The organism is Bradyrhizobium sp. USDA 4474 (assembly GCF_054057515.1).
In genome coordinates, this window is record NZ_JBSRZJ010000002.1 from 5,616,215 (window position 1) to 5,844,182 (window position 227,968).

At 63.9% G+C, this 227,968-nt stretch carries 197 protein-coding genes, 1 tRNA gene, 10 pseudogenes and 1 riboswitch (2 of these 209 cut by a window edge); of the genes and pseudogenes, 105 read left to right on the top strand and 103 right to left on the bottom strand.

What is annotated here, in order from left to right; genetic code table 11:
* Nucleotides 1-27: the 5' end (the start) of a DUF3124 domain-containing protein gene (locus ACVW16_RS28060; RefSeq protein ID WP_456738322.1), read on the bottom strand. Its footprint begins 477 nt before the window's first position; the window shows 27 of its 504 coding nt (coding positions 1-27); its start codon is at nt 25-27; its stop codon lies beyond the left edge, outside the window.
* 431 nt (nt 28-458) lie between these two features.
* On the opposite strand from ACVW16_RS28060, the gene ribB reads away from it, so the two are divergent.
* The 3 genes from ribB to ACVW16_RS28075 all read left to right on the top strand — a co-directional run bounded on the left by ribB (nt 459) and on the right by ACVW16_RS28075 (nt 3,970).
* Complete coding sequence (gene ribB / locus ACVW16_RS28065; RefSeq protein WP_456737967.1) at nt 459-1,535, top strand: 3,4-dihydroxy-2-butanone-4-phosphate synthase; 1,077 nt, start codon at nt 459-461, stop codon at nt 1,533-1,535.
* A gap of 133 nt (nt 1,536-1,668) precedes the next feature.
* Nucleotides 1,669-2,883 (top strand): acyl-CoA dehydrogenase, encoded by a 1,215-nt coding sequence (locus ACVW16_RS28070; RefSeq protein WP_092227544.1) that lies wholly within the window; start codon nt 1,669-1,671, stop codon nt 2,881-2,883.
* Between the two features lie 169 nt (nt 2,884-3,052).
* A complete protein-coding gene (locus tag ACVW16_RS28075) occupies nt 3,053-3,970 on the top strand; it encodes an MBL fold metallo-hydrolase (protein WP_456737968.1) in 918 nt (305 codons plus the stop codon).
* A 52-nt stretch (nt 3,971-4,022) separates the two neighbouring features.
* Here ACVW16_RS28075 and ACVW16_RS28080 read toward each other — a convergent pair whose 3' ends face one another.
* The 3 genes from ACVW16_RS28080 to ACVW16_RS28090 all read right to left on the bottom strand — a co-directional run bounded on the left by ACVW16_RS28080 (nt 4,023) and on the right by ACVW16_RS28090 (nt 8,166).
* Nucleotides 4,023-4,877: a DUF1499 domain-containing protein gene (locus ACVW16_RS28080; protein WP_456737969.1), complete on the bottom strand. Its 855-nt coding sequence runs from the start codon at nt 4,875-4,877 to the stop codon at nt 4,023-4,025.
* Nucleotides 4,878-5,179: 302 nt separating this feature from the next.
* Nucleotides 5,180-6,385 carry an ABC transporter substrate-binding protein gene (locus ACVW16_RS28085; protein ID WP_456702276.1) on the bottom strand — a complete coding sequence of 402 codons (1,206 nt, stop codon included), beginning with the start codon at nt 6,383-6,385 and terminating at the stop codon, nt 5,180-5,182.
* A 152-nt stretch (nt 6,386-6,537) separates the two neighbouring features.
* The gene (locus ACVW16_RS28090; protein WP_456737970.1) at nt 6,538-8,166 is read right to left on the bottom strand and encodes a fatty-acid--CoA ligase; all 1,629 of its coding nucleotides are present in this window, start codon (nt 8,164-8,166) and stop codon (nt 6,538-6,540) included.
* 65 nt (nt 8,167-8,231) lie between these two features.
* Here ACVW16_RS28090 and ACVW16_RS28095 point away from each other — a divergent pair, with 65 nt between their 5' ends.
* On the top strand, nt 8,232-9,311 hold the full coding sequence (locus ACVW16_RS28095) for an extensin family protein (protein ID WP_456737971.1): 1,080 nt from the start codon (nt 8,232-8,234) through the stop codon (nt 9,309-9,311).
* A 37-nt stretch (nt 9,312-9,348) separates the two neighbouring features.
* Here the strand turns inward: ACVW16_RS28095 and ACVW16_RS28100 are convergent, their stop codons facing one another.
* Nucleotides 9,349-10,029 carry a L,D-transpeptidase gene (locus ACVW16_RS28100; RefSeq protein WP_456702279.1) on the bottom strand — a complete coding sequence of 227 codons (681 nt, stop codon included), beginning with the start codon at nt 10,027-10,029 and terminating at the stop codon, nt 9,349-9,351.
* 338 nt (nt 10,030-10,367) lie between these two features.
* Between ACVW16_RS28100 and ACVW16_RS28105 the strand changes: the two genes are divergently transcribed.
* Together ACVW16_RS28105 and ACVW16_RS28110 are read left to right on the top strand one after the other, a co-directional pair.
* Nucleotides 10,368-11,345, top strand: a complete 978-nt coding sequence (locus ACVW16_RS28105) for a magnesium transporter CorA family protein (RefSeq protein ID WP_456702280.1) — start codon at nt 10,368-10,370, stop codon at nt 11,343-11,345.
* A gap of 203 nt (nt 11,346-11,548) precedes the next feature.
* Nucleotides 11,549-11,767, top strand: coding sequence for a hypothetical protein (locus tag ACVW16_RS28110; protein ID WP_456702281.1), 219 nt, complete (start codon nt 11,549-11,551; stop codon nt 11,765-11,767).
* A gap of 165 nt (nt 11,768-11,932) precedes the next feature.
* Here ACVW16_RS28110 and ACVW16_RS28115 read toward each other — a convergent pair whose 3' ends face one another.
* Together ACVW16_RS28115 and pdxH are read right to left on the bottom strand one after the other, a co-directional pair.
* Nucleotides 11,933-12,685: an SDR family NAD(P)-dependent oxidoreductase gene (locus ACVW16_RS28115; RefSeq protein WP_456702282.1), complete on the bottom strand. Its 753-nt coding sequence runs from the start codon at nt 12,683-12,685 to the stop codon at nt 11,933-11,935.
* Between the two features lie 51 nt (nt 12,686-12,736).
* Nucleotides 12,737-13,378, bottom strand: a complete 642-nt coding sequence (gene pdxH, locus ACVW16_RS28120) for a pyridoxamine 5'-phosphate oxidase (protein ID WP_456702283.1) — start codon at nt 13,376-13,378, stop codon at nt 12,737-12,739.
* Nucleotides 13,379-13,491: 113 nt separating this feature from the next.
* Between pdxH and ACVW16_RS28125 the strand changes: the two genes are divergently transcribed.
* Both ACVW16_RS28125 and ACVW16_RS28130 read left to right on the top strand, forming a co-directional pair.
* Complete coding sequence (locus tag ACVW16_RS28125) at nt 13,492-13,899, top strand: RT0821/Lpp0805 family surface protein (RefSeq protein WP_456702284.1); 408 nt, start codon at nt 13,492-13,494, stop codon at nt 13,897-13,899.
* 109 nt (nt 13,900-14,008) lie between these two features.
* The gene (locus ACVW16_RS28130) at nt 14,009-14,968 is read left to right on the top strand and encodes a DnaJ C-terminal domain-containing protein (RefSeq protein ID WP_456737972.1); all 960 of its coding nucleotides are present in this window, start codon (nt 14,009-14,011) and stop codon (nt 14,966-14,968) included.
* A 310-nt stretch (nt 14,969-15,278) separates the two neighbouring features.
* Here ACVW16_RS28130 and ACVW16_RS28135 read toward each other — a convergent pair whose 3' ends face one another.
* Entirely contained in the window at nt 15,279-16,049 is a 771-nt protein-coding gene (locus ACVW16_RS28135) for an anti-sigma factor family protein (protein WP_456702286.1), read from the bottom strand.
* Between the two features lie 106 nt (nt 16,050-16,155).
* Nucleotides 16,156-16,644 carry a sigma-70 family RNA polymerase sigma factor gene (locus ACVW16_RS28140; protein ID WP_092227756.1) on the bottom strand — a complete coding sequence of 163 codons (489 nt, stop codon included), beginning with the start codon at nt 16,642-16,644 and terminating at the stop codon, nt 16,156-16,158.
* A 173-nt stretch (nt 16,645-16,817) separates the two neighbouring features.
* Between ACVW16_RS28140 and fabI the strand changes: the two genes are divergently transcribed.
* From fabI to aroC, 3 genes are all read left to right on the top strand, one after another.
* Nucleotides 16,818-17,639, top strand: coding sequence for an enoyl-ACP reductase FabI (gene fabI / locus ACVW16_RS28145; RefSeq protein WP_456737973.1), 822 nt, complete (start codon nt 16,818-16,820; stop codon nt 17,637-17,639).
* 12 nt (nt 17,640-17,651) lie between these two features.
* Complete coding sequence (locus ACVW16_RS28150; RefSeq protein WP_456702288.1) at nt 17,652-18,272, top strand: histidine phosphatase family protein; 621 nt, start codon at nt 17,652-17,654, stop codon at nt 18,270-18,272.
* Nucleotides 18,273-18,338: 66 nt separating this feature from the next.
* Nucleotides 18,339-19,427, top strand: coding sequence for a chorismate synthase (aroC, locus tag ACVW16_RS28155; RefSeq protein WP_456702289.1), 1,089 nt, complete (start codon nt 18,339-18,341; stop codon nt 19,425-19,427).
* Nucleotides 19,428-19,496: 69 nt separating this feature from the next.
* Here aroC and clpS read toward each other — a convergent pair whose 3' ends face one another.
* Genes clpS through ACVW16_RS28180 form a run of 5 tightly spaced genes read right to left on the bottom strand, consistent with a single transcriptional unit; the run spans nt 19,497 to nt 22,237 of the window.
* Complete coding sequence (clpS, locus tag ACVW16_RS28160; protein ID WP_354086251.1) at nt 19,497-19,802, bottom strand: ATP-dependent Clp protease adapter ClpS; 306 nt, start codon at nt 19,800-19,802, stop codon at nt 19,497-19,499.
* Between the two features lie 44 nt (nt 19,803-19,846).
* Entirely contained in the window at nt 19,847-20,188 is a 342-nt protein-coding gene (locus tag ACVW16_RS28165) for a DUF190 domain-containing protein (protein WP_456702290.1), read from the bottom strand.
* Between the two features lie 2 nt (nt 20,189-20,190).
* Nucleotides 20,191-20,616 carry a fluoride efflux transporter CrcB gene (gene crcB / locus ACVW16_RS28170; RefSeq protein ID WP_456702291.1) on the bottom strand — a complete coding sequence of 142 codons (426 nt, stop codon included), beginning with the start codon at nt 20,614-20,616 and terminating at the stop codon, nt 20,191-20,193.
* Between the two features lie 6 nt (nt 20,617-20,622).
* A complete protein-coding gene (crcB, locus tag ACVW16_RS28175; protein WP_456737974.1) occupies nt 20,623-21,012 on the bottom strand; it encodes a fluoride efflux transporter CrcB in 390 nt (129 codons plus the stop codon).
* A 16-nt stretch (nt 21,013-21,028) separates the two neighbouring features.
* On the bottom strand, nt 21,029-22,237 hold the full coding sequence (locus ACVW16_RS28180; RefSeq protein ID WP_456737975.1) for an MFS transporter: 1,209 nt from the start codon (nt 22,235-22,237) through the stop codon (nt 21,029-21,031).
* Between the two features lie 98 nt (nt 22,238-22,335).
* Nucleotides 22,336-22,414, bottom strand: a riboswitch (Fluoride riboswitch).
* A gap of 251 nt (nt 22,415-22,665) precedes the next feature.
* On the opposite strand from ACVW16_RS28180, the gene ACVW16_RS28185 reads away from it, so the two are divergent.
* Nucleotides 22,666-23,538 carry a DUF1194 domain-containing protein gene (locus ACVW16_RS28185; RefSeq protein WP_456702293.1) on the top strand — a complete coding sequence of 291 codons (873 nt, stop codon included), beginning with the start codon at nt 22,666-22,668 and terminating at the stop codon, nt 23,536-23,538.
* A 142-nt stretch (nt 23,539-23,680) separates the two neighbouring features.
* Here ACVW16_RS28185 and ACVW16_RS28190 read toward each other — a convergent pair whose 3' ends face one another.
* Nucleotides 23,681-24,739: a methyltransferase domain-containing protein gene (locus ACVW16_RS28190; protein WP_456702294.1), complete on the bottom strand. Its 1,059-nt coding sequence runs from the start codon at nt 24,737-24,739 to the stop codon at nt 23,681-23,683.
* A 255-nt stretch (nt 24,740-24,994) separates the two neighbouring features.
* Here ACVW16_RS28190 and ACVW16_RS28195 point away from each other — a divergent pair, with 255 nt between their 5' ends.
* On the top strand, nt 24,995-25,591 hold the full coding sequence (locus ACVW16_RS28195) for a hypothetical protein (RefSeq protein WP_456702295.1): 597 nt from the start codon (nt 24,995-24,997) through the stop codon (nt 25,589-25,591).
* On the opposite strand, the gene ACVW16_RS28200 is transcribed toward ACVW16_RS28195, so the two are convergent.
* The 8 genes and pseudogenes from ACVW16_RS28200 to ACVW16_RS28235 all read right to left on the bottom strand — a co-directional run bounded on the left by ACVW16_RS28200 (nt 25,588) and on the right by ACVW16_RS28235 (nt 34,695).
* The gene (locus tag ACVW16_RS28200) at nt 25,588-26,835 is read right to left on the bottom strand and encodes a class I SAM-dependent RNA methyltransferase (RefSeq protein ID WP_456737976.1); all 1,248 of its coding nucleotides are present in this window, start codon (nt 26,833-26,835) and stop codon (nt 25,588-25,590) included. The two genes, ACVW16_RS28195 and ACVW16_RS28200, sit on opposite strands and share 4 nt — an antisense overlap.
* Complete coding sequence (locus tag ACVW16_RS28205; protein ID WP_456737977.1) at nt 26,828-27,562, bottom strand: TlyA family RNA methyltransferase; 735 nt, start codon at nt 27,560-27,562, stop codon at nt 26,828-26,830. Before ACVW16_RS28205 ends, ACVW16_RS28200 begins: the two co-directional genes overlap by 8 nt.
* Before the next feature lie 20 nt (nt 27,563-27,582).
* Nucleotides 27,583-28,137 carry a nucleoside 2-deoxyribosyltransferase gene (locus tag ACVW16_RS28210; RefSeq protein ID WP_456737978.1) on the bottom strand — a complete coding sequence of 185 codons (555 nt, stop codon included), beginning with the start codon at nt 28,135-28,137 and terminating at the stop codon, nt 27,583-27,585.
* 179 nt (nt 28,138-28,316) lie between these two features.
* A pseudogene (gene dxs / locus ACVW16_RS28215) lies at nt 28,317-30,246 on the bottom strand (1-deoxy-D-xylulose-5-phosphate synthase).
* 594 nt (nt 30,247-30,840) lie between these two features.
* On the bottom strand, nt 30,841-31,092 hold the full coding sequence (locus ACVW16_RS28220; RefSeq protein WP_027554315.1) for an exodeoxyribonuclease VII small subunit: 252 nt from the start codon (nt 31,090-31,092) through the stop codon (nt 30,841-30,843).
* Nucleotides 31,093-31,165: 73 nt separating this feature from the next.
* Nucleotides 31,166-32,095 carry a histone deacetylase family protein gene (locus ACVW16_RS28225; RefSeq protein ID WP_456702300.1) on the bottom strand — a complete coding sequence of 310 codons (930 nt, stop codon included), beginning with the start codon at nt 32,093-32,095 and terminating at the stop codon, nt 31,166-31,168.
* 133 nt (nt 32,096-32,228) lie between these two features.
* Entirely contained in the window at nt 32,229-33,887 is a 1,659-nt protein-coding gene (locus ACVW16_RS28230) for a bifunctional metallophosphatase/5'-nucleotidase (protein WP_456702301.1), read from the bottom strand.
* 49 nt (nt 33,888-33,936) lie between these two features.
* The gene (locus tag ACVW16_RS28235; RefSeq protein ID WP_456702302.1) at nt 33,937-34,695 is read right to left on the bottom strand and encodes an enoyl-CoA hydratase-related protein; all 759 of its coding nucleotides are present in this window, start codon (nt 34,693-34,695) and stop codon (nt 33,937-33,939) included.
* A 49-nt stretch (nt 34,696-34,744) separates the two neighbouring features.
* Between ACVW16_RS28235 and ACVW16_RS28240 the strand changes: the two genes are divergently transcribed.
* Both ACVW16_RS28240 and ACVW16_RS28245 read left to right on the top strand, forming a co-directional pair.
* Nucleotides 34,745-34,990, top strand: coding sequence for a hypothetical protein (locus ACVW16_RS28240; protein ID WP_456737980.1), 246 nt, complete (start codon nt 34,745-34,747; stop codon nt 34,988-34,990).
* 3 nt (nt 34,991-34,993) lie between these two features.
* The gene (locus ACVW16_RS28245) at nt 34,994-36,226 is read left to right on the top strand and encodes an MFS transporter (RefSeq protein WP_456737981.1); all 1,233 of its coding nucleotides are present in this window, start codon (nt 34,994-34,996) and stop codon (nt 36,224-36,226) included.
* 31 nt (nt 36,227-36,257) lie between these two features.
* Here the strand turns inward: ACVW16_RS28245 and ACVW16_RS28250 are convergent, their stop codons facing one another.
* Nucleotides 36,258-38,036 (bottom strand): acyl-CoA dehydrogenase, encoded by a 1,779-nt coding sequence (locus ACVW16_RS28250; RefSeq protein ID WP_456737982.1) that lies wholly within the window; start codon nt 38,034-38,036, stop codon nt 36,258-36,260.
* Nucleotides 38,037-38,278: 242 nt separating this feature from the next.
* On the opposite strand from ACVW16_RS28250, the gene ACVW16_RS28255 reads away from it, so the two are divergent.
* Nucleotides 38,279-38,353: transfer RNA gene (locus ACVW16_RS28255), tRNA-Gln, on the top strand.
* Between the two features lie 229 nt (nt 38,354-38,582).
* Nucleotides 38,583-39,518: a hypothetical protein gene (locus ACVW16_RS28260; protein ID WP_456737983.1), complete on the top strand. Its 936-nt coding sequence runs from the start codon at nt 38,583-38,585 to the stop codon at nt 39,516-39,518.
* A 196-nt stretch (nt 39,519-39,714) separates the two neighbouring features.
* Here ACVW16_RS28260 and ACVW16_RS28265 read toward each other — a convergent pair whose 3' ends face one another.
* Nucleotides 39,715-41,154 (bottom strand): DUF1254 domain-containing protein, encoded by a 1,440-nt coding sequence (locus tag ACVW16_RS28265; protein WP_456738475.1) that lies wholly within the window; start codon nt 41,152-41,154, stop codon nt 39,715-39,717.
* A gap of 769 nt (nt 41,155-41,923) precedes the next feature.
* On the opposite strand from ACVW16_RS28265, the gene ACVW16_RS28270 reads away from it, so the two are divergent.
* The 6 genes and pseudogenes from ACVW16_RS28270 (at nt 41,924) to ACVW16_RS28295 (ending at nt 45,779) form a co-directional block, all read left to right on the top strand.
* Entirely contained in the window at nt 41,924-42,295 is a 372-nt protein-coding gene (locus ACVW16_RS28270) for a hypothetical protein (protein WP_456737985.1), read from the top strand.
* 124 nt (nt 42,296-42,419) lie between these two features.
* Nucleotides 42,420-42,518, top strand: a pseudogene (locus ACVW16_RS28275) (antirestriction protein ArdC); the annotation flags it as partial.
* 276 nt (nt 42,519-42,794) lie between these two features.
* The gene (locus tag ACVW16_RS28280; protein ID WP_456738323.1) at nt 42,795-43,601 is read left to right on the top strand and encodes a transporter substrate-binding domain-containing protein; all 807 of its coding nucleotides are present in this window, start codon (nt 42,795-42,797) and stop codon (nt 43,599-43,601) included.
* A 64-nt stretch (nt 43,602-43,665) separates the two neighbouring features.
* Nucleotides 43,666-44,328 carry an amino acid ABC transporter permease gene (locus ACVW16_RS28285; protein ID WP_456702309.1) on the top strand — a complete coding sequence of 221 codons (663 nt, stop codon included), beginning with the start codon at nt 43,666-43,668 and terminating at the stop codon, nt 44,326-44,328.
* Between the two features lie 6 nt (nt 44,329-44,334).
* Nucleotides 44,335-44,997 carry an amino acid ABC transporter permease gene (locus ACVW16_RS28290; RefSeq protein WP_456702310.1) on the top strand — a complete coding sequence of 221 codons (663 nt, stop codon included), beginning with the start codon at nt 44,335-44,337 and terminating at the stop codon, nt 44,995-44,997.
* Between the two features lie 11 nt (nt 44,998-45,008).
* Nucleotides 45,009-45,779, top strand: coding sequence for an amino acid ABC transporter ATP-binding protein (locus ACVW16_RS28295; protein WP_456702311.1), 771 nt, complete (start codon nt 45,009-45,011; stop codon nt 45,777-45,779).
* A gap of 306 nt (nt 45,780-46,085) precedes the next feature.
* Here ACVW16_RS28295 and dinB read toward each other — a convergent pair whose 3' ends face one another.
* Nucleotides 46,086-47,186: a DNA polymerase IV gene (gene dinB / locus ACVW16_RS28300; protein ID WP_456737987.1), complete on the bottom strand. Its 1,101-nt coding sequence runs from the start codon at nt 47,184-47,186 to the stop codon at nt 46,086-46,088.
* A gap of 43 nt (nt 47,187-47,229) precedes the next feature.
* Between dinB and ACVW16_RS28305 the strand changes: the two genes are divergently transcribed.
* A complete protein-coding gene (locus tag ACVW16_RS28305) occupies nt 47,230-47,673 on the top strand; it encodes a TspO/MBR family protein (RefSeq protein WP_456737988.1) in 444 nt (147 codons plus the stop codon).
* Between the two features lie 24 nt (nt 47,674-47,697).
* Here the strand turns inward: ACVW16_RS28305 and ACVW16_RS28310 are convergent, their stop codons facing one another.
* Nucleotides 47,698-48,585: a VOC family protein gene (locus ACVW16_RS28310; protein WP_456737989.1), complete on the bottom strand. Its 888-nt coding sequence runs from the start codon at nt 48,583-48,585 to the stop codon at nt 47,698-47,700.
* A 171-nt stretch (nt 48,586-48,756) separates the two neighbouring features.
* On the opposite strand from ACVW16_RS28310, the gene ACVW16_RS28315 reads away from it, so the two are divergent.
* The 6 genes from ACVW16_RS28315 to ACVW16_RS28340 all read left to right on the top strand — a co-directional run bounded on the left by ACVW16_RS28315 (nt 48,757) and on the right by ACVW16_RS28340 (nt 56,491).
* Nucleotides 48,757-49,944 carry a CaiB/BaiF CoA transferase family protein gene (locus tag ACVW16_RS28315; protein WP_456737990.1) on the top strand — a complete coding sequence of 396 codons (1,188 nt, stop codon included), beginning with the start codon at nt 48,757-48,759 and terminating at the stop codon, nt 49,942-49,944.
* Between the two features lie 136 nt (nt 49,945-50,080).
* Complete coding sequence (locus ACVW16_RS28320; protein ID WP_456702316.1) at nt 50,081-50,269, top strand: hypothetical protein; 189 nt, start codon at nt 50,081-50,083, stop codon at nt 50,267-50,269.
* 48 nt (nt 50,270-50,317) lie between these two features.
* Entirely contained in the window at nt 50,318-51,328 is a 1,011-nt protein-coding gene (locus ACVW16_RS28325) for an ATP-dependent DNA ligase (RefSeq protein ID WP_456737991.1), read from the top strand.
* A complete protein-coding gene (locus ACVW16_RS28330) occupies nt 51,325-51,933 on the top strand; it encodes a cysteine hydrolase family protein (RefSeq protein WP_456737992.1) in 609 nt (202 codons plus the stop codon). Before ACVW16_RS28325 ends, ACVW16_RS28330 begins: the two co-directional genes overlap by 4 nt.
* A gap of 365 nt (nt 51,934-52,298) precedes the next feature.
* The gene (locus ACVW16_RS28335) at nt 52,299-55,406 is read left to right on the top strand and encodes a DEAD/DEAH box helicase (RefSeq protein WP_456738324.1); all 3,108 of its coding nucleotides are present in this window, start codon (nt 52,299-52,301) and stop codon (nt 55,404-55,406) included.
* A 248-nt stretch (nt 55,407-55,654) separates the two neighbouring features.
* Nucleotides 55,655-56,491: an ABC transporter substrate-binding protein gene (locus ACVW16_RS28340; RefSeq protein WP_456702319.1), complete on the top strand. Its 837-nt coding sequence runs from the start codon at nt 55,655-55,657 to the stop codon at nt 56,489-56,491.
* 114 nt (nt 56,492-56,605) lie between these two features.
* On the opposite strand, the gene ACVW16_RS28345 is transcribed toward ACVW16_RS28340, so the two are convergent.
* From ACVW16_RS28345 to ACVW16_RS28365, 5 genes are all read right to left on the bottom strand, one after another.
* Nucleotides 56,606-57,286, bottom strand: coding sequence for an SDR family NAD(P)-dependent oxidoreductase (locus ACVW16_RS28345; RefSeq protein ID WP_456702320.1), 681 nt, complete (start codon nt 57,284-57,286; stop codon nt 56,606-56,608).
* A gap of 4 nt (nt 57,287-57,290) precedes the next feature.
* Nucleotides 57,291-58,475, bottom strand: a complete 1,185-nt coding sequence (locus tag ACVW16_RS28350; protein WP_456702321.1) for a sialidase family protein — start codon at nt 58,473-58,475, stop codon at nt 57,291-57,293.
* Complete coding sequence (locus tag ACVW16_RS28355; RefSeq protein WP_456737993.1) at nt 58,472-59,899, bottom strand: sodium:solute symporter family protein; 1,428 nt, start codon at nt 59,897-59,899, stop codon at nt 58,472-58,474. Before ACVW16_RS28355 ends, ACVW16_RS28350 begins: the two co-directional genes overlap by 4 nt.
* Before the next feature lie 211 nt (nt 59,900-60,110).
* Nucleotides 60,111-60,467, bottom strand: coding sequence for a hypothetical protein (locus tag ACVW16_RS28360; protein ID WP_456702323.1), 357 nt, complete (start codon nt 60,465-60,467; stop codon nt 60,111-60,113).
* A gap of 104 nt (nt 60,468-60,571) precedes the next feature.
* Nucleotides 60,572-61,024 carry an Hsp20 family protein gene (locus ACVW16_RS28365; RefSeq protein WP_456702324.1) on the bottom strand — a complete coding sequence of 151 codons (453 nt, stop codon included), beginning with the start codon at nt 61,022-61,024 and terminating at the stop codon, nt 60,572-60,574.
* Between the two features lie 328 nt (nt 61,025-61,352).
* On the opposite strand from ACVW16_RS28365, the gene ACVW16_RS28370 reads away from it, so the two are divergent.
* Nucleotides 61,353-61,577: a hypothetical protein gene (locus ACVW16_RS28370; protein WP_456737994.1), complete on the top strand. Its 225-nt coding sequence runs from the start codon at nt 61,353-61,355 to the stop codon at nt 61,575-61,577.
* 48 nt (nt 61,578-61,625) lie between these two features.
* Here ACVW16_RS28370 and ACVW16_RS28375 read toward each other — a convergent pair whose 3' ends face one another.
* From ACVW16_RS28375 to ACVW16_RS28400, 6 genes and pseudogenes are all read right to left on the bottom strand, one after another.
* On the bottom strand, nt 61,626-62,774 hold the full coding sequence (locus ACVW16_RS28375) for an amidohydrolase (RefSeq protein ID WP_456702326.1): 1,149 nt from the start codon (nt 62,772-62,774) through the stop codon (nt 61,626-61,628).
* Nucleotides 62,775-63,028: 254 nt separating this feature from the next.
* Complete coding sequence (locus ACVW16_RS28380; RefSeq protein WP_456737995.1) at nt 63,029-64,117, bottom strand: mandelate racemase/muconate lactonizing enzyme family protein; 1,089 nt, start codon at nt 64,115-64,117, stop codon at nt 63,029-63,031.
* A gap of 121 nt (nt 64,118-64,238) precedes the next feature.
* Nucleotides 64,239-64,415: a hypothetical protein gene (locus ACVW16_RS28385; RefSeq protein ID WP_456702328.1), complete on the bottom strand. Its 177-nt coding sequence runs from the start codon at nt 64,413-64,415 to the stop codon at nt 64,239-64,241.
* A 393-nt stretch (nt 64,416-64,808) separates the two neighbouring features.
* Nucleotides 64,809-65,837, bottom strand: a complete 1,029-nt coding sequence (locus tag ACVW16_RS28390; protein WP_456702329.1) for an AraC family transcriptional regulator ligand-binding domain-containing protein — start codon at nt 65,835-65,837, stop codon at nt 64,809-64,811.
* A gap of 18 nt (nt 65,838-65,855) precedes the next feature.
* Nucleotides 65,856-67,048, bottom strand: a pseudogene (locus ACVW16_RS28395) (M20/M25/M40 family metallo-hydrolase).
* A 65-nt stretch (nt 67,049-67,113) separates the two neighbouring features.
* Nucleotides 67,114-68,358: an MFS transporter gene (locus tag ACVW16_RS28400; protein WP_456737996.1), complete on the bottom strand. Its 1,245-nt coding sequence runs from the start codon at nt 68,356-68,358 to the stop codon at nt 67,114-67,116.
* A 257-nt stretch (nt 68,359-68,615) separates the two neighbouring features.
* On the opposite strand from ACVW16_RS28400, the gene ACVW16_RS28405 reads away from it, so the two are divergent.
* Nucleotides 68,616-70,046 (top strand): TAXI family TRAP transporter solute-binding subunit, encoded by a 1,431-nt coding sequence (locus ACVW16_RS28405; protein WP_456738325.1) that lies wholly within the window; start codon nt 68,616-68,618, stop codon nt 70,044-70,046.
* A gap of 109 nt (nt 70,047-70,155) precedes the next feature.
* Here the strand turns inward: ACVW16_RS28405 and ACVW16_RS28410 are convergent, their stop codons facing one another.
* From ACVW16_RS28410 to ACVW16_RS28440, 7 genes are all read right to left on the bottom strand, one after another.
* Nucleotides 70,156-70,809 carry a hypothetical protein gene (locus tag ACVW16_RS28410; RefSeq protein ID WP_456737997.1) on the bottom strand — a complete coding sequence of 218 codons (654 nt, stop codon included), beginning with the start codon at nt 70,807-70,809 and terminating at the stop codon, nt 70,156-70,158.
* A gap of 299 nt (nt 70,810-71,108) precedes the next feature.
* A complete protein-coding gene (locus ACVW16_RS28415; protein ID WP_456702333.1) occupies nt 71,109-71,495 on the bottom strand; it encodes a hypothetical protein in 387 nt (128 codons plus the stop codon).
* Between the two features lie 45 nt (nt 71,496-71,540).
* Nucleotides 71,541-72,362, bottom strand: a complete 822-nt coding sequence (locus ACVW16_RS28420; RefSeq protein ID WP_456737998.1) for an FAD:protein FMN transferase — start codon at nt 72,360-72,362, stop codon at nt 71,541-71,543.
* An 18-nt stretch (nt 72,363-72,380) separates the two neighbouring features.
* A complete protein-coding gene (locus tag ACVW16_RS28425; RefSeq protein WP_456702335.1) occupies nt 72,381-72,827 on the bottom strand; it encodes an FMN-binding protein in 447 nt (148 codons plus the stop codon).
* 11 nt (nt 72,828-72,838) lie between these two features.
* Nucleotides 72,839-73,708: a hypothetical protein gene (locus tag ACVW16_RS28430; protein ID WP_456702336.1), complete on the bottom strand. Its 870-nt coding sequence runs from the start codon at nt 73,706-73,708 to the stop codon at nt 72,839-72,841.
* A 287-nt stretch (nt 73,709-73,995) separates the two neighbouring features.
* Nucleotides 73,996-74,175, bottom strand: a complete 180-nt coding sequence (hemP, locus tag ACVW16_RS28435) for a hemin uptake protein HemP (protein ID WP_456737999.1) — start codon at nt 74,173-74,175, stop codon at nt 73,996-73,998.
* 802 nt (nt 74,176-74,977) lie between these two features.
* Nucleotides 74,978-75,682: a hypothetical protein gene (locus ACVW16_RS28440; RefSeq protein WP_456738000.1), complete on the bottom strand. Its 705-nt coding sequence runs from the start codon at nt 75,680-75,682 to the stop codon at nt 74,978-74,980.
* 458 nt (nt 75,683-76,140) lie between these two features.
* Here ACVW16_RS28440 and ACVW16_RS28445 point away from each other — a divergent pair, with 458 nt between their 5' ends.
* Nucleotides 76,141-76,593: a cupin domain-containing protein gene (locus ACVW16_RS28445; RefSeq protein WP_456738326.1), complete on the top strand. Its 453-nt coding sequence runs from the start codon at nt 76,141-76,143 to the stop codon at nt 76,591-76,593.
* Between the two features lie 128 nt (nt 76,594-76,721).
* Here ACVW16_RS28445 and ACVW16_RS28450 read toward each other — a convergent pair whose 3' ends face one another.
* Entirely contained in the window at nt 76,722-78,239 is a 1,518-nt protein-coding gene (locus ACVW16_RS28450) for a CYTH and CHAD domain-containing protein (RefSeq protein ID WP_456738001.1), read from the bottom strand.
* Between the two features lie 74 nt (nt 78,240-78,313).
* On the opposite strand from ACVW16_RS28450, the pseudogene ACVW16_RS28455 reads away from it, so the two are divergent.
* Nucleotides 78,314-78,418 (top strand): annotated as a pseudogene (locus ACVW16_RS28455) (metallophosphoesterase family protein); the annotation flags it as partial.
* Between the two features lie 173 nt (nt 78,419-78,591).
* Here the strand turns inward: ACVW16_RS28455 and ACVW16_RS28460 are convergent.
* Nucleotides 78,592-78,948 carry a response regulator gene (locus tag ACVW16_RS28460; protein ID WP_456738002.1) on the bottom strand — a complete coding sequence of 119 codons (357 nt, stop codon included), beginning with the start codon at nt 78,946-78,948 and terminating at the stop codon, nt 78,592-78,594.
* Between the two features lie 201 nt (nt 78,949-79,149).
* On the opposite strand from ACVW16_RS28460, the gene cax reads away from it, so the two are divergent.
* Entirely contained in the window at nt 79,150-80,253 is a 1,104-nt protein-coding gene (gene cax, locus ACVW16_RS28465; RefSeq protein WP_456738003.1) for a calcium/proton exchanger, read from the top strand.
* 15 nt (nt 80,254-80,268) lie between these two features.
* Here the strand turns inward: cax and ACVW16_RS28470 are convergent, their stop codons facing one another.
* The 3 genes from ACVW16_RS28470 to ACVW16_RS28480 form a co-directional block, all read right to left on the bottom strand.
* The gene (locus tag ACVW16_RS28470; RefSeq protein WP_456702343.1) at nt 80,269-80,532 is read right to left on the bottom strand and encodes an HGGxSTG domain-containing protein; all 264 of its coding nucleotides are present in this window, start codon (nt 80,530-80,532) and stop codon (nt 80,269-80,271) included.
* Nucleotides 80,529-81,125 carry a hypothetical protein gene (locus ACVW16_RS28475; protein ID WP_456738004.1) on the bottom strand — a complete coding sequence of 199 codons (597 nt, stop codon included), beginning with the start codon at nt 81,123-81,125 and terminating at the stop codon, nt 80,529-80,531. Before ACVW16_RS28475 ends, ACVW16_RS28470 begins: the two co-directional genes overlap by 4 nt.
* A 313-nt stretch (nt 81,126-81,438) precedes the next feature.
* The gene (locus ACVW16_RS28480; RefSeq protein ID WP_456702345.1) at nt 81,439-81,891 is read right to left on the bottom strand and encodes an NUDIX domain-containing protein; all 453 of its coding nucleotides are present in this window, start codon (nt 81,889-81,891) and stop codon (nt 81,439-81,441) included.
* Between the two features lie 106 nt (nt 81,892-81,997).
* On the opposite strand from ACVW16_RS28480, the gene ACVW16_RS28485 reads away from it, so the two are divergent.
* Nucleotides 81,998-83,104 (top strand): DUF1236 domain-containing protein, encoded by a 1,107-nt coding sequence (locus tag ACVW16_RS28485; RefSeq protein WP_456738005.1) that lies wholly within the window; start codon nt 81,998-82,000, stop codon nt 83,102-83,104.
* Between the two features lie 45 nt (nt 83,105-83,149).
* Here ACVW16_RS28485 and ACVW16_RS28490 read toward each other — a convergent pair whose 3' ends face one another.
* From ACVW16_RS28490 to ACVW16_RS28505, 4 genes are all read right to left on the bottom strand, one after another.
* Nucleotides 83,150-84,106: a lytic transglycosylase domain-containing protein gene (locus tag ACVW16_RS28490; RefSeq protein ID WP_456738006.1), complete on the bottom strand. Its 957-nt coding sequence runs from the start codon at nt 84,104-84,106 to the stop codon at nt 83,150-83,152.
* 200 nt (nt 84,107-84,306) lie between these two features.
* A complete protein-coding gene (locus ACVW16_RS28495) occupies nt 84,307-84,582 on the bottom strand; it encodes a hypothetical protein (protein ID WP_456702348.1) in 276 nt (91 codons plus the stop codon).
* A gap of 81 nt (nt 84,583-84,663) precedes the next feature.
* Nucleotides 84,664-85,518, bottom strand: a complete 855-nt coding sequence (locus tag ACVW16_RS28500; protein ID WP_456702349.1) for a VOC family protein — start codon at nt 85,516-85,518, stop codon at nt 84,664-84,666.
* Nucleotides 85,519-85,662: 144 nt separating this feature from the next.
* On the bottom strand, nt 85,663-86,856 hold the full coding sequence (locus tag ACVW16_RS28505) for a urate hydroxylase PuuD (protein ID WP_456738007.1): 1,194 nt from the start codon (nt 86,854-86,856) through the stop codon (nt 85,663-85,665).
* A gap of 205 nt (nt 86,857-87,061) precedes the next feature.
* On the opposite strand from ACVW16_RS28505, the gene ACVW16_RS28510 reads away from it, so the two are divergent.
* Nucleotides 87,062-88,363: a PQQ-dependent sugar dehydrogenase gene (locus tag ACVW16_RS28510; RefSeq protein ID WP_456738327.1), complete on the top strand. Its 1,302-nt coding sequence runs from the start codon at nt 87,062-87,064 to the stop codon at nt 88,361-88,363.
* 24 nt (nt 88,364-88,387) lie between these two features.
* Here ACVW16_RS28510 and ACVW16_RS28515 read toward each other — a convergent pair whose 3' ends face one another.
* Nucleotides 88,388-89,188 (bottom strand): SDR family NAD(P)-dependent oxidoreductase, encoded by an 801-nt coding sequence (locus tag ACVW16_RS28515; RefSeq protein ID WP_456702351.1) that lies wholly within the window; start codon nt 89,186-89,188, stop codon nt 88,388-88,390.
* 252 nt (nt 89,189-89,440) lie between these two features.
* Here ACVW16_RS28515 and ACVW16_RS28520 point away from each other — a divergent pair, with 252 nt between their 5' ends.
* The 6 genes from ACVW16_RS28520 (at nt 89,441) to ACVW16_RS28545 (ending at nt 94,615) form a co-directional block, all read left to right on the top strand.
* On the top strand, nt 89,441-90,274 hold the full coding sequence (locus ACVW16_RS28520) for a cytochrome ubiquinol oxidase subunit II (protein WP_456702352.1): 834 nt from the start codon (nt 89,441-89,443) through the stop codon (nt 90,272-90,274).
* Entirely contained in the window at nt 90,264-92,267 is a 2,004-nt protein-coding gene (gene cyoB / locus ACVW16_RS28525; RefSeq protein WP_456702353.1) for a cytochrome o ubiquinol oxidase subunit I, read from the top strand. The genes ACVW16_RS28520 and cyoB overlap by 11 nt, the downstream gene beginning before the upstream one ends.
* A complete protein-coding gene (locus tag ACVW16_RS28530) occupies nt 92,267-92,908 on the top strand; it encodes a cytochrome (ubi)quinol oxidase subunit III (protein WP_456702354.1) in 642 nt (213 codons plus the stop codon). Before cyoB ends, ACVW16_RS28530 begins: the two co-directional genes overlap by 1 nt.
* Nucleotides 92,905-93,294: a cytochrome o ubiquinol oxidase subunit IV gene (cyoD, locus tag ACVW16_RS28535; protein ID WP_456702355.1), complete on the top strand. Its 390-nt coding sequence runs from the start codon at nt 92,905-92,907 to the stop codon at nt 93,292-93,294. Before ACVW16_RS28530 ends, cyoD begins: the two co-directional genes overlap by 4 nt.
* 122 nt (nt 93,295-93,416) lie before the next feature.
* The gene (locus ACVW16_RS28540; RefSeq protein ID WP_456705208.1) at nt 93,417-94,007 is read left to right on the top strand and encodes a class I SAM-dependent methyltransferase; all 591 of its coding nucleotides are present in this window, start codon (nt 93,417-93,419) and stop codon (nt 94,005-94,007) included.
* Complete coding sequence (locus tag ACVW16_RS28545) at nt 94,004-94,615, top strand: DedA family protein (RefSeq protein ID WP_456738008.1); 612 nt, start codon at nt 94,004-94,006, stop codon at nt 94,613-94,615. The genes ACVW16_RS28540 and ACVW16_RS28545 overlap by 4 nt, the downstream gene beginning before the upstream one ends.
* A gap of 255 nt (nt 94,616-94,870) precedes the next feature.
* Here the strand turns inward: ACVW16_RS28545 and ACVW16_RS28550 are convergent, their stop codons facing one another.
* Nucleotides 94,871-95,659, bottom strand: a complete 789-nt coding sequence (locus ACVW16_RS28550; protein WP_456702357.1) for a thermonuclease family protein — start codon at nt 95,657-95,659, stop codon at nt 94,871-94,873.
* Between the two features lie 200 nt (nt 95,660-95,859).
* Between ACVW16_RS28550 and ACVW16_RS28555 the strand changes: the two genes are divergently transcribed.
* From ACVW16_RS28555 to ACVW16_RS28570, 4 genes are all read left to right on the top strand, one after another.
* Nucleotides 95,860-97,458, top strand: a complete 1,599-nt coding sequence (locus ACVW16_RS28555) for a GMC family oxidoreductase (RefSeq protein WP_456702358.1) — start codon at nt 95,860-95,862, stop codon at nt 97,456-97,458.
* Between the two features lie 7 nt (nt 97,459-97,465).
* Nucleotides 97,466-97,915 (top strand): hypothetical protein, encoded by a 450-nt coding sequence (locus ACVW16_RS28560; RefSeq protein WP_456702359.1) that lies wholly within the window; start codon nt 97,466-97,468, stop codon nt 97,913-97,915.
* 91 nt (nt 97,916-98,006) lie between these two features.
* Complete coding sequence (locus tag ACVW16_RS28565; protein ID WP_456738009.1) at nt 98,007-99,026, top strand: S1C family serine protease; 1,020 nt, start codon at nt 98,007-98,009, stop codon at nt 99,024-99,026.
* A gap of 58 nt (nt 99,027-99,084) precedes the next feature.
* Nucleotides 99,085-100,842, top strand: coding sequence for an FAD-dependent oxidoreductase (locus ACVW16_RS28570; protein WP_456738328.1), 1,758 nt, complete (start codon nt 99,085-99,087; stop codon nt 100,840-100,842).
* A gap of 3 nt (nt 100,843-100,845) precedes the next feature.
* Here ACVW16_RS28570 and ACVW16_RS28575 read toward each other — a convergent pair whose 3' ends face one another.
* The gene (locus ACVW16_RS28575; protein ID WP_456738010.1) at nt 100,846-104,322 is read right to left on the bottom strand and encodes an indolepyruvate ferredoxin oxidoreductase family protein; all 3,477 of its coding nucleotides are present in this window, start codon (nt 104,320-104,322) and stop codon (nt 100,846-100,848) included.
* Between the two features lie 164 nt (nt 104,323-104,486).
* On the opposite strand from ACVW16_RS28575, the gene ACVW16_RS28580 reads away from it, so the two are divergent.
* From ACVW16_RS28580 to ACVW16_RS28590, 3 genes are all read left to right on the top strand, one after another.
* Nucleotides 104,487-105,443, top strand: coding sequence for a hypothetical protein (locus ACVW16_RS28580; RefSeq protein ID WP_456738479.1), 957 nt, complete (start codon nt 104,487-104,489; stop codon nt 105,441-105,443).
* Between the two features lie 203 nt (nt 105,444-105,646).
* A complete protein-coding gene (locus ACVW16_RS28585) occupies nt 105,647-106,345 on the top strand; it encodes a cysteine hydrolase family protein (protein ID WP_456738011.1) in 699 nt (232 codons plus the stop codon).
* 10 nt (nt 106,346-106,355) lie between these two features.
* The gene (locus ACVW16_RS28590) at nt 106,356-108,023 is read left to right on the top strand and encodes a regulator (RefSeq protein WP_456738012.1); all 1,668 of its coding nucleotides are present in this window, start codon (nt 106,356-106,358) and stop codon (nt 108,021-108,023) included.
* 59 nt (nt 108,024-108,082) lie between these two features.
* On the opposite strand, the gene ACVW16_RS28595 is transcribed toward ACVW16_RS28590, so the two are convergent.
* The 10 genes and pseudogenes from ACVW16_RS28595 to ACVW16_RS28640 form a co-directional block, all read right to left on the bottom strand.
* A complete protein-coding gene (locus ACVW16_RS28595; protein WP_177243057.1) occupies nt 108,083-108,907 on the bottom strand; it encodes a carbohydrate ABC transporter permease in 825 nt (274 codons plus the stop codon).
* The gene (locus tag ACVW16_RS28600) at nt 108,904-109,842 is read right to left on the bottom strand and encodes a carbohydrate ABC transporter permease (protein ID WP_456702365.1); all 939 of its coding nucleotides are present in this window, start codon (nt 109,840-109,842) and stop codon (nt 108,904-108,906) included. The genes ACVW16_RS28595 and ACVW16_RS28600 overlap by 4 nt, the downstream gene beginning before the upstream one ends.
* Nucleotides 109,839-111,165, bottom strand: a pseudogene (locus ACVW16_RS28605) (ABC transporter substrate-binding protein). Before ACVW16_RS28605 ends, ACVW16_RS28600 begins: the two are co-directional and overlap by 4 nt.
* A 75-nt stretch (nt 111,166-111,240) precedes the next feature.
* Nucleotides 111,241-111,330: pseudogene (locus ACVW16_RS28610) on the bottom strand (sulfur oxidation c-type cytochrome SoxA); the annotation flags it as partial.
* 16 nt (nt 111,331-111,346) lie between these two features.
* Nucleotides 111,347-112,495, bottom strand: a complete 1,149-nt coding sequence (locus ACVW16_RS28615; protein ID WP_456738329.1) for a 2Fe-2S iron-sulfur cluster-binding protein — start codon at nt 112,493-112,495, stop codon at nt 111,347-111,349.
* A gap of 21 nt (nt 112,496-112,516) precedes the next feature.
* Complete coding sequence (locus tag ACVW16_RS28620; protein WP_456738014.1) at nt 112,517-113,905, bottom strand: MFS transporter; 1,389 nt, start codon at nt 113,903-113,905, stop codon at nt 112,517-112,519.
* Nucleotides 113,906-114,224: 319 nt separating this feature from the next.
* On the bottom strand, nt 114,225-114,641 hold the full coding sequence (arr, locus tag ACVW16_RS28625; RefSeq protein WP_456738015.1) for an NAD(+)--rifampin ADP-ribosyltransferase: 417 nt from the start codon (nt 114,639-114,641) through the stop codon (nt 114,225-114,227).
* A gap of 110 nt (nt 114,642-114,751) precedes the next feature.
* The gene (gene mdoH / locus ACVW16_RS28630; RefSeq protein WP_456738016.1) at nt 114,752-116,893 is read right to left on the bottom strand and encodes a glucans biosynthesis glucosyltransferase MdoH; all 2,142 of its coding nucleotides are present in this window, start codon (nt 116,891-116,893) and stop codon (nt 114,752-114,754) included.
* A complete protein-coding gene (locus ACVW16_RS28635; protein WP_456738330.1) occupies nt 116,881-118,326 on the bottom strand; it encodes a glucan biosynthesis protein G in 1,446 nt (481 codons plus the stop codon). The genes mdoH and ACVW16_RS28635 overlap by 13 nt, the downstream gene beginning before the upstream one ends.
* 298 nt (nt 118,327-118,624) lie before the next feature.
* On the bottom strand, nt 118,625-119,368 hold the full coding sequence (locus ACVW16_RS28640) for an SDR family NAD(P)-dependent oxidoreductase (RefSeq protein WP_456738017.1): 744 nt from the start codon (nt 119,366-119,368) through the stop codon (nt 118,625-118,627).
* A gap of 143 nt (nt 119,369-119,511) precedes the next feature.
* Here ACVW16_RS28640 and ACVW16_RS28645 point away from each other — a divergent pair, with 143 nt between their 5' ends.
* The 5 genes and pseudogenes from ACVW16_RS28645 to ACVW16_RS28665 all read left to right on the top strand — a co-directional run bounded on the left by ACVW16_RS28645 (nt 119,512) and on the right by ACVW16_RS28665 (nt 125,654).
* Nucleotides 119,512-120,282 carry a methyltransferase domain-containing protein gene (locus ACVW16_RS28645; RefSeq protein WP_456738018.1) on the top strand — a complete coding sequence of 257 codons (771 nt, stop codon included), beginning with the start codon at nt 119,512-119,514 and terminating at the stop codon, nt 120,280-120,282.
* Nucleotides 120,283-120,497: 215 nt separating this feature from the next.
* Nucleotides 120,498-121,499 (top strand): DctP family TRAP transporter solute-binding subunit, encoded by a 1,002-nt coding sequence (locus tag ACVW16_RS28650; protein ID WP_456702371.1) that lies wholly within the window; start codon nt 120,498-120,500, stop codon nt 121,497-121,499.
* A gap of 276 nt (nt 121,500-121,775) precedes the next feature.
* Nucleotides 121,776-122,117 (top strand): annotated as a pseudogene (locus ACVW16_RS28655) (TRAP transporter small permease); the annotation flags it as partial.
* 225 nt (nt 122,118-122,342) lie between these two features.
* Nucleotides 122,343-123,626: a TRAP transporter large permease gene (locus ACVW16_RS28660; RefSeq protein ID WP_456738331.1), complete on the top strand. Its 1,284-nt coding sequence runs from the start codon at nt 122,343-122,345 to the stop codon at nt 123,624-123,626.
* Nucleotides 123,627-123,722: 96 nt separating this feature from the next.
* Nucleotides 123,723-125,654: an alkyl/aryl-sulfatase gene (locus ACVW16_RS28665; RefSeq protein ID WP_456738019.1), complete on the top strand. Its 1,932-nt coding sequence runs from the start codon at nt 123,723-123,725 to the stop codon at nt 125,652-125,654.
* Nucleotides 125,655-125,814: 160 nt separating this feature from the next.
* Here ACVW16_RS28665 and ACVW16_RS28670 read toward each other — a convergent pair whose 3' ends face one another.
* Nucleotides 125,815-126,885 (bottom strand): glycosyltransferase family 4 protein, encoded by a 1,071-nt coding sequence (locus ACVW16_RS28670; protein ID WP_456702373.1) that lies wholly within the window; start codon nt 126,883-126,885, stop codon nt 125,815-125,817.
* Nucleotides 126,886-127,153: 268 nt separating this feature from the next.
* On the opposite strand from ACVW16_RS28670, the gene ACVW16_RS28675 reads away from it, so the two are divergent.
* The 6 genes from ACVW16_RS28675 to ACVW16_RS28700 all read left to right on the top strand — a co-directional run bounded on the left by ACVW16_RS28675 (nt 127,154) and on the right by ACVW16_RS28700 (nt 135,415).
* The gene (locus ACVW16_RS28675) at nt 127,154-128,917 is read left to right on the top strand and encodes an ABC transporter ATP-binding protein (protein WP_456738020.1); all 1,764 of its coding nucleotides are present in this window, start codon (nt 127,154-127,156) and stop codon (nt 128,915-128,917) included.
* 59 nt (nt 128,918-128,976) lie between these two features.
* Nucleotides 128,977-131,181: an amylo-alpha-1,6-glucosidase gene (locus ACVW16_RS28680; RefSeq protein WP_456702375.1), complete on the top strand. Its 2,205-nt coding sequence runs from the start codon at nt 128,977-128,979 to the stop codon at nt 131,179-131,181.
* A 23-nt stretch (nt 131,182-131,204) separates the two neighbouring features.
* Nucleotides 131,205-131,726 carry a PRC-barrel domain-containing protein gene (locus ACVW16_RS28685; RefSeq protein ID WP_456702376.1) on the top strand — a complete coding sequence of 174 codons (522 nt, stop codon included), beginning with the start codon at nt 131,205-131,207 and terminating at the stop codon, nt 131,724-131,726.
* Between the two features lie 23 nt (nt 131,727-131,749).
* Complete coding sequence (locus tag ACVW16_RS28690) at nt 131,750-133,060, top strand: MFS transporter (protein ID WP_456738021.1); 1,311 nt, start codon at nt 131,750-131,752, stop codon at nt 133,058-133,060.
* Between the two features lie 190 nt (nt 133,061-133,250).
* Complete coding sequence (locus ACVW16_RS28695) at nt 133,251-134,393, top strand: patatin-like phospholipase family protein (protein ID WP_456738022.1); 1,143 nt, start codon at nt 133,251-133,253, stop codon at nt 134,391-134,393.
* Nucleotides 134,394-134,464: 71 nt separating this feature from the next.
* Entirely contained in the window at nt 134,465-135,415 is a 951-nt protein-coding gene (locus tag ACVW16_RS28700; RefSeq protein ID WP_456738023.1) for an oxygenase MpaB family protein, read from the top strand.
* 203 nt (nt 135,416-135,618) lie between these two features.
* Here ACVW16_RS28700 and glgA read toward each other — a convergent pair whose 3' ends face one another.
* Nucleotides 135,619-137,034 carry a glycogen synthase GlgA gene (gene glgA, locus ACVW16_RS28705; protein WP_456702380.1) on the bottom strand — a complete coding sequence of 472 codons (1,416 nt, stop codon included), beginning with the start codon at nt 137,032-137,034 and terminating at the stop codon, nt 135,619-135,621.
* 186 nt (nt 137,035-137,220) lie between these two features.
* Here glgA and ACVW16_RS28710 point away from each other — a divergent pair, with 186 nt between their 5' ends.
* From ACVW16_RS28710 to ACVW16_RS28720, 3 genes are all read left to right on the top strand, one after another.
* Nucleotides 137,221-138,390: a CaiB/BaiF CoA transferase family protein gene (locus tag ACVW16_RS28710; protein WP_456738024.1), complete on the top strand. Its 1,170-nt coding sequence runs from the start codon at nt 137,221-137,223 to the stop codon at nt 138,388-138,390.
* A gap of 83 nt (nt 138,391-138,473) precedes the next feature.
* On the top strand, nt 138,474-139,541 hold the full coding sequence (locus ACVW16_RS28715) for an alcohol dehydrogenase (protein WP_456738025.1): 1,068 nt from the start codon (nt 138,474-138,476) through the stop codon (nt 139,539-139,541).
* A gap of 165 nt (nt 139,542-139,706) precedes the next feature.
* Nucleotides 139,707-140,786 (top strand): isocitrate/isopropylmalate dehydrogenase family protein, encoded by a 1,080-nt coding sequence (locus ACVW16_RS28720; protein WP_456738026.1) that lies wholly within the window; start codon nt 139,707-139,709, stop codon nt 140,784-140,786.
* Between the two features lie 41 nt (nt 140,787-140,827).
* Here the strand turns inward: ACVW16_RS28720 and ACVW16_RS28725 are convergent, their stop codons facing one another.
* The 5 genes from ACVW16_RS28725 to ACVW16_RS28745 all read right to left on the bottom strand — a co-directional run bounded on the left by ACVW16_RS28725 (nt 140,828) and on the right by ACVW16_RS28745 (nt 145,433).
* Nucleotides 140,828-141,106, bottom strand: a complete 279-nt coding sequence (locus ACVW16_RS28725; RefSeq protein ID WP_456702384.1) for a hypothetical protein — start codon at nt 141,104-141,106, stop codon at nt 140,828-140,830.
* A 113-nt stretch (nt 141,107-141,219) separates the two neighbouring features.
* The gene (locus ACVW16_RS28730; protein ID WP_456738027.1) at nt 141,220-142,035 is read right to left on the bottom strand and encodes an enoyl-CoA hydratase; all 816 of its coding nucleotides are present in this window, start codon (nt 142,033-142,035) and stop codon (nt 141,220-141,222) included.
* Nucleotides 142,036-142,156: 121 nt separating this feature from the next.
* Nucleotides 142,157-143,524: a L,D-transpeptidase family protein gene (locus tag ACVW16_RS28735; protein ID WP_456738028.1), complete on the bottom strand. Its 1,368-nt coding sequence runs from the start codon at nt 143,522-143,524 to the stop codon at nt 142,157-142,159.
* Between the two features lie 458 nt (nt 143,525-143,982).
* Nucleotides 143,983-144,354, bottom strand: a complete 372-nt coding sequence (locus ACVW16_RS28740; protein ID WP_020608151.1) for a helix-turn-helix domain-containing protein — start codon at nt 144,352-144,354, stop codon at nt 143,983-143,985.
* A gap of 29 nt (nt 144,355-144,383) precedes the next feature.
* Complete coding sequence (locus ACVW16_RS28745; protein ID WP_456702386.1) at nt 144,384-145,433, bottom strand: LysR family transcriptional regulator; 1,050 nt, start codon at nt 145,431-145,433, stop codon at nt 144,384-144,386.
* 479 nt (nt 145,434-145,912) lie between these two features.
* On the opposite strand from ACVW16_RS28745, the gene ACVW16_RS28750 reads away from it, so the two are divergent.
* Entirely contained in the window at nt 145,913-146,179 is a 267-nt protein-coding gene (locus ACVW16_RS28750) for a hypothetical protein (RefSeq protein WP_456702387.1), read from the top strand.
* Nucleotides 146,180-146,387: 208 nt separating this feature from the next.
* On the top strand, nt 146,388-147,119 hold the full coding sequence (locus ACVW16_RS28755; RefSeq protein WP_456738029.1) for a cytochrome c biogenesis CcdA family protein: 732 nt from the start codon (nt 146,388-146,390) through the stop codon (nt 147,117-147,119).
* A 364-nt stretch (nt 147,120-147,483) separates the two neighbouring features.
* Here ACVW16_RS28755 and ACVW16_RS28760 read toward each other — a convergent pair whose 3' ends face one another.
* The 3 genes from ACVW16_RS28760 to ACVW16_RS28770 form a co-directional block, all read right to left on the bottom strand.
* Nucleotides 147,484-148,629 (bottom strand): mandelate racemase/muconate lactonizing enzyme family protein, encoded by a 1,146-nt coding sequence (locus ACVW16_RS28760; protein ID WP_456738030.1) that lies wholly within the window; start codon nt 148,627-148,629, stop codon nt 147,484-147,486.
* Nucleotides 148,630-148,645: 16 nt separating this feature from the next.
* Nucleotides 148,646-150,103, bottom strand: a complete 1,458-nt coding sequence (locus ACVW16_RS28765; protein WP_456705212.1) for a sensor histidine kinase — start codon at nt 150,101-150,103, stop codon at nt 148,646-148,648.
* Between the two features lie 338 nt (nt 150,104-150,441).
* Nucleotides 150,442-150,786: a DUF1236 domain-containing protein gene (locus tag ACVW16_RS28770; RefSeq protein WP_456702389.1), complete on the bottom strand. Its 345-nt coding sequence runs from the start codon at nt 150,784-150,786 to the stop codon at nt 150,442-150,444.
* 137 nt (nt 150,787-150,923) lie between these two features.
* Between ACVW16_RS28770 and ACVW16_RS28775 the strand changes: the two genes are divergently transcribed.
* Nucleotides 150,924-151,157, top strand: coding sequence for a hypothetical protein (locus ACVW16_RS28775; protein ID WP_456702390.1), 234 nt, complete (start codon nt 150,924-150,926; stop codon nt 151,155-151,157).
* A 257-nt stretch (nt 151,158-151,414) separates the two neighbouring features.
* Here the strand turns inward: ACVW16_RS28775 and ACVW16_RS28780 are convergent, their stop codons facing one another.
* A complete protein-coding gene (locus tag ACVW16_RS28780) occupies nt 151,415-152,689 on the bottom strand; it encodes a serine hydrolase domain-containing protein (RefSeq protein ID WP_456738031.1) in 1,275 nt (424 codons plus the stop codon).
* Nucleotides 152,690-152,846: 157 nt separating this feature from the next.
* Here ACVW16_RS28780 and ACVW16_RS28785 point away from each other — a divergent pair, with 157 nt between their 5' ends.
* The 8 genes and pseudogenes from ACVW16_RS28785 to ACVW16_RS28820 all read left to right on the top strand — a co-directional run bounded on the left by ACVW16_RS28785 (nt 152,847) and on the right by ACVW16_RS28820 (nt 163,321).
* Nucleotides 152,847-153,764 (top strand): intradiol ring-cleavage dioxygenase, encoded by a 918-nt coding sequence (locus tag ACVW16_RS28785; RefSeq protein ID WP_456702392.1) that lies wholly within the window; start codon nt 152,847-152,849, stop codon nt 153,762-153,764.
* A gap of 334 nt (nt 153,765-154,098) precedes the next feature.
* Nucleotides 154,099-155,490, top strand: a complete 1,392-nt coding sequence (locus ACVW16_RS28790) for an MFS transporter (RefSeq protein WP_456738032.1) — start codon at nt 154,099-154,101, stop codon at nt 155,488-155,490.
* A 122-nt stretch (nt 155,491-155,612) separates the two neighbouring features.
* Nucleotides 155,613-156,041 carry a globin family protein gene (locus ACVW16_RS28795; RefSeq protein ID WP_456702394.1) on the top strand — a complete coding sequence of 143 codons (429 nt, stop codon included), beginning with the start codon at nt 155,613-155,615 and terminating at the stop codon, nt 156,039-156,041.
* 10 nt (nt 156,042-156,051) lie between these two features.
* Nucleotides 156,052-157,182, top strand: a pseudogene (locus tag ACVW16_RS28800) (NAD(P)/FAD-dependent oxidoreductase); the annotation flags it as partial.
* Between the two features lie 90 nt (nt 157,183-157,272).
* A complete protein-coding gene (locus tag ACVW16_RS28805; protein WP_456738034.1) occupies nt 157,273-159,978 on the top strand; it encodes a nitrate reductase in 2,706 nt (901 codons plus the stop codon).
* 233 nt (nt 159,979-160,211) lie between these two features.
* Complete coding sequence (locus ACVW16_RS28810) at nt 160,212-161,051, top strand: aldo/keto reductase (RefSeq protein WP_456738035.1); 840 nt, start codon at nt 160,212-160,214, stop codon at nt 161,049-161,051.
* Nucleotides 161,052-161,236: 185 nt separating this feature from the next.
* The gene (locus ACVW16_RS28815; RefSeq protein WP_456705213.1) at nt 161,237-162,181 is read left to right on the top strand and encodes a DMT family transporter; all 945 of its coding nucleotides are present in this window, start codon (nt 161,237-161,239) and stop codon (nt 162,179-162,181) included.
* A gap of 105 nt (nt 162,182-162,286) precedes the next feature.
* Nucleotides 162,287-163,321, top strand: a complete 1,035-nt coding sequence (locus ACVW16_RS28820) for a zinc-binding dehydrogenase (protein ID WP_456738036.1) — start codon at nt 162,287-162,289, stop codon at nt 163,319-163,321.
* Nucleotides 163,322-163,457: 136 nt separating this feature from the next.
* On the opposite strand, the gene ACVW16_RS28825 is transcribed toward ACVW16_RS28820, so the two are convergent.
* Complete coding sequence (locus ACVW16_RS28825; protein ID WP_456738037.1) at nt 163,458-163,919, bottom strand: Lrp/AsnC family transcriptional regulator; 462 nt, start codon at nt 163,917-163,919, stop codon at nt 163,458-163,460.
* Nucleotides 163,920-164,054: 135 nt separating this feature from the next.
* Between ACVW16_RS28825 and ACVW16_RS28830 the strand changes: the two are divergent.
* Both ACVW16_RS28830 and ACVW16_RS28835 read left to right on the top strand, forming a co-directional pair.
* Nucleotides 164,055-166,419: pseudogene (locus ACVW16_RS28830) on the top strand (transketolase).
* 189 nt (nt 166,420-166,608) lie between these two features.
* Nucleotides 166,609-168,039: an aldehyde dehydrogenase family protein gene (locus ACVW16_RS28835; RefSeq protein ID WP_456738039.1), complete on the top strand. Its 1,431-nt coding sequence runs from the start codon at nt 166,609-166,611 to the stop codon at nt 168,037-168,039.
* A gap of 188 nt (nt 168,040-168,227) precedes the next feature.
* Here ACVW16_RS28835 and ACVW16_RS28840 read toward each other — a convergent pair whose 3' ends face one another.
* Nucleotides 168,228-169,205, bottom strand: a complete 978-nt coding sequence (locus tag ACVW16_RS28840) for an SMP-30/gluconolactonase/LRE family protein (protein ID WP_456738040.1) — start codon at nt 169,203-169,205, stop codon at nt 168,228-168,230.
* Nucleotides 169,206-169,294: 89 nt separating this feature from the next.
* On the opposite strand from ACVW16_RS28840, the gene ACVW16_RS28845 reads away from it, so the two are divergent.
* The gene (locus ACVW16_RS28845; RefSeq protein WP_456738041.1) at nt 169,295-170,119 is read left to right on the top strand and encodes an NAD-dependent epimerase/dehydratase family protein; all 825 of its coding nucleotides are present in this window, start codon (nt 169,295-169,297) and stop codon (nt 170,117-170,119) included.
* A 93-nt stretch (nt 170,120-170,212) separates the two neighbouring features.
* Here the strand turns inward: ACVW16_RS28845 and ACVW16_RS28850 are convergent, their stop codons facing one another.
* Nucleotides 170,213-171,157 carry a hypothetical protein gene (locus tag ACVW16_RS28850; RefSeq protein ID WP_456738042.1) on the bottom strand — a complete coding sequence of 315 codons (945 nt, stop codon included), beginning with the start codon at nt 171,155-171,157 and terminating at the stop codon, nt 170,213-170,215.
* Between the two features lie 259 nt (nt 171,158-171,416).
* Between ACVW16_RS28850 and ACVW16_RS28855 the strand changes: the two genes are divergently transcribed.
* Nucleotides 171,417-171,830, top strand: a complete 414-nt coding sequence (locus ACVW16_RS28855) for a hypothetical protein (protein WP_456702405.1) — start codon at nt 171,417-171,419, stop codon at nt 171,828-171,830.
* Nucleotides 171,831-171,890: 60 nt separating this feature from the next.
* Here ACVW16_RS28855 and ACVW16_RS28860 read toward each other — a convergent pair whose 3' ends face one another.
* The 3 genes from ACVW16_RS28860 to ACVW16_RS28870 form a co-directional block, all read right to left on the bottom strand.
* The gene (locus tag ACVW16_RS28860; protein WP_456738043.1) at nt 171,891-172,454 is read right to left on the bottom strand and encodes a hypothetical protein; all 564 of its coding nucleotides are present in this window, start codon (nt 172,452-172,454) and stop codon (nt 171,891-171,893) included.
* A gap of 60 nt (nt 172,455-172,514) precedes the next feature.
* Nucleotides 172,515-173,474 carry a TAXI family TRAP transporter solute-binding subunit gene (locus tag ACVW16_RS28865; RefSeq protein ID WP_456738044.1) on the bottom strand — a complete coding sequence of 320 codons (960 nt, stop codon included), beginning with the start codon at nt 173,472-173,474 and terminating at the stop codon, nt 172,515-172,517.
* Nucleotides 173,475-173,951: 477 nt separating this feature from the next.
* Nucleotides 173,952-174,632 (bottom strand): GntR family transcriptional regulator, encoded by a 681-nt coding sequence (locus ACVW16_RS28870; protein WP_456738045.1) that lies wholly within the window; start codon nt 174,630-174,632, stop codon nt 173,952-173,954.
* A 174-nt stretch (nt 174,633-174,806) separates the two neighbouring features.
* Between ACVW16_RS28870 and ACVW16_RS28875 the strand changes: the two genes are divergently transcribed.
* The 4 genes from ACVW16_RS28875 to ACVW16_RS28890 all read left to right on the top strand — a co-directional run bounded on the left by ACVW16_RS28875 (nt 174,807) and on the right by ACVW16_RS28890 (nt 179,688).
* Nucleotides 174,807-176,537: an IlvD/Edd family dehydratase gene (locus ACVW16_RS28875; protein ID WP_456738332.1), complete on the top strand. Its 1,731-nt coding sequence runs from the start codon at nt 174,807-174,809 to the stop codon at nt 176,535-176,537.
* Between the two features lie 61 nt (nt 176,538-176,598).
* Complete coding sequence (locus tag ACVW16_RS28880; protein WP_456702410.1) at nt 176,599-177,594, top strand: TRAP transporter substrate-binding protein; 996 nt, start codon at nt 176,599-176,601, stop codon at nt 177,592-177,594.
* Nucleotides 177,595-177,772: 178 nt separating this feature from the next.
* A complete protein-coding gene (locus tag ACVW16_RS28885; protein WP_456738046.1) occupies nt 177,773-178,351 on the top strand; it encodes a TRAP transporter small permease in 579 nt (192 codons plus the stop codon).
* Complete coding sequence (locus tag ACVW16_RS28890) at nt 178,348-179,688, top strand: TRAP transporter large permease (RefSeq protein WP_456702412.1); 1,341 nt, start codon at nt 178,348-178,350, stop codon at nt 179,686-179,688. The genes ACVW16_RS28885 and ACVW16_RS28890 overlap by 4 nt, the downstream gene beginning before the upstream one ends.
* 3 nt (nt 179,689-179,691) lie before the next feature.
* Here the strand turns inward: ACVW16_RS28890 and ACVW16_RS28895 are convergent, their stop codons facing one another.
* Nucleotides 179,692-180,486 carry an enoyl-CoA hydratase/isomerase family protein gene (locus ACVW16_RS28895; protein WP_456738047.1) on the bottom strand — a complete coding sequence of 265 codons (795 nt, stop codon included), beginning with the start codon at nt 180,484-180,486 and terminating at the stop codon, nt 179,692-179,694.
* Nucleotides 180,487-180,704: 218 nt separating this feature from the next.
* On the opposite strand from ACVW16_RS28895, the gene ACVW16_RS28900 reads away from it, so the two are divergent.
* Entirely contained in the window at nt 180,705-181,925 is a 1,221-nt protein-coding gene (locus ACVW16_RS28900; protein WP_456738048.1) for an NAD(P)/FAD-dependent oxidoreductase, read from the top strand.
* Between the two features lie 102 nt (nt 181,926-182,027).
* Here the strand turns inward: ACVW16_RS28900 and rbsK are convergent, their stop codons facing one another.
* Together rbsK and ACVW16_RS28910 are read right to left on the bottom strand one after the other, a co-directional pair.
* Nucleotides 182,028-182,933: a ribokinase gene (gene rbsK, locus ACVW16_RS28905; RefSeq protein ID WP_456702415.1), complete on the bottom strand. Its 906-nt coding sequence runs from the start codon at nt 182,931-182,933 to the stop codon at nt 182,028-182,030.
* Between the two features lie 20 nt (nt 182,934-182,953).
* Nucleotides 182,954-183,847: a sugar kinase gene (locus tag ACVW16_RS28910; RefSeq protein WP_092227688.1), complete on the bottom strand. Its 894-nt coding sequence runs from the start codon at nt 183,845-183,847 to the stop codon at nt 182,954-182,956.
* A gap of 208 nt (nt 183,848-184,055) precedes the next feature.
* On the opposite strand from ACVW16_RS28910, the gene ACVW16_RS28915 reads away from it, so the two are divergent.
* From ACVW16_RS28915 to ACVW16_RS28960, 10 genes are all read left to right on the top strand, one after another.
* Nucleotides 184,056-184,904 (top strand): VOC family protein, encoded by an 849-nt coding sequence (locus ACVW16_RS28915; protein ID WP_456738049.1) that lies wholly within the window; start codon nt 184,056-184,058, stop codon nt 184,902-184,904.
* 206 nt (nt 184,905-185,110) lie between these two features.
* Nucleotides 185,111-185,770 carry a TetR/AcrR family transcriptional regulator gene (locus ACVW16_RS28920; protein WP_456705214.1) on the top strand — a complete coding sequence of 220 codons (660 nt, stop codon included), beginning with the start codon at nt 185,111-185,113 and terminating at the stop codon, nt 185,768-185,770.
* Nucleotides 185,771-185,975: 205 nt separating this feature from the next.
* Complete coding sequence (locus ACVW16_RS28925) at nt 185,976-186,785, top strand: ABC transporter permease (RefSeq protein WP_456702417.1); 810 nt, start codon at nt 185,976-185,978, stop codon at nt 186,783-186,785.
* 45 nt (nt 186,786-186,830) lie between these two features.
* The gene (locus ACVW16_RS28930; protein ID WP_456738050.1) at nt 186,831-187,823 is read left to right on the top strand and encodes an ABC transporter substrate-binding protein; all 993 of its coding nucleotides are present in this window, start codon (nt 186,831-186,833) and stop codon (nt 187,821-187,823) included.
* On the top strand, nt 187,820-188,665 hold the full coding sequence (locus tag ACVW16_RS28935; RefSeq protein WP_456738051.1) for an ABC transporter ATP-binding protein: 846 nt from the start codon (nt 187,820-187,822) through the stop codon (nt 188,663-188,665). Before ACVW16_RS28930 ends, ACVW16_RS28935 begins: the two co-directional genes overlap by 4 nt.
* A gap of 216 nt (nt 188,666-188,881) precedes the next feature.
* Nucleotides 188,882-190,279: a hypothetical protein gene (locus ACVW16_RS28940; protein WP_456738052.1), complete on the top strand. Its 1,398-nt coding sequence runs from the start codon at nt 188,882-188,884 to the stop codon at nt 190,277-190,279.
* Nucleotides 190,276-191,427, top strand: coding sequence for a Gfo/Idh/MocA family protein (locus tag ACVW16_RS28945; protein WP_456738053.1), 1,152 nt, complete (start codon nt 190,276-190,278; stop codon nt 191,425-191,427). The genes ACVW16_RS28940 and ACVW16_RS28945 overlap by 4 nt, the downstream gene beginning before the upstream one ends.
* A gap of 119 nt (nt 191,428-191,546) precedes the next feature.
* Nucleotides 191,547-192,737: a dihydrodipicolinate synthase family protein gene (locus ACVW16_RS28950; protein ID WP_456738054.1), complete on the top strand. Its 1,191-nt coding sequence runs from the start codon at nt 191,547-191,549 to the stop codon at nt 192,735-192,737.
* Entirely contained in the window at nt 192,737-193,600 is an 864-nt protein-coding gene (locus tag ACVW16_RS28955) for a sugar phosphate isomerase/epimerase family protein (RefSeq protein WP_456702423.1), read from the top strand. Before ACVW16_RS28950 ends, ACVW16_RS28955 begins: the two co-directional genes overlap by 1 nt.
* Nucleotides 193,601-194,182: 582 nt before the next feature.
* Entirely contained in the window at nt 194,183-194,419 is a 237-nt protein-coding gene (locus ACVW16_RS28960) for a hypothetical protein (RefSeq protein ID WP_456702424.1), read from the top strand.
* Nucleotides 194,420-194,456: 37 nt separating this feature from the next.
* Here ACVW16_RS28960 and ACVW16_RS28965 read toward each other — a convergent pair whose 3' ends face one another.
* Together ACVW16_RS28965 and ACVW16_RS28970 are read right to left on the bottom strand one after the other, a co-directional pair.
* Nucleotides 194,457-195,896 (bottom strand): Spy/CpxP family protein refolding chaperone, encoded by a 1,440-nt coding sequence (locus tag ACVW16_RS28965; protein WP_456738055.1) that lies wholly within the window; start codon nt 195,894-195,896, stop codon nt 194,457-194,459.
* 647 nt (nt 195,897-196,543) lie between these two features.
* Nucleotides 196,544-197,953, bottom strand: coding sequence for a GGDEF domain-containing protein (locus ACVW16_RS28970; protein WP_456702426.1), 1,410 nt, complete (start codon nt 197,951-197,953; stop codon nt 196,544-196,546).
* Between the two features lie 493 nt (nt 197,954-198,446).
* Between ACVW16_RS28970 and ACVW16_RS28975 the strand changes: the two genes are divergently transcribed.
* Complete coding sequence (locus ACVW16_RS28975; protein WP_456702427.1) at nt 198,447-200,000, top strand: putative bifunctional diguanylate cyclase/phosphodiesterase; 1,554 nt, start codon at nt 198,447-198,449, stop codon at nt 199,998-200,000.
* A gap of 135 nt (nt 200,001-200,135) precedes the next feature.
* Here ACVW16_RS28975 and rocD read toward each other — a convergent pair whose 3' ends face one another.
* The gene (rocD, locus tag ACVW16_RS28980; RefSeq protein ID WP_456738056.1) at nt 200,136-201,350 is read right to left on the bottom strand and encodes an ornithine--oxo-acid transaminase; all 1,215 of its coding nucleotides are present in this window, start codon (nt 201,348-201,350) and stop codon (nt 200,136-200,138) included.
* On the opposite strand from rocD, the gene ACVW16_RS28985 reads away from it, so the two are divergent.
* Nucleotides 201,334-201,516, top strand: a complete 183-nt coding sequence (locus ACVW16_RS28985) for a hypothetical protein (RefSeq protein WP_456702429.1) — start codon at nt 201,334-201,336, stop codon at nt 201,514-201,516. The two genes, rocD and ACVW16_RS28985, sit on opposite strands and share 17 nt — an antisense overlap.
* A gap of 4 nt (nt 201,517-201,520) precedes the next feature.
* Here the strand turns inward: ACVW16_RS28985 and ACVW16_RS28990 are convergent, their stop codons facing one another.
* The gene (locus tag ACVW16_RS28990) at nt 201,521-202,741 is read right to left on the bottom strand and encodes a cytochrome P450 (protein ID WP_456738057.1); all 1,221 of its coding nucleotides are present in this window, start codon (nt 202,739-202,741) and stop codon (nt 201,521-201,523) included.
* Between the two features lie 311 nt (nt 202,742-203,052).
* Between ACVW16_RS28990 and ACVW16_RS28995 the strand changes: the two genes are divergently transcribed.
* From ACVW16_RS28995 to cnbZ, 7 genes are all read left to right on the top strand, one after another.
* Entirely contained in the window at nt 203,053-203,754 is a 702-nt protein-coding gene (locus tag ACVW16_RS28995; protein ID WP_456738058.1) for a TetR/AcrR family transcriptional regulator, read from the top strand.
* 2 nt (nt 203,755-203,756) lie between these two features.
* Nucleotides 203,757-204,950 carry an efflux RND transporter periplasmic adaptor subunit gene (locus ACVW16_RS29000; RefSeq protein ID WP_456705215.1) on the top strand — a complete coding sequence of 398 codons (1,194 nt, stop codon included), beginning with the start codon at nt 203,757-203,759 and terminating at the stop codon, nt 204,948-204,950.
* A gap of 68 nt (nt 204,951-205,018) precedes the next feature.
* On the top strand, nt 205,019-208,114 hold the full coding sequence (locus ACVW16_RS29005; RefSeq protein WP_456738059.1) for a MexW/MexI family multidrug efflux RND transporter permease subunit: 3,096 nt from the start codon (nt 205,019-205,021) through the stop codon (nt 208,112-208,114).
* Nucleotides 208,115-208,437: 323 nt separating this feature from the next.
* Complete coding sequence (locus ACVW16_RS29010) at nt 208,438-211,044, top strand: ATP-binding protein (RefSeq protein WP_456738060.1); 2,607 nt, start codon at nt 208,438-208,440, stop codon at nt 211,042-211,044.
* The gene (locus ACVW16_RS29015; protein WP_092227706.1) at nt 211,041-211,430 is read left to right on the top strand and encodes a response regulator; all 390 of its coding nucleotides are present in this window, start codon (nt 211,041-211,043) and stop codon (nt 211,428-211,430) included. The genes ACVW16_RS29010 and ACVW16_RS29015 overlap by 4 nt, the downstream gene beginning before the upstream one ends.
* Nucleotides 211,427-212,677 (top strand): adenylate/guanylate cyclase domain-containing protein, encoded by a 1,251-nt coding sequence (locus tag ACVW16_RS29020; protein ID WP_456702433.1) that lies wholly within the window; start codon nt 211,427-211,429, stop codon nt 212,675-212,677. Before ACVW16_RS29015 ends, ACVW16_RS29020 begins: the two co-directional genes overlap by 4 nt.
* 7 nt (nt 212,678-212,684) lie before the next feature.
* Nucleotides 212,685-213,431, top strand: coding sequence for a 2-amino-5-chloromuconate deaminase CnbZ (gene cnbZ, locus ACVW16_RS29025; protein WP_456738061.1), 747 nt, complete (start codon nt 212,685-212,687; stop codon nt 213,429-213,431).
* Here the strand turns inward: cnbZ and ACVW16_RS29030 are convergent.
* The 12 genes and pseudogenes from ACVW16_RS29030 to ACVW16_RS29085 all read right to left on the bottom strand — a co-directional run bounded on the left by ACVW16_RS29030 (nt 213,428) and on the right by ACVW16_RS29085 (nt 227,143).
* Nucleotides 213,428-214,315, bottom strand: coding sequence for an ABC transporter permease (locus tag ACVW16_RS29030; RefSeq protein ID WP_456702435.1), 888 nt, complete (start codon nt 214,313-214,315; stop codon nt 213,428-213,430). The genes cnbZ and ACVW16_RS29030 overlap by 4 nt on opposite strands.
* Nucleotides 214,316-214,318: 3 nt before the next feature.
* Nucleotides 214,319-215,260, bottom strand: a complete 942-nt coding sequence (locus ACVW16_RS29035; RefSeq protein ID WP_456738062.1) for an ABC transporter permease — start codon at nt 215,258-215,260, stop codon at nt 214,319-214,321.
* A gap of 10 nt (nt 215,261-215,270) precedes the next feature.
* Nucleotides 215,271-216,779, bottom strand: coding sequence for an ABC transporter substrate-binding protein (locus tag ACVW16_RS29040; RefSeq protein WP_456738063.1), 1,509 nt, complete (start codon nt 216,777-216,779; stop codon nt 215,271-215,273).
* 22 nt (nt 216,780-216,801) lie between these two features.
* Nucleotides 216,802-217,908: an ABC transporter ATP-binding protein gene (locus tag ACVW16_RS29045; RefSeq protein WP_456738064.1), complete on the bottom strand. Its 1,107-nt coding sequence runs from the start codon at nt 217,906-217,908 to the stop codon at nt 216,802-216,804.
* Nucleotides 217,908-218,897: an ABC transporter ATP-binding protein gene (locus ACVW16_RS29050; RefSeq protein WP_456702439.1), complete on the bottom strand. Its 990-nt coding sequence runs from the start codon at nt 218,895-218,897 to the stop codon at nt 217,908-217,910. Before ACVW16_RS29050 ends, ACVW16_RS29045 begins: the two co-directional genes overlap by 1 nt.
* A complete protein-coding gene (locus ACVW16_RS29055; RefSeq protein ID WP_456738483.1) occupies nt 218,894-219,604 on the bottom strand; it encodes a DUF1028 domain-containing protein in 711 nt (236 codons plus the stop codon). The genes ACVW16_RS29050 and ACVW16_RS29055 overlap by 4 nt, the downstream gene beginning before the upstream one ends.
* A gap of 9 nt (nt 219,605-219,613) precedes the next feature.
* On the bottom strand, nt 219,614-221,419 hold the full coding sequence (locus ACVW16_RS29060) for a gamma-glutamyltransferase family protein (RefSeq protein WP_456702441.1): 1,806 nt from the start codon (nt 221,417-221,419) through the stop codon (nt 219,614-219,616).
* Nucleotides 221,420-221,498: 79 nt separating this feature from the next.
* A pseudogene (locus ACVW16_RS29065) lies at nt 221,499-222,489 on the bottom strand (ABC transporter ATP-binding protein).
* The gene (locus ACVW16_RS29070; protein ID WP_456702443.1) at nt 222,486-223,472 is read right to left on the bottom strand and encodes an ABC transporter ATP-binding protein; all 987 of its coding nucleotides are present in this window, start codon (nt 223,470-223,472) and stop codon (nt 222,486-222,488) included. Before ACVW16_RS29070 ends, ACVW16_RS29065 begins: the two are co-directional and overlap by 4 nt.
* A gap of 13 nt (nt 223,473-223,485) precedes the next feature.
* Entirely contained in the window at nt 223,486-224,445 is a 960-nt protein-coding gene (locus ACVW16_RS29075) for an ABC transporter permease (RefSeq protein ID WP_456738065.1), read from the bottom strand.
* A 1-nt stretch (nt 224,446) separates the two neighbouring features.
* Nucleotides 224,447-225,427, bottom strand: coding sequence for an ABC transporter permease (locus ACVW16_RS29080; protein WP_456702445.1), 981 nt, complete (start codon nt 225,425-225,427; stop codon nt 224,447-224,449).
* Nucleotides 225,428-225,541: 114 nt separating this feature from the next.
* Nucleotides 225,542-227,143 carry an ABC transporter substrate-binding protein gene (locus tag ACVW16_RS29085; RefSeq protein ID WP_456702446.1) on the bottom strand — a complete coding sequence of 534 codons (1,602 nt, stop codon included), beginning with the start codon at nt 227,141-227,143 and terminating at the stop codon, nt 225,542-225,544.
* 382 nt (nt 227,144-227,525) lie between these two features.
* Here ACVW16_RS29085 and ACVW16_RS29090 point away from each other — a divergent pair, with 382 nt between their 5' ends.
* The gene (locus tag ACVW16_RS29090; protein WP_456738066.1) at nt 227,526-227,783 is read left to right on the top strand and encodes a DUF6489 family protein; all 258 of its coding nucleotides are present in this window, start codon (nt 227,526-227,528) and stop codon (nt 227,781-227,783) included.
* Nucleotides 227,783-227,968 carry the beginning of a lipase family alpha/beta hydrolase gene (locus ACVW16_RS29095; protein WP_456705216.1) on the top strand. The gene runs 615 nt beyond the window's last position, so 186 of the gene's 801 nt are visible here — the first part of the coding sequence; the start codon lies at nt 227,783-227,785; its stop codon lies off the right edge, out of view. The genes ACVW16_RS29090 and ACVW16_RS29095 overlap by 1 nt, the downstream gene beginning before the upstream one ends.

Genomic DNA, 227,968 nt, shown 5'->3' on the forward strand with positions numbered 1-227,968 from the left:
GGCGAAGGCGAGCGGGCCTAGCAGCATTGCGGTGGCGAGAGCCGCATGAATGTGACGAATTGCTCGTTTGCCGCGCTGCACCCGGTCTCCAGGGTGCGGCAAAACGGACCAATCTGGCATGCACGAGCTCATTCGCGACACTCTCTGTATCCTGTCTGCCCGGATGCTGGGCCTGCTCGCCCATTCTGCCGGCAACCGCTGATCCCGCCCTACCTTATCGCCGGCCTCTGCACAGGTCCATTCGGTGCCGGCTGTGCTAGCGGCTCTCCATCAGCGCCATCGCGGAGTTCGGCCTGATCTTCATGCTGTTCATGATCGGCCTCTTCGATGCAAGCCCAAAGGCCCGTCCGACGGCGGCCGGCGGGCATATGCGGTTGCATCCAGGACACTAGCGCTTGGGCCCAAGTCCAGCTAAGGCGTCCGTCAGGCCTCCGGCCATAACCGATAGAGATTGGGACATGCCCGATACCGTCCAGGAAGTCTTGCAGGCCTTTGCCCGAGGCGAACTCGTCGTGGTGACCGACGACGATGATCGCGAGGGTGAGGGCGATCTGATCGTTGCCGCCTCGTTCTGCACGGCGGAAAAGATGGCCTTCATCATCCGCCATACCTCCGGCATCGTCTGCGCGCCAATCACCACCGAGGACGCGCGCCGGCTGCGGCTCGATCCGATGGTCGCCCATAACGATTCCGCCCACACCACCGCATTCACGGTCTCGATCGACTACAAGCCTGACGGCGGCACCGGCATTTCGGCGGAAGAGCGCGCCTCCTGCTGCCGCGCTCTGTCCAATCCCAATGCCGGCGCCAACGACTTCGCCCGTCCCGGCCACATCTTCCCGCTGATCGCCAAGGATGGCGGCGTCCTGCTGCGCTCCGGCCATACCGAGGCGGCGGTCGATCTCTGCAAGCTCTCAGGGCTTCCGCCGGTCGGCGTCATCAGCGAGCTGATGAACGACGACGGCAGCGTGATGAAGGGCGAGCAGGTCGCGCAGTTCGCCGCCAGGCACAAGCTGAAGCACGTGACCATCGCCGACATGATCGCCTACCGGCAGGGGCGCGAAAAGCTGATCGAGCGGGTCGCGACGTTCACGACCGAAAGCCCGATCGGGCCGCTCCAGGGCTACGCCTACCGCTCGCCGTTCGATTCGATCGCCCATGTTGCCTTCGTCTATAACGGCGTCGGCGACGGCAAGAACGTGCTGACGCGCTTTCACAAGCCGAATATCGTCAAGGACACGTTTACCGGCCACAAGCGCATGGCGGCGGTGCTCGAGCACTTCAAGAAATCCGGTCGCGGTGTGCTGGTCTATCTGCGCGACGGCGCGGCCGGCGTGCCCGTGTCGCCGCTGCCGGACGAGACGCAGACCGAAGCCGACCGCAACCGCCAGTGGCGCGAGGTTGGCGTCGGCGCGCAGATCCTGCGCGATCTCGGCGTCACCTCGATCCGCCATCTCACCTCGTCGGTGCACGACTACAAGGGCCTTTCGGGCTTCGGCATCGAGATCGTCGCCAACGAGCAGCTCGAAAGCTGACATGCAGCGTCATTCCGGGCTCGCGCTTTGCGCGCCCTGGAATGACGAGACCAGGATGTAATTGCACTTGTTGCCGCGGCGTTTTAATTTGTCCGGCAATTTCTTGACGGAACCAGACCCGAAAGGACGTTTCATGAGCGTGCGCCCTCAGACCAAGGACAAGCCGGCTGCGGCCTCCTTCCAGTGGGACGATCCGTTCCTGCTCGACGAGCAGCTGACCGAAGACGAGCGCATGGTGCGGGACACGGCGCGCGCCTACGCCCAGGACAAGCTGCTGCCGCGGGTCACCAAAGCCTATCTGGAAGAGACGACCGACCGCGAGATCTTCAACGAGATGGGCGAGCTCGGCCTCATCGGCATCACGCTGCCTGAGGAATATGGCTGCGCCAATGCGAGCTACGTGGCTTACGGCCTCGTCGCGCGCGAGATCGAGCGGGTCGATTCCGGATATCGCTCGATGAACTCGGTGCAGTCTTCGCTGGTGATGTACCCGATCTACGCCTATGGCGACGACAGCCAGCGCAAGAAGTACCTGCCCAAGCTCGCCAGCGGCGAGTGGGTCGGCTGCTTCGGCCTGACCGAGCCCGATGCCGGCTCCGATCCGGCCGGCATGAAGACACGCGCCGAGAAAGTCTCGGATGGCTACCGCCTGACCGGCAGCAAGATGTGGATCTCGAACGCGCCGATCGCCGATGTCTTCGTGATCTGGGCCAAGTCGGCCGAGCACGACAACCAGATCCGCGGCTTCGTGCTGGAAAAGGGCATGAAGGGCCTCTCCGCCCCGAAGATTGGAAGCAAGCTCAGCTTGCGCGCTTCCATCACCGGCGAGGTCGTGATGGATGGCGTCGTGGTTCCCGAAAGCGCGCTGCTGCCCAACGTCTCCGGCCTCAAGGGTCCGTTCGGTTGCCTCAACCGCGCCCGCTACGGCATCTCCTGGGGCGCGCTCGGCGCGGCCGAGGATTGCATGCACCGCGCCCGCCAGTACACGCTCGACCGCAAGCAGTTCGGCAAGCCGCTTGCCGCGACCCAGCTGGTGCAGAAGAAGCTCGCCGACATGGAGACCGAGATCGCGCTCGGCCTTCTCGGTTCGCTGCGGGTCGGCCGCCTGATGGACGAGGGCAAGTTCGCCCCCGAGATGATCTCAATCATGAAGCGCAACAATTGCGGCAAGGCGCTCGACATCGCCCGCGTCGCGCGCGACATGCACGGCGGCAACGGCATCTCGGCCGAGTACCACGTGATGCGCCACGTCCATAATCTCGAGACTGTCAACACCTACGAGGGCACGCACGACGTCCATGCCCTGATCCTGGGCCGCGCGATCACGGGCATTCAGGCGTTTTTCTGAGCAAGCCGCCTGAGCGTGGAATGAGATTTCAAATTGCGTCATGGCCGGGGAAAAGCGCGAGCGCGTCTTCGCGCTGACGTCCCGGCCGTCCACGTCTTGGACCACGCGAAGAACCTGGATGCTCGGCACACGGCCAGGCATGACGACGCCAGCAAGGTATGAGCAAGCCATGTCCGACAATGACGACGTCCCGTTCAACCGCAACTTTCCGCTGAAAGCCGGCGTCGTCGAGGAAGTCCGCCCCGGAGTGCGGCGGGTGCTCTGCAGCAATCCGAGCCCGTTCACCTTCACCGGCACCGTCAGCTACATCGTGGGCCAAGGCAACGTCGCGATCATCGATCCCGGTCCAGATGACGAGGCGCATGCGGCCGCGCTGCTCGATGCTGTCAGCGGCGAAACGGTGAGTCATATCTTCGTCACTCACACTCACCGCGACCACTCGCCCAACACGGCGCGGATCAAGCGGGCGACCGGCGCGCGCGTGTATGCCGAAGGCCCGCACCGCGCCTCGCGGCCGCGCTTCGAGAGCGAGAAGCACAATCCGGAATCCGGGTCTGATCGCGATTTCGTGCCCGATGTCAGGCTCGCCCATGGCGATGTCGTCGAAGGCGCCGGCTGGCGGCTCGAGGCCGTGGCCACGCCCGGTCACACCGCAAACCATCTCGCCTTCGCCTGGCCCGAGCGAAAATTCAACTTTGTCGGCGATCACGTGATGGGCTGGTCGACCTCGATCGTGGCGCCGCCCGACGGCTCGATGATCGACTACATGGACTCGCTCGATCGGCTGGCTGCGCGCGGGGAGGATCTGTATTTCTCCGGCCATGGCCCTGAAATCCCGGATGGTCCGCGCTTCGTGCGCTTTCTGATCCGTCACCGCAAGGCGCGCGAGGCCTCGATCCTGCACCGCCTCGGCAAGGGTGAGACCGACATCCCGACCATGGTCCGCGCGATCTATATCGGCATCGATCCGAGGTTGACGACGGCCGCCGGCTACTCCGTGTTGGCCCATCTGGAGGACCTGGTCGCGCGCGGAATTGTCGTGACTGACGGCGATCCCGTGATTGGCGGGACGTACCGGATGGCTTGAGGCGAGTGGCGAATAAGAGGGCTTTCACTCGCTATTCGCGACTGGCTATTCGCTATTTCTTCACCGTCTTCGCGGGCGCCTTCGGCGGCGCCACTGGCGTCTTCTTCACCGGTTTCAGCGCGTCGGCATCGGCTGCGGTGTTGAGATCGTCGATGAACTTGGTCACCCGCGCCGCGTTGCTGCCGAGGTCGCTCTCGAAATAGCGCGAGGCCGAGCGGATATCGACGCGGGAATCGTCACCATCAGGCACCACCCTGATCGAGACGTCCTCGCGAAAGCCCATGATCGGCGTGCGCGCCACCGCCTCGATGCGGCCCATGCGTCGCGGCGGCTGCGGCTCGCGTTCGTCGATAATGGTCCATTTGCGCTTGATGACGAGCCGGCGCGCGATCGCGTACGCCCGGTCGACGGGGATCTCAAGCTCGATCGGCTCGATATCGGGGTAGAAATGGCGCTGCTGCTCGGCCGAATAGAGGCCGGCATAAACGGCGGTGTTGGTGCCATCGCCGGTGCGCAGGCGCGACAGCGCGTCGAAGCGCGGAGGGTCGATCGGGTCGGTCGTAATGTCGTGGATCGGCGGCAGCTTGCGATAGAGCAGGGCTTGATACGCGGGATAGGCAAGGATCGCCCCGTCGATCAGGAAGGCGAGCAGGATGCGCGCCATGCCGCGCGAGCCGTTCTGCCAGATCGCGGCAAAGCCGGCGAGGCCGAACAGGATGGACAGTCCAGCGATCGCGAGCCCGCCAAAGAAGGTGGCCAGCGCCGGCTTCATCTCCAGGAAGTCGAAACGGACGATGATGATCGAGACCACCACCGCCACCACCGCGAACACGGCGAGGTTGCGCGCCCAGCTCGCGAGGCTGGACACGGGCTCCGACTGGTAGGGAGCGGAAAACCTGCGGGCCATGCTGTTCCATCAACGATGTGAGCCGCCGGGCGAAAGCCTGACGACGGGAGCAAGCTGACCTAGCGCATTTTCCGCAGGGCTGTGAAGCGGTTTGTCCCGGTTCTGAACCGGTGAAAGTTCGGGTGGGAGCGATCGACCCAAGGGCCGCGACGAGCCACATGGGTGTGTATGGCGGTTCGAAAGCGAGGGGCTGTTCGCAATTGTGCGGCCCGAAAACGAACACGGCCCCTTGAAGGGACCGCGTGAGAGAGGTGCACCGACAGGTGCGCCTCGCTCATGTGCTCTCGATTTTCGACCAGGCCTCAGTGCGTGACCAGGGGGCAGGCCGAATCCGACAGCTTGCCGAATGCCTCCTCGCCGGACATGGTCTGCACCAGCTTGTAGTAGTCCCAGGGCTGCTTGGATTCCTCGGGCTTCTTCACCTGCATGATGTACATCTCATGCTCCATCAGTCCGTCGGCGCGGATCTTGCCGTTGCTGGTGAACATGTCGTCGATCTTCATCTTCTTGAGCTCGGCCATCACCTTGTCGGAGTTGGTGGTGCCGGCAGCCTTGACCGCGTTGAGATAGGCCATGGTGGCCGAATAGTAGCCGGCCTGGTTCATGGTGGGCTCCCGCTTGGTCTTCTCGTAGTAGCGCTTGGCGAAGGCGCGGGTCTTGTCATTGAGATCCCAGTACCAGCCGGTCGTCAGATAGAGCCCCTGCGCGGTCTTGAGCCCGAGGCTGTGAATGTCGCTGATGAAGGCGAGCAATGCGGCCGGCTTCATCGTCTTGGCGATGCCGAATTCGTCGGCGGCCTTGATCGAGTTGGTAAAGTCGTTGCCCGCATTGGCGAGGCCCAGCACCTGCGCACCCGAGTTTTGGGCCTGAAGCAGATAGCTGGAGAAGTCGGAGGTCGAAAGCGGCACGCGCACCGCGCCGACCACCTTGCCGCCATTGGCCTCGACGACGTTCGAGGCGGCTTCCTGCAACTGGGTGCCGAACGCATAGTCTGCCGTCAGGAAGAACCAGGTCTTGCCACCCTGTTTCACCATGGTCTTGGCGGTGCCGTTGCCGAGCGCCGTGGTGTCGTAAACGTAGTGCACGGTGTAGGGCGTGCAGTCCTTGCCGGTCAGCGATGCGCCGGCGGCGCCGATCGCGATGAACGGGATTTTCTTCTCCTTGGCAACATTGTTCATAGCCAGGCTGACGCCGGTGTTCGAGCCGCCCAGGATCATGGTGACGCCGTCGCGGTCGGCCCATTCGCGGAATTTCTGCGCACCAAGGTCCGGCTTGTTCTGATGGTCGGTGACCATGAACTCGATCTTGTTGCCGAGGACGCTGCCACCGAAATCCTCGATTGCCATCTTGGCCGCTTCGACCCCGCCAGGGCCGATCACGTCGGCGTAGAGACCGGACATATCATCGATATCACCGATCACGACCTTGTTATCGGCCGCCTTTGCGGCGGTGATGGCCGCCATGGACGCGGCCAGCAGCCACGGCAGCATTCGCAGCGAAAATTTCATCTTGAGCGTCCCTCTTATTGGCTTGGAGTGCGGCGGCGACGTTAGGGAGCCGCCGCGGCGGCTCCAATTCGTCTTTGGTCGCGTGGCCGCAAACGAAACAGGCCCCTCCGCGATGGCAGGGGCCGAATTCGACTTTGGTATGTCTGCGGGCGTTAAGCTGCCGCGTTCGGGAAGCGGTAGTCCTTGAACTGGTCGCGCAGCGCGGTCTTCAGGATCTTGCCGGTCGCGGTGTGCGGTATGCCCTCGACGAAGGCGACATCGTCAGGCATCCACCATTTGGCGATCTTGCCGTCCATGTACTTCAGGATGTCGTCGCGCGTCGCCTGCTGGCCTTGCTTGAGCTGCACGATCAGCAGTGGACGCTCGTCCCATTTGGGGTGGAAGACGCCGATCACGGCGGCCTCCGCCACGGCCGGGTGGCCGACCGCGAGGTTCTCGAGGTCGATCGAGGAGATCCACTCGCCACCGGACTTGATCACGTCCTTGGAGCGGTCGGTGATCCGCATGTAACCGCCCTCGTCGATGGTCGCGACGTCGCCGGTATCGAAGAAGCCTTCCTCGTCGAGGATGTTGGCATCGACACGGAAATAGGCCTTGGCGACGGCGGGGCCGGCGACCTTGAGGCGGCCAAAGGTCTTGCCGTCCCAGGGCAGCTCCTTGCCGGCATCGTCGGTGATTTTCATCTCGACTGCGAAGGGCGCATAGCCCTGCATCTGCAGGACGTCGAGACGCGCATCGCCGGTCGCGTTCTGGAACGGCGGCTTCAACGCCGAGACGCTGCCGATCGGGCTCATCTCGGTCATGCCCCAGGCGTGTCGGACGTTCGAGCCCATGTCGAGGAATGCCTTGATCATGGAGCGCGGCATCGCCGAGCCGCCGCAGATCACCATCTTCAGGTCCGGCAGCTTCAGGTTATTGGCACTCATGTGCTGGAGCAGCATCAGCCACACCGTCGGCACGCCGGCCGTGTGCGTCACCTTCTCGGTGGAGAGCAGCTCGTAGACCGAGGCGCCGTCGAGCTTGGGGCCGGGCATGACGAGCTTGGTGCCCTGCGAAGGTGCGGAGAAGGCGATGCCCCAGCTGTTGGCGTGGAACAGCGGAACCACCGGCAGCATCGTCTCCGAGGCGCTGGTGCCGAGCGCATCGACGTTGTTGGCCATCAGTGCGTGCAGCACGTTGGAGCGATGCGAATACAGCACACCCTTCGGGTCGCCCGTGGTGCCCGACGTGTAGCACATCGCGGCCGCCGTGTTCTCGTCAAAGTCCTTCCATTTGAATTTGCCGTCGGCCTCGGCGATCCAGTCCTCGTAGGCCACGACGTTCTTCAAATTGGTCTCGGGCATATGCGCCTTGTCGGTGAGGATGACGTACCGCTCGACGCTCGGCAGCTTGTCGGCGAGCTTCTCCAGCACCGGCACGAAGGTCAGGTCGACCATCACGATGCGGTCCTGCGCATGGTTGATGATCCAGGCGATCTGCTCGGGGAAAAGTCGGGGATTGATGGTATGGCAGATGGCGCCGATGCCCATGATGCCGTACCAGACCTCGAGATGGCGCCAGGTGTTCCAGGCGATCGTGGCGACACGGTCGCCGAGCTTGATGCCGTCGCGGTCCAGCATCTGCGAGACCTTGAGCGCGCGCTTGTGGATTTCGGCGTAGGTGGTGCGATGGATGGGTCCCTCGACCGACCGCGTGACGACCTCCTGCTTGCCGTGAATCTTGGCGGCGTGTTCGATGATCCGGTGGCAGAGCAGGGGCCAATCTTGCATCAAACCGAGCATTCAGACGTTCCTCCGAGAAATCGCTGGGCGCATTGTCGCTCTCAGCGCAGGGCCAAAGAATTGTCATGAGTTTTAGCCTGCCGGACTTTCGCCGCAAATGGTCTTGTCGCGGCAATATGTCCGCCGGCGCGGCGATGGTTACCGCTGCGGTCGGGCTCACGCTGGTGCTCGCGGATCGGGCCGAGGCGAGAAACCATGCTGTACTGCTCGATATCTTTGGTCCTGGTGCACCACGCCGGCATAAGTCCGTTCATTTCACCAAGGTACCACTCCCAAGACCGCGCCCTGAGGAGGCTCCCAAGGCAGCGGCTGAGGCCGCGCCGGAGGCCCCCGACAAGCCTTCTCCAGACAAGCCCGCCGTCAGCAAGCCGGCCGAGGTTGCGCCGCCTCCCGAGAAGCAGCTGTCGGCCTGTCGATCGGCGCTGACCGAAGACATCGCGATCGCGCCTTCCATTCCCGATATCCGCGGCCCAGGCGCCTGCGGCGGTGTGGATCTGGTGCGGCTGGAGGCGATCGTGCTGCCGGACAAGCGCAGGGTCGCGGTCAAGCCGGCCGCGATCCTGCGCTGCACGATGGCCTCGGCGATCGCGGATTGGGTGCGTACCGACATGGTGCCGCTGGCCACAAGCCTCGGCTCGACCATCACCGAACTCGACAATTTCGATAGCTTCGAGTGCCGCGGCCGCAACCGCGTCGTCGGCGCGATGCTGTCCGAGCACGGCAAGGCCAATGCACTCGACGTCCGTTCGCTGAAACTAGCCAACGGGCAGTCGATCGGTCTGACTGACCGCACCGTATCGCGCGATGTGCGCGAGCGCGTGCTGCATTCGGTCTGCTCGCGTTTTTCCACGGTGCTAGGGCCCGGCTCGGACTGGTACCACGAGGACCACATCCATCTCGATCTCGCGCAGCGCCGCAACGACTACCGGATCTGCCAGTGGAACGTCTGGGATCCCTTGCCCCAGGTTGCCCCCCTCCTGCCGGCCGAGCGCCCCGAGGAGGCCCCGCCGCGCGAGGTCGCAGCAAAATCCGAGGGCAGCAAGGATCGAGCCGACGATCGGGACAGCACCAACCCTGCTGCTCCGGCGGACAAACCGGCAGCCGAGTCCGGCAGGAGCAAGCCGACAGCAAAAAAGCGCCGGTAAACCGGCGCTTTTCAAAAATCTTTTGATCAGCCGAAGGTTAGTTCGGCGTCGGAACACCGCCGCCCTGGAGCGCGAGACGCGAATTATAGGGCGAGTCGCCGTGCTTCGGCTCCAGCACCACGACGATGGTGCCGATCTTGACGCGGTTATAGAGGTCGATCGCGTCCTCGTTGGTCAGGCGGATGCAGCCCGAGGAGATCGAGGCGCCGATATATTCAGGCTGGTTGGTGCCGTGAATGCGGAACAGCGTGTCCTTGCCGCCCGAGTACAGGTACATCGCGCGCGAGCCCATCGGATTGTCCGGACCGGGGGCGACGTAGGTCGGAACGCCGAGGCGCGAGATCTCGCCCGGGGTCGGGTGCCACGCCGGCCATTCGGTCATGCTGCCGACCTTGGCAATGCCGGACCAGGCCATGGCCTCTTCGCCGACGGTGATGCCGTAGCGGATCGCCTTGCCGCCATCCATGACGTAATAGAGGTAGTGGTTGTCGGAATCGACCACGATCGAGCCCGGCGACTCCTTGCGGTGGTAGTCAACGATGGCACGACGGAAAGGCTCTGCGACCGGCGTATTCTCGTACCGGATCTTGGCAAGGAGTTCCTTGTCCTTCGGCTTGAAATTCTGAGTGTTGGTGGCTTCGTAATGCGTGGCCTGCATGCAGCCCGACAGCATGAAGCCGGCAGCCAAAACTCCCAACATAACCTTCAGCGACGACATGGTTTGGTTCCAATCAAGACAATACCGCGCAGGTCCTCAAGCGTAGCGCCAAGGCCTTCGACTCCGTTGATTTCATTATCTTTGAAATCTGCCACAATTCCAGCATTTAGGGGCTTATCCCGCGCTGCGAGACCCAACCTGTGGCTTTTTTGCCGCAAGTTTTGCGTCTTTAGGCGGCCTTTTTGGCGCGAAAAGCACAGCTGTCGATTCCGTGCCACAGTTACGCCGCTTTGTCGCCACAAATGCAGCCGCCCCGTTAATGTGCTTGTCATCATGAACTTGTCAGAATCGCGCTAAGGGGCTGTCATTCTGTCGCAGGCGCTCTCCTGGAGTTGTTCATGTTTTCTGTGTTCGTTCCCTCCGACTCCTCCCTGAAGAAGGCCGTCGTCGACGATCTCGAGGCCGTGCCTGATCACGCCGTGTGGGTTGATCTGGTCAACCCGACCGCGGCCGAGGACAAGGCTGTGGAGCGCCTCCTGGGCATTGCGATCCCGACCCGGGAGGACATGCAGGAAATCGAGATCTCCAGCCGCCTCTATATCGAGAACAGCGCGCGCTACATGACCGCGACGCTGATGTGCCACTCCGATACCGACATGCCCCGCACCACGGCGGTGACCTTCATCCTCGGCGACCACCGCCTGGTCACGGTGCGCTACGACCAGCCCAAGCCGTTCGCCCTGGTCGAAAACAAGCTGGCGCGGTCCTGCACCCCCGCGATCACAGGCGAGATGGTGCTGATGGAGCTCCTGGATGCCGTAATCGACCGCTGCGCCGATATTCTCGAACGCTGCGGCATGGAGATCGACCAGGTCAGCCACGACATCTTCGAGCCCGAGAGCGAGCGGCACGGCCACGCCAAGCAATACTCGCAGATCCTGATCTCGATCGGCCGCAAGGGCGATCTGACCTCCAAGGTTCGCGAGAGCCTGGTCTCGATCGGCCGCGTCGTCACCTTCCTCTCCGCGGTCGTGGAGGGCGTGAAATGGTCCAAGGACATGCGCGAGCAGCTCAAGACCATGCAGCGCGACGTCGCTTCCCTGACCGACCACGCCTCCTATCTCTCCAGCAAGATCACCTTCGTGCTCGACGCCATGCTCGGCGTCGTCAATCTCGAGCAGAACAACATCATCAAGCTGTTTTCGGTCATGGCTGTTGTCCTGATGCCCCCGACGCTGATCGCCTCGATCTACGGCATGAACTTCAAGTCGATGCCGGAGCTGGAATGGGCGCACGGCTATCCGTTCGCGCTGGTGCTGATGGTGTTTGCCGCGATCGTCCCGTACTGGATCTTCAAGTGGAAGAAGTGGCTGTGAGCGTGCGCTTTCGAAAATAGTGAGCGAGACCTTACGCCGGTTGCAGAGACAGGGCGGATGGTGTCGCAGAATAGATCGTCATTGCGGCTGCGCCGTGATGTGTGGGTCGTGCCCCAATTCCTCCGGTAAAATTTGAGCGGTGGGCTGAACGTTTGCGCGAAACTTGTCTGCGATAAGCAGCCGGTTAGCCGCGAGGAACAGCCATGGTTGAAAAACAAATAACGACGCCCCGCAACGTCATTGATCTGACGAGCTATCGCCAGCTCATGGCGAGCGGCAAGGCGCCGTCGTTGTCGACGCGCATGTGCCGGCACTGTGGTGCGCCGCTGCTCGATGGCGAGAGCGATGACGACTGTTCGACGGCATTCAACGAAGCTGCACCACGGTTGCGCGACCGGTCGCGTCGCATTCGCCTGGATTGAGCAGCGGAAGGAACGGCAGGCGATCCAGTGTTGCGGCGGCGTTCTCTGGATGGCCTGGCTTCCACGACCACGTCACCATTCGTCATTGCGAGTAGCGAGAAGCAATCCAGACTGTCTCCGTTGAGGCCGTCTGGATTGCTTCGCTTCGCTCGCAGTGACCGGACCCTAGACGTGCTGGCCGCCGTTGATGTGGATCTCGGCGCCGTTCACGTAGGAGCTGGTGTCCGTGCACAGCACGTAGATGATCTTGGCGACCTCGTCGGGCGTACCAAGGCGGTGCATCGGAATCTGCTGGTCGACGATCTTCTCGGTGCCCGGCGACAGGATGGAGGTATCGATCTCGCCCGGCGCGATCGCGTTGACGCGGACACCGATGCGGCCGAAGTCCGAGGCCATCTCGCGCGTCAGCGATGCGAGCGCGGCCTTCGAGGTTGCATACGCCGCGCCCGCGAAGGGATGCACGCGCGAGCCCGCGATCGAGGTGACGTTCACGACCGAGCCCTTGGCCGCCTTCAATTCATCGATCAATCCGCGCGCGATCATGATTGGCGCGAAGAAGTTGACGTGGAAGACATGCGTCCAGGTATCGAGATCGGTGTCGACGGAACCGAGCCTTGAGCCGCCGGGACCTTTCGGCGAGATCGCGGCGTTGTTGACCAGCGCGTGCAACATGCCGCCTTCGAGCCGGTTGCGGATGTCGGAGATCGCGCGAGCGGTGTCGGCGGGGTTGCCGAGGTCGACCTGGATGTGGTCCTCGGGGCCTGCATCCCACGGGCAATCCTCCGGGAACGGATGCCGCGAGCAGGTGATGACGCGCCAGCCCGCCGACGAGAAGCGGATCACTGTGGCGTGGCCGATACCGCGGCTCGCTCCGGTCAGGAGCAGCGTGCGGCGCGGCGCATTGGACGAATGCGGCATGGACATCTTTCAGGTCGGCCCAAAGATCAAGATGAGGATCGAGAGAAGGCGCTAGGGATACATCCGTGTCTTGGACCATTTCTGGCCGGCCGCGTCACGACGAAATTCGATGCGGTCGTGCAGGCGGAATGGGCGGTCGTGCCAGAACTCGATGCGCGAAGGCACAATACGCCAGCCGCTCCAGCCCGGCGGCCGCGGCACCTCGCCGATCACGTGCCTGGCCGCGACCTTGGCGATGGCCTGCTCGAAGGCGAAACGGCTCTCCAGCTCTTGCGACTGCTTGCTGGCCCAGGCGCCGATCTGTGCCTGCTTTGGCCGCGTGGCGAAATAGGCGTCGGCCTCGGCATCGGTCACCGGCGTCACGTTGCCGCGGATGCGGACCTGACGGCGCAGCGACTTCCAGTGAAACAGTAATGCTGCCTTAGGGTTTGCGGCGAGTTCGCGGCCCTTCTGGCTCGCGATGTGGCTGTAGAAGACGAAACCCCCGGTATCGAAGCCTTTCATCAGCACCATGCGTACGTCAGGAAGGCCCTCCGGATCGACGGTTGCGAGCGCCATTGCGTTGGGATCGTTCGGCTCACTCTTGATCGCCTCGTTCAGCCAGGCCTCGAACAGCGCGAACGGCTCGTCGGCGGCGGTAAAATCACCGGATGTTAAGGGTGTCTGGTGTTTCATCGAGGTCGTGTCGGTCATGCCTGGAGTCCGAATTGCGTCCCGCGGCCCAAAGCGCGCTGTTGTCGGCTACTGCCCTATATAGGGCATGGGAACGCGTTGGCCTATCGGCGATGCGGCTTTCGAGCCTCGCCATGGCGATGATTCTGGTCGGGCTCGGCGCCGGCGGCTGCAGCCTGTCCCGCCCGGACATCAATGCCTACGCCAAGACCGACGGCAACGACCTCACCGGCTCGATCTCGCGACGGGCGAAGGATGCTCCGCCAACCGAGAGCGATCTCGCCTTCGCCCGCAACGCCGCATCGGACGTGCTGAGCATGGGCGACAAGGACGCCAGCCAGCACTGGGAGAATCCGGAAACCGGCGCGCGCGGTTCGGTGACGCCGATCGCGCAGTCCTATGCCGCCGAGGACGGTCGCAGGTGCCGCGACTTCCTGGCGAGCTACGTCAACGGCAACACCGAAAGCTGGCTCGAGGGCGCGGGCTGCCAAAGCAGCCATGGCCGTTGGGAGATTCATACGCTAAAGCCGTGGCGCAGCTAGGATTCGGCTCGACTGACTAGTTGCAAAAATACCACTCAAACCCCACATTGATCGCAGGTGGGGCGGCGAGCCCTTTGAATAATTCGATTTCTTGAAGGAGACGTGACGGATGCGCGACCCCTATGAGGTCTTGGGGGTGCCGCGGAGCGCGAACGCTGCCGCGATCAAGAGCGCCTATCGCAAGCTGGCCAAGAAGCATCATCCCGACAGTAACAAGGGTGATCCCAAGGCCGCAGAGCGCTTCTCCGAGATCAATTCGGCCAACGAGATCATCGGCGACGAGGACAAGCGCAAGCAGTTCGATCGCGGCGAGATCGACGCCGAGGGCAAGCCGCGCTTCCAGGGCTTTCCGGGCGGCGGGCCGCGCGGACGTGCGGGTCCCGGCGGGTTCGAAAGCTACAGTTTCCGTGGCGGCGGCGCGGGCCCCGGCCAGGGCGCGGGCGCGTTCGAGGATATCCTCAACAGCATGTTCGGCGGCGGGATGCGCGGTGCACGGCCCGGGGCCGGCGGCGCCCAGTTCGAATTCGATACCGGCGGGATCGGTCTCGATCTCGACGTCAACGTCGCGATGTCCGTCTCGCTGGAAGAGTCGGTCAAGGGCGGCGAGAAGCGCGTCCGGTTGCCGAATGGCAAGGAACTGAACGTCAAGATTCCGGCCGGCGTCATCGAGGGTCAGCAGATCCGGTTGCGGGGGCAGGGCGAGACCGCACAGGGCCATCCGCCCGGCGATCTCCTGATCACCATCGGCATCGCGCCGCACCCGTTCTTCAAGGTCGAGGGCGCCGATCTCAGGATCGAGCTGCCGGTCACGCTCTACGAGGCCGTCCTCGGGGCCAAGGTTCGCGTGCCTACGCTCGGCAATGCGGTGGAACTGTCGGTCCCGAAAAATACCTCCAGCGGCCGGACCTTCCGCCTCAAAGGGAAGGGCTTGCCGAAATCCGGCGGAACCGGGGATCTTTTTGTCACCGTCAGGATTATGCTACCGGACGGGAACGACGCCGAGCTTGAAGCATTGATGGAGAAGTGGCGGAACCAGCACCCCTACAATCCACGTAGCGGGCTTGGGTAGAGATCGACCGAAGGGGTTCTCCTAAAGGCCTACGGCTCATCCGGGACATGATGCTGATCATATGCCTGAAGCGTGGTAGCGCTTCATGTACTCGACCTATCGGCTGTCCGGCGGGGCCGCCGACAAAAAGGTGCGGCCTCGAGAGGGGGACCAGCGCGGTACCAAAAACCCCAATCGAGGCCGCCCGCGTCGATCGGCGGATCGAACGCCACTCATATCGCGTGAGCACCCGGTGCGATAATGAGACGCATACATGTCTTGATTCCAAATTTTCGATGACGGAATCAGGGCATTGCGCTTGCGCAGTTGTCTAGCCGCCGTTCTTCTCGGCTTGGTCGTACACGGACTGCGCCACCTTGGTCAGCCGATCGCGATCGGTGCCGCCAGTGACGACATAGCCGACGCCGCGATCCGCCCAGAACAGCGATCCGTCCTTGTCCTCCCTGGCATAGCGCATCTGGGTGGCACCGCTCTCGGTCTTGGCGGTGTAGATCGTAAAGCGCTCGCCGGAGGGACCCTCATACATCAGGAACGACGCCGGGCCGCTCGGCCCCGGCAGCAGCCGGCCACCGACGAGCTTCAACCCGCTCGCCTCGAGGTTCGGTGCGAACACTGTCCAGCCGCACCGCTTGGTCAGCCAGGCCTGGAGATGGTCGCGCTCATTGCCGGGCACCTCGACGGGGTGGCGGACCTCCACGACATACAGGCGGTGAGCGTCGAGCGCGTCCTCCGTGAAGCTCTGAAAGGTCGATGGGGCGGCCTTGACGCCATGCGCGACCCAGCCGGCCGTGCCGCCGGCGACGAAAGCGACGAGCACGGCGGCTGCGGCGCGGTAGAACCATTGCCGGGGACGGCGCTCCAGCCGTTCCAGCTCAAGCCGGACTGGTACCGGCTCCTGGGCCACGCTGTCGTAGCGCGCGTGCAGCATCTCGGCCATGGCGCGCCATGACTGCACCCGCTCGGCATCCTCGGGATGGGCGGCGAGCCAGGCCTCGACGTCTGCGCGGCGCTCGGCCGGCAGTTCGCCGTCGACATAGGCGTGGAGTTCGTCCTCGGTCACTGAAATTCTCTGGTCGTTCATATCGGTCGTCTCTGGCTCTGCGGCCCAAAATATTCCACGCGGTTCGACTGCGCTGCTTCTCGCTTCGCGCAGCGCATGCGGCGTGCGCGGCGCATCAATCCTGCCATCATTTCACCCGCCTGAGTGCGGGGCGCTCACCCTCCAGAGAGGCTTTGACGTGGGCGCGGGCGCGCGCCAGGCGCGACATGACCGTGCCGATCGGCACGGCCTGGATGTCGGCGACCTCTCGGTAGCTCATGCCTTCCAGCATCACCAGCAGCAGCACCGAGCGTTGCTCCTCGACCAGCGTCGAGAGTGCCCGTTCGATATCGCGTCCTTCGGCCTCCGTCCCGCTGGCATCCGGATTGTTCTCCGTCAGCTGCATGAATTGCGGGCGCCTTGCCAGCGAGCGCCGCCGGTTCTTGTTGAGGTTGGTCAGGATCGTGTAGAGCCAGCTCCTGACGTCGCCTCCGAGAAACAATCGCTCCGAGCGCAATGCGCGCACCAGCGTGTCCTGCACCAGATCGTCGGCCGCATCCGCGTCGCGCGTGAGCGCGCGGGCGTAGCGGCGCAACGCCGGGATCATGGCTTCCACGCTCTGGCGAAACGCACTCATTGCCTTGATGACGTCCTTCACATCAGGCGCGAGCGCCCATAGCGATCATAACACCCGAACGGAACGCCTATTCCGGCGCTGGAAACAGCGTTAACGCCGCGTATTAGGACTGTACCGCAGGGGAGGGCTGGTGTACCTCCAAACCTCGATCCAGCTCGACGGGACATGAAGAAATGGCGCAGAATTCAGGTCTGATGCAGGGCAAGCGCGGGGTCATCCTCGGCGTTGCCAACAACCGCTCGATCGCCTGGGGCATCGCCAAGGCATGCCAGGCGGCCGGCGCCGAGATCGCGCTCACCTATCAGGGCGATGCGCTGAAGAAGCGCGTCGAGCCGCTCGCCGCCGAGCTCGGCGCGCTCATGCTCGGCCATTGCGACGTCACCGATGCCGCGACCATCGATGCGGTGTTCGACGTGGTGAAGGAGAAATGGGGCAAGATCGATTTCGTCGTGCACGCGATCGCGTTCGCCGACAAGGATCAGCTCGAGGGCCGCTACGTCGACACCACCGCCGACAATTTCTCCAAGTCGATGCTGATCTCCTGCTACTCGCTGACTGCGGTGGCGCAGCGTGCCGAGAAGCTGATGCCCGACGGCGGCTCCATCATCACGCTGAGCTATTACGGTTCCGAGAAGTGGATGCCGAACTACAACGTCATGGGCGTTGCCAAGGCGGCGCTGGAGGCGAGCGTTCGCTATCTGGCCGCCGATCTCGGCGAGAAGGCGATCCGCGTCAACGCGATCTCGGCGGGCCCGATCAAGACGCTGGCATTCGCCGGCATCGCGGATTCACGCCTTCTGCTCAGATACAACGAGGTGAACGCGCCGCTGCGCCGCAACGTGACGATCGAGGAGGTCGGTGACAGTTCGCTGTATTTCTTGTCCGACCTGTCGCGCGGCGTCACCGGCGAAGTGCATCACGTCGATGCCGGCTACCACGTGCTCGGCATGAAGCGGCCCGACGCGCCTGATGTCTCGCTCGGCGGCAAGGACTGACCGCCACCGGCAATGCCCGTGCCCACGATCTATTATCTTCGCCACGGCGAGACCGAGTGGAATGCGCTCGGACGGCTCCAGGGCACCAGGGACGTTCCGCTGAACGCGCGCGGCCGCGGCCAGGCCTTGCAGGCAGGCGTCATTCTGGCCGATCTCCTCGAGCGCGACGGCCGCGACAAGGCGGCGCTGCGCTATGTGTCGAGCCCGCTCGGCCGTGCGCGCCAAACCATGGAGCTCGCGCGCAGCAAGCTCGAATTGCCAGCGACCGATTATATGCTGGACGATCGCCTGCGCGAGATCGGCTACGGCGTCTGGGAAGGGCTGACGCTCGCCGAGAGCGAAGCGAAGGATCCCGAGATCTACGCGAGACGTCTGGCCGATAAATGGACGGTGGGTCCTGCGGGGGCGGAGACCTATGCCGACGTCCAGGTCCGCGTCCGCGCCTGGTACGACGAAATCCGGACCGACACCGTCGCGGTCGCCCATGGCGGCACCTGCCGGGCCCTGATGGTCTCGCTCGGCCTCGAGACGCCGGCCAGCGCCGCCGAGCTCTACATCGAGCAGGGCGTCGTCTACGTGTTCCGTGACGGCCGGCTGGAGAAGTTCAGCCAGGTCAATTGGCCGTCATGCTAGGGGTTGAACGCCGTGTTTCCCGGCGCTACCACAAATCAGAACTGACTTACGAGCCAGCGAGCAGCAATGTCCTTCAACACCTTCGGCCACATGTTCCGCGTCACCACCTTTGGCGAGAGCCATGGCGTGGCGATTGGCTGCGTGGTCGACGGCTGCCCGCCGATGATCCCGCTCACCGAGGCCGACATTCAGCGGGACCTTGATCGCCGCAAGCCGGGCCAGTCGCGCTTCACGACCCAACGCCAGGAGCCGGACCAGGTCAAGATCCTGTCTGGCGTGATGGCGCATCCGGAGACCGGGGTGCAGGTGACCACGGGCACGCCGATCGGGCTTCTGATCGAGAACACCGACCAGCGCTCGAAGGACTATTCGGAGATCAAGGACAAGTTTCGCCCCGGTCACGCCGACTTCACCTATGAGGCGAAGTACGGCCTGCGCGACTTTCGCGGCGGCGGTCGTTCCTCGGCGCGCGAGACGGCGATGCGCGTCGCGGCCGGTGCGATCGCGCGAAAGGTGCTGCCCGATGTGAAGGTGCGCGGTGCACTGGTGCAGATCGGCCCGCACAAGATCGACCGCGCGAAGTGGGACTGGGACGAGATTGCGAACAATCCTTTCTTCTGTCCTGACAAGGACAAGGCGGCTTTCTTCGAGACCTATCTCGACGGCATCCGCAAGAGCGGTTCCTCGATCGGCGCGGTGCTCGAGATCGTCGCCGAGGGGGTGCCGGCAGGACTTGGCGCGCCGATCTATGCGAAGCTCGATTCCGATCTGGCGGGCGCGATGATGTCCATCAACGCGGTGAAGGGCGTCGAGATCGGCGCCGGCTTTGGCGCCGCCGAGCTCACCGGCGAAGAGAACGCCGACGAGATGCGCACCGGCAATGACGGCACGCGCTTCCTGTCCAATCACGCCGGCGGCGTTCTGGGCGGCATCTCCACGGGACAGCCGATCGTGGTGCGTTTCGCGGTGAAGCCGACCTCGTCGATCCTGCAGCCGCGCCTCACCGTCGATCGCAAGGGCGCCGATACCGAGATCTTCACCAAGGGCCGTCACGACCCCTGCGTCGGCATCCGCGCGGTCCCCGTCGGCGAAGCCATGATGGCCTGCGTGCTGGCCGACCACTTTTTGCGGGACCGCGGGCAGATCGGGCGGTAGCGCATGATCCGCCATGTCATTGAAAGCTCCGGCCGGAGCAACGACCCCTCAGCGTCTTGAGAGGTGCGGCTATTCCTCCGGCTCCGTCGTGAACAACAGCGGATAGCCTTTGGTGCGGGCGGCGTCGGTGGCGCGGGTGGCCTTGGTCTCGGCGACGTCCCTGGTGAACACGGCGACGACGCAGGCCCCTAGCTTGTGCGCGGTGATCATGACCTTGTAGGCTTGGTCCTCGGTCATGCGGAATTCCGCCTTGAGGATCATCGTGACGAACTCACGCGGCGTGTAGTCGTCGTTGATCAGGATGACCTTGTGCAGCTTCGGCCGCTCGACCTTGGTCCTGGTCCGCGTCTTGGGTGTGGTGACGGTGTCGTTCATTCCGCCTCCTTGATACGGCGGGGCTCGGTTCCGGGCCGAAGCGATCAGCTCACGGCCCTCGTACCATATTGCAGGACCTTCACCTTCTCCAAGGTGATCAGCCCGCTCGACATCATGCCATCCAGGATGGGCAGGAATGCGTTGATGTTGTCTTCGCTGTCCACGATCTCGATCAGGAGCGGCAGATCCTCCGAGAGCCGCAGGATTTTCGACGTGTGAAGCCGGCTCGACTTGCCGAAGCCCATGGGACCGCGCAGCACGGTGGCACCGGCGAGATGCCGCTCGCGCGCCGTTGTCACGATGGCTTCATAGAGCGGCCTGCCGCCGTAATGGTCGCTCTCGCCGATGAAGATCCGGAGCGAAAGAGCCTGATTGGGGATTTGCATGGTCAGCTCCTCGTCAAGCGATTGTAGCGGTTGGCCATCATATGCCCCGCCCATACCGACACCAGCCAGCAGACGACGGACGCGGCGATATAGGCGAGGGCAGTATATTTCATGCCGCCATGGAATAGGCGGAAGGTCTCGAGGCTGAAGGTCGAGAAGGTGGTGTAGCCACCGCAGAAGCCGGTCATCACGAACTGCCGGTGCTCCGGCCTTGCCAGCACGCGGCCGTCGGGGCCGGTCAGCGTCGCGTAGAACCCGATGACGAGCGAGCCCGTCGCGTTGATGAACAGCGTCGCGAATGGGAAGCCGGGGCCGGTATCGAGGGCAAGCCCGACCAGATAGCGCGTCAGCCCGCCGACGATACTGCCGGCAGAGACCCAGGCATAGAGGATTGCGGTACGCCAGCGGTCGGCGGAGGAGGGCTTCATTTGCCTCTATCCCCCGAGACTGTCTGCAAAGAGGAAACCGCAGCTCACCGCCGCGAGGCACAGTCCAACCGAGAATACGACATTGCCGAGCGCGTGAAGCGGCTCGCCGTTGCGCGCCAGGGTCAGCGTCTGCAGGCTGAACGAGGATACCGTGGTGTAGCAGCCGAGGAAGCCGGTCACCGCGAACAGCCACGGATTGGGCGAGGCGAATACAGAGCCGGGATGTGTCGCCAGCGCGCCGAAAATACCGATCAGGAAGGCGCCGCTGACATTGATCGTCATGGTACCCCAGGGAAACGTCTCGCCCAGCCGCCGCGCGATCGCGCCGGAGACGAAATAGCGGGCGCAGCCGCCCAGCACGCTGCCGATCACGATGGCGATCACCCCGCTCAGCACGATGAATGGTCTCCCGTCATGACTTGTTCTCCATCGCCAGCCCGTTGCCGACGGTAAGCAGTCCCGCCAGTGCCGCCAGCACGAAGCCGAGCCCGGCGAGAAACGTGCCCGCCGGACCAAAGGCATCCCATAGCGCGCCGGCGATCACGCTCGCGGCCAGCATTGCAAGGCCAGTGGACAGATTGAAATAGCCGAACGCGGTGCCGCGCAGCGCCGACGGTGCAGTATCGGCGACGAGTGCCGAGAGCAAGCCCTGCGTCAGTCCCATGTGCAGGCCCCACAGGATGACGCCGAGGGCGAGGCCGGGGAGATGAGGCAGCAGCGCCAGCGCGAGGTCGGCGCCGGCAAGACAGACGAGGCCTAGCGCGAGCAGGGCGGTCCGGTTGATGCGGTCCGACAGCACGCCCGCCGGATAGGCCGAGAGCGCGTAGGTGACGTTCATCAGCACCAGCACCGCCGGCACCCACATCGCATTGAGGCCGATGTTCTGCGCGCGCAGGATCAGGAAGGCTTCGCTGAAACGAGCGAGCGTGAAGACGACGCCCACCGCGACGACACGCCAGTAGACGGGCCCGAGTTGCCGCATCGCGGCGGTGTTGAGCGGGTTCTTCGCAGGCTCTCGGTCCGCGTCCGGCTCCGGCTCGCTTACGGCGAACGCGATCAGTCCGAAGGACAGGAACGCGGGCAGCACGGCCACCCAGAACACGGTCGCAAAATGATCCGACGTCCACCACATCAGGCCGATCGCGGCGAGCGGCCCAATGAAGGCCCCGATCGTGTCGAGCGACTGTCGCAGGCCGAAGCTCGCGCCGCGCAGGCCGGCAGGGGATATATCGGCGATCAGCGCATCGCGGGGTGCGCCACGAATGCCTTTGCCGACGCGATCGATGAAACGCGCCGCGACCAGCCAGCCGACGCTGGGGGCCAGCGGGAACAGCGGCTTCGTCGCCGCGGCCAGTCCGTAGCCGAGCGCGGCGAGCAGCTTGCGGCGGCCCAGCCGGTCCGACAGCGCTCCGGAGAAGATCTTCGTGATCGAGGCGGTCGCCTCCGCGACGCCCTCGATGAAGCCGACGGCGAGGGTGGAGGCCCCGAGCACGGTGACGAGATAGACCGGCAGCAGCGCGTGGATCATCTCGGAAGAGATGTCCATCAGCATCGAGACGAGGCCGAGCACCCAGATTGCTCTGGGCAGCCCCGCGCGCGCAGCATTCGATGTGGTCGTCACGTTCGCAGACTTCTCCTTCGCCTACGCTTTCAGGCAACAAAAAACCCGCCAGCTGCGGGTTTGTCCATGCTCCCGCCAAAGAGAGGCCGATGGCCTCACCTCGAGCAGGAGTCATCAGCCCATCACAGTCATTCGACCGCCGGGCAGTTATCGGGGGACTCCATCCCCATCTGTGTCGTCAACGTAGCATGGAATTGGCGGGGAATAAATGGCGGGGGATCTGTCTCCGCATGTCGTTCGGATCGATGCGGCGTATCGCGGGCAATGACGGTGCTCGTGTTTTGCCCGCATATTTCCGCGTCATCGCTATGGCCAAACGACGGGCAACGTGCGGCAGTGATGCACTCGAATGTGAAGCAAGGGCGATCTTCGCGCTTTGCGGCAAGGCGTTTGCATGTCACCATCGCGTCATACGACGGGAGACTGCGATGCGGTTGCTGTTCTCGATCGGGGCTGTGCTGGTGGCCGGCATGCTTGCCGGAGGGGACGTCGCGGGCGTCGCGGCACCAAGTCCCAAACTTGAACCGCCGAAATTCGAACCGCCAATACAGCCGCGACAGGCGGCCGACCGTGATGCGCAAGCGGTCGATATCGAGCTGATCCTCGCGGTCGACGTCTCCTACTCCATGGACATGGATGAGCTTGCGGTCCAGCGCGAGGGTTACGCGCAGGCGATCCAGTCCAAGGAATTCTTGCAGGCGCTGAAGGCCGGGCCCACCGGCAGGATCGCGGTGACCTATTTCGAATGGGCCGCATCCAGCGACCAGAAGATCATCATCCCCTGGCGGCTCATCGACGGACCGGAGAGCGCGGACGCGGTTGCCGGTGAGATCTTGAAGACGCCGATCCGCCGCGCCTCGCGCACCTCGATATCAGGTGCGATCGGATTTGCGATGCCGCTGTTCGACGAGGATCCCTATCACGGGCTCCGCCGCGTCATCGACATTTCAGGCGATGGCCCCAACAACAGTGGCGGTCCGGTCACCGTCGCACGCGATCTCGCGATCGAGAAGGGCATCATCATCAACGGTCTGCCGATCATGGTGAAGGAGCCGTCCTATTCGACCATGGATATCGACAATCTCGATTACTACTACGAGGATTGCGTCATCGGCGGTCCCGGCTCCTTCGTGATTCCGATCAAGGATCGCGAGAAGTTCAAGGAGGCGATCCGCACCAAGCTGCTGATGGAGGTTGCCGGGCGCATGCCCGAGCGACCGGTGATGCGCGTCGCGGACAAGGAGCCGCGCGTCAGTTGCTTGATCGGCGAGAAGATCTGGTCGGACCGCTCGGGTCGCTGAGCCCATCCCGATAGGAGGATTCGCCTCGCGATTATGGCATGCGCGACTTCGACGCGGTCGATGCCGACGGCAACCGGGTCACATTCGGGATGGGGAGGGGCGCCGCGGCCCGACATGGTCAGACGGCGGCGTCCAGTGAGGATCAGATCCGTGCTTCCAGGATCAGGTTGAACGGTGTCTCCGCGGCGCGGCGGAAGCGCGACAGGCCGCCTTCGCTGGCGACCTTGCGCAGCCTCGCTTCGCCGGCTTGCGCGCCGAGTGCGAGGCCCACCTCCTGATCGAGCGAGGCCGGCGTGCAGATCATCGTCGACGCCGCATAATAGACGCGCCCGACCGGGTTGAGGTTGTCCTCGAGACGGTCGCCCGCGAACGGCTCGACCAGCATGCAGGTGCCGTCCTTCGCCATGGTTTGGCGCACATGGCTGATGGCGCCGACGGGATCGCCCATGTCGTGCAGGCAGTCGAAGAAGCAGACGAGATCGTAGCCCTCGGCCGGATAGGTCTTGGCCGAATGAACGGCAAAGCTGACTCGATCACCGAGCTTGGCCTCGCTTGCCGCCTTGCGTGCCGCCTCGATCGAGCCCTCGTGGTAGTCGAAGCCGTAGAAGCGGGAGTTCGGGAAAGCCTCCGCCATCAATCTCGTCGAGACGCCGTGCCCGCAGCCGACATCGGCGACCTTGGCGCCGCGCTTCAGCTTGTCGACGACGCCGTCGAGCGCGGGCAGCCACTCCTGCACGAGGTGATGCATATAGCCGGTGCGGAAGAAGCGGGCGGTGCCGCAGAACAGGCATTCGCTGCGGCGGTTCCATCCGACGCCCTTGCCGCTCTTGAATGCATCCGAGATCTTCGGCTCGTCGAGAAATGTCGAAGCAATGAGGTTGCCAAAGGCGCCGAGGAAGACCGGACTGTCCTCGTCGGCGAGCGCCATCGCCTGCTCGGGCAGCATCGAGAACTTTCGCGATCCGGAATCGTATTCGATGTAGCCGGATGCCGCCTGGCTCGACAGCCATTCGCGAACATAGCGCTCCGTCGTTCCGGTGGCGCTCGCGAGTTCGGCCGAACTCATCGGCCCCTTGGCGGCGAGAGTGCGGTACAGGCCAAGCTTGTCCCCGAGCAGAACCAGCGATGCGTTCATCGCCGCACCGAATTCGGTGACCATCTTGCCCATAAAGGCATTCAACCTGTCGGAATTGACCTCCATGACAGCCTCCATGCAATGTCAGGCATTTTCAAAGGTCTGCGCAATTGCGCGTGGTCGGACTGTGCCAGGCCCTCTGCGGTCAAAGCCGCGGCCTCAGCTTGCACGTCCTTTCGATGTGTCAGTCCGGCCCGGAAGGAGGTTCAAGCCCCCAGCAAGAACCGATCCGGAACCTGAGGCGTGATCGGCATGATCGCAAACGCTGGCATTCGCACGAGGCTGAGAGTATAATTCGCGCTCACTCCGACGGTTACCTGAATGCCCGGCCTTCTTCGTCCCTGCGGTCTTGCAACCCTTCTCGCAGTGCTCTGCTTCTGCCTCGGTGGAACACCGGCTCATGCGCAGGTCGCGCCCCTGCAATATTGGATTCCGGGCGGGGCATTCGGCTATGGCGGCAGCGCCGACACTTACGGTAATTTTCCCGGCTTCAATACGGGCGACGCCAACAGCGGTTATGAATTCCGCCCCGGCTTCTTTGTCGGAAGCCAACACGCCGATCTTGGCTCGAGCGGTTTCAGCCAGGCAGGATTTTCGGGCAATTTCAGCGCGCTCTCCTACGACAGCACGCGGTTCGGTTACAACATGAAGACCGCGGGCGGCTCGCCCGTGACGTTCTTTGCCGGGGTCGACACCATGAAATACGGCAATGGCATCGGCAGCTCGGTCGCGCCGCTGACCTCCGCGGCCGCGCCTGGCTACGGCGCATTTGCGGGCGTCGAGTTCAAGCCGACCTCCAACCTCAGCCTGTCGTTCGGTGCCGGATTCACCCAGCGGGACTCGGGCCGCATGGACAGCGATATCAGGTCAGACATGCTGCCCGGCGAGTCGCCGGCGCTTGGCGTGCTTCGGCGCTAGCGCGTGAACTTCGCCACCAGTTCGACATGCGGCGTGTGGCGGAACTGGTCGACCGGCACGACGCTCTCGATCTTGTAGCCGCCGTCAATCAGCAGCCGCGCGTCGCGCGCGAAAGTGGCGGCGTTGCAGGACACGGCGATCACCACAGGCACCTTGCTCGCCGCGAGTTTCAGCGCCTGCGCCTGTGCGCCCTGGCGCGGCGGGTCGAATACCACGGCGTCGAAATCGCGTAGTTCCGGCGGCACCAGCGGGCGGCGGAACAAATCGCGCGGCTCGGCCCTGATCGGCTTCAGCCCGGGCGTGCGCGCCGCCTTTGCGAGCGCGGCAATCGCGCCGGCATCGTTGTCGTAAGCGGTGAGGCGCGCCTTCTCTGCGAGCCTGAGCGCAAACGGACCGACACCGCAGAAGAGGTCGAGAACGTCCTTGGCCTTGCCGACGCGTTCGGCAACGAGTGCCGCCAGCGTCACTTCGCCCGCAATGGTCGCTTGCAAGAACGAGCCCGGCGGCAGCGCCACCTCCGCGCGGCCCATCGTGACCGTCGCCGGCAGCCGCTGCAGCACCAGCTCGCCATGCCGCGTCAGCCGCGCCAGACGATGCTGCTCGGCAACGCGCGACAGCGCCGCAACCATCGGCGTCGGCAGCGGGCCGGAGCCGCGCAGATCGACATCGAGGCCGTTGGCGGTCGCGGTGACCTGGATGTCGAGCGGCTTCGTCACCGGCATTTTTGACGTCAGCGGCTCGGCGAGGGCCCAGGCGGCATCGAGGGCGCCTTCGAGCGCAGGATCGAGGATCGGGCAGCGATGAATTGGGATGACGTCGTGTGAGCTCGCGGCCGAGAAGCCGACCTTGAGCACGTCATGCGTACCGAACCGTCCGTGCAGCGTGACGCGCCTGCGGCCCGCGCCGTGGGCATCGACCAGCGGCGTCACCTCGCATGCGATGCCGGCCTGCGCCAGCGTCTCGACCACGATGTTGCGCTTCCAGCCTTGATACGGCTCCGCGGCCCAATGCTGGATCGCGCAGCCGCCGCAGATGCCGAAATGCGGACAGAACGGCTCAACGCGCTCGGGGCTTGCCACGTCGACCGCCAGAAGCTTGCGGCGGTCAGGATGATGACCGGCGACGTGATCGACCTCGACGATCTCGCCTCGAAGCGTATAGGGCACATAGACCGCATCGCCCGTCGTGAGCGAGACGCCGTCGCCGCGATGGCCGACGTGATCGATCGTGACGCGTTCAACCACGGCGCGCGCCCAGGAAGAATTCGATGTTGCCGTCGCCACCTGATATCGAGGAGGGAAACACCTCGATATCGCTGCAGCCGAGCGAAGCGGCAAAGGCCGCGATGTCGTCGCAGATCTCCTTTTGCACGGCGGCGTCGCGGATGATGCCCTTCTTGTTGTGCTTCCGGTCAGCCTCGAACTGCGGCTTGATCAGCGCCAGCAGGCTCATCGGGGCGGCAGCCAGCGATAACGCCACCGGCAGCACTGCCTTGAGCGAGATGAAACTGACGTCGATGACGACGACATCGGGCCGCGCCGGCAGCCGCTTGCCTTCATAGCTGCGAATATCGGTCTCTTCCATCGACACGATTTTTGAATGACCGCGGAGCGAAGCGTGCAGCTGGCTGGTGCCGACGTCGACCGCAAACACCAGGCTCGCGCCATTCGCCAACAGCACCTCGGTAAATCCTCCGGTGGAGGCGCCGACGTCGAGGCAGACATGGTCCTCGATTTCGATCGGGTACCGCTCCAGCGCGCCGGCGAGCTTGACGCCGCCGCGCGAGACATAGGGGTGCGCTGGCTCAGCCTGGATCACAGCATCCTCGGCGATCGTCTCCGACGGCTTTGCCACCTGCTTGTCGTCAGCCGTGACCAGCCCGGCCTCGATCGCCGCGCGCGCCCGCGCCCGGCTCTCGAACAGGCCACGCTCGACCAGCAGAACATCCGCGCGCTTGCGGGCAGGGGACATCGGATCTCCGACTGAACGATTTATGGTGCGATCAATCGCGCGGCTGCCATCCGGACGCAAGTCTCGAACGCGGCGAGATCGTGCCAGATGTCGACCGGCTGCCTGGCCGGCGTCACCAGCGGGCAGCCATGCAGCTCCAGCGCATGGATCATCATGAGATTGTCGACGAGGCCGAAATCCTCGACCGTCAGCCCCTGCGCATCGACCAGCCGCCCCTCCTCGAAGGCGACATGCATGAAGCGGCCGACGCGGTCGGCATAGGTGGCGCCATCGTTGGAATAGGCCAGGCAAAACCTGCGGCGGCCCGCCATGTAGCCGAGCTCGTAAACGGTGCCAGGATCGGCGCCGGCGCCACGAAACGGGGTGAGGTTGGCGATGATGGCGTCGGCTGCATCCATCATCGCCTCGTTGCCGCAGAAGATCTGCCGCGAGGCGTCGGGCGCAGTGAGCTCGACCGTGTTGTCGAGCGGATAGAGGCCGGTGATGCCGTAGCGGCCACAGATGGCGGCCTTACGGCGACCGATCTCGACTGCATCCGGCAGGAACACGTCAGGACCTGCCAGATAGATTTTCATGGAGCTAAGCCGGACAAGTTTGGATCAAGGTGCGAGCCGCATCGCGTGCTCTGCTCCCTCTCCCGGTCGCGGGGGAGGGGCGGGAGGGGGCATCTCCGCTCGCGAGACCCCCGGAGGAGAAAACCCTCACCCGGCGCTTTGCGCCGAGCTCTCTCCCGCAAGCGGGAGAGGTGACCAGATCAGGCGAGCTTGACCGTCTCGGCCTTGGCGTCCTTGCCGAGCGCTTCGAACACCTTGGCGACGATGCCCTTGGCGTCGAGGCCGGCGCGAGCGTACATCGCGGTCGGCGTGTCGTGATCCTGGAACACGTCGGGCAGGACCATCGTACGGAACTTGACCAGGCCGGTATCGAGCACGCCCTGATCGGTCAGGTACTGCGCGACATGCGAGCCGAAGCCGCCGATCGAACCTTCCTCGATGGTGATGAGGACGTCGTGGTCGCGGGCGAGCTTGAGCACCAGCTCGGTATCGAGCGGCTTCATGAAGCGCGCGTCGGCAATCGAGGTGGAGAGGCCGTGTGCGGCGAGCTCGTCGGCCGCCTTCTCGCATTCGGCCAGACGCGTGCCGAAGGAGAGCAGGGCGATCTTGTTGCCCTGGCGGATCATGCGGCCCTTGCCGATTTCAAGGGGAACGCCGACCTCGGGCATCTCGATGCCGCGGCCTTCGCCGCGCGGATAGCGCAGCGAGCTCGGACGGTCGTTGATCGCGACCTGGGTCGCCACCATGTGCACGAGCTCGGCTTCATCAGCCGCGGCCATGATCACCATGTTGGGCAGACAGCCGAGATAGGCGTTGTCGAACGAGCCGGCGTGGGTCGCGCCGTCGGCGCCGACGAGGCCGGCGCGGTCGATGGCGAAGCGCACCGGCAGGTTCTGGATCGCGACGTCATGGACGATCTGGTCGTAGCCGCGCTGCAGGAAGGTCGAGTAGATCGCGCAGAACGGCTTGTAGCCCTCGGTCGCAAGGCCGGCGGCGAAGGTCACCGCGTGCTGCTCGGCGATACCGACGTCGAAGGTGCGGTCGGGGAAGGCCTTGTTGAAGATATCGACGCCGGTGCCTGACGGCATCGCCGCGGTGATGGCGACGATCTTGTCGTCCTTCTGCGCTTCCTTGACGAGGCTCTGGCCGAACACGTTCTGGTAGGCCGGCGCGTTCGGCTTGGCTTTCGCCTGGGTGCCGGTGGCGACGTCGAACTTGGCGACGGCGTGGTACTTGTCGGTGGACGCTTCCGCCGGGCCGTAGCCCTTGCCCTTCTGCGTCACGACGTGAACCAGGATCGGGCCGGTCTCCATGTCGCGAACGTTCTTCAGCACGGGCAGAAGATGGTCGAGGTTATGGCCGTCGATCGGGCCGACGTAATAGAAGCCGAGTTCCTCGAACAGCGTGCCGCCGTCCATCATGAAACCGCGGGAATATTCCTCGACGCGGTTGGCGCGGTTGGCGAGGATCTTGGGCAGGCGCTTGTTGATCTGCTTGGCCGCATCGCGCAGCGTGCGATAGGTCTTGCCGGAGTAGAGGCGCGACAGATATGCGCTCATTGCGCCGACCGGCGGTGCGATCGACATGTCGTTGTCGTTGAGGATCACGATCAGGCGCGAGTTCATCGCACCCCGCATTGTTCATGGCCTCATAGGCCATGCCCGCCGACATCGCGCCGTCACCGATCACGGCGATGACGTTGTTCTTGCCGCCGGAAAGGTCGCGCGCGACCGCCATGCCGAGGCCGGCCGAGATCGAGGTCGAGGAATGCGCGGCGCCGAACGGATCGTAGTCGCTCTCGGTGCGCTTGGTGAAGCCGGACAGGCCACCGCCGGTGCGGAGTGTGCGGATGCGGTCGCGCCGTCCGGTCAGGATCTTGTGCGGGTAGGCCTGATGGCCGACGTCCCAGATCAGCCGGTCACGCGGGGTATCGAAGACGTAGTGGATCGCGGTGGTCAGCTCGACCACGCCGAGGCCCGCGCCGAAGTGACCGCCGGTCACCGAGACGGCGTCGATGGTCTCTTGACGCAGCTCGTCGGCGACCTGGCGAACCTGCTCGATCTTGAGCTTGCGCAGGTCTTCCGGTGTCCGGATGGTGTCGAGAAGCGGCGTTTTACTGTATGCGTTCACAGCGATTTCCAATTTGTCAGCGCCGGAAGTTCGTTCCGGTGCGCGATGGGTTTGCACAATATCGGCGCAGCGCGAGTCCTTAAACCGTCGGAGCCACCTGCATGGGGCAGAGCCCCGTCTTCAAGCTTAGGTGAGCTTAAGTGCGCTTCGGTTCAGTCTCTGTGATCCCTGTGTGATCCCAGCCATTTAGATCGGCTTCGTCCGTCCCGGCCAATTTCATCAGCAATTTGAAGCGCTTGTCGTCGGAGTTCAATGCCTACGCAAGGCTAACAAAAAGCCACACTGCGCGCAGCTTTACACCAAAGCTTTGCCCAAAGCCAACCCGCCCGGCCGATTACGGGTATGCACCTGCAACCGGCGGGCCAAGTTGGTTAATCGCGGCGCCGGAGGGGAAGTTCCAATCCTGCCAGGTTCCTTGGCAGGATTCTGGCCGGAAGAACAGCATTTTTGGTGGGATTCGCGACGATGAAGGCCGCCGGCGCGGGTATCCTTCAGTCCTGAGGGCCGGCTCGCCCGGTCCGAGCCCGGAAACGCAGCGTGTGATCTCGGAAATTGCGGGCTGCCGATGCGCAGGACGGGTGGCTGCTCGCGTCCTTATTGCACGTCGAGTGGTGCGGTGCCGGCGGCCTGGCCGCTTGCATCGGTGGTGATCTTGTCAACGCGGGCTTCGGCCTGACGCAAAAGCTCCTCGCAACGCCGCTTCAGGGCTTCGCCCCGCTCGTAGATCGTCACGGATTCCTCGAGCGGCACCTTGCCGTCTTCGAGCCGCTTCACGATCGTTTCGAGTTCCTCGATCGCGCGCTCGAAGGTGAGCCTGGAGACGTCGATTTGGGTGTTTTCGGCCATATAAGTTTCCGATTGCCCGTTTCGCTGCTGTGGCAAAACAGCAGGGTTTTGCGGGCTTAATGTGGCGGGTCGATCAAGCGCCCATCAAGGCGCCGACATGCGCCGTAACAGATTCTTTCAATCCTTGCAGGTCGTAGCCGCCTTCCAGCACAGAAACAACGCGGCCCCCCGCGCTCTTGTCGGCGAGCTCCATCAGCTTCCTCGTGACCCAGGTGTAATCCTCGGCGCGCAGGTTCAGCGAGGCGAGAGGATCGCGGTAATGCGCGTCGAAGCCGGCTGAGATGATGAGCAGCTCCGGGCTGAACTTCCTCAATTGCGGCAGGATCAGATCCTCGAACGCGGACCGGAATTCGGGACCGCCGTCCTCGGAGGCGAGCGGTGCGTTGACGATGGTGTCGTGATCGCCGCGCTCGCCCTTGGCGCCGGTGCCCGGAAACAGCGGCATCTGGTGCGTCGAGCAGTACATCACTGATGGGTCCGACCAGAAGATGTCTTGCGTGCCGTTGCCGTGATGAACGTCAAAATCGACGATGGCCGCACGTTTGATGCCGTATTTGCGCTGCGCGTGGCGGGCGGCGATCGCGACGTTGTCGAAGAAGCAGAAGCCCATCGGCTTGCCGATCTCGGCGTGATGGCCGGGCGGTCGCACCGCGACGAAGGCGTTGCGGTGCTCGCCATTCATCACGGCTTCGGTCGCCGCCACCGCGCCGCCGACGCCGCGCATCACCGCTTCCCACGTCCCAGGGGACATCGAGGTGTCACCGTCGACATAAACCTGACCGCTGGTCGGCGCGATGTGCCGCAGCTCGGTGACGTAATGCTCGTTGTGGCAGAGCGTGACGAGATCGAGGTCGCCCTCCGGCGCGAGGTCGCGCGCCAGGAACTGGAAGCGTTCGTGCGACAGCGCTTCCTCCACAGCGCGCAGGCGGTCGGGCCTCTCAGGGTGTCCCGGCGGCGTGACATGGTCGAGGCAAGCCTTGTGGGAGAGAAGAAGCGTGCTCATCAGGTCGGCCTCACAGGGAACGAACTCTCGACGTCGCTTGGCGCATCCGGCGTCCAAACGCAATGCCAAACCCAATCTAGGCGTTCCCACGGGAATGGCAAAGAGTGGTCGGCAACGGCCCGTTTGATCCGGATCAATTCACGCGCAGGATGCGGGTCGGCGGCAGCGGACCGATCGGACCGTGTGCCTTGAAGAAGGCAAACAGCGCGTCGGCGTCATAGCCGCCATATTGCGGCGAGGCGCCCTGTTTCGCGGCCGAAAAGCCGTCGCCGCCGGCGGCCAGATAGTCGTTGAGGGTGACGCGATAGCCTGCGGCCGGCTCGATCGGCTTGCCGTTGAGAATCATCTTGTCGGCCATGACGCGCTCGCCGAACGGCTTCGATGCGTCCCAGGTATAACTGAATCCGTTCGACACCTGGAGGATCCGCGGCCGCTTCGGATCGAGCCATTGCTGCTCCAGCAGGTCCTTGAGCTGGCCGCCTGACAGCGTCATGGTGACAAGGCGGTTGCGGAAGGGCTGGCTCGCGAACAAATCGCCGTAGGACACCGCACCGTTCTCCTTCGGGACGAGGTCGGTGCGGATGCCGCCGGGATTGGTGAACGCGATGACGGCGCTTCCATCCTTGGCGTCCCTGGTCGCGGCCAGCTGGGCATCGGCGATCACGTCGCCCAGTGCGCTTTCGCCGGCGTCATCAGGCACGCGGGACAGCGTCTGCGTCACCGATCCGGCCGGACGGTTGGCAATCGGCGCCGAAAGCTTGTCATAGGCGTCGATCAGCGCGGTCTGCTCGGGATCCCTGGCGAGCGAGGCGGTGGCGACGATGATGTTCTCGGCTCTCGCGCCGACGATGTCGCGGGTCACGGGATCGAGCTTGAGGTCGATCGCGGTGACCAGCGTGCCGTATTTGTCGCCGCTGGTGACGAGCCGCCCGTCTATATTGCAGACATAAGCGCGATGCGTATGACCGCTGACGACGAGGTCGACCGCACGGTCGAACTTTTTCACGATGTCGACGATCGGCCCGGTGATATCAGGACATTCATTGTAGTCGCCCGAGGGCTCGCCGCCCTGGTGGATCAGCACCACGATGGCCTCGACGCCGCGGGCCTTCAGTTGCGGCACGAGCGCATTCACCGTCTCGGCCTCGTCGCGAAACTCCAGTCCCGCAATGCCTTTGGGCGAGACGATGCCGGCGGTCTCCTTCAAGGTCAGCCCGATGAAGGCGACCGGGATGCCCTCGAATTCCCGGATCTCGTAGGGCGGCAGCACGCTCTTGCCGGTCGCAGTCTCCACGGTGGACGCCGCGAGATAGTGGAATTTTGCGCCGGTGAAGGGGTGCGGCCCCCGGCAGCCGTCCTCCGGATGGCAGCCGCCGTTCTGCATCCTGAGCAGCTCGGCCTTGCCCTCGTCGAATTCATGGTTGCCGACCGACGTGATCGCTAGCCCCATCATCGAGAGCGACTCGACGGTCGGCTCGTCGTGAAACATCGCCGACAGGAATGGGCTCGCGCCGATCAGGTCGCCGGCCGCGACGAAGATCGTGTTCTTGTGTCCTTCGCGCAATTGCTTCACCAGCGTCGCCATGTATTCGGCGCCCCCGGCGGCCACCATCACCTTTTTGCTCTTGTCTTCCGGGTCATTGATGCGGATGCCGCCCGGCGGCGGACGGAGATTGCCGTGGAAGTCGTTGATCGCGAGAATGCGCAACTCGACGGGTGCTGCGGTCTGGGCCGCGGCGGGGAGGGCGGCGAGCGCGAAAGCGAAGCCGGACAGGCGGAGAAGATGTCGCATGGAACCAGATTAGTCGTTCCGCGCGAAGATTTCACGAAGTTCTCGTTGTCTACCGCTTCTTCCTGTTCGCGAACGCATTGAACGCAGCGACGGCCTCGTCCGATTTCAGCTTCTCGCCGAACAGATGGCCTTCCTGGTCGATGCGGCGGGTGAGCTCTTCCGGCGGAGCCCGCAGCAGCTTGCGCGAGGTCGCGACCGCCTCGGCCGGCAGCCGGCAGATCTCGCGTGCCACCTTGCGGGCCTCGACCTCGGTATGACCAGGCGAGACCACGGTGTTGACGAAGCCGGCGGCATGGGCCTCGGCGGCCGTGAAGCTGCGGCCCATCACCAGCATGGCAAAGGCGCGCTGGTAGCCCATGGTGCGCGGCATCAGCAGGCTGGCGGCGCCGACCGGAACCAGCCCGAGATTGATGTAGGGCGCCGAGAACGTCGCGGCGTTGGAGGCGAGCACGTAGTCGCAGTGAAACAGCATCACGGTGCCCATGCCGATCGAGGCGCCGTCGACGGCTGCGATGATCGGCTTGACGTTGAGCGCCAGCGAATAGAGGAATTTGACGCCGTCCGACAATGTTTCTGGACGCGAGGCGTCGGCCCTCATGAAATCGTCGACGTCGTCGCCGGCCGTGAACACGCCCGAGCCGCCGGTGATGATCATGCAGCGGATGTCGGGATTGTTCTGCGCGGTATCGATCGCGCGGCTCATCTCGCGATACATGTCCTGCGTGATCGCGTTCTTCTTGCCCGGACGGCGCAGGGTGATCACGCGGGTCGCGCGCTCCTCCGTGACGATGATGTTGCCGTTCGGCATGAGCACTCCCTGCGGGCCGCCGCGGCGCCTGCCAACGGCGAGTCTTGCGATGTTGAGCCTACATGATCCGTCAGGCGTGCCAATCCTGCGGCTGACCAATTTCGGCCGTCACACCCGTGAGCGGTTGCATGACACCCGCGCGAAGATTGCATTTCGTCCCGGCGAACTGCGGCCCAAACGGGGTCGCATAGTCCGTGAGGTTTTGCGCGTTGCAACAATCGGCTACATCTTTCATTTGAAAAACCGGTGGTTGTGCGGCACGATCAGCGTCTCGTTCCATTATGCCGATACTTGATCGATGATTGTCGCAACGGAGGCCGACGAATCCTCGCTGCATTATCGCGGCTGGCGCGTCGTGCTGGCCTGTTTCCTGATGGCCTTCTTCATGTTCGGCTTCGGCCTCTACGGCCAGGGCGTCTATCTTGCCGAACTGCAGCGCGCTCATGGCTGGCCCGGCACGCTGGTGTCGGCGGCGAGCACATTCTCGTTCCTGTTGACCTCCGTGCTCGTCATCTTCACCGACGATCTGCTCGCCCGCATCGGGCTGCGGGCGTTGATCCTGTTCGGGCTGGCGGCGCTCGGTGCATCGACTGCGCTGCTGGGGCTGATGCACTCGCCCTGGCAGCTTTATCTCGCCTATGCGCTGATGTCGGTGGGCTGGACCGGAATGGGCTCGGTGGTGATCGCGACGGTGCTGAACTCCTGGTTCGAGCGGCGCCGCGGGCTCGCGCTGAGCCTTGCCTTCAATGGCGCCACCTGCGGGGGCATCATTCTGGTTCCCGCCTTGCTGGCGTTGAGCGCCAGTATCGGCTTCCGCTCCGCCATGCTGGCGGCCACCGCCGTGATGGTGGTGCTGGTCTTGCCCGTGATTGTCGTCTTCACCAGCTGGCCGGTCGAGGCGCCGCGGCATGCGGCGGCAACTGTCCCCGGGGATCGCGCAGCCCGACATTCCCGCAAGGCCTTGCTCGCCAGCGCGTCTTTCTGGACCATGGTGCTGCCGATCGCGATCGCGCTGCTGGCGCAGATGGGTTTCATCATCCATCAGGTGTCGTTCCTCGAACCGCTGATCGGCCGCGCCAGTGCAGGTCTCGCGGTCACCGTCATGGCGACGATGGCCGTGGTCGGCCGGCTGACGCTCGGCGCGTTCGTGGACCGGCTCGAACCACGGCTCGCGTGTGCCGCGTCGATGACGAGCCAGGCGGCCGCGTTGTTCGTTCTCCTGCAAAGCCAGAACCCGATCGTTCTGCTCGCCTGCTGCGCCGCTTATGGCTTCTCGATCGGCAACATGATCACGTTTCCCCCCTTGATCATCCAGCGCGAGATCGGCAGCGCGACCTTCGCGGCCGCGATGGGGTTGGGGACGTCGATCAGCGGCATCGTCAGCGCATTCGGACCCGGCATCGTCGGCCTCGTGCACAGCATGACCGGCAATTACACGGCGGCGTTCGCGATGTGCGTGGTGCTGGATGTGATCGCGGCCGGCATTGTGCTGTGGCGGCCGGGGAAACGCGCGAAGCTCGCAGCCTCGTAGCCCGGACGACGCTGCGCGACGCGGCTGCAACTTACCCCAGCAGCACCGCATCCGCCGCCGCGACCGACTCCGCGCTCTCAGTCACAGTGCGCTCGAGGCTGCCGGCCTGTACGGTGATGTTCTCGGCGAAGAAGCGCGCCAGCGCGACGTAGCGCGCGGCATGGGTGTTGCCGTCGGACTTCGCGGCGAGTGCTTCGGAGGCCAGCATGCAGCCGCCGAGCGTCGCGCCGAACTGTTGCAGATAGGGCGTCGCGCCGGCGAGCGCCTCGTTCGGTGCCGTCGTGACGCGTTCGAGCAGCCATTTGCTGGTGCGCGTCAGCGCCTCCAGCGCCTCGCGCAACTTCACGCCCGTGGTGCCGAAGGCGGGATCGTTTGAGGCTTCGACCTGCTTCACGATTGCCGACAATTCCTCGATCAGCGTCCACACCGACGCGCCGCCATTGGCCGCAAGCTTGCGCGTGACGAGGTCGATGGCCTGGATGCCGTTGGTGCCCTCGTAGATCGTGGTGATGCGGGCATCACGATAATGCTGCGCGGCGCCGGTCTCCTCGATGAAGCCCATGCCGCCATGGATCTGCACGCCGAGATAGGCGACCTCGTTGCCGATATCGGTGGAATAGCCCTTGGCCATCGGGGTCAGCAGCGCCGCGCGCGCGGCGGCGTCAGCCCGCACCTTGGGGTCCTTGGCGCGCAGCGAGACGTCGAGCGCGACGGCGGTGGCGTAACAGATGGTGCGGGCGGCGGCGGTCTGCGCCCGCATCCGCATCAGCATGCGCTTGACATCGGGATGCACGAAGATCGCGTCCGAGCCGTCGCCCTTCTTCCCAGCGGCGCGGCCCTGCTTGCGCTCCTGCGCATAAGCCAGCGCCTGCTGATAGGCGCGTTCGGCGATGCCGACGCCCTCGAGGCCAACGCCGAGGCGGGCCTGGTTCATCATCGTGAACATGCAGCGCATGCCCTGGTTCTCTTCGCCGATCAAGAAGCCGATCGCGCCGCCATGATCGCCCATGGTCATGGTGCAGGTGGGCGAAGCGTGCATGCCGAGCTTGTGCTCGACGCCGCTCGCAAAGATATCGTTGCGCGCACCGAGCGAGCCGTCTTCATTGACCATGAATTTCGGAACGAGGAAGAGCGAGATCCCCTTGGTGCCGGCGGGCGCGTCCGGCAGGCGCGCCAGCACGAAATGCACGATGTTGTCGGTCATGTCGTGCTCGCCATAGGTGATGAAGATCTTCGTCCCCTTGATGCGATAGGTGCCGTCGGCCTGCCTTTCCGCACGGGTGCGCAGCGCACCGACGTCGGAGCCGGCCTGCGCCTCGGTGAGCTGCATCGTGCCGGTCCATTCGCCGGAGACGAGCTTCTCGAGATAGATCGACTTGAGCTCGTCGCTGCCATGCGCCTCGAGCGCTTCGATGGCCGAGGCCGTCAGCAGCGGGCAGAGGCCGAAGGCGATGTTGGAGGCGCTCCAGATTTCGGTACAGGCGGCGTTGATCGCCAGCGGCAGGCCCTGGCCGCCGAAATCCTCAGGCCCCGAGACCGCATTCCAGCCACCCTCGGTCCAGCGCCTGTAGGCATCGGGCCAGCCCGGCGCGGTCGTGACCTTGCCGTCATCGAGCTTGATGCCGTGCTCGTCGCCGACCTTGTTGAGCGGCGCCAGCACGTCGGTCGCGAACTTGCCGGCTTCCTCCAGCACGGCCGCGACGATATCGCCGTCGAAATCGCCGTAATGGCCGGCGTCCATCGCGGCCTTGAGGCCGGCGCCGTGGTTGAGCGACAGCAGCATGTCAGAGATCGGCGCGCGGTAGGTCATGGCTCACTCCCTAGGACAGGTTTGGCGCCGTATTCCCATGAAACGGGGGATGTCTCAATGGGCCGGGCAGGGCAGGCGCGGGCGGCGGCATCGGGCCATGATGAGTGTGGCCGGGCCGGCCCCGGCCCCGTGGTATTTTGCCCCTCCAGGCGGTTGAAATGCCGCGTCGCACCCTATAGACCGGCTGCGACCAGAGGGATTCTGCGGGTGTCGGTCCGTCCGCAGTGCCCTTCGTGGCCTGATGGGGCGTAGCCAAGCGGTAAGGCAGCGGATTTTGATTCCGCCATTCGGAGGTTCGATCCCTCCCGCCCCAGCCAGATTCTAAGCGGTTCGATTCATTGTCGAAACAGGTGAATTTCAGCCAAACATTTGACGCGCATTTGGAGGAGGTTTCGATTCCCGATCCGAAATCATCTTAGGCTGCATCGGGCCTGAAGGGTGAGCGTTGGACGAACGGTCCCGCCCGATTGCGGACATGGGCTGATGGCAGTAGATTCCGTCCTTGGCATCCATTGGCTCGCTGGAATCGCATCTGGGAGAAGCGTCATGCAGGTTGCCGCGGCACGCCGAGGCCGAAGAGGTGCCGAATCTTCGGCCTGCCTGAAGGCGGCCCTCGCCGGCGCAATCTGCCTCTGCTCAACAGGCTTTGTCCTTGCCAAGGATGACGATGATGGCGATGGCGCCGCGAAGACCCCCAACATTTACCTGGATCTGAGAACGTCGTACGCTCGCGTACCTGCCGGCGCGCTGCCGATCGGTTTTGGCAACCCTGCTCTCGTCACGGCACTGCAATCACTTGCGCTATCCAGAGCCAACAGTTCGGCGCCCCTAGGCGCCTTCTCGCTGCCGTCGGCTCAGAGCGCTGTGGTCGATCTTCCCATGACCGTTGATGTAACTGATGGCGTCTCACTCTATGCCGGTTTGTCAGCCAGTTCGACCAGTACCGACCTGGCCGGCTGGTCGCCATTGACATTAAGCAGCTGGAACATCGGGTTTCAGGCCGATCTCCACAAGCAGAATGGTGGGGCCATTCCAACCCTGACTTGGCAATCAACCATCACACAGGCGATCCCCAACGGGCCGCTAGCCACGACGACGTTCAACAACATCTTCGAGTTCGACTACGCATTCGACAAGGACGAGACCCGCGGATTGCTCGCCGGAGTTCAAGATGTACATGTTGCAATCGGCAGCCAACTGGCTCGCATCCATCCGAGCATCACTGGCTATGTCGGCGGCTACTACCAATGGCCCAACAACTGGAAATTCATCGGCCGCGTCGGTGTACAGTCGTTCGGGGGCGCTGAGCTTCTGAGTCTCGTACGTGTACAGTCCTTTACCGAGCCCGTCGTGCGATTCGACCTCGATCGTATGGATGACAATGACAACCGCCTGTTCGGCGTGACCGCAGAGATCATGTGGGTGCCAAAGCCGGCCTACCAAGTCACTTTCAGGACGCCGCTTTATTTCGTGCGCAACTGAGCACGCGCGACCGTCAGCGGCCTGATGCTTGTCGGCGAAGTTCGTCGATAAGGGACGACAATGTTCAATCGTCCGGCGTCAACCATGCATCTCATACTCGTGCAACGAAATCCGGGTCTCGCGCCGCTTCCATGATAATCGAAATCGCAGTGAGCCCGATGAGCGCTTCGGCCTGTTCGGGCTCACATGCCTGAGCCTAAGTGCCGGCTACCTTTTGAACGCCGGGCGGCGACCAGCTGCCGTTAATGATCGATGGCGACTTCTCGTTCGGCCAGTACATCCGCAACATCAACACGAACTTGCCGGCTGGCGCCGGCAGCCAGTTCGATTCCTTGTCAGTTCCAGGCGATTCTTTCTGAATGTAAATGTCCGTGGAACCGTCTGCATTGGGCTTGAGGCTTTGCCGGGCACTGATCGAGTAGCGGTTGATCGGATTCGCCACGAAGAAATAGTTCTCGTCGTACATTGTGAGTGACCAGAAGCCGCCAACCGGCGGAAGTTGTCCCTTGGGAAAACGCAGGACATACCTGTTGCTTCCGACGTAAGCCTTACCATCGGCCCCTTTCTGAGACGTCGGATAGCAGGCGTCCTGAATGCGATTGGCACCGAGACCAATTGCCGTGACGAAGGCGCGATTGAGATACTCGGTGCCGTAGATGCCGGTTTCCGTGTCGAACATCCAGCCATTGACGTTCTTGACCGCCTTGTTGGCCTTGAACTGCAGCATGATCCGGTCGAAGGCGACCTGCGGAATGCGCTTGGCAAATGCGGCGTCGAGCTTGCTGGCATCGAAATCTTTGCCGGGAACCAGGCCGATCCTCGCGAATTTCGCCATTTCCGCTGCATCAGCCGGGGCGGGTGGATTGCGCTTCATCAACTGAGCAAGAAGCGTGAAATAGGCAACAGCGTCCATGCGGTTCACCTGATCGCGCACCGCCGTCTTCATGTCGATGGAAGGATCGACCTTGCCCGCTGGCGGCGCGAACGTCTTGCCATAGGAGCTCAACGGCACGAGCTTGAACTCATCCTGCGCAGCATGAACGGCCGCATAGTCTTCGGGTGTGCCCGTGCAATAGATGCGCCCCAGAATCCAGACGATGCTGGTCGGCGACTTGTACTCCTTGACGCCTGCCGGAAGCGTCCCCTTCCATCCGGGGCCCGTGATTGCGTACGTCTGAGCCTTGGTGCCCGTGGTTCGTTTTCCGGGGACCTGGAAGACGTTCGTCCATCCATCAAGCATCGGAAACAGGAAATAGCGGTCCTTCATGTCGGGCATGCTCAGGACCCACGGCTCGTCTCCGACATCGAGCCATGCCGTGGTGTAGAGTGTGTCGGCATTCGGAGCTGTGACATCCCGGAAGCTGGCATCGGGATAGGAGCGGAGCTTGATGAATTGCCCCATCGGACCTCGTGTGCCCTCGACCGCGGAGACGTTCGTGATCACCCGGCGGGTCACCTCCATCGTCACCAGCGGATAGCCATAGACATAGGCATCGGTGGCGAGCCAGAAGTCTTCACCGCCCTCGATCGCACGAAGTAGCGGACCTTCAAAGTCGGCGCGGCTCGAAGATAGCGCGAGAGTGGAAAGCGCGGTGCTCAAAGCAGCGGTCATAAGACGGCGGCGTGTGAAATGCATGAGCTTGCTCCGGTGTTTTGACTATAGATACGGCATGAGAGAGTCAGACCTGAGGTCTTCGAGCGAACTTTCATTCGTTGTAGGCGCACGCTGACCTGGCGCGTAACTGCACGCTTGTAGTGAAGGCCTGCGAAACATGTCGCGCGTTGATACAAGTCAACGGCGCTGCTCGTCGCGTCTCCGCGAGCGTGCTGCGTCGAAAATGCGTTGTGGGACGCGGGCATGAAATCTCATCTTGGTGTCCCGATACTGCCTACGCACCGCTTCGGCTGATCGTCACGCCTGAACGGTGGGTATGGCTGGGACAGCCACGATCCGCTAGATCTGATTTCCACCGCCTTCGATGCTGGCAGAAGCTTCAGCACGAGCGGCGACGTCTTTGGTGGCACGATTGGCGCCGAGATACAGCAGGGCTATGTGTCGGACAGCCATTCACGCTCCGTGACCATAATCGTGTCTTGCGCGCTGGCCGTCGCAACGACAGCCCCTGCATACGCCGAGAGCAGCGCAAAGCCCGCGTACTGGTCTCACGGACGGGACAATCCGAGCGCGACCGGGTCTGCTTTGCGCCAGGATTTATTCGATCGTAACAACCCGAATAACTTGCGATCAGACCTGCCTAGCCCGCCAGCTCAGCCGGCGCAGTCTCGCTGAACTGATCGGAGTGTCGTGATTTTCCGATGGTTCGTTTGCGCTAGGTCAACTTCTGCGGCGTCTGGGCAGATAACATCATCACGACGCATTTCGTCTCTGGTCAAGGGAGAGTAAAATGCTACTTGCGCTGTTTGCCACCGCTTTGTCAGCAAGCGTGCCCGTGACACCTGTTTCCGACCGCGTTCCTTCATTGAATGTCGAGGCGCTTTGCAAGGCGACAGCCGACACTGACAAGGCGATGAACCTTGCCGAGCCTCAAAGCGCAGCCAATTGCATGCGGGACGAGACCGCTGCCAAGCAACAGCTTGATTCCATTTGGCAGGCCACGTCCGTTGCACTCCGCGATCGGTGCGAGGGCGAGGCCACGGCCGGCGGCTTCCAGAGCTATGTCGACCTTCTCACCTGCATCGAGATGGCCGACACGGCAAGTGCGTTGTCGCCGACGAGTCCTCTGAAGGGAGCGAGCAGGAACCGCAACAAGCAATAAGGACGCCCGACTCTTCAATGTCGCCACTGGCGGTGTTTTAACACGAAATTCCTGTGGGGTGCGCCAGCGTACGACGACGTTCCTGACCTGCGCTAGAGTTGTTTGATCTGGTGCTCGTCGGATCGCGCATTTTGCAACAGTCGAAGACTACGTTCAGGTCCCGCCGCCGCAAGCCTATTTCGAACCCCATCGCACCGCGTTGGATGAGCTCGCCTCGGCGAGCTTGGCCAGCTTGTAGGTTTTGATGTGGGGGCGAACGGCCAGACCTGCTCGGTCAAATGACCTTGTGCGCGGGCGATGTTCCGCAGTGCGACGGCGAGATCGATCACCCACCGCCGAGTGTCAACTTCAGCTTCCACCGTGTGCGCCCAAAGCAGTTGACAAAGATCAAGGCATGACCATTGATAAGGCAATCTGCTGTAGCGGCTATGTGTCTGCTATAATGGACATAGAGGTGTGACATATGGCAATGAATGTGAAGGCAGTAGTGCTGGGTCTCATGGCGACCGCGTCCGTCGCCCTTCTCCCGAACGGCGCGATGGCGGCCAAGCTCGACGACGTGCTGGCACGCGGCAAGCTCGTGGTGGGCACCGGCTCGACCAACGCGCCCTGGCACTTCAAGGACGCGTCCGACACCCTTCAGGGCTTCGACATCGACATGGCCAAGATCATCGCCAAGGCACTGTTCGGCGACGCGAAGAAGGTCGAGTTCGTCAACCAGTCGTCTGACGCGCGCATCCCCAACATCACCACGGGCAAGGTCGATATGACCTGCCAATTCATGACCGTGACCGGCGAGCGCGCCCAGCAGGTCAACTTCACGATCCCGTACTACCGCGAGGGCGTTGGCCTGTTGCTAAGGGAAGGCGGCCAGTACGCCGACTATGCCGCACTGAAGGCGGCCGGCTCGTCCGCGACCATCGCCGTTCTTCAGAACGTCTATGCCAAGGAACTCGTCCACAAGGCGCTTCCCGAGGCGAGCGTCGACCAATACGAATCGCAGGACCTGCTCTACCAGGCGCTCCAGTCGGGCCGCGCGGACGCCGCCGCCACCGACCAGTCGTCCATCGCCTGGTACGTCACGCAGAACCCCGGCCAGTACAAGGATGCCGGTTACGGCTGGAGCCCGCAGACCTATGCCTGCGCCGTCGCCAAGGGCGATCAGGACTGGTTGAACTTCGTCAACACCGCTCTGCACGAGGCGATGACGGGCGTCGAGTTCGACACCTATGCGGCCTCCTTCAAGAAGTGGTTCGGCAAGGATCTGCCGCCCCCGGCGATCGGCTTCCCGGTCGAGTTCAAGTAACCGACTGGGCCGGAGGTCCAGGCTCCGCGCCCGCACCGCCCCCACGCCCGAGCGAGTGATCCCGATGGGATACACCCTGAACTTCAACGCCGTCTGGCGGAACTTTGACGACCTCCTCTGGGGTCTGGGCCTCAGTCTCACCCTGGCCTTTGTGGCGATCGGGATCGGCTGCGCCCTCGGCCTGATACTCGCCTTCGGGCGGATCAGTCGATCGCGGCTCCTGTCGGTGCCCTCGGGCGCCTACGTCACCCTGTTCCGCAACCTGCCGCTTCTCGTGATCGTCCTGTTCTCCTTCTTCGCGCTGCCCCAGCTTGGGCTGCGCCTGTCGAAGGGGAACTCGTTCGTGCTGGCGCTGGCCCTGTATTCGGCGGCCTATCTGGCCGAGGTGTTCCGCGGCGGCCTTCTGGGCGTCCCCAAGGGCCTGCGCGAGGCGGGCCTCGCTATCGGCCTGACGGAAGGGCAGATCCGCTGGCACCTCGTCCTGCCGGTGATGTTCCGAGCCGTCTTGCCGGCGCTGGGGAGCACCTTCATCGGCCTGTTCAAGGACACCTCGCTCGCCGCCGCGATCGCGGTGCCCGAGCTGACCTTCGAGGCGCGCAAGATCAACGTCGAGACCTTCCGCGTGATCGAGACCTGGATCGTGGCGAGCGGGCTCTACATCGCGACCTGCTCGATCCTGGCCGCCCTTCTGCGCCGCGCCGAAGTGCGGCTCGCCGTTTCGAGGTAAGGCCGCGTGAACCCTCCTCTCTCCTTCTTCGAGATCGTCTGGCTCGCGCGCTGGCCGTTGCTCTATGGCCTCGGCACCACGGTCGCGATCTCCGCCCTCGCCATTCTGGGCGGCACGGTGCTCGGCACCGGCCTTGGCCTCGCTCTCACCTATGGCAACCGTTCCGTGCGGGGGATCGCCCGCGTCTACACAGACGTGATCCGGGGGACGCCGGTCCTCGTCCTGGTGCTTGCGAGCTTCTACATTCTCGGCACGGTCGGCCTCGACCTGTCCGCCTTCCAAGCTGGCGTCCTTGCGCTCACCCTGTTTTGCGCCTCGCATGTCGGCGAGATCACACGCGGGGCGCTGCAAACCCTGCACAAGGGACAAACGGAGGCCGCCAAGGCGATCGGCTTGACGTTCGGGCAAACCTTTCGCTACGTGCTCGGCCCGCAAGCGTTGCGTCTGGCTCTCCCGCCGCTCATCAACACAGCGGCTGAGATGGTGAAGGCCTCGACGCTTCTCTCGGTCATCGGTGTTGCCGAGCTTCTCCTGCGCACGCAGGAGGTCATCAGCCGCGCCTTCCACAGCCTCGAGTTCTATCTCCTCGCCGGCTTCCTATACTTCCTCGTCAACTTCGCCATCGAGCGCCTCGGCCGGTACGTCGAGCGCCGCGTGAGCCTCGCGTGAAAGGCGATTCCATGACCGCGAACCTTCTGGAAATCCGGGACCTACGCAAAAGCTACGGTCCGGTCGAGGTGCTCAAGGGCGTCGACTGCGACGTACGGGCGGGCGAGGTGATCTCGATCATCGGCTCGTCGGGCTCCGGCAAGACCACGATTCTGCGCTGCGTCAACATGCTGGAGGAGTTCGATGGCGGCACAATCCGCGTCGACGGCGAGGAGATCGGCTATTCCACCGCCGGCGGTCAGCGCAAGCGCAAGGCCGAGAAGGAGATCGCCCGCCAGCGCGCGCTCACCGGCATGGCCTTCCAGCAGTTCAACCTGTTCCCGCACATGACGGCGCTGGAGAACGTCACGCTCGGCCTGACGCTCGTGCGCAAGATGGGCCGCGAGGAGGCGCGCGCCCTCGGCGAAAAATGGCTCGACCGCGTCGGTCTCCTCCAGCGCAAGGACCACTACCCCGCCAAGCTCTCCGGCGGCCAGCAGCAGCGTGTGGCCATCGCGCGCGCCATAGCCATGAGCCCGCGCCTGATGCTGTTTGATGAGGTGACCTCGGCGCTCGACCCCGAACTCGTGGCGGAGGTCCTGCAGGTGGTGCGCTCGCTCGCCGAGGACGGCATGACCATGCTTCTCGTCACCCACGAAATGCGTTTCGCCTACGAGGTGTCGAGCCGCGTCATCTTCATGAACGGCGGCCGCATCGGCGAGGAGGGGAACCCGCGCGAGATGTTCGCGGCCCCGAAGACCGAGCGCCTCGCCGCCTTTCTCCAATCCTCCCGCTTCAACTGACAACTACATACAGCATGACTCTCAAGCTATGGAGCCGGCCTACACATCCGTTGTGTCGCGCGGATTTTCTGAGTTATTTAGGTAGCCCGCTAGCGGTCGCTTTCTAGCTGAGTACCCTCCCGCCCCAGCCACGGACTCGCAAATCCGTGAAATCGCTCGGTAATTTCATGGGGCCGTGTTGAAGCACTCGGTGGTCTGCCACTCCCGCGCTGCGTCGTTATTCGCCTGATGATCCATCGTGATCAGTGCCACGTCGAAGGCAATCCGCCGATGCAGCACGATTTGCGCCTGGCGCCCCGGTTTCGCTCAAATGCCGAAGGTCAGTTGCGGCTCGGCATCGTCTCCGACCTGCAGGGACGACAGCGACACCCCCAGGAGCCTGACGCGCTTCGGCAACGGCATCTCGATTTCGAGCAGGCCGCAGGCGAGGCGCTCCAGCTCGTCCCGGCCTCCGACCGGCGCAGGCACGGACCTGCTGCGCGTGATGATCTCGAAATCGGCGAACTTGATCTTCAAGGTGACGGTGCGGCCGCGGCTGCCTGATGTCTCGCAATGGCGCCAGACCTTGTCGACGAGAGGACTGAGCTTGACGACCAGCGTGTCGAAGTCGTCGAGGTCGGTCGAGAACGTGGTCTCCGCGCCGATGGATTTGCGGATCCGGTTGGCCCGCACCGGCCGTTCGTCGACACCGCGGGAGATCCAGTAGTAATAGGCGCCCGACTTGCCGAAATTCGCGTTCATGAACTCCAGCGTCTGGTTGCGGATGTCGAGACCGGTAAACAGGCCGAGCGCATTCATCTTCGCGCTCGTCGCCGGTCCGATCCCGTGGAATTTGCCGACGGGCAGCGTCTCGACGAAGGCGGCTCCCATCTCGGGCGAGATCACGAACTGCCCGTTGGGCTTGCGGTGATCGGAGGCGAGCTTGGCCAGGAACTTGTTGTAGGAGATGCCCGCCGACGCGTTGAGGCCGGTCTCGGCCTTGATCTTCTCGCGGATTCGTAGCGCGATATCGCGAGCGCGTGGAATGCCCTGCAGGTTCTCCGTCACGTCGAGATAGGCCTCGTCGAGGGACAACGGCTCGATGATCTCGGTGTGCTCGGCGAAAATCTCGCGGATCTGCCGGCTGATCGCCTTGTAGATTTCGAAGCGCGGCTTCACGAAGATCAGGTCGGGACATTGCCGTTTCGCGGTGACCGACGGCATCGCGGAGCGAACGCCGAATTTGCGCGCTTCATAGCTCGCCGCCGCGACCACGCCGCGCTCGGCCGAGCCGCCGACGGCGACCGGCTTGCCGCGCAGCTCAGGATGATCGCGTTGTTCCACCGACGCGTAGAAGGCATCCATGTCGATATGGATGATCTTGCGAACGCGCGCTGCCTCGCCTTCCATGATGCCGGATTCTCTCATACGCCAATGATACAATCCGGCCGAGAGAATCGCGAGGTGGCCCGTGCTTCAGCTGTTGATCCTGGTCCTCGTCGTGGTCGGACTCGGCTGGCTCATCGGCGTCACCAATCTTCCTGGTCCTTGGTATGCGGAACTGGCAAAGCCTTCCTTCGTGCCGCCGAACTGGGCGTTTCCGGTCGCCTGGACCATCCTCTACATCCTGATCGCCGTCGCCGGCTGGAGAACGCTCCGACGCGAGCCCCGAGGGAGAGCCATGGCGTTCTGGATCGCGCAGCTCGTCCTGAACTTCGCCTGGTCTCCTGTCATGTTCACCATGCACCGGATCGGAACTGCGCTCGCGATCCTGTGCGGTCTGTTCGCAGCGATCGTCGCCTATATCGCTCTCGAACTGTCACGAGACGGGCTGGCGGCCGCACTGCTTGTGCCCTATGCCGCCTGGGTTGCCTTCGCCGGCGTCTTGAATGCCGCGATCTGGAGCCTGAACTGAGGTGCCGGTTTTGCGGCCGCAGTCCTACCCTTCGTATTGATCCGGCCCCATCGCCCAGAATGCCTGATCGTGGCCGTAGGCATAGTTGCGGTTGTTGACCGCAGGATTGCGATTGACCATCGGCCGCATGAACATCGGATGCGTCGCGCTGCGCACCTCGTGCTCGACCGTGAACAGAGGCTTGCCGCTGTCGAGATCGACGATGTCGCAGAAGCGGTATTGATATTGATTGTCCTCGCGGGAGATCAGGTCGCGCGCCAGCAGCTTGCGATAGGGGCCGGAGAAATCGGTGATGTACATCTGCACATGGTGGCCGTCGTAATCGGGCTGTGGCCGATCGGTCTCGCGGAACAGGAGATGCTGGTCGCGGCCGGTCTGCACCGCCGCAACCTTGCCGTCACCGTTCCGAAGGGTCGCGGGCATGCCCATGATCTCAGGATAGAAGACGCAGATCGCCTGCGCCGCTCCGGGCGGTACGTCGAACTCGACATAGGGGATGCCGAGCGCGATGCGCCCGAAGCGCGCCGCATCGGGCTCGTGGATGCGGATCCGGTTGCCCCAGGGACAGACTGCTTCGACATAATCGTTATGCTCGGCATACGCGAAGGCTGTGCCTTCCAGCTTGCTTTTGACCGAAGCCAGGCGTGCCAGCAGCGCTTCGCGGCCCTCGATGACGAGCCCGGTATGGCCGCGCAGGACCTGCGGCTTGCCCTGGGGCAGATGAAACTGGCTCCGGCCAGCGTTGACCCACATGTTGGTGTCCGACACCATCAGATAGGGATCGCGCGTCAGCCCGAGTCCGGTGACGTAGAACAGCGTGGCGAGGCGCTGGTCCGGAACGGTGATATTGACGTGCTCGAAATGGATGGCGTTGCCGAGATCTTCTGCGGATCGATCGAATTGTTGCGGCATGGCTGTGCGCTTCTCGCTGGAGGGACTGCTGGCGCCATACTAGAGCAGAATTTCCGCCAGCCGAAACATTTGGCCGATCACATCTTGTCGGCGGGACGTGGCAAGTGCTGCCACCTTGCCGTCGCACCCATTCCCTGTAATCTCGACGGAAACCGATGGGGAATGAGGTCGATGGGGGGAGTACTGCAGGGCGTGCGCGTCCTTGATTTCGGGCGCTATATCGCGGGGCCGTATTGCGCGACCTTGCTGGCCGAATTCGGCGCCGAGGTCATTCGCGTCGAAAAGCGCGACGGCAGCGAGGATCGCTTCGTGGCGCCGGTCGGCGAAGGCGGCGAGGGCGCCCTGTTCCTGCAGGTCAACCGCAACAAGAAGTGCATCACGCTCGATCCGATGAAGGCGGAGGGGCAGGAGGTGATGCGCAAGCTTGTGGCGACCGCCGATGTCGTCGTCGCCAATCTGCCGCCGCAGACGCTTCATGCGATGAAGCTCGATTACGACTCGCTGAGAGCGATCAAGCCGGACATCATCCTGACCACCGCCACCGCATTCGGCGGGCCTGGCCCCTGGTCCGATCGCGTCGGCTTCGATGGCGTCGGCCAGGTCATGTCGGGCTCGGTCTACATGACCGGTGCCGGCGACCCGCCGTACCGCGCGGCGGTGAACTGGGTCGATTTCGGCACTGCGCTGCATTGCGCGTTCGGAACGCTCGCGGCCCTGATCGAGCGCGGCAAATCCGGGCGCGGGCAGATCGTCGAGGGCGCGTTGCTGGCGACCGCTTTGTCCTTCACCAATGCGACGCTGATCGAGCAGGCCGTCATCAACGTCAATCGTGTCCCGACCGGCAATCTCGGCCAGACTGCGGCGCCTGCGGATATCTACCGCACGAAGGATGGTTGGGTCTTGTGCCAGGTCACGGGCCATCCGCTCTTCAAGCGCTGGGCCAGGCTGATGGGGGAGGAGGAGCTGTGGTTGAACGATCCGCGCTTTGCCGACGACATCAGCCGCGGCAACAATGGCCCTGTCATCAGCGAGCGGATGGCACGCTGGTGCGCCGAGCGCAGCACGCAGGAGGCGGTCGACACGCTCGGCAAGGCAATGATTCCGACCGGGCCTGTTCTGAGCCCGCAGCAGGCGCTCGATCATCCGCACATCCGCGCCGCCGGCTTCCTCCAGGACGTCGACTATCCCGGTCTGCCGAAACAGGCGCCCGTCGCGCGCGCCGCGATCCGGCTGTCGGAAACGCCGGGCGAGATCGCATCGCGTCCGCCGACGCTCGGTGAGCACACCGATTCCGTCCTGGCGGAACTCGGCTACGACAAGGCGGCGATCGCAACGCTGCGGCAGAGCGGCATCATCTAGCCGCGCGAGCGGCGCTGCTTGCGCAGCCGCCGATCCCTCTCTGTCCGTCGATCGCCCGATAAAGCCGTGGAACACAGGCGGCCGCTTGCCGTTCCTACACTCGGGGCCCGCGCGCGCGCACACAGGGAGTATCGACATGGCCGACGACCGCTTTGCCGAATTGCTGGGCCGCGCCGCCATGGACGTCTGGGGCGATATGCCGCGCGAGGTTCAGGAGGCGCTGTTCGAGACGGCTATGAAAGGCCGCGCCTCCGAGCGCGAAGCCCTTGCGCGGCTGCTGCATGATCGCCACCCGCGGACGGCCCATCCCGCCAAGCCGGCCTGAGAGGAGCGGACGCGCGTTGACGTTTCAAGCCTGCGTCGAGTGTCGAACATGGAGCTGATGGAAGCCGAGTCTGTCGCCGAGCTTCCCCGCGGGACGCAATGGCAATACGAGCCGAAATGGGATGGCTTCCGTTGCCTGCTGGTCCGTGACGACAGGCGCGTCAGGATGCAGTCGAAGGGTGGTCGCGATCTCGTGCGCTATTTTCCTGAAATCGCATCCGCGGCATCAGCTCTATCCGCCAGCTCGTTCATCCTCGATGGGGAGCTGATCATTGAGCTGGAGGGCGGATACTCGTTCGATGCCTTGCTTCAGCGCATCCACCCGGCGGCCAGCCGCGTGAAGCGCCTGGCCGTGGAGACGCCGGCCAGTTTCATGGCTTTCGACCTGCTGCGATCGGAGGACAGGGACCTCACCGGGCTTCCGCTCGACGAGCGACGGTCCGCACTCGAGCAATTCGCGCGGCGCTATTTCAGGGGCAACCGCGTGTTTGCGCTGTCGCCGGCCAGCCGCAGCCTCGCCGGCGCGAAAAAGTGGCTGCAATCCGTCAGGGAAGGCCACGACGGGGTGGTCGCGAAGCGTCTCGATCTCGCCTATCGCGGCGGTGCGCGCGACGGAATGCAGAAGATCAAGCTGATGCGGTCGGCCGATTGCGTGGTCGGCGGCTTCAGGTATGGCGAGAAAAAGCAGGGCAGGCGAAAGGTGATCGGCTCGCTGCTGCTCGGACTCTACGACGACTCCGGACTGCTGCACCACGTCGGCTTCACCTCGGCCATCAAAACGGCCGATCGGCCGGGCTTGACCGAGACGTTCGAGGCCATCGCGAGCGGAAGCAGCTTTACCGGCAAGACGCCCGGCGGTCCGAGCCGATGGTCGACGAAGCGGTCCGCCGAGTGGCAGCCGGTGCGCCCCATTCATGTCGTCGAGGTTTCCTATGACCACGTCAGCGGTGGCCGGTTTCGCCACGGCACGAAAATCGTGCGCTGGCGCCCCGACAAGAAGCCCTCGCAATGCCGCATGGATCAGCTGGCGCAGAAATCAGCGAATGGTGGTGGGCGATGAGAGACAGCACCTCGGAGATCGCTCCGATCAGTGATGCCGTTCACCTCTGCGTCGACATGCAGAATATCTTTGCGCCCGGCGGTCTCTGGGCAACGCCGTGGATGGAGATGGTGTTGCCGACGATCGTCTCGATCGTGTCCCGCCATCAGATCAGGACCGTCTTCTCGCGCTTCATCACGCCGCAGGATCCCGAAGATCGTCCCGGACAGTGGCAGAGTTATTTTCGGCACTGGCGGCAGGCAACCCGCCGGCAGCTCCCGGCATCCGCGCTCGAACTGGTGCCGGCGCTCGCGCGCTACGTTCCTCCGGCCCGCATGGTCGACAAGCCGGCCTATTCCGCATTCAGCAATCCGGGCCTCTGCAGCCTGCTGATGGAAAAGAACGTCGGCACGGTGGTGATCACCGGTGCGGAGACGGATGTCTGCGTCCTCTCGACGGTGCTGAGCGCCGTCGATCTCGGCTTCAGGGTCGTGATCGTGCAGGACGCGCTATGCAGCTCGTCCGACGTCGGCCACGACGCACTCATGACGATGTACCGCACCCGATTCCACGGTCAGGTCGATCTGGCGACCGCGGAGGAGCTGACGGAGTTTTGGCAGGAATAGAAGGTGCCCGGCCGAGGCCGCGGGGGCGGTTTGGGGTTCCGATGTGAAGTCTGGACACGTGCGTTCGCGCGGCAAATCCCCTATGGATGACGAGGCGCAGCCGAATCGCGATGGATCCGGCGCGCCTTTTGACGCCTGTATGCGACCAGAAACGGATTAACGTGCGGCATTCCAAAAAAGCGCGGCCAGCGGCCAAAGGTGCTCCGAACAAGAGCGCGCTCAAGAAGAATTCGTCAGTCAGGCGTTCGCCGAAGAAGCGCGCGCCGGCCAAGAGCTCGACAGGCAGACGCGCGCCAGGCAAGGCGGCGCCGAAGCAAGGCAAGGCTTCGCAACGCGCCACCATCGCATCGTCATCGCCGCTCGGCATGATGGCCCTGCATCTGCTGGGGCAGTGGAACGAGTCCGGCCGCAATGGTCTCGTGTTCCTCGCTGAAAGCGAGAACAGGGCGGAGCGGCTCGGCAGCGTCATTCATGCGCTCGACCCGTCCTGCGAAGTTCTGGTGTTTCCGCGCCTGAACACCCTGCCGTTCGATCAATTGGAACCATCGCGCGAGATCGCCGGCCGCAGAGCCTCGGTGCTGCGGCGGCTTGCGAAATCGAAGCATCCAATCTTTCTCGTCTCGACCGCGGAAGCCGTGATGGAGCGCTTGCCGCCGCCCGCGAGCCTGTTGCGGCTGAACACGGCTCTGAAAGTCGGCGGCACCTTCTCCGAGAGCGAGCTTCGCGTTCGTCTCGAAGAACTGGGCTATGACCTCGACGACGAGCCGGATTATCCGGGCGGCGCCCTGTTTCACGGCCAGACCTTCGAGATATTTCCGGCCGGAGCATTGGGGCCGTTCCGGGTGGAGCATTCGGCGCGCACCATCAAGCGGATCGTGGCGTTCGATCCGCAGGAGCACGACATCATCTTCGAGACCAGTGAGCTTCTCGTCGATCCCATGTCGGAACGAACAGCCCTGTCAGGCGCGCGGGCCAGGCGCGCGACGCTGTTCGACTATTGCGGAAAGGCCAAGTGGATCGCGGATGCCGGCGTGTCGGTGCATGCCGATGCCTGGCTGAGCACGATCGAGGAGGCCGCGGGCCGCGCCGACAGGGAGCGCGAATATCTGGGACGCCCTGACTGGAAGCAGGCGACCCGCGGCATGAAGGTGCTGCCGCGCAACGCTCCGTTCCAGCCGACGCCGGAATTCTCAAAACTGTCATCCGCCCGGAAAGCGCTTCGCGCCTTCGTCGAGGATGTCAGGCACGACGGTTCGCGCCTGATCTTCGCCGCGGCGCAGGAGGAGGATTTGCGTGCGATGGAGCGCATGAGCGGCGTGCGGGTGGAGCGCGTCGCGGACTGGGCGGAGGCCGAGGACGCGCGCCATCGCGACGTGGCGCTGCTGGCCGATCTCGACGGCGGCTTCGTCATTCCAGGCAGGAAATCCACGGTCGTTCTGACGGCAACCGACGTGCTCGGCAGCCGTGCTCATCATCCGCAACCGATGGCGCGAAGCTGGAGCGCGGCCTTCGACCATGCCGACGTGCCGGAACCGGGTACAGTGGTGGTGCATCTTCAGCGCGGTCTCGCCGTGCTCGATGGCCTGCAGACGGTGAACACCGGCGGCGGCGCATTGCGCGAGATGGTCAGGCTGTCCTTCGCGGGAGACAACGCGGTCCTGGTGCCGCCGCCCGATTTGGCGCTGATGTGGCCCTATGCGACGGAACTCGGCAAGCTCGCCCTCGACAAGGCGGATGGCAGCACATGGTGGGCCCGCCGCAGCGAGGCTGAGCAGGAGATCCAGGTCGCGGGCAAGGTGCTTGCCAAGCACATCAGCCAGCGCAAGCGGCGGAAGGCGGCAAAGCTGGTGCCGCCTGGCTCGGCCTACGAAAAATTCGTGGCGCGCTTTCCCTATTTCACCACCATCGATCAGGCCAAGGCCATCAACGACGTGCTCGATGATCTGGCATCCGGCCATCCCATGGACCGGGTGATCTGCGGCGACGTCGGCTTCGGCAAGACCGAGGTGGCGCTTCGGGCGGCGGCGGCCGTGGTGCTGTCAGGCAAGCAGGTGGCGATCGCGGTGCCGACGACAGTGCTGGCGCGACAACACGTCGCGACCTTCCGCAAGCGCTTCGCGGCGGTTGATATCGAGGTGGGCAGCCTGTCGCGCGCGACATCGGCTGCGGAGGTCAGGGAGACCAAGGAGGGCTTGCGCAGCGGCCGGATCAAGGTCGTGGTCGGCACGCAGGCGCTGACCTCGAAGGACGTCAAGTTTGACGATCTCGGCCTCGTCATCATCGACGAGGAGCAGCATTTCGGCGCCGCCGAGAAGGCAAAGCTCTCCGGTCTCGCCAAGAATCTCCATACGCTCTGGATGAGCGCCACGCCGATCCCGCGCACGCTCGCCGCGGGCCTTGCCGGGTTCAGGGATCTCAGCGTCATTGCCTCGCCGCCGGTTCACCGTCTTCCGGTCGCGACCAAGATCGCGCCGCTGTCGGATGCCGCCATCGCCTCGGCCTTGCTGCGCGAGCAGCGACGGCATGGGCAGAGTTTCCTGATCTGCCCGCGCATCCAGGATCTGGAGCCGATGCTGGCGCGCGTACAGGCGGTCGCGCCCGATCTCAAGATCGTCTGTCTGCACGGCAAGCTGCCGGCCGACGAGATCGACGAGCGCATGATGACGTTCGTCGAAGGCAAGGCCGATGTGCTGCTTGCCACCAACATCGTCGAGAGCGGCCTCGACATCCCGCGCGCCAATACCATCGTGGTGTGCTGGCCGGAAAATTTCGGTCTCGCCCAGCTTCATCAGCTGCGCGGGCGCGTCGGCCGCGGCGGCATCCGCGCCTTCGCTTATCTCCTGACGGAATCGACCTCGGGGCAATCAGAGAAGCGACTCGCCGTGCTGGAGGAGTTCAGCCGGCCCGGCGCGGGCTTCGCCATCAGCGAGCGCGATCTCGACCTCCGCGGCGCGGGCGATCTGTTCTCGGAGCAGCAATCCGGCCACGTCCAGGTGTTCGGCCCCGTGCTCTACAGTCATCTGCTGAAGATGGCCTCGGAGAAGGTCGATGACGGCATGTCCGTGGTGTGGGTGCCCGATCTCAACTTGCCGGTCGCGGACATGCTTCCCGCAAGCTACGTGCAATCCGCGCCCGTACGGCTCGAGCTCTATGCCCGCGCCGCGCGTTGCGCCAGCGAGGACGAGCTCGACGATCTCGAGGAGGAAACCGCCCGCCGCTTCGGGCCATTGCCGCAGGCCGCCCGCGATGTCTTTGCGGCTGCGCGACTGAGGCTGGATTGCAAACGCCGGGGCATCATTCGCCTGGACGTCGGCCAAAGCGCCGTCGCCGCGACGTTCCTGCCGGGACGGCTGCGGAAGTCCAAGGGCAAGTCGCTGCAGCGCGATGGCGATCGCGTCGTCTATCACAGCCCGATGCGGGATGCGCCGTTTGAGCGGGTCGACGAATTGCTGGAGCTTCTCGACGAGTCGTGAGCCAGGGCGTGTAGTCGGCGAGCACCAGACATATTTCGCTCGATGGCTACCGCACCTGCTAAGTTCAGACGGATACACTGGCCGTTCGTACCTGGGAGGCGGACATGCGACGACGGGAGTTCCTTGCTCTTGTAAGCTGCGTGGCAGCAGCTTGCCCCCTTGCCGCGCGTGCTCAGACCGCGAGGATTTATCGCGTTGGGACACTCACTGCGGGCCCCCCAATCTCTGCTGCAGCGGATCGTGGTGAGGTGTTCTTCAACGAACTGGCGAAACGTGGCTACGTGATTGGACGCAATTTGGTCCACGAGGCGCGTGGCGCGTCGGGCAAGCTTGAGCTGGTTCCGCAGCTGATGCAGGAGCTCAAGGCCGCGGGAGTGGACGTTGTTGTCACGATCAGCTATCCGGCAGCATCCGCCGCCAAAGTATCGGGCGTTCCGACGGTCCTGGCGTCCGGCTCCGGCGATCCGGTCAAGACCGGCCTGGTCGAAAGTCTCGCGCATCCGGGCGGGAACGTGACAGGAATAGCGGATGACGCATCGACACTTTCCACCAAACGCCTTTCCTTGCTGACGGCCTTGTTGCCCCGACTTCACCACGTCGCGATGATTTGGAATAAGGATGATCTCGGCATGTCCATGCGTTACGAGACGTCAGCAAAGGCTGCGCAGGGGCTCGGAATTACAGTTCAGCCGCTTGGCGTTCGGGAACCCGATGACTTCAACGAAGCTTTCGAGGCGATGACGCGCGATCCGCCCGACGCCATTTTGATGGTTTCGGATTCACTAACTCTGCTCAATCGCAAGCGAGTGATCGACTATGCTGCCACACACCGGCTGCCGGCGATCTACGAGGCAGAATCGATCGTTCGCGACGGCGGCTTGATGTCCTATGGAGCCGATTCAAGCGAATCCTTCGAACGCGCTGCAGCGATGGTCGATCGCATTTTCAAGGGTACGACACCGGCCGACCTCCCGGTGGAACAGCCAACACGCTACCAGTTCGTCATCAATCTAAAGACTGCGAGGTCGATAGGGCTCGAAATTCCGTCGACCCTGGCGGCGCTCGCGGACGAAGTCATCGAATAGGCCAGCGACTTCCGTTGATGGCCCGGTTGCGACGCTCAGGGAATGTCCGGTCTCGATCCGGTGTTCGAAGTTGAATATCAGTCGGCCTGCCGCTTGAGGAGTACATGCCTTGGCTCAAAGCGAGCTGCCGCCGCAGATCACGAGCTGCTGCCCGGTGATGGCGGCCGCATCCGCCGAAAGCAGGAAGGCGACGGCAGCCGCGACTTCCTCCGGCCGAATGAAGCGGCCGATCGGTGGCAGCTTTGGTGTGACGTTGGCGCGCGTCGGATCGTGGAGCATCGGCGTTTCGGTCGCTGCGGGCGCAATGACATTCACTGTTATGCCGCGGGACGCCAGTTCACCTGCCCAGGATCGCGCGAGTGCGACCAGCGCGGCTTTTGTCGCGGCATATTGACCTCGGCCGGCTGCGCCAGCTGCGGTGCGACTGCCGATGAACACGATGCGGCCGCCCTGCGGCAAGCGTGACGCCAGCGCATCGGCGAGGCGTTCGGCCGCGTCGACATGCAGCCGCCACATCGCGGCGCCCGCGTCATGGTCGAGCGATCCGAGCGGGGCGACTTTCAGCATGCCGGCCGCATGAACCAGCGCGGTCGGCGCGAGATCGGCGACGGCGGCTGCAATCGCATCGACATCGGCGAGATCCAGCGACAAGTGCTCGAATGCCGGATGATCGAACGTTACAGCGCGCCGGCTGATACCGGTAACGCGCCAGCCGTCGCGCAGCAGGCGCTCGACGATCGCCGCGCCGATGCCTGAGCTGGCGCCGGTGACGAGCGCGTGCGGCCTCTTGTCCATCGCCTCAGCCCTGCTTCACCCACGCTTCGGTCACCCTCACATGTTTGATCGCGCGGCGATGAAAGGTGAAGGCCATGTGGATCGCGCCATCGGCGGTCTGCTTGACGCTAGGGTAGGACAGCTCGCGATTGGTCTGGTCTCGCGAATTGTTGGTCATGCAATAGCCGTCGCCGGTCTCGACATCGCGCTTGGCCCACGAGCGACCGCCGTCGGTCGAGATCGCCAGCGTCATCGGCGCTCTTGGCGCGCCCCAGAACGCGGTGCGTCCGTCCGCGTTGCCGCCGTCGCCGGCGAGCACGGGCGGAAGATCGTCCTCGATTTCGTCATAGAGCGAGAGCCGGCGGCCGGTCGCATCCTTGGCGCTGGAATCGTTGAAGACCAGCGCGAGATGGCCGTTGTCGAGCCGGGTCAGCTGGATCGAGGAGTTGTTGTTGGGCAGTGCGGTCGCTTCGGGCGCCGACCAGCTGCGGCCGTGATCGGTGGAGCGGCTTTGATAGATGTTGTCCGCCCAGCGGCTGCGATACATCGCCAGCAGCGAGCCGTCGTCGAGGCGCGCGATGCTCATATGCACGCAGCCGCGGCTGCCCGGCACCTCGATGTCGCGCCAGGTGGCGCCCGCATCGGAAGAGATCTTCACCGCGCTGGTGTCCCCGTCGCCGTTCCATTTCCGGCCCGGCGTGCTGTGGCAATAGAATACGGGCAACAGCCAGTCGCCATTGTCGAGCACGACGATCGGCTGGCGGATGAAGGTGCCGCGGCCGCGATATTCAGGGAACAGCGTCTCGATCGGGCTCCAGCTCTTGCCGTTGTCGTGCGAGAGGCGGCGGCGGATGATGGCGGTATCCTGGTTGCCGGCCAGCTGCGCCGTCCACATCAGCCACAGCGTGCCGCCGGGAGCAGGGAACAGCACGGGGTTCTGCTCCGAGCGGCCGGGATCATCGGACAGCTTTTCCGCCTCTGACCACTCTGTCGCGCCGCGGGGCAACCGCGAGAAATACACCGAGATGTCGGACATGCCCTCCTGCGTGCCGCCGAACCAGACGCAGGCGAGATCGCCATTGGCGAGCGGCATCAGATTGGCGGCGTGGTTCTGCACGCAGGGCGAGGGAATGAAAGCGTCGAACCTGTCAGGGTCGCCGGTGGCCTGACGCACGGCGCCGTCGGCGGCGATCTCGAGGTCGGCCATCATGTCGAAGTCCTTTCGACGAATGCATTTGGTTGCGCGGCCTGCGGCATGGCGGGGGCCTGGCCCATCGCCACGCGCTCGATCGCCATCACCAGCAGCGGGGTCGCGGCGGCGATGTACATGTTGTCGATGCCGAAGGGGTTGCCGAGCAGGTACCAGACCGTGGTCGAGATTGCGGCGCCGATCAGGCCCGCGGTGGCGCCGCGATTGCTGGCGAACAGCGGCAGATAGAAGCCCATCATCGCCACCATCGTGACCGACAGGCGCAGCGCGCGCGTGAAGAACGACAGCTTCAGGATCTCCGGAATGAAGAACACGAAGAGCAGCGGCGCGATCGCGATCAGAACCGAGAACACACGCGTCATCTTCAGCTCGCGCTCCGGCGTCGGCTGCCAATGGGGCACGTAGAAGTCGCGTACCACCAGCGAGGCGATCGCGAGCGCGACGGTGCAGACGCTGACGAAGATCGACGCGACCAGCGACGTCGTCACGAAGGCGGAGGCCAGCGGCGGCATCTTTTCCAAAAACACCGGCAGCGCGTAGAGGCTGTTCATGTCAGGGTAGAGATATTTTGCGGCGACGCCGATCAGCGCGAGCAGGAAGCCGAGCGGCAGGCAGAACGCCGCCGCGTAATAGGTCGCCCTGCGGGCCTCATCGGCGCTCGGGGTCGAGGAGATCGCCTGCACGATGAATTGCGTCGAGAAGATCGCGCCGACGGTGCCGAAGGTCCAGGCGAAGATGGTGGTGAAGCCGATCTTGCCGTCCCAGCTGAAATAATAGGCGGGCAGCTTGGCCTGCATCGGCGCGATGCCGCCGGTGAGCGACATCGCGACCGCGAAGATGATGATGACGCCGACGACCTTGAAGGCACTGTGCAGGATCGTCACCCAGGCGACGCCCTTCAACCCGCCAAACACGTAATAGAAGGTCGAGACCACGGCGATGACGCACATCGCGACCGGCAGGCTGACATGCAGCGCGGTGGCGATCGCAGCCGCGCCGCTGACGTAATTGCCGACATTCACCAGCAGCAGCGCGTAGATCATGATCACGGAGACGGTGAGCATGGTCGACCTGCCGTATTTCTGCGCGATCGCAGCCGAGATGGTGTATTCGCCGGAATTGTAGAGCTTCTTCACCATCAGGAGGCCGAACAGCAGGAAGCCGATCGAGGCGCCGAGCACGGCCCATCCGGCCGCCATGCCTGACTGGAACGCTTCCTGTGCCGTGCCCACGGTCGATTTGGCGCCGACGAATTCGCTCATCATCAGCACGCCGACGACGACGGCGGGCATCGCGCGCGACGCGGTCATGAACTGATCGCTGGTTCGGCTGCGCAGCTTCAGCGTGAGCCAGGACGTGAAGGCGATGTAGGCTACGATCATCGTGACGATGAGCGTGCTTTCGCCGTTGAGCAGGGCTTGCATCTCCAACGTTTCCTCTGGTGGCGCGGGATGCGGTGTCGAGGCCCGCTTCTGCCCGGCATGCAAAATGTTCGGAATGCGAACAATTGTTGTTGGAGTTCATTAAACCCGCCCGCGGGCGATGCGTCAAGCGCACGCGTCCGCGCCCGCGGGGCGGCGACCCGGCGGACGGTCATCTCCTCCTGATATTGATGAGGTTCCAGCGAGGCGGATGTTACGTCGTGCCGACGTGAGCGGGCTCAGTGCCCGAGGCGGCGGCCGATGGCCGCCGCAACCGCATGGCCGCGCCGCCGCGCGGCGGCGGATCGTCGTCATCGAGCTTGCGCAGTGCAGCGAGGATGTCCGTCAGTCGGATCGGATGGCCCATGCCGGGGATCTCGCGTAGCGCGGGCTGGGATTCGACGGCGTACATATCCGAAGCCCAGGACGACAGGATGATCCGTTTTTCCGGCGTTGAAAGACCGGCGTCGTCGAGAACGGCGCTCGCAGAGGCATAGTGTGCTGCGGGATGGAATAGCGGCTTGAAACCGGTCACGTTCGCTTTGGCATTCATTGACGCTTTGGCATTCATCGGTCGTCTCCCTCACCACTCCTTTCAAAAAGGGATGCCGTCACCGGCGGACGGCGAGCCGCGCCGTCCGCCATGCTGGTCCGTAATGGCAGAGCTTTCGACGCTCAGGCCGCCTTCTGCTGGTCAATCTGCGGCGGCGTGCTCGCGATCTGGATGCGGCGCGGCTTCATGGCCTCTGGAATCTCGCGCAGGAGATCGATGACCAGGAGACCGTCCTGGAAAGCGGCTTGCTTGACCTGAACGTAGTCGGCGAGATTGAACACACGACGGAACGGCCGCGCCGCGATACCCTGGTACAGATATTCGCCGGAGGCTGACTCGGGCTTCTTGCCCTCGATGGTCAGCGTGTTCTGTTCGGCAGTCACCGTGATGTCGTTGGCGCCAAAGCCTGCCACGGCAAGTGTGATCCGGTACTGGTCTTCGCCGAAGCGCTCGATGTTGTAGGGGGGATAGTTCTCTTCGCCGGCCTGACGCAACGTGCTGTCCACGAGGTCGGCAAGATGGTCGAAGCCGATGGTGGAGCGCCAGAGGGGCGCGAAGTCAAAGGTGGTCCTCATACCAAGTCCTCCTAGGAGCAAGATGGTTAAGAAGGAGCGCAAGACGGGGTTCAGACCGAATCCGGCGGACCCCGGCCCGGCGCCCGCACCGGACCCCTGGCGGGCATCCGGCACACCGCTCTCGCGGCGAAAAACGACTTAGAGCGACGGAAGAGCCTTGCAAGAGGGGGCAGTAAAAAAAAATTCAGAGGCGGCTTGGGAACCCGAACGAGCGATGTGAGAGAATCTTGACAGCACAAGAGGCGCGAATATTTTTTTGCGCCGGAAGTCTGCCCTTCCACCCCGGACAATCGAAAAGGATTTTGAAAGACCGTCAGGAGCGACGACGATGCTCGATCTGGAATTGGCCCGCATTCGCACGCACCGAAACAACATCTCCCGCTATCGACGCCTGCTGAAGACGAAGCTGTCGGAGCTTGAACGTCAATTCATCGAGCGGCGCCTTGCCGAGGAGCAGGCCGCCCTCCAAGCTCTCGCTGCCGAGGCTCTTCCCGCCGCATTTACACTACCGAGAGACTCGGCGGGCCCCGCCCTTCGGGGAGCCGAACGATGAACGACTTACGCAATCTCCTGGTCCGCACCGGCGTGAGCACGCGCCGCTCTAATTCGCCGACAGCGCCGTCTTGGCGACCTCCGCCATCCAGCTCGATGCGACCGGGAGGATCGCGTCGTTGAAATCGTAGCGCGGGCCATGTAGTTCGGCGCCGTCGCGCAGGGGCCCGTTGCCGATCCACACGAACGCGCCGGGCCGGTGCTGGAGATAGAACGCAAAATCCTCGGCGGCCATGCTGGGCGCGAGATCGCGCCTGACCGGTGCCCGCACCTTCTCAGCGGCCATGCGCGCGAGGCCCGCTTCCTCCGTCGAATTGACCGTGGCGCCGACGCCCATGACGATATCAGGGGTGACCTTGACGTCGAAGCTCGTGGCGATGCCGGCGCAGATCTCGCCGATCCGCGCCAGGATGACGTCCTTCACGTCGTTGCGATGATGCCGCAGCGTGCCGCGGATCACGACCTTGCCCGCGATTTGATTGGGCGCGGTGCCGCCCTCGATCGTGCACAGCGAAAGCACGGCGGTGTCGAGCGGATCGACGCTGCGCGACACGATCCCCTGCATCGCCACGATCAGATGGCCGGCCGCCACCACCGGATCACGCGTCAGATGCGGCATGCCGGCATGTCCCGCATGGCCCTCGATGGTGATGGTGACGCGTCCGCCTGACGCCATCACCACGCCGTCGTGGACCGCGATGGTGCCGGCCTCCAATCCGGGCCAGTTGTGGAAGCCGAACACGCGATCCATCGGGAAGCGCTCGAACAGCCCGGCAGCGACCAGCGCGCGCGAGCCGCCAAAACCTTCCTCGGCCGGCTGGAAGATGAAATCGACGGTGCCGCTCCAGTCCGTGTCCGCCGCCAGCAGCGCGGCCGCACCCAGCAGCGAGGCGGTGTGCCCGTCATGTCCGCAGGCATGCATCACGCCCGGATTTTTCGAGGCGTAGGCCAGCCCAGTATGCTCGGTGATGGGCAGTGCATCCATGTCGGCACGCAAGCCGACGCGCCCTTGCGCCGATCCGCGCGTCAGCGTCGCGACCACGCCGTGGCCGCCGATATTGGCCTCGAAGGGAATGCCGAACTCGGTGAGCCGCTCCTGCACGAAGGCGGCGGTCGCTTTTTCCTGCAAGGACAGTTCGGGGCAGGCATGCAGATGCCGGCGCCACGTGGTCAGTGTCTGGTGCAGCTCTGGGGTCAAGGCAGGAATCTCTCGCATGATGACGGCCGTCACCACTCTAGCCGATTATCCGCGTGCCGCATCAAGTGCCTCGGAATGCCTCGCGTGCATCGGCAGGTTCGATGATTGCTGGGCAGACGACCGCGCCGCGTCCTCCACTTCACCTCTCCCGCTTGCGGGAAAAGAGAGGGCTCGCTCGCCATCGGGAATCCCACCGCGGCGACGCCCCTCTCCCGCAAGCGGGAGAGGGGCGCACCTCCGGCCGCGGAGCCGCCCTACGCCGCCAACTTAGCTAGCCCCTTCCAGTCAAAGCTGATGCCGTGTCCCGCGCGGTCCGGCGCCAGCGCCTTGCCGTCTTCGAGCAGCAGCGGATGCTCGATGTACCTGTCGAGCCCAAACCCGTGCGCCTCGAGATAAGAGCGGTTCGGGCAGGCGGCGAGCAGATGCACGGTGATGTCGTGCGCGCCGTGGCTGGTGACCGGCAGGTTGAAGGCCTCCGCCAGCCGCGCGATCTTCATGAAGGCGCTGACCCCGCCGCAATTGGTGACGTCGGGCTCGGGATAGGACACCGCGCCTGATGCGATGTAGTTCTTGAACTCCCACAGCGAGCGCAGATTCTCACCCGCCGCGATCGGCACACCGCCGGCCTGCACGATGCGCGCGTGGCCGGCGACATCATCAGGGATGATGGGTTCTTCCAGCCAGGTCAAATCGTGGGCTGCGAAGGCGCGGGCGGCGCGGATCGCTTCCTCCACCGTCCATTTCATGTTCGCGTCCGCCATCAGCGGAAAGCCGTCGCCGAGATGTTGGCGCATCGCCGCGACGCGTGCGAGGTCGGATTTGAGGTCGGGCCGGCCCACCTTCATCTTGATGGCGCGAAAGCCCTTTGCGAGATTGCCGTCGGTCTGCTTCAACAGCGCCTCGACCGGCAGATCGAGGTCGATGCCGCCGGCGTAGCACGGCACGCGCGCATCGAAACCGCCGAGCAGCCGGAACAGCGGCAGCTTCGCCCGCCGCGCCTTCAAATCCCACAGCGCGATGTCGAGCGCGGACAGCGCGAGCACGGAGGGCCCGCCGCGCCCGCCATAATGCAGGCCCCACCAGACGTGATGCCAGAGGGCTTCCGTGTCCTCAGCCTCGCGCCCCTCGACCAGCGGCGGAATCTCGCGCTTGAGAATGTCTGCGACGGCGCCGCCGTTGCGCCCGACCGTGTAGGTGTAGCCAGTGCCTTCCGCGCCATCGGCATCGCGCACCCGGCAGGTGATCAGCTCGAAAGCCGACATGTCGCCATGGGTGGAATCCGACAGCGTAACGGGGAGGGGGATCCGGTAGAGCCCGGATTCGATATCAGCGATGCGCGGCATGTTTGCTCCCTGCATTTTCGTTGCAGGCTAGGCTGACGTGGAGCCTCGGGCAACTGCGTTCGCGGCAATGCTGCTGCGTCCTCATGCGCGCGGGAACCGCGCGGGCGCCCGGATCGATCCGTTACGGCCGGCGCGCCTGCTTCATCGCCCGCTCGACCTCGTCGGCCAGCCGGCTGAAGTGCCGATGCAACCGGTCGAACAGGTCTCGCTTGGAGGTCTGGGTGGCGAGGTCGCGGATCAAGGCCGCCTCAGCCGCGTCCTTGCGCAGCTTCTCCAGCGAACTGACAAAATCCTTCATGACCGATCTCGATGCGAACGTTCCGTTCGTCAGACTGCCGCTGCGATCCAGATGACCATGGCGAGCAGAAGCAAGACCCACACGAGCGAGGCCGTGAACCAGGCGTCCCAGGACCTCATGTCGAAGCCCCTTCGTCTCGAACTTCGTTGCCGCACCGGCACTTGAACAGGCGCACGACGTGGTCCGTCCGCGGATCGCTGTAGCGTACGATCAGGCGGAGCGTTTCGGAGCCGCAGCGCGAACATCGCGGCGGCGTTCTTTCGAGAGATTGGTGCATGAACCCGCGCCGCCGCCGTTGACCTCAGAACACGGCCAACTCAATAGAGCCTTCACCCCGGGCTTTCTTGTCGGTTTCCGCCCATATTTTGGGATTTCGCGCCAAGCGGCGCGACATCAGGAGCCCGCAGTCCGGAATTGCCGCGGCGTCACTCCCGTCCAGCCGGTGAAGGCGTGGCTGAAGGAGCTGACTTCCCGATAGCCCAGCAGCCAGGCGATTTCCGAGATCGGCAGGTCTTGATCGCGCAGATAGCGCTTGGCGAGGGCTTGTCTCAACTCGGAAAGCACGGCGGAAAACGTCGTGCCCTCGTCCGAGAGAGCGCGGGCAAGCGTGCGACCACTCATTCCTGTGCGGCGCGCCACCTCCAACACATTGGCCTTGCCATTGGGGAGCAGCTGGATCAGCTCGTCCTCGACGCGCGAGCGCAAGCTGCTGCGCTGCGCCTTGCGTCGGCCCAAGGCCTCATCGGCATACTCAAGCAGTATCCGGTTCAGATGGGTATCAGCGCCCGCGACCCGCAGTGCGGCACTCTGTTCGGGAAACGCGATCTCGTCCCGATTGGCGCCATAGTCGATGGCGCAGCCAAGGTCGATGCCGGGGCGGAGCTGTGGCCTGCCGTATCTCAATGTGATCTGTTTTGGTGAGACCCTGCCGCCGGTCAACGCACGCGCGATGCGCACCAGGGTCACCACCCAGAATTCAGCATGATGACGACCGAAGCGACGATCGAGGTTGAGGTATTCCAGCCCGATCGAAAGCGTGCGGCCGGCGGACACCTCCAATCGCACGCCCTCATTGTTGATCGCGCAATACCGCGCAGCGTTCGCAAGCGCGTCCGCCAGATGTTCGGACGACGCCATGACGTAGTAAACCAGACCGATCTCGCCGAGCTCGAAGTCGCGCGCGAGGTGCAAGCCGAAATGCGTGTCTTCCAGCTCCGCGGCTGCCAGCTCGAGCAACCTGACCTGCGCTGCGGCGGCGACGCGGCACTTGGGATCCGCGATGTCCTGGAGCGTGAGGCCCGCTTGCTCGAGCACCGGCGCCGGATCCCTGCCTTTGCGGCGCAGATAGGCGCAGGCGAGGCGGGCGATACCGCCGGTCGCGCTGAGGATTGAGCTCAAGCCGTTCGCCGATCGGCTGCGCATGACGGCCTCTCAGGCAGCTCACCGCATCGTCGCGAGCTGCACGGCCAGCGCGCACGCCCGGTCATATTCGTCGAGATTGATCCACTCGTCGATGTGTGCGCCTCGTTCTGCCCCGCGCCGAAGGTCACGGTCGGAATGCCGTGACGAACCATCCAGTTGGCATCGAGGCCACCATTGGCGGTGCGGACGTTCGGCGTACCGCCGACGGCGGATACCGCCTCGACCGCGCGCTTGATGACGGGCTGACTGTCCTTCATGCGGAACGGATAATAATCGGTCTCGGCCTTGAACTTGACCCTGCCGGACTTGCCCTGGGCGTTCGTCACCTTCTTCGCCGCCTTCTCGAAGGCGGCCTTGTAGGCCTTGGTGATCTCCTTGAAGAATTTTCCGTCATGGCTGCGGCTTTCGCCGCGCACATGCACGTAGTCGGTGACGACGTTGGTGGCATCGCCCGCGGGACGGCCTGCGCCGCCGGTGACGGGGCCGACATTGCTGGTGCCTTGTCTTTTGCCCTTCACCACCTTGCCGAACCAGCCGCCGGCCTTCACGTCGGCAAGCGCGAGCGCCATGATCATGGTGGCGGAAATGCCGCGCTCCGGCGCGACGCCGGCATGCGAGGCGCGGCCCATGATCTCGGCCGTCCAGCGGTCCGCGCCCACGGCGCCGATCACGACGTTGGAGGCCGAGCCGCCGTCATAGTTGAACGCCATCACCGGTGACCCCAGCTCGTCCAGCTTGACGTGGCGCGCGCCATAGAGCCCGCTTTCCTCGCGCACGCAGAACAACAGCGTGATCGGTGGATGATCGAGCTTCTGCTTTTCCAGCTCCGCCGCTAACGTCACCAGCACGCCACAGCCGCAGCGGTTGTCGCCGCCGAGCGCGGTCTTGGCGGAGTTGACGATTCTGCGGCCGGATTTCTTCGGCTTGGCGCCGGCGCAGAGCGGCACGGTGTCCATGTGGGTCATGAACATGATGCGCGGCTGGTTGTGCAGCGCGCCGCGGCCGGGCAGGTCGACGATCAGATTGCCTGTTTCGGTCGGCACGGGAATGCGGGTGTTGGCGTCGTCGAGCCGGATCGCCTTTGCCGGCACGCCGCTGTCCTTCAGTGCGGCCGTGAGCTCCCGCCCGATCGCCGCCTCCTGTCCGGTGATGCCTTCCACGGAGAGGAAGCGCATGAGGCGGTCGGTCGCGGCCTTGGTGTCGACAGGCATGAAAATCATTCCCTTGCTGGACGGTTGCGCCAGCATCTCCCGCGCCGATGCGTTGTGCAAGGGCCTCAGACGCTGCGCGTAGAGGCGAGGAAGATCGTTGCACCCAGCAGCAGCGCCGCGGCCATGAACAGCAGCACCGCCGGCAGCCCCGCGAATGCCGCCACCGCACCGGTGACCGATTGCATCAAGGCGGCACCGAGGAAGAAGGCGAGGTTGATCGCCGCGAGCGCCTTGCCCGCGGTCTGCGCGTCGACCAGCTGCCGCGACATGCCGAACAGCAATGGCTGCGCCGAGGTCGCGATGCCAATGAGCACGAACAGTACGAGATCATAGAGCGGCGGCATTACAGCCACGCCGAACAGCATCGAGACCAGATCATGCGGCGCGCCGAGCGCCATCAGGGCCAGCAGCAAACCTCCGATCATATGCGTGCTTGCCACCAGCTCGCGGCGACGACTGAGCTTGCGGTCGATCATGCCGACGAGAAGCGGACCGGCGATCATCGCCAGCGTGAACGCGCCGAGCTGATTGCCGGCCTCGACCCGCGACAATCCCTTGATGTCCATCAGCCACGGGCCGCCCCACAGGCCGCGCAGCACCAGCGAGCTCGACAGCGACACCAGCGCCAGCGCGATCAGGCCGCGCAAGGGCCGCGACAAGCCGAGCCTGAGCACCGCGATCATCTGCGACAGGGCTGAGGAATCGTCCTTGTGCTCGGCCGGCTGGCTCGGCACCAGCGTGAAGACGGCGAGCGCGACGAGGACGCCGCCGAGGCCTGCGATCCAGAACCCGGCGCGCCAGCCGTAATGATCGACCACGAAGGCCAGCGGGCTCGACGACAACAGCATGCCGATATTGCCGATCGAGAGGATCGCGCCCGACCACAGCCCGAACCGCGCCGCCGACAATTGCTTCGCCGCCAGCGTCATCGGGCACATCAGCATGCCTGAGGTGGCGATGCCGAGCAGCACTTGCCCCATCGCGAAGCTCGAAGGCCCCGTGGCAAAGCCCGAGGCGATCGCACCGATCACGGTTCCCGCAAGCAGGCTCAGCGACACCGGCCGCACGCCGAAGCGGTCCATCGCAGCGCCAACCGGAATCTGCGCGGCGGCAAAGGCGAAGGGATAGACCGAGGTCAGGCTCGCCAGTGCCTGCGGCTCCATCCGGAAATCCGCGGCCATCAGGTCGAGGCTGACCGCCGGAATGGTGCGCAGCAAGGTCGAGAGCATGTGCCCGCAGGCCAGCGCCAGCAGCGCAAGGATCAGTGCGCGGGTGCCGTTTCCCACTTCTTCAGTCGCAACCGCACTCATCAGCGTCCCGTCCCAACGCGCTTTTTCGTGCCGTTACACGATCGGACGGCCCATGCCAACAGCTGGGGGCGAGGCGCTGGCGCAGGGCCGACCAGACCTGGGGACAGATCACGAGGGGCTTGAGAGCCGTCCACCACGTGCCGCCATCCCGGGTGGCGGCCATTCCAGGCGTCGGGCCGATGAACCGCGGCGGCCGTCAGGACGTTGTACTCGGGAGAAGGTGGCGTGACGGGAAGCATCTGCGATTGGCAGCGGTGATGTCTGTGTCCGAGAGTGCAAGCCAGACAACCAGTGACGCGGCCCGCCGAGTGCGGAGAAGACGCAATTCCTTATTGTTGGTTCTCGGGGTTGGATTTCTTGTTTTTGCCGTCGCATCGGGTGCACTTTATTTCGTGTTGCGGCCGGACACGCTCCGGATCGCCGTTGGACCGGCTGGCAGCGACGACGACAAGGTCATTCAGGCGATGGCCGATGCCTTCGGCACCGAGAGCCGGACCGTCAGGCTGTCGCCGATCAAAACCGCGGGAGCGGTGGAGTCCCTTGCCCTGCTCGGAGCTGGCAAGGCCGATCTGGCCGTTGGCCGCGGCGACCTGGACATGCCCGCCGAAGCACAGACCGTCGCGGTCTTGCGCAAGAACTTCGCCGTTCTGTGGACACCGTCCGGACGTGGAACCAGGACCTCGAAAAGAAAGCAGACGCCGAAAATCAAGGAGGTTGCCGATCTCGCGGGGCGTCATATCGGTATCATAGGGAAAACCGCGGCGAATGCCGCGTTGCTGCGAGTCATCCTGAGCGCCTCCGGGATCGAGGCGGACAAGGTCACCGTGACGCATTTTGGCACGGACCACCTCGACGAACTGGCGCGCGACCTCCAGCTCGATGCATTCATGGCGGTCGGGCCGCTCGACAGCAAAATCACTTCTGATGCCATCGCCGCAACGGCGCGGATACGAGGCGAGCCGAAGTTTCTCGCCATCGAGACATCGGAAGCGATCGCCTTGAAGCATCCCCGGTATGAATCCGAGGAAATTCCGCCGAGCGTCTTCAATGCGGACCCGGCTTGGCCGGATGACAAGGTCGAGACGGTCAGCGTGAGCCACCTCATCGTGGCGAGAAAGACCCTGTCCGAAACGACGGTCGCCGCTTTCTTCCGGCAGCTCTTTGCCGTTCGTCAGGCGATCGCGAAGCAGGTTCCTGGCGCCTCTCACATCACCAAGCCCGACCTCGAGAAGGACACCGAGTTGCCGGTGCATCGGGGAGCGGCGGCCGTGATCGACGGCAATGAACGCAGCTTTCTCGACCGCTACGGCGATTACTTCTGGTTCGGGCTCCTGCTTCTCTCCGGCATCGGCTCGGCGGCCGCCTGGCTGCGCCGCTATTTGAACCGCGACGAAAGGGAGGAAAACACCAGCCATCGCAAGAAAATCCTGGCGATGGTTTCCAGTGCGCGGACCGCGGAGTCCAACCAGCAGCTCCTGACTCTGCAGCATGAGGCCGACGAGATCATCCGTGAAACACTCGCGTGCTACGACGACGGCGCAATCGAGGAAGAGGAGCTCGCGGCATTCGGGCTGGTTCTCGATCTGTTGCGCAACGCCATCGCCGAGAGGCGGGCGACGTTGCCACGTGCCAATGTCGAGACGGTGCGAGCGGCAACGACAATGGCGCGAGGATCAGGCGGCACGTAATCTGCTTTTCCGATCCTCTCGGTCGGCTCGACAAGCCGGACCGGCCGGATGCCCGGGTGCTCAGCCTCAGGCGTTGGCACGAGTGATGTGCGGATCGCGATCCAGCCGCTCAGTTGGTGGCGAAGCAGTAAAACAATCCCGCGCCGCCGACGCGCTGCAAGTTCGCCTGGGAACAACCCGGCGTCTTGTGCGAATAGTTCCACAAATTGGGACCCTGAGTGTTGCCGATCAGGTCATGGTGTCCGACGATCGCGCTGCCCTGTCCGTCAGTGCTGCTGGTCCAGTTACTGCAAGTCGCGTCGGCACCCGGAATGGCCGTGCCATCCTGTTGTGTGCCGGTGAGCATGTCATGTTGATTGGGATTGTCGACGCGTCCCTTGACCACCATGCCCTTCTCGTCGAGTCCGGTCTCCTTGTTGATCTTGTTGTTGTCGCTGTGCAGGTCGGCCACGTTTGCCGCGATCTGGATGCCCTTGGCGTTGGACCAAGGACCGCTACCTATCCGGTCCTTGGCGTTGATCGCGCCCGGCCCCTGCGTCGAAAGATAGGCATGCCATGTCTTGCCGCCCGCGCCTGCGGCCTGGGCGAGGGTCTGGCAATGTCGATCCGCCCCGTCGAGCCCACCGAGGTCGCCGCCCTTTCCAAGACCGACACTGGTTATGAAGAAACCCATGCTGCTTTGCTGGGCTTCCGCCGGTCCCCGCATGCTCGGCGTCAACAATACCATGGACGAGAGTAGAGCCAAATTCACTATCTTGGTCATGCAGTTGGTCCTTACCAGTGAGGACTCTCGTCCCACATCACGCGCCGATGCAACCCTGCTCCAACCGGGTGTCCGGCATTCGCTTGAATCAACTATACGATCAGATGATCCATATTACACTTCCTCCTTCATCCTAAAGTGAAGGCGGGGTCCCGGCGGCACTGGTTGGGCCGGATCACGGCGTCGTTGTCGACAATTTCTAACCAACGCTTGCTCAGGGAGCCTTTGTCTCTGCCGCCTGATGCTGTACGACTGTTCGTCCACACATCGCCCTTCGCGACCAAGTCCGGCGATCGCCCTCAGGTCGGCTCAGTCCGCAACTCGGCTTCCCTTGCTTTTGCTTTCAGAAAGGCATGCGCAGGAAAAAGGACCAAACAACCAAAGCCGAACACCAGGTGGACCCATTTCGCCACTCCTTGCGTCTCTTCCTCACCATAGTACAGCATCAGCGCGGTCACGCACAAAACCGTCATGGTTGCGGTCACCAAGGTGCCGGTGACAATGTTGCGCCGGCTCCGCCATCCCGCCCGGACGTGCAGCGGCAGCAGCGAGCCGACGCCGACCAGCACGGCGTAGGACGAAATGCCGTGCAACGTCAGCAGGAGGTGCGCGGCACCGCTGAAATCACCGGTAGCGATATCATGCAGGAAGAACCAGGCCAGGCCGGACAGGCTGACAGCTGTCATGCTCGCGAACACCGCCGTTCTCTGCCAGAATCCAAGACGCATCCGTCAAGCCGCCGTTTCGACGACCGCACCGCCCGACGTGATGAAGGCCAGTGCGCCGAACCTGGCGAAGTAATTCGCATCCGTGCGTCCGATCTGGACTAGAACCTTCGTGAGCGCGTCGGCCAGCAGGCATGTTCGCGCTACCACCGAATAGGCTGCGTCCGGGGGCGACAGCTCCGAAGTTGGCAGGGGGCCTTTGCGCACGGTCCCGTCGGCCGCGGATGTCGCGATCGCGGCGTTGCGCAGCAAGCCTGCCTGCATGACATGACCATCATCGCGTCCGCAGCGGATGTAGACGGGCTGCGCCGTTTCGCCGATGACGCGCATGTCGCCGCCGGCATTGACCAACGCGCCGCGCACGCCGTGGGCACGCAACATCGCGATGGCGCGATCGACCGCGAATCCCTTCGCGATGCCTCCGAGATCGAGGCCGACCCTCGTCGAGAATCTGATCCTGTTGTCGGACAGGAATGAGACCGCCGAGAACGTTCCACCCTCGATGTCATCGAGGCCTTGCGACGGTAGCAGCCCGCGTCGCATCGCCTCGTAGCCGACAGCGCAGTCGAACAAGCCTTCCGTCGCATCGAACAGAATGCGCGCCCGATGCAGGACTTTCATCGTCCAGGGATCGACAGCCACCGGCCCCGATACGCCATGGCGGTTGAGACGCGACAGGTCGCTGTCCGGATCGTGGAAGCTCATCAGGCGATGAACCCGCTCGATCGCCGCGAAGGCGGCGTCGACCGCACGCTCCAGAACCGGCTCGGCCAGGCCAGCGGCCTCGATCTCGACGAACGTTCCCAGCAGCGGACGCGCGCGTCTCATCGGATGCTCATTCCCAGCTCATCCTTTGGCCTTCAAATTCTGCAGGACTCGCTTGACGCTATCGGTGATGTGCTTGGATGACAGCGTCGCGCCGCTGATGTTCTTGATGTCGGCGCCGAGTTGCAGCGGTGAGCTTGCGCTCTTGCCGACGAATTGCGCGCGCCATGAGGCGTCGCGCACCTCGTAGCCGTAGGACTCCCGGTAGTCCATGATCTCGATCTGCTTGACCGTTCCGTTCGGATTGATGCCGATTGCGACGGTGATGTATTCGTGCTTGCCCACCACGCGCTCGACGACGAAATAGCCGCCGCCGGACGTGCGCCACGTGTTCGGCTGCCCGGTGGTAGAGAACGTCGCCCCCGGGAAAATCGCATGCTGCGCCTGCTCGACGGAGAAATAGGTCGCCGCATAGGCAGGCGTGGAGATCGCTGCGACCGGAAGCCAAACCCAATGACTCGCTTTCATGACTCAGCCCCTCAGAACGTATAGCCGGCCTTCATCCGGAAGCGGAATCTTTCGAAATCGTTGTCCCCGATGTAACCGTTTACCAGAGCGCCCGGAACTGTGTCCGTATGATTGGTTGCCCAGGGCATCTGCCAGAGCGCGGTTGCCGTCAGGAAGAAGCGTTCGCCGCCATAGTGCAAGGTGGGGCCGAGATAGTAGCCGTTGTTCGACTCGTGATTGAACCAAAAGCTATTGACCTCGTGTTCGTTCATGAATTCGAAGCCCGCCGACCAGTTCGGCATAAATCGGTAGGAGGCCGCGAAACCGAAATTGATGTCGGTCTCCATGCCCCAGCTTCTGGCAGAAGTAGGGTCAGTTGGATCAGCCAACGTGTTGCGGAACTCTGGCGCCCAGGTGAAGTTGAACGCCACGGTCAGGAGATCGTCCATGAAGTTCTTCTGGACGATGATCTTGTTTTCCACCTCGAAGAAATTCGGACCCACCGTCGGCTCGGTGTACAGCGCAAGCCCGATGCCGTCGGTGTAGGGACTGAGGATCCGGTAAATCAACTCGCCCGAGACGCCGGTGAAGCGCTTTGCATTGAAGAAATCGTCCGGCCCGGCCGCGTAATCCGAGAACTGTTCCGGTGGTGTCGTCGCGCCGAACGGACCGTTGTGATAGGCCTGCGTCCAGGCATAGTTGAGATAGATCGCGGCTTGCAAGTTACTGGCGAGACCATATTCGAATTCAGTTCGCCCCTCGATCTGGTCATAGGTGCCACTGTTCTTCTGATGCCGCCACGTCACCCATTGCTCGACCTCCTTGCCACCCTGCGGCAGGAGATCGGTGGTGTAGACGAAGGCGAAAGCGGATTCTTCGGCGAACGCGGCTGAACCGGCCAACCACAGTGTCGTCGCGAGCAATGCGCAGCGTACGTAGCGGCGAGCCGGAACGCTCCTGCGTCTCGCCGGCTTCGACCGACACCCACGTCGCGCCTCCCTGCCGGATTGCGCCGTCGACTTTCGAAATGATTCCAGGTGCAGTCTTCCAACCATCGCCACCCCCTTTTGGGCTCTTGCCAAGATTTGTTCTGTGGCTGGCTTCCTCTGCGCGCAGAGGTGGCTGGCTGGGAACGTGAATTGCCTTGTCCGCGGCGGCTCGGAATCTCCCGATTCACGGCCGGCGGCCTCTACTTCGTCAGAATGAGCTTGCCCGCCGCCGTCAACTGCAGGCGATAGATCTCCTCGTCATGCCTAATGATCAGTAGCCTCTCGCCTTGCAGGAGGTCGCGGCTGCTGATCGTGCGCGGCGCGGGTGGCGAAAATTGCACAGCGAGCAATCCCCCGCCGTGAGGTGGCTTGTCGGTCATTGGCGTCCCGCGCACATTCGTCACCCAACAGACATCTCGGCCACTGACGCGATCGCGAAAACCCGTCGGCCGGACGTGTCCGTCCAATCTCAGATTCTTCAGTCGCGCCACTGGTTGCCCGGTGGAGTTCGCAACTCGACTCCGCGAGCAATCAGCTCGACTTCTGATGGAGATAAACTGTAGAGGCTGCCTGAGACAATATAGCTCACCTGGAATCAATCTAATTGTCGAGACTTCCGCTGAAGCGCGTTTCCAAATATCGCGCTCGCTAAAGCCAGCGCGATCAACGATCTAGGGAAGCTCAGCACAACGCAGCTACGCTCTGCACTCGCATTCAGGATTTGGAAGAACTCTAGATCTGCCTGCGAGCCTCGATGAGGCGAGATCAACTGCCAAGCGTGCCGTGCCTCGATCCGACTGCCAGTTTCGTCAGTCACTGTACGGAAAAATCCCGCCGTTTTCGATACGACGGCGTAGGCTTGGGCCCAACTCGCCGCTCGGCGCCAATCTCTGCGCCTGTCCGTTCTGCGACTTCCGTCGGCCCGTCGCTTAATCAGTACACACCCCAGTTCGCTGACCACGCTTCAAGCTTTGGCTCGAGTTCTGAAATGCGGCCGTCGCCAAGGGCTAGTCGCACACGTCTGTAGCGGCGTTAACGGATGTGCTGGAATGCTCCCGCTGCTCGACATGACACCCGGGCTTGACAGGCCGGCAACCGGCATTCGAGCAGATCATCTGGCCGCTGATCTCGCCTGTGGTTTTGAAGGCGCTGACTCGACCTGCTTCGCTCGTCGCAATGTCATCAAGGCTGTGCCGGGTCCCGCGTCACGGCTCCGACCGTCGCTCGAGCGGAGCGTAGCTGGACGCCCCAAGCCGCCAGCTGCAGCAAGGCGGCAGCGGTGGCCATCACGTCGAAGGGCAAATACAGGATGATTCCTCGATTCAACGGATCTTGGAAATCGACGAGGAACACGTAGAGAATGTAATTCATTCCGATGATTCGCAGTAATTTCCAGCTCTTTGGGGCGAGCAGCGCGTGCAGGTTTCCAAAGGAGAGAACTGCAAGAAGAATGGTCAAAGCCGCGGCGGCTCCGAAACGGATGAACACGGCCAGGGTCGGGACTGCGCCAATCCAGCAACGCCAGCTGACAAGGGCGAGATGAACAATGAGTGCGGCTGCGAAGGCAAGGCCAAGTTCGCGCCCACGCTGCTTCAGCGGCAGAAACGTCGCACCAAACAGCGTCGTCAATGGCCCTCCAGCATATGCCGCCAAGAACCAAAGGAACTGGAGGCGTCCTGTCGCGAAAAGTGCGGCATTGGTGCCGTGAACGTCGGCGCCGCGGACCACGAGTATGATAGCCGCCAAAAGCAGGTTGGCTGCAAAGGCCAAGCCGATCCACGATTTTGCCGGTCTGGATCGCATGTTCTGCACCTGGGCACCCGATGTCGCTTCAGTTCGCGCGCAGCCCGATTGCCCGCCACGACGGGCCGCCGCACTCAGGTCCACCTCCAGTCCTCAAAGAGTCTACTGCAAAGTCGCGAGGGAATGACCAGTCAGAAGGAGTACCCCCCATCGAGAGGTCCACGACAGACGACCGACTTCGCCGTTCTTCGAGTTCCGCACGGGACTAAATCCACGGTTGTGATCCACTCGGACATATCCAAAGCGGACATGAAGGAGCAGGGAACTCTGGCAGACGCGCGTTCCAAGGTGATGATCCGCCAGAGCAGGCAGCGGCTCCTCTTCTGCCTCGGCTTTGCGAAACGGATTTGTAGTTTGGTTCCTATTTTTTTGAGCGGAGAATGACTACCCCTTCAGAGCGACGATGAAAGGCTCTCTTGCGACAACTTGGCTCTTCACGCCTTTCGCCTAAAATCCAATGATGCAGGCGCCCGGGAAAAGTCGGCAGCCAGCGCTACGGGCATGTTTGAAGTCATGTGAATGAATTCGGAGGTGTTGGACCAATGCCTGTGCCAATTGAAATTTGGAATTGGAGAATGGATGATCTGGCGCCGTCGCCGATCGAGCCATCCTGGATCATTGAAGGCAATCCGGAAGCCCGCTTGCGCCTGCTGTCGGCGAACGCATGCAACACTGCCAAAACCGTGATCTGGTCGTGCACCGAGGGCAAATTCAACTGGTACTACGATCGTGACGAGACGAGCGTGATCCTCGAAGGATGGATAATGCTTGAGAGCGAGGGGATGCCGCCGAAGCGCTATGGGGTTGGCGATGTGCTCATTTTTCGCAGAGGCGCGCACGCCAAATGGCACGTTCAGGGCTATGTGAGGAAGATTGCCTTCCTGCGCCATTCCCCGATCGGTATCGCCATCCATGTGTTCAACAAGATCAAGTCCGTAATCGCGCGGAACGCGCCGAAGATCGCTGCGGCGTCATCCGTCGCCATTTCGGAGTAAGATTGCACTTCGGCTGCTGGCCCGAGGCTGGCGCCGCCGGATGTCCCTTCTTGCGCCGGTGGGGAGTGGCAAGCGGGATCAAACTTGCCACGGAGAGGACCCCACGGTTGCCATCCGGTTCTCCAAGATCATCCGGCCGGCGCGATGCGCAGCCGGTGCAACCGATGCAGCTCCTTTGCGGCATCCTTCATCAGGCCACGTGCTGCCTCACGTTCCTCGCCGGCGATGAAGCCTGACACGAAAGCCTGCGCGCGCCGGTTCGCCGGCGGCGCGGTCAAGGCGGCCTGCGTCGCCAGCTCGCGGTGTGCCATGAAGTCGTTGAGCGATCCCAGCGCGGATTGGATCCGCTTCAACACACCCGAGAGGGACGCGAGCTCGTTCTGGTCGCGACCGCGATAGAGGCTCTCGAAGAAATCGACGGCATAGCGGATTTTCTTGATCCGGATGCGCAGCTTGTGGCGTTGTCGCGGGTCAAGCTCGGCCAATTGCCTGCCCTGCTTCCGCGCCTTCCGGATCCGCCGGTCAAGCACGTCGGCGGCATAGGCGGCGATCGATCGATCGTCGCCGGTGTGAGGACGTCCGGCCTCGATCCATTGCAGCACGTCGATCAGCATGCGGCGGTACCGGGCGGATGCGACCGCGTTGCGGGCGCGGTCGAAGGCTTCCGCTCTCCGCCCGGCGAACCTCCGCTGGATCGCTTGAAGGCCGCGCTTCGGGACGCCCTGCTCGGCGACCGGCTGGATGCTCTCCTTCAGGAATACGTCGATCTCGCGCGCCGGCGCCAGCTCGTTCGTGAGCCATTTGAGCTCGGCCTTGATGCGCGCGGTGCTCGCGCGCGGCAGCACGTCCTTGAACAGGGAGATGGCGGCTCGCAGCCGCCGCAAGCCGACACGCATCTGGTGGACCCCTTCGGACTGCATCGTGCGCACCGGATCGGCGTTCGCCGTGATCTGCCGCATCGTCGAATGTGCGATCACGGAAAACGCCTCGCGAGGGGACAGCGCCCCCTTCAACGTGATCGGCTCGGCGCGCTGCGCACCCAAACCGGTTCCGGTCGCGAGCTGGAAGCCGCGATCAGCCTTCGAGCGCAGATCGAGCTCGGCACCCGTTCTGCGTTCGAGAGTCCGCGCCAGACGGAACAAATCGGCGAGCTGTCCGGACTTCAATTCCAGCTCCAGCTCGGAAACGGGACGCGAGCGGCGCCCAACCTCGATGCGGCCGCGATCGATTGCAAGCTCGATCCGGCTGCTTCGGATCCGCCTTGCCTGGGTCGTACGATGAACATCGGTCCGAAACACCGGCTTCAGCTTGCGAGCAAGTTGCTTGCTGCGGGCGAGGTCACCGAGCGGTGAATTCTTCGTCTTGGCGAGGTCCGGCTTCATGCCGGCAATTGCGTCCTCCCATTCGCCGCGCGTCATGCCGCCGGAGCCCCCCGCTTTCACGGTCTGGACAAACTGGCCGTCGACCTCGCGGACCCGCAGCGTCAGGCCATGTCGTCTGAGCTTGCGCTTGGGGGTGTCGAAATAGGTCGACACGAGCGTGTGCCGCGACGTGTCGCGGCGCCGCTGACGCGAAGCGTCGTCGGGCAGCACGGACGACAATTTCCCCGGTGAAAGCTGGAATTTCAGTTCCGTTTCTGCGTTCATCGGACGACTTCCCGTTGCCGAGGAGAAGTGGCGCAGTCGCGGGAAGTTCCGCCCGCGGCCGTCATTTCCATGGGCGCCGCTCGCGAATGATCGTCAATCCCGGCAGCGTCGGACTGCCTGGTTACGATGGGCGGGCGCCCGTTCCTTATGTGGTCGAGGTCGCCACGCCGCACGCCCGTTAGGCGATTCTTTCCTCCGAGGTTCGGTTGATTGCTCCTCATCGCGCGCCTCACATGATCATCAGCGTTGCCGTCACCGCCGGGTCCTCGCGGCGGAGTGACGGCTCAGCAGCGGCGCGATGTTGCGCGCGCCGCGGACCACGACGCGGGAAGGGTTTCGGCGGATGCCTCTTCTACGGCGCCGCTTCCGTCAGAAGGGCTGCCGGATAGACCGGCTTGGTGAGGAATTTTGCACCAGGCGGCAAGGGGCGGGGCAGCGGACGGCCAGAGATCACGATGATCCGCACGTCGGCATGATGCTGCTTGGCGAAGTGCGCCAGATCCACCCCGTCCATCTTTCCGACCAGATTGATATCCGTGACCATCAGGCTGGGATGCCGCGCTTTCAACGCCAGAGCGGCGGTCTCTGCGTCCTCGCACTGGAGCACGTCGAAGTTGTTGTCCTCGAGCAGCATCGCCAGCATTTCGCGCTGGATGTCGTCATCCTCGACGACGATTGCGGTCGGGCGGATCGGCTTCGATTGGCCCATGGTAGCACCTCGCTTCGTAACAAATGTTAAGTGCAAGGCGGCGAATATGTTCCGCAGCACCCGGCTCGAGTTGCTCGAACCGCGATCCTGCAAATCTGTTTCGGGTCTCGAGAGTCCGGTCCGAACCTCCCGGAACGGCCGGTTGAGATAGATCAACGTCCGGCAGGTCACAGTCGCCAGGATAGGGCAGGAGGGCGGTCCATGAACCTGCTGCTCAAGGAAATCCGGCACAGTCCGCTGCTGTGGCTGCTGGTCTTCGTTCCCGTGGTCATCGTGTTGGCCCACCTCATGCCGAACGCGCACACGCTGCTGTTCGTCCTGGCGGTGATCGCCATCGTTCCGCTCGCAAGCCTGTTGAGCCACGCGACCGAGGCCGTTGCCGAGAAGACCGGTGACGCCATCGGCGGGCTGTTGAACGCGACGCTTGGGAACTTGACGGAGCTCATCATTGCGGTGACTGCCTTGCGTGCCGGTGAGTACATGCTCGTCAAGGCGTCCATCGCCGGCGCCATCGTCACCAATTCGCTGTTCATGCTGGGAGCATCATTGCTTCTGGGCGGACTGAGGCATCACGTGCAGGACTATAACCGCGCAGGGGGACGGCTGCACTCCGCGCTGCTCCTGATGGCCACGATTGCCCTGCTTTCGCCGTCCGCGGTCGCTGACCTCAACTTTCAAGGAAGCGAGGCCGCCGTTCATCGTCTGAGCGCAGCGCTGGCTGTTCTCCTGATTGTTGCCTACGGTCTCAGCCTGTTGTTCTCGCTGCGCACGCACAAGGAGCTGTTTGCGAGCGGCGAGCACGCCGAAGCGGCTGGCCTCGTGCTGCCGATCTCGATAGCTGTTCCGACGCTTTTGGTCGTGACCGTTCTGGTCGCGCTCGTGAGCGAGATATTCGTCGAGTCGGTCCAGAAGGCGGCCGAGACACTGGGTATGACACCGGCGTTCGTCGGCTTCATCGTCGTCGCCCTTGTCGGCGCGGCAGCCGAGATGGCCGTGGCATTCTCGGCCGCTCGGCGGAACCGGCTCGACATGAGCGTGAGCATTGCGTTGGGGAGTGCCTCCCAGATCGCCTTGTTCGTTGCGCCCCTCCTTGTGCTCCTCAGCTATCTCGTCGGACCGAAGCCGATGGATCTGCAATTCTGGCCGGGCGCCGTGACCATGGTGATGATCGCCAGCGTCGTCGCATGCTTCGTCACCAACGGTGGACGGTCGGCCTGGTTTGTCGGTGCGCTGCTATTGTGTATCTATGCCATCTTCGCGATGACACTTTACATGGTCCCACCGGGCTCCCATGGTCCTGTCTGAAACATCGGACGCCGCTCACTTCAGCTCCCGAAGAAGTTTTTGCGTTTCGCGCAACAAGTCGCGGATTTGCCTGCGCTCGTTCATGGCCTCACCGGTATAGTAGCCGTGCTTGACCGCATTGCCGTTTCCATCAGGCGCTCCCGATCCCCATGCCCCGCCATGCATGCGGCAGCGCGCCTTGCCGCGCAATGCCGGCGCGCGACAGGTCTGACCGTCGCGTGTTTGCGCGCCGCAGCGCCGGCTCGCTTGCATCGCGGCGGTGTTGCGGGCGTGGCTCATGCGCCGAGGGCGTCCACAAGGTCCGGCTGCGCGGCGATCAGGTTCGCGTGTTGTGCGAAATGACCGACGACGGCCTTGCCGCCATCCTGCACCGACAGATTCTGCACCGTAATCGCGCACGCGCCGCTGCTGCGATGGCGGTTCAGGGCCTCCATCTGGCTCGCGAAGGTGCGCGACAGCCGGGTCAGGGCGCGCGTCAGACTTTCCTGTTGCGTCACCTCGGTGGTGCAGGCGAGGCGGCAGGCGCAGCGCATTGTCGCGACCTGAATGCTCACCATCTGCGCCGCCAGCATCGCCTCGAGCGAATCCTTTGGCGCGATGCTCTTCAGCATCGAAACCATGAAGGAGAGATTGCCCTGGTCGGGCTTGAGCGCGACGGCGCTGGCTTTCACGAGCTGGCTCAGCAAGCCGTGCAGCGCGTCGCGGTCGGGGGCGCCGAGCGCCTCGGCCAGCAGCTTCTCGCCGGTGTGCGGATCGGCGTGGTCGATCACGACGCGCCTGCGACGGAGCTTGACCTGTGGGATTGCGGTGATCGGGGCGCGATCGTTGGCCACGATGGGCATGGCTTCGGTGGTCGTCAGGGATGTCGTCATGCGATGGGTCCTTTGCCGGCGCAAAGCGCGAAGGCTCGCCGTGAGCGAAGCCGATCGCGCGCTTGCTGACGCGGCGGTTTTGATTTCCAGATTTCGGCGAGGAATTTTCGTGCAAGCCAGGTCGAGGGACGCCCGGGAGGCGTGCGGTGACCACAGGCTGATCGCGCGATGATGCCACCATGCACCTGTTTTGCCCGACGGGTCAAACGAAATTTCTGATATTCAGCATCTTCACCCGTGCGAAGCCTCGGTTCCCCTGGCGCCGGCTACTGTGCATGGGGTTGTTTTCGTCGTTTGGCCCGATCGGCCGCGCTCACTTGCTGCGGGGCAGGCGCGCGAGCAGCGGGCGCTGGCCTTCGTTGATCTTCGCGTACGCCTCCTCGAGGGTGAACCATTCGGCGCGATCCACCTCGGGAAAGCGTTGCCGCTTGCCACTGCGAGGCGGCCATTCGATCTCGAAACTGTTGCTGCGAATTTCGGCCGCCTCGACATCGAGCTCGGCCGCGAAGGCGGTGACGATCTTGCCGCCGCGCTGCTTGACCTCGCCGAGCGCGATCAGCGGCACGGACACCTCAACTCCGAGCTCTTCGGCAAACTCCCGTCGGGCCGCAAGCTCTGCGTCCTCGTCGTCGGCATATTCGCCCTTGGGAATCGACCACGCCCCGAGATCCTTGTTGCGCCAGAAGGGGCCGCCGGGATGGACGAGGAGCACCTCGCATATGCGACGTTTTCGATAGGCAAGGATTCCGGCGCTTCTCGAAGGCATCACAAGGTTCCGTGCAGGCGAGGCGTCAAGCGATCGCGAAAAATGGAACCGCGCCTCTTAGCGCAGGTTAGTAGCCAACGCTTGATCGGACAAAAGGGAGTGAACCATGATCCGCCTGCTGGCAACCACCGCATTGGGACTTGTGCTGGCGAGCGCCGCCTTCGCGCAATCGTCGCCGAGCGCGAACACGACGTCTCAGCAATCCTCGCCATCCCAGGACAAATCGGCAACGCCGTCGACCACCGCGCCATCGGGTGCGGCGCAGTCGCAGCAGACCCCGTCGCAGCCGCAGCAATCCTCGACGTCGGGGTCATCGGCGCAGAATACGCAGAGCAAGGCACCATCGTCGGGAGCCGGCGGTTCCAGCACCAATGCTGCCAACAGTGCGGACAATCAGTCACGGCCGCAGAACGGTACGGCAAGCTCGAGCACGACCAATCCGCCCGCGACCCAGCAGAGCGCCAATCCGCCGGCGACCGGCACGAACCAGGCGCAGGATCGCTCCAGTCAATCCCCCGCCACGAGCAATCAGGCGCAGCAGGCGCCGAGTGCGACCGGAGCCAATCAGGTGCAGCAGGCGCCGGCCGGCAACCAGGCGCAGGGCGAGCGGACAGGGACCAATTCGCAAATGGCTGCCCGACCCGACGCCAAGCTCGATCGGCAGCAGGAGACCAAGATCAGTGCGTCGATCTCGCACCTGAACGTACGGCCGCTGACAAACGTGAATTTCTCGCTGAGCGTCGGCACGGTGGTGCCGCGCGACGTGCAGCTGTCGACGCTGCCGCCCGATGTCGCCGAGATCGTGCCGCAATATCGCGGCTACAGCTTTGCGCTGGTCAAGGACGAGATCGTCGTGGTCGATCCCTCGACCTACAAGATCGTAACGGTGCTTCCATATTCGGGGCAGTCCACCGCGACGACGACGACTCGCGAGCGCAGCGCCAGCAAGTTCTCCGATCGCGATCGCGAGGTGATCCGCAAGCATGCCAAGGCCCGCATAGAGGAGCGGCGCGAACCGCGGACCACCGGCAGCTCCGCGCGCACCGAGATCCATGTCGGTGATCGCGTTCCTGAGAGCGTCGAAGTCGAGGAACTGCCGAGCACCGTCTACCGGGATGCGCCGGACCTGCGGGAGTACCGCTACATCCATCGCGACACCAGGACTTATGTCATCGAGCCGCACGAGCGTCGCGTGATCGAGGAAATCGATTAGCCGCCGCAGGAAGCCGCTCCATCGAGCGGCTTCCTGGTCTCTCCATTAGCCCGAAGAGCGCTCGCGCGCCGCGACGCGGATCGCGTGGGCCTTCGCACCCTTTGCGCGCGCGGCGATCATGCTGCGCGCCTTGCCGTGGGCTGTGCCGTTCTTGTGGAGCAGGGCAACGAGGCGCTTGCGGGCGCGGTTGGCCGACAGCCGCGCCGCCAGCTGTTCGGCCTTCCGGATGGTGGTCGCAGTCGACGGCGTGAGGTTCACCGGGACCCAAGCGACGTCCTTGGTCTTGGACAGGCTGCCGACACCCTCGCACGGCGCTTCGCGCGGCAGGTCGATCCGGATCGCCAGCGCCTGCGAGCGCTCGGTCCAGTCTTCGGCCTTGGTGCCGGTGATGATGCGGACATAGTCGCGCGTCTCGCGCGGCAGCTCACTCTCCTTGGCGAGCCATTTCTGGATGCGCCCGGGACCCGCGTTGTAGGCGGCTGCGGCGAGGCCGAGATTGCCGAAATCGTCGCGGAGCTTGCGCAGGAATTTTGCCGACGCCGGCAGCGCCTTCATGGGATCGAAGGGATCGTCGAGCCCGACCTCGGCGGCGGTCTCGGGCATGAATTGCGCGACGCCTTGGGCGCCGGCCTGGCTGACCTCGTTGGACTTGAACCGGCTCTCTTGCCAGAGCAGGCGGGCAAAGAACGGCACCGGAATGCCGCTCTCCTCGGCCGCCTGCTTCAGCGCGCGGCAGAATTGCTCCGAAGGCGACACCGGCGCCTGCTCGGCGGTTTCAGTTGCGAGCGGCGGCTCGATCGTCTCCTCGTACGAGGCGCGCGCGTTGGCAAGCTCGATGGCCTGCACGCTTGCGAGGAACAGTTCGACGAGGGGAACCAGCGAGGGCGCGCGATCGGACTTTGCTGTCGCATTGTCGAAATAGGAGGTTGGCGGGGACGGCGGTGCGCTGACGTCGCACATCAGAATCAGGAACGCAGCGCAAGCCGCGACGAGAAATCGCATCTCGGTGAAAGTCCTCGAACTGTGGGGAACGACCGGCGGAGTGCCGGGGACAAGGACTTCTTAACCGTAATTGCGGCGAAGCTGCGATTGCGGGCGGCCGCCGGTGTTAGTACGGTGTTCCCGGCGCTGCCATGCGGTGTCGGTCCCGCGCTTCTGCGGGAACCGAAGGGAAGCTCGGGATCGCCGGAGGCCGACGGCGCTTACGCCTTGGGAAAATCCTTGCGCATCGCGATCTCGGCGGCGTCGCCCGGCGAGAGCACGGTCTGGTCGAAGGCTGCTTGCGGCGTCGTCATGATGTCGTAGAGCGAGATGCCTTTGATGGGCTTGCCCATGAGCTCGCGGACGCAGTCGGCAAGCGTGCCGTTGTAGACGAGATAGGGCGGACCGCGATCCTTCTGCCGCTCGCCTTTCAGCGACGGCCACTTCTTCAGCTCCGCCGGCGCGTCGTAAGCGATCGGCGATCCCTCTTTGAACATGCGCGTGCCCCAGGCGGCGTGGACTTCAGGGCCATCCTAGGGTCGCCGGGTAAACGCGCGTTGAAGAATTGGTTCAAATCGTCAGGTAATGAAAGCGAGCAGGGTGCCGTTGGCCCTGGCCGGGGGCACGACGATCGCGGCTCCGCTGCGGACACCCGCCGGACCCAGCGCTTTCTCGGTTGCGGCGAGATCGCCGCTGACGAGCACCAGCGCCGCGCCGCCGCGTTCGGACAGGCCTGCGAGCGGCACGCCGGGATAGCGTTTGCCGAGCTGGTCCAGCGTCAGATAGACGAAGGCGGCGCGGTCGCTGCCCGACGGCACCGTCACCGCGCCGTCGGCCTCTGCCTTCGGCTCCCGATCGATCAGCCGCGCCAGATGCGCTGCGTCCTTCGCGGGCTCGGGTGTTGCGATCAGCACCTCGCTGATCCGCTTCGCCGCATTGGCGTGCCTCATCAGCTCGGGGATCCACACCGTCTCGCGCGTCTTGTGCTGGCAGGCGAAGATGCGCACGCCGCCGGGCGCCTCCGCGGTCGGCCACATGAAGGTGCGGAATTTCGCGGCCGAGACCGTGCCATCGGGCAGCGTTACCGGCCGCTCGAAATCCGTCGGACCGATCGGAGGGAAGCCGCGCGCGCGGATCTCTTCGGCGCCGGCGGCGCTATCGATCGCGGTGAAAGCGATGCGCTCGATGCCTTCGCCGTGCCGCTCGACAAAGGCGCGTGCAGGTGCGTTGTGTTCGGTTGGCACCAGCACGCCGAGCAGCTCCATGTAGTCAGGGTCGAACATGATGGTGTAGTTGCCGGTGCCCATATGTGCACTGTGGGTGCCGCGCGGCGACAGGGTGAAACCGAGCTGCCTGTAGTTTTCGGCGGCCTTGTCGAGGTCCCGCACCATGACCACCGCGTGGTCGATACCGATGACGTTCTTGAGCGCCACTGTGATTTCCCCGATGCAAATGACGTTGGACGGCCTGAGCGACCGCTGGCCCTGTCTACGCCGGATAGGCGATCAAGTCATTTTCAATTCGGCGGGAGATCAGGGAATTTCATTCCGCGAAACGCCGCGTGACGCGTTGTGGCGTCAGCGATCCTGCTCGCCGATATAGGCGGCGAGGACGGCGCGCTCCTCGCCGGTCATCTCGGTGACGTTCCCCGGCGGCATCGCGTTGGACCATGCGGCGACACGGCCGATCAGGCGGATGTTGCGATGGATGTGCTCGGGCGCGTCGAGCAAGATGCCTTTCGGCGCGGTCACGATGCCCGCCCATACCGGTTCGGCCGCGTGACACATGCTGCAACGGGACATCACGATCTCCTCGACGTCGGACGCCGTCGGCTGTCCCGACAGCGCGCCTGTCGTGACCTCGCGCGGCCCGGCCGCGGACAGAAAGAGGATCGCGATCGCGCCCGCTGCTGCCACGCCCCACACCCACCATGGCGATTTGCGGCCGGCATGGCCCTCGTTGAAGAAATGGCGGATCACGGGACCCAATGCCAGCACGATCGCAACGATGACCCAGTTGAAGCGGGTGGCGTAGAGCAGGGGATAATGGTTGCTGATCATCAGCACGACGACCGGCAAGGTCAGATAGTTGTTGTGGACCGAGCGCTCCTTGCTGGCTTTTCCGAGTTTGGGATCAGGCGCCTGTCCCGCGATCAGGCTGGCGGCGATCTTCTTCTGGTTCGGGATGATCAGCGCAAAGACATTGGCGACCATGATGGTGCCGATGATCGCCGCGATCTGGTTAAAGGCGCCGCGCCCGCTCAGCACATGGGTGAAGGCGTAGGTCAGCGCTACCAGGAACAGATAGCCGCCGATGGCGAAGGGAAGCTCGCGCTGCGCCAAGCCGGTGCGGCACGCGGCCTCATAGAGCAGCCAGGCCAGCGCGAGGCTCGAAAAGCTGAACAGACCGGCCTGGAATGGCGTGAGGTCGAGGGTCGACTTGTCGATCAGGAACAGATCGGCGTCGAGATAATAAACCACCACCATCAGAGCGAAGCCGGACAGCCAGGTGGTGTAGGCCTCCCATTTGAACCAGGTCAGTTCGTCCGGCATCTGGCTTGGTGCCACCAGATATTTCATGATCCGGTAGAAGCCGCCGCCGTGGACCTGCCAGGCCTCGCCCTGTACGCCATCAGGCAGGTCGCTCTTTTGCTCGAGGCTGAGGTCGAGCGCGATGAAATAGAACGAGCTGCCGATCCAGGCGATCGCAGCGATCACGTGCAGCCAGCGCAGCAGCAGGCTCGCCCATTCGGATACGATCGATCCCCACATGATCACCCCATCAAATCGTGGTGTCGATGCGCCAGCTTGATGATGCAGCCGGCGACCGTGCCCTCACAATGTGTTGCACCGATCCGCGCCATTTTCCAGTACGATGGGCCATCCCCAATGCACATCGTGCGGGCACGAGCTGACGTGGGATTTGGCAGGGAAGTCCGGGGGGGAAGGCGACGTGATATCTCGTGTTTCGCAGATGATGGTGCCGGCATGGCTCTTGGTCGCCAGCGCCGGCGCGCAAGCCGAACCCGTTCTGCTGGGCAGGGACGCCTATGGCAGCTGGCAGGCCGACAAGCCCGGCACGGTCAGGCTGATCCGCCCGCAGGATCTGGCCAAACCCGGCGCCTCGCGGTCGGTCTCAAACCCGGCGCGCGTGACCGCACGCGGACGTATGACGCCGCTCGTGCCGGAGGGATTCAAGATCGGGCTGTTGGCTGAGGGCCTCTCCGACGCACGCGTGCTGCGCGTCGCGCCGAATGGCGATATCTTCGTTGCCGAGACCGGACCCGGGCGCATTCGCGTGCTGCGTCTCGGGGAGGGCGGCGAGGTTGCGACCAACGATGTCTTTGCCAGCGGGCTCACCCGTCCTTTCGGCATCGCCTTCTTCCCGAACGGCGACAATCCGCAATGGATCTATGTCGCCAATGCCAGCAATGTCGTTCGCTTTCCGTATCGCACCGGTGACTTGAAGGCGTCGGCCAAGCCTGACCTCGTCGTCGCGAACCTTGCGCCGGGATCGGGCCATTCGACCCGCGACATCGTGTTCACGCCTGAAAGTAAACGCATGCTGGTGTCGGTTGGCTCCGCCAGCAATGTTGGCGAAGGCATGGGCAGCCCGCCAGGCGGCTTAGAGGCTTGGTCGCGCACGCAGGCGCTCGGTGCGTCCTGGGGATATGAGGCCGGGCGCGCGGCGGTGCTATCGTTCGACCCCGACGGCAAGGATCGCAAGCTTTACGCCACCGGCATCCGCAACTGCGTCGGCCTTGCGATCCAGCCGCAGACGGGATTGCCCTGGTGCTCGACCAACGAGCGCGATGGTCTCGGCGACGATCTCGTGCCCGACTATGTCACCAGCGTGAAGGAGGGCGCCTTCTACGGCTGGCCCTGGTTCTACATCGGCAACAACGAAGACCCGCGCCTTTCAGGCGCGCGGCCGGACCTCAAGGACAAGGTGACCATACCTGATGTGCTGGTGCAGCCGCATTCGGCCTCGCTCGGCTTGACCTTCTACCAGGGCACGCAGTTTCCATCGGAATATCAGGGCGACGCCTTCGCCGCCGAGCACGGCTCCTGGAACCGCTCGAAGCGCACCGGCTACAAGGTGATCCGTATCAGGATGAAGGATGGTAAGCCGACCGGCGAGTATGAGGACTTTGTGACGGGCTTCGTCGTGAACGAGATCCAGGTCTGGGGACGCCCGGTCGGCATCGCGGTCGCGAAGGATGGCGCCCTGCTGATCTCGGAAGATACCAGCGGCACGATCTGGCGCGTGACTCATTAGCGAGGGCGAGGGAATAGATGAGCGTTACCCCCGCCTGACGCTCGCTCCGCCATCGACGGGCAGCGTCACGCCGGTGATGAAATTGGCCTCATCCGACGCCAGGAACAGCGCCGCATTCGCCACGTCCCACGCGGTGCCCATCTTCTTGCGCAGCGGCACCTTGCTGTCGCGCTCGGCTTCGACTTCGGCGCGGGTTTTGGACCATTCGCGGGCGCGGGTGTCCACAGCCATCGGCGTGTTCATCAGTCCGGGCAGGATGACGTTGGCGCGGATGCCGTATTCGGCGTTCTGATAGGCGAGCTGTTCAGTGAAGGCGATCATCGCTGATTTCGTCGCCTTGTAGGCGACGTAAGGATAGGTCGTGATCGCAGCCATCGAGGAAATGTTGATGATGGCCCCGCTCTTCTGCGCGCGCATGATCGGAATGACTTCCTTCGCCGCGAAGATGCAGCTCTTCAGATTGATGGCGACGACGCGATCGAACGCCTCCTCGGTGATTTGAAGCAGCTCGGCATCACCGCCCGACAGGCTGACGCCGACATTGTTGTGCAGCACGTCGATGCGGCGCCAACGCGATGTGGCATCGGCGACCATCGCCTTGATGTCGGCCGAGCTCGTCACGTCGGCCTTGAAGGCCGCGGCGGTGCCTCGATTTGCAGCGATCAGATCGACGGTTTCCCGGGCCGACTCCAGATGATGGTCGACACACAGCACCTTGGCGCCCTCGCGCGCGAAGGTGAGCGCGGTGGCGCGGCCATTGCCCATGCCTTCGCCCGGACTCTGGCCGGCACCGACGACGATCGCAACCTTGTCTTTCAGACGCATTACGTTTTCTCCCTGCTTTTTCATCACGATAGCACGTGCCGATCGCAGCGGAAGACGGATCATGCGGCGGGATGGCCGGCAGGCGCAGGCCGTCCGACTGACCATGCATGGCTGTGTCACGGCGTTGAAAGCACATGCGGGCCAACGACTTGCTGCCGCGCAGGAACCGACTTCACGCGACCGCGTTTGCTGCCGGAGCCTGTCCTGCGCTAGGCTCCATCCCGGGGATCCCCAACCACCAGTGGCTTGCCGATGAATCTGCTTGATCCACAAGGCCCCGTGGCTGCGGCCAACAGCACCATATTGGTTGATTCCGTCTTCATCATGCTCGCGATCGTGGTGCCGACCATCTTCGCGATCCTGGCTTTTGCGTTCTGGTTTCGGGCGTCGAACACGAAAGCGCGCTACCGTCCTGATTTCGTCTATTCCGGCCGCGTCGAGATGGTGGTGTGGGCGATCCCCGCGCTTACCGTAATCCTGCTCGGTGGCGTCGCCTGGATCGGCTCGCACCAGCTCGATCCCGCAGCGCCCGTTCCCGGCACGGGCAGCCCCGTCCGCATCCAGGCCGTCTCGCTCGACTGGAAATGGCTCTTCATCTATCCGGACCAGCGCATCGCCACGGTCAACTCGCTGACGGTGCCGGCCGGCGCCGAACTGAACATCCAGCTGACGTCGTCGAGCGTAATGAACGTGTTCTTCATCCCGCAGCTCGGCAGCATGATCTACACCATGAACGGCATGGTGACGAAGCTGAACCTGCGCGCCGACAATCAGGGCAAGCTGCAGGGCCTGTCGGCGCATTTCTCCGGCGACGGCTTTCCGGACATGATGTTCGACGTCAACGTCGTCTCGCCGCTGGCCTTTCCAGACTGGGTCACGACCACGGCCAGGACCGACGCCGTGCTGAACGAAGATAGCTACAAGAAGCTGATGCAGCAGGGAATCGAGAAGGGCAGACCGACCTATCGCCTGGAAGACCCGCGCCTGTTCGACCTGATCGCCACCCAGCACATTCCGCCAGGACCGGGACCGGAGCTCGTCTCCGATGCCGGCCGTCCCCACACCGGAGGCCACGATGCTCGGTAAGCTCGATTGGTCGGCCATCCCATTCGATCAACCCATTCCGCTTGCGGCGGGCGGCGTGGTGCTCCTTGTGATCCTGGGCGTGTTGGCCTGGGTCGTGGTGAAGGGGCATCTGCCCTATCTCTGGCACGAATGGATCACGAGCGTCGACCACAAGCGCATCGGCGTCATGTACATCCTGTTGGCCTCGGTGATGCTGCTGCGCGGCGGCAGCGACGCCATCATGATGCGGATCCAGCAGGCGATCGCCTACCAGTCACAGGGGTATCTCCCGCCGGAGCACTACAACCAGATCTTCTCGGCGCACGGCACCATCATGATCTTCTTCGTGGCGATGCCGTTCGTGATCGGGCTGATGAACCTGGTGGTGCCGCTCCAGCTCGGCGTACGCGACGTCGCGTTCCCGACATTGAATTCCGTCGGCTTCTGGCTGACTGCGACCGGTGCGCTGCTGGTCAATCTGTCGCTCGTGATCGGTGAGTTTGCCCGGACCGGCTGGCTCGCCTTTCCGCCGCTTTCGGAGCTGTCCTACTCGCCGGGCGTCGGCGTCGACTATTACGCCTGGTCGCTGCAGATTTCCGGCGTGGGCACGCTGGTCGCCGGCATCAATCTCGTCACCACCGTGCTGAAGCTGCGCACCAAGGGCATGAACTATCTGCGCATGCCGATGTTCTGCTGGACTACGCTGGCTTCGAACCTCCTGATCGTTGCGGCCTTCCCGATCCTCACCGCGACGCTGGCGATGCTGCTGCTCGATCGCTATCTCGGCTTCCACTTCTTCACCAACGAAGCTGGCGGTAACGTCATGATGTTCATGAACCTGATCTGGGCCTGGGGGCATCCCGAGGTCTATATTCTGGTGCTGCCGGCGTTCGGGGTCTATTCGGAGGTGGTATCGACCTTCTCCAGCAAGCCACTGTTCGGCTATCGCTCGATGGTGCTCGCCACCATGGCGATCTGCATCATCTCCTTCATGGTCTGGCTGCATCACTTCTTCACGATGGGGGCTGGGCCTGACGTCAACGCCATATTCGGCATCGCCAGCATGATCATCGCGGTGCCCACGGGCGTGAAAATCTACAATTGGCTGTTCACCATGTATGGCGGTCGAATCCGCTTCGCGACGCCGATGCTGTGGTCTGTCGGCTTCATGGTGACCTTCATCATCGGCGGACTCACGGGTGTTCTGGTCGCGGTACCCCCAGCCGATTTCATGCTTCACAACAGCATGTTTCTGGTTGCTCATTTCCACAACGTTATCATCGGCGGCGTCCTCTTCGCCGCTTTCGCGGGGTTCGAATACTGGTTCCCGAAGGCGTTTGGATTCCGGCTCGACGAGCGCTGGGGCAAGGTGGGATTCTGGTTCACCTTTATCGGCTTCTGGGTCACGTTCATGCCGCTTTATATCGCCGGCATGTTGGGCATGACCCGGCGCATGCAGCATTACGACGTGGCGGAGTGGCGGCCCTGGATGCTGGTGGCCGCGTTCGGCATGTTGTTGCTGACGATCGGCGTGCTGGCGCAGGTCACTCAGATCGTCGTCAGTATCCGGAACCGGGAAGCGTTGCGGGATCGCACCGGGGATCCCTGGGATGGCCGTTCACTCGAATGGGCGACGTCGTCCCCGCCGCCGGTCTTTAACTTCGCCTTCTATCCCGATGTTCGTGGCGAGGATGCCTATTGGGCGTTGAAGCACCACGCCAAGGAGCAGCAGCTCGAGGATCATTCCGGGCCGGAATACCAGGACATCGAGATGCCCAAGAATTCGCCGACCGGCTTTGTCTGCGCATTCTTTGCCACCGTGATGGGCTTTGCGTTGATCTGGCACATCTGGTGGATGGTCGTTCTTGGCGGTGTTGGTGCGTTCGCGACCTTTGTCGTGTTCGCGTGGCGCGATCACGACGAATACGTCATACCGGCAGCCGAGGTCGAACGAATTGATCGCGTCAACATCGAGGAGCGTCGCAACCTCGTAAGCCTGGCGGGGACGCTCTGATGACGATGACCGCGACTCTCGGGCACGCTCACGCCGACCCGCATCATATTGGCCGCGCCACCGAGCATCCGGGGCCGGCGCCGAAGCGCATCGTCACCGCCTACGGTTTCTGGGTGTTCCTGCTCTCGGACATCGTGATGTTCTCCTGCTTCTTTGCGGCCTATGCCGTGCTGGTCAACCAGACCGCCGGCGGCCCCAAGGGCTCGGAGATCTTCGAGCAGCGCAACGTCGCGATCGAGACCGTCTGCCTGCTACTGTCGAGCTTCACCTGCGGCATGGCCAGCATCGCGGCCGACGTTCGCAACCGGCTCTGGTTCTATCTCGGTATGGCTGTCACCTGTGTGCTTGGCCTCATCTTCCTGGCCATCGAGTTCAAGGAATTCGCCGATCTCGTCGCCCGCGGCTATGGCCCCTCGCGTAGCGCCTTCTTGACTGCATTCTTCTCGCTGGTCGGGTGCCACGGATTGCACGTGTCCGCTGGCGTGCTCTGGCTGCTCACCATGATGGCCCAGGTATTCGCAAAGGGCTTTCGCGCCGACGTCCTGCGCCGGATGATGTGCTTTGCGCTGTTCTGGCATGCGCTCGACATCATCTGGGTCGGGGTATTTTCCGTCGTCTACCTGCTTGGAGGTGGGGCATGAGCGATCAGGCGCACATGCACGTCGAACGCGACATCGCGCCTGGCGATGAAGAGCAACACAGTGTCCGCGAGCGCATTCTCGGCTATGTCGTCGGTCTCGGCCTGGCGCTGCTGCTCACCGCGACCTCGTTCTTCATTGCCGGCACCGATCTGGTCTGGCAGCCTTCGATTCCCGTCGCGTTGATCGTGCTGGCCATCGCGCAAATGGGCGTGCACCTCGTCTTCTTCCTGCACATCACCACGGGGCCCGACAACACCAACAACGTGTTGGCGCTGGCCTTCGGGCTTCTGGTCGTCTTCCTGGTGGTCGGGGGGACCGTCTGGATCATGGCGCATCTCAACCAGAACATGCCGCCGATGGACCAGATCATGCAGATGCCGCGCTGAAGTCAAGCCATGGCGATCCGGCTGGCGAAGTGGCGCAGAAGCGCAATGTTCTCACAATCCGCTCACCTTAACCCTCATTGGCTGAGGCTGCCGAATCGATCGGCGTGCGCGGATGGAGTTCCATGTCCAATACGTTTCTTTTCTTCAAGGCGCTCGCGTCCAATCCGTTGATGGTCGGTGCCATCGCTCCCTCGGGGCCGGTGCTTGCAGATCTCATCACGAGGGAGGTCGATCCGTCGGATGGACCAGTCCTCGAACTCGGGCCCGGCACCGGAATCTTTACCGAGGCCCTGCTCGCGCGCGGCGTCCGTCAGACCGATTTGACGCTGATCGAATCCGGCTCCGATTTTGCCCGTGTCCTCCGATTGCGCTTCCCCGAAGCCCGCGTGCTCCGGATGGATGCAGCGCGGCTAGGCGTCAGCCGCCTGCTCGGCAACGCGCCTTTGGGTTGCGCGATCAGCGGACTGCCGTTGCTGAACATGTCGGCCAGAAAGGTCACTGCCATCCTGATCGGCGTGTTTTCTCTGCTGCGCAACGGCGGCGCACTTTACCAGTTCACCTATGGGGTTCGTTGCCCGGTGCCGCGGCGCTTGCTCGACCGTCTCGGCCTCAAGGCGAGTCTCCATGGCCGGGTGCTGCGGAATTTTCCGCCCGCCCAGGTCTACAAGATCGTCCGGCGCAAACGGCTGCCATCGCGCGAGGGCCGAATATGACCGGCCTGTCCGATTTGCCGGTCTTCGTCTCCGATCTGGCCGGTTGGGGGCTGACTGGCTTGACGTTGTGTGCGGCCATGGAAAAGCTTGTCCCGATCGTACCGTCCTATGGCGTGCTGATCGTGCTAGGCATGTTCGTCGTTCCGGATTTGGCCGGTTTGCCCTGGGCCCTTGCGGCAACGACAGCCGGCTCTACGCTCGGCTCGCTGATCTGGTACGCGGCGGGGCGGTGGCTCGGCCCTCGGCGCGGTGAGGCATTCGTGCAAAGCGCCGGACGCTATCTGAGCCTTCGGGTTGAAAAATATCGCCAGCTGACGGGCTCATACCACCGCAACCAGTTCCGGATCACCGCGAGCTCCCAGGTCATTCCCCTGGTCCGTGTCTACATGGCTTTCCCTGCCGGGGTGGTGGCCATTCCACTGACGTGCTTCACGACGGCGACCTTCGTCGGGGCTCTTGCCTGGAATGCGCCTTTTCTGATGTTGGGCTATGGTTTGCGCGAAAGTCATATCGATCCGTCGGCGGCGGCCTCCACCGCCATCATCGGCATTGTCGTCGTCGAGGTCATGCTTGCTCTCGCATTCCGCTTCATCCGCGGTCGGGCTTGAGCCGCTAGAGCCGAATGGCTGGGATCGATCGCGATGCGCCGGGCCATAAAGAAAGGCCGCTTGTTTCTGACAAGCGGCCCAAGTCTAGGGAGGAAACGCCTGAGCAAAACAATCGGACCGAAGCCCGGATCGTCGCCAAGGAAACGCTCGCGCAAAGCGCTTGCGTACACATATAGGTGCAGCAACTCCCGTTTGGGTTCAATTCCGGATCAATACGGTCTCGGACTACCACTCAAGAGTGCGTGAGCCAAATGTTCACTTTGGCCGACGGCAATTGTAGGCCTTGCGGAAGCCCGAGGCCTGCGCGTCATCCTCCGAGCAGAACCAGCGGTCCGGCTTGGTGGTCGCGGCATAGCTCGGACAACCCCGCAAATGATAGATGCCGATATTGCCGGTGACCCGCGCCCGCACTGCGAGCTTGCCCTTGATGGCGCAACTCGGCGGGGCCGTCAGGTCCTCCGGAAACAGGACTGCGCGGATTTCCTTGTCGCGATCGGAGCGGCAGGCGCTGCCGAGCAGCTGGCCGTCCTTCTTGCCAGTGCGGAATTCTTGCGGTGCAATAAAGCAGCCTTTCCAGATGCCGGCTGACGCGGCTTTCGCCTCAGCGGCCGCCGGCTTGACGTTGGCCTTGATCGGCTCGCGCGCGATGGCAAAGCCGAGTTTGAGCAGCTGCTCGTTCAACGAGACCTTGTCACCCTCCACCGTGCAGATCGCGCGATGGCGTTTGCCAAAGTTCTTCTCGGGCCCGACATCGTCGCAGTGCACGGGCTTGCCACCGATCAGCTTGGTGAGCTGCTCGCGGGCCTCGATGCCGCATGTCCAGGGATCGGCGTGGTCGTCGATGCAGACCTGGTCCAGCTCAGGCGCGTCGACGCCGTCGAGCCGGTAGGTGACATCGCCGAGCTGGATCGAATTGGCATCCCGAACCGTCGCAGCCGCAGTCAGCGCGGCGGCGGGGCTGGAAGTCTCCAGGAATCCGGACAGAGCAAGAAACGAGACAAGGGCGAACGCGCGGGCGGTGGCAAATGAATTCCTCGAGGACATAATTTCTCGCTATGATTGCTCTTACCCCCTTGTTCCTAGCATCCGGTCGTCGCGAGACCAATGGTCTGCGCTGTGCGAAGTGCGACATTCGCGCGCCAGCCTTTACTCGCCGCCCGATCTGCACCTATCGTTTGGCCAGCTTGTGAGCCGTGATGGCCGAATCGCCCGGGAAGCGGCGAGGGCGGGAGGAAAGCGTTTCGATGAAAGACCCCGTGGACGTCCTCATCATTGGCGCCGGCGCTTCGGGCGCTGCGGCGGCGTGGTCGCTGGCCGATACCAAGATGCACATCCTCTGCCTGGAGCAGGGCGGCTGGATGAACCCGGCGGAATACCCCAGCACGGGCCGGGACTGGGAGGCCAAGTTCTACGGCGAATGGTCGTCGAGCCCCAACGTCCGCGGCCGGCCCGAGGACTATCCTGTTAACGACGACAATTCGCCGATCAAGGTCGTCAATTACAACGCGGTCGGCGGCTCGACGGTGATGTACACCGCGCACTGGCCGCGGCTGCATCCCTCTGACTTCAAGGTGAAGACGCTCGACGGCGTCGCCGACGACTGGCCGATCGACTATGACACGCTGACGCCGTTCTTCGAAGAGAACGACCGCATGATGGGCACATCAGGCCTGTCAGGCGATCCTCGATCGCCCCTGACGCATCCGCCGATGCCGCAGCAGCCGCTGGGACTGTCCGGCGCCATCATCGCCAAGGCCATGAACAAGCTCGGCTGGCACTGGTGGCCGTCGGACACGACGGTGGCGACGATGGACTATGAGGGCCGCGCGCGCTGCATCAATCTCGGTCATTGCACACCAGCCTGCGCGCAAGGCGCAAAGTCCTCGACCGACATCACGTATTGGCCGCATGCGATCCGGGCCGGCGTCGAGCTGCGCACGCATTGCCGGGTGCGCGAGATCACCACCGACGAGAACGGCATGGCCACCGGCGTGGTCTATTACGACAAGGACGGCGTCGAGCAGTTCCAGCCGGCGCATGTCGTGATCATCGCCTGCAACGGCGTCGGCACGCCGCGGCTGCTGCTCAACTCGAAGTCCGACCGCTTTCCGAACGGTCTTGCCAATTCGTCGGGCCTCGTCGGCAAGAATCTGATGTTCCATCCCTACGCGCAGATCTACGGCTACGTGAAGGAGCCGACCGACTCCAACCGTGCACCGCCGACCTGCCTGTGGAGCAAGGAGTGGTACGACACGGACCTGTCGCGCGGCTTCGTGCGCGGCTATGGCGTCCAGTTCGTGCGCGGGGCTGGGCCGGTGTTCGAGGCTGTCGTCAGCGAGCAGAAGGGTATTCTGCCGTGGGGCGAGGACCATCACCGCGTTTTCCGCAAGCTCAACGGCCATCGGCTGGGCTTCTCCGCGATCTGCGAGGATCTGCCGGAGGAGCACAACCAGGTCACGCTCGATCCCGTGCTGAAGGACAGCCACGGCATCCCTGCGCCGAAGATCAACTACACCATCAGCGAGAACAGCCGGAGGATGATGGACCATGCGCTCGCCCGCGGACGCGAGATCCTCGAGACGGCGGGGGCAACCGACATCTGCGTCAACTCGCCGATCCCCTGGGGTGGCTGGCATCTGCTCGGTACCGCGCGGATGGGCACCGATCCCAAGCGCTCGGTGGTCAACGAGTGGGGCCGCACGCACGACGTCAAAAACCTGTTCATCGTCGACGGCAGCATCTTCGTCACCTCGGGCGGCGTGAACCCGACGTCCACCATCCAGGCCCTCGCGCTCTACATCGCCGACCAGATGAAGCAGCGTCTCGCCAATTTGTTCGACTGAGGCCGTCATGTCTGAAAGTCTTCAGCTCACGCGCGCGCAGCGCGACGACCTCCGCACCGTCGCGGGGATGATCGTTCCCGCCAGCGACGAGTACAAGGTGCCCGGCGCCGACGACGCCGCGATCCAGGCCGATATCCTTGCGACGCTCGGCCGCGACACCAAATTGGTCGCGACGGCGCTGGACCATCTGGCGCGGCTCGCAGGTCAGCCGCTCGCGGATCTCGATAGCGCGGGGCGCGATGCAGTGGCGCAGGAGTTTCGCAACCACGGCGGCGCGGCCGCGGCAACGCTCGTTCGCGTCGTTCTGCAATGCTACTATCGCGACGACCGCGTGCTGCGCTCGCTCGGCCTCGAGCTGCGTGCACCGTTCCCGAGGGGCCATGTGCTCCCGGACGGCGACTGGTCGCTGCTCGATCCCGTCAAGGCGAGGGGCGGCACGCTGCGGCGACCGCCCTAGCCATCTGGGCAGTCCAGCCCGGCGTCCGGGGCAGGCACCTTGCGCAGGCGGGAACAGGCCACCATCTGTGTGAGCCTCAAGGGCTTCTACCATGCTGGATTTCACTTCAGATATCGTCGATGACGCGCCGTCATCGCGAACGACGGCGTCTGCTCCGGTCGATGACCGGACCCTGCTGGACGCCTATTCCAATGCCGTGATCGACGTGACCGACCGCGTCGGCCCCGCCGTCGTGCGTGTCGAGACCGGGCCAAAGACGCCGAACGGCCGCGGGCGCGGCGGGCTCGGCTCCGGCATCGTGATCTCGCCGGACGGGTTGGTGCTCACCAACAGCCATGTGGTTGGCGCCTCCAAGGAGATCAGGCTGCGCGACGTCGAGGGTAACGTGGGCGACGCCCGGGTGCTCGGCGTCGATCCTGATACGGACCTCGCGTTGTTGCGCGCCAACGGCGTACGCGACCTGCCTTATGCCGCGCTTGGCAATTCCAAGACGCTGCGGCGCGGCCAGCTCGTGATCGCAATCGGTAATCCGCTCGGTTTTGAATCGACCGTCACCGCCGGCGTGGTGTCGGCGCTCGGGCGCTCGATCCGCTCGGTCAGCGGCCGCACCATCGAGGACGTGATCCAGACCGACGCCGCGCTCAATCCCGGCAATTCCGGCGGACCGCTGGTGTCGTCAAATGCCGAGGTGATCGGCATCAACACGGCCATCATCAATGGTGCGCAAGGCATCTGCTTCGCCGTCGCCAGCAACACCGCGCAATTCGTGCTGTCGGAAATCATCCGCCACGGCTACGTCCGCCGCGCCTTTATCGGCGTCGCGGGACAGACCGCGCCGGTCCCGCGCCGGCACGCGGTGCTGGCCGGCGTCGAGAACAAGATGGGCGCACTCTTGATGCAGATCGAGCCGGATGGACCTGCGGCGAAAGCGGGTCTGCTGCCCGGTGACGTCGTGATCAAGCTCGATGGCGTCGACATCAACGGCGTCGACGATCTGATCCGCGTGCTCGACCGCGACCGCATCGGCCGCCGCCTCGCCATGGACGTGCTGCGGCTCGGCCGCCTCCGGGCGATCGATATCGATCCGATCGAGCGCAAGCCGGCCCGCTAGCGTGGGTGCCCTCGGGCGAGGTATGACGGTGCCATGCCTTGTCCTCGAAACCCGCCGCATGATGCCGGCGCATGAGACCTACGACGTCATTGTCATCGGCGCTGGCGCCGGTGGCATGACGGCTGCGGCGGTCGCCGCCACCGAAGGTCTGCGCGTGCTCATGATCGAGAAGACCGCCTTTGTCGGCGGCACCACGGCGTGGTCCGACGGCATGGTGTGGATTCCCGCCAATCCAAAGATGAAAGAGGCAGGGCTGTCTGACAGCATTACGGATGCCGTTCGCTATCTGTCGAGCACGGTGCCGGAGCCGGCCAATGCCGGCTTGCGCGCTGCATTCCTCGCCCGCGGGCCGGAGGCGGTCGCCTGGCTCGAGGCCAACACCGAAGTGCGCCTTCAACCGTTAAAGGCCTGTCCGGATCATTATCCGGAGCGGCTGGGCGCGACGTCGGCCGGGCGTGTGCTCGAGCCGGTCGTCTTCGACGGCACGCGGCTGGGCGCGCATTTCGCGCGACTGCGCGCGCCGATGCCGGAGTCGACGATATTCGGCGGGATGATGGTCGATCGACGTGACATCCTGCATCTGCGCCGGGCCGGAAAATCGCTGCGCTCGACCTTGCGCGCGGCGCGGCTCGTTTCCGGATACGCGCTGCAGCGGCTGCGCAGCCCGCGGGGAACGACGCTGCATCTCGGCAATGCGCTCGCGGCGCGGCTCTATGCCTCGCTGCTGACGCGGCGGGTCGAGATCCTCTTCAGCGCCGACGTCGAGGATCTGTCGGTGCAGGGCGATGGCGTCAGCGGTGTGGTGATCCGCCATGGCTCACGTGACCGGTGGATTGCGGCGCGCCGCGGCGTGGTGGTCGCAACTGGCGGCTTCTCGCACGATGCAACCCTGCGCAAGCGCTGCTTCCCGCCTGCTGCTGGATTTGTCTCGGCAACGAACACGTCAGCCACGGGGGATGGTCTTCGCCTCGCGACGGCAGTGGGCGCTGCGCTGAACGTCGACGCGACGAGCCCGGCCTACTGGGTGCCCGTCTCGCTGTTCCGTCGCGCCGACGGTAGCCGCGGCGTGTTTCCGCACACGGTCACCGATCGCGCCAAGCCCGGCGTGATCGCTGTCAACGCTGCCGGCCGCCGCTTCGTCAACGAGGCGCTGTCCTACCATGAGTTCGTGCTCGCGATGCTACGCGATGGCAGTGACGAACCGGACCGTCCGTTCTATCTGGTCTGCGATCGCCAGTTCCTGTGGACCTACGGCCTTGGTCGCATCAAGCCGTTCATGCGCAGTTTCCGGCGCCATGTGGCGAACGGCGAGTTGATCGAGGCGCCCGACATCGCACAGCTCGCGGCGAAGACCGGCATCAAGCCGACCGTGCTCGCAGCGACGATTGCGAGCTACAATTCCGATGCGAAGGAGGGGCGCGATCCCGAGTTCGGTCGCGGCAGCACCATCTATCAGCGGCATCTCGGTGATACCAGCCACAAGCCCAATCCATGCGTCGCGCCGATCCTTGAGGCACCCTTCTTCGCGCTGCGAATTTACCCCGCCGATCTCGGCACGGCGATCGGCATGAAGGTCGATGCGCAGGCGCGCGTGCTGCGCCAGGACGGCACGCCGATTGCGGGGCTTTATGCCTGCGGCAATGACATGGGCTCGATCATGAACGGGAACTGTCCGGCGCCGGGGATCATGCTCGGGCCGGCGTTGACGTTCGGGTATATCGCGGGACGGCATTTGGCCGAGGGGGTGGTGACCGTGCCAAGTGCCGCGAAGGCAAGGGGTTCTCGCAATGATGCGCGGAGGGCGGGCGAGCCCTAACTATTACTCCGCGGCCGCCGCAAACCGGCTGTTCTCCAGCTCTGCTTCCAGCCGCGCCTTCTCCGCCGCAGCCAGCTTGATGTTGGCTTCCTTGACGTGGCCGAAGCCGCGGATCGTCTCTGGCACGCGGGCGAGCCGCGCCAGCAGCGGAATCTGCTCGGGCTTCAGCCCAACGATCCGCCGATCGATCATCTCAAGGTAATCCGCGACCAATTTCCGCTCGCTGCGGCGCTCCTCGGTGCGGCCGAACGGGTCGAACGCCCCGCCGCGCAAGAACTTCAGCTTTGCTAGAATGCGGAAGGCGTGGATCATCCAGCCGCCGAACTCCTGCTTCTGAAGCCGGCCATTCGTCTTGTCGCGCCTCGCAAAAATCGGCGGAGCGAGATGGTACTTCAACGTGAAATCGCCGTCGAATTTCTCCGACACCTTTTTGGCGAAGCTGCCGTCGGTATAGAGCCGCGCGACCTCGTATTCATCCTTGTAAGACATCAGCTTGAACAGGTTCTTCGCCACCGCCTCGGTCAGCTCCGTGGACGCAGGCGAGGCGGCGCTCTCCGCCTTCCGGACCTTGGCAACGGCCGCGAGATAGCGGTCCGCGTAGGCCTTGTCCTGATAGCCGGTCAGAAATTCCGCGCGTGTCGCGATGATATCGTCGAGCGAAGGGGTCGAAACGGAGGCGCGGCTCTTGAACTGGAGCACGCTGCGCACGCGCGACATGTCGTGGGCGGCGAGGCGGCCCCAGGTGAAGGCGAGCTTGTTCATCTCGATCGCGGCGCCGTTGACCTCGATGGCGCGGAGCAGGGCCTCCAGCGAGAGCGGGATCGCGCCCTTCTGGAAGGCGAAGCCGAGCATGAATGGATTGGTCGCGATGCTGTCGCCCATCAGCGCCGCGGCAATGCCTGTCGCGTCGATGATGTCGAGGTTCTTGTCGCCGACGGCGTCGCGCAGCACGGTCTGCATCGCGCCCATCTCGAAATCGATGTCTGGATTTTGCACGAAGCTCGCCGTCGGCTGGAGGTCGGCGTTGACATAGGCCCTGGTCACGCCACGCTCGGCGCGGCTCAGCGCCGTCGGGCCGGCCGAGACGATCATGTCGCAGCCGAGGATGACGTCGGCGCCGCCGGTGGTGATGCGGACCGCCGAAATATCCTCCGGCTTCGGCGCGATGCGGACATGGCTCATCACCGCGCCGTTCTTCTGCGACAGACCAGTGAAGTCCAGCGCCGAACAGCCGAGGCCGTCGACATGGGCGGCCATGCCGAGCAGGGCGCCGATGGTGATGACGCCGGTGCCGCCGATACCGGTGACCAGGATGTTGTAGGGTTCGTCAAGCTCACGCGCCGGCGGCAGCGGCAGGTCCGCGAAGAGCTGCCCGGAATCGACCGCCGAACTCTTCATGCGCTTGAGCGAGCCGCCATGCACGGTGACAAAGCTCGGGCAAAAGCCTTCGACGCAGGAAAAGTCCTTGTTGCAGTTCGACTGGTCGATCTGCCGCTTGCGGCCGAACTGAGTCTCCAGCGGTTGCACAGAGACGCAGTTGGACGCCTGCGAGCAATCGCCGCAGCCCTCGCAAACGAGCTCGTTGATGAAGGCGCGCTTGGCGGGATCGGGATAGAGCCCGCGCTTGCGGCGCCGGCGCTTTTCGGCGGCGCAGGTCTGGTCGTAGATCACGACCGTCAGGCCCTTGATATCGCGCAGCTCGCGCTGCACGGCATCGAGCTCGCGGCGATGATGGATGGTCGCGCCTTGCGGGAAGTAGTTGCCCTCAGGGTATTTGGTCGGGTCGTCCGAGACGATCGCGAGCCGCTTGACGCCCTCCGCCCAGACCTGATGCGCGATCTGCGCAACGTTGAAGGCGCCCTCGGCCGGCTGGCCCCCGGTCATCGCGACCGCGTCGTTGTACAGAATCTTGTAGGTGATGTTGATGCCGGCGGCCGATGCCGCGCGCAGCGCCAGCAGGCCGGAATGAGTGTAGGTGCCGTCGCCGAGGTTTTGAAAGATATGCTTCTCGGTGGTGAAGGGCGACTGGCCGATCCAGTTCACGCCCTCGGCGCCCATATGCGAGATCAGATCGGTGCGGCGGGTCGGCATGCTCAGGGCCATGGCGTGGCAGCCGATGCCGGCCATGGCGCGACTTCCCTCGGGCACGCGGGTCGAGGAATTGTGCGGGCAGCCGGAGCAGAAGAAGGGCGTACGCGCGAGCTTGATCTGCGTGCCGGTGGTGACGGGATTGTCGAACGCTTCGAGCCGGGCGAGGCGCTGCTCCAGCACCGGGCTGTGATGCCCGAGCTTGCGCAGCCGCGCGACCAGCGCACCGGCGACAATCGTCGGCGTCAGTTCGCCTTCGCCCGGGAGCAGCGGCGCACCACTTTCGTCGCGCTTGCCTGTGACCGTCGGACGCTTTGAGGCATCGATATTGTAGAGGATGCGCATCAGCTGGTCTTCGATGAAGCCGCGCTTCTCCTCGACCACGAGCACGTCCTGGAGCCCTTCGGCAAAACGCTTGGCACCGCTTTCCTCCAGCGGCCAGGTCAGCGCGACCTTGTAGATGCGCAAGCCCAGATCCCGCGCATCCTTGTCGGTAATGCCTAACTCAGCGAGTGCCTGGCGCAGATCGAGATAGGCCTTGCCAGTCGCGATAATGCCGAGCCGCGCCGGCTTGGAATCGAGCACGATGCGGTCGAGCTGGTTGGCGCGGGCAAAGGCCTGCACCGCCGCCATCTTCGGGCCGAACAGGCGCTTCTCCGCCTCCAGCGGCGGATCGGGCCAGCGGATGTTGAGGCCGCCCGGCGGCATCTCGAAATCGTCGGGGAGCACGATCTTGATACGTTCAGGGTCGCTGTCAATCGATGCGGAGCTCTCGACGGTCTCGCTGATCGCCTTGAAGCCGACCCAGCAGCCGGAGAAGCGCGAGAGCGCAAAGCCGTAGAGGCCGAGATCGAGGTAATCCTGCAGCGTGGCCGGATTGATCACGGGGATCATTGCCGCCGCGAACACCTGCTCGCTCTGATGCGCCAGCGTCGAGGACTGGCAGCCATGGTCGTCCCCGGCGAGCGCCAGTACGCCGCCATTGAGCGAGGTTCCGGCTGCGTTGGCATGCTTGAGCGCATCGACGGACCGGTCCACGCCGGGGCCCTTGCCGTACCAGATGCCGAACACGCCATCGACCTTGGCGCCCGGAAACAGCCCGACCTGCTGGCTGCCCCAGACGGCGGTCGCAGCCAGGTCCTCGTTCAGGCCGGGGACGAAAGCGATGTCGTGCTGCTCGAGGTGCGACTTGGCGCGCCACAGCGCGTGGTCGTACATGCCGAGCGGGGAACCGCGATAACCCGAGATGAAGCCGCCGGTGTTGAGCCCCTGGAGCCGGTCGCGTTCGCGCTGCAACATGGGCAAGCGGACCAGGGCCTGGGTGCCGGACAGGAAGATCCGTTTCGATTCGAGCCGGTATTTGTCGTCCAGCTCGACCTGCAACAGCGTCATTTCAGGCGTCCTTGTCGTCGTGTCCGGGAGGAATTTTGCGCCGCGGAAAGAGGGGGCGACTTGCGAAGCGGGTGCTGGCACTCAAAAGCATGGGCCACCGAAGTCAATATCGCTGGCCGCATCGGTGGCGGGCCTGCTAGTCATGGCTGCCCGTGGAGGAGCCCATGACTGCAAGTGCGTTCAAGACTGAGATCACGGAGACCGCCGAGGCCCTGATCGGGCCGTGGCGCCAGCCGCGCCAGATGCTGCACGAGCAAGTCTACGATGCGCATGCCTCCATCCACGACGATGCCACCGCGCAGAAGCTCGGCTTCAAGGGTGGCACCATCGAAGGGCCGACGCATTTCAGCCAGTTTGCGCCGCTCGGTGCGCGTCTCTGGGGCCAGGCGTGGTTTGAGAGCGGCTGTCTCTCCGCGCATTATCGCAGCGTCTGCTATGAGGGCGAGGAGGTGCAGGCGATCCTGTCAAAGCCTTTGTCCGGAACGAGCCAGTGCCAGATCCAGATGGTGAAGCGCGACGGCACCGAGGTGCTGCGGGGCACGGCGTCGGTCGGCGATCCCGGCATTGCCACAGCGCTCGAGGCGCGCCTGACCGAACTCAAGCCGCTCGTCGATCCCGTGATCCTGCGCGACGTCAAGGTGGCGCAGACCAGCACGCGACAGACGGTGCGGATGGCGTTCGATCAGAACATGGGCGACCTCTATCCGTTTTCGCTGCGGCAGAAGCTCGCTGTCATCACCGAGAGCTCGGCCTATTATTCGGGCGCCGAAAATCCGTGGGGGCAGGCCATCATTCCGATGGAGATGCTGAGCGTGCTGTTCCAGTACCGCTCCAAGGACGATCCGTTGCCGGCGAAGGGGCCGGCCGTCGGCTTGTTCGCCGACCAGGAGATCCGGCTCGTGGGGGGACCGCTTTTCGTCGGCGAGGAGTACGAGGTGGAGCGCGAGGTGGTCGCGTTGTCCGGCAGCCGCCGCACCGAGAGCGCGTGGGTCAAGACACGCGTGTTCGACAAGGCAGGCACAATGGTCGCGAAGATGCTGCTCAACATGGCGACACTGAAGGACTCCTATGCGCGGTATGAGGAGGAGTATCGACAGCTGTATGGAGATACTGGCCGCTAAGAAGTGCGCCTCACGGCCGCTCATCGTTTGAGCAAATGCACGTCGCAAAAGCCGACGCACAGGGAATAAGCAGACGTCGATCTCTGGCGTAACCTTCTGAGTGCGCAGCGATTTCCCTTGTCTCCCTGACGCTCCCGCGATTGTACACAATGGCACGGCGCTTGCAGAACTCCTGAGACAGAGAGTTCTCGCGGGGCCTCGTCATGTTGAACTCAACCAAGCCGACACTGGGCGTCATCAGCGCCGAGCCCGAGCCGATCAAGCTCGATTGGTTGTCGACGGCGCTTGTGATCATCGACATGCAGCGCGACTTCATGGAGCCCGGGGGCTTTGGCGAAACGCTTGGCAACGACGTCAGCCAGCTTGCGCGCGCGGTAAAGCCGATCGGTGCGGTGCTGAAGGCCGCGCGCGACACCGGCATGCTGGTGATCCACACGCGCGAGGGCCATTTGCCTGACCTCTCCGACGCGCCTCCTGCAAAGGTCGAGCGCGGCGCGCCGTCGTTGCGCATCGGCGATCCCGGTCCGATGGGCCGCATTCTCATTCGCGGTGAAGCCGGTCACGACATCATCCCCGAGCTTTATCCGCTCGACAGTGAGGTCGTGATCGACAAGCCCGGCAAGGGCGCGTTCTACGCCACCGAGCTGACAGACGTGCTCGAGAAATACGGCATCGAGAACTTGCTGGTGTGCGGTGTCACCACAGAGGTATGCGTCAACACCACCGTGCGCGAGGCCAATGATCGCGGCTATCGCTGCGTCGTCATTTCGGACGGCTGCGCGTCCTACTTCCCCGAATTCCACGAGATGGGCCTGAAGATGATCAAGGCCCAGGGCGGCATCTTCGGCTGGGTCGCAGACTCGGCCGCAGTTCTGGAGGCGATGAAGACTTCGACCACATAGGGGTATGACCATGAGCACGTTTACGGGGACGGCCGCCAAATCTGAGATCAACAAGTCCGAGTTCAAGCCGGCACTTTGGACATCGGGTGACTGGAACGCGTTTTTCGGCTTCGGCACCAACATCCTCGTCAACATGCTGGTGCTCACGGGCCTGCTCCGCTTCGTCCTGAAAATGCCTGATAGTCTCGTGTTCGGCCGTATCCTGCCCGCGCTGGGGCTGATGATGTGCCTCTCCACCTTCTACTACGCATACCTCGCCTACCGGCTCGCGCAGAAGACCGGCCGCAGCGATGTCTGCGCGCTGCCGTCCGGCGTCAGCGTGCCGCACATGTTCATTGTCACCTTCGTGATCATGCTGCCTGTTACCCTGAAGACCGGCGACCCGCTCAAGGGCTGGTCGGCGGGTCTGGTCTGGGTATTCTTCCAGAGCTTCATCCTGATGATCGGCGGCTTTATCGCACCGTTCATACGCAAGATCACGCCACGCGCGGCGCTGCTCGGCACGCTTGCAGGCGTCTCGCTCACCTTCATTGCGATGCGCCCGGCGCTCGAGATGTACATGACTCCGCAGATCGGTCTGGTCTGCTTCGCCATCATTCTGGTGAGCTGGTTCGGCGGCGTGAAATATCCGAAGAGCGTTCCGGCCGGTCTGATCGCGATCGTGGTCGGCATGATCATCGCATGGGGCTCGAACCTGTTCGGTCTCGGCCTCGGGGGATTGAGCGTCAAGGGCGTCGGTGATGCCTTCGCCAATTTCGGCTTCTCGGTGCCGATCCCTGCGGTGAACCATGTCTTCTCCGGCTTCGAATATCTCGGCGTCATCTTGGTGACCGCGATTCCCTTCGGCATCTATGATCTCGTCGAGGCCATGGACAACGTCGAGAGCGCGGAAGCCGCGGGGGACGAATATCCGACCACGCGTGTGCTGACCGCCGACGGCGTCGTCAGCCTGATCGGCTGCCTGATGGGCAATCCCTTCATCAACGCGGTCTATATCGGCCATCCCGGCTGGAAGGCGATGGGCGGCCGGATCGGCTATTCGGCCGCAACCGGCATCATGGTTGTGGTGCTGTCCTGGTTCGGTGTCATCTCGGTGCTGCTGGCCCTGGTGCCTGTCGTCGCGATCTCGCCGATCCTGCTCTATATCGGCATGTTGATGACCGCCCAGGCTTTCCAGACCACGCCGTCGAAGCACGCGCCCGCCGTGGCGCTGGCCTTCACGCCGCATCTCGCCGCATGGGCCAAGCTCCAGATCGACACCATGCTCGGCTCGACCGTGAATGCTGCGGCTACCGTCGGCGGCATGGCCGCCGACAAGGCCGCCGCAGTGAAGAGTGCAGCGATTGCCGCCCTGCCGCAGCAGGGCGTGTTCTATCACGGGCTCGAGGTCATGGGCGGCGGCTCCATCCTCGGCGGGCTCATTCTGGGTGCGATCGGCGTCTTCATCATCGAGCGTGACTTCGAAAAGGCGTCAGCCTTCGCGCTCGTCGGCGCGGTGCTGACCTATTTCGGCTTCATGCATGGTGAAGCTGTTGGCGTCGGTGGCGGCTTCGGCGTGACGCCCGCGGTGGCGTTCGCCTATGCCGTCATGGCAGCGGGCCTGTTCGCAGCCAGCAAGCTCGGCGCCACCGAACGCTATGCCGCGCCCCCGGAGATGCAGGCCGCACCGGCGGAGTAGGGTAGGCAAAACATAAAAAGCGGCCGGGCCATGTTTGATGGCCCGGCTGGTTTCATTTTCTAACCGCCCTTGACGGCGCCGGCCGTAAGCCCGGCCACGATCTGCCGCTGGGCGAACACCGTGAGCAACAGCACCGGGAGGGTGACGATCAGCGCGGCGGCGGCAAGCGGGCCCCAGCTCAGCTGGTCGAACGAGATCATGTTGTAGACGGCGACGGGCAGGGTGCGGGTCTCACGTCCGGCCAGCACGATGCCGAACACAAAATTGTTCCAGGAGAAGATCACCGCGAGAATGAAAGCGACCGCGATGCCGGGCTTGGCGATCGGCAGAGCGACATGCCGGAACACCTGCCAGCGCGTGGCGCCGTCGATCAGCGCGGCTTCTTCCAGCTCCAATGGGGTCGTCTCGAAATAGCCGATCATGATCCAGATCACGATCGGCACCGTCACCACGAGATGGATGATGATCTGCGGCACCAGCGTGCCGAGCAGTCCCAGCCATTGAAACAGCAGGAATAGCGGGATCAAATAGGACAGCCCGGGCGTGATGCGGGCGATCAGGATCACGATCGCGGATTTGTGGGCGGCCATGCGCGCGATACCATAGCCGGCGGGGACGCCGACCATCAGCGCGAGCGCGGTCGCGCTGCCGGTAACGATCAGGCTGTTGAAGAAATAGGTGACGAAGCGGTTGGAGGCGAGCACGTCGGCATAGTTCTTCCAGGCGAAATGCTCGGGGATGAACACCGGTGGGTAGGCCGCATTGTCGACCTCGAATTTCAGCGAGAGCGACACCATCCAGAGAAAGAACAGGATCGCCGGCGACACGATGACGAGTACCGCGAACCACAGGCTGATCTTGCCGATGATTTGACGTGGCGTCATGCGTCGCTCGCGATTTCGGTCCACAACATGCGTTGCCGGGCGTAGAGCATTACCGCAGCAAGCAGGACAATCAGCAGGAAGAATATGACCGCGATCGCCGAGCCATAGCCGAGATCGTAGTAGGTGAAGGCGACGCTATAGAGATAGATGTTGATCGTCTCCGACGCCGTGCCCGGTCCGCCCTGCGTGATCGCGAAGATGACGTCGAAGCTTTTCACCGCGTCGATCATGCGGATCATGCCGGCGATGAACAGGAACGGCATGATCAGCGGCAACGTGATGAAGCGGAACACCTGCCAGAGATTGGCGCCATCGATCTGGGCGCTCTCATAGGGTTCGGTCGGGATCGCGGCCAGACCGCCGAGCACGATCAGCATTACGAGCGGCGTCCATTGCCAGGTTTCGACCAGCACCAGCGACGGAATGACGGTTGCCGGATGAAATACCCACAGCTGCGGGGGGAGTCCGACCAGCGACAGCAGGTAATTCAGTATGCCGAGCTGCGGGTGGAACATCATGGTCCAGACCAGGGCGATCGCCACCGGCGTCGCCATCATCGGCATGATGAAGATACCGCGCAGAAAACCGCGTCCGGCGAATTTCTGGTGAAACACCACGGCTGCGAATGTGCCGAACACGAGCGGCAACAGTACGGACAGCAGCGTGTAGACCAGCGTGTGTCCGATCGCCTCGATGAAGCGGGGATCGCTGGTCAATCGCAGATAGTTGGAGAATCCGACGAAGGTCGTCGGCGAGCCGACCTTCCATTCGTTCAGGCTCATCCAGATGGTGAACACCCACGGGAAGATGATGATCGCGAGCACGACGAGCAACGCCGGCACCACGAACGGCCAATAGGACGGCGGCCGCAGCTCCTTCTCCGGCCCGGCATCAGACCGTGCCGCGGCCGGAGTCGATTGTGTCAACGCACTCACGCCTTTTCGCTACGCTCCAGGATCGGACGAAATTGATCGTTCGCTTTCTTCAGCTCGGCGGCGGGATCGGCACCGGACAAGGTTGCGGTGAGCGCTGCGCCGACGATGTCGCGGAATTCGGCGACCGGGATCACGACGGGAAGACCAAGCTTGCTGATCTTGCTGGAATCGATCACCGACTGCAGCCAATCCTTGGGCATCTTCACACCCTGCTGCACCTCGGAATCACCGAGGATCGAGTTGCGGAACGGCACGCCGCCGCCGGCCTGCAACAACCGCGCACCCTGTTTCTTCGAGACGATCCATTGGCAGAGCAGATAGGCCGCTTCCTTGTTCTTGCTCGCAGCGGCAATGCCGACGCCGTCACCATAGGTGGCCGAATAGTGCCCCTTCGGGCCTGCAGGCACGACGGTGTAGCCGACTTTGCCGACCACGCGCGACGCAGCGGGATCCTCAAGCGGTGGGGCCCAGCCGACACCGTCGATCCACATCGCCGAACGCCCCTGCGTGAAAGAGGCCATCGACTCCATCCAGTTGAAGCCGGCGACGCCGGGTGGAGCAAATTTGGTTAGCAGGGTCTGGTACAGTTTCGTCGCCTCGACGGCTTCCGGCCCGTCGGTGAGGATGTTGCCCTTGCTGTCCAGGAATTCCCCACCGTAGTCCAGGAAGAAATTGCCCCACAACGCCATGTTGGCGTTGCGCAAGCCTCGCCCGACGAATCCGTAGATTCCCTCCTTGGGGTCGGTGAGCTTTTCGGCGGCCGCGACCATCTCGTCGAGGGTCTTGGGGACGGCCACACCCTTCTTCTGGAAGAGCTCCTTGTTGTAGTAGAGGATGAAATAATCGACCGACCAGGGCAGCGACAGCATCTGGCCCTTGTCATTCTTGGCGTATTGCAGGCCGGCGGGCCGAGAAATCGCTCTCGACGAGGTCGGGCGCCGTCAGCGTCGGGTCCTTCATGAAGGGCGTCATGTCGGCGAGCCAGCCGGCCTTCTCGAACTGCCGCTTCTGCACGTGATAGCTGAGATGGACGACGTCGAAGCTTGGTCGGCCGGAGGTGAGCTCGATGACGCATTTCTGGCGCTGCTGCTGCTCCGGGATCTGCTCGGATTCGACCTCGATACCGGTGAGCTCGGTGAATTCCTTGACGTATTTTTGCAGATTATCGCCGCGTGGGCCCTTGGCGAGGATCACCTCGAGCTTGGTCCCGGCATATTTCTTCCAGTTGACCTCGGCGCGCGCCGGCCATCCCGTCAGGCTGAGCGCGCCAGCTGCCGCGGTGCCGGTCAAAAGCGTACGGCGCGAGATTTTGTGGTCAGTCACCTTAATTCCTCCCTGTGACTCAATTTGGGGGGATACTAGCGACCGTTCGACGCCTGCCTAGCCCTAATTTGGGCGTTACGGTCGCACCGCCGGCGTTTCCATCGGCATTCCGCGGGCCCGCGACATCAGATGGAGTTCGAGCGCGACCAGCTCGGGCGCGCCGTAACGCCTCCGGCAAAGCTCAGTCTCGGAGCGTTGCAAGAAAGGCCACGATGTCCTCGAGCTCTGCGGCCGACAATATCGGTTTGCCCATGAAACCGCGTCCGACGCGGACGAGGCGGTCCGCACGGCAATAGGACGGCATGATGGTGTCCGGCTTGAAGCGCGAGGCGTCAACCATTCGAAGCCGCAACTGGCTGACCGTCCAGCGGTTCCCGGCGCCACTGAGATCCGGCGCGAGGTCGCCCTGGAAACGCGTTTCCGGGAACGGGCCGGAATGGCAGCTGCGCAGCTGTGGTTCGATGGCGGACACCGCCTGGCCGATCACGGTGACGCCCTCGGCGGCGAGCCTGTCATATTCAAATTGCTGCGCTTCGATGTCACGCAGGCCCGCGATTACCTCGTTGCGCGCTTCCACTTTCGGCATCTCGTTGATGCGCATCGACTTGAAGGTGTCGAAGTTGGTTTGCTCGATGCGGCCGTCCTTCACGGTGCAGCCACCATGGAACAGCGCCGAGAGGCCATAGACGAAGGAGCCTGCGATCTGCCGCTCCACCTGGGCCGGATTGACGACGTAGCCGGGGTCGGTGGAGGCGACGATGCGAAGCACCTTGATCTTGTTGCCGTCCGCCACCGAGATTTCGCCGACGCCGGCAACGTAGCTGCCATAGCCCATGACCTGCGCGATGCCGCGATAGACGCCTTGCGGCGCCGGCGTTGTCCAGCCGATCTTCTCGGCCACGGCATTGATCGCGTGGATCGCTTCGCGCACCTGCTGGAAGGTGCCGCAGCGGCAGATATTGGTGATGGCCTCGTCAATGTCGGCATCGGTCGGCTTCGGCTTGTCGTTCAGCAGTGCCGCCACGGCCATGATCATGCCGCTCTGGCAATAGCCGCATTGCGGAACGTCCTTGGCGATCCAGGCGTGCTGCACCTTGTGCAGCGTGCTGCCGGACGCGAGTCCCTCGATGGTGGTGATCTTCTTGCCCTCGGCCTCGGTGACCGAGATTCCGCAGGAGCGGGTGGCGACACCGTCCATGTGAACGGTGCAGGCGCCGCATTGCGCAATGCCGCAGCCATATTTGGTGCCGGTCAGCCCGGCATTCTCGCGGATCGCCCAGAGCAGCGGCGTATCCGGCTCGACGTCGAGTGTGAAGGTTTTTCCGTTGATTGTTAGGTTTGCCCCGCCGTCCTACTTCACCGCCAGCCGCAGGAAGCTCATGACACTGCCGAGTGCGGCAAAGCCTGCGCCCAACGTCAGCGCCACGGTGGCGCCGTTGTGGCCCGCCATGGCAAAGCAGGCCGCGGCCAGCGCAGCACCGGTCGTCTGCCCCGTCAGTCGCGCAGTTGCGACGATGCCCGAGGCGCTGCCGCCGCGATGCGGTGGCGCGCTCGACATGATCGCCTTCATGTTCGGTGCCTGGAAGAAACCGAACCCCATGCCGCAGATCATGATCCGCCAGACGATGTCAGGGATGCTCGGGCTCGCGGGAAGCCATGCGAGCAGCGCCATGCCGAGGCCTAGCAGAATGAGACCGATGCCACCCAGCAGGCCAACCGGATGGCGATCAGAGAGGCGGCCCGCGATTGGCGCCATGATGCCAACCACCAGCGGCCACGGAGTCATGAAGAAGCCGGTCTCGACCTGCGAGCGTCCGAGCACGTCCTCGAAATAGAACGGCAGCGAGACGAAAGCGAGACCCTGCACCGCGAAGGAGCAGACCGCGGTCGCCGCCGACAGAGCAAACATCGGCCTGGCGAACAAGTCGATCGGCAGCATCGGCGCGGGATGATCGGCCTGACGCCGCGTCAGGATGAAGGCGAGTGCGAATGCCGTGACGAGCTCGACGGCCACGACGACCGGCGACATATCGTGCGCGGCGCTGCCGATGCCTGTAATGAACAGGCCGAGGCAGGCAGAAGCGAGCAGCGCGCCGAGGAAATCGAAGCCGTGATCGGCGCGCGGCGTGTTCGGCAGCATCGTGAAGCCGATGCCTGTTGCGACGAGGCCGAACGGGATATTGACCGCGAACAACCACGGCCATGGGCCGACCGCAAGGATCGCAGACGCAATCGAGGGACCGAAGGTGAAGGCGGTTGCGACCACCAGCGCATTGTGGCCGAAGCCGCGGCCCTGCATCCGGCCGGGATAGACGAAACGCACCAGCGCCGTGTTGACGCTCATGATGCCGCTGGCACCCAGGCCTTGCAGCGTCCGTGCGACCAGCAAACTGTCCAGCGACCAGGCCACTGCGCAGAACAGCGAGGCGATGGTGAACAGCATGAGACCGCCGAGATAGATGCGCTGGTGCCCGACGATCTCGCCGAGCGCCCCGAGCGGCAGCAGCGTGGCCACCAGCGCGATCTGGTAGACGTTGACCACCCAGACCGACTGCTCCGGGCTGACATGCAGATTCGCGGCAATGGCGGGCAGCGCGATGTTGGCGATCGCGGTATCGAGCGAGGCCATCGCCAACGCCGTGAAGATCGCCGCGATCGCCCAGCGGCGCTGTTCGGCCGGCAGGCCATCGGCTTTGGGATGATCGGGCTCGCGCGCAGCGGCAGGTAACGTGATGGTCATGCCTTGCGCTTTGCTCCGGCGATCGGCGTCGATGATCTCTGGCGTGTACTACGCTTGCGGCGCCTTCCACAGGCATATGCTTGCATGCATTGTATGCGCAAAGGGCGCTGCGATCGCCGGGATATTGCTGGCCGCGTGAGCCGCGCGCTCGAAAACAACCCCATGCACCGTAGAAGGCCCCTTGATGGAGAAGGGGTTTTTCAGCCGGCTCGGTTGCGACCTCAGCGGCGCCGGACAAGTTGACACGTCGGGCAAAACACCGGCACGATGTCATCATGGCGGCAAAGCCAGCTCGTGCTGAGCGGCCACCCTCACGACGCTAGTCGACGATGTTGTCGATACCGTCCGCCTTCAGGCGGGCGAGATTGTCCGTCATCTGCTGCAGCCGCTCGGGCGCGTGGCCTTGCCACTGCGTCACCTCGGCAATCACCCGCAGCGGATCGCGGGAGCGATAGGACTGCGTGGGATTGCCGGGAAACTTCTTGTCCGTCACGTTCGGATCGTCGACGATCGGCCCGGTCGGCTCCACGACGTAGATCCGCCCCGGTCCGCTGCCTGCGGCGAGCTCCGCGCCCCAGATCGCCGCGTCCAGCGTGGCCGTGAAATAAACCCAGGACAGCGGCTTGATGTCGGTGAAGTTGGAGGGATGGCCGACGACGATGAGGTCGCCGGGCTTCAAATCGGCGCGTGTGCCGTGGAAGAACGATTGCGCGAACATGGTTGGTGCGGATGACATGAATCGATCCTGGGCGGCTGTTGTTAGTTGCGGCGGATCTGCGCGCTCACGATGCGGCCGGGCGGGATGCCGTTGATGGTGATGCCGTGCTCGCCGATCTCGCCATCGCCCTATCCCTGCCTGCCACGAGGCATCTCCAGGACTCTCCGGAGCAGCGTGGGATGGCTGAGAACCGCGTGCAATTCAGATTTGTCGAGCCACGCGGCCGCATCCTCGAAGCTTTCGCATTCTTCGACCTTGGCGCGCGCCGTCGCCAGAGGCACGTGGACAGGGCCGAACTTGCGGGGGCTCGCAAGCGAGAGTGAACCCAGGTGCTCGCCCAGCAACTCCGGATCCCGGCTGAGCTGGTGCAGGGCTTTGGTCGTTTCGATGGGCTCCGATGCGGCCAATTCATTCGCGCGGAGCACCACAGCGGGCGGATTGTTGGTTTCCGGCGTTGCAAAGACTCCGGGCGCCTTCAACCGCGACGACGTTATTATTCCCAGCGGAATTGCAAGCAGGAGACCCAGCACCACAGGCGACATCCAAAGCAGCAGCGGCAAGGAGACCGCATAGGCGCTGAGCGCAAGGACCAGGCCGCACAGGGTGGGCCCGGCGAACTTGCGATAGATCTCGCCGAGCGCAAGCTCTCCATCGCTTCGGCGCTGCACCTGCCATCCCGCGTCCCGCCCGACGAGAATTTCCACGACCGCCTTGCTCTGGAAGATCATCATGCACGGCGCGATCAGTGCCGCGAGAACAGTTTCGCAAAACACCCCCAGCAGCAGGCGAACGCTTCCGGCGAAACCCATGCGTCCCTCGCGATGGCCAATCACCAAGACATAGGCCAGCAGCTTGGGCAAGATCAGAAGTCCCATCGTCGCGGCAAAGACCCGGGCCGCGAGCACCGGGTCCTGTTGCGGCCAGGTGGGAAACAGACTGAATCCCTTCGGAAAGTATTCGGGGCGGATGAAGTGCGCCTGCAATGAGATGAGCAGGCCGAGCACCAGGAACAGAAGCCACAGCGGCGCGGTGAGATAAGAGCCGATGCCCGTCAGCAGATGCAGCCGCGACACCCAGTATAGCCCGCGCGCCGGCAGGACCGCGAGGTGCTGCAGGTTACCCTGGCACCAGCGACGGTCTCTCCCCGCGAAGTCCAGCACCGACGGAGGGACCTCTTCGAAGCTGCCCCCAATGTTCGGTGCCATATAGATCCTCCAGCCGGCGCGGCGCATCAACGCAGCCTCGACAAAATCATGGCTGAGGATGTGGCCTCCGAAAGGCTTGCGGCCGCGCAGCTCCGGCAAGCCGGCCTCCGCAGCGAAGGCCCGCACGCGGATGATGGCGTTGTGGCCCCAGTAGTTGCTGTCGCCACCGTGCCACCAGGCGTTACCGGCTGCGACGATCGGGCCGTATACGCGCCCCGAGAACTGCTGCAGCCTGCTGAACAGCGTCCGCGCGTTGACGATGACCGGCTGCGTCTGGATCAGCGCGGCAAGGGGATCGGTTTCCATCGCGTGGACAAGGCGCACGATGGTATTGCCTTCCATCAGGCTGTCTGCGTCGAGAACGATCATGTGATCGTAGGCTGCGCCGAACCTGCTGACCCAGTCGGCGATGTTGCCGGATTTTCGTGCGGTATTGTCGGAGCGATGGCGGTAGTACAACCGATCCAGGCCGCAGGCGCGGCGCAGCTGGATGAAGGTCATCTCCTCGCAGATCCAGATGTCCGGGTCAGTCGTGTCGCTCAGCAGGAACCAGTCGAACTTTTCCCCGTATCCCGTCTCGTCGACCGATTCATACATCGCGCGCAGTCGCGCCATGACATGATGCGGATCCTCATTATAGGTCGGGATCAGCATGGCCGTGCGCGACGTCACCGCTGACAGGGAGCCGGTGGTGTCGAGCGGCAATCCGGCAGGCCGACGCGTCAGCAGCGCGAAAAATCCGGCAAGCGCGGACATGAAGGAGAACGCGACCCAGGCGAGCAGCACGAGAAAAAGGCCGAGCAGCACCGCTTCGAGAAAGGTCACGCCACCCACTTCGACCACGTCGTACATGCCGTAGCCGCCGGCAGCCGTCAGCAAGGCCGTGCCGACGAAGATGAAGAGGCGTCGAACGATCAGGGCGGCCCCGGGACGAACCGGATCCCGGCCGGAGTCTGCCGCGCGGCCCAGTCGGCACGGCAACATCGGGAGCGGACTTTCCGGCGGCAGGAACGGGCTGCCGAGGGCGCTCCGCGGTGGCGGCGGGAACTGCTTCACGGCGTCCATCGATAGATCCACACCTCGGAGACCGGCGCATCGCCCTGCGCCAGGAAGGCTCGCAGTTCGATCGCCGTCTGCCCCTTGACCGCACATTGAAAGCTCAGACGCCATCCGCCTGTCATGGGATTCGGTTGGGTGACGATGTTGCTGATCTCGGCCTTTTCAGCGGTCACCACGCCCTTGATGGTCTTGGGATCCACGCCTTTGAGTTGTTCGCCCATGAGTTCAAGGACGAACAGTTTGCTGTCGTCGCCCCGGCTGCCGATCCCGGTTCGCGTGAACCGCGCCAGCGCTTCGGGTTTCGGCGCGTCGGGCCCCCAGTGGAGCCGGTAGGTGAAGATGTGCTCGCTCTTGGCCATCAACGGCTGCTTGGGTTGCCAAAGCGCGGCGATGTTGTCGTGAACCTCCTCCTTGGTCGGAATTTCGAACAGTTTCACGGCACCTTCGCCCCAATCGCCGATCGGCTCGAACCAGAGGCTTGGGCGCTTTTCGAAGCTGGATTCGAGATCCTGATAGGCGGCGAAATTCCTCTCCCGCTGCATCAGGCCGAAGCCGCTTGGATTGCGATCGGCAAAGGTGCTGACCTGCAGATCGTGCGGATTGTTGAGCGGGCGCCAGAGCTGCTCACCCCTGCCGTTGAAGATCGCAAGTCCATCCGAATCGTGAACCGCCGGGCGGAAATCGTCAAAATCCTTGCGGTCGTTTGGCCCGAAGAAGAACATGCTGGTCATCGGCGCGAGTCCGGCGTGCTCGACGTCGACCCGCGGATAGAGGGCCATCTCGACGTCAAAGACCGTGGTCTGGCCGGGTCGAATGGTGAACCGGTAGCCTGCCGCCGCGCTCTTGCTGTCCAACAGCGCATGCACCACGAGGGAGGAGGCATTGGGCGCGGGCTTTTCGAGCCAGAACGCCTTGAACACCGGAAACTCTTCGCCCTTGCTTTCGCCGGTATTGATCGCCAGCCCGCGCGCCGACAGGCCGTATGTCTGGCCCTTCGCGACGGCCCGAAAGTAGCTTGCGCCCAGGAATACGCAAACTTCGTCGTAATAATCCGGCCGGTTGATGGGAGCGTGGACGCGGAATCCGGAAAAGCCGATGTCGAGATCCGGCCATTGCCCCAGGCCGTCCCCGAAAGAAAAGTCATCGCGCCGATAGGGAATCGGCATGACGCTTTTGTCCGCGACCTGGAAGATCTCGACCCTGTTCTTGTAGAAGAAGCCGCGATGAAAAAACTGCACCTCGAACGGCAGTTTCTCATCACGCCATAGCGCCTTCTCCGGCGCGAAACGAATGGACCGGTATTGGTCATAGTTGAGATTCGTCAGCGCATCCGGCAGCTTCTCGTCGGCAGGCGCGAACGGCTTGGCCGCAAGCGCGCGGGCAAGCTCGCGTACGTAGGAAGGACTGAAGGACGGGGCGGAGCCCGTCTCGGCCGCCATTGCACGCGGCAGTATAGTGACAGCTGAAACAGCAGCCGACGCGCGAAGAAGTTGACGGCGGTTCACGCTTATCTCCCCGGTTCGAACCAGGGGAGGAAACGACCCATGTTCCCCGGAGTTCCGCCTGGGCAACGTGGCGCGACAGCGATAATTTCGGCGGATGCTTGGGCGAATTCAGGGGCCGTCTTTGGATCCGATGCAGCCGCCCGTCTGCTCCATCAACAGATCAGGTTAAGCCAGCGATGTCGCGTGATGGGATGTCGGCGAGCCGCAGGGCTGCATCGGAATCAGCAGCCTCCTAGAACTGATACCGTCTCAACCCGCCATCCACCGGGATCACCGTTCCCGTGATGTAGCGCGCCACCGGTGACGCCAGAAACACGGCGAGCGCGGCGAGGTCTTCCGGCTCGCCCCAGTAGCCGACCGGAATCTCTTCCTCGGCAAAACGCTCGCGATAATCAGGCGCGTAGTTGCGGCGGATCTGCTCGCTCATGATTCGGCCGGGCGGGATGCAGTTGATGGTGATGCCGTGCTCGCCGATCTCGCGCGACAGGCCCTTGGCCCAGGCGTGCACCGCGGCCTTCGCGGCGAACGCGGCGTTGAGGCCTTCCGGCTCGGACTTGCCGGTGATGTTGACGATGCGGCCCCATTTGCGTTCGATCATCTGCGGCAGCAGCGCATGCGCGATGCGGCGGTAGCTGGTGAAATTCAGCGCGATGGCCTCGTCCCATTTGCTGTCGGGCGCATCGATGGGGAGGGGACGGCTGCCGCCGGCATTGTTGATGAGGATGTCGACATGGCCGAGCTCCCTCAGCGCGAAAGCGGAAATCTTCTCCGCCGCGTCTGTCGCCATCACATCCTGCTCGAACGGCGTGATCAGCCCACCGCCGACCTCCTTCACCAGCTCGGCGAGCAGGTCGGTGCGGCGCGCCACGCCCACCACGCGGACGCCTTCGGCAGCGAGGCCCTTGGCGATGGCGCGGCCGATGCCGATGCTGGCGCCGGTGACAACAGCGGTTTTCGATTTCAGCCCGAGATCCATGGTGACACGCTCTCTTGATCGGTTCTTGCTTCTTGCTTTCGCTTCCCGCCCGTCCTGCAGCTCTAGCGAATTGCCTGAGCGGGACGAGCAGTGGTAACCAAGTCGCCTCGCGAAGGAAACACCAAAAAGAAAAGGCTCGACCAATGGTCTGGGATCCGCAGCAATATCTGAAATTCTCCGGTCACCGGCTCCGGCCCGCGGTCGACCTGCTGATGCGCATTCCCGACATCGGCCCGCGCACGGTCGCCGATCTCGGCGCCGGCGCCGGCAACGTCACAAAACTGATCAAGGAGCGCTGGCCGTCCGCTGCGGTCACGGCTGTCGAGGGCTCGGCCGAGATGGTCGCTGCCGGGCGCAAAGCCGCGCCTGATGTGGAATGGTCACATGAAGACCTCGGCCATTGGCATCCCGCGAAGCGATATGACGTCGTCTATTCCAATGCCGCACTGCACTGGCTACCCCATCACGCGGCGCTCTTCCCTACGGTGATGGAGAAGGTCGCGCCCGGCGGCATGCTGGCAGTGCAGATGCCACGCAACTTCCTGGCGCCATCGCACGTGCTGATCGGCGAGACGGCTTTGAACGGGCCATGGCGGTCCAAGGTCGAGCACCTCGTCACGCCGCCGCCGGTGGAGGGGCCCGCCTTCTATCACGATGTACTCGCACCGCTGTCTGCGAATATCGACATCTGGGAGACCGAATATCTCCAGGTGCTCGAAGGCGACAATCCCGTGAAGGAATGGACCAAGGGCACCTGGCTGACGCGTTATCTCGACGTGCTCGAGGGCGCCGAGAAGATCGAGTTTGAAGCGGCCTACGGGATGCGGGTCGCGAAGGCCTATCCGAAGAACGAGGCGGGGCAGACGCTATTTCCGTTCCGGCGCCTGTTCATGGTCGCCCAGCGCAAGGGTTAACGCGCTTCGGCGATGCGACATAAGCGCTCGCTTCACCAACCGGAAGCCGGCCCCGGGTTGCGCATGCGATTGCCGCCGAGATAGCCTCGGTGCGGCATGGCACCGCCGCGGCAAATTGGGCTTAGGTCTAGTTGTTCGGGGTGCCGATTGCTGCCACTACTGACCTGCAAAACAAAAAAAGAACCTGGTTTCCAGGGTTGTTGGGGAGGTCCTTCATGCGCAAATTGCTCTTTGCGGTCGCTGCGGCCGCGTTCGCTTTGGCTCCGGCTGTTGCCCAGGCCCAGAGCCCGATCATCATCAAGTTCAGCCACGTCGTCGCCAATGATACGCCGAAAGGCAAGGGCGCACTGAAGTTCAAGGAGCTCGCCGAGAAGTATACGGACGGCAAGGTCAAGGTCGAAGTTTATCCGAACTCCTCGCTCTACAAGGACAAGGAGGAGATCGAGGCGCTCCAGCTCGGCTCGGTGCAGATGCTCGCGCCTTCGACTGCGAAATTCGCCCCGCTCGGCATCAAGGAGTTCGAGGCACTCGACCTGCCCTGGCTGTTCAAGGACGAAGCGACCTACTCCGCCGCGATGAAGGGCACGGTCGGCAAGTGGTTGTTCCAGAAGCTGGAGACCAAGGGCATCACCGGGCTCGCCTATTGGGACAATGGCTTCCACATGGTGTCGTCGAACCGACCGCTGATCAAGCCGGAGGATTTCAAGGGCCTGAAATTCCGGATATCCGGATCCAAGATCGCGGACCAGTATTTCCGCATCCTCGGCGCGATCCCGCAGATCATGGCATTCTCCGAAGTCTACCAGGCGCTGCAGACCGGCGTGGTCGACGGCTGCGAGAACACCGCGTCGAACTATCTGACGCAGAAATTCTACGAGGTGCAGAAGGACATCACCGTGTCCTATCACGCGCATCTGCAATACGCTGTCATCGTCAATTCGAAATTCTGGTCCGGATTGCCGCCTGATATCCGCACCCAGCTCGAGAAGGCCATGGCGGACGCCACCGACTACACCAACCAGATCGCGCACCAGGAGAACGATGATGCGCTGGCCGAGATCAAGAAAACCGGCAAGACGCAGCTGCATTATCTGAGCGACGCGGACCGCAAGGCATGGCAGGAAGCGATGCAGCCGACTTATAAATGGGCAAAAGGCCGCGTCGGGCAGGAAGTGCTCGATGTCATTGCCAAGGAACTCGACGTCAAGATGAACTGACGCGCCTTCGTGGAGAACAGTACCAACGGTCGGGAGTGAAGGCTCCCGACCGTTTCGTATCGATAGGGGGATTCTGATTTGCTGCGCGTGCTCAACCAGCTGCTCAACCATCTCGAAGAATGGTTGATCGCGACGCTCATTGCGGCTGCTACCGGACTGATCTTCATTGCGGTCGTGCACCGTTACGGTGCGGGCGAATCGATCAATCTGTCGCGATGGGCCGCCGCTCACGGGCTGACCTGGCTGGCATCGGCGTCGATGGCCGTGTTCACCTTCATGTCCGAGCTGGATCTGTCCTGGGCGCAGGAACTCTGCATCTACATGTTCATCTGGATGGCGAAGTTCGGCGCGGCCTATGGCGTGCGAACGGGCATCCACGTCGGCGTCGATCTGCTCGTCAACCGATTGCCCGAACATTCGCGCAAGCATGTCATCCTGTTCTCGCTGCTGTGCGGCGCGCTCTTCACCGGCATGATCGCCGCCTTCGGCGCCTCCTTCGTGCGAGAGATGTTCCACACCGGGCAGCAGTCCAACGATCTGGAAGCACCGATGTGGTTCGTCTATCTGGCGATCCCGCTCGGCTCCGGATTGATGTGCTTCCGTTTCCTCCAGGTCTCATGGTCCTACTTCCGGACCGGCGAGCTGCCGCATCACGACGAGACCCACGTCGAGGGCGTGGAGGCCGATGTCTCTCCGGCGCTGCATCCGCAGCCCGCCGGCGCCGCAACCAGAGCGGCTTCGCGAAAAGCCTCGCCGCTCGGCGTGATCCTGATCCTGGCGCCGGTCCTGATTTTCGCGATGTGCCTGGCCGAGAAGTTCGGCGTGTTCGCACTGCCGCAATGGATGCGCGCTGCAACGGTGTTCGGGCTCCTGATCTCGCTGATGCTGACCGGCATCCCGGTCTCGATCGCGCTCGGTCTCACCGTCATGACGTTCCTGTTCACGCTGACCGCGGTTCCGATCGAAGCCGTCTCGATGAAGCTGTTCACGGGCATCGAAGGCTTCGAGATCATGGCCATCCCGTTCTTCATCCTCGCCGGCAACTTCCTCACCCATGGCGGCGTGGCCCGGCGCATGATCAATTTCGCGACCTCGCTGATCGGTCATTGGCACGGCGGCCTTGGGCTCGCCGGCATCGTCGCCTGCGCGATGTTCGCCCTGGTCTGCGGCTCGAGCGTGGCCACCGTCGCTGCGATCGGCGCCATCGTGCTGCCCGAGATGGTCCGCCACGGCTATCCCATGCGCTTCGGCGCCGGCATCATCACCGTCGCCGGCTCGCTCGGCATCCTGATGCTGCCGTCGATCCCGAAGATCGTCTACGCGGTGTCCACCAACACCTCGATCGGCGCGCTGTTCGTCGCAGGCCTGTTGCCCGGCATCCTGCTGACGACGATGCTGTGCATCGTCACCTGGTGGCTCGCGCGAACGCGCGACTATCCGCGATTGAAGAAGGCGACCTGGGGCGAGACCATCCGTGCCTTCCGCGAGAGCGTCTGGGGATTGATGCTGGTCGTCATCATCATCGGCGGCATCTACAGCGGCCTGTTCACCGCAACCGAGGCCGCCGCGATGGCCGCGGTCTATTCCTTCATCATCGCGGTGTTCGTCTACAAGGCGATCGGCATGAAGGACGTGCCGCGGGTGCTGCTGCGCGCCGCCAACACCAGCGCGATGCTGCTCTACATCGTCACCAACGCGGTGCTGTTCTCCTTCGTGCTCGCCAACGAGAACCTCCCGACGATCCTTGCGGACTGGATCGCGGCGCAAAATCTCGGCTGGGTCGGCTTCCTGCTGGTCGTCAACGTGCTGCTGCTGCTCGCCGGCAACTTCATGGAGCCGAACTCGATCATCCTGATCATGGCGCCGATCCTGGCGCCGGCGGCCAAGAAGCTCGGCATCGACCTCGTCCATTTCGGCATCGTCATGGACGTCAACATGGAGGTCGGCCTCTGCCATCCGCCTGTCGGCCTGAACCTCTACGTCGCCTCGATGATCGCACGCATGCGCATCACGGATCTCGCAGGCGCGGTGATGCCGTGGCTGCTCACCATGCTCGGCTTCCTCGTCATCGTGACCTACTGGCCCGATCTGACGCTGTGGCTGCCGCGGGTGCTGGGGATGCATTGAGGCTTCAAGCGACCGGCGGAGCCGGCCGTTGGCTGTTGGAACCGATGCACGAATGGGTTTAGATGGCTGCAACCTGAGCAGGGGAGGAGCCAGCCGATGACCGAGATCTCCAGCAGCGAGCCGAAGGGCGCAACGCCGTCCGTCATTGCGCAGCATCAGGCGGTGCTGAATGCGCTGCCGTTTTCCGATACGCGGGATTTCGACGACGCTGCGCGCGGCTTTCTCGGCACGATCGAGCATGCGAAGATCGTGAACAGGCAGGGACGGACGGTCTGGAGCCTCGAGCCTTATGGCTTTTTGTCTACGGATCAGGCGCCGCCGACCGTCAATCCCAGCCTGTGGCGGCAGTCACGGCTCAACATGCAGCACGGGTTGTTCGAGGTGGTACCGGGCGTCTACCAGGTGCGCGGGCTCGACATTGCCAACATGACGCTGATCGAGGGCGACAGCGGCGTCATCGTCGTGGACACCCTGACCTCGATCGAAGGCGCGCGCGCCGCGCTCGATCTCTATTACAAGCACCGCGGCATGAGGCCGGTCGCAGCCGTGATCTTCACCCACACCCACACCGATCACTGGGGCGGCGCGCGCGGCGTGCTGGAAGCGGATGCGCTCGCCAGTGCCAGCGTGCCCATCATCGCCCCTGATCTGTTCATGGAGCACGCCGTCTCCGAGAACATCATCGCGGGTCCCGCGATGCTGCGCCGGGCGCAATACCAGTTCGGACCGTTCCTCGCCAAGGGCGTGCGCGGCCATGTCGATTGCGGCCTCGGCAAGACCATGGCCGCGGGCACGGTCGCGCTGCTGCGCCCGACCGATCTGATCATGGCGACCGGCGACAAGCGCGTGATCGACGGTGTCGCGTTCGAATTCCAGATGGCGCCCAACAGCGAAGCGCCTGCGGAGATGCACTTCTTCCTGCCGCGATACAAGCTGTTGAACCTCGCCGAGAACTGCACGCATAATTTCCACAATCTGCTGCCGTTCCGCGGCGCCGATGTGCGCGATGCGCTGGCGTGGTCGAAGTACCTCAACGAAGCCCTGCATCTCTGGGGCGGCAAGGCCGAGGCGATGTGCGGCCAGCATCACTGGCCGGTGTGGGGGCGCGAGCGCATCGACACCATGATCCGCGAGCAGCGCGACCTCTACAAATTCACGCATGACCAGACCATTCGCCTGATGAATCACGGCCTGAATGCCGCCGAGATCGCCGAGGCGATCCGGTTGCCTGGCAGCCTCGACGGTGCCTGGCACGGCCGCGGCTATTACGGTCACGTCAGGCACAATGTGAAAGCGATCTACCAGAAATATCTCGGCTGGTACGACGCCAATCCGGTCAACCTCGATCCGCTGCCGCCGGTCGAGTCCGGCAAGAAATATGTCGAGTATATGGGCGGCGCGGATGCGATCCTCTCGCGTGCGCGCGCGGATTTCGACAAGGGCGAATTCCGCTTCGTGGCGCAGGCGCTCGGCCATCTCGTCTTCGCTGAGCCGGACAATGCGGCGGCGCGCGCACTGCTCGCCGACACGATGGAGCAGCTCGGCTATGCCGCCGAGAGCTCGACCTGGCGCAACGCCTATCTGTTCGGCGCCCAGGAGCTCCGCCAAGGCATGCCCCGGACGCCGCCCCGCGCACCGATGCCGCGGGAGACGCTGGCCGCTCTTCGCACCTCACAGCTCTGGGACGTGCTCGGCATCCGCCTCAACGGACCGAAGGCGGAAGGCAAGCACATCGTGCTGAACTGGCGCTTTTCGGATACCGGCGAGACGTTCGTGCTCAACCTCGAAAACAGCGCGCTGACTTACACCGAAGGTGTGCAGGCCGGAAACGCCGATGCCAGCTTCACGCTCGCGCGGGCGACGCTGGACGAGGTGATCGCAAAGCTGACGAGCTTTCCGGAAGCGGTCGCCGACGGCAAGGTCAAGCTGTCGGGCAATCCGATGAAGCTCGCCGAGCTCATGGGACTGATGGACGAATTTCCGCGGATGTTCGAGATCGTGGAGCCGAAGCGGTCGGTGGTGGTGTAGGTCGACGCGACGCGCCGCATCCTCCGTCGTTGCGAGGATCCCGCGACAAAATTGCGGAGCAATTTGCGCCGGTGCGATGAAGCCGGTCGCTGGAGCAGGCCCAAAATGTCGATGACCGGGACGAGCCCGGCCACGACGCAAATCGCCTTCGAAAGGCCTGCTACTCCGCGCTGCTCACCAGCTTGATCCGCGGCGCCTGGGCCTCGGTCAGGCTACGATAGGCCGCGAGATAGTCCAGCGCCATGCGCCGCGCCGTGAAGCGCCGCTCGAACTGCTTGCGGATGGCAGAGCGGTCCAATTGCGCGAGACGGCCGACGACGCCGGCGGCGCTGAGGATGTCCTCGACGACGAAACCGGTGAGGCCTTCGTCGATGATCTCGGGCACCGAACCGCGGTTGAAGGCGACCACCGGCGTGCCGCAGGCCATGGCTTCGATCATCACGAGACCAAACGGCTCCGGCCAGTCGATCGGCAGCAGCAGGCCGAGCGCACCGCTCAAGAAGTCCGACTTCTCATGGTCGCCGATCTCGCCGATGAAATCCACCAGCGGATTGCCTGCGATCATCGGCTTGATCAGCTCGTCATAATAGTCCTGGTCGGCGCGGTCGACCTTGGCCGCGATCTTGAGCGGAATGCCGCAATGCATCGCGATCTTGATGGCGCGGTCGACGCCCTTCTCCGGCGCGATGCGGCCGAGCACGGCGAGATATTCCTGTTTCGCCGGCTTCGGCGTCAGCAAACGCTCCGGCAGCCCATGATGAATCGTCGACACCCAATTGGCCTGTGGCACCGGCCGCCGCTGTGCGTTCGAGATCGAGATCACCGGCATCTTGGAGAAGGTGTTGAAAACAGGCTGATGCTCCGGCAGATCGAGCCGTCCGTGCAGCGTGGTCAGGAACGGCGTCGGCTGCCGGTAGAACAGCGACCACGGATAATAGTCGAGATGGAAATGGACGAAGTCGAACTCCTCGTCGTCACATTTCTGCCGCACGTGCTCCAGCAGCACCATGTGGAGCGCATTGGGATCGCGCACGGAACCGTCGAGGCGTAACGCCCGCGGCCATAATGCATCGAGTTTTGCCGAGGTCTGCGAGTCGCCGCTGGCGAACAGGGTGACGTCGTGTCCGAGGGCAACCAACTCTTCCGTCAACCAATGCACCACCCGCTCGGTGCCGCCATACAGCTTGGGTGGAACAGCCTCCGTCAACGGAGCTACCTGCGCGATGCGCATCTCACCATCTCCTCTGCGATCATGAACGTTGAAACCCCCGCCGTGTCTCGGCACCGGCATGCCGACAAGGGAACGTTCCCGCAGTTGCGAAGTTCCTTTTCTCAAACGTTACTTATTCGATCGCGCGTGTCTCGATGCTGCCATCTGATCTTCTCAGATCGTCCGCATCCGCATGTCGTGATGAGCTTGCCCGGGAACCGAGGCGAACTGGTCGATGTTTCAGTCGATCAGCAGAACAGTTGAATCATCACGACGGGGTCGGTGTCACATGGATCATCTTTCTGGATATGCGCGCAGGCCATTTGCCTTTGTGTTGCGCTACCTGCGACGTCGATGGGCGTCGCATCTGGTGATCCTCGGCGCCGTCGCCGCGGCCGTTGCCTGTTCCGTGGGCACGCAGTACGGCGTCAAATCTCTCGTCGACAGCTTGTCTGCGGGCACTTCGCATGGCGGCAGCGTATGGCTGGCATTCATTTTGCTCATGTCGCTGATCGCCGCCGACAATTTTCTGTGGCGGATCGCGAGCTGGACCGCGAGCTTCACGTTCGTCCGGGTCACGGGCGATTTACGCCGTGACATATTCCGTCATCTGACCGGTCACGCACCGAGTTATTTCTCTGACCGCATGCCGGGGATGCTGACGAGCCGCATTACGGCCACTTCCAACGCCGTGTTCACCGTCGAGAACATGTTCGTCTGGAATGTGTTGCCGCCTTGCATCGCAACGGTGGCGGCCATTGCGCTGATTGGAACCGTGAGTCCCTATATGGCGCTCGGCCTGATCGTGATCGCCGGTGGCATGGTATTCGCGATGTTCCGTCTGGCCGCAGCCGGCAAACCGCTCCATGACGATTTCGCCGACAAGGCCGCCGTCGTCGACGGCGAGATGATCGACGTCATCAGCAACATGCCCCTGGTCCGCGCATTCTGCGGCATCGGCCACGAGCATGAGCGGTTCGACGCTACCGTCAACCGGGAACTCACCGCACGCAGCCGCAGTCTGCGCTATCTCGAGAAGCTGCGATTGACGCATGCAGCCATCACGGTCGTGCTGACGGTGGCGCTGATGGCCTGGGCCATCGTGCTCTGGCAGGACGGCGAGGCGACGACCGGCGACGTCGTGCTGGTCTGCACGCTCGGCCTCTCGATTCTGAATGCCACGCGCGACCTCGCCGTGGCGCTGGTCGACGTGACCCAGCATGTCGCCCGACTGACCGAGGCGATCGCGACGTTGCTCGTTCCGCACGAGTTGCGCGATCATCCCGCGGCCGGGCCCCTGGTCAAGACCGGCGCGGCGATTGCGTTCAACAATGTCACGTTCGGTTACCCCGGGGCGGAGAAGATCTTCGAGCGGTTCAGCCTGCGGCTGCAGCCCGGCCAGCGCGTCGGACTGGTCGGCCAGTCCGGCGGCGGCAAGTCGACCCTGTTCACGCTGCTGCAGCGGTTCTACGACGTGGACGAGGGCAGCGTGACGATCGACGGCCAGGACATCTCCATGGTGACGCAGCAGAGCCTGCGCGAAGCGATCTCCGTGGTGCCGCAGGATATTTCCCTGTTCCATCGCTCCATCAGAGAGAACATCCGCTACGGCCGGCCCAATGCGACCGACGACGAGGTGCTGCGGGCGGCAATTGCAGCGCGCTGCGATTTCATCGACAGCCTGCCGGAAGGTCTCGACACCATGGTCGGCGACCGCGGTGTCAAGATGTCCGGCGGCCAGCGCCAGCGCATCGCGATCGCGCGCGCCTTCGTGAAGGACGCCCCGATCCTGCTGCTTGACGAGGCGACGGCTGCGCTCGACAGTGAGTCCGAGGAAGCCATCCGCGAGGCGCTGACGCGGCTGATGCGGGGGCGCACCGTGATCGCGATTGCGCACCGCCTGGCGACCTTGCGCAATTTCGACCGGGTGATCGTGCTCAAGCACGGCAAGATCATCGAGGACGGCGCGCCTGACCGTCTGATGCAGGCTCATGGTCCGTACCGTGAACTGGTGACGCAGGAAATGAGCCGGCTCGCGAAGTTCGCCGCGTAAACCCAACAGTCGCGTTTGCGTTGGTCGCGTTCGAAAAACAAGCCGCAGGGGAGCAGCTCATGGCAGCCGAAGCCGCAACCAAGATCAAATCCGTGCCGCAGGCGATGGAGCCCGTCGCGGAACAGCCGTTCTACATTCCGATGACCGGTCCCGCCGCGCGACCGCGGCGGTCGCTCAAGCACGACGACACCTTCATCGTGCTGGACAGCCACGGAGACATCGGCGCTTCCGCCGGCGGCCCGGATGGCCTGTTCAACCACGACACGCGCTATCTGGCGCGGCTGGAGCTCGTGCTCGACGATCTCCAGCCGTTGCTGCTCGGGTCGAACCTGCGCGACGACAATTCGGGATTGACCGTCGATCTCACCAACCCCGATATCTATCGCGAGGGCCGGATCGTCCTGCAAAAAGATCTGCTGCACATCGTGCGCACGATCTTTCTGTGGCGCGGCACGGCCTATCAACGCATCGGGCTGCAGAACCACGGCGAGCAGGCGGCAGCCTTCGAGCTCACGCTGCTGTTCGACAACGACTTTGCCGATCTGTTCGAAGTGCGCGGCGAGCGGCGGCCGCGGCGCGGCACCGGCACCAGCAAGCTGCTCGGGCCGACCGACGTGCTGTTCGAGTATCGTGGTCTCGACGATGCCGAGCGCACCACCGGCTTGCATTTCGATCCGCGTCCGACGCGGCTTTCGGTCAATGCCGCGACCTGGCAGCTCGAGCTGGAGCCGCATGAGTCGAAATCGCTGTTCGTGGCGGCGTCCTGCAACCGTCCCGTCGGGGAGAAGCCGGCGCGCTTCTTCAGGGGACTGCTGGCGCATCGCCGCGAGATGCGGCAGTCCACGATCGGGACGGCCAGCATCGAGACCTCCAACAACATCTTCAACGAGGTGCTGTGCCAGGCCATGGCCGACCTCAACATGCTGATGACCGCGACGCCGCAGGGGCGTTATCCCTATGCCGGCATTCCCTGGTACTCGACGACCTTCGGCCGCGATGGCCTGATCACCGCGCTGCAGATGCTGTGGGTCGATCCCCGCGTCGCCAAGGGTGTGCTGCGGCGGCTCGCGCATTTCCAGGCCAAGGCCGTCGATCCGTCAGCGGATGCTGCGCCAGGAAAGATCCTGCACGAGATGCGCGGCGGCGAAATGGCCGCGCTGGGCGAAGTGCCGTTCTCGCAATATTACGGCAGCGTGGATTCGACGGCCTTGTTCGTCATGCTTGCCGGACGTTACTTCGAGCGCACCGGCGACGAGAAGACATTGGTCGAGCTATGGCCCGCGATCGAGGCGGGGCTCGCCTGGATCGATGGACCAGGCGACCCCGATCATGACGGCTTCGTCGAATACCAGCGCGCCACCGAAAAGGGCCTCGCCAACCAGGGCTGGAAGGATTCCTACGACGCGATCTTCCATGCCGACGGCAAGCTGGCCGAAGGCAATATCGCGCTCGCCGAAGTCCAGGGCTACGTCTACGCGGCCAAGCAACTCGCCGCGCGATGCGCACTGCGGCTCGGCAAGCCTGACGTCGCCAGGAAGCTCGAGACGGAGGCCAAGGCGCTGGCAGAGCGGTTCGAGAAGGCGTTCTGGTGCGAGGAACTCGGCACCTATGCGCTCGCGCTCGACGGCCAGAAGCAGCGGTGCGAGGTCCGGACCTCGAATGCCGGTCAGGTGCTGTTCAGCGGGATGATCCGCGAGGACCGCGCCCGTCGCGTTGCCGCCGATCTGATGCAGCCGCACTTCTTCTCGGGCTGGGGCATTCGCACGGTCGCGCGCGGCGAGGTGCGCTACAACCCGATGTCGTACCATGACGGATCGGTCTGGCCGCACGACAACGCGCTGATCGCGCTCGGGCTTGCCCATTACGGTCTCAAGCACTCGGTCGCGCATGTCTTCAAGGGCCTGTTCGACGCCGCGACCTACATGGATCTGCGCCGCCTGCCCGAATTGTTCTGCGGCTTCCGCCGCGAGAAACGGCGCGGGCCGACACTCTACCCGGTGGCCTGCGCGCCGCAGGCCTGGGCCAGTGCGACGCCGTTCACGCTTCTGGAGGCCGCGCTCGGCATCGAGTTCGACGTCGCACGCTGCGAGATACGCCTCCGCAATCCGCATCTGCCGGCATTCTTGAACGAGGTCATCTTGCGCGATCTGCGGCTGGGCGAGTCCAGCGTCGATTTGCGCGTCAGCCGCCATGGCCATGACGTGGCGCTGGAGGTGCTGCGTACGCGCGGCCAGATCCAGGTGTCGATCGTGCTGGCGCGCTAGCGGCGCGTCGCAAGGAGGAGTTCATGCGCACCGCCGGGTGGTTGGCTTTGAGCGCGGCGCTGGTCGCGGGATTGACGGTTACGGTATCGCGGGCCGCCGAGGAGCCGCCTGCGGCCACAAGCGAGGCGAAGGCGCCGACGCCGGTGCAGCCGCCGGCCTCGGTCGTGCCGGTGACGCCGAAGGATGCCGCGCCGCCGCCGTCTGTGACCATTATTGGCGCCAGCGATGCCCACGGCGTGCTTGGCCGCGACGTGCGCAGCGCCGCGGACGAGGATATGGGACGCATCGTCGACGTCATCGTCGATCGCGAGGGTCATGTCCGTGCCGCCGTGATCGATTTCGGCGGCTTCCTCGGCGTCGGCAGTCGCAAGATCGTGGTCGACTGGAATGCGCTTCGTTTCGGCAAGATAGCCAACAAGAAGGACAGCATCACGCTGGAATTGACCAAGGCCCAGGTCGCGGCCGCGCCGGAGTACAAGGAAGACACGCCGATGGTCGTGCTGGGAGCATCCGGCAGTCTTCAACCGCTGCAAGCCATCCAGTGAGGAGGGGGGAGGGCTGACCGCCTGTGCTCGTGTCGAGAAAGCCTGATCATGAAAAGCACCGGGGACGCGTTGAACAGGACAACGTCGCCGCGGCCGTGCTTGCGGGCATTCCGGCGCCGTCCCGCCGGAGTCTCCGGGGCCTTGACTGGTTCATCTTCTTTCTCGCCGATGTGCAGACCGGCTTCGGCCCCTTCATCGCAGTCTATCTGACCACGCAGAAATGGACCCAGGTCGAGATCGGACTCGTGCTCTCGATCGGCGGCATCGTCGGGCTGATCGGGCAGATGCCAGGCGGGGCCATCATCGATGCTGCGAAATCCGAGCGGCTGGTCGCAGGCCTTGCGATCGCGACCATCGGCTGCTGCGCGCTCGCTTATGCGGCGATGCCGATCTTCCCCGTCGTGGTGACCGCAGCCGCGCTGCATGCGGCGGCGAGTTGCGTGCTGGGGCCGGCGATTGCGGCCATCAGCCTGGGCCTGGTCGGCCCGCTCGCGATCGGTGAGCGGCTCGGCCGCAATGCGCGCTTCGCCTCGCTCGGAAACGGCGTCGCGGCCGCGGTCATGGGCACCGCCGGCTATCTGCTCTCGAGCCGTTCGGTGTTCCTGGTCACCTTCGTGCTCGCGATTCCGACCTTGATCGCGCTGTCGCGCATCCGCGAGGAGGAGGTCGACGTCGCCCGGTGTCACGGCGAGATGCCGCGCGAGGCGCCTGTTCCCGGCGACACCAATGTCTGGCATCTGGTCCGACAGCGGCCGCTCATCGTCTTTGCGCTCAGCGTCCTGCTGCTGCAGCTTGCCAACGCCTCGATGATGCCGCTGATGGCAAGCGCGGTGACGGCGCGTTCGAGCCAGTGGGCGACGGTGCTGGTTGCTTTCTGCATCGTCGTGCCCCAGGCGATCGTGGCGCTGCTGTCACCTTCGGTCGGGCGCAAGGCGCAGCTCTGGGGTCGGCGGCCGCTGCTGTTGATCGGGCTCGGCGCGCTGACGATTCGCGGCCTGCTGTTCGCGACGGTGCGCGATCCGTATCTGCTGGTGCTGGTGCAGGTGTTCGACGGGTTCACGGCCGCGGTGTTCGCGGTGATGATACCGCTTGTTGTGGCTGATATCGCCTTTGGCAGCGGGCACTTCAATCTGGCGCAGGGCATCGTGGGCACGGCGACCGGCATCGGTGCGTCATTGAGCACCGCGCTCGGCGGCTATGTCAGCGACAAGTTCGGCAATGCCACCGCCTTCTTGGGGCTCGCGGGCATCGCGGCGGCCGGGCTTTTGCTGATCCTTTTCGTCATGCCGGAGACGCGGCGCATGGGGATCGCGACAAAAGAAATGGCCGGCTGAGCCAGGTCAGCCGGCGCTGGTCTCGCGGGTTCGGTGAAATATCAGGTCTCCAAGACCGGTCACGTCGCCGGAAGCGCTCACATTTCCGCACCCCCTCCCGGACCATGTTTGCTGGACGGCCGATGGTCCTCGGGCGTAACAATGCCTGAGGATATTGCGTAAGGCTCTCAGGAGCGGGAGTGCGACAGGCATGCAGGCAAATGCCGGGGTGTGCAGGCCCAACAACCTGCCGGGCCAGATCGTCCTGGTGCTGCAAGGGGGCGGCGCACTCGGCGCCTATCAGGCGGGCGTCTACCAGGCCCTGCACGAGGCGGGGATCGAGCCCGACTGGGTGATCGGCACCTCGATCGGCGCCATCAATGCGAGCCTGATCGCAGGCAATACGCCTGGAAATCGGCTCGCGCGCCTGAGGGAATTCTGGAAACGGATGGAGCAGAGGCCGGCCTGGCCTCTACCGACGGGCATTCCCGGCCTCGACGACATGCTTGCATGTTGGTCGACCATCGCCCACGGCATTGCCGGCTTCTTCCAGCCCAATCCGCTGGCGCATGCCGGCTGGTCCTTCCCGCTCGGGGCCGATCGCGCAGGCTATTATTCGACGGCGCCGCTGGAGAGCACGCTGCGCGAACTCGTCGATTTCGGCCTCGCCAATCGCGGCGCGCCGCGCCTGACGGTTGGTGCTGCGCATGTCGGCTCCAGCCGGATGCGTTATTTCGACAGCCGAGATGACGAGCTGACGGTGAAGCACGTGATGGCCTCGGGCGCGCTGCCGCCGGCGTTTCCGGCGGTGCGTATCGATGGCGAGCTCTATTGGGATGGTGGCATCCTGTCGAACTCACCGACGGAAGCCGTGTTCGACGACAATCCGCGCAGGGATTCGCTGATCTTCTCGGTGCATTTGTGGAATCCCGCCGGCGCCGAGCCGACCACGATGGGAGAGGTGCTGACCCGCCACAAGGACGTGCAATATTCCAGCCGGATTGCGAGCCAGATCGAGCGCCAGCAGCAGGCTCATCGGCTGCGCCACGTCATCAACCAGCTTGCGGCGCGATTGCCCGAGGGCGAGCGCAATGATCCCGCGGTGAGGGAGTTGATCGGCTATGGCTGTTCGACGCGCATGCATGTGGTCCGAATGCTGGCCCCGCAGCTCGACCGCGAGACCCACACCAAGGACATCGACTTCAGCCCGTCCGGCATCATGCAGCGCTGGGACGCCGGCTACGCGCATACGAGGTCGGTGCTGGCGCGCGCGCCGTGGATCGGCGAATTCGATCCGCTGTCGGGCGTGGTGCTGCACGAGTACATCGACGAGATGAAGCTGGCCGCGGAATAGCGTCCGCTTCATCGAATTGCCACAGGCCGTGCGGATTGTCGTGGCCGATCCGCCGTCGCGAGGCTGTGCAAGTGGTATCCGCGAACGATCTGGAAGCGGCTCTCGATCGGGTCTGCGCTCACGCGGCAGGGCCGGTGCCGGGCGTGTTCGGTCCTGACACGATGACCTGGCGGATCGATCGGGAGGCCGTGATCTTCCTCGGCGCCGGTCGTGCGCTGCTGCTGCAACTCTCGCATCCCTGGGTCGCCGCTGCCATCGCCGAGCATTCCAACACCTTTGCCGATCCGATCGGCCGCTTCCATCGCACCTTCGACATCGTCTTCGCCATGGTGTTCGGGTCGCTCGATCGGGCCATGCTGTCGTCGCGGCAGTTGCACCGGCGCCACGCCATGATAGTCGGCGAGATTCCGGAGACCGTTGGCCCATTCGCGGCCGGCTCGCGTTACTGCGCCAACGACATCCCGTCGCTGCGCTGGGTTCACGCGACGCTGGTCGAGACCGCGCTGATGGCGCACGATCTGGTCCTGCCGCCGTTCTCGGCCGAGGAGCGCGAGCGCTATTGGGTCGAGAGCCGGACGTTTGGCGCCTTGTTCGGATTGACGCCGAATGATCTACCCGCCGACTGGTCCGGCTTCGCAGCGTACACCGCAGCGATGACGCGGTCGGACACGCTGACCGTCAGCCCGGCCGCGCGGGAGATCGCCGCGCAGATTTTTGGCGGCGCGCGACCGTGGTTGCGGCCGCCGCGATGGTACGGCGCGCTGACGGCAAGCCTCTTGCCGGAACGCCTGCGAGCAGGTTTTGGATTTGAGCTCGACCCGCGCGACAAGAGGGCAGCCGACAACGCGCTGCGGTGGATCAAGCGTGTCTATCCGAAATTGCCGGATCGGCTGCGTTACGTCGGCCCGTATCAGGAAGCGCAGGCGCGCCTGCGAGGCGAGGCTCAGCCCGACTGGATGACACGTTGCCTGAACCGCGCCTGGATCGGCCGGCCGCAAATGGATGTGCGCGGGAAGGAGTGAGGGTTTTCGCGCTCAGCTCCGTCGTCCTGAGGTGCGAGTGGCGCGATGCAAAGCATCGCGCCGGGAGCCTCGAAGGATGTACGGCGCCGCTGTTGTAACCGGGCCGTCGCCCTTCGAGGGTTGCCGAAGAGGCGAGCACCTTCAGGGTGACGGTGAGGGATAAGCGCTCGCAACGGAGCGTGCGGAGGCGCCTCGGGCCGGCCTCACACCGTCGCCAGTTTCCGATACAGCTTGCTATAGCTTCCTGCCGAGATGCTCCACGAGAACGAGCGGCCCATGGCGCTGCGGCGCATGGTGTCGAGCTGATCTTGCGTCATGAAAGCCTCGAAGGCGCGACGGACGCCGCCCAGGAAGGATTCGTGTGAGGGTTTTTTGAACAGGAAGCCGGTCTCGCCGTCGGTGATGGTTTCGGCCAGGCCACCGGTCTGGTGGCCGATCGGCAGCGAGCCGAAGCGTTGCGCATACATCTGGCTGAGTCCGCATGGCTCGAAGCGCGACGGCATCAGCGTAAAATCGCTGCCGGCAAAAATGCGGCGCGCGTGGGCGTCGTTGAAGCCGATAGTGACGCCGATCGCGTCGGGGCGGCGGCGATGGGCCTCAACCAGCGCCTGCTCGAGAGCGGGCTCGCCGGAGCCGGTGACGACGATCTGCCCGCCGGCGTCGACAATCTCGTCTGCGGCCGACAGCACGAGGTCGATCCCCTTCTGGTGCACGAGACGCGCGACGATCGCGAACATCGGCCCGCGCGAGACCGCGAGCCCGAACTGCTTGCGCACATAATCCGCATTGGCTTGCTTGCCGACCCAGTCGCCGGCGCCGAATTGCTGTGCGAGTTGGGCGCAGGAGCGCGGGTCCCAGCTCTCGTCGATGCCGTTGAGGATGCCGGTCAGTTCGGCCGCATCGGAACGGACGCGCAGCAGGCCTTCGAGGCCGCAGCCGAATTCCGCCGTGGTGATCTCGCGGGCGTAGGTGCCGCTGACGGTAGTGAGGTGGGAGGCATAGACCAGCCCTGCCTTGAGGAAGGAGAGCTGGTCGTAGAACTCGACGCCGTCGATGTGGAATGAGCTTTCGGGGACACCGATCCGGCGCAGCGACTCCTTCGGGAAGAGACCCTGATAGGCGAGATTATGGATGGTCAGGACCGACGGCAGATTGCTGCCGCGCCAGGCGAGATAGGCCGGCACGAGCGAAGCCTGCCAGTCATTGGCATGGATCAGGTCTGCTGCCCAATTCTTGTCCAGTTTGCCCATGGCAAGCTCGGCGGCAGCCGAGGCAAAACGCGCGAAACGGATATCGTTATCAGGCCAGTCGCGTCCGGACTCGTCGCCGTAGGGGTTGCCGGGCCGGTCGTAGAGCTGTGAGCACAACAGCACATAGACCGGCATTCCGTCCTTGGTCGCGGCCCGGCCGAGCGAGCAGGCCGGCATCTCCGCAAACGCCGGACAGCGGCCAACGACCTGAATATGCGTGAGTTGTTCGATGATGTCGCGATAGCCGGGCAGCATGATCCGGATATCGGCGAAGGGGCGTAGCGCTCGGGGAAGGGCAGCAGAGACGGCACCGAGTCCGCCGACGCGGACGAAGTCGTCCATCTCTGTCGTGACGAATAAGACCCTCAAGAACAAATGCCCCCTGCTGATCCCGATTGCTGCTATGCAAGATCGGGTCCAGTTGTCCCAAGCCCCCCACGAGACGCATCGGTTCGGTAAAGACTTTCCTACTCAGCCGCCGCCCTTTAGGGTCGGGCGACAACGACGGGGAACATCGATGGTTCCTACGGGGACACAAGGGGAGACGTGGCCGGCATGCAGCCAGCAGATAGGCATGAGGGGACGACGACAAAGCCCTTTGCGGGCCTCAGGGTCCTGGATTTTTCGACCACCATCGCCGGCCCCCACTGCGCCCGGATGCTCGCAGACATGGGCGCCGAGGTCATCAAGATCGAGACCGATGGCGGAGAGACGATGCGGACCCGGCCCCCGCTGCGCAACGGCTGCAGCACCGTGTTCGGCCAGCTGAATGTCGGCAAGAAGAGCGTGGTGCTCGATCTCAAGTCCGAGGACGGACGAGAGGCGGCGCGCCGGCTGGCGGCGACTTCAGACATCCTGGTCGAGAATTTTCGCCCGGGCGTGATGCGCCGCCTGCGGCTCGATTACGACAGCCTGCGTTCGGCCAACGAGAGGCTGATCTACTGCTCGATCTCCGGCTACGGCCAGAGCGGTCCGTCCGCCGAGCTGCCGGCCTATGCGCCGGTGATTCATGCCGCCTCGGGCTACGACATGGCGCATCTCGCCTACCAGCCCGGCCGTAACAGGCCGGACTATTGCGGCATCTACCATGCCGACGTCGTCACCGGCACCTACGGCTTTGGCGCGATCGCCTCCGCGCTCTACCAGCGCACGGCGACCGGGCTCGGCCAGCACATCGACGTCTCCATGCTGGAATCGATGCTGACGCTGACGGTGATCGAATTGCAGAGCTCGCAATTCGCGGTGAAGCCGCCGCCGCGCCCGATGTTCGGCCCGACCGAGACCGCCAGCGGTTTTGTCATGATCACGGTCGCCAGCGAGAAGACGTTCCGGGCCCTGATGGGCGTAATCGGCCGGCCCGAATGGATCTCCGATCCACGCTTCTCTTCCTATGCCTCGCGGCGCGAGAACTGGGCCGACATGATGGACGGCGTCGAAGCGTGGTCGCGACAACTGTCGACCGACACATGTCTTGTCGCGCTGAGCGCAGCCGGCGTGCCGGCCTCGGCCTATCGCACCATCAAGGAAGCCCTTGATGATCCGCAGCTCGCGCACCGGCAGGCACTCTCATCGGTGGAGGATGGAGGCGGCGCGTTCAGGGTGATCAATCTGCCATTCCGAATGACCGGAGCCGACACCACGCCAGGCAAGACCATGGCCGAGCTCGGTGAGCATACGCGCGCACTGCGCGAGGAGATCGGCCTCGGCGAGGCCCCGTCAGTTTAAGCGGCGCGGCTAACGGGTTTGTCTCGTTCCACCAGCCATGGCATGGTGGTAGCGATAACGAGAAGCATGCCGGGAGGATTCCGATGAAGAGTTTCAAGGTCGCCGATTTCAAGGCGCCGCTGCAGGAGTTCGACGAGGCGACGCCGCAACCTTCGGGCACGCAGGTCCTGATCAAGGTGAAGGCCGCCGGCGTCTGCCACAGCGATCTCCACATCTGGGAAGGCGGCTACGATCTCGGCCATGGCCGCAAGCCGCTGTCGCTGAAGGAACGCGGCATCAATTTGCCGCTGACCATGGGGCATGAAACCGTCGGCGAGGTGCTGGCGTTCGGTCCGGACGTGAAGCCGACCGATCAAGGCGAGCTCAGGCTCGGCGATACCGGCCTGGTCTATCCCTGGATCGGCTGCGGCAAATGCACGACGTGCCTGGCCGGTGACGAGAACATGTGCCTGACACCGCGCTCGCTCGGCGTCTATTGCGACGGCGGCTATTCCGATCACATGCTGGTGCCGCATCCGCGCTATGTGCTCAATCTCAAAGGGCTCGATCCGGCGTCGGCCGCGCCCTACGCCTGCTCGGGCGTCACCACCTACAGCGCGCTGAAGAAGGTCGAGCAGTACTTTGACACGCCCATCGTGATGTTCGGCGCCGGCGGCCTCGGCCTGATGGCGCTGTCGCTGCTGAAGGCAATGGGCGGCAAGGGGGCGATCGTGGTCGACATCGACGCCAAAAAGCGAGAAGCCGCCGAGAAGGCCGGCGCGCTTGCGACCGTCGATCCCAAGGCGGGCGACGCGCTGGAGCAACTGGCCAAGAAAGCGGGCGGGCCCATCCGCGCGGTGATCGACCTCGTCGGCAATGCCGCGACGACGCAGCTCGGCTTCGACTGCCTGACCAAAGGCGGCAAGCTCGTCATCGTCGGCCTGTTCGGCGGCGGCGCGACCTGGGCGCTGCCGCTGATCCCGATCAAGGCCGTGACGATCCAGGGCAGCTATGTCGGCAACCTGCGCGAGACCCAGGAGCTGCTCGACCTCGTCCGCGCCAAGAACGTCGCGCCGATCCCGGTGACGACGGCGCCGCTGAGCAAAGCCAACGATGCGCTATTGCAGCTGCAGCAGGGCGCAGTGGTCGGGCGCACCGTGCTGACGCCGTAATTGCGCACTCTCTCCTCCGTCATTGCGAGGAGCGAAGCGAAGAAGCAATCCAGAAATCCCTCCGCGGAGACAGTCTGGATTGCTTCGTCGCCAGCGCAAAATTGCTTCGCAATCTTGTCGCGGGCTCCTCGCAATGATGCTCGCTCCTTCCTCGAGGCCTCTTAAATGTCCGCAAACAACGCCTTCCACATTGCCGTGCTCGCCGGTGACGGCATCGGTCCCGAAGTCATGGCGCCCGCGCTCGAAGTCCTGCGCAAGATCGGGGCGAAGTCGGATTTGCGCTTCCGCTTCACCGAGGCGCCCGCCGGCGCCAACAATTATCTGGCGACCGGCAAGTCGATGCCTGACTCGACCATCAAGCTCTGCGAGGAGGCGGATGCTATCCTGCTCGGAGCCTGCGGCCTGCCGTCGGTGCGTTACCCCGACAATACCGAGATCGCGCCGCAGATCGAGCTGCGCTTCATCTTCGATCTCTATGCCGGCGTGCGGCCGGCGCGGCTGATACCCGGCGTGCCGAGCCCGATCGTCGGTGCCGACAAGCGCGGTATCGATCTCGTCGTGATCCGCGAATCCACCGAGGGCCTGTTCGCCTCGATGGGCAAAGGCGTCGTCACTCATGACGATGCGCGCGAGACCATGTTGATCACGCGCAAGACCTCCGAGCGCCTGTTCGACTTCTCGTTCCGCCTCGCCGAGCGGCGCAAGGCGCGCGGCAAGCAGGGCTCGCTTGCCTGCGTCGACAAGGCGAACGTGTTCAAGGCGTTCGCGTTCTTCCGCGGCATCTTCGACGAGATCGCGAAGAAACATCCTGGTGTGAAGACCGATCGGCTCTATGTCGACGCGTGCTCGGCGATGCTGGTCAAGCGTCCCTGGGATTTCGACGTAATGGTGATGGAGAACATGTTCGGCGACATCGTGTCCGACATCACCGCGAGCCTGATCGGTGGCCTCGGCATGGCACCCTCAGCCGACATCGGTGACACCTACGCCGTGTTCCAGCCGTGCCACGGCACCGCGCCCGACATCATGGGACAGGGCAAGGCCAATCCCACGGGGATGATCCTGTCGGCGGCGATGATGCTGGACTGGCTTGCCGACAAGCACGGCGTCGAGAGCGCGATGGAGGCGGGCGAAAGAATCGAGCGCGCGGTGGATCAGGTCTATGCCGACGGGCTCAAGCCGATGGAGTTTGGTGGCAGCAACGGCACGGCCGACATCACGAAGGCAGTGCTCGCGGCCCTGTAGCCGCCCCCGCGAGAGAAAGGGGCCTCGCGGCCCCTTCGTCGTTACCAGCGGCGCCAGTGGCGATGGCCCCAGCCCCACGGACGCGGGCCGTAGAAACGCCGAGGGGCGTAGAAGCCGTAGGCGCCGTAATAGTTCGGGCGCCACCAGCACCGGCCCCATGGATTACAAACCCAGCGCACTTGATCGACATGGGCGGCCGGACCGCTGGCGACCTTGTCGGCCTGCGGAATGCCGTTCGGCATCGCCGCGAGCGCTTGTCCCGACGCCAGCGCCACGCTGCCGAGGGCAGCCAGACCAAGAACAGCCAATTTGAGTTTCATCGCGATCTCCCTCGTTGGTGCCGGGAGAACTTGCGGCAAATCAGTTGGTTGCAATCGCGGCGCTGTGCGGCGAGGAATTTAATCTTCGTGAATGAAGGTTCAGCTTCTCGGCGTCACTTCCCCGAAAACTGCGGCTTCCGCTTCTCCATGAAGGCCTGCCGGCCCTCGCGGAAATCGGTGCTGTCCATACATGCCGTGCCGATCGCCTTGATGGCGTCCATGTCGCGCGCGCTCTCGTCCTTCAGCACCTCGGCGATGGTGATCTTGGCCGCCTTGATCGCGAGCGGCGCGTTCTGCGAGATCGTGATGGCGATCGCCATCGTCTCGCCCCAGAGCTGGTCGTCCGGGATCACGCGTTCCACGAGACCGATGCGCAGCGCCTCCGTGGAATCGATGCGCATGCCCGTGTACATCAGGAGCCGTGCCCAGGACGGACCGACCAGCGACACCAGGTGCTTCAAGCCGTCATAGCCATAGGCGATGCCGAGCTTCGCCGCGGGAATGCCGAATTGGCTGTCATGCGCCGATATCCTGATGTCGGCGAGCATCGCGAGCTGCATGCCGCCGCCGAGGCAAAAGCCCTGGATGCATGCGATCGTCGGCTTCGGGTAATCGGCGAGCAGCGCGCGCTGGGCGGCGCTGCGCTTGCCATACTCTTCGGAGGCCGCCGCGTTGTGCCTGACCTTCTCGAACTGGCTGATGTCGGCGCCTGACACGAACGCCTTCCCGCCGGCGCCACGCAGGATCACGACGCGCACCGCGTCGTCGTCGCGCAAGGCCGTCAGCGCTTCGCCAAATCCCTCCCACATCTCCAGCGACATCGCGTTGCGCTTGTCGGGATTGTTGAAGGTGATGATGCCGACGCCGTCGGTCACCTGCTTGAGGATCTTGCCGTCGGCGTAGGGAGTTTCTTGGGACAGATCAGGCATCGCGCGCTCGCTCGTCGGTTGGCGAGGCGTAATGTGCTGTCAGGCCGAGGCCCGGGTCAATCGTGGCGGGGATGCGGGCTTGCATCCGGCCGTGCCGCCATTGCATGCCTACTGCGGCATCCTATTGGGCCATGTGCGCGGTCAGCGGATGGTTGCCGGCATTGCTGAAGAACGCCGCCTCTTCGGCCGTCGCCTCCAGCAACTGCTCGTCCTGGTTATAGACGTCGTTGCGGAACTGGATGGTCTGGTCCTTGGTCATCCAGGCCGTCAGATAAATCCAGGCCACCGGCACCTTCCTGGCCATGGCGACCTCCTGATGCTGACCGGTCGCGATCTCGGCGTCGATCGCTGCGCGCGTCCATTTCGGCTGGTCCTTGAGCAGCCAGGCGGCGAGATCGCGCACATTGTCGACACGGGAGCAGCCGTGGGAATCGAAGCGGTAATCGTCGCTGAACAGGCTGCGCTGGTTGGTGTCGTGCATATAGACCGAGTACGAGTTCGGCATGTCGATCTTCACGGCGCCTAGCGCGTTGAAGCTGCCGTTCTGCTGGCGCACGGTGAAATTAGGTGTGTGCGTGCCCGACCAGTCGACCGAATGCGGATCGATCGGATTGTCGTGGCCGTCGAGCACCTCCATGTGCATGCGCGACAGATAGGTGGGGTCCTTGCGCATGTGCGCGGAGATCTCGGTCTGGGCGATCGAGGACGGCACCGTCCAGGTCGGGTTGAGGACGACGCCGGTGATCTCCGCCGTCAGCGTGGGGGAGGGCTTTTCGGTCTTGCCGACGATGACACGATAGCGCCGCACCACGACGTCGTTCTCGACCGCCTCGGCAAAGGCCGCGGGGATGTTGACCACGACATAGCGCCGGCCGAAGCTGAAATTGGTGTTCTCGAGCCGCTCCAGCGAAGCCTCGAGCTGGCGAATGCGCTTCTGCACCGGGACATTCATCGCGGCGAAGGTGCGCGGCGTCATCAGGCCGGTCGGCGCAAGACCGTGGCGGGCCTGGAAGCGCTTCACGCCGTCGGCGAGATCCTGGTCGAAAGCACCGCTCGCCTTCTCGGCCGCGAGATCGCCGGTGAGGATCAGGCGCTTGCGCAGCAGATCGTCATTGGCGCCCTGGACGCCGAGTGCGAACTTGGCGTCCGCGGGGATCGTCGGCCAGCCGCCGCGCACCGCGAGATCGGAATAGCTCAGCGCCGCGTCCTTGATCCGCTGGGCGGTGCCCTCGTCGAAGGTCGGCTCATGGGTCAGCGCCAGCGCTGCGGCCGAGCGACTCTCGGGCGTCGACGCCGATGCCGCAGCCGCGGTCTTCGGGACGGCAGCGTGGGCCGGGTTGGCGGCGGCCGGGACAGTGCCGGACGGGGCGGCCGTCTTGGGCCCGGCCTGACCGGTGGTCTCGGACTGCGCGAATGCGGACGCGCTGGCGAGGAGGCCCACGGCAATGATCAAGGCATGGCATTTCGGCATCTGTCTGGTCTTTCCCATGAGGTCGAGGCCCCGACGGGCGCTCGCATCGGCAATGTTCGGCAGCCCATGCCGCCAACGCCGATTCGCTGAAATCGGCGGGACGCTAGGGCATCGAGGTTACGGTCCCACTAAGCAAGTCGTCTCGAAGCGCCCGGGCGTGCTCGCCGGGGCTCTCTCGACTGGGTCGCGGCAAGGCTGGGGCGGGTTCGCGAAATCAGCGATCGATGGCCGTCAAAAGCGAATGAAGGCAATAAAAAAAAGGCGGCCACGCCGCCCCAACAACCAAAGCTCGCGCACACGTGGCGCGGACCAAATCTGATCTCCTCATGTTCCGGACATCATGCTCCCAGACATCATGCTCCCAGACATCATGCTCCCAGACATCATGTCTCAGCCATCAGGTCTCGCCAATCCAGCCGCGCCCCCGCGACGCGGCGGATTGAACATCGGCCATGAAGGCCGGACCTTCGACCGGCTCAGCTCTCGTTGGCCGCGATCGATTCCATCAGCGAGACGAGCTGACGCTGCACCGTCTGATCCTTGATCTTGCTGTAGGCGCGCAGCAGGCGGAGGCTGAAAGCCGAGTCCAGGAACAGGAGGCTTTCGACTTCGCGGGCCTTGTTGTCGCCGTCATAGAAGAAGGTCACCGGCACGTCGAGGGCGGAGGCGATCTGCTGAAGCCGAGCCGCGCCGACGCGATTGACGCCCTTCTCGTACTTCTGCACCTGCTGGAAGCTCACGCCGAGCTTTTCGCCGAGCTCGGCCTGCGAGATCTTCATCTCGACGCGCCGCAGACGGATGCGCTTGCCAAGCTCGATGTCCGGCTTGCCGGCGCTGCGCTGCTTCATTCTCTTCGCCGCTGCTTTCATTTTCGTTTTCACCTTTGTTCTTCGGTTGAAAATCCCCCGAAGAGCTGGGTCAGGGGTTCGCCCATATAAGAGTCCTTGAATTCATGCGGATGCACGAATTCTTCCTTAAACCACGGGAAGCGAGCCGGATTGAAAGCTTCGATCAGCCAGTCAATCATGTGCCGCACACGGGGAATCCGGCCGCTACCAGGATGGTACGACAACCAGATATCCAGCGGTCGGTTCAACTCGACCTCCAGTGGAATCAGCTTCCCGCCAAGCGCAATGGCGTAACTCGGGAATACGCCGATTCCGGCGCCATTGGCGACAGCCCAATAGTTGGCGCTCGAGACGTTGGTCTTCATGACCAGAAGGTCACGTTCCGGAACGCCCGGGAAGAAGCTCTCAAAGGTTTCCTTGGCGGCGATCTGATCGGCGAATTGCAGCACAAGGCGATGCTTGATCAATTCCAGAGCCGAGCGGGGCGCGCCATATTTCTCGACGTAACCCTTGGAGGCCCAGAACATCAAATGCATGCGGCCGAGCCGCACCAGCTTGACGTCGAGCGCCGAGGGACGCGACAGATGGATAGCGACGTCGGCCTCGTGGCGGGAAACGTCGGCCGAGCGCATCGCGCAGTGCAGGTCGACCAGGACATTCGGATAGGCCTGCTGGAATTCGACCAGCCGCGGGGCGAGCCAGAACGTGCCCAACCCTTCCGTGACGGCGACGCGGACCTCGCCGGTGAGCGCGTTGGCCGTCGAATCGCTGGTGCGCAGCACGTCGAAGGCCGCCGCCTCCATGCGCTCGACGGCGGAGACGACCAGTGCGCCTTCATCGGTGAGGTGAGTGCCGTGGACGTCGCGGGTGAAAAGGGTTGTGCCGGTCTGGCGTTCGAAATCGTCGATTCGCCGGCGTACAGCATTGATCGACAGGGACAGGCGTTCGGCCGCCGAGCGAAAACTTCCGCGTCGAACGACTTCCAGGAAAATGCGGGCCGCGTCCCAATCGGAGAGGCCGCTGATGTTTGTCTTTAGGCGTTCTTCCTGTGGAACGCCCCTTTCCGCTAAGGAGTGCATACAAGTCCCTTCGGGTTGCTAAACTGGCAGAATCCAGCGCAAACCACAACCACGGCGGGTTGCGGGGTGGCGAGTTTTGAACGCCATACTTACCGCGCCCGAGACGGTATTGGGGTGTGTCTGGCGCTGGGAATCGGGCTAATTCTTGCCCGGAAGAGGGGTAGACGTGCATTCCGTTGCGAGCCCAGGAATGGCTGCGGGAATTGCGTGGTCCATGCGGACCGCAGGGTGGCGTGCGGGATTTGGGCGTGTCCCCGGAATCGATCAATCGCATCCGGCCGAATGTTTTGTCATTGACCGTTGCGACGCTCGCCGCGTCAACCGCAGAGCGATGCTGTCTGGAACCGCAGTTTCCACGCGAACACGCATTGAAATCGTCTTCGAGAGCACGGACTCTCCGTGCTATCCTCGGTTCGCTTTGGGGCCGAGGGGATCGCTTCAAGCACGTCTCGTAGCTCGAATTAACTGAAAGAACTCCGGTGTCGCATTCAGACCAACAATTGCAGTCAGTGCTCGAGACGCTCGAGGAGTGCCGCAAGGTTCTCAAGGAGAGCAACAGCCGTGAATCGGCTGAGTTGCTTTCGATCGTCATCCTCGACGTGAGGATGAAGCTCAAAGGAATTGACAGTGCCGACCTCAAGGCGCTGTGCGACGAAATGCTGCGGAGCGCTGCCAGCGAGCCGCTATCCCCCTCCAAGCAGACGCAGGACCAGCCCCGGCGTCCGCTGCTCCGCGTGGTGAAATAGCCGCGCCGCCTGATCTCGCTTTTTTGCGAGATTTGTGCGCGTCCCGATGCCGTATCTGTGATCGCAGACGGCATCGGGAGGAGCCCTGGTTTGATTGCGCCTCTGTTGCGCATTCCCCGGCATCGGCTACACCAGAGCCGGTTCGGCTCCGGTCCCGCGCGCATTCCCCGCGCCCGGCCCGAGGGCCCGGGATGGCTCCGACTGCATCATGCAACATGTTTCGATTACGGCCGCGCTGATTGCCGGTCTCGTCAGCTTCCTCTCACCCTGCGTCTTGCCCCTGGTTCCGCCCTATCTGATCTATCTCACCGGCGCCACGATCGAGCATGTCGAGAGCAATGAGCCGGATACGGCCTCGAAGCGCGCGATCATGATGGCGGCGCTGCTGTTCGTGCTCGGCTTCTCCACGGTGTTCGTGGCGCTCGGCGCCAGCGCCTCTCTGATCGGCTCGATGATCCGCGCCTGGTCGGCGGAACTGTCGATCCTCGCTGGCATCGTCATCATCATCATGGGCCTGCACTTCCTCGGGCTGACGCGGATCGGCCTGTTGATGCGCGAGGGCCGCTTGAGCGCGCCAAAACCCGTCGGCCTCTGGGGCGCCTATGTGATGGGACTCGCCTTCGCATTCGGGTGGACGCCCTGCATCGGCCCGATCCTCGCCGCGATCCTCTCGATCGCCGCGGCTGAAGCGACGGTGACGAAGGGCGCAGGGCTGCTCGCGGTCTATTCCGCAGGTCTCGGCGTTCCCTTCCTGATCGCAGCGCTGATGATCGAGCAGTTCTCGAAACTATTCGGCCGCATGAAGGGCCAACTCGTCAATGTGGAGCGCGCCATGGGCGTGCTGATGGTGATCACCGGCATCGGCTTCCTCACCGGCGCGGTCTCCAATGTGAGCATCTGGCTGCTGGAGACGTTTCCGGCACTGCAGACGATCGGGTAGGCGCGCGGCTCTCCCCGTGGCGGCCTCCGGAAGTTGCTTCGGGCGATTGTCCGTCTGGTCCAACGGAAACGCCTCGAGCGCGCCTGATCAGCCGAACTGCGCGGTGAGCAGAAATGCGTGTGCAATGACGGCATCGTGGGAGGCGAGGAGCAGGCTCAAGCACCATGGCAGGAGTGAGGCCAGCGCTATCAGTTCGAACTCGGACGCCAGCGGGGATCGGGTTCTGCCTCTGGCTCAGTGGGCAAGGGGACGCCTTCCCAGGACGTGGCAGGTTTCACTGACCGTTGATTGGCGAGAGGTCCGGAAAGTTCCAAAAAGGTTCCAGTCCCTTCGTTGTGGCGCACCCGTTGAATCGCAATGAGCGTTAACTGCAGTCCCAGCTCACCCCAAATCGCGCCAGCGCCTTGCGGTCGATCTCGACACCGAGGCCGGGAGCGTCGGGCACACGAACGAGGCCCTTCACATGCTCGATCGGCTGTTTCAGAATTTCCTGCCGGATCGGATGTTCGGTACGGTCGAATTCGAGGAGCGGCTCGAGAGGCGCCAGCGAGGTCGGGGTGTGCGAGGGCAGCACGGCGAGGAGCTGAAGCGAGGCCGCGATCGCGATGCCGGTGCCCCAGACATGCGGATTGTAGCGGATGCCGAAGGCCTCGCTCATGTCGGCGATCTTCTTGCATTCCGTGAGGCCGCCGGCCGCGCAGGTGTCGGGCTGGGCGATATCGAGCGCGTGCGAGGCGAACAGATCGCGGAAGCCGAAGCGCGTGAACTCGCACTCGCCGCCGGCGATCGGGATTGTCAGCGCGGATTTCACCGCGCGATAGCCCGCAACGTCCTCCGGCGGCACCGGCTCCTCGAACCATCCGATGTCGTGGGCTTCGATCAGCCGTCCGAGCCGGATCGCGGCGACGGCGTCATAGGCGTGGTTGGCATCGACCATCAGCGCGACATCAGGACCGATCGCCTCGCGCACGGCGCGCGTAACCGCGGCGTCCTCAGCGATGCCAAAGCCGACCTTCAGCTTCACGGCGCGAAAGCCTTCCCCGGCATAGGAGGCCGCTTCATCCGGCAGGTATTCGAGCGGATCGCCCGATTTGCGCCGGTAAAGTCCGGTGGCATAGGCCTGCACCTCGTTACGCGCCGCGCCGCCGAGCAGCTGATGCGCGGGCACGCCAAAATGCTTGCCCTTGATGTCCCACAGCGCGATGTCGATGCCGCTGAGGCCCTGGATCACGACGCCCTTCTGGCCGTGGTCGCGTAAACGCGCGTAGATCGTCTGCCACAACACATCCGTGCGTAGCGGATCTTTGCCGATCAGCCAGGATGCGACGTTGTTCACCACGGCCGCCGTCATCCGCGCCGGGCCGTAGCATTCGCCCCAGCCGGTCAGGCCCGTATCGGTCTCGATCTCGACCAGCATCGCGGTGCGGCTGTCGTACCAGGCCCGCGAATAGGCAAAAGCTTGCGAGAGCTTTGCCTCGAGGAAGTGGCCGCGAATCCCCGTGATCTTCATCGCCGACGTCCTCCGTTCACCGCTCCCCATCGAGCGCGCAAATGACCGTGCAGATCACGCCGCGCGGCAAGAAGTCCACCGTTGCCTCGCCGCCGAGCTGATCGCGTGCGCTGCGCTCGATCAGGCGCGAGCCGAAGCCGCGCTGCACGGGCGCCGTCACCAACGGGCCGCCGAGCTCGGTCCAGATCAGCCGCAACCGCGGCTTCGGCGCGTCGGCGATGACCTCCCATTGCAGCGTCACTCGGCCGGTCTGGTTGGACAGCGCGCCGTATTTCGCGGCATTGGTGGCGATCTCGTGCACGATCATCGACAGCACCACGGCAAGCCGTGGAGACAGTGGCACCGCGGGGCCGGCGATCCGGATTCGATCGGGATTTGCGAGCAGGAACGGCTGGAGCGCGCGCGCGATCACGTCCCGCAGCTCCGAGCCGGCCCACTTCTCCTGGCTGAGGAGATTGTGCGCTTCGGCAAGCGCGCCAAGGCGGCCCTCGAACTTTGTTCGCTCGTCGCGGCTTGCGCTGCGAAACGTCTGCACCGCGATGGCCTGCATCAAGGCGAGCGTATTCTTGACGCGGTGGTTGAGCTCCTCGATCAAGAGACTGTGCAGCATCTCCCCGCGCGCGATCGTTGTCGCCATCCGGACCGCAAAGGTCAGACCGACAAGCAGCAGCACGCCGCCGATCAGGCTGGTGATTGCGATGTTGCGCCACAATGGCGCGATCAGCGAACTCTCGGTGACGCCGGCAACGACCGTCCAGCCCGTCAGCCGCGACCGCGTATAGGCGGAGGACAGTGCGACACCATCCAGCGAAACAGTCGAGAGGGTGGCTTCCGGGGTGCGAAACATGGTGTCGTAGAGCGCGCCCGACGCCCTCTTGCCGAACGTCTCGGCCGGGTTGGGAGCCCGAGCAAATACCAGACCTTTTGCGTCCAGAAGCGACACGGTCCATCGATCATTCGGCCGCTGCCGCTCGACAAGCTTCTGGAATATCGCAATGGGTGGACTGAAGGACAGCGCATAGGCGACTTCGCCATCGCGCAGCACGGGGACTTCGACCGTCACAATGGGCCGTTTCTTCGTCGCCCCGACGAACAGGTCGGAATATTGCGGCGCCTTGCTCGCGAACACCCGCTCGACGATCTCGTGGTTGTTGCGTGGCGGCAGGTTCATCGTTTCGGTCGTCGCCGTCGAGAACAGCTGGTGCCCGGACCGGTCGGCCAGCAGCAGGACGCTGTCCTCGCCATACTGACTGATGAAGCCGACGGCCAATCGGCGGAAGCCCTCGAAGTCTCCGTTGCGCAAGGACTCGCTGAGCGCGAGCACCTGCAGTCCGCCCGTCATCCGCTGCACCTCGGAATCGAGCACGAGGCGCATGCTTCGCACCGTCTCGAGCACCCGGCGTGTCGCATCGCTGCGGTCCTGACGGTAGTTGGAATAAGCGAGGCCGACGGCGAAGGCGATCAGCGGCAACATCGTTCCCGTGACCAGGAGAGCGAGCCGGACCGGCAGGGAGAGCTTTGACAAAAGCGGGCGTCCCGGTTCCGGCGCTGTGGCGCCGGATTATGATTTTGTCAAACCATACGGTCAGTGTGTGAGCTGCGCCACGAATTTTCGTCTCCGGGTAGCGGATCGGGGACGTTTTGCAGCGCAGTCCCCCGCGGTTCAGCTCATACTTACGGCGGTGAGCAGCAGGCACACGGCATACACCGCTGCCAGGCTCAGCCCGGCGATGCGGGCTTCTCGATGCGATGTCATGTGATGAACTCCGCAGGAGCGACCGCCCTCGCGGGCGGCCGCCCCTGCATCAGGCCTTAATCAATTTCCTGCACGACGGCTCGCGTGCCGGGATCCACCAGCATCACGCGATCGCCGGAATAGACGTAGCGATACCTTGTCAGAGCCGGACCCCAATCCTCCGGAACCGCCTCGAGCGTGACGTCGCTCGGAACCGTGGCGCCGACGACGATCTTCTCCTTGGTCGTCACCGGCCGCAGATGATGTTCGGTGACGTAGGATTTGATCCGCGTCCGGTATTGCGGCTCGATTTGAACCGCCGCGGCATGACTGGTTCCAGTCGTCGTCACCACGGTCGATTGCGCGAACGCGCCGGTCGAGATCATCATCACTGCTGCGGATAGCAGGAACAGCTTCTTCATTTTGTCCTCCTCACGAATAAGCCCCGCACCAACAGCTCACAGCACATGACGTTCCCGGCCGATAGGAACAAATTGCTAGTTTTTCCCGTTTGTAGATCGACCGGGCGCAGAATGTCCGGCAATTGGAGGAGGAGAGAATGAAGTTGAGGATCGCAACCGCAGCCGTGATGATTGCTGCATTCACCGTGCCGGCGTTCGCGGCCGACGAATTCTACGTCGTGCAGGACGTCAAGACCAAGAAGTGCACGGTCGTCGACAAGAAGCCGACCGACACCAGCATGACCGTCGTCAGCCCCTCGGGCACGGTCTACAAGTCGCGCTCGGAGGCTGAGAGCAGCATGAAGACCGTCAAGGTCTGCACGTCAAACTGAGGAGGACGACAAAAATGCCGGTTTTGATTTTGTGGGCCGTCCCCGCCGTGCTGGTGATCGGCGGCGGCATCTATTTGATTGGCCATTTCCACTAGAGCATGATCCGGAAAAGTGTGAAGCGGTTTTCCGAAAAGATCGTGCTCAAACAAAGGAGCTGAAGCGCGATGACGATTCGACCCGATCTCATCGCGCTTTAGGAAAATAGCAACAGGCTTCGCGATCGCTCGCAAAGCCTGTTGCAACAAATGTCGGGATTCTCAGAGATTGCTGTCGGTGATGGCGGCGTAGACCATGCTGCGCAGCTCGCGGCGGAGCGGGTAGGCGCTCGACGGCAGCACCTGCGTCATGAAAATGGTGATCAGCTCCTCGGCCGGATCGATCCAGAACGAGGTCGTCGCCGCGCCGCCCCAATTGTATTCGCCGGGGCTGCCGGCGATCAGGGTCTCGGCGGGACGCATCGTCACCGCAAAACCGAGGCCGAAGCCGATGCCGTTGTAGGTCGCCTCCGAGAACAGTGAGCGCGACACATCAGGCAGAGCCTGTCCGCCGGGAATGTGATTGCTGGTCATCAGCGCCAGGGTCTTCGGTCCGATCAAGCGGACGCCGCCAAGCTCGCCGCCGTTGAGCAGTGCGCGGCAGAAGGTGAGATAGTCAGCCATCGTGGAGCACAGCCCGCCGCCACCGGAGATGAAGGATGGCGGGGACAGGAACGAGCTCTTGGTCGGGTCGTCCTGGAGCGTCAGCCCTTCCCGGCGCTGGCCGGCATGCATGGTGAAGCCACCGCCGGGATCGGCGTTGTAGCAGGCGGCGAAGCGATGCGCCTTCGAGGTCGGCACATGAAAATCGGTATCGGTCATGCCGAGCGGATCGAGGATGCGTGTTTTCAGGAATTGCTCGAACGGCATTCCCGAGATCTTGCCGACGAGATAGCCGATCACGTCGGTCGAGACCGAGTAGTTCCAGGACTCGCCCGGCGAGAACTCCAGCGGAATTTTTGCGAGGCTCTCGATCATGCCATCGAGCGTGCCCGATTTCTCGACCTCGCCGATCTTCTCGGCGCGATAGGCGGCATCGACATTGGAGCGCTGCTGGAAGCCGTATGTCAGCCCGGAGGTGTGGCGCAGCAGGTCGACGATCAGCATCGGCCGGGACGGCGGCCGGGTCAGGAAGTTGGGGTGGGTGCCAGCGACGAACACGCCCAGATTCTTCCATTCCGGAATGTACTTGGCGACGGGCTCGTCGATCGCGACCAGGCCTTCCTCGACCAGCATCATGAAAGCGACGCTGGTGAGCGGCTTGGTCATGGAATAGATGCGATAGATGGTGTCGTCCTTGACGGGTACCTTGCGCTCGACATCGGCAAGGCCCTGCACCGAGCTGTGGGCGATCTTGCCGCGGCGGTAGACCAGGAGATGCGTGCCCGGGAAGCGGCCGGCATCGATGTACCTGAGCTTCAGATGCGCATCGATACGGTCGAACGCGGCCTTGGACATGCCCACGGATTCGGGCGAGGCAGGGGTCGGGGCGAGCATTGGTTCCTCCAGGCTGTTTTTCTCGCACGTTGATAGCCGAAATGATGGCCCTATTCCAAGCGGTCGCGCTTAACGCTGGGCTGCCCGAGGTGTAGATTTCAGCCGGGAACGCCAAGGAGCCCGACCGGGCCAACGAGAAAATCAGGGCAAACGCACCATGACCCAGTTCAACGAGACAGAACTCACCGAAGCGGTCGTCAAGAGCTTCGACAACACGCCAGATCCGCGTGCGAAATTCCTTCTCCAGGAATTGGTGAAGTCGCTGCACGATTACGTCAGCAAGACCGGTCTCACCTTCGCGGAATGGGAATACGCCATCGATTTCCTGACCCGCACCGGCCAGAAATGCACCGACACCCGCCAGGAGTTCATCCTGCTCTCCGACGTGCTCGGCGTCTCCATGCTGGTCGACGCGGTCAACCATCGCGACCGCGATGGCGCCACCCAGACCACCGTGCTCGGCCCGTTCTATGTCGGCGAGCACAAGGTGACCGCGCACGGCACCGACATCTCGCCGAACAATCTCACGGGCGAGCGGATGTTCGTGCAGAGCCGCGTTACCGATCTCCAGGGCAAGCCGCTTGCGAACGTTCCGGTCGATGTCTGGCATGCCGACGATGACGGCTTCTACGATTCGCAGAAGGCGAACTATGCCGAGGTCGGTGCCTCGGCACGGGCGCGCTTCATCACCGACGGCGACGGCCGCTTCTTCTTCCGCACCATCCTGCCGTGCAGCTACCCGATCCCGACCGACGGGCCGGTCGGCGAGATGATCGTGCAGACCAGGCGCCACCCGATGCGCCCGGCGCATGTGCACTTCCTGGTCAATGCAAACGGTTATGAGCCGCTGATCACGCACGTCTTCATGGACGGCGACAAATATCTCGATTCCGACGTCGTGTTCGGGGTCAAGGACGATCTCATCGCCAAGGTCGAGCCGCGCAATGACCCTGAGATGCCCGACGGTGCCAAGGCGAACGGGCAATGGCATCTGATGACCTACGAGTTCCATCTCAAGCCGGGCGGCGGCATCGCGCCCAAGCCGCTCGGAACCAGGGCCGCCGAGCCCGCCTGACGACACTTTTTAGGCAATCGCTCATTTGTTGTGCGCCGCACAGGGAGTGAGCGAATCGTCATTCAAGAATTGGGCGCGTCGCGACTTTTTGATGCAATTATAGGCGCGCCTAGGATTTCATCAGGCGATCCAAGTGATTGTATTTCTTGTGTTTCTTAAGAGTGAGAGAGCTGGCACAGAGCTTGAATAGCAGGCTCTGACGCCACCGACGCCGTCACTCGACATCATCAATCAGCATCGTGAACTCGCCGCCGGGGTGAAGCCTCGGAGCATGCTTCCGCGCGTGTAGGCCAAGACTGCAACGACGCAGCGGTGCGACCAAAAGGGATTATCAATGACGAAGGATCCGTCTCTGAGTCAGACGTGGATTTCCGACTGGCGCCCCGAAGATGAGGCGTTCTGGAACGCGGGCGGCAAAGCCGTGGCCCGGCGTAACCTGATCTGGTCAATCGTTGCCGAGCATATCGGCTTCTCGGTGTGGCTGATCTGGAGCATCGTCGCGACCAAGCTGCCGCAGGCAGGCTTCCACTACTCGACCGACGAACTGTTCCAGCTTGTCGCCGTCCCCGGCCTGATCGGGGCGCTGATGCGCTTTCCCTATACCTTCGCGGTCACGACCTTCGGCGGTCGCAACTGGACCATCTTCAGCGCGGCGATCCTGTTCATTCCGACCTTGTCGCTTGCTTACTTCGTGAGCCAGCCCGACACGCCGTTCTGGCTGATGTTGCTCATTGCTTCGACTGCCGGTCTCGGCGGCGGCAATTTCGCTTCCAGCATGACCAACATCTCCTTCTTCTTCCCGGATCGCATGAAGGGCTGGGCGCTCGGCCTCAACGCGGCCGGCGGCAATATCGGCGTCTCCAGCGTGCAGCTTCTGACGCCGATCCTGATGACGCTCGCCGTCATCAACCTGTTCCAGGCAACGCCGGTCGGCGGCGTCTATCTCCAGAACGCAGGCCTGATGTGGGTGCTGCCGATCGCGATCGCGGTGTTCGGCGCCGTGTTCTTCATGAACAACCTGACCTCGGCCAAGTCGTCGATCAAGAACCAGCTTGCCATCGTCAAGCGCAAGCACACCTGGATCATGGCCTTCATCTACATCGGAACATTCGGCTCCTTCATCGGCTACTCCGCCGCGTTTCCGCTGCTGATCAAGACCCAGTTTCCCACGGTCACGATCTCGATCGCGTTCCTCGGTCCGCTGGTTGGCTCGCTGTCGCGTCCGTTCGGCGGCTGGCTCGCCGACAAGGTTGGCGGCTCCATCATCACCTTCTGGAATTTCATCGCGATGGCGGCCGCTACGATCGGGGTGCTCTACTTCGTCGGGCAGAAGGACTTCACCGGATTCATCGCGATGTTCCTGATCCTGTTCCTGACGACGGGAATCGGCAACGGTTCGACCTACCGCATGATCCCCTCGATCTTCCGCGAACAAAACCTGTTCAAGGTACGCGGCAAGGGCGATGCAGCGCGCGCGATGGCGCTGAAGACCGCGAGCATCGAGAGCGGTGCCGCTGTCGGCTTCATCGGCGCGGTCGGTGCTGTCGGCGGCTATCTGATCCCGAGCAGCTTCGGCAAGTCGATCGCGATGACGGGCGGACCGCAGGTCGCGCTCGCCGTCTTCCTCGCCTTCTACGCCGTCTGCCTTGGATTGACCTGGTGGTTCTATCTGCGTCGCAGCCCGCAGGCTGCAGGCGCGCCAAGCCTCGCCGAGGCTCGGGTCTGACACTCGGCACGAAAATCGCTTCTCTCCGTATGCGGGGAGAAGCCGCTCTGATGACGTTTGAACAACGAACTTTTTCCGCAGCGGCGCGGACGAAGGCAGACCGAAACAGACAGGACAACATCATGACTCCTCAGCAGATCGCCCTCGTGCAGCAAAGCTTTTCCAAAGTCGCGCCGATTTCAGAAACTGCCTCGCAGCTGTTCTACGATCGGTTGTTCGAAGTTGCCCCTTCGGTGCGCGCGATGTTTCCAGAGGACATGACCGAGCAGCGCAAGAAGCTGATGGGCATGCTCGCCGCCGTCGTCGGCGGCCTGTCGAATCTCGAAACGATTCTTCCGGCGGCGTCGGCGCTCGCCAAGCGTCACGTCGCCTACGGCGCCAAGGCCGAGCACTATCCCGTGGTCGGCGCGACCTTGCTGTGGACCCTGGAGAAGGGCCTTGGCGAGGCCTGGACGCCCGAGCTCGCCACCGCCTGGACCGACGCTTACGGCGTGCTGTCCGGCTTCATGATATCCGAGGCCTACGGCTCACAGGCGCAGGCCGCCGAATAGGAGATGCCTCGTGAGTGAACCGCTGGTCATCGTCGGTAACGGTATGGCGGCAGCGCGTCTGGTCGACGAACTCGCCAAGACTGCGCTCGGCCGCTACGCGGTTGCCGTTATCGGCGATGAGCCGCGGCTCGCCTACAACCGCGTGCTGCTCTCATCCGTGCTGGCCGGCGAGACCGGCTCGCACGAGATCGAGCTGAGACCTGCGGACTGGTGGCGCCATCGCGGCGTCACCGTGCGCTATGGCTATCGCGTCACCGAGATCGACACCGGCCGCCGCGAGCTCAAGATCGCTGGCGAAGAGAGCATGGAATACTCCAAGCTCGTTCTCGCCACGGGATCGACGCCGCTGCGGCTGAACGTGCCCGGAGCCGATCTCGCCGGCGTACACACCTTTCGCGACACCCGCGATGTCGATCTGCTGTTGACGCTTGCAGCGGCCAAGAAGCGCGTCGTCGTGGTCGGCGGCGGCCTGCTTGGCCTTGAAGCGGCTTATGGTCTCGCCAAGGCCGGCGCGCCCGTGACGCTGCTGCATCTGATGGACCGGCTGATGGAGCGCCAGCTCGATGCGGCGGCTGCCGGCCTGCTCAAGACGCTGGTCGAGCGCAAGGGCATCCGCATCATGCTCAATGCCTCGACTGCCCGCATTCACGGCGAGCGCCATGTCGAGGCCGTCGAGCTTGCCGACGGCAGCCGGATCGAGGCGGACGCCGTGATCTTCGCTGCCGGCATCAGGCCCAACATCGCGCTCGCCAGGGAAGCCGGCATCGCGGTCAATCGGGGCATCGTCGTCAGCGACGAGATGCAGACCGCGTCACCGGGCATCTACGCGCTCGGCGAATGCGCCGAACATCGCGGCACCTGCTATGGCCTGGTCGAACCGGCCTACGAGCAGGCGCGCGTACTGGCCCGGCATCTCGGTGGCCGACCCGCCGCCTATCCGGGCAGCGTGGTCTCGACCAATCTGAAAGTGTCCGGTGTCAGCGTGTTCTCCGCCGGCGACTTCATGGGCGCCGACGGCAGCGAGAGCCTCGTGCTGTCGGACCGCAGGCGCGGGACCTACAAGAAGCTCGTCATCGCCGACGGATGCCTGACCGGCGCCGTGCTGATCGGCGATACCGCGGAAGCGCTCTGGTATCTCGAGTTGATCCGCACCCGCGAGAAGATCGCGACGTTCCGCGCCGACATGATGTTCGGCCGCGCGCTCGCGCGCTTCCTTCGAAAGCTGCCTGATATGACGGCGATCGATCCGGCGCTCCGCACCGCCAAGACGACGTGTCCCTATTGCGGCGTCGGCTGCGGCGTGCTCGCAACGCCCGACGGCGCCGGCGGTGCGGCGATCGCCGGCGATCCTGACCATCCCGCCAATTTCGGCCGGCTGTGCTCGAAGGGCTCCGCGCTCGGCGAGACCGTCGGACTCGAGAGCCGGCTGCTCCATCCGATGATCCGTTGCAAGGGTGTGCTGGAACGCGTTGCCTGGAGCGATGCGCTCGATCACGTCGCCCATCGCATGCAGCACATCGTCGCGCGCGACGGCGCCGATGCGGTCGCGTTCTATCTCTCCGGCCAGCTCCTCACGGAGGATTATTACGTCGCCAACAAGCTGATGAAGGGCTTTGTCGGCACCGCGAATGTCGACACCAATTCGCGGCTCTGCATGTCGTCCTCGGTCGCCGGCCACCGCCGAGCCTTCGGGGCAGACACCGTGCCGGGCTGCTATGAGGATCTCGACCAGGCCGATCTGCTGGTCTTGGTCGGCTCGAATGCGGCCTGGTGCCATCCCGTGTTGTTCCAGCGCATGTTGAAGAACCGACAGGAGCGCGGCGCGCGGATGATCGTGGTCGATCCGCGGCGCACCGATACTGCGAGCGACGTCGATCTGTTCCTCGGGCTCAAGCCCGGAACCGATGCCGCGCTGTTCTCGGGCCTGTTCGTCCACCTCGCCGACAGCGGCGCGCTGGATCAGCGTTATATCGCGCAGAACACGTCGGGCTTCGACGACGCACTCGCACGCGCGCGCAACATCGCGGGCAGCGTTGCGGCGACTGCGCTGGCGACAGGCCTCTCCGAGCAGGACGTCGCGACCTTCTTCAGGATGTTCCGCGACACCGAGCGCGTCGTCACGCTCTACTCGCAGGGCGTCAACCAGTCGGCGCAGGGCACCGACAAGGTCAACGCGATCCTGAACTGCCATCTCGCGACGGGACGCATCGGCAAGCCGGGCGCTTCGCCGTTCTCGCTCACGGGTCAGCCCAATGCGATGGGTGGGCGCGAGGTCGGTGGCCTCGCCAATATGCTGGCCGCGCATATGGGCTTCACGCCGCCGGATATCGACCGCGTCAGGCGGTTCTGGAAGGCGCCCCGCATTGCCACCCATGAGGGGCTGAAGGCGGTGCAGCTGTTCGAGGCGATCAATCGCGGCGAGGTCAAGGCGCTATGGGTGATGGGCACGAACCCGGCGGTGTCACTGCCCGACGCGGACTTCGTGCGCGAGGCGCTGAAGAAGCTCGAGCTGTTCGTCGTCTCCGAGAACGTGCTCTCCAACGACACGGTCGAAGCCGGCCCGCATGTGCTGCTGCCGGCGCTCGCCTGGGGCGAGAAGTCGGGCACGGTGACCAATTCCGAACGCCGCATCTCGCGCCAGCGCTCGTTCCTGCCTGCACCGGGTGAGGCGCGCCCCGATTGGTGGATCCTCAGTGAGACTGCCAAGCGGCTCGGCTTCGGCGACAGTTTCAATTACAAATCCGCCGCCGAGATTTTCCGCGAGCACGCCGCGCTCTCGGCGTTCGAGAACAATGGCAGCCGCGATTTCGACATTGGCGCGCTGACGTCGCTGTCCGATGAAGCCTTCGATGCCCTGACGCCGGTGCAGTGGCCCGCGCGCGAGGGCGAGGCTCCGGGCGAACGCTTCTTTGCGACCGGGGGCTTTTTCACGAACGACGGCAAGGGCCGCTTCGTCGCGCCTGAAGTGCCGGCGCTGCGCAGCGAGACCGGGCCGTCGCGTCCCCTCAGGCTCAACACCGGGCGCATCCGCGACCAGTGGCACACCATGACGCGCACGGGGCTGAGCCAGCGGCTCGGCGCGCACCTGCCCGAGCCGTTCGTCGAGATCCATCCTAACGATGCCGCAAAATACGGCATTGCCCATGACGGCTATGCCCGCATCACCACCGATTACGGCCAGTGCATCTTGAAGGCCGTCGTCAGTGAGGGGCAGCAGCGCGGCGCGTTGTTCGTGCCGATCCACTGGAGCGCGATGAACGCCTCGCACGGCCGCGTCGGTGCGCTGGTCGCATCGTTCACGGATCCATTTTCCGGTCAGCCGGAATCGAAGGCGACACCTGCGGCGATCGCGCCCTATGAATTCGTGTTCCGCGGCTTTGCGCTCTCGCGGAAGCAGCTCGAACTGCCGCCGAACCTGCTGTGGACCCGCGCAACCGTCGCGGGCGGGTTCGGCTATCTCTTCGCGGACAACGCCGACCTGTCGCGCTGGCCGGCCTGGCTCGACGGCCTCGCTGGCGAGGACGTGGCCGACTATCGCGATTTCGGTGGCGGCGTTTATCGTGCGGCGTCATTCGCGGGAGATCGCATCGAGACCTGCCTGTTCGTCGGCCCGGCGCACGATGCCGGCGACTGGGAGGTGGTCAAGAGCCTGTTCGCGGCCGATCGCGTCACCGATGATCAGCGCCGCATGCTGCTGTCAGGCAAGTCCGGCGAGGGCGCCGCGGCGACCGGCCCGATCGTCTGCGCCTGCTTCGGCGTCGGCCGCGGCACCATCTGCGATACCATCGCATCAGGCGCGCGCACCGCCGCCGAGATCGGAGCCAAGCTCAAGGCCGGCACCAATTGCGGCTCCTGCATTCCCGAGCTGAAGCGCCTGATCGCGGCCACGGAGGCAATGCCGGTGAAAGAGGCCAAGCTCGCTGGCGCGGCAGGGTAGGCCCGGCCCACCTCGGAAAGATTCCGGATCGCTTCGCTGCGCTCGCAATGACGGTGCCGAGGCAGTCGAATGCGGTATCTGCCGATCGTCGTCCTGGCGTAAGTCGGGACCCATGACCTCGATCCGCGTTGTCGAAGCGCAGCGTGGCCACTATCTCCTGCAACAACATTTTCCTGTGTTGTGGATCCTGGCTTATGCCAGGAGGACGTGGGCAGCTGGGATCGGAGACAAACATGAACACGCACCCGTTCGGCAAAACCGGCGCCAACGTCTCCGTCATCGGGCAGGGGACCTGGTATCTCGATCACGGTGACCGCAAGCGCGCGATCGCGGCGCTTCGGCGCGGGCTCGATCTCGGCATGACCCATATCGACACTGCCGAGATGTATGGCGATGCTGAGCTTGTCATTGCCGATGCGATTGCCGGCCGCCGCGACGAGGTGTTCCTGGTTTCGAAGGTGCTGCCGAGCAACGCCTCGCGCCGCGGCACCATCACGGCCTGCGAGCGCTCGCTGAAGCGGCTGAACACCGATCGGCTCGACTGCTATCTGCTGCACTGGCGCGGTTCGTATGATTTTGAAGATACCGTCGCCGCATTCGAGGAACTGGTGACATCAGGCAAGATCAAATCCTGGGGTGTCTCCAATTTCGACGCCGAAGACCTCGACGAAATCTTGGAGGTTTCGGGCGAAGGCAAGATCGCCTGCAATCAGGTGCTCTATCATCTGAGGGAGCGCGCGATCGAGCATGCGGTGATCCCGTGGTGCGAGCGGAACGGTGTCGCTGTCGTCGCCTATTCACCGTTCGGGCATGATGATTTTCCCGATGAGCGCAGCAAGGGCGGTGCCGTGCTGGCGCACATTGCGGAGGCGCGTCGCGCTACCCCGCGTCAGGTCGCGCTGAGTTTCCTCACCCGTACCGGTACGGTGTTTGCGATCCCGAAGGCGTCGTCGGCGGAACATGCCGGCGAAAATGCGGCCGCCGGCGATCTCATGCTGACGAAAGAAGAGATTTCGGCGCTGGAGGCGGCGTTTCCGCGCGGTCCGAAGCCGCGCAGCCTGCCCATGCTGTAGTGCACAATCCTGCATTATTAATGGAGTATTGACGCGCGCGGACGTGAGCGCATATCGGCATCCTGTTTTCGGAAGTTGTGAAGGCGGCCTATTTGTCGTTTTTTACAGTCGTTCCCGAATCGAAGTTCCCAGGTTTAGCCGTGACACCGCCGCCCGCCGCAGCCGCAAGGCTCGACAGTATTGCCATGCCTGCCGTGCAGGAGAAGAAGCAGAAGGCTCGCCGTGCGCCTGCGCGCGTCGATCATCCCTTCAAAGGTATCGCGCTGGTGCTGCTGTCGACCGTGTTCCTCGGTTGCTCCGACGTCACTGCCAAATATCTTTCGTCGAGCCTGCCGTCGATCGAGATCACCTGGATCCGCTTCCTGACTTTCGCGCTGATGTTCGCGCCGGTGATGGTGCCGGGCTCGCCGCTGCATGCGATGCGCACCGAACGCCCAGGGCTGCAATTGATGCGCGGCGTCGCATTGCTCGGCTCCTCGCTGTTCTTCATCACTGGTCTGCGTTTCCTTCCCATCGCGGAAGCGTCTGCCACCGGCTTCGTCTCGCCGCTGTTCGTCACCGCGCTGTCGATCATCTTCCTCAGCGAGAAGGTCGGCATGCGGCGTTGGATCGCAACAGCGATCGGCCTCGTGGGCGTTATGATCATCCTGCGGCCGGGCTCGAGCGCGTTCCACGTCGCCGCCTTCTTTCCGATCGTCTCTGCCTTCTGCTGGGCTGCCGCGTTGATCATGACGCGCATGATGAGCGGGCGCGAAGCGGTTCTCACTACGATGGCATACTCGGCGCTCACGGGCGTTGCGATCCTCAGCGTGATGGTGCCGTTCGTCTGGGTGACGCCGACCTGGACCGGCATTGGCCTGGGCATCGTGATCGGTGTTGCCTCCACGGTCGGCCAGTGGATCATCGTGCTGGCCTATCGCTACGGCGATGCCTCGGTGCTGGCGCCGTTCTCCTATACGCAATTGCTCTGGGTCAGCATTCTGGGCTTCTTCCTGTTCGGTGAAGTGCCTGATGTCTGGACCGTCACGGGCGCCGCCTTCATCGTCGCCAGCGGTCTCTACATCGCCCATCGCGAGCGCATCCGCCGTGCCCAGCTGCTGGTGCAGGCCGCGCGTTCTCCAAATCCCTGACGCAAGATTGCGCGTCCCGATACGTGGTATCAACGGTACCAACGTAACGGGAGGAGCCGGATGCGGGCTGCGATTTTCAGGAACGGTGAGATTGTGGTTGGCCAAATGGCCGAGCCGAAGCCCGGCCCTGGCCAGGTGCTGGTCAAGACGCTCGCTTGCGGCATTTGCGGCTCCGACCTGCACGCGCGCCAGCATGCGGCGCGGATGGTGGAGATGGCCAGGAAGACCGGACGTACGCCGATGGATCTGTCGCGCGACGTCGTGTTCGGCCACGAGTTCTGCTGCGAGATCGTCGACTACGGCCCGGGTACAGCGCGAAAACTCAAGCCGGGCACGCATGTGTGCTCGCTGCCGGCGCTGCTGACGCCGGATGGCATCAAAGGCATCGGCTATTCCAACGACTTTGTCGGCGGCTATGCGGAAGCGATGCTGCTCAGCGAGCCGTTGCTGCTGGAAGTGCCCAACGGCCTCGCGCCGGAACATGCCGCATTGACCGAACCGCTCGCGGTCGGCGTTCACGCGGTGGCGAAGGCAAATATCCAAGGCGGTGAGGTGCCGCTGGTCATCGGCTGCGGCCCGGTCGGGCTCGCGGTGATTGCGGCGCTGAAGATCAAGGGTCTGCACCCGATCGTCGCCGCCGATTATTCGCCGACGCGGCGTGCGCTTGCCGCAAAGCTCGGTGCCGACATCGTCGTCGATCCCCTGGTATCGCAGCCCTATGCGACCTGGGCCGAGCACGCGCAGATGTCGGAGGCAGAGAAAGCGGCGCGGCCGCCGTTCCAGGCCATGCTGCCGGCGCTGAAGCCTGCGCTGATCTTCGAATGTGTCGGCATACCCGGCCTGCTGCAACAAGTGTTCGAGGGCGCGCCCCGCGATGCCAAAATCGTCGTGGTCGGCGTCTGCATGGAGAACGACAGAAACGAGCCCATGCTCGGCATCATGAAGGAGCTCAACGTCCAGTACGTGCTCGGCTACACGCCGGAGGAGTTTGCGGCATCGCTGCGCCTGATCGCGGAAGGGCAGGTCGACGCTGCCGCCATGGTGACTGCGGAAGTGGGCATCGACGGCGTCGCAAAGGCCTTCGCCGATCTCGCCAATCCCGAGGCGCACACCAAGATCATCGTGCAGCCGTGGCGATAGTGCACCGCCATTGCGGGGAGCCCGCGACAAAATTGCGTAGCAATTTTGCGCTGGTGCGTCGAAGCAATCCGGAATTGTTCCACCGACAGTCTGGATTGCTTCGCTGCGCTCGCAATGACGAGGAAGGAGCGTCGCCTCATACCGGCAGCGCGATCGAATATTTGACCTGGCTGAGCGCAAAGCTCGATTCGATCGAGGCGATGCCGTCGAGCCGGGTCAGTTTTGTCTTCAGGAAGGTCTCGTAGGAGGCGAGGTCGGCCGCGACGACGCGCAGGAGATAGTCGCGGTTGCCGGTCATCAGATAGCACTCCAGCACCTCGTCCCATTTCGAGATGGCGCGCGCGAAGCGATTGAGATCCTCCTCCTTCTGCCGCGCCAGCTTGATCGAGATGAAGACGCTGACATGCAGACCCAGCGCCTTCTGATCCACCGTCGCGATGTACCGCGAGATCACGCCGCGCTCCTCCAGCAGCTTGACCCGGCGATGGCAGGGCGAGACCGAGAGCCCGACCTTGTCTGCGAGTTCCTGCATGGTCAGCCGGCTGTCGGTCTGCAGCAAAGCGAGGATCTTGCGGTCGATGGCGTCGAGCTCGGTCATTAGAACAAAACCCATAGTTTGGCGAAGTTCTTGGTAAGCTATCCCAATATCGGGGCGTACGGCGCGAAAAATTGAAAAAACTGGTGCCGCCCACAGGGGTATCATCGCCGGACCTGTTTTCCGGGAGCATTTGCCATGCCCGTTGATTCCGCCCGTCTCGATACCTTGACCGCGCTGGCCCGCAAGGCGCTGTGGCTGTCGTCCTGGACCATCCACCACGCCAACCACATCAGGCCCAACACGGACGGGCTGAAGGTCGGCGGCCATCAGGCCTCCTCAGCCTCGCTCGCGACGATCATGTCGGCCCTGTATTTCCATGTGCTGCGCCCGGGAAGATCGCGTCGCGGTGAAGCCGCATGCGAGCCCGGTGTTCCACGCCATTCAATATCTGTTCGGCCGGCAGAGCCGCGAGAAGCTGGAGAATTTCCGCGGCTTCAAGGGCGCGCAGTCCTATCCGTCGCGCACCAAGGACGTCGACGACGTCGATTTCTCCACTGGCTCGGTCGGTCTCGGCGTCGCGCAGACGCTGTTTGCTTCGCTGGTGCAGGACTACGTCAAGGCTCATGGCTGGATGAGGGATCGCGGCGAGGGGCGGATGATCGCGCTCGTCGGCGACGCCGAGATGGACGAGGGCAACATCTTCGAGGCGCTTGCGGAGGGGTGGAAGCACGGCCTGCGCAACACCTGGTGGGTGGTCGACTACAACAGGCAGTCGCTGGACGCGGTCGTGCGCGAAGGTCTCTGGGAAAAGTTCGAGACCATGTTCCGAAATTTCGGCTGGGACGTCGTCATCGTGAAATACGGCCGGCTGATGCGCGAGGCGTTTGCCGAACCCGGCGGCGAGGCGCTGAAGGGCTGGATCGACAATTGCCCGAACGCGCTCTACGCCGCGCTGTGCTTCCAGGGCGGCGCCGCTTTCCGCAAGCATCTGCACGACGAGATCGGCGACCAGGGCCCGATCACCGCGCTGATCGACAAGCGCAGCGACGAGGAGCTGCTGGCGCTGATGTCGAATCTCGGCGGCCATGACATGGCGAGCATGGTCGAGGCGTTCGAGTCCATCGACCACGATCGCCCGGTCTGCTTCATCGCCTACACCATCAAGGGCGTTGGCCTGCCGTTCCAGGGGCACAAGGACAACCACGCCGGCCTGATGACGGTCGCGCAAATGGAGAAATATCGCGACAGCCAGAACATCCGCCCCGGCTACGAATGGGACAAGTATGAAGGCCTGACGCAGGACGCCGCTGAGCTCGACGCCTTTCTCGCGCGCGTACCGTTCAATAGGGACGGCCGCAGGCTCACCGCGCCCGTTGTCGACGTCCCACAGCAGCTCGCGTTCAAGCCGTCGCCGCAGATGTCGACGCAACAGGGCTTCGGCTTGGTGCTGAACGAGATCGCGCGCGGCGACAGCGAGCTGGCGCAACGCATCGTCACGACCTCGCCCGACGTCACGGTCTCGACCAATCTCGGTCCCTGGGTGAACAGGCGCGGCCTGTTCGCGCGCGGCGAGAAGGCGGATTTATTCCGCAGCGAGAAAATTCCGTCTACCTTCAATTGGGAGTTCTCGCCGAAGGGCCAGCACCTCGAGCTCGGCATCGCCGAGATGAACCTGTTCATCATGCTCTCGGCGCTCGGCCTGTCGCACCAGATCAATGGCGCGCGGCTGCTGCCGGTCGGCACGCTCTATGATCCCTTCATCGAACGCGGGCTCGATGCGCTCAACTACGCCTGCTACCAGGATGCGCGCTTCATGGTGGCGGCGACGCCGTCAGGCATCACGCTGGCGCCCGAGGGCGGCGCCCACCAGTCGATCGCGACACCGCTGATCGGCATGGCGCAGGACGGGCTCGCCTCCTTCGAGCCGGCTTTCGTCGACGAGCTCGCGGTGATCATGGGTTGGGGTTTCGAGCACATGCAGCGTGATCCGGGCGAGGGCGGCTCGGTCTATCTCCGCCTGTCGACGCGCTCGATCGAGCAGGCGCAGCGGATCATGACGCCGGAACTGCAACAAGGCATCACCGACGGCGCCTATTGGTTGCGCAAGCCCGGCCCAAATGCCGAAGTCGTGATCGCCTATACCGGCGCAGTGGCGCCCGAAGCGATCGAGGCGACCGGGTTCATCGGCGAGGACAGGCGCGACGTCGGCCTGCTGGCGATCACCTCTGCGGATCGCCTTCACTCGGGCTGGACTGCCGCGCGGAAATTGCGGCGCGACCGCCGCGGCGTGCAGCATCTCAGCCACATCGAAAAGCTCCTGGCGCCGCTACCGCGCGACTGCGGCATCGTGACCGTGATCGACGGCCATCCTTCCGCGCTCGGCTGGCTCGGCAGCGTCCGGGGCAACCGCGTCGAGGCGCTCGGCGTCGAGCAGTTCGGCCAGACCGGCACCATCGCCGACCTCTACCGCCACTACGGCATCGACGCGAATGCGATCATCGATGCGGCCGAAAGCCTCACCACCGGCGCACCGGTGCTCCATCGCAAGATGGCGGTGTAGTCGAGGTAACCGGAGCGATAATGCGCGCCCCGGGAATGACGGCAGGGTCACCTTGCCGCGTTCCCGCCATCGGCTGACATAGCCTTGCTCCGCCGCAACGCTGGCCCTGCATATGGCGGGTTCAATTGCTGGCGCTTTCGTGCAAGGATGCCTGCCGAAACGCCCCAAGCCCCCAAAAAGAGGTTAACGATGGTCAATCGCATGCAATTCTATATCGACGGCGCCTGGGTCGATCCCGCCGTCAAGAAGTCGACTCCGGTCGTCAATCCGGCGACCGAGGAGGCAATGTACGACGTTGCGCTCGGCTCCAAGGCCGACGTGGACAAGGCGGTTGCTGCGGCCAAGCGCGCCTTTGCGACCTTCTCCCAGACCAGCCGTGAGGAGCGCGTCGCGCTGCTCTCAAAGATCATCGAAGTCTACAAGGGCCGCCTCAAGGAGATCGGCGCCGCCGTCTCCGACGAGATGGGCGCGCCGCTGCCGATGGCGGAGAAGCTCCAGGCCGGCGCTGGTTTGGGCCATCTCATGACCACGCTCGACGTGCTCAAGAACTATCATTTCGAGGAACCCATCGGCACCGCCATGGTGCTGCGCGAGCCGATCGGCGTCGTCGGCATGATCACGCCATGGAACTGGCCGCTGAACCAGATCGCCTGCAAGGTCGCGCCCGCGCTCGCCGCCGGCTGCACCATGATCCTGAAGCCCAGCGAGTTCACGCCGACCTCGGCTTTGATTTTTGCGGAAATCCTCCATGAAGCCGGCGTGCCGAAGGGCGTGTTCAACCTCGTCAACGGCCTCGGCCCCGAGGTCGGCGCCGCCATGAGCGAGCACCCCGACATCGACATGATTTCCTTCACCGGCTCGACCCGCGCGGGCATCGATGTTGCGAAGCGCGCGGCGCCCACCGTGAAGCGTGTCAGCCAGGAGCTCGGCGGCAAGTCGCCGAACATCATCCTCGAAGGCGCCGACCTCACGAAGGCGGTGACCGGCGGCGTGATGCACATGTTCAACAACTCCGGTCAGTCCTGCAACGCGCCCTCGCGCATGATCGTGCCGCTGTCGAAGATGAAGGAAGTCGCCGCGATCGCGAAGGCTGTCGCCGACAAGACCAAGGCGGGCGATCCGCGCGCCGAAGGCACCACCATCGGCCCTGTCGTCAACCGCGGCCAGTGGGACAAGATCCAGGCGCTGATCAAGAAGGGCATCGACGAGGGCGCAACGCTCGTCGCCGGCGGCCCCGGCCTGCCCGAAGGCGTCAACAAGGGCTTCTATGTCCGCCCGACCATCTTCGCCGACGTCACCCCCGAGATGACGATTGCGCGCGAAGAGATCTTCGGACCGGTGCTGACCATCCTCGGTGCCAAGGACGAAGCCGAGGCCGTGCACATCGCCAACGACACGCCGTATGGTCTCGCCGGCTATGTCTCCGGTGCTTCGGTCGAGGACGCCAAGCGCGTCGGCCGCCAGATCCGCGCCGGCAACGTCAACCTCCAGGGCGTGCCGAACGATCGCACCGCGCCGTTCGGCGGCTACAAGCAGTCGGGCAACGGCCGCGAGTGGGGCAAGTACGGCCTCGAGGACTTCCTCGAAGTGAAGGCCGTCGCCGGCTTCAACGCGGCGTAAGTTTTCGCGGCTGAACGACGCGACGCCGGAGCGGGAGACTGCTCCGGCGTTTTTTATTGCAGTCCTTCGTAGTTCGTAGGGTGGATCAGCCGAAGGCGTAATCCACCGCTTCTCTCGCCGGCGATGCAGGCGTTGATGGGTTACGCCTTCGGCTAACCCACCCTACGAGAGCATCGCCTGCGGCGCGCCTATCCCCCCACGGCGCCCTGCGTATTCACATACAACGCGTAGATCGACTGGCTCGCCGCCATGAACAGGCGGTTGCGCTTAACGCCGCCGAAGCAGAGATTGGCGCAGCGCTCGGGCAGCGCGATGCGGCCGATCATGACGCCATCGGGCGCGAACACGACGACGCCGTCGAGCTCGGGATCGCCCATGCCCCAGCCGCACCAGAGATTGCCGTCGACGTCGCAGCGCATGCCGTCCGGCGTGCCCGGCCCTGCATCGATGTGAACGCGCTTGTTGGAGATCGTGGTCCCATCAGCCGCGACGTCATAAGCGAGGATTTTTCGGTTCGGCACGCCGCGCGATTCGACGACGTAAAGAATCGTCTCGTCGGGCGAGAAGCACAGCCCGTTCGGTCCGAGCACGCCCTCCGCGACGATGCTCGCCTTGCGGGTCACGGGATCGAGCCGGTAGACGTTCGGCTCGATCTCGCTCACCGCCTTGTAGCCCTCGTAATTGCCGAGCAGGCCGAAGGTGGGATCGGTGAACCAGATCGAGCCGTCCGATTTAACAACGACATCGTTCGGCGAGTTCAGACGCTTGCCGTTGAATTGATCCATCAGCACGGTGATCTCGCCGTCATATTCGGTGCGGGTGACGCGACGGCCGCCGTGCTCGCAAGTGACCAGCCGGCCCTGGCGATCCCTGGTGTTGCCATTGGCGAAATTGGAGGGCTTTCGAAAGTTCGAGACCGCGCCGGTCTCTTCTTCCCATTTGATGATGCGCTGGTTCGGAATGTCGCTGCAGAGCAGATATCGTCCGTCGCCGAACCAGACCGGGCCCTCGGCCCAGCGCAGGCCGCTCGCCAGCCGCTCCACCGCCGAAAGCTTCAACCAGTATTTTTCGAAGCGGGGGTCGAGCGCTTTTATGGCGGGATCAGGGTAATAGGTCGCCGGCTGCCAGACTGGCCGCTCCTGGGTGTGGGACGATGTCCCATTCATGTCGGTTCTCTCGTTTCGTTCCCTCTGGACAATCCTGCTATCATTAGGGACACGTGACCGCAAATCGGTCGCCAAAGACGAGGAAAAACATGTCGCGCATCTTGATGACGGGAGCTTCGGGCGGGATCGGAACGCGCCTGCGCAAATTGCTGCCGCCGATCTATCCGGACCTCCTGCTTAGCGACATCCGTCCGCCCAAGGATCTCGGGCCGAACGAGCAGTTCAAGGCGGCGGACCTGGCGGACCTCGCGCAGTGCGAAGCGATCTGCGAAGGCATCGACGGCATCCTCCATTTCGGCGGCTATTCGGTCGAAGGCCCATGGAACGACATTCTCCAGGCCAACATCATCGGCGGTTACAATCTGTTCGAGGCCGCGTATCGCAAGGGCGTCAAGCGCGTGGTATTCGCCTCGTCCAACCACACGGTCGGCTTCTATCCGCGTCACCGCAGGATCGACACCGACGTCACCGTGCGCCCCGACGGACGCTACGGCGTCAGCAAGGTGTTCGGCGAAGCCGTCGGCTCGCTCTATGCCGACAAGCACGGGCTGAAGGTCACCTGCATCCGCATCGGCAATTGCGACGAGCGGCCGCTCGACCATCGCCGCATCGCGATGTGGCTGATGCCGGAAGATCTGGTGCAGCTCTGCCGGATCGGCCTCGAACATCCCGACATTCATTTCGAGATATTCTATGGTGTGTCGCTGAACGAGCGCGCCTGGTGGGACAACCACCGCGCCTACGAATTCGGCTATCGCCCCATCGGCCGCTCCGAGGATCACGTGGCGCACGCCATGGCCGAGCAGGCCAAGCTGGAGCCCGATCCGGTCGGCGACCATTTCCAGGGCGGCGCGTTCTGCAGCAACGAGTTCGACGGCGATGTGGGCCGGATCATCGATTGGAACAAGCGGTAGCGTTCGACGTGTTGAGGGAGCGCCTGCTCGCCAGCAGGCATGGGGCTCGCGGGGACTCCCGCTCACCCGGAATGCCCGCGAGCGCTATCGACATCAACCGGCGGCGATATCGCGACTCATCTTCTGCAATCGCGTGAAAGCTGCCCACGCCTCGGGATAGTCGCCGTCCTTTGGATCGATCATGAGCAGCGCGCGGCAGGCCTCGTTGACGTCTTCCGCCGAAGGACGCATCGAGACGTCGGTCGACGCCTCCGCCTGCTTCCAGCGGTCCTCCACGTCTCTCGCGAGCTTCAGCGCTTCGGACGGAGTTCGTTTCCGGGTTGGCTTTGCAAGCGGGTGATCCGCACGGAATTTGGGCCACGCGGTGGGAGGCTGCTCGGCCTGCCATTCACTCTCGTTGGGAATCTCATGCGTGTTGGCAACCTCACGCGTGGCACGCGGATTTGGTTGCTGCCTGTTGGCCGCATCCGGCGGAACCGTCCGGCCGGCCAATTCGCGAACCTGCTGTTCCATCGTCCCCCCGGACGACGATCCGCCCGTCGAAGGCGCGGACGTCGTCAGCGCGGGCGCAACCGAGGTCAGCGCTTCAGGGGCGACTTTCTGAACGGCCGTTGCGACCGACGTCAGGCCGGGCGATACGGCCGGTCGCTGCTTGGCCTTGTCCTCTCCGGTGGGGCAGGGCCTGTATCCCGATTGATACTGCGTGATCCGTCCGTCGTCATCGATGCGCGCAAAATCGGCGGCCACGGTGTAGACGAAAGCGGCGCTGACCGAGTGTCCGGACTTGTTCTTCGCGCTGACGGTGCCGCAGACATACCGCGCCGCGTCGGCGTCGACTGAACGCAATGTGCCGAATTGAGCCGAGTCCGGATTGATCAGCGCATGTCGGACCGCCGCTCGGGCCCGCTTATGTTCCGTGGAGAACCTGCTGATCAGAACGTCTGCGTTGATGAAGTCGGGCTGGTAGTACAACCCGTATTCGACGGCGAAAAATGCTCCGCCGAAGGCGGCTGCGATCAGGAAACCGGGTACATTCATGTCAATGTTCCGGGTAATGGAACCCGGCATGGTTGTTATTTGTGACCGAAACCATTTACGGTGGCGGGTTCTAACGAGCGGTTAAGCGGCGGGCGACTGCGACAAATCGCCCGACCGCTCGCGTTGAGAGGATTGGTGAAAGTTGAAGGCGCGACTGCTCGCCAGCGAGCCTGTGGTTCGCCGTCATTGATCCAGATCAACTCACGCTCGACGTCGTCTGGCTCTCGATTCGAGCGGCTCGGAATTGAGAATCACGCCAATGAAAATCAAATTGTCAGTCGTCATAACGCTCGCGGCGCTCGTATCAGGATCGTCGCAGGCCGCAACACTCAGCGACGCAGAGGCGACGTTCCTCGACCAGCTCGTCACCGCATCCGCTGTGCTCGAGCAGCGATGTGTCGGCTACGAGGCCGATGGCGCGGGCGGTGTTCAACTCGGCGCGCGGCTGCTCGGCACCCCCAATGCGGCGATGGCGATGATCGACGCCTATTCGGCGGCCATCACAGCCCGCAATGGCGAGAGCTATGATCCCGGCAAGTTTCGCCCCGAGGTTTCCGACGCGGCCGGAAAAACATTCAGCCGCGTCCGCACGGACTTGATCAGGAATCCGGAAAGGGCCTGCGCCGATTATGGCAGTGCCAGTGTCGATCGTGGTCTGCTGAGGCGGTACTGATGTGCCTCGCAGGATCGGTGAAGCGAAGGGAGGCCACAGCGCTTCGTTCTTGACCAGTCGTCATTGCGCAACGCGCGCTTCCTGCTTCTTGGTCACATGCCAGAGCACCACATGATAATGTGGCACATCCACACCGGGGTGACCCGGGTTGAAGTAGAAGCTGACGTGGTCGACGGGCCACGCGGACCCCGCCGCCTCCAACGACTTGTGATCGTCGATGTCCTTGATCGGAACCATGTACACGGTCGCGACCGGTCGATCCCTCCGGTCGAAGCACAGGAACGGACCCAGCGGCAAAGTGTCGGGCTTGACGAAGATGATGCCCAGACCCGGAAAGAACTTCGGGAAGTTCACGAGATCGCTGACCCGCTTGTATCCGTTTTTCTCCGCGACCGCCCGCTGATTTGGCGGCGGACGAACGACCTCATGCTTTCTGTGCGCCTTGCGGCCTCGATGAGGAGCTGTCCTGGTCTGCTCGACATTGTCGGCCGGTGCCGCGGTGGCCGGTGGGAGCTGCTGCGTCGCCGATGGCCAGAAGGGAGCAAACTGGGCGGCGGGACGCCTCACGTCGGCGATCAAGGCGAGTAATGCGATAAGGGTCGCGCTCACGATCGATTTGCGCATCGACATCTCCCGAGCTTTGTCTGCCCAAGTTGGCTCAACAAGTTTGCTCAACAAGTTTGCTCACTTGGCCGGATTGCGTTCTCTCCAGCGCAGGAAGTCCCGGAACAATTCTTCGCGGTCGGGCGGATTGGCAGTTGGCTTTTCCTCGAGGAACCGGCCGAACGCCTTGCGAAGCGCGGCCTCGCCTCCCGATTGTTGCCGGAGCCAGCGCTCCGCCGCTCGAAATCGTTGCCATCCGGGGAGCTGCGCGGCCAGGTTCACCTCGCGCCATTTGGGATGATGCGCTCCGCCGAGAAATTCGGGAAAGCGCGTGAAGAATGTCTGGACGAACAAATCCAGCAACCGATATCGCTCGCTGCCGATCGGCCAGTTGTAGGCGAAGAGAGCGGATTTAACCGCGATCGTGTCGACGCTGGCTTCGGCCGCGACGATATTCGGGTAATCCTGATGGCGAAGCGTCGATGGCAGGTATTCTTGTTGCAGCAGCTCTTTGGAGTAGGGGATGGGCAGGAGGCGAATACCATCGAGCTGCGAGACCTGCGTCAGCAAGCTCACGGGCTTTCCCGAGACCAACAGAGCGGCGGCGAGATCTCCCTTCCTCAGACCATCCAGCGCGGCCTCCGGCCCCAGGTTCGACTCGCTGATCTTGACGCCCAGACGGCTGAACACGTCGCGGCCGAGAATGGCGCTGGCACTGCCGTCCTCCCCGAGATTGACCCTCTTGCCCGCCAGCTCTGTCAGGCTTCCAATCTCCGGCCGCGCGAGAAGATGGAACTCTTCGATATGGAGCGGGGCAATGTAGGTCAGCCTTTCGGAGATATCTCCGAAGGTCCTTGCCTCCCGGAGCCGGTCAACGAGGGCGACGGGCGCGATCGCCACGTCTGCACCAGGGAGCGTGAGCACATCAAGGACGTTGCGAATGCCGCCGTTTCCCACGATGGGCAGAACCCGCAGGGCGACCTCGCCATGAGGGCCTGTCTCTTGGCCGGCGGCGAGCGTGGTTGCAATGTCCTGGGCCATCGCGAATTCGGTGCATTGCGGAGAGCCGGTTACGAATCCCACCGTGAATGGGTCCGCAGATCGTCTCGTTTCCTTCCTGAGGAGGGCTTCCTTTCTCGGAGACACCTTCGTGGATTCGCTCCGAGCAGCGGAGGGCCGATTTTGCGCGAGGGAATCCTGGACCTGTCCGCCGAGCCAGGCCGCTGCAACCAGTGCGATGAACAAACCGGCCCGCATCGCTCCGCAGACCCTCATTGTTCAAGCTGCTCGGTCGGACTCCCCAGGACGTGACATGGTCGGCGAAACGGCCGCCTGCCGCGTCCGAAGCAAGACCGAGGGCTAAGGTTTCGCCTTCCAACGCGCCCGGAGCAGCGGCGTTCCGTGATGGACGGCTACCGGAGGAGGTTTGCCGACAAGCCCGATCGTCAGGTCGCGCTCGCGCCGCAGGTGCGCGCTTCCTGTCCCCCGCAAACGAGGAGAGGCGAAGGGAGGGCCGCGCTAGCTCTCGTCGCCCGCAATCCGCGCCAGGTAATCCTTCTTGCTGAACTGCATGTGGTCCACGCACAGCTGCGCCAATGCCCAGCTATCGCGGCCTTTCAACAGCTCGATCATCAACTCGTGCTGGCGGCGCGACTGCGCGAGCCCGTCGCGATCGGCGAGGTTTTTGGCGCGCATCGGCAGCGTCAGGTTCATGTAGTCCTGCAGCGAGCGCACCAGATAAGGATTGCCGCAGGCGGAAAACAGCGCGAGGTGGAAGGCGTCGTTGGCTTCGTGGATGCCGCGCAAGTCCCTCACGTCAGCCTTGGCGCAATACTCGCGCTGCAAGGAGGTCAGTTCGTCGATCAGGCTTTGCGGCGCGGGCAGGGGAATCATGAGCGCGGCCTGCCGCGTCAGCATCTCCCTGACTTCGTAGATCTGCCGGACCTCTTCGGCGGAATAGAACCGCACGGTGGCGCCCACATTCTTTCCGCGGCGGACGATGCCGCGCCGCTCCGCATCCACCAGCGCCTGGCGCACGAAGTGGCGCGAGGTGCCGTAGCGCGACATCAACGCGTCTTCGGTCAGGCGCGCGCCCGGCGGCATGCGGCCGAAGATGATGTCGTCCTCCAGCCGCGCGACGACGTCATCAGGATCGTCGCGCCTGACAGGCATGGCTTCTGCGGTGCGAATGTCGGACATGCCCTCGGCCTCCGGCGTCTGCCGGTCCGCGATGTGGAGCAGGGAAGGGACAGATTGTCAATAATCCGACTGTTTAACGGTGCGACAGTCCAGAAAGAAGCAGGATGGACGCCTGTCTTATTGACAATCAGGGGGCAGGCTGTAGCACAATGGCAAGCGAGAAGGAGTGGCATGATGACGGGTGGCTTGCGCAAGGGTCTGACGAGCTATGGCGATGCCGGCTTCTCGCTGTTCCTGCGCAAGGCGTTCATCAAGGCGATGGGCTATTCCGACGACGCGCTGGAGCGCCCGATCGTCGGCATCACCAACACCTATAGCGACTACAATCCCTGCCACGGCAACGTCCCCCAGATCATCGAGGCCGCCAAGCGCGGCGTGATGCTCTCCGGTGCGATGCCGTTCGTATTCCCCACCATTTCCATCGCCGAGAGCTTTGCGCATCCGACTTCGATGTATCTGCGCAATCTGATGGCGATGGACACCGAGGAGATGATCCGGGCCCAGCCGATGGATGCGGTGATCGTGATCGGCGGCTGCGACAAGACGCTGCCGGCGCAGGTGATGGCCGCGATCAGCGCCGATTTGCCGACGGTGGTCATTCCCGTCGGGCCCATGGTGGTCGGCCATCACAAGGGGGAGGTGCTCGGCGCCTGCACCGATTGCCGCCGTCTCTGGGCCAAATATCGCGCCGGTGAAATGGACGATGCCGAGATCGAGGCGGTCAACGGCCGTCTCGCGCCGTCGGTCGGCACCTGCATGGTGATGGGCACGGCGTCCACCATGGCCTGCATGATCGAAGCCATGGGCCTGTCGCTGCCGATGAGTGCGACCATTCCGGCGCCGCATGCGGAACGTTTCCGTCTGGCGGAAGCCAGCGGCAAGGTCGCGGCGGAGATGGCCAAGGCGAAGGGGCCGAAGCCGAGTGAGGTGCTGACGCCGGCGTCGTTCAGGAATGCGCAGGTCGTGCTGCAGGCGATCGGCGGCTCGACCAACGGCCTGATCCATCTGACCGCGATGGCGCATCGCTCGCCGCACCGGCTCGATCTCGAAGTCTTCGACCAGATCGGCCGTGAAGTGCCTGTTCTGGTCGATCTCAAGCCGTCGGGCGAACATTACATGGAGCATTTCCACCACGCCGGCGGCGTGCCGAAATTGCTGGCACAGCTCGGCGATCTCGTCGATCTCGATGCGAAGACCATCAGCGGCCAGACGCTGCGCGACGTCGTCGCAAATGCAGAAGACGTGCCCGGCCAGGACGCGATCCGCTCGCGCGACAATCCGATCAAGAAGGAGGGCGGCCTTGCCGTCCTGCACGGCAACCTCGCGCCGCGTGGCGCTGTCATCAAGCAATCGGCTGCGAGCCCTAAACTGTTGCAGCACACGGGACGCGCGGTGGTGTTCGAATCCGTCGAGGACATGACCTTGCGGGTCGACGATCCCGATCTCGACGTCACCCCCGACGATGTGCTGGTGCTGCGCAATGCTGGCCCCAAGGGCGCGCCTGGCATGCCCGAGGCGGGCTATCTGCCGATTCCGAAGAAGCTCGCTCGCGGCGGCACCAAGGACATGGTGCGCATTTCGGATGCGCGCATGAGCGGCACCGCGTTCGGCACCATCGTGCTGCACATCACGCCGGAAGCCGCCGTCGGCGGGCCGCTGGCGCTGGTGCAGAACGGCGACCGGATCAGCCTCGATGTGGCCAAGCGCAGCATCGAGCTTTTGGTCGATGCGGCCGAGCTGGAGCGGCGGCGTGTCGCCTTGAAGCCGACTGCCGTGCCCGATGAAGCGCGGCGAGGCTATGCCTGGCTGTTCAACGAGACCATCATGCAGGCCGATGAGGGCTGCGACTTCGACTTCATGCAGAGGACTGGGAAGAAGACCGAGCAGAGAACTGAAAAGGGCTGATCAACACCAACGAGCGCCGAGACCGCTGAACGCGGCTGGCGATAAAACATAGGGGGAGACGATGATTGCACGATCCATGCGTGCATTGGTGGCAGGCGCCGCCATGCTGTTCGTCACGGGCGCGGGGGCGCAGGAGGTGAAGCATTATCGCTTCGCCTATGACCAGCCCCGCAACACCGGCTATTCCATCGCCGGCGACCTCTTTGCCGACAAGCTCAAGGAATTGAGCAAAGGCACCATGATCATCGACCAGTATCCCGGCGCGCAGCTCGGGCAGGAGCCGCAGGTGCTCCAGCTCGTCAAGTCCGGCGACGTCGAATTCTCCATCGTCTCCTCGGCGAACACCGCGACGATCTCGCCGCAGGCGGGCGTCATGTCGCTGCATTATCTGTTCCGCGACGAGAACCATGTGATCAAGGGCCTCGCCGATCCAAAAGTGTTCGAAGCGCTCAGGGCCATGATCGAGGAGACCACGCAGGGCCTGCATCTCATCGGCACGGGCTCCCAGGGCGTCCGCCACATGTACTCCAAGAAGGAGATTCACAATGTCGCAGACATCAAGGGTCTGAAGGTCCGCGTACAGGCAACCGCCACCGAAGACACCATGTTCCCGGCCTATGGCGCCCAGACCGTGCACATGCCGTTCGGCAGCGTCTATACGAGCTTGCAGACCGGCGTGGTCGATGTCGCCGAGAACAGCATCAACGTCTACCTCGTCAACAAGCACTACGAGGTCGCGCCGGTGCTTAATATCACCGAGCACGAGGCCAACAACGCACTGGTGTTCGTCTCCGACAAGCTCTGGCAGAGCCTCTCGGCCGAGCAGAAGGGCTGGGTGCTCGCGGCCGCGAACGAGATCAGCACCAAGGAGCCCGGGAAGGCATTCGATCTCGAGCGCGCCGCGGCGGAGAAGCTGAAGAAGATGGGCGTCAAGATCGTCGACAACGTCGACAAGAAGAGCTTTGCGGCGATCGCCGATCCCTATCTCGACAAGCTCGCCAAGGACCTCGGCCCGCACGCCGAGAAGATCAAGGATCTGATCCGGTCGATTAACTAGAGCGATTCCGAAAGACGGTGCGCTCCCTGTCCCGCTTGCGGGAGAGGGTAGGGGAGAGGGTTTCTCCGCAGAGGGATTTCCAGCGAGGAGAAAGCCCTCGCCCGGATCGCATCTTCGATGCGATCCGACCTCTCCCCAAGCGGGAGAGGTGCAGCCAACCCCAACCGGGACGACAACAATGCCCATCGCCGACAAGCTCGTCCTGCAACGCCAACGTCATCTCAAATGGCGCTGGCTCGACTGGCTCGAGCTCGCGCTGATGATCCTCTGCGGCGTGCTGTGCTTCGGCTTCTCGCTCTCGGTCACGGCCGACATCGTCACCCGCACCATCGGTCATCCCTGGCTGTGGCTGCAGGAGGTCACCTCGACGCTGTTCATCTATGCGATCTTCGTCGGCATGGCGGCTGCGACCCGGCGCAACGATCATCTCTATCTCACCGCGATCTCCGAGGCGATGCACGGCACGCCCCGGATCATTGTCGAAATCATCATCCGCCTCATCGTGCTCGGCGTCGCGGTCTGCCTCGTCTGGTACGGCTACCAGAACTATCTTCGCGGCTTCGGCAGTTTCCGCCTGCCGTCGGGCACGCCGATCGCCTCGCTCTACGCCATCATTCCGCTGTCCGGCATCCTGGTCGGCCTCTTCACCATCGAGCAGCTCGTCAACGGTCTGCGCAACGGCTTCGACCATCCCGAGCCGCCGGACCAGGATGCGCCGCCGGACGTGACCGAGGCGCAGGCGAGGACGCAGCCGTGAGCGCACCTGTTGTCCTCGCGATCATGTCGATCTGCTTCCTGTCATTCGGCTATCTCGGCGTGCCCGTGCCGTTCTCGCTGATGGCCGGCGTGTTCGTCGGTGCGTTCCTGTCCGACGTTTCGCTCGCCGCGATCATCCAGAAGATATTCGATGGCGTCGATTCCGAGGCGCTGCTGGCGATCCCGTTCTTCCTGCTGGTCGGCGAGCTCATGAGCTCGGCCAATGTGGTGGTGCGAATAGCCAATCTCTCGGTGTCGCTGGTCGGCCATATCAGGGGCGGGCTGTCGCAGGTCGTGGTCGTCTTCAGTATGTTTTTCTCGGAGATGTCGGGCTCGACCACGGCCGATGTCGCCGTGATGAGCCGCGCGCTCGGCGGGCCGATGAAGCGCGAGGGCTACGAGCCGGCGTTCATTGCCGCGATCATCGCGTCGGCCTCGACCATCGCCGCGCTGGTGCCGCCGAGCATCACCGCTGTCGTCTACGGCGCCGTCGGCAACGTCTCGATCGCCGGCCTGTTCATGGCCGGCGTCGTGCCGGGCCTGATGATCGGCTTCGGATTGATGATCTATTGCTATTTCTTCGGCCCCTCGGGCCTGCGCAAGCCGCGTGCGCCGCTGCGGCAGGTGGTGTTCGCCGCGGGCGATGCGGCGCTGCCGCTGATGATCCCCGTCATCCTGCTGGGGGGCATCCTGACCGGCTGGTTCACGCCGACCGAAGCCGGCGTCGTCGCGGTGGTCTGGATCATCCTGGTCGTGATCCCCGCGCTCAACCGCGGGCATTTCAGGAAGATCCCCTACGATTTCTGCCTCGCCGGGCTGATTTTCTCGCTGCCGCTGATCACGATCGGTGCCGCCAACGCCTTCGGCTGGATGCTCGCCTATTTGCGCGGCGCCAGCTACATCGCAGACATGATCACCTCGATCGCAGGGCACGATCCGCATCTGATCATGCTGCTGATGGTGCTGCTGTTCACCGTGGTCGGCGATTTCATCGAGCCGGTGCCGACCATCATCATCTTCATGCCGCTGGTCAACACGCTGACGGAAGCGGGCGACATCAATGGCGTGCACATGGGCGTTGTGCTGATCGCCACGCTCGCCTTCGGCCTGATCACGCCGCCTTACGGCCTGGTGCTGTTGATGGCGTCGAAATTCGTCGGCATCAGCTTTGCCAAGGCGCTCCGCGCGGCGCTGCCGATCTATGTCGTGTTCTTCGCCACCATCGCGTTCGTGATCTACTTCCCGAGCGTGGTGCTGTGGCTGCCGCAGAAGGTTCTCCCCGAATCGGTCGGCTGCTTCAAGTCGCCGGCGGGGACCGGCTACATCTGTCCGCAATAGACGTCACTTGCTCTTGCTCGTGAACTTCTTCACGGCGACGCGGAACTCTTCCGTGTTCATCGCCATGATGATCTTGTGCTCCTCGGCATCGAGCTGCTGCCTGACTGGCGTCGTCGCTGCCGCATAGACCAGCGACTTGGTGCCGGATATGGCCGCGGGCGGGTTCTGTGCCAGCCGTTCGGCGAGTTTTCGCGTGGCCTCCTTCAACTCGGTCGCGGGAACGGTCTGGGCGACGAGGCCCCATTCATAGGCCTGCTGCGCTGTAAAATTGTCCTCGGCGAGGAAGATCTGTAGCGCGCGGCGCGAACCGACCGTGCCGACGATCCCGACCGTCGAGCCGCCATCGGGCGATACGCCGATCTTGGCGTAAGCCGGCGTGAACTTGGCGTCATCGGCGGCAATGCAGAGATCGGTGACGAAGGCGAGGCCCATGCCGGCGCCGGCGGCCGAGCCGTGCACGCTCGACAGCGAGATCTTGGGCATACGCTTGATGATCTCGATGAACGAATGATAATGCTTGAGCAACTCGCCGACGACAGCCGTCACATTGTTGGCCTCGGCCGCTGCGCCGATCGTCTGCAGATCGCCGCCGGCCGAAAAGGCGCGGCCTTCGCCTTCGAGCACCATGACGCGGACAGCATCATCGCCCTCGATATAAGCCGCGAGCTGTTCGAGCTTCTGCGCAATTGCAAGATTGACCGAGTTGAACGCGGCGGGACGGTTGAGCGTGATGGTCGCGATCGGGCCGTCGATCCGCAGCAGCGCGGGATCGTCGGGCTTTGAGACGGGAGCTGGCATGTGAATATCCCCGGCATGAGGTTCGTTTTGCAACTAAATCTCAGAAGGCGAGGGGTGACAATCCCCGCGTGCCACCCTTGCGCGGAGCGGAATCATAGGCTCAAATGGGGCGCCTTCGTTGGACGGACACGAGCGCCGGCTCCTCCTGGGCTAGCCAAGCCAGTATGAGAGAGGAGACGACATGGGTACGCTCGTGTCTTGCAGAAAAGGCCTGTCCGATGACTGATGGTCCGGTGGTCATTGTCGGTGCCGGCCATGGTGGCTACCAGGTCGCGGCATCCCTGCGGCAGGCGGGCTTTTCGGAGCCCATCCGCATGGTCAACGACGAGGCGCATCTGCCCTACCAGCGGCCGCCGTTGTCGAAGGCCTACATCAAGGGCTCGGCCGGGCCTGATAGCCTGATGTTCCGCCCCGAGAAATTCTATCACGACCAGAAGATTGACCTGATCGCCGGCCGCGCCGTCTCGATCGATCGCGCAGCGCGAAAAGTGCTGCTCGCCTCGGGCGAAACGCTGTCCTACGGTCACCTGATCTTGGCGACCGGAGCGCGGAACCGGCTGCTCGATCTGCCCAACGCCAATCTGCCCGACGTGAAATATCTGCGCATCCTCGATGAGAGCGAGGCGTTGCGCAGCATCATCCCATCGAAGACGCGGGTCGTGGTGATCGGCGCCGGCTTCATCGGCCTCGAATTCGCAGCGACCGCGCGGATCAAAGGCCTCGAGGTCGACGTGCTCGAATTGGCGCCGCGCGTGATGGCGCGCGCGGTGACGGCGGAAGTGTCCGACTATTTCCAGGCGCGGCACCGCGAGGCCGGCATCCGCATTCATCTGGGTGTGCAGGCAACCTCGATCGAAGCCGAGAACGGCAAAGTGACCGGCGTCTCCTTGAGCGATGGACGGCATCTGCCTGCCGACCTCGTCGTAGTCGGCGTCGGCGTGCTGCCGAACATCGAGCTGGCGGCCGAGGCCGGGCTGCCGGTCGCGGCCGGCATCATCGTCGACGAACATCTTGCGACGGCTGATCCCGGCATCTCCGCGATCGGCGATTGCGCCCTGTTTGCCAGCCCGCGCTTCGGCGGATCATTGCGGCTGGAATCGGTGCAGAACGCCACCGATCACGCCCGCTGCCTCGCCGCGCGGCTGACCGGCGACAAGAAACCCTATGACGGGCATCCCTGGTTCTGGAGCGATCAGGGCGACGACAAGCTCCAGATATCAGGCCTCACCACCGGCTACGACCGTGTCGTCCTGCGCGGCGATTCCGCGAAGAAGGCGTTTTCCGTGTTCTGCTATCATGGCGACAGACTGCTCGGCATCGAATCGATCAACCGCGCCGGCGATCACATGTTCGGCCGCCGCTTGCAGGCGATGGATCGCTCCATCACGCCGGAGCAGGCCGCGGACGAAAGCTTCGACCTGAAGAGCGCGCTGGCCTGAGTCTCTTCTGCCTCGCCCAGCTTGCGGGGAGAGGGGCGGGGTGAGGGGGACTCTCCACGGCGACGGTGACGGTTAGACTCGCGGAGACTAGCCCGCTCTGTCTTATAGAACGGCCTTAACTTCCGCGGCCGTCGGCATCGACGGCCCGGCGCCCATGCGCTGCACACTGATCGAGGCGGCGGCATTGGCGAACGCGAGGGCGGCGCGCAAGGCGGCACCCTCGGCCAGCTGTGAGGCGAGCGCCCCGACGAAACAATCGCCGGCGCCTGTGGTGTCGACCGCCTTCACGGCGCGCCCGGGCACGGCAAATCCCTCGCTTCCGGCGAGCGCGAGCACGCCGCGTTTTCCCAGCGTGACGCAGATGGTCTGGTCCGCGCGCGCCTGAAGCTGTCGGGCGACGTCGACGATCCTTGCGGCTTCGTCCTCGTCGGTGAGTTCGCGACCTGCGAGAAAGCCAAGCTCGGTCTCGTTCAGCACGAGGATGTCGACCAGCGCGAGCAGCTCGCCGGACATCTTTTGCGCCGGTGCCGGATTGAGCAGCGTCGTGGCCCCGGCGGCACGCGCCCGCTGGAAGAACGCGGCAATCGTCGGCAGCGGAATCTCGAACTGGCTGACCGCGACATCACCCTTTGCCAGCGGCGCATCCGCGACGTCATCCACACTGACCAGGGCATTGCTGCCGGGAATGACGACGATGGTGTTGTCGGAGGACGCAACCGTGATGATGGCCGTGCCGCTGTGCGTGTCCGCCTCGCGCACACCGCCGAGATCGATGCCCTGGTCGCCCAGGAACGCCCGCAGTTCCGCCCCGAACGCATCCTTGCCCAGCCGCCCGATCAGCGTGGTCTTCACGCCGAGACGCGCCGATGCGACCGCCTGGTTCGCGCCCTTGCCGCCCGGAAAATACAGCACTTGCCGGCCGGCGACGGTCTCGCCCACCTTCGGATGGCGATCGGCGGTCGCCACCACATCCATGTTGATGCTGCCGGCGACGAAGACACGCCCCATGATCCGCCCTTATGAAATCCCTAGACCCTGACTTCGAACTCGTGCCTGACTTTGGCGATGTCGACAAGGGTCGGCAGGCCGGCCTCGTTGCCGAGGCGCTGGATCTTGAACGTCGAAGCTGCCCGGGCAAAGTCGAAATGCTCGCGCCAGCTTTTGCCCGGATGGGCGAGATAGGAATAGACGTACGCGCCGTGGAAGACGTCGCCGGCGCCGTTGGTATCGATCACGCGCTCCCGCGGAATCGGCATCGCCGGCATCACCTGGACCGTCCCTGTCTCGTCGTACCAGAGCAGGCCCTTCTCACCCATGGTGACGCCGCCGATCTTGCAGCCGCGGCCCTTGAGGTAGTCGAGCATCTTCTCCGGGGTCAGGTCCATCTGCTCGCAGAGACGCTCGGCGACGATGGCGACGTCGATGAATTCCAGGAGCTCATGCGTGTTGGTGCGCAGGCCGCCGCCGTCGAGCGACGTCAGGATACCGGCCTCACGGCAGACTTTTGCGTAGTGGATCGCCGCATCCGGCTGGTGGCCGTCGACATGCAATGCGCGGCAGCCGCCGAGATTGAGCATCGGGAAGGGATGGATGTGCTCGTCGTCGCGGCAGCGCACGATGGCCCGCTTGCCATCCTTGGGCATGATGAAGGATAGCGACGACTGGTTGACCTTCCGCCCGTGCAGCGAGATCGCGTATTTCGCGCACATGTCCTGGAACATGCGCCCCAGCCAGTCATTCGCCGCGGTGGCGATCAGGTCGGGCACGATGCCGAGCTTGGCGCAGCAGAACGCCGCCGTAACAGCGTTGCCGCCGAAAGAGACCGCGTAGTCGGTCGCCACGTGCTTTTCGTCGCCGGTCGGCATGTGGTCGGTGATGAAGACGACGTCGATATAGGTCTGTCCGATAAAGAGAGCCTGCATTGCTTGTCCGTGATGCGCGTGATGGTCCGGCCGACCAGCTTACTCTAACACCGGTTCCGCTTCTCTGACGCTGAAATTATTCGCAAAACCGCCCCGCAGCGCTTGAGGCCGGCCTATGGCGGGAATACGACCATGGCGGGTCCATGCCAAGCCCGGACAAATGCCGCTTTTCGATCCATGGTTCCAAGTCGATCAAAAAGGGAAAAACATGATCACCGGCCTCGATCACATCGTTGCTCTGGTCAAGGATATCGGTGCGGCCAACGCGGCCTATCAGACGCTGCTGGGGCGCGCGCCCGCCTGGCAGAACTCCGGCGAGGGCGCCGATCGCGTCCTGTTCACCCTCGAGAACACGACCCTCGAATTGATGGCGCCGAGCGGCTTTACCGCAACCGCTGACCGCATGCGCGCGTTGCTCGCCGACCAGGAAGGCCTGCTCGCCAGCCTGTGCTTTCGCGTCGCCGATATCAACAAGACGCACCGCCGGCTGGACCGGGTGGCGCTGAAGCCGGATGCCGTCGCCGCAGTCGAGAGCCGCGACGATGTATCAGGTGCGGCCCTGCACTGGCAGCGCACGCGGGCCGCAACCGAGCTGACGCGCGGCGTGCGCATGTTCTTCCTTGAGTTGGCCGAGGAGCGTCCGAAGTCGCTCGCTTCGGACGTCGCGCCGATCCAGGGGCTCGATCACGTCGTGATCACCACAGAGGATTCCGATCGTGCCGCCGCGCTCTACGGCGCGCGGCTCGGGCTCGATCTGGCGCTCGACCGCTCCCACCATGACTGGGGCCAGCTGATGTTCTTCCGCTGCGGCGATCTCATCGTCGAGGTGGTGCGCCGCCCGGTCGCGGGCGGGGATGTCGGGCACGATCGTCTCTGGGGCTTGAGCTGGCGCGTCGCCGACATCGACGCCACGCGCGCGCGCCTCCTCGAAGCCGGTCTCGACCTCAGCGATGTGCGCAACGGCCGCAAGCCGGGCACGCGGATCATGACCGTGCGCAATGGCACCTGCGGCATCCAGACCGTGCTGCTGGAGCGCTCGCCGAAACCGGTGGAGTAGGACGCCGCTCTCCGCTCCTCATTGCGAGCGCAGCGAAGCAATCCAGGCTGGCTCCCGGAAAGACTCTGGATCGCTTCGTCGCAAGGGCTTCTCGCAATGACGGCGGGGGCGTGGTACATGCCCTAGCGAAACCACAAAGCGAGCACCGGGTTTTGGCGAAAGCAACGGCAAAGCGAACTCAGAAATGGCAGCGCGACCCCGAGGGGATGCGGCTGCGCATTCTCGAGGCTGCCAAGCAGGAGTTTTCCGCGCACGGGCTCGCCGGTGCCCGCGTCGACCGCATTGCGGCGAATGCCGGCGCCAACAAGCGGATGCTGTACTACCATGTCGGCAACAAGGACGACCTCTACCTCGCGGTGCTGGAAGGCGCCTATGACAAGATCCGCAGCGAGGAGCGGGGACTCGACCTCGAACATCTCGATCCGCCCGAGGCAATCAAGCGGCTGATCGAATTCACCTGGAATTACTTCCTGCGCAATCCCGAATTCCTGTCGCTGCTGCAGACCGAGAACCTCGCGCGCGCAAAGCACCTGAAGCGCTCGACCAGGGTCAAGTCGATGCACTCCCCGTTCGTCGAGATGATCCGCACCGTGGTGAGGCGCGGCGTCGACAGCGGCGATTTCCAGGTCGCGGTCGATCCGGTGCAGCTCTACATCTCGATCGCGGGTCTCTGCTTCTTCTATCTCTCGAACTCGGCGACCTTAAGCGTGATCTTCGGCCGTGACCTGCTCGCCAAGGACGCCAAGGACGAACGTCTCGCGCACATGGTCGGCCTCGTGCTGGCTGCGCTGACCGGGCAGTCGGCCGCGCTGTTCGAGATCGCCAAGGCATCGAAGTCGCGCGCCGCGGTGGTGCAGACGGCGTAGTTTCCCGGCCCGCTTTTCCTCCCTCACTGCGAGTCAGCACCGGCCGAGGGCCGACCCGCGCCAATTCAGTTCCGGGAGACGTCTGTCTCGCCACTTACCGCCCCTCCCGGGAACCGGCACAAAACGTCACAGGGAAAGCTCTGGACAGTATTTATCCAACGGGTTAATTTCTCCCCCGAACAAAGAAGACTTCCGGGAGAGAGGCGTGGCCGAGCTGAAGCCCCAAGGTGCAGTGTCCAAGATGCTGAATGCGGCCTGGGTACGGCCGTTGTTGTTCCTGGTGTTCATCGTCATCGCCTGGGATCTCTCGATCCGGCTGTTCAAGATCCCCGCCTATCAGATCCCGGCGCCGGCCGATGTCCTCGCCGTGCTGCGCGATGATTGGCCGGAATTGCTGCGCCAGTCCTGGCCGACGACTTACGCGACCATCTGGGGCTTCGCGCTTTCCGCGCTGTTCGGCATTCCCGTGGCGATGCTGATCGCGGGCTCGAAGACGGTGGAGAGCTATATCTATCCGCTGCTGGTGTTCTCCCAGTCCGTGCCGAAGATCGCGATCGCGCCGCTGTTCGTGGTCTGGTTCGGCTTTGGCATCCTGCCGAAGGTCATCTCGGCCTTTCTGCTCGGCTTCTTTCCCGTCGTGGTCTCCGCCGTGCAGGGTTTCAAGTCGGTCGATCCTGACATGGTCGATCTCGCCCGCGCCATGCAGGGCAGCCGCTTCCAGGTGTTTTGCGCGGTGAACCTGCCGCATGCGCTCCCGGCGATCTTCTCCGGGCTCAAGGTCTCGGTGACGCTCGCCGTGGTCGGCGCCGTGGTCGGCGAGTTCGTCGGCTCCAATTCCGGCATCGGCTATGTGATGCAGCGCTCGATCGGCACGTTCGACCTGCCGACGATGTTCGCAGCGCTCGTCATCCTCGCGCTGCTCGGCGTCATCCTGTTCTGGGTCGTCGACAGCGTCGAGAAGCTGGTGATTCCCTGGCATGTCAGCCAGCGCGAGGACGTGATTTTCGCATCGTAAGGAGAACGGCCACCAATGGCCGAAACAACGACAGGGAGAGTGACGATGAAGCGGTGGATTGGGGCTGCATCCGTGGCGCTGATGGCGTTTGCAGTTTCGCCGGCCCAGGCGGCCGACAAGGTCGTGCTGATGCTCAACTGGTACGTCTATGGCGAGCACGCGCCGTTCTATTACGGCAAGGCCAAGGGCATTTATGCCGCCGAAGGCATCGACCTCGAGATCCAGGAGGGCCGTGGCTCGGCCGCGACCACGCAGGCCGTCGCCGCCAAGACCGCCGATTTCGGCTATGTCGACGTTCCCACCATGATGCGTGCCGCGATCAAGGGCGCGCCGGTGATTGCGACCGGCGTGCTGCTCCAGACCTCGCCGATGTCCGTCATGGGATTCGTCGACAAGAACATCCGAAAGCCCGAAGACATCAAGGGCAAGACGGTCGCGATCACGCCGGCCGATTCCATGACGCAGATCTGGCCGCTGTTCCTGAAGAAGACCGGCCTCAAGGAAAGCGATTTCAAGACCGTTGCCGGCGACGGCCAGACCAAGCTCAACGCCGTGATCAACGGCCAGGCCGATCTCTTGCTCGGCTACGTCATGGACCAGTCGATGAAGATCAAAGACGCCACCGGCAAGGACGTCTATCCGATCAAGTTCGCCGACTACGGCATCAACATGGTCTCCTCGGGCATCATCGCCAACACCGACTACGTGAAGGCCCATGCCGATCTCGTCCGCCGTTTCATGTCGGCGACGACAAAGGCGGTCGAAGCTGCCGAGAAGGAGCCGAAGGCGGCCGCGCAGTCGATCCTCGATGCCAACCCCAAGGGCGGCAAGATCGACACGCTGACCCAAGGCTTTGAGCTGACCATTCCGCTGTACCGGACGCCTGAGACCAAGGACAAGCGGCCGTTCCAGGTCACCGACCAGAACATGACGGACTCGGTCAACCTGATGGTCGAATATGGCGGGCTCGACGCCAAGGCCAAGGAGAACCCGAAGGCCTTCTACACCAACGATTTCCTGCCGAAGAGTGGCACGTGAAAACTGCGACTGTATCGCGTGACGACGTGCAGCCCGCCGCGCATCTGAGACTGGTGAGCGATCGGGCCGGCGATGCGTCGGGCATAACACTGTCCGGCGTGTCGAAAACCTACCGGACGCGCGACGGCGACGTGCCGTCGCTGCGGCCGCTCGACTTCCACATCAATGACGGCGAGTTCTTCGTCGTGGTCGGTCCATCAGGCTGCGGCAAGTCCACGCTGCTCAAGCTGATCTCCGGACTGCTGCCGCCGACATCAGGCGAGGTGCTGGTCGAGGGCGAGACCGTAACGAAGCCGCACGGCAATGTCGGTATCGTCTTCCAGAACGCGCTGCTGCTGCCCTGGCGCAACATCCTGTCCAACGTGATGCTGCCGATCGACATGAAGCGCCTCGCCCGCGACGAATATCTGCCGCGCGCCAAGGCGCTGTTGAAGATGGTCGGGCTGGAAGGGTTCGAGAGGAAGCTGCCCTGGCAGCTTTCCGGCGGCATGCAGCAGCGGGCCTCGATCTGCCGTGCGCTGGTGCACGATCCCAGGATCATGCTGATGGACGAGCCGTTCGGCGCGCTCGACGCACTGACGCGCGAGCGCATGAATGTCGAGCTGATGCGGATCCAGCGCGAGACCGGGAAGACCGTGCTCTTGATCACGCATTCGATTCCCGAAGCCGTGTTCCTCGCCGACCGTGTGCTTGTCATGACCGAGCGGCCCGGTGCAATCGCCGCGATCTACGACGTGCCGCTGCCGCGTCCGCGCTCGCTCGACGTAATGGCCGACCCTGTGTTTACGGAACTCGTGCAACGCATCCGCAAGCACTTCTTCTCGCAAGGTGCATTGGATTAGGCCTGGTGAGACTTCCGATCTTAACCGCGCGAAAGGTGCGCTCCCTCCCCCGCCTACGGGGGAGGGCTGGGGAGAGGCTGCCTCTGCAACGGGATAATCCCAAGAGGAGAGTACCCTCACCCGGCGCTGCGCGCCGACCTCTCCTGCGAGCAGGAGAGGCAAGTCGCCCGCGGCTACACCGATCTTGTCGAAATTACCTCGCGTTGCTGTAACACCATGTCCCCGCGCCTGAAGCTGCGTGACATCACCTTCTTCGAACGTGCCGTGCAGTTCGCGCGGCCGTTCCGCTTCGGCGCGATCACGATCAACGCGACGCCGCAGTTGTTCGTGCTGGTCGAGATCGAGGTCGACGGCAGAGGAGCCTCGGCCGGCGCCAGCGCAGAACTGCTGGTGCCGAAATGGTTCGACAAGCGGCCGGAACTGTCGCCGGCGCAGACCGTCGACGGCTTGCGCCGATCGCTGGAGATCGCGCGTGGGCTTTACCTGGCGCAGACGGGATTCCTGACGGCGTTCGATCTGCACGCCGAATGCATTGGCGCGCAGGTCGCGGCCTGTGCCAAGAACAACATCCCGCCCCTCGCGGCGGCCTTTGGTCCTGCGGAAATCGACAAGGCGATCCTTGATGCGCTGCTTCGGGCTGCGGAGACCAATTTCTTCGACGGAATGGCCGGCAATATCGCCGGCATCGATGTGCGGCTCTCGCCCGACCTGAAGGACGCGGATCTCACGACATTTCTCTTCGGCCGCAAGCCGCTGCCGCGCGTTGCGATCAGGCATACCGTCGGTCTCGATGATGCCATCGAAGGCGAGGGCGGCGTCGCCGACGCAGACGTGAACGCCGGCGCGAATTACTTCAAGCTGAAGCTGTCGGGCGATCCCGCCGGCGATGCGGCGCGGCTGGCGCGGATCGGCAAAGAGCTCGATAGGCTTGGTCGCCACTGCAAGGTGTCGCTCGATGCCAATGAGCAATATGCGGACCTTGCCGCACTGAAGGCGCTGATCGACCAGCTCGATCGCGAACCCGCATTGCGGTCGATCGCGTCGCGATTGCTCTATGTCGAGCAACCGATGCCGCGAGACACCACCAGGCAAGCGCCGCTCGGCTCGCTCGCCGCGCGCCGATTCATCATCGACGAGGCCGACGATTCCTACGATGCCTTTCCCGCGGCGCGCGCGCTTGGCTATCGCGGCATCTCCTCGAAATCCTGCAAGGGGCTCTACAAGTCCATCGTCAACGCGACGCGTGCAGCGAAATGGAGCGCGAGCGGAGAGAAATTCTTCGTCACCGGCGAGGACCTGACCTGCCAGGCCGGCGTTGCCGTGCAGCAAGATCTCGCGCTCGGCACCTTTATCGGCATCACCCATGCCGAGCGCAATGGTCATCACTATGTCGACGGCTTCGGCGAGGCGCCGGCCGCCGAAGCTGCGGCCTTCGCAGCCGCGCATCCCGATCTCTACGCCGATGCCGGGCAGGGCATCCGCCTCAGCATTCACAACGGCGATCTCCTGACGGGGTCGCTTCACTGCGTGGGCTTTGCGACCTCGGTCCATCCGGACTGGTCGGCGCTCCGCCCGCTCGAACGGCCAAGATCACTTCAGGAGTATCCGGCATGACCACCCAACGCCTCGGCCTCATCATGAACGGCGTCACCGGCCGCATGGGGCTCAACCAGCATCTGGTCCGCTCGATCGTTGCGATCCGCGACCAGGGCGGCGTCCGCCTGAAGAACGGCGATCGCATTATGCCCGATCCGATCCTGGTCGGCCGCAGCGCGGAGAAGGTCGAGGCGCTCGCCAGGCGCTACAACATCACGCGCTGGACCACGGACCTCGACGCGGCGCTTGCCGACAAGAACGACACCATGTTCTTCGACGCCGCGACCACCCAGGCGCGGCCCGGCCTGCTGACCCAGGCCATCAATGCCGGCAAGCACGTCTATTGCGAGAAGCCGATCGCGACGAACTTCGAGGAAGCTCTGGAAGTCGTCAAGCTCGCCAATGCCAAGGGCGTCAGGCACGGCACCGTGCAGGACAAGCTGTTCCTGCCTGGTCTGAAGAAGATCGCCTTCCTGCGCGACAGCGGCTTCTTCGGCCGCATTCTCTCGGTGCGGGGCGAGTTCGGCTATTGGGTGTTCGAAGGGGGCTGGCAGGAGGCGCAGCGGCCGTCCTGGAACTACCGCAGCGAGGACGGTGGCGGCATCATTCTGGACATGGTCTGCCACTGGCGCTACGTGCTCGACAATCTCTTCGGCAACGTCCAGAGCGTGGTCTGCATCGGCAACACCGACATTCCCGAGCGCTTCGACGAGCAGGCCAAGGCGTACAAGGCGACCGCAGATGATTCCGCCTACGCGACGTTCCAGCTCGAGGGCGGTGTCATCGCTCACATCAACATGTCCTGGGTCACGCGCGTCTATCGCGACGACCTCGTCACCTTCCAGGTTGACGGCACTCACGGCTCGGCCGTCGCGGGCTTGACCGATTGCATGATCCAGGCGCGGCAGGCGACCCCGAGGCCGGTCTGGAATCCCGACGAGAAGCGGCTGCACGATTTCTACGGCGACTGGCAGAAGCTGCCTGATAACGTCATCTACGACAACGGCTTCAAAGAGCAGTGGGAAATGTTCATCCGCCACGTCTACGAGGATGCGCCCTACAAGTTCACGCTGCTCGAAGGCGCCAAGGGCGTGCAACTCGCCGAATGCGCGCTGAAGAGCTGGAAGGAGCGGCGCTGGATCGACGTCGCGCCGATCAAGGCCTGATATTCCGATGCCAGTAATTTCGTCATTGCGAGCGAAGCGAAGCAATTCAGGGTCTTTCCGCAGAGGCAATCGCTGGATTGCTTCGCTTCGCTCCCAATGACGGGGAGAGGTTCGAAACCATGAATAAGCCCGTCCAGCCGATATCGTCATTGTCGCTCAAGCTGCCGAAACCCGACCGCTCGATCGAGACCTACCGGTTAGCTGCCTCGCGCACTTTTCCCGCAAAGCTCGAGGGCCCGCTGAACCGCATCGCTTTCTCGGCCGTGCATACGGTGGCCGATCCCTTCGCCGACAACGATCCCTGGCTGTCGGTCGCCGTCGACTGGGACAAGACCATTGCCTTCCGCGAGCATATCTGGGACCTCGGCCTCGGCGTTGCCGAAGCCATGGATACCGCGCAGCGCGGCATGGGACTGGACTGGCCGACCTCGCTGGAGCTGATCACGCGTTCGGTCAGCGCCGCGAAACGCCGCAACGCGCTGGTGTTCTCCGGTGCCGGTACGGATCATCTCGCAGTCGAGGACGCCAGGAGCCTCGACGATGTGATCCGCGCCTATGAGGAGCAGATTTCGGCAGTCGAGAAGGTCGGCGGCCGCATCATCCTGATGGCGTCGCGTGCGCTGGCAAAGCTCGGCCGCAACGCTGACGACTACGCAAGGGTCTATGACCGTGTGCTGTCGCAGGTTCGCGAACCCGTGATCATCCACTGGCTTGGCGATATGTTCGATCCCGCGCTGACCGGTTATTGGGGCACCAAGGATCTCGACAAGGCGATGGACACGGCTGTGGCCATCATCAATGGCAATGCGGCCAAGGTCGATGGCGTAAAAGTCTCGCTGCTCGACAAGCAGCGCGAGATCGACATGCGCCGTCGCCTCGACAAGCGCATCAAGATGTATACGGGCGACGACTTCAATTATGCGGAGCTGATCGCCGGCGACGGCGAAGGCTTTTCGCACGCGCTGCTCGGCATCTTCGATGCGATCGCGCCGGCGGCGTCCTACGCAATGTCGCGGCTGGCGGCCGGCGACGAGCCAGGTTTCCACGACGTGCTGGGGCCGACGGTGCCGCTGTCGCGTCACATCTTCAAGGCGCCGACGCGCTTCTACAAGACCGGCATCGTCTTCATGGCGTATCTCAACGGTCACCAGGATCACTTCACCATGGTCGGCGGCCAGGAGAGCACGCGCTCCACGCTGCATCTGGCGGAGCTGTTCCGGCTGGCCGACAAGGCCGGCCTGCTCGCCAATCCTGACCTCGCGACGCAGCGGATGAAGACGGTGCTCGCCAGCCATGGTGTCGAATCCTGATGCGCGATTTTTCGTCCGACCATCGCTGGCTTTCACTGAATACGGCGACAGTGCGCAAGCAGGGCGATCTCGTCGAGATCATCGATGCCTGCGCACGTCACGGCATCCGCGCCATCGATCCCTGGCGCGACCAGGTTGCCGCCGTCGGTCTGGAGCGTGCCGCGCGCGCGGTGCGCGATGCGGGCCTCGATCTTTCGGGCTATTGCCGCGGCGGCATGCTCACCTCGGACGCCTCGCGCCGCACGGAAGTGCGCGACGACAACAGGCGCTGCGTCGATGAAGCCAAGGCGCTGGGCGCGCCCTGCATTGTGGTCGTGGTCGGCGGCCTGCCGCAATATTCACGCCCGGGCAGCGAGGCGTCGAAGGATATTGTGGCCGCACGTGGGCAGGTCGAGGAAGCTCTCGCCGAGCTGCTCGACTATGCCAAGCAGGCAAATCTTCCGCTGGCGATCGAGCCGCTGCATCCGGCTTACGCCGCCGACCGCGCTTGCGTGAACACCACGAAGCAGGCGCTCGACATCTGCGACCGGCTCGACCCCGATCGCACCGGTATGCTCGGCGTCGCGCTCGACGTCTATCATATCTGGTGGGATCCGGAGCTGATGGGCCAGATCGCCCGCGTCGGCAAGGACCGCTTGCTCGCGTTCCATGTCTGCGACTGGCTGGTGCCGACCAAGGACATCCTCAACGACCGCGGCATGATGGGCGACGGCGTCATCGACATCAAATCCGCGCGCGCCGCCGTGGAGGCGCAGGGCTTTGCCGGCTATTCGGAGATCGAAATCTTTTCGAATGACTGGTGGGGAAAGCCGATGGATGAGGTGCTGCGCACCTGTATCGAACGTCACAAGACCGTGGTCTAAATTCCGCGCGCTGCCCTCGCGGGCCTGCGACCCAGTTGCGGCGAGTTGAAGCGACCCTTCGGCTTGCCGGCGGCCGGACGCGAGGATTGTCATGTCTCGGCGGACGGGAGGCTATCTCGTATACGGCGCCGAAGCGGTTAGCTCGTGCGGTGCACCGAACTGGTTGGAGTACCACCAATGATGAGGTGGACAGCCATCAGCTTTCGGGCGGAATATCGTCGTCCCGATGCCGCACCTCGCCACACTCTGTGCCGGATCGGATGCGGTAATCACGGCACGCGCGCCCGGCGCGCGCGCCTTGGCATCAACGATCAGCAGGCGCGGCGGATGTACCCGGGCCTGTTGATCTTGAATGGCCCCGACGTGCAATCGTCGGGGCCATTGTTGTGATCGGCTTGTCGGCCCGGTCCGGTGCAGCGTCCATCCAAGGCCGTTTCGGGCCGGCCATTCTCTGAAAAGGTCAGACGATTGCGCTATCATCGATCACCGGCAAACATCGGACTATCAGTCGTCGATCCGACCTGCGAAACTGCGAGAACACAAATGCGCCTGTTAACGAGCAAGCGCAAAGGGAGGTTCGCAGTGGAAAGAGTGAAACGGTTGCGTGCAATGGGCTCACTGTGCCGCCAACAGGCCGCGTACAACAGCATGAACAAATGGAAGCTGCTCGCAGAAGCAGAATATTGGGATCATCTGGCTGAGCTTGAGTTGTCTGCTCACTTCCAACAATGCAACGCCTCTGGTTCGAATGAGATAGAACGGCCTCAAGCGATCGCAAACGCGAATGACGCTCGAGGGGAAACGAACTCCGCCGCGTGAGATTCGGCATGAGCCGCGAAACAATGCGCCGCTGCCCTCACGGGCCTGCAACCTGCTGCAGCGTGTTGAAGCGCGCCTTCTGTTCGCTGCTCAGCGTGGCATAGAACTCGTCCAGCGCGGGCTCGACCAGGTTGGCGGCCGTCAGCATGGCCTCGAGCCGGTGCTGCATCGCTTCGAGCCGCCCGACCGGCGTCAGCGGTCTATCGTTCGGGCAGGCCGCCTGCAGGGCCTCAACGCCCTTGGCTGTCGCTTCACTGAGGCGATCGAGCGCGTCCTTCTGCTTTCCGGCGGGATGGAGCACAGCCTCGATCCTTTGGATCGGCAATTGGGTCAGGCCGGATTTCGGATCGCCACAGTTCTCGGCGTTGGCTTGCTGCTGCTGCGCGCCGTCGCCGACATTGGGGCCGAGCGCGTTGAAGCGCGCCTGCTGCTCGTCGCTGAGCGAGTTGTAGAAATTCTCCAGTGCCGGTCGCACGATCTTGACCGCTTCCAGCGTCGCGCTGATGCGGTTCATCATGGCCCGCAACCGGCCAGGCGGCGTCAACGCATAGGTCTCTGAACAGGAGTTTTTGAATACGTCGGCAGCCTTGGCCGCCGCCGCCTTCAATTCGTCGAGCAGCGCGCGTTGCTCCGGCGTCGGCTGCACAGCCCTCTCGATATCGCCAAGCGGCCAGGCGGTGACGCCCTTGTCCGGGGTGCCACACATCTGCTGTAGCGTTTGCGGGTTCACGCTGGCGCGCGCATGCGCGCGGCGACTGCCGCCGGATTGCGGATAGTCATAAGAGTTGGTGCTGGCATAGGCGGAATAGGGGCTGTCGCCACCCCAGAACACGGTATCGACGAAGTCGTCATACGCGTACGCCCAGTAGTCAGGCTCGTAAGCATAGGACCAGAATGTGTAATCGAAAATGTCGGAATAGGCGTAAGGCCAGAACACGGGCCCGAGCCACGCCACGAACACCGCGGGATGGCGGTGTCGCCAGGCTTGCCGGGGAGCCCAGCCGTTCTCGCGGGTGGTGAGCGCAGCCTGGGTCTGTGCATTCGCCTGCTGACCGAGGTGCTCGGCAAATCGCCCGCGCTCAGCCGCCTGCCCGGCCGCGGAAGCGGCGGCTCGCCCGACTGTGGCCGGCTCAGGGCCCAGCCGCTGCAACCGCGCCTGATCGCGCTGTTGCATGCTCTGCTCGCGTTGGAGCAGGCGGTTCTGCAGCATCCGCCCCTGTGCACGTTGCGCCCGCGCGCCTTCCGGCTTTTGCGATTGCAATTGCTGCACGCGCTGTTGCAGCCGGTCGATACGGCTCTGCCGTTCCGCGCTTTGGCGTGTGAGCATCTCGCGCTGCCGCTGCTGCGCGACTTGCTGTCGCTGCTCGGTCTGCTGCTGATGCTGTTGCGCGCGCTGTTCCGTCTGCTCCTGCCGCGACGGCCGTGCGCTCACCGCGGGTGCCGCGTTCGGGTGTGAGGGGGCGGCGATATGCGGCATCGGTCGCGAGGCCGTGGCCGGACGTTGCGGCGCTGCCGGCGCCCGGTGGAATTCGGGCCGCGGCGCCGCGAAGTGCGGGGCAGCCCGCGGCGGCGGGGCAGCGAAGTGTGGGGCCGGACGGGGCGGCGGTGCAGCAAAGTGTGGGGTCGGACGCGGTGGCGGTGCGGCGAAGTGCGGCGCCGGATGCGGCGCCATCGCCGGTGGATGGAACGCGGGCGCGGCGGGACGGGCCATGGCCGGCGGCGCCGCCGGACGAGCCATCGCAGGTGGCGCGGCTGGACGCGCAGCCGGTGCCGGTGGTCCCCCCCTTCCATGGTGGTCTTGGGCGGCCGCGTTGACGCTCGCCGCGATCATCGAAGCACCAACCAAAAACGCCGAAAGGCACACGCCACGCGGAAGCATGATTGTCGCTCCCAGCTCGTAATCGCCCACAACTTTCAACGCGCAGATGGCGGATTGGTTCGTTGTTGCTCGTCGCCCTGCGATCTTCCGACGCAGGCAGTTTCACGCGAAATCCTGCGTCAGGTCGTTGCGAAATGCTCCAGGGCCCAGTCGACCTGGTCGCCGGTGGTCACCGGTGGCGGTGCGATGTAGATGCCGTCGCTGGCCGGCTCAAACCGGAATGGTGCGCCCTGCATAGATGGCCCCTACGCGACGATCACACGATTGCGACCTTCATGTTTTGCGCGATAGAGCCGCTGATCGGCGACGCTCAGGATTCCGTCAACCGTGTCTCCATCGCGCCCGAACTCCGACACTCCAACACTGATGGTGACGCCGACCGACGGCTGGGCGCCGACGTCGAATGCAGTGCCTTCAATGGCCGATCGAAGGCGCTCCGCGACAACGCAAGCCGCGTCGAGGGTCGCCCCCGGCAGCAACACCATGAACTCTTCACCGCCGACGCGCGCGACGGAGTCGTAGGGGCGGATCGCCTCCAGACACTTGCGCACGAATACGCGGAGGACCTCATCGCCGACGCTGTGACCACGCGAGTCATTGATATCCTTGAAATGGTCGAGATCGAGCGACAGCAGGGATAGTGGAGCACCGCTTCGCCTGGCCCGCGCGATCTCGGCGCCGATATGTTCGATGAAGTGGCGCCGATTTCCGGCACCGGTCAGCGGGTCGGTGGCAGCCAGGCGTTCCAGTCTTTGATTGCTCAGCTGCACCTGCTGTAGGGCTCTTTGAGTGTCTGCCATCGACGCGGCCAGGCGGGCCGCCATTTCTTCCTGGCTATAGATAGTCGAGAATGATTGCGTCGTTCGGAAAGCCTGGACAACGCCATAGCTGAGCAGGAAGAAGCCGCCAGCAAAGATCGCGTGGGCGAGCCACCACATATGATTCCACGGCGCCGCCAGAATGAACGCGAGCGACGATAGCGCAAACCACGCGACCGAAATGCCGAAAATGAGCATGAGCGGCGAGTGAATCCGTCGCATGAGCAGGACCGCGACGTTCAGTGCGTTGAACACCAGTGCGCCGCCCTCCATGGACAAGCGGACCACCGGGTGTCCGGCAAAGGGGGAGTAGGCGATCAGAGCGACGGCTATGTCCATCGTCAGGAACAGGCCAATCCAAATCAGCCATGCGCGCGCATCCGAACGCTTCTCGACCTTGTCCGACGGCTGGTTGTAGCTGAGCAGCCCAACGAAAAGCAGAATCGACATCGCGAGACGCGACGCCGGTCCATAGAGCAGAAACAGCCATATATTTCGGTGTGCCATCCCGGTGAAGGCGCCGTGCGGCGCATAGATCAGCACGAAGCCGAGAAAACCCAGGGTCATCCAACGCAACAGAGGTTCGCCTGAAGACCGGTAGCAACGCCATGTCACGTAGGTGACGAACAGCCCTTCGAGGGTGGCGACGGCAATCGCGAATTCGTGGAACAGATGATTTTCGAATTTTAGCGTGGGATCCTGCTGGAAATAGAGGTAGGCGATGAACAGGGCAGGCATCAGGGCGAAGGCGATGAGGAGAAGGCTCGTATACGCCTGTGTGGCCAGCCGGAGCGCGTTGGGCGGCTCGGATACCGCAAGATCGGTGCTCATATGCATCTACCGTCTCCCATGGTGATACCTGCAGTCGTTTGATGGACTGTCGGTGGCTCGCCGGCCGCGAGAGCGCGGTCAAACCGGGACGATGTTCGGGAGTCGCACAGCCGGCCGAGGAAGATTTATAGCGTCAACGTTAACACGCCTTGACCGTTAGTTCCAGAACTTACAACCTTCGCGGGAGTCCGGTAGCGATCACCGATAGCACGGCTCCTGGTTGAGGCGTGCCGATGGAGGCGGCAACGCTTTTGCCGGAACGACCATGCAATCCGGCCAAGCCTTTACCGTCGCGGCTTTGCGAAGCGTCAATCGAGTTCCGACGATCGGCGCACGAGCGCACAACATGTGGTATTAAGCTGAGATCTATGCTACCTTTAAGAACATCACTGGAACAGCCGGCGTCGGCAAAGGTTCGACTGTGATGAAGTCAACGCCACGATCGCGCGTACTGCACGCCGTTTGGTTCGATTGGCGTAGCTCCGCCGCAAGGGATTTCATGGCTCTCTTTGGCGGCGTCGTTCTCGCTTCGATCTTGGCGCATGTCTATGAGCTTGGTCCTCGTCTGTTTCAGCTAGGCCTGGGCTATGCGGATTCGGCACCCGACGACATCGTTTTCATCATTTTCGTCGCGTTCTTCCTGTGCCTTGCGCTGACAATCTTCAGTGTTCGCCGCTATCGGGAGCTCGTCTGCGAAACCAAAGCACGAGCCACTGCTGAAGGAGAGGCGCGCGATCTGGCGCGACACGATCCGTTGACCGGGCTGCCTAACCGCCGCCTGTTCGATGAAAAACTCGACGCGTGCCTCAGCCGCGCCAGCGACACGCACCGGGTGGCCGTTCTGATGCTTGGCCTTGATGGCTTCAAGAGGATCAAGGACACGCATGGCCACGCAGGAGGGGACAAGGCATTGTGCGAATTTGCCAACAGGGTCGCCGACATCTTGCGCAAGGATGGCGTGCTGGCGAGGATCGGGGAGGACGAATTCGGGATTGTCCTGCCAGACATCAGCTCCCTCGACGTTCCCACCAATCTGGCGCGCCGTATTGTGGCGTCCGCCGCCGACACTTTCGCGATCGAGACCGGGGCAGCCGAGCTTGGCGTTGGAATTGGCATCGCCATCGCTCCGACTAACGGGGTCAATCTCCGCGAATTGGTCCGGCGCGCAGATCGTGCACTTTATCGCGCACAAGGCGGTGGCAGGCCGTGTGTTCGCTTTTTCGAACCAGAGATGGACATGCATGTCGAGCGGCGCATCCAGATCGAGCGAGAGCTTCGCAGCGCCATCACGGCGGATATTATCGAACCGCACTACCAGCCGCTGGTTTCGCTCAAAGGTAATTGCATCATCGGGTTCGAGGCCCTGGCGCGCTGGGAAAACAGGACGTTGGGGCGTATTCCACCAGACGTGTTCATTCCGATTGCAGAGGAAACGGGCCTCATCAACGCGCTTGGAGATCAGCTTTTTCGCCGCGCCTGTTTCGATGCCAATGCGTGGCCGGAGGCGTTTATGCTTGCCTTCAATATCTCGCCCATTCAATTGCGTGATCCCGCGCTTGGACAGCGCATTTTATCGATCCTTGGGCAAACCGGGCTCAGTCCGCGCCGCCTGGAAATTGAAATTACCGAGAGCGCGTTCGTGGAAAAAACCGGGGTTGCGAAGGCTGTGATTGATGAACTCCGTCAAGCCGGTGTCCGCATCGCGCTCGATGACTTCGGAACAGGTTATGCGACGCTTAGCCAGCTGCTTTCGTTTCGCCTCGACAAGATCAAGATAGACCGCAGTTTCGTGTCGCATCTCGACGACAGTACCGACAGCCGGGTGATCGTTCGTGCTATCCTTGGCCTTGCAAAAGGATTTGGCTTGACGACCACGGCCGAGGGCGTCGAAGACGCAGGCCAACTGGCCTATCTGTTGGCCAATGGCTGCACAGAAGGACAAGGCTACCTGTTCAGTGATGCCGTCCCGGCCGCCGGTGTCCCCGCGCTGCTTGATCGCGAATTCGGCCGCACGGCGGTTGCTGAAGATGGCCCAAGAAGTCTGCATGCGTGAGCCGATGTGCTGACGCGGTTCGTCATGGCGCGCAGGCGGCCGCGTGGCTTCAGCCCATAGGAAGCAAACGCGCAGGTGGCGAAGTCGTTGGTTTGTTGATTGCCGCCGCCTTGCGGTGTTCCGACGCAAGCAGCCTCACGAGAAATCCTGCGTCAGGGTGGAGGCGAACCGCTCCAGGGCCCAGTCGACCTGGTCGCTGGTGATCACCAGCGGCGGCGCGATGCGGATCGTATGCCCATGGGTATCCTTGGCGAGGATGCCCTTGGCCTGGAGCGCCTCGCAGTAGCGCCGTGCGCGCCCGGCCTCGGGATGCAGCTCGACCGCCAGCATCAAGCCGCGCCCGCGGACCTCGCGGATCGTGTTGGCGCGGATGTCTTTCAGGCCTTCCAGAAAGCGTGCGCCCTGCGTCGCCGCGTTCTCGATCATGCCTTCCTCGACCAGCACGCGCATAGCGGCGCGCGCCACCGCGCAGGCAAGTGGGTTGCCGCCGAAGGTTGAGCCGTGCTGCCCGGGCCTCAGCGTGCCGAGCACTTCGTTGTTCGAGAGCACGGCCGAGACGGGATAGAAGCCGCCGGACAGCGCCTTGCCGAGCAGCGTTACGTCCGCCTCGATTCCCTCGTGCTGCTCGGCCAGCAGCTTGCCGGTACGGCCAAGCCCGGTCTGGATCTCGTCGAGCACAAGCATCACGTTGTTGGTGCTGCAGAGCTGGCGCACATTCGCAAAGTAGCCGGCCGGGGGAATGATGACACCGGCCTCGCCCTGGATCGGCTCGACCAGAAAGGCGACGGTGTTGGGCGTGATCGCCGCCGCGAGGGCAGCGGCGTCGCCGAACGGGATGATCTTGAAGCCCGGCGCGAACGGCCCGAAGTGCTTGCGGGTCTCAGGGTCGGTCGAAAAGCCGACGATGCCCAGCGTACGTCCGTGGAAGTTGTCGGCACAGACGATGATCTCGGCCTGGCCGTCCGGCACGCCCTTCACCTCATAGCCCCATTTGCGGACCGACTTGATCGCGCTTTCGACCGCCTCGGCGCCGCTGTTCATCGGCAGCACCTTGTGGGAGCCGGTGAGCGCCGCGATCTCTTCGTAGAAGGGGGCGAGCTGGTCGTTGTGGAACGCGCGCGAGGTGAGCGTCAGCCGCTGTGCCTGCTCCACCATCGCCGCCAAGATCCTGGGGTGGCCGTGGCCCTGGCTGACTGCGGAATAGGCGGAGAGGCAATCGAGATAACGCTTGCCTTCGCTGTCCCAGACCCAGACACCTTCGCCACGCGAGAGGACGACCCCGATCGGTTCGTAATTGTGGGTGCCGAGGCGCCGTTCCGTTGCGAGGACATCAATGACCGACGCGCTCATCTTCGTCACTCCATTGCTGGGCGCCGGCGTTGACCGACTGCGCCGGCCGCACTCAATCGATGTGGGTATCGGACTGCCCGCCCGGAAGTCTTCGGACCGGCGATATTCGTCGACCTTCGATCTGATCCGCAGGATCGTCGTCAGCGCAATTGATCGATGCTCATGACGCCTCAGCCGATCGAGCAGGGGACGCTCAGGAAGCCGCGAAACCGCACCCGGCCGCCGCGCACCGGCTGCCCGCTCACGGCGTAGTCGGGGAAGCGCGCCAGGAAACGCGAGATCGCGATCGCGCCTTCGAGCCGCGCCAACGCCATGCCGGCGCATTGATGCGCGCCGGTGGCGAACGCAAGATGCCGGTTCGGCGTGCGCGCGACGTCAAAGCGTTCAGGGTCGGGAAATTGCGCCGGGTCGCGGTTGGCAGCTCCAATGCACAGTGTCACCGACGTGCCCGCTTCGAGCATGACGCCGCCGAGCTCGACAGGTTCGGTCGTCATGCGGTTGCCGAGCTGGTTCGAGCTTTCGTAGCGCAGGATCTCCTCGACAGCAGTTTTGATCAGATCCGGATTGTCGATCAAGCGTTCCCTCTGGTCAGGATTCCGATGTAGCGCGACGAGGCCGTTGCCGATCAGATTGGTCGTGGTCTCGTGGCCGGCATTGAGCAGGAAGATGCAATTGTGGAGCAGCTCCTTCTCGGTCAGCCGCTCGCCGTTCTCCTCGCCCTGGATCAGGCGGGTCAGCACGTCGCGATCAGGGTTACCCGGCTTCTGCCGTCGGCGCGCGACCAGCGTTTCGAGATAAGCCAGGAAATCCGTCACAGCCCTGTTGCCGCGCGTGGCGGCCTCGATCGATACGACAGGCTCGAGTGCGCCAAGGATCGCCAGCGACCAATCGCGCAGCGGCGCACGCTCGTCGTGGGGAACGTCGAGCAAATTGCCGATGACCTCGATCGGAATCGAGGCGGCAAAATCCTCGATCAGCTCGCAAGCCCCCTTGGCGGCGATGGCGTCGAGCAGGCCGTCGACCAGCTTGACGATATCGCCCTCCATCCCTGCGATCGCGCGCGGCGACAGCGCGCCCATGATCAGGCGCCGCACGCGGGTGTGCGCCGGCGGGTCGTTGAAAACGAGGCTCGTAGTGTGGTGCTCGTACAGCGGGGTGTGGCCATATTTCGGCGCGAACTCGCGCTTCTTGTCCGAGCTGAACGACTTTGTGTTCTTGTAGGTGGTGACGAGGTCGTCGTAGCGCGTCAGGAATACGGTGCCGCTCGCGAGCCGCTTGACCGGCTCGTTCTCCCGCAGTGCACGATAGGTCGGATAGGGATCGTCGTAGAATTCGCTCGTCAGCTTCGCCAGATCGAAATTGGCCGCCAATTCGTTCGCATCTGCGTTCATGCGCCATACTCACCTGATGACACCGATATGCTGTTTTCGCTTTTTCGAGTTCTGCTGACCACCGTCTACGGCCATGTGGTGATTAGCAAGTCGACCGGCGTCGGCAATCACATGGCACTCTGTCGCTGATTCCGATCCTGCGGTTGTGGCGACCTCGGCTCCCAGCCAATCCGAGGCCGACCGTCGATTTGGCTAACTGGGGGCGCCCCGCCGCGGTAACCTGTGACCGATTTCCGATGGATTCTCACGCACTTAGGTTGCGACGCAGCAATTTGCTTGACTTTGGCGTGGGTGAGTGATTACTCACTAGCATGAGCTCATTGCGTATGACGAGCGACCTGAGGCGTCAATTGATCCTCGGAGCCGCGAAACGCTGCTTTGCACGACGCGGCTATAACGGCACCACGACGAAGAGCGTGGCGGCCGCTGCTGCCATTTCCGAGGCGTTGCTGTTCAAGCATTTTCCGTCCAAGGCGGCGCTCTATGCCGAAATCCTCAGCGACGAGTGCGAGGCGGACCCGGCGTTGACCGAACTGCTCGAGCGCGAGCCGTCGACGGCCACCTTGGTCGAACTGATCCGCGGCATGGTCGAGCACTTCGTGCAGATCGCCGACGGTCCCGACCAGGAAGAGGCCCAGCGCCTGCGACTGATGGCCACTAGTCATCTGGATGATGGCGAATTCGCGCGTTTGCTATATGCCAAGATCGAGACGCTGATCGGAGCGGTCTTCGTCGCCTCGCTCGAACGCGCGGTCGAGGCCGGCGATGCGCGGGCTTGTGGCAGCAAGCCGCTCAACCTGTTCTGGTTTGCGCATCATACGGTGATGACCGCTGCGCTAACCAGGCTGCCCTCCGTGCCCTGCCTCGCTTATGGCCGGGCGAACGATCTGGAGCGGCAGCTTTGTGAGTTTCTCTTGAGGGGCATCGGAATTAACGACGCCGCAATTGCTTTGCATCTCGGCCACGATCAGGCCGCGGATGCCGGCAAGAGGGCGATTGCAGAAAGCGCATGACAATGAACATCGTGGCCGAACACAAGATTTCGGGCGAACCGATCGACAGCAAGGCTCCCAAGCGTCCGGTCCGGCCGGTGCTCTGGTTCATCATCGTCGGCACGCTCCTCGGCGCGCTGGTCGGCGGTCTCGTCTGGTTCAACTATTTCCGGGGCCAGATGATCAAGCAGTTCTTCGCCAACAACAAGCCGCCCCCGACCTTGGTTAGCGCGGCCGACGCGAAGTCCGAAGTGGTACCGAACCTGCTCACCGCAGTCGGCAGCCTCGTTGCCGTGCACCAGGTCGACGTCAGCGCCGACGTCAACGGACGTGTCACCGAGATCAAGTTCGAGCCGGGCACCCATGTCGAGGCCGGGACGCCGCTGGTTCAACTGTTCGATGGACCGGACCAGGGCGACCTCGCCAACTACAAGGCGCAGGCAACGGTCGCGCAGCTTTCGCTCGATCGCGCCAAGCAGCTGGCATCGCGCCAGTTCGGTCCGCAGGCGACCGTCGACTCCGCGCAAGCCGCCTATGACCAGGCGCTGGCCGGCATCGCCAAGACCGAAGCGCTGATCTCGCAGAAGCTGGTGCGCGCGCCGTTCTCCGGCGATCTCGGCGTCCGCAAGGTCGAGGTTGGACAATATCTCACAGCCGGCACCGCGATCGTCTCGCTGACCGATCTCTCGGAGCTGTGGGCGAATTTCACCGTGACGGAAAAGGACTCGGCCAATTTGAAGGTCGGACAAGTGGTCCGGCTGAAGGTGGACGCCTATCCGGGCCGCACCTTCGACGGCAAGATCACCACGATCGAGCCGCAGATCGCGACCGACACCCGCAATATCCGTGTGCAGGCGACCATCGCCAACCCGGAGAAGATCCTGAAGCCGGGCATGTTCGTGAGCACCACGGTGGTAATGCCGGACAAGCCGGCCGTGACCACCGTGCCGGAGACGGCGGTCGACTACACGCTGTACGGCGACTCGGTGTTCGTAATCGCCGAGAAGAAGGGTGACGATGGCAAAACCAGCCTGAGCGCGGTGCGAACTTTCGTGCAGACCGGCAACCGGGTCGACGGCCGCGTCGAGATCATCAAGGGCCTGAAGCCGGGCGACAAGGTCGTCGCCGTCGGTCAGCTCAAGCTGCAGTCGGGCGCCGCTGTTGCGATTTCGACCGACCCGGCTCCTCCGATCCCCGCGCAGCCGCCGCGCTACTGACAAGACACGCACGTGATCGGGCCTGGCCGGATCACGTCTCTTGAGACATAGAAATCGAGATCGCCGCGATGGCCTTTACTGATATTTTCATCAAGCGCCCGGTTCTGTCGGTCGTTGTCAGCCTGCTGATCCTGCTGATCGGCCTGCGCGCGGCGATGGTGCTGCCGATCCGGCAATATCCGAAGCTGTCGAACACGGTCATCAACATCACGACCGTTTATCCCGGCGCGTCCGCGGACCTGATCCAGGGCTTCATCACGACACCGATCGAGCAGGCGGTCGCCTCGGCCGAAGGCGTGGACTACATCACCTCGTCCTCGGTGCTCGGCACCTCGACGATCCAGGTCTACATCAAGCTGAACTTCGATCCGAACCAGGCGCTCACCGAGGTGCTGGCGAAGACGAACTCGGTCAAATACCTGATCCCGAAGGAATCCAACGACCCGATCGTCACCAAGACGACGGGGCAGACCACGGCCGTGATGTATCTGGGCTTCTCGTCCGACGAGTTGTCGGGCTCGGCAATCTCCGACTATCTGACGCGCGTGGTGCAGCCCGTGTTGTCCACCGTCGACGGTGTTGCGTCGGCCGACATCCTGGGCGGCCAGACCTTTGCGATGCGGCTTTGGCTTGATCCGGTGAAGATGGCCGGCCGCAACGTGTCGCCGGCGGACGTTGCTTCCGCGATCACCGCCAACAACTTCCAGTCCGCCGCGGGGCAGACCAAGGGCTATCTCATCGTCTCGAATGTCTCGACGAACACGGGCCTGACCGACGTCAACCAGTTCAAGAAGATGATCGTCAAAGCCAAGGACGGCGGGTTCGTGCGGATGGAGGACATCGCCACCGTCGAGCTTGCGGCTCAGAGCACGGACGCGAGCGTCGCCTTCAACGGCGAGCACGCGATCTTCATCGGCGTGCAGGCAACGCCGCAGGGTAACCCGCTGACGCTGGTCAAGGGCGTCCGGGCGCTGTTCCCGGAACTCGAGCGCAATCTGCCCCCGTCGATGAAGATGAAGGTCGCCTATGACTCGACCAAGTTCATCCAATCCTCGATCGACGAGGTGGAGAAGACGCTGGGCGAAGCCGTCATCATCGTGATCGTGGTGATCTTCCTGTTCCTGGCCTCGCTGCGATCGGTCATTATCCCTGTCGTCACCATCCCGCTGTCGATGATCGGCGTCTGTACCCTGATGCTGGCGTTGGGCTTCAGCTTCAACCTGCTGACCTTGCTGGCGATGGTGCTCGCGATCGGTCTCGTGGTCGACGATGCCATCGTGGTGGTGGAGAACATCCACCGCCATCTGGAGGAGGGGAAGACACCGGTTCAGGCTTCGCTGCAAGGCGCACGCGAGATCGTCGGCCCCGTCATCTCGATGACCATCACGCTCGCGGCGGTGTATGCCCCGATCGGCTTCCTCGGCGGCCTCACCGGTTCGCTGTTCCGCGAATTCGCCTTCACGCTCGCGGGCTCGGTGATCGTGTCGGGCGTGATCGCGCTGACGCTGTCCCCGATGATGTGCTCGGTGCTGCTGAAGAACACGGAAGAAGGCCGGTTCGCCAAACTGGTGAACAGGGTATTTGGCGCCGTGACGCGATGGTACGGGCGGAGGCTCGACCGCTCGCTCGACTACAAGGCCATCACCGGCCTGTTCGCGATCACGATCCTCGGGCTCGTCGGCTTCCTCTATATGCACACCTCGAAAGAGCTTGCGCCGGAGGAAGACCAGGGCATCGTGTTCGCGGTGACCAAGGCGCCGAAATACGCCAACATCGACTATGTCGATTTCTACGGCGACAAGCTCGACAAGGAGTTCCAGAAATTCCCCGAAACCGACCTGCGCTTCGTGCTGAACGGCATCAACGGTCCGCAGGGCGGCATCGCGGGCATGCTGCTCAAGCCGTGGGACGAGCGCAAGCGCTCGTCGATCGCGCTGAAGCCGCTGGTCCAGGCCGAACTTTCCAAGATTGAAGGCGTGCAGGCGTTCGCATTCAACCTGCCGCCGCTGCCGGGCGGACCGGGCGGTCTGCCGGTACAGATGGTCATCAGCTCGACCGCGGGCTTCCAGACCGTCTACGAGCAGATGGAGAAGCTGAAGGACGCCGCGCGCAAGAGCGGCATGTTCATCGTCTCCGACAGTGACCTTGCCTACAACCAGCCGAACGTCGACGTCACGATCGACCGCACCAAGGCGCAGGACCTCGGCATCAACATGCAGAATCTCGGCTCCACGCTCGCGGTTCTGCTCGGCGGCAACTACATCAACCGATTCAATCTCCAGGGCCGTTCGTACCAGGTGATTCCGCAGGTGCCGCGCAGCGAGCGCCTGTCGCCTGAATCGCTCGGCGACTACTATGTGACGACCAACACCGGGCAGCAGCTCCCGCTGTCGACCGTGGTTTCGATCAAGACCAAGACCGACCCGAACTCGCTGACGCACTACAATCAGCTCAATTCGGCGACCTTCTCGGCCGTGCCGATGCCCGGCGTGACGGTTGGTGCTGCGGTGGATTTCCTCGAAGGTGAGGCCAAGAAGCTGCCGCAGGGATTCAGCCACGACTATCTCGCGGATTCCAGGCAGTATGTGCAGGAAGGCAACCAGCTCGCGATCACGTTCGGTTTCGCGCTGATCATCATCTTCCTGGTGCTGGCGGCGCAATTCGAGAGCCTGCGTGACCCGTTCGTGATCATGATCTCGGTGCCGATGGCGATTGTCGGCGCGCTGATCCCGCTGTTCTTCGGCGTGGCCACCATGAACATCTACACCCAGGTCGGTCTGCTCACGCTGGTCGGCCTGATCACCAAGCACGGCATTCTGATGGTGGAGTTCGCCAACGAGCTCCAGGTCAACGAACGGCTCGACCGCCGCTCGGCCATCGAGATGTCGGCCCGCATCCGTCTGCGGCCGATCCTGATGACGACGGCGGCGATGGTCACCGGCCTGATCCCGCTGCTGACCGCATCGGGCGCAGGAGCGGCCAGCCGCTTCTCGATCGGCCTCGTGGTCGTGGCCGGCATGTCGATCGGCACGCTGTTCACCCTGTTCGTGCTGCCCGCCGTTTATGTCGTGCTGGCGACCGACCATCGTGCGGCGGCAGATTCCGAGCGCAACAAGCAGGTCAACGAGCTCGACCTCGACGCCAAGGCGCTGCGCCCGACCTGACCCAAGGCTTTGAGCGAAGCTGCCGGCGATCGATGAATTCGACGAGTTCGCCCGCGGCGGCGGGCTCATCTCGTTCGGCGCCGACTTCTCGGAATCCTTCGAGCGGACCGGCGCGCTGGCGGGCCGCATATTCAATGGGGCAGACCCCAGGATGTGCCGTTCGAGCTGCCGACCCGCTATGCCCTGGCGATCGATCTCAAGACGGCGAAGGCGACCGGCTTGAAATTCCGCCCACCTTGCTGGCAATTGCCGACTGGGTCATTGAATAGCCTTGTGCGCTGCACCGAGAGACAAGCTCCGGCCTTCTTGCTAGGCTTGGGGGAATGAGCATTTCCGTCCATCCCGATACCCCGCAAACCAGGACCTTGCCGAGTGCGGCCGAGGGCGGCGTCGCGTCCGGCGAGGCGGGGCCTGGGATCAAGACCCGGCTGTTCACCAAATATGTCGCGCTGTTCGTGGCCGTGGTCGCCATTGCCCTGCTGGCGAACGGGCTGTTCGAGGTCTTGTTCTACTACCGGGAGCACAAGGCCGCGCTGATCCGGGTCCAGCACGAGCAGGCCGAGGCGGCCGCCGCGAAGATCAGCCAGTTCGTCAAAGAGATCGAGAGCCAGCTGGGCTGGACCACGCAACTGCCGTGGTCGGTGAGCCACCAGCCGGACAAAAGCGACCAAGCCTCGATCGAGCCGCGCCGGTTCGACGCGCTGCGGTTGCTGCGTCAGGTGCCTGCGATCACCGAACTCGCCCAGGTCGACTCGACCGGCCGAGAGCGCCTTCGTGTCTCGCGGCTGGCGATGGATGCGATCGACAGCGGCATCGACCTGTCGGACGATCCTAAATTTACGCAGGCGATTGCGCACAAGGTCTATTACGGGCCGGTGTATTTCCGCCGCGAGTCGGAACCTTACATGACACTGGCGCTGGCCGGCGCGAGAAAGGACGCCGGCGTCAGTATCGCGGAGGTCAACCTGAAGCTCATCTGGGATGTCGTCTCCCAGATCAAGGTCGGCCAGCACGGGCACGCCTATGTGGTCGGCCCAGAGGGCCGCCTGATCGCGCATCCCGATATCAGCCTGGTCTTGCGCAATACCGACCTGTCAGGCCTGGCGCAGGTGCGTGCGGCGCTCGCCGGCGGCGGTGCCATGCCGGACTCCTTGCAGGAAGCGACCAACATCCAGGGACAGAAGGTTCTGACGGCGTCCGCGCCGATTGCCCCGCTCGGCTGGACCATGTTCGTCGAGCTGCCGGTCGAGGAAGCCTACGCGACCCTCTATGCCTCGCTGGAACGGCTTGCGATCGTGCTGCTCGCAGCTTCGATCTTCGCGGTGCTCGCCGGAGTATTCCTCGCGCGCCGCATGGTCGGTCCGATCCAGGCACTGCGCAGCGGCGCGATGCGCATCGGCAGCGGCGATTTCGCCCAACGCATCTCGATCAAGACCGGCGACGAGCTGGAGGAGCTCGCGGACCAGTTCAACCACATGGGCGAGCGCCTGCAGGAATCCTACGCCGGCCTCGAAAGCAAGGTCGAGCAGCGGACTGCCGAATTGCGGGAAGCACTACAGCAGCAAACCGCCACCGCCGATGTGCTGAAGGTAATCAGCCGCTCGACGTTCGATCTGCAGACCGTGCTCGACACCCTGGTTGGGTCGGCGGCCCGCCTGTGCGACGCGGACGAAGGTACGATCTTTCGGCCCCGCGATGGCGTCTTTTATCTGGCAGCAAGCTGCGGCCTTGATGCCGAGCAGGAGACCAAGCTTCGGACATTTGCTTCGGTACCGGAGCGCGGAAGTGTCGTCGGACGCACCTTGCTCGAGTGCAAGACGGTTCATGTTCCGGATGTGCAGGCCGATCCGGAATATGCACCTTCGTCTGCACGAAGACGCTCCAATGTGCGTACGATGCTAGGTGTTCCTCTGCTTCGAGAGGGGACGCCCATCGGGGTGTTCGTCTTGACTCGGCATGTCGTGCATCCCTTCAGCGAGAAACAGATCGAGCTTGCGACAACCTTTGCGGATCAGGCCCTGATCGCGATCGAGAACGTGCGGTTGTTCGACGAAGTTCAGGAACGCACGAGAGAACTGTCGCAGTCGCTCGACGATCTGCGCGCGGCTCAGGGCCGCCTGATCCAGACCGAGAAACTGGCATCGCTCGGCCAGCTCACGGCAGGCATCGCCCACGAGATCAAGAACCCGCTCAACTTCGTCAACAATTTCTCCTCGGTCTCGACCGAGCTGATCGACGAGCTCAACGAGGTCCTGCAAACAGCTTCGCTCGACGACAAGACGAAGGAAGAGGTCGACGAGCTCACCGGCATGCTCAAGGGCAATCTCGACAAGGTGGTGCAGCATGGCAAGCGTGCCGATTCGATCGTCAGGAACATGCTGCTGCATTCGCGCGAAGGCTCCGGCGAGCATCGCCCCACCGACATCAACGCGATCGTGGAGGAGAGCCTCAATCTGGCCTATCATGGCGCGCGCGCGGAAAGGCCGTCGTTCAACGTGACGCTCGCGCGCGACTTCGATCCGGCCGCCGGTATGGCCGATGTCTATCCACAGGAAATCACCCGCGTCTTCCTCAATCTGATTTCGAACGGCTTCTATGCGGCGGCCAAGCACAAGGAGAGCGCTGCTGCCGACTTCGAGCCGACCCTGAGCGCATCGACGAAGAATATCGGCGCCAGCGTCGAGATCCGGATCCGGGACAACGGCACGGGCATTCCGCAGGAGGTGAAGGAGAAGATGTTCAACCCCTTCTTCACCACCAAGCCGGCGGGCGAGGGGACCGGGCTTGGTTTGTCCATGAGCCATGACATCGTCGTGAAGCAGCACGGCGGCACGATCGACGTGAATACCACGCCCGGTGCATTCACCGAATTCATCATCACGCTGCCGCGCACGATGGCGGCTGGCGGCACATCCGGAGGCAGGACTTGAACGTTTACATCCTGGTCGTCGATGACGAGCCCGACGTCGAGGCGCTGTTCCGGCAGCAGTTCCGGCGCGACTTGCGCGCCGGCCGATTCCAGATGGAGTTCGCGCCGTCGGCGCCCGATGCGATCAGACGCGCGGCCGAAGTTCGCGACCCTTCCTTGATCCTGATCCTGTCCGACATCAACATGCCCGGCATGAGCGGGCTCGACATGCTCCCCAAGGTACGCGCCGATCATCCCCATGTTCCGGTCATCATGATCACGGCCTATGGCGATGCCGAGACGCGCAGGACCGCGATCGAGCGCGGCGCCGCGAAGCTTCTCACCAAGCCGATCGACTTTGCGCAATTGCGCCAGGAGATCGATACCAGGCTCGAGCAGGCGGCATGACCCCGACCATCCTCTTCGTCGATGACGAGCCCGACCTCGAGGCGCTGATCCTGCAAAAATTCCGCAGGCAGATACGCGACGGGGTCGTCGCCATCATGTTCGCGCGGGACGGCCTGGAGGCGCTGGAGTCGCTCGAGCAGAATCCGCAGGTGGACATGGTGGTCTCCGACATCAACATGCCGCGGATGGACGGATTGTCGCTGCTGCAGAAGCTGCAGGAAGCCGAGGACAAGAAGTCGACCATTATCGTCTCGGCCTATGGCGACATGAGCAATATCCGCACCGCCATGAACCGCGGCGCGTTCGATTTTCTGACCAAGCCGATCGATTTCGCCGATCTCGAAGCTACGATCGAGAAGACCCTTCGCCACATCGAGATGCTGCGCGAGGTGCGGCGCCGCCAGGCAGAGGCCGAGCGGGCCCACGCCGCGTTGTCGCGCCACTTCTCGCCGGAGCTTGCCAAACGCCTGGCGGCAAGCAGGGAGGGTGAGGGTATCGAGGTCCAGTGGCGCGATGTCGCGGCCATCTTCACCGACATCACCAGCTTCACTTCGCTGGTCGAAAGCGCGCCGCCCGAGACGCTGGGGGCGCTCCTCAACGAATATGTTGGCGGCATGACGGAGGTCGTCTTCGCGCATGAGGGGACGGTCGCGAAGATCATCGGCGATGCGCTCCATGTGCTGTTCAATGCGCCCGGCGATCAGCCTGATTATGCGACACGTGCGGTGGCGTGCGCCCATGACCTCGATCGCTGGGCGCAGGATTTTTGCGTGCGTCAGAAGGCCAGGGGCGTGAATTTCGGTGCCACCCGCATCGGTATTCACGCAGGCTCCGCGCTGGTCGGGAATTTTGGCGGCAACCGCTTCTTCGACTACACCGCGTATGGGGATACGATCAACATCGCGGCGCGGCTGGAGGCTGCCAACAAGCAGCTGGGGACCCGCATCTGCGTCAGCTCCAGTGTCGCCGAGGCCGCCGAGAATTTTCAGGGACGTCCGGTGGGTGAGCTGATGCTGCGCGGGCGCAGCGAGCCGCTCCGCGCATTCGAGCCGCTGCCGCAGGAAAAATTCGAGGCGCCCGCGACAGCGCAATATTCCGAGGCCTTTGCCAGGATGGAAGCGGGCGATGCCGCCGCCATGCCGGCCTTTGCTGCGTTGGTCGGTATGCACGCCGACGATCCTCTCGCCGGCTTTCACCTGAAGCGCCTGCTCAACGGCGGCAAGGGCGCCCGCATTCAACTGGATTAGAGGCCACATGACGCGCGAATTCTCGACCGGCAACTACCGGTTCATTCCCTCCGTCTTCCAGTATTCCGCTGGCGCTGCCGCCGATGACGGCTACGAGATCGAGCGCGTCCGGTTCGATCGTCTGGTGCCGCTGGCCGAAGGGTTTGCGCTGGCTGCAAAGTACATCCAGGGCGTCGGACGTCCGCTGACCGCCTTCTGTGCCTGCGAGTTGCGCTCGCCGGCGGCGTTCAGCGAAGAGGGCTTTCGCGCCTTCAATCTGCACTACGTCAAGACGCTGTCGGAATGGGGCATCTTCGACGGCTCGACCAATCCGGTGGCGCGCAGCAACGTCTGTCCCGAGGTCGATCCGCCCCCCGAGCCGTCATTCTACGCGTTCTCCTTCACGCGGCCGACGAGCTCCAGCGCGCCGTCCTTTGTCATTGCGGGCGGTGCAGAGGCGCGCGAGGGCGGCGGCACCTACGTCGAGCGCACGGTACGGTACCGCGATCTCAGCCCCGAGGGTTTGCGCGAGAAAGTGCGGTTCACCACCACGTCGCAGATGGAGAGCCGGATGACGGCTTTTGGCTTCGGTTGGAAGGACACGACCGGCGTGCAGGCCTATTCCGTGCACGATTTTCATCACGCGCTGGTCGACGAGCTGGTCAGGCGCGGCGCATTGCGCTCGGGGCTCACCTGGCACTTTGCACGACCGCCGGTGGTCGATCTCGAATACGAAATGGATTGCCGCCGCGTCTTGCGCGAGACCGTCATCTAGCGCTGGCGCGGGTCGAGCGCATCGCGCAGGCCATCGCCAAGCAAGTTCAGCGACAGCACGACGAGGAAGATCGCAAGCCCCGGCCAGATCGCCATCCAGGGCGCCTGGGTCAGGAAGCGTTGCGCCGCATTGAGCATGCTGCCCCAGGACGGTGCCGGCGGTTGCTGGCCGAGCCCCAGGAACGATAGGGCGGCCTCCGCAATGATGGCAGCTGCGATCGACAGCGTGGCCTGCACCAGCAATGCAGGCAGGATGTTCGGCAGAATGTGCGAGACCGCAATCCGCCAGGGCGGATTGCCGAGGGCGCGGGCGGCCTCGACATAGTCCTCCGCCTTGACGCTCAGCACCTGTCCGCGCGTGAGACGGATGAAGACGGGGGTGGCCGAGATACCGATCGCAATCATGGCATTGCCGAGACTGGGGCCGAGGAACGCCGCCAGTGCAATCGCCAGGATCAGGAACGGACAGGCCAGCATCGCATCGGTGATCCGGCTGATCAGCGCATCGACAAATCCGCCGCGATAGCCGGCGACGAGGCCAAGCGGCACGCCGATCCCGAGGGCGATCGCAACCGAGATCAGACCGGCCAGCAACGAGGCGCGCGCCCCGTAGATGACGCGGCTCAGGATATCGCGGCCGAGCTCGTCGGTGCCGAACCAGTGCGCTGCGGTAGGGGGCTTGCGCACCAGGCCCCAGCTCGTCGCGATGGGATCGTACGGCACGAGAAGCGGCGCGGACAGCGCGAGCAGGATGAAGATGGCCAGGACCACGAGGCCCCCAACCGCCGCCTTGCGCTTGAACAGGCGGCGCCGCGCCCGGCGCGCCGGGCTGTCCAGTTCGCCTGGATCCGTGACTGGATCGGCCGTGAGCACGGCGTCGGTCATGGCCTAGCCCCTCAGCCGCGGGTTGACGAGGATATAGGCGACGTCGGCAACCAGGTTCAGGGCGATGTAGATGGTGGCGGTCACCAGCACGACACCCTGCACGACGGCGTAGTCGCGGTTGAACACAGCGTCCACGATCAGCTTGCCGAAACCTGGAATGGAGAAGATCTGCTCCGTCAGCACCGCCCCGGACAACAGCGTGCCGAGTTCGAGCGCGCCGAGCGTGATGACCGGCGTCAGCGCGTTGCGCATGGCGTGCTTGAGGATGACCGAGCGCTCGGAGAGTCCCTTGGCGCGCGCGGTGCGAACATAATCGCTCTCCAGCACCTGCAGCATGGCGCTGCGGGTATGCCGCATCAGGACCGCGGCAATGGCATTGCCGAGCACGAAGGCGGGCATGATGGTGGCAGCCAGGCTCGCGCGCCAGTTCTCGGTGAGCGGCACGTAGCCCGAGGCCGGCAACCAACCGAGCTCAATCGAAAACACGAAGATCAGCATGATGCCGAGCCAGAAGTTTGGCGTCGAGATGCCCCATAGCGCGAAGAAATTGGCGCCGTAGTCCCAGGCCGTTCCTCTCCTCACCGCCGCGACGATCCCGGCAGGAATGCCGATCAGGAAGGCAATGATGATGGCCATCGCGCCGAGCTGCAGCGTCACCGGCAGCTTTTGTGCGATCAGCTCGCGCACAGGCATCTTGTTGCGCAAGGACTCGCCGAAGTCGCCGACAAGGACGCCCTTGATCCAGTAGGCGTATTGCACGGGAACGGGCTGGTCGAGCCGGTATTGGTGCCGGATCTGCTCGATCACATCGGGATCGCGCTCTTCGCCCGCCATCACCAGTGCCGGATCGCCCGGCAGCAATTGCTGCAGCGAGAAGATCAGCACCGAGACGAAGAACAAGGTCGGTACGATCTGCGCAAGTCGCCGGGTGAGAAAGTTCAGCATTCCCGCCGTGTCACTTCAGCTTGAGGCCGACGACGCGCACGAGGCCGTCAGGCATCTGCTTGTAGCCTTCGAGCTTGGTGGTATGCGCGATGATGATGCGGCGATGGTAGAGGTAGAGGATCGGCTCCTCGTCCTGGACCAGCTTTGCAAGGGTTTCGTAGGTGGCTTTGCGCTTGGCGGGGTCGGTGACGAGACGCGCGTCTTCCAGTGCCTTGTCGGCCTGTTGATTATTCCAGTCGCTGTAGTTCTGTGGTGCGCCGCTATGCAGGAAGACGAAGGTGTTGCCGTCGGGATCGATACGGCCGCTCCAGGCAAGCCAGAAGGCCTGATAATCGCCGGCTTCGGCCTGCTTGAGCCCGGTCGCAAACTCGGTGACACGGATCTTCATGTCGAACCCGGCTTCTGCGGCCATTGACTGGATCACCTGCGCGGGTGTCTCGTTTTCCGCGCCCTTCGGCACCAGGAAATCGATGCTGACCGGCAGAGTCACGCCGGCCTCCTTCAGCAGCGCCTTGGCCTTCTCCACGTTCCGGGCGCGGACCGGAAAGGCATTTTGATAGTAGGGATGATCGGGATTGACCCATTGATTGCCGACCTGGAACTCGCCGTTGAACACGACCTGGTCGATTGCTTCACGGTCGATGGCAAGGTCGAGCGCCTGCCGAACCTTTGCGGACTGGCTGAGCGGTCCCTTGGCTTTGTCCTTGCCGATATTGAGCGTGACGCCCTGATAGCCGAGTTCGATCGCGGTCGCGACCTTCAGACGAGAGTCTGCGCGGACCTCCTTGAGGTCGGTGGCGAGCACGCGCTCGATCAGATCGAGGCCGCCGGATTTCAGGTTCGCCAGCCGCACGGTGGCATCGACGATGGGCTGGAACACGACCTTGTCGATGAAGACGTTGTCCTTGTTCCAGTAGTCGGCGAACTTTTCGAATACGATGCGGTCCTGCTGCACGCGTTCGACGAATTTGTAGGGGCCGGCGCAGACAGGGTGCAGGCCGAACTTATCACCGGCTGCCTTCGCCGCCTTCGGCGAGACCATCATGCCGGCGCGGTCGGTAAGCTGGGCGAGCAGCGGCGAGAATGGCGACTTCAACACCAGCTTGATGGTGAGGGGATCGACGACGTCGATGTGGTCGACCGAGGCAAGCTCCGGCTTGCGGAACGAGCCGGGGAAGGTCAGGTGGCGTTCCAGCGAGAACTTGGCCGCTTCCGCGTCGAACGGCTCCCCGTCGTGGAATTTCACGCCGGGCCGGAGCTTGATGACGAGGCCCTTGCCGTCGTCGACCGTTTCGCTGGACAGCGCGAGTTGCGGCACGATGTTGAGCTTCTCGTCGATGTCGAACAGCTTGTCGCAAAAGGCGGCGAACACGATGCGGCCGACATAGGTGCGCGCCATGGATGGGTCGAGGATATCAGGGTCCTCAGCAAGGCCGATGCGCAGCGTGGTCTGGGCCTGGACGGCACCAAGCGACAGGAGGAACGCGGCCACCGCTGCGGCCAGGCGAAACTTCTTCATCAGACAGTCCCCATTGCTCCGGCTACGTCGTCGTAGGCCTTGCACTCTGTATACCAACACCCGAGGGGGCCGCGCCTTCCGTCTTTCGGCTGAAAGCTGCGACCAATTTCGCCAGCGCCGGCGTAAATCCGGCCGCAGCCGGCAGGATGGCGTCGGCTGGGGGCAACTCATCGACGCGATGGCAGGCGGTGGCGTGGCCCGCGCCGTCGGCCGCCAATGGGGGCGCCTCGGTGCAGCAACGCGCGATCACGAACGGGCAGCGGGTATGGAAACGACAGCCCGCCGGCGGATTGAGCGCGCTCGGGATCTCGCCTTGCAGCACGGCCTTCGCGCGCCTGGCGCGAGGTTGCGGCAGGGGGATCGCGGACAACAGGGCACGGCTGTAGGGATGGCGTGGCTCGGCGAACAACTCGTCCGCATCGGCCTCTTCGACGATACAGCCGAGATTCATCACTGCGACGCGGTCGGCGATGTGCTTGACCACGGCGAGGTCGTGCGAGACGAAGATGTAGGCGAGGCCGAGCCGGTCCTGTAGTTCGCGCAGGAGATTCAATATTTGCGAACGGATCGAGACGTCGAGTGCCGAGACCGGCTCGTCGCAGATGATCAGTTTTGGCTCGACCGCCAGCGCGCGCGCGATGGCGATACGCTGGCGCTGGCCGCCGGAGAACTCGTGCGGATAGCGCCGCGCCAGCCGCGGCTCCAGGCCGACGAGCCGCAATAGCTCCGCGACGCGCTCGCGCCGCTGTGCCGGCGGCACGAGTTCGTGGAGCGCGAGCGGTTCGGTCAGGACCTGGCCGACAGTCATGCGTGGATTGAGCGAGGCGTAGGGATCCTGGAAGATGATCTGGGCCTCGCGGCGGAATTTTCGGAGCGCATCGGCGTCGAGCGAGAGCAGGTCGCGGCCGTCGAACCGCACGCTGCCTGCATCCGGCTCGATCAACCGCAGCACCAGGCGGCTGACGGTCGATTTGCCGCAACCGGACTCACCGACCAAGGCAAGCGTCTTGCCGGCTTCGAGCGAGAACGACACGCCATCGACGGCTTTGACATGCGCCCGGGCCCGGCCGAACAACGAGCGCCCGGCGACGAAATGCTTGACGAGGCCGTCGACTTCGAGCAGCGCCATCACGTCACCAGCAGTTCGAGCGGTGCGCGGATGCAGCGCGAGACGTGGCCGGGGCTGACGGCCATCAGTGGCGGCGGCGCCTTTGTGCAGGCCTCCAGCACGAAGGGACAGCGCGCGGCGAAGCGGCAGCCGGCGGGCGGCTGTGCCATGTTCGGCACCATGCCTTCAATGGTCGCCAGTTGCTCGGCGCGATGGTCGAGCCGCGGGATCGAGCCAAGCAGGCCGACGGTATAGGGATGCTGCGGCGCCGAGAACAATTCGTCGACAGGGGCGCGCTCGACGATCTCGCCGGCATACATCACCGCGACCTCGTCGCAGACTTCGGCGACGACGCCGAGATCGTGGGTGATAAGGATGATGGCGGCGCCGCTCGCCGCCTTCAGCTCGCGCATCAACTCCAGGATCTGGGCCTGCAACGTGACGTCGAGCGCGGTGGTTGGCTCATCCGCGATCAGCAGTTGCGGGTCGCAGGCCAGCGCCATTGCGATCATGACGCGCTGGCGCATGCCGCCTGAGAGCTTGTGGGGATATTCGTCGATGCGCCGTTCGGGCGAGGGGATATGGACCCGCCGCAGCAGCTCGATTGCCCGCTCGCGCGCACCCTTTCGGGCGCCGCCACGGTGGCGCAAGATCGTCTCGATGATCTGGTCGCCGATCGTAAAACTCGGATTGAGAGAGGTCATCGGCTCCTGAAAGATCATCGCGAGCCGGTTGCCGCGCAAGCCGCGCAGCGTCTGGTCCGGTGTCTTCAGCAGGTCAAAACCGTCGAAGCGGATCGCGCCCGATATCTCGGCGCTGTGCTTCGGCAGCAGGCCCATGATTGCCAGCGAAGTCACGCTCTTGCCGCAGCCGGATTCGCCGACAAGGCCGAGCGTCGCACCGTTGGCCACGCTGAGATCGAGGCTGTCGACCGCATGGGTGATGCGGCCGTCGTCGCCGTGAAAGCGGATGCGCAGATCCTTGATCTCGAGGAGGGGGCTCGCGCTCATGCTTGCCTTGCCTGCGCCGCTTTGATGCGGGCCTCGATGACGCTGCGGTCGGTATTGCCGGCCGGGTTCTGCCGCGTCGGCATGGACGAGCGGAAGTGAACCCAGAGCTCGTGACTGACGCGTTCGAGGCGATCGAGTTCGCCGAGCGGGTCGGGATGGTCGTCGGCGCGGATGTCCAGCGCCGGCCATTCCTCCTCGCCATGGATCAGCAGCGCCGCGGACTGCTTGCCACGCTTGTCGCCGCCGGCAGCTTCGCCCGCGCGCATCGCCGCCAGCAGCCGGCGCGGAAAGGGCAGGCTGTCACTGGCGATATAAGTCTTCGCTGTTTCGGCTGGGACGTCGGGGCCCGCGAGCATATTGCCGGCGATCGAAAAGCCGCTGCCTCGTATGTGCCCGCACCAATCGACGCAGTCGCGCCCGGTATGCGCGGCGATCGCGCCGCTCGCATCCATGATGTGGATCTGCCGGCTTTCGCGGCCGTCATCGGACGCGAGCAGTGTGGCGAGGACATCGTGAGCGTTCAGGCCCTCGCGCAGCAACTTGACGCCGTCGATGCCGTAATAGGGGTTGACGAAGGCCTGGGTCGCGATGGCGCCGAAGCCCGCCGCGATATAGGGCACGCGCGCGCCGACGGCGAAGAAGCGGGTCGCAACGGCGATGCCGAACTGGCCGGTGGCAGGGTCTCGCGCGATGATCGACCAGGTCATGTGTTGCCTTCAGCGTCCCGCGGCGTAACCCTGCATGCCCCGCGGATTGGCGGCGGCGCGGCGGCGCACGCCGACGCGCGAGGCCGCGGTGAGGCGGCCCTCTGACCAGTCGGGGCCGACCTCGACGATATGTCCGCGCTCGCGAAGGTTCTCGACCGTCGCTTTGGGCACGCGGTTCTCGACCACGAGCACACCCGGACGTGCGGTGCGCGGCCAGAACGAGATCGGGAAGTGCTCGGAGTGCCAGGCCGGGGCGTCGATCGCCTCCTGGAGATTGAGGTTGCAATGGACATGGCGCAGGAAGAACTGCGTGATCCATTGATCCTGCTGGTCGCCGCCGGGCGACCCCCAGGCGAGATACGGCTCGCCGTCACGCAATGCCATGGTCGGCGACAGCGTGGTGCGTGGCCGCTTGCCCGGGGCGAGCGAGCCGGGATGGTCTTCCTCGAGCCAGAACATCTGCGCACGGCTGCCGAGGCAGAAGCCGAGCTCGGGAATGATTGGCGAGGATTGCAGCCAACCGCCCGAAGGCGTCGAGGACACCATGTTGCCAGCCTTGTCGACGATGTCGAAATGCACGGTGTCACCGCGCACCTCGCCGAAGCGTCCGACGGTCGGCTCGCCGGCGCCGAGCGCGCCGACCGCTTCGCGCTGGCCGTCGGCGCGGCGCAGCTTGACCACGCCGCCGAAGCCTTCGACGGTGCCGGGGACGAAATCGAGCGAGGCCTTCTCGGTCACGAGCTTGCGGCGCTGGTCGTTGTAGCCATCCGATAGTAGTGTCTCTATCGGGATGTCCGAGAACTTCGGATCGCCGTAGAATTTTTCGCGGTCGGCGAAGGCAAGCTTGGCGCATTCGATCTGGAGATGGATGAATTCCGGCCCGGTCGGGTCGAGCCCGTCCAGCGCGAATCCCTTGAGCAGCGCGAGCTGCTGCAGCGTCACCGGCCCCTGGCTCCAGACGCCGGCCTTGCAGACGGTGTAACGGCCATAGTTGTAGGTGAGGGGCGCCTCGATCGTTGGCTGCCAGCGCGCCATGTCGTCGGCCGAGAGCACGCCGCGATGCGGCGAGCCGCTGACGTCCATCACCTCCTGCGTCCGGCAGAATTTGTCGATGGCTTCCGCGACAAAACCCTGCGACCATGATTTCCGCGCGCGCTCGATCTCGGTCTCGCGGCCACCGCCGCCGCTCTCGGCCTCGTTGAGAATGCGGGTGTAGGTCGCAGCCAGCGTCTTGTTGGTGAAGATCGTGCCGGGCTTCGGGACCTCGCCGTTCGGCAGGTAGACGGCGGCGGAGGTCGGCCAGTGCTTGCGGAACAATTGCTCGACGGTCCGGATCGTGGCGCAAGCGCGCTCGACCAGCGGATAGCCGTCGCGTGCGTAGGAGATCGCTGGCTCCAGCACGTCGCGCACACGCATCGTGCCGTAGTCCCGCAGCAGCATCATCCAGGATTCGAAAGTGCCGGGGACGCAGGCCGCAAGCAGGCCGGTGCCGGGCACCATGTCGAGGCCTTCGCTCTTGTAATGGGCAATGGTGGCGCGCGCCGGCGCCGGGCCCTGGCCGCAGATCACCTCGGTGCAGCCGCGCCTCGCGTCATGCACGATAACAGGCACATCGCCGCCGGGGCCATTCAGATGCGGCTCGACCACCTGAAGCGTGAACGCGGTGGCGACCCCGGCGTCGAACGCGTTGCCGCCCTTTTCCAGGATGGACATGCCTATGGCGGTCGCGATCCAGTGGGTCGTGGCAACGACGCCGAACGTGCCCTCGATCTCGGGCCGCGTTGTGAAGGGATCCGGATTGACGTTGCTGGCCATGGGCTACCTCATCTGCGGCGCGCAATTGATCACAGGCCATGCCGTGCCGCCAATGCGTGCGCCGCATGGCACGGGCGCGTTATGCCGGGACCGGCGCGGTGTTCACCGCATGGCAGGCGACGCCGTCGATCAATTCCGGAGTCTCCTTGCGGCAGAGGTCGAACGCCAGCGGACAGCGCGGGTTGAAGGCGCAGCCAGGCGGCGGATTGATCGGGTTCGGGATCTCGCCCTTCACCGGAATGCGCTGGCGGCCGCTCATGGCAAGATCAGGCACGGCGCCGAGCAGCATCTTGGTGTACGGCATGCGCGGACGGGTGAACAGCTCGCGCCCCTTCCGCGATCTCGACGATGCGGCCGAGATACATCACACCCACCCGGCTCGCCATGTGGCGGACCACGGCGAGGTTGTGGCTGATGAACAAATAGGTCAGGCCGAACTTGTCCTGGAGATCGCGCATCAGGTTCAGGATCTGCGCCTGCACGGAGACGTCGAGCGCCGAAGTCGGTTCGTCGCAGACGATGAATTCGGCGTCGGAGGCAAGAGCGCGCGCGATCGCGATGCGCTGGCGCTGGCCGCCCGAGAACTCGTGCGGGAATTTCAACCGGTCGTCGGGATGCAAGCCGACGAGAGTCAGGAGCTCGCCGACGCGCGCCTGGACGTCGCGCTCACCCTGGATCAGGTCGAAGGCGCGGATCGGCTCCGAGATGATGGCATCGACCCGGAAGCGCGGGTTCAGGCTGGCATAGGGATCCTGGAAGATCATCTGGATGCGGCGGCGCAGCCTTCGGCGCGCCTGGCCTTGCCGCGGATCGGTCATCGAGACGCCGTCGATCAGGACGTCGCCGGAGCTTGGCGGCAGCAGCCCGACGACCATGCGCGCCACGGTGGTTTTCCCCGAGCCGGACTCGCCGACCAGCGCAAAGGTTTCGCCTTTTTTGATGTCGAAGGTGACGTGATCGACGGCCTTGAGATACTCAAGATGCCCACCTTCGAGGACGCGGTTGAGCCAGGGTTTAGAGACGTCGAAGACGCGGCGCAGATTTGTGGCCTGGACGAAAGGCGTGCTCATGCTGCGGTCTCCGCCGGCTCGCTGTCATAAAGATGACAGGCAACCGATTGCGTCCCGTGCGACAGCGGCTCCGGCCGTTCCACCCGGCAACGATCGAAGGCGGAGTCGCAGCGCGGATTGAACGCGCAGCCACGCGGGATCGCCGACAGGCGCGGCATCGAGCCCGGGATCTGCACCAGGCGCTTGTCGTCGCCGGCCAGTGTCGGGATCGCGCCCATCAGGCCCTTGGCATAGGGATGCAGCGGGTTCCTGACGACGTCCTGCACGGGGCCAATCTCGGCGACCCGGCCGGCGTACATCACCGCGACGCGGTCGGAGGTCTCGGCGATCACGCCCATGTCGTGGGTCACCAGCATCACGGCGGTGCCGTGGTCGCGCCCGAGCCGCTTGATCAGCGAGATGATCTGCGCCTGCACGGAGACATCGAGTGCGGTGGTGGGCTCATCTGCAATGATCAGCTCCGGTTCGGCGCAGATCGCGAGTGCAATCACCACGCGCTGGCGCATGCCGCCGGAGAATTCGTGGGGATAGCCGTCGATGCGCTTTTCCGGGGCGGGGATGCCGACTTCGGCGAGCAGATCGATGGCCCGGCGGCGGGCGGCCTGTTCGGAGAGATTGAGATGGGTCCGGATCGTCTCCACGATCTGGTCGCCGACCTTGTACAGCGGATTGAGCGAGGTCAGCGGATCCTGGAAGATCATGCCGATGCGCTTTCCACGTACGCGGCGCATCTCCTCCGGAGGCAGATTGTCGATGCGCAGGCCCGCGAGGCGAATCTCGCCGCCGGCGATGCGGCCGGGCGGATCGATCAGGCCGATCACCGAAAGACCGGTGACGGATTTGCCGGCGCCGGATTCGCCGACGACGCCCAGCACTTCGCCCTTGGCGATGTCGAAGGAGACGCCATTGATGGCGCGCAGCGTGCCGCGTCGTGAGGCGAACTCGACCTGGAGATTGCGGACGGAGAGAACGGGTTCGGTCATGAACGCTGCATGCTCATCGGAGTTTGGGGTTGAGCGCATCGCGCAGCCAGTCGCCGAGCAGGTTGATCGACAGGATCAGCGCCGCGAGCGCAATTCCGGGGAAGGCGACGATCCACCATTCGCCGGCAAACAGATAGCCGTTGCCGATGCGGATCAGCGTGCCGAGCGACGGCATTGTCTCGGGCATGCCCGAGCCGAGGAACGACAGCGTCGCCTCGGTGATGATGGCAAGCGCGAGGTTGATGGTGGCGATCACGAGGATCGGCCCCGTGGTGTTCGGCAGCACGTGGCGCAGCATGATCACGGGGGCGGGCAGGCCGATCAACTGCGCGGCTGCGACATAATCCTTGTTCTTCTCGACCAGGACCGAGCCACGCACCGTGCGCGCGTATTGCACCCAAAAGCTCAGCCCGATCGCGAAGACCAGGACCGCCAACATGCTCATCTCGTCGAGCTTGTTGCCCAAGACCGATTTGGCGATGCCATTGATCAACAGCGCGATCAGGATAGCCGGAAACGAAAGCTGTACGTCGGCGATGCGCATGATCAGTCCGTCGACGGCGCCGCCGAAATAGCCGGCCGTCAACCCGAGCAGGATGCCGATCGCGCCGGACAGGACCACGCCGAGCACGCCGACGAGCAGCGAGATGCGCAGTCCATAGAGAATTGCGGACAGCACGTCGCGGCCCTGCTCGTCGGTGCCGAGCAGGAATGGGCTCTGGCCATCGGCGGTCCAGAGCGGCGAGATGCGCGAATTCATCAGCTGGAGTTGTGCCGGATCGAACGGATTTTGTACCGACAGCACCGAGGCGAAGATCGCGACCAGGAAGAACAGCAGCGTCACGGCCGCCGCGATCATGGTGACCTTGGACCGGCGGAACGAATAGAACAGGTCGCTGTCGAGCGCGCGCCTGAACCAGCCGGGTGGGGCCGCAGGGCGCTCGGTTGTGTGCGGAACGACGGCTTCGCTCATGTTAGTGCGCCCGGCTGACCGTCGAGCGCAGCCGCGGATCGACGATGGTGTAGAGGATATCAACCACGAGATTGATGGTGACGAAGATCAGGGACACCATCATCAAATAGGCCGCCATGATCGGGATGTCGACGTTCTGAACGGCCTGCACGAACAGCAGCCCCATGCCCGGCCACTGGAACACGGTCTCGGTGATGATGGCGAAAGCAATGACCGAGCCAAATTGCAGGCCGGCCACGGTGATCACGGGAACCAGCGTGTTGCGCAGCGCGTGCCCGAAATGGATCGCCCGCGTGGTGAGGCCGCGTGCGCGGGCGAAGCGAATGTAGTCGGTGCGCATCACCTCGAGCATCTCGGCGCGGACGAGGCGCATGATCAGCGTCATCTGGAACAGGCCAAGTGTGATCGCGGGCATGATCAGCGCTTTCAAGCCGGACAAGGTCAGAAGGCCAGTCGTCCACCACCCGATATGCACGACGTCTCCCCGCCCGAAGGACGGCAGCCAGCCGAGGGTCACCGAGAACAGGTAAATCATGAGGACGCCGATCAGGAAGGTCGGCAGCGAGATGCCGATCAGCGAGACGGCCTGGAAGACATGCGCGAGCCAGCTGTCGCGGCGAAGCGCCGAATAGACCCCCATCAGGATGCCGCTGACCATGGCGAAGATGGTGGCAACGATGGCCAGCTCGAGCGTCGCCGGCATCCGCTCCATCAGCAGGTTGGTGACCGGCAGGCGAAATTGGTAGGATACGCCGAACTTGAATTGCGCGGCGTTGCCGATATATCGGCCGAACTGCACGATCACGGGATCGTCGAGGCCGAGCGATTGACGGATCGCGGCGCGTTCGGCGCCCGACGTATCCATCCCGACCATCTGGTTCACGGGATCGCCGGCGAAGCGGAACATCGAGAACGCGATGATTCCGACGGCGATCATGACGCCGATGGCCTGGATGGCCCGGCGCAGTGTGAAAGCGAGCATCTGTTCCTTTCACATCTCTTCAGCAGCACGCGTCATTGCGTTAGCTCGAAATAGCAAGTCCCGGAAGCCGGACCTTGAAGCGATGGCTTCCGGGACTTCACAACATGTCGACACCTACTCGTCCTGCTTGGTCGCCCAGTAGAGCATGACCATGTTGTCCGCACGCTGGGTCAGCTTCACCTTCTTCGACACGCCCCAGGCGAGCGCCTGCTGGTGCAGCGGGATGTAGGCCCAGTCCTTCATGGAGAGCTCGAAGGCCTGCTTGATCAAGAGATCGCGCTTGGTCGGATCGGATTCCACGAGCACCTTGTCGGCGAGCTCGTCGAACTGCTTGTTGCAATAGCCGCCGAGATTGGCTTCGCCACGGTTAGGATCCTTGGGATCGTCGCGGCAGCCCATGATGTCGTGCAACACGTTATGGGAGTCGAGCGTATCCGGAGTCCAGCCCAGCATGTACAGCGAGGTCTTGTAGCCACCGGGCTTCAGCACCTTGGCGAAATACTGGGCCTTGGGCTGCGCCAGCAGATCTACCTTGATGTTGATGCGGGCAAGCATGCCGACGATGGCCTGGCAGATCGCGGCGTCATTGACGTAGCGATCGTTCGGGCAGTCCATCGTCACCTCGAAACCATCCGGATAGCCAGCGTCCGCCAGAAGCTTCTTGGCGGCGTCGGGATCGAGCTTCGGTCGCGTGAAGTCCTTCGACATCGCAAAGATCTCGGGTGCGACCATCAACGCGGACGGCGTGGACAGCCCGCGCATGACGCGATTCTTGATCAGGTCGACGTCGATCGCACGGTAGACGGCTTCGCGAACGCGAACGTCCTTGAATGGGTTCTTGCCCTTGACGTTGGAGTACAGCAGTTCGTCGCGCGCCTGGTCCATGCCAACGAAGATGGTGCGGAGTTCAGGCCCCGTCAGCACGGTGGCGTTGGGGCTTGCTTTGACGCGCTCGATGTCCTGGACAGGAACCGGCTCGATCACGTCGACCTCGCCGGACAACAGCGCCGCAACGCGCGTGGCGGGGTTTGCGATCGGCGTAAAGACGATTTCCTTCAGATTATGTTCCGGCTTGCCCCACCAGTTCGGGTTGGCCTTGAAGACGGTCTTCACACCCGGCTGATGGCTCTCGATCGTGAAGGGACCGGTGCCGTTTTCATGCAGCGAGGCATAGCTCGGGGTTGTCGCGGCTGCGGGCGTCGGTGCCACCGCATCGTTCGCCTCTGCCCATTTCTTGTCCATGATATACCAGGTCGCCCACAGCGCGGTCAGGATGGGGTTGGGCGAGGTCAGGACGAAATCGACGGTGTAATCGTCGACCTTGATGACCTTGGCATCGGCGGGAACGCGGCTTTGGAAGTTCGAGCCTTTCGCTCGGACGCGCTCGGCCGAGAACACCACGTCATCGGCGGTGAAGGGGTCACCGTTGTGGAATTTGACGCCCTTGCGGAGGTGAAAGCGCCAACGCGTCGGCTCCGGCGTCTCCCAGCTTTCGGCCAGCGCCGGGATGACCTTCAGGTCTTTGCCGCGGGCGACCAGGCCCTCATAGACGTGGCCCAGATGCGCGCTGGTGGTCGACTCGTTGAGTGTGTAGGGGTCGAGCGACTTCAGCTCGCCCTGGTTGGCGTAGCGCAGCGTCTGGCTCGACGCCGGCGAAACTGCCAACGCAAGCACAGCGGCGAGCGTCGCCGCAAAAAGACTTCGTCCGACTGACATTCTTGACCCTCTCCACTCACCCGCGCCGTCATTTTTGATTGTTCGGCGGGGCTGATCGATCCATGTTGCCCAGAGTTCTCGACCCGTGCAAGCGCCATTCCAGCAAGGAACGCGCCAAGTTGCACCGCTGTGCAGCAATGCTGACAGGCATTTTGGCGCGAGAGGCGCGCGGGCGACATTCGACTTTCGACCGCGAGGTCTCGAAAATGGGGCGGGAATAGCCTCTGCGGCGGCCCGGCGGCGCGCGATCGGGGCGGATTTGATTGACCATATGCCCTGATTGCGGAAGACGGCGCCCAGCCCCGCGTCTCAGGTCGCTTGCGTCGCATACCATGTCGCGGCGATACTGTGTGAGGCCACTCGAATCTCATCCGGAGGGGACATGAAAGTTAACATCGAAATCGACTGCACTCCCCTCGAGGCCCGCCAGTTCTTCGGATTGCCCGATGTATCGCCGATGCAGACGGCGGTCATGGACAAGCTGCAGCAGCAGGTCCTGAGCAACATCGACAAGGTCTCGCCGGAATCGCTGATCCAGAGCTGGTTTACCTTTGATCCCAAGCTCGCGGAACGATTTCAGGACATGTTCGTGACCATGGCCGGTCTCGGTGGCCCGCGCAGCGGCGACAAGAAGAAGTAATGACATCAGGGCCGGACGGGCCGCAGCCGCCGGGCCGGCTTCGTCCGCCGAGCCTTGGCCTGTTGCTTGCCGAGGCCCGAGGGCTGTTTGAACTCAACGCCAGCCTCCTGCTGTCGCCGCTGCTGATGCGCGCGCCAAGGGGCGACGGCCATCCGGTGCTGGCGCTGCCGGGCTTTCTTGCCAGC

Coding starts and splice junctions, on each gene's coding strand:
- ribB (WP_456737967.1), top strand. CDS start 459: ATGCCCGATACCGTCCAGGAAGTCTTGCAGGCCTTTGCCCGAGGCGAA.
- ACVW16_RS28070 (WP_092227544.1), top strand. CDS start 1,669: ATGAGCGTGCGCCCTCAGACCAAGGACAAGCCGGCTGCGGCCTCCTTC.
- ACVW16_RS28075 (WP_456737968.1), top strand. CDS start 3,053: ATGTCCGACAATGACGACGTCCCGTTCAACCGCAACTTTCCGCTGAAA.
- ACVW16_RS28080 (WP_456737969.1), bottom strand. CDS start 4,877: ATGGCCCGCAGGTTTTCCGCTCCCTACCAGTCGGAGCCCGTGTCCAGC.
- ACVW16_RS28085 (WP_456702276.1), bottom strand. CDS start 6,385: ATGAAATTTTCGCTGCGAATGCTGCCGTGGCTGCTGGCCGCGTCCATG.
- ACVW16_RS28090 (WP_456737970.1), bottom strand. CDS start 8,166: ATGCTCGGTTTGATGCAAGATTGGCCCCTGCTCTGCCACCGGATCATC.
- ACVW16_RS28095 (WP_456737971.1), top strand. CDS start 8,232: ATGAGTTTTAGCCTGCCGGACTTTCGCCGCAAATGGTCTTGTCGCGGC.
- ACVW16_RS28100 (WP_456702279.1), bottom strand. CDS start 10,029: ATGTCGTCGCTGAAGGTTATGTTGGGAGTTTTGGCTGCCGGCTTCATG.
- ACVW16_RS28105 (WP_456702280.1), top strand. CDS start 10,368: ATGTTTTCTGTGTTCGTTCCCTCCGACTCCTCCCTGAAGAAGGCCGTC.
- ACVW16_RS28110 (WP_456702281.1), top strand. CDS start 11,549: ATGGTTGAAAAACAAATAACGACGCCCCGCAACGTCATTGATCTGACG.
- ACVW16_RS28115 (WP_456702282.1), bottom strand. CDS start 12,685: ATGCCGCATTCGTCCAATGCGCCGCGCCGCACGCTGCTCCTGACCGGA.
- pdxH (WP_456702283.1), bottom strand. CDS start 13,378: ATGACCGACACGACCTCGATGAAACACCAGACACCCTTAACATCCGGT.
- ACVW16_RS28125 (WP_456702284.1), top strand. CDS start 13,492: ATGGCGATGATTCTGGTCGGGCTCGGCGCCGGCGGCTGCAGCCTGTCC.
- ACVW16_RS28130 (WP_456737972.1), top strand. CDS start 14,009: ATGCGCGACCCCTATGAGGTCTTGGGGGTGCCGCGGAGCGCGAACGCT.
- ACVW16_RS28135 (WP_456702286.1), bottom strand. CDS start 16,049: ATGAACGACCAGAGAATTTCAGTGACCGAGGACGAACTCCACGCCTAT.
- ACVW16_RS28140 (WP_092227756.1), bottom strand. CDS start 16,644: ATGAGTGCGTTTCGCCAGAGCGTGGAAGCCATGATCCCGGCGTTGCGC.
- fabI (WP_456737973.1), top strand. CDS start 16,818: ATGGCGCAGAATTCAGGTCTGATGCAGGGCAAGCGCGGGGTCATCCTC.
- ACVW16_RS28150 (WP_456702288.1), top strand. CDS start 17,652: ATGCCCGTGCCCACGATCTATTATCTTCGCCACGGCGAGACCGAGTGG.
- aroC (WP_456702289.1), top strand. CDS start 18,339: ATGTCCTTCAACACCTTCGGCCACATGTTCCGCGTCACCACCTTTGGC.
- clpS (WP_354086251.1), bottom strand. CDS start 19,802: ATGAACGACACCGTCACCACACCCAAGACGCGGACCAGGACCAAGGTC.
- ACVW16_RS28165 (WP_456702290.1), bottom strand. CDS start 20,188: ATGCAAATCCCCAATCAGGCTCTTTCGCTCCGGATCTTCATCGGCGAG.
- crcB (WP_456702291.1), bottom strand. CDS start 20,616: ATGAAGCCCTCCTCCGCCGACCGCTGGCGTACCGCAATCCTCTATGCC.
- ACVW16_RS28185 (WP_456702293.1), top strand. CDS start 22,666: ATGCGGTTGCTGTTCTCGATCGGGGCTGTGCTGGTGGCCGGCATGCTT.
- ACVW16_RS28190 (WP_456702294.1), bottom strand. CDS start 24,739: ATGGAGGTCAATTCCGACAGGTTGAATGCCTTTATGGGCAAGATGGTC.
- ACVW16_RS28195 (WP_456702295.1), top strand. CDS start 24,995: ATGCCCGGCCTTCTTCGTCCCTGCGGTCTTGCAACCCTTCTCGCAGTG.
- ACVW16_RS28205 (WP_456737977.1), bottom strand. CDS start 27,562: ATGTCCCCTGCCCGCAAGCGCGCGGATGTTCTGCTGGTCGAGCGTGGC.
- ACVW16_RS28210 (WP_456737978.1), bottom strand. CDS start 28,137: ATGAAAATCTATCTGGCAGGTCCTGACGTGTTCCTGCCGGATGCAGTC.
- ACVW16_RS28220 (WP_027554315.1), bottom strand. CDS start 31,092: ATGGCCGAAAACACCCAAATCGACGTCTCCAGGCTCACCTTCGAGCGC.
- ACVW16_RS28225 (WP_456702300.1), bottom strand. CDS start 32,095: ATGAGCACGCTTCTTCTCTCCCACAAGGCTTGCCTCGACCATGTCACG.
- ACVW16_RS28230 (WP_456702301.1), bottom strand. CDS start 33,887: ATGCGACATCTTCTCCGCCTGTCCGGCTTCGCTTTCGCGCTCGCCGCC.
- ACVW16_RS28235 (WP_456702302.1), bottom strand. CDS start 34,695: ATGCCGAACGGCAACATCATCGTCACGGAGGAGCGCGCGACCCGCGTG.
- ACVW16_RS28240 (WP_456737980.1), top strand. CDS start 34,745: ATGTTGAGCCTACATGATCCGTCAGGCGTGCCAATCCTGCGGCTGACC.
- ACVW16_RS28245 (WP_456737981.1), top strand. CDS start 34,994: ATGATTGTCGCAACGGAGGCCGACGAATCCTCGCTGCATTATCGCGGC.
- ACVW16_RS28250 (WP_456737982.1), bottom strand. CDS start 38,036: ATGACCTACCGCGCGCCGATCTCTGACATGCTGCTGTCGCTCAACCAC.
- ACVW16_RS28260 (WP_456737983.1), top strand. CDS start 38,583: ATGCAGGTTGCCGCGGCACGCCGAGGCCGAAGAGGTGCCGAATCTTCG.
- ACVW16_RS28265 (WP_456738475.1), bottom strand. CDS start 41,154: ATGCATTTCACACGCCGCCGTCTTATGACCGCTGCTTTGAGCACCGCG.
- ACVW16_RS28270 (WP_456737985.1), top strand. CDS start 41,924: ATGCTACTTGCGCTGTTTGCCACCGCTTTGTCAGCAAGCGTGCCCGTG.
- ACVW16_RS28280 (WP_456738323.1), top strand. CDS start 42,795: ATGGCGACCGCGTCCGTCGCCCTTCTCCCGAACGGCGCGATGGCGGCC.
- ACVW16_RS28285 (WP_456702309.1), top strand. CDS start 43,666: ATGGGATACACCCTGAACTTCAACGCCGTCTGGCGGAACTTTGACGAC.
- ACVW16_RS28295 (WP_456702311.1), top strand. CDS start 45,009: ATGACCGCGAACCTTCTGGAAATCCGGGACCTACGCAAAAGCTACGGT.
- dinB (WP_456737987.1), bottom strand. CDS start 47,186: ATGAGAGAATCCGGCATCATGGAAGGCGAGGCAGCGCGCGTTCGCAAG.
- ACVW16_RS28310 (WP_456737989.1), bottom strand. CDS start 48,585: ATGCCGCAACAATTCGATCGATCCGCAGAAGATCTCGGCAACGCCATC.
- ACVW16_RS28315 (WP_456737990.1), top strand. CDS start 48,757: ATGGGGGGAGTACTGCAGGGCGTGCGCGTCCTTGATTTCGGGCGCTAT.
- ACVW16_RS28320 (WP_456702316.1), top strand. CDS start 50,081: ATGGCCGACGACCGCTTTGCCGAATTGCTGGGCCGCGCCGCCATGGAC.
- ACVW16_RS28325 (WP_456737991.1), top strand. CDS start 50,318: ATGGAGCTGATGGAAGCCGAGTCTGTCGCCGAGCTTCCCCGCGGGACG.
- ACVW16_RS28330 (WP_456737992.1), top strand. CDS start 51,325: ATGAGAGACAGCACCTCGGAGATCGCTCCGATCAGTGATGCCGTTCAC.
- ACVW16_RS28335 (WP_456738324.1), top strand. CDS start 52,299: ATGATGGCCCTGCATCTGCTGGGGCAGTGGAACGAGTCCGGCCGCAAT.
- ACVW16_RS28345 (WP_456702320.1), bottom strand. CDS start 57,286: ATGGACAAGAGGCCGCACGCGCTCGTCACCGGCGCCAGCTCAGGCATC.
- ACVW16_RS28350 (WP_456702321.1), bottom strand. CDS start 58,475: ATGATGGCCGACCTCGAGATCGCCGCCGACGGCGCCGTGCGTCAGGCC.
- ACVW16_RS28355 (WP_456737993.1), bottom strand. CDS start 59,899: ATGCAAGCCCTGCTCAACGGCGAAAGCACGCTCATCGTCACGATGATC.
- ACVW16_RS28360 (WP_456702323.1), bottom strand. CDS start 60,467: ATGAATGCCAAAGCGTCAATGAATGCCAAAGCGAACGTGACCGGTTTC.
- ACVW16_RS28365 (WP_456702324.1), bottom strand. CDS start 61,024: ATGAGGACCACCTTTGACTTCGCGCCCCTCTGGCGCTCCACCATCGGC.
- ACVW16_RS28370 (WP_456737994.1), top strand. CDS start 61,353: ATGCTCGATCTGGAATTGGCCCGCATTCGCACGCACCGAAACAACATC.
- ACVW16_RS28380 (WP_456737995.1), bottom strand. CDS start 64,117: ATGCCGCGCATCGCTGATATCGAATCCGGGCTCTACCGGATCCCCCTC.
- ACVW16_RS28385 (WP_456702328.1), bottom strand. CDS start 64,415: ATGAAGGATTTTGTCAGTTCGCTGGAGAAGCTGCGCAAGGACGCGGCT.
- ACVW16_RS28390 (WP_456702329.1), bottom strand. CDS start 65,837: ATGCGCAGCCGATCGGCGAACGGCTTGAGCTCAATCCTCAGCGCGACC.
- ACVW16_RS28400 (WP_456737996.1), bottom strand. CDS start 68,358: ATGAGTGCGGTTGCGACTGAAGAAGTGGGAAACGGCACCCGCGCACTG.
- ACVW16_RS28405 (WP_456738325.1), top strand. CDS start 68,616: ATGTCTGTGTCCGAGAGTGCAAGCCAGACAACCAGTGACGCGGCCCGC.
- ACVW16_RS28410 (WP_456737997.1), bottom strand. CDS start 70,809: ATGACCAAGATAGTGAATTTGGCTCTACTCTCGTCCATGGTATTGTTG.
- ACVW16_RS28415 (WP_456702333.1), bottom strand. CDS start 71,495: ATGACAGCTGTCAGCCTGTCCGGCCTGGCCTGGTTCTTCCTGCATGAT.
- ACVW16_RS28420 (WP_456737998.1), bottom strand. CDS start 72,362: ATGAGACGCGCGCGTCCGCTGCTGGGAACGTTCGTCGAGATCGAGGCC.
- ACVW16_RS28425 (WP_456702335.1), bottom strand. CDS start 72,827: ATGAAAGCGAGTCATTGGGTTTGGCTTCCGGTCGCAGCGATCTCCACG.
- hemP (WP_456737999.1), bottom strand. CDS start 74,175: ATGACCGACAAGCCACCTCACGGCGGGGGATTGCTCGCTGTGCAATTT.
- ACVW16_RS28445 (WP_456738326.1), top strand. CDS start 76,141: ATGCCTGTGCCAATTGAAATTTGGAATTGGAGAATGGATGATCTGGCG.
- ACVW16_RS28450 (WP_456738001.1), bottom strand. CDS start 78,239: ATGAACGCAGAAACGGAACTGAAATTCCAGCTTTCACCGGGGAAATTG.
- ACVW16_RS28460 (WP_456738002.1), bottom strand. CDS start 78,948: ATGGGCCAATCGAAGCCGATCCGCCCGACCGCAATCGTCGTCGAGGAT.
- cax (WP_456738003.1), top strand. CDS start 79,150: ATGAACCTGCTGCTCAAGGAAATCCGGCACAGTCCGCTGCTGTGGCTG.
- ACVW16_RS28470 (WP_456702343.1), bottom strand. CDS start 80,532: ATGAGCCACGCCCGCAACACCGCCGCGATGCAAGCGAGCCGGCGCTGC.
- ACVW16_RS28475 (WP_456738004.1), bottom strand. CDS start 81,125: ATGACGACATCCCTGACGACCACCGAAGCCATGCCCATCGTGGCCAAC.
- ACVW16_RS28480 (WP_456702345.1), bottom strand. CDS start 81,891: ATGCCTTCGAGAAGCGCCGGAATCCTTGCCTATCGAAAACGTCGCATA.
- ACVW16_RS28485 (WP_456738005.1), top strand. CDS start 81,998: ATGATCCGCCTGCTGGCAACCACCGCATTGGGACTTGTGCTGGCGAGC.
- ACVW16_RS28490 (WP_456738006.1), bottom strand. CDS start 84,106: ATGCGATTTCTCGTCGCGGCTTGCGCTGCGTTCCTGATTCTGATGTGC.
- ACVW16_RS28495 (WP_456702348.1), bottom strand. CDS start 84,582: ATGTTCAAAGAGGGATCGCCGATCGCTTACGACGCGCCGGCGGAGCTG.
- ACVW16_RS28505 (WP_456738007.1), bottom strand. CDS start 86,856: ATGTGGGGATCGATCGTATCCGAATGGGCGAGCCTGCTGCTGCGCTGG.
- ACVW16_RS28510 (WP_456738327.1), top strand. CDS start 87,062: ATGGTGCCGGCATGGCTCTTGGTCGCCAGCGCCGGCGCGCAAGCCGAA.
- ACVW16_RS28515 (WP_456702351.1), bottom strand. CDS start 89,188: ATGCGTCTGAAAGACAAGGTTGCGATCGTCGTCGGTGCCGGCCAGAGT.
- ACVW16_RS28520 (WP_456702352.1), top strand. CDS start 89,441: ATGAATCTGCTTGATCCACAAGGCCCCGTGGCTGCGGCCAACAGCACC.
- cyoB (WP_456702353.1), top strand. CDS start 90,264: ATGCTCGGTAAGCTCGATTGGTCGGCCATCCCATTCGATCAACCCATT.
- ACVW16_RS28530 (WP_456702354.1), top strand. CDS start 92,267: ATGACGATGACCGCGACTCTCGGGCACGCTCACGCCGACCCGCATCAT.
- cyoD (WP_456702355.1), top strand. CDS start 92,905: ATGAGCGATCAGGCGCACATGCACGTCGAACGCGACATCGCGCCTGGC.
- ACVW16_RS28540 (WP_456705208.1), top strand. CDS start 93,417: ATGTCCAATACGTTTCTTTTCTTCAAGGCGCTCGCGTCCAATCCGTTG.
- ACVW16_RS28545 (WP_456738008.1), top strand. CDS start 94,004: ATGACCGGCCTGTCCGATTTGCCGGTCTTCGTCTCCGATCTGGCCGGT.
- ACVW16_RS28550 (WP_456702357.1), bottom strand. CDS start 95,659: ATGTCCTCGAGGAATTCATTTGCCACCGCCCGCGCGTTCGCCCTTGTC.
- ACVW16_RS28555 (WP_456702358.1), top strand. CDS start 95,860: ATGAAAGACCCCGTGGACGTCCTCATCATTGGCGCCGGCGCTTCGGGC.
- ACVW16_RS28560 (WP_456702359.1), top strand. CDS start 97,466: ATGTCTGAAAGTCTTCAGCTCACGCGCGCGCAGCGCGACGACCTCCGC.
- ACVW16_RS28565 (WP_456738009.1), top strand. CDS start 98,007: ATGCTGGATTTCACTTCAGATATCGTCGATGACGCGCCGTCATCGCGA.
- ACVW16_RS28570 (WP_456738328.1), top strand. CDS start 99,085: ATGATGCCGGCGCATGAGACCTACGACGTCATTGTCATCGGCGCTGGC.
- ACVW16_RS28575 (WP_456738010.1), bottom strand. CDS start 104,322: ATGACGCTGTTGCAGGTCGAGCTGGACGACAAATACCGGCTCGAATCG.
- ACVW16_RS28580 (WP_456738479.1), top strand. CDS start 104,487: ATGACTGCAAGTGCGTTCAAGACTGAGATCACGGAGACCGCCGAGGCC.
- ACVW16_RS28585 (WP_456738011.1), top strand. CDS start 105,647: ATGTTGAACTCAACCAAGCCGACACTGGGCGTCATCAGCGCCGAGCCC.
- ACVW16_RS28590 (WP_456738012.1), top strand. CDS start 106,356: ATGAGCACGTTTACGGGGACGGCCGCCAAATCTGAGATCAACAAGTCC.
- ACVW16_RS28595 (WP_177243057.1), bottom strand. CDS start 108,907: ATGACGCCACGTCAAATCATCGGCAAGATCAGCCTGTGGTTCGCGGTA.
- ACVW16_RS28620 (WP_456738014.1), bottom strand. CDS start 113,905: ATGACCATCACGTTACCTGCCGCTGCGCGCGAGCCCGATCATCCCAAA.
- arr (WP_456738015.1), bottom strand. CDS start 114,641: ATGTCATCCGCACCAACCATGTTCGCGCAATCGTTCTTCCACGGCACA.
- mdoH (WP_456738016.1), bottom strand. CDS start 116,893: ATGGACGCCGTGAAGCAGTTCCCGCCGCCACCGCGGAGCGCCCTCGGC.
- ACVW16_RS28635 (WP_456738330.1), bottom strand. CDS start 118,326: ATGGCGGCCGAGACGGGCTCCGCCCCGTCCTTCAGTCCTTCCTACGTA.
- ACVW16_RS28640 (WP_456738017.1), bottom strand. CDS start 119,368: ATGGATCTCGGGCTGAAATCGAAAACCGCTGTTGTCACCGGCGCCAGC.
- ACVW16_RS28645 (WP_456738018.1), top strand. CDS start 119,512: ATGGTCTGGGATCCGCAGCAATATCTGAAATTCTCCGGTCACCGGCTC.
- ACVW16_RS28650 (WP_456702371.1), top strand. CDS start 120,498: ATGCGCAAATTGCTCTTTGCGGTCGCTGCGGCCGCGTTCGCTTTGGCT.
- ACVW16_RS28660 (WP_456738331.1), top strand. CDS start 122,343: ATGCGCGCTGCAACGGTGTTCGGGCTCCTGATCTCGCTGATGCTGACC.
- ACVW16_RS28665 (WP_456738019.1), top strand. CDS start 123,723: ATGACCGAGATCTCCAGCAGCGAGCCGAAGGGCGCAACGCCGTCCGTC.
- ACVW16_RS28670 (WP_456702373.1), bottom strand. CDS start 126,885: ATGCGCATCGCGCAGGTAGCTCCGTTGACGGAGGCTGTTCCACCCAAG.
- ACVW16_RS28675 (WP_456738020.1), top strand. CDS start 127,154: ATGGATCATCTTTCTGGATATGCGCGCAGGCCATTTGCCTTTGTGTTG.
- ACVW16_RS28680 (WP_456702375.1), top strand. CDS start 128,977: ATGGCAGCCGAAGCCGCAACCAAGATCAAATCCGTGCCGCAGGCGATG.
- ACVW16_RS28685 (WP_456702376.1), top strand. CDS start 131,205: ATGCGCACCGCCGGGTGGTTGGCTTTGAGCGCGGCGCTGGTCGCGGGA.
- ACVW16_RS28695 (WP_456738022.1), top strand. CDS start 133,251: ATGCAGGCAAATGCCGGGGTGTGCAGGCCCAACAACCTGCCGGGCCAG.
- ACVW16_RS28710 (WP_456738024.1), top strand. CDS start 137,221: ATGCAGCCAGCAGATAGGCATGAGGGGACGACGACAAAGCCCTTTGCG.
- ACVW16_RS28715 (WP_456738025.1), top strand. CDS start 138,474: ATGAAGAGTTTCAAGGTCGCCGATTTCAAGGCGCCGCTGCAGGAGTTC.
- ACVW16_RS28720 (WP_456738026.1), top strand. CDS start 139,707: ATGTCCGCAAACAACGCCTTCCACATTGCCGTGCTCGCCGGTGACGGC.
- ACVW16_RS28725 (WP_456702384.1), bottom strand. CDS start 141,106: ATGAAACTCAAATTGGCTGTTCTTGGTCTGGCTGCCCTCGGCAGCGTG.
- ACVW16_RS28730 (WP_456738027.1), bottom strand. CDS start 142,035: ATGCCTGATCTGTCCCAAGAAACTCCCTACGCCGACGGCAAGATCCTC.
- ACVW16_RS28735 (WP_456738028.1), bottom strand. CDS start 143,524: ATGGGAAAGACCAGACAGATGCCGAAATGCCATGCCTTGATCATTGCC.
- ACVW16_RS28740 (WP_020608151.1), bottom strand. CDS start 144,354: ATGAAGCAGCGCAGCGCCGGCAAGCCGGACATCGAGCTTGGCAAGCGC.
- ACVW16_RS28745 (WP_456702386.1), bottom strand. CDS start 145,433: ATGCACTCCTTAGCGGAAAGGGGCGTTCCACAGGAAGAACGCCTAAAG.
- ACVW16_RS28755 (WP_456738029.1), top strand. CDS start 146,388: ATGCAACATGTTTCGATTACGGCCGCGCTGATTGCCGGTCTCGTCAGC.
- ACVW16_RS28760 (WP_456738030.1), bottom strand. CDS start 148,629: ATGAAGATCACGGGGATTCGCGGCCACTTCCTCGAGGCAAAGCTCTCG.
- ACVW16_RS28765 (WP_456705212.1), bottom strand. CDS start 150,103: ATGTTGCCGCTGATCGCCTTCGCCGTCGGCCTCGCTTATTCCAACTAC.
- ACVW16_RS28770 (WP_456702389.1), bottom strand. CDS start 150,786: ATGAAGAAGCTGTTCCTGCTATCCGCAGCAGTGATGATGATCTCGACC.
- ACVW16_RS28775 (WP_456702390.1), top strand. CDS start 150,924: ATGAAGTTGAGGATCGCAACCGCAGCCGTGATGATTGCTGCATTCACC.
- ACVW16_RS28780 (WP_456738031.1), bottom strand. CDS start 152,689: ATGCTCGCCCCGACCCCTGCCTCGCCCGAATCCGTGGGCATGTCCAAG.
- ACVW16_RS28785 (WP_456702392.1), top strand. CDS start 152,847: ATGACCCAGTTCAACGAGACAGAACTCACCGAAGCGGTCGTCAAGAGC.
- ACVW16_RS28790 (WP_456738032.1), top strand. CDS start 154,099: ATGACGAAGGATCCGTCTCTGAGTCAGACGTGGATTTCCGACTGGCGC.
- ACVW16_RS28795 (WP_456702394.1), top strand. CDS start 155,613: ATGACTCCTCAGCAGATCGCCCTCGTGCAGCAAAGCTTTTCCAAAGTC.
- ACVW16_RS28805 (WP_456738034.1), top strand. CDS start 157,273: ATGACGGCGATCGATCCGGCGCTCCGCACCGCCAAGACGACGTGTCCC.
- ACVW16_RS28810 (WP_456738035.1), top strand. CDS start 160,212: ATGAACACGCACCCGTTCGGCAAAACCGGCGCCAACGTCTCCGTCATC.
- ACVW16_RS28815 (WP_456705213.1), top strand. CDS start 161,237: ATGCCTGCCGTGCAGGAGAAGAAGCAGAAGGCTCGCCGTGCGCCTGCG.
- ACVW16_RS28820 (WP_456738036.1), top strand. CDS start 162,287: ATGGCCGAGCCGAAGCCCGGCCCTGGCCAGGTGCTGGTCAAGACGCTC.
- ACVW16_RS28825 (WP_456738037.1), bottom strand. CDS start 163,919: ATGACCGAGCTCGACGCCATCGACCGCAAGATCCTCGCTTTGCTGCAG.
- ACVW16_RS28835 (WP_456738039.1), top strand. CDS start 166,609: ATGGTCAATCGCATGCAATTCTATATCGACGGCGCCTGGGTCGATCCC.
- ACVW16_RS28840 (WP_456738040.1), bottom strand. CDS start 169,205: ATGAATGGGACATCGTCCCACACCCAGGAGCGGCCAGTCTGGCAGCCG.
- ACVW16_RS28845 (WP_456738041.1), top strand. CDS start 169,295: ATGTCGCGCATCTTGATGACGGGAGCTTCGGGCGGGATCGGAACGCGC.
- ACVW16_RS28850 (WP_456738042.1), bottom strand. CDS start 171,157: ATGAATGTACCCGGTTTCCTGATCGCAGCCGCCTTCGGCGGAGCATTT.
- ACVW16_RS28855 (WP_456702405.1), top strand. CDS start 171,417: ATGAAAATCAAATTGTCAGTCGTCATAACGCTCGCGGCGCTCGTATCA.
- ACVW16_RS28860 (WP_456738043.1), bottom strand. CDS start 172,454: ATGCGCAAATCGATCGTGAGCGCGACCCTTATCGCATTACTCGCCTTG.
- ACVW16_RS28865 (WP_456738044.1), bottom strand. CDS start 173,474: ATGGCCCAGGACATTGCAACCACGCTCGCCGCCGGCCAAGAGACAGGC.
- ACVW16_RS28870 (WP_456738045.1), bottom strand. CDS start 174,632: ATGTCCGACATTCGCACCGCAGAAGCCATGCCTGTCAGGCGCGACGAT.
- ACVW16_RS28875 (WP_456738332.1), top strand. CDS start 174,807: ATGACGGGTGGCTTGCGCAAGGGTCTGACGAGCTATGGCGATGCCGGC.
- ACVW16_RS28880 (WP_456702410.1), top strand. CDS start 176,599: ATGATTGCACGATCCATGCGTGCATTGGTGGCAGGCGCCGCCATGCTG.
- ACVW16_RS28885 (WP_456738046.1), top strand. CDS start 177,773: ATGCCCATCGCCGACAAGCTCGTCCTGCAACGCCAACGTCATCTCAAA.
- ACVW16_RS28895 (WP_456738047.1), bottom strand. CDS start 180,486: ATGCCAGCTCCCGTCTCAAAGCCCGACGATCCCGCGCTGCTGCGGATC.
- ACVW16_RS28900 (WP_456738048.1), top strand. CDS start 180,705: ATGACTGATGGTCCGGTGGTCATTGTCGGTGCCGGCCATGGTGGCTAC.
- rbsK (WP_456702415.1), bottom strand. CDS start 182,933: ATGGGGCGTGTCTTCGTCGCCGGCAGCATCAACATGGATGTGGTGGCG.
- ACVW16_RS28910 (WP_092227688.1), bottom strand. CDS start 183,847: ATGCAGGCTCTCTTTATCGGACAGACCTATATCGACGTCGTCTTCATC.
- ACVW16_RS28915 (WP_456738049.1), top strand. CDS start 184,056: ATGATCACCGGCCTCGATCACATCGTTGCTCTGGTCAAGGATATCGGT.
- ACVW16_RS28920 (WP_456705214.1), top strand. CDS start 185,111: ATGCGGCTGCGCATTCTCGAGGCTGCCAAGCAGGAGTTTTCCGCGCAC.
- ACVW16_RS28930 (WP_456738050.1), top strand. CDS start 186,831: ATGAAGCGGTGGATTGGGGCTGCATCCGTGGCGCTGATGGCGTTTGCA.
- ACVW16_RS28940 (WP_456738052.1), top strand. CDS start 188,882: ATGTCCCCGCGCCTGAAGCTGCGTGACATCACCTTCTTCGAACGTGCC.
- ACVW16_RS28945 (WP_456738053.1), top strand. CDS start 190,276: ATGACCACCCAACGCCTCGGCCTCATCATGAACGGCGTCACCGGCCGC.
- ACVW16_RS28950 (WP_456738054.1), top strand. CDS start 191,547: ATGAATAAGCCCGTCCAGCCGATATCGTCATTGTCGCTCAAGCTGCCG.
- ACVW16_RS28955 (WP_456702423.1), top strand. CDS start 192,737: ATGCGCGATTTTTCGTCCGACCATCGCTGGCTTTCACTGAATACGGCG.
- ACVW16_RS28965 (WP_456738055.1), bottom strand. CDS start 195,896: ATGCCGCATATCGCCGCCCCCTCACACCCGAACGCGGCACCCGCGGTG.
- ACVW16_RS28970 (WP_456702426.1), bottom strand. CDS start 197,953: ATGCATATGAGCACCGATCTTGCGGTATCCGAGCCGCCCAACGCGCTC.
- ACVW16_RS28975 (WP_456702427.1), top strand. CDS start 198,447: ATGGCTCTCTTTGGCGGCGTCGTTCTCGCTTCGATCTTGGCGCATGTC.
- ACVW16_RS28985 (WP_456702429.1), top strand. CDS start 201,334: ATGACCGACGCGCTCATCTTCGTCACTCCATTGCTGGGCGCCGGCGTT.
- rocD (WP_456738056.1), bottom strand. CDS start 201,350: ATGAGCGCGTCGGTCATTGATGTCCTCGCAACGGAACGGCGCCTCGGC.
- ACVW16_RS28990 (WP_456738057.1), bottom strand. CDS start 202,741: ATGAACGCAGATGCGAACGAATTGGCGGCCAATTTCGATCTGGCGAAG.
- ACVW16_RS28995 (WP_456738058.1), top strand. CDS start 203,053: ATGAGCTCATTGCGTATGACGAGCGACCTGAGGCGTCAATTGATCCTC.
- ACVW16_RS29000 (WP_456705215.1), top strand. CDS start 203,757: ATGAACATCGTGGCCGAACACAAGATTTCGGGCGAACCGATCGACAGC.
- ACVW16_RS29005 (WP_456738059.1), top strand. CDS start 205,019: ATGGCCTTTACTGATATTTTCATCAAGCGCCCGGTTCTGTCGGTCGTT.
- ACVW16_RS29010 (WP_456738060.1), top strand. CDS start 208,438: ATGAGCATTTCCGTCCATCCCGATACCCCGCAAACCAGGACCTTGCCG.
- ACVW16_RS29020 (WP_456702433.1), top strand. CDS start 211,427: ATGACCCCGACCATCCTCTTCGTCGATGACGAGCCCGACCTCGAGGCG.
- cnbZ (WP_456738061.1), top strand. CDS start 212,685: ATGACGCGCGAATTCTCGACCGGCAACTACCGGTTCATTCCCTCCGTC.
- ACVW16_RS29030 (WP_456702435.1), bottom strand. CDS start 214,315: ATGACCGACGCCGTGCTCACGGCCGATCCAGTCACGGATCCAGGCGAA.
- ACVW16_RS29035 (WP_456738062.1), bottom strand. CDS start 215,260: ATGCTGAACTTTCTCACCCGGCGACTTGCGCAGATCGTACCGACCTTG.
- ACVW16_RS29040 (WP_456738063.1), bottom strand. CDS start 216,779: ATGAAGAAGTTTCGCCTGGCCGCAGCGGTGGCCGCGTTCCTCCTGTCG.
- ACVW16_RS29045 (WP_456738064.1), bottom strand. CDS start 217,908: ATGGCGCTGCTCGAAGTCGACGGCCTCGTCAAGCATTTCGTCGCCGGG.
- ACVW16_RS29050 (WP_456702439.1), bottom strand. CDS start 218,897: ATGAGCGCGAGCCCCCTCCTCGAGATCAAGGATCTGCGCATCCGCTTT.
- ACVW16_RS29055 (WP_456738483.1), bottom strand. CDS start 219,604: ATGACCTGGTCGATCATCGCGCGAGACCCTGCCACCGGCCAGTTCGGC.
- ACVW16_RS29060 (WP_456702441.1), bottom strand. CDS start 221,419: ATGGCCAGCAACGTCAATCCGGATCCCTTCACAACGCGGCCCGAGATC.
- ACVW16_RS29070 (WP_456702443.1), bottom strand. CDS start 223,472: ATGACCGAACCCGTTCTCTCCGTCCGCAATCTCCAGGTCGAGTTCGCC.
- ACVW16_RS29075 (WP_456738065.1), bottom strand. CDS start 224,445: ATGAGCGAAGCCGTCGTTCCGCACACAACCGAGCGCCCTGCGGCCCCA.
- ACVW16_RS29080 (WP_456702445.1), bottom strand. CDS start 225,427: ATGCTCGCTTTCACACTGCGCCGGGCCATCCAGGCCATCGGCGTCATG.
- ACVW16_RS29085 (WP_456702446.1), bottom strand. CDS start 227,143: ATGTCAGTCGGACGAAGTCTTTTTGCGGCGACGCTCGCCGCTGTGCTT.
- ACVW16_RS29090 (WP_456738066.1), top strand. CDS start 227,526: ATGAAAGTTAACATCGAAATCGACTGCACTCCCCTCGAGGCCCGCCAG.